The following is a 230686-nucleotide window of genomic DNA, read 5'->3' on the forward strand; positions in this document are numbered from 1 at the left end:
ACGCAACTGACGGTAAATGTGCTCTACAGCTTCTTTTTCAGAGTTTGTTGGATCTTTTTGTAACGTATTGTGGATAATAGCATAATCTGCTTGGTTATTATCCTCTTTGTGTAACAAAATAGATTTTACGTTAGAATCGATGATCTCTTCAACATTATCTTTGTCGATAATTGTATCACGATCAAGGATGATTTCGTTACGTTCGATAGAAACTACTTCTCCAGTATCCTCATCTACGAAATCCTCGTGCCATGTATTCAATACACGTGCAGCAAGTCTTCTTCCAATATATTTCTTAATACCAGTTTTAGAAACTTTAATTTCTTCAGCTAAGTCGAAAATTTCAAGGATATCCTTATCTCTTTCGAAACCGATAGCACGGAATAAAGTCGTTACAGGTAATTTTTTCTTTCTATCGATATAAGCGTACATTACGCTGTTGATATCTGTAGAGAATTCTATCCAAGAACCTTTAAAAGGAATTACTCTCGCAGAATAAAGTTTAGTTCCATTTGCGTGGAATGACTGTCCAAAGAAAACCCCTGGAGAACGGTGTAATTGAGATACTACAACACGCTCGGCACCATTAATAACAAAAGTACCACTAGGAGTCATGTAAGGAATTGTTCCAAGATAAACATCTTGTACAATAGTTTCAAAATCTTCGTGTTCTGGATCTGTACAGTATAGTTTTAACCTAGCTTTTAAAGGCACACTATAAGTAAGACCTCTCTCTATACATTCTTGAATTGTATAACGTGGAGGATCAACAAAATAATCTAGGAATTCCAATACAAAGTTGTTTCTTGTATCTGTAATTGGGAAGTTTTCCATGAAGGTATTGTATAACCCTTCGTTGCCTCTTTCGTCAGATTTCGTTTCTAATTGAAAGAAATCTTTAAAAGATTTAACCTGAACATCTAAGAAATCTGGATAATCAGGGATATTTTTTGTAGAGGCAAAATTCAATCTTTCAGTCTGATTTGTTATCATCAATGGACAAAATTTTGATTAAAAAAAGTAATTTTTGTTTGTGTAAACACACTGTTTAATCTATACTTTCTTATTATAATCAATACATCTTTAAAAATTAATTCTATAAACTAAGTCTAATTTTCTTTCTTCGTATTGATCAAAAACTTTTTCGTATTTTAAACTATGGGATAATAAAACTTAATATATTTTATTATACGAAAAATGGTTTAGGCCTTTGAGTGTTAACTCAAGACCTAAACCTAGTTCTTAAACTGAGTTTAATTATTTAAGCTCAACAGTAGCTCCAGCCTCTTCTAAAGATTTTTTAAGACCTTCAGCCTCTTCTTTAGAAACACCTTCTTTAACGTTGCTTGGTGCACCGTCAACTACATCTTTAGCTTCTTTAAGACCTAAACCAGTTAATTCTTTAACTAATTTTACAACAGCTAATTTAGAAGCTCCTGCATCTTTCAATACAACTGTAAATTCAGTTTGTGCTTCTTCAGCAGCACCGTCTCCTCCACCAGCAGCAACTACTACAGCAGCAGCAGCAGGCTCGATTCCGTACTCATCTTTTAATATTGTTGCTAATTCGTTAACTTCTTTAACTGTTAAGTTAACTAATTGTTCTGCGAATTGTTTCAAATCTGCCATTTTTTCTATCGTTTAAAATGATTTGTGTAAAAAATATAATTTAATTATTGTGCGCTAATTAAGCAGTAAGGAAATAAACTCCCTTACGATAATTACTCTGCTCCTTCTTCTTCGCTTCCAGCGAATTTGTTTTGTAAAGCAGAAATAATTCTTTGAGCTGGAGATTGTAATAATCCAATGATTTCTCCGATAAGCTCTTCTTTAGATTTAATTGTAGCTAATGCATCTAATTGGTTATCACCAATATATACTTCAGAATTGATGTAAGCTCCTTTTAAAACTGGTTTATCAGATTTCTTACGGAAATCTTTGATAATTTTTCCAGGTGCGTTAGCAACATCAGAAATAAAGATAGCACTGTTACCTGATAAAACTGTAGGTAAATCACCATAATCATTATCAGAAGCTTCCATTGCTTTTGCAAGCAAAGTGTTCTTTACAACTTCTAATTTGATACCTGCTTTGAAACAAGCTCTACGTAAGTTTGAAGTTGTCTCTGCGTTTAAACCAGAAATATCAGAAATGTAAATGATATTTGTACCAGCTAACTGCGCAGTTAAATTTTCAATCGCGATTGATTTTTCTTCTCTAGTCATACTAAAAATTTTTAACTACCAATTATACTGCTTTTGGGTCTAATGCGATAGCAGGACTCATTGTGCTTGTAAGGTGAATACCTTTGATGTATGTACCTTTAGCAACAGTTGGTTTAAGTTTTATTAATGTTTGAATAATTTCGTGTGCGTTGTCAACAATCTGCTCAGCCCCAAAAGAAACTTTACCGATTCCTGCGTGTACGATACCAGTTTTATCAACTTTAAAGTCAATTTTACCAGCTTTAACTTCTTGAACAGCTTTAGCAACATCCATAGTTACAGTACCTGTTTTAGGGTTTGGCATTAAACCTCTAGGTCCTAAAATACGACCTAATGGACCTAATTTACCCATAACAGCAGGCATAGTAATGATCACATCAACATCTGTCCAACCGTCTTTAATTTTTTGTAAGTAATCGTCAAGACCAACGTGATCTGCTCCAGCTTCTCTAGCTTCCGCTTCTTTATCTGGAGTAACCAATGCTAATACTTTAACGTCTTTTCCTGTTCCGTGAGGTAAAGTAACTACACCTCTAACCATTTGATTCGCTTTTCTTGGATCAACACCCAAACGAACTGCGATATCAACAGACTCATCAAATTTTGCAGAAGCAACAACTTTAATTAATGCAGCAAGATCTTTTAAAGAGTATAATTTGTTCTTTTCAATTTTTGAAGCGACCTCTTTTTGCTTTTTTGTTAATTTTGCCATTTCTTTTTCTTAATTAAAAAGGAGCATCTCCTGATACAGTTATACCCATAGATCTAGCTGTTCCAGCAACCATACTCATAGCTTTCTCAATTGTGAAAGCGTTTAAGTCTGGCATTTTGTCTTCAGCAATAGTTCTAATTTGTTCCCAAGTAACGCTTGCTACTTTTTTACGATTAGGCTCACCAGAACCAGATTTTAGCTTTGCGACTTCCATTAACTGAACTGCTGCTGGAGGAGTCTTAACAACAAAATCAAATGATTTGTCTTTGTACACAGTGATTTGCACTGGACAAATTTTGCCAGGTTTATCTTGAGTTCTAGCATTAAATTGCTTACAGAACTCCATGATGTTTACCCCAGCAGCTCCTAAAGCAGGTCCAACCGGTGGCGACGGGTTCGCAGCACCTCCCTTAACTTGTAGTTTAACTACCTTACTAATTTCTTTAGCCATTTTTAAAAAATTTTACACTGTAATCAATGGAAGCGATTACAATGGTTTATTATAGTGTAACAAAAAATTATACTTTTTCAACTTGCATAAAACTCAATTCTAATGGAGTCTTTCTTCCGAAAATCTTAACCATTACCTCAAGCTTACGCTTTTCTTCATTGATTTTCTCAACAGATCCATTAAATCCATTGAAAGGTCCATCAATAACCTTAACAGTTTCACCAACACTAAATGGAATAGAGCGAGTATCTGTATTTACAGCTAGCTCATCTACCTTACCTAACATACGGTTTACTTCAGAAAGTCTTAAAGGAACCGGCTCTCCACCTTTAGTTTCCCCTAAAAATCCAATAACACTAGTAATTGACTTAATAATATGAGGAATCTCACCAACTAAGTTAGCTTCGATCATAACATATCCAGGAAAATACACTTTATCCTTAGATGATTTTTTCCCATCTTTTACAGTAACCACTTTTTCAGTAGGAACCAAAACTTGAGAAACATAATCCTCCATACCTAATCTCGCAATCTCAGTCTCGATATAAGCTTTCACTTTATTTTCTTGACCACTAACCGCTCTAACTACGTACCATTTTTTCACATTATTATCTGCCATCACAAAAAAATTATCCTTTTAACCAGTTAAAAAATCCAGCCAAAGCTTTTGCAAAAAATTCGTCTACTCCCCAAGTTGCCAAAGCGAATAAGATCGAAAATACAGCCACAACAATTGTCAATTTTTGTACTTCAGCCCAAGCTGGCCAAGTAACATTTGACTTTAACTCTTCGAAAGCCTCTGATAAATAATTAGTAACTTTTGTCATTTGATATATTTTTTATTGCACGGGCGGAGGGATTCGAACCCCCATCAACGGTTTTGGAGACCGCTATTCTACCCTTGAACTACGCCCGTAATTAAAGCCAGTGATTAAAAAATAATCACTGGCTTCTTATTTATTTTAATAGAATTACTCTACGATTTCAGTAACCTGACCAGCACCAACTGTTCTACCACCTTCACGGATAGCGAAACGTAAACCTACGTTCATAGCGATTGGGCTTAATAAAGCAACCTCAATAGTTAAGTTATCACCTGGCATTACCATCTCTACACCTGCTGGTAAAGAAATAACTCCTGTTACGTCAGTTGTACGTACGTAGAACTGTGGACGGTAGTTATTGTGGAATGGAGTGTGACGTCCACCTTCTTCTTTTTTCAAGATATAAACCTCAGCTTTGAATTTAGCGTGTGGTTTTACTGAACCTGGCTTAATAATAACCATACCTCTTTTGATATCAGCTTTATCAATACCTCTTAACAATAAACCTACGTTATCTCCAGCTTCACCTCTATCAAGGATTTTACGGAACATCTCAACTCCTGTAATAGTAGAAGTTAATTTTTCAGCTCCCATACCAATGATTTCAACAGGATCTCCAGTGTTAGCAACTCCAGTTTCGATACGACCTGTAGCAACAGTTCCACGACCTGTAATTGTAAATACGTCCTCAACTGGCATCAAGAATGGTTTAGCAACGTCACGTACTGGCTCTTCGATCCAGTTGTCAACAGCTTCCATTAATTCGATAATTTTAGGTACCCAGTTTGGATCATTGTTTAATCCTCCTAAAGCAGAACCTTGAACTACAGGACCATTATCTCCATCATATTCGTAGAAAGATAATAAATCTCTAATTTCCATTTCAACAAGCTCTAATAACTCAGCATCATCAACCATATCCACTTTGTTCATGAAAACAACGATTCTTGGAATACCTACCTGACGTCCTAGAAGGATGTGCTCACGAGTTTGTGGCATTGGACCATCTGTAGCGACAACTACTAAGATAGCTCCGTCCATTTGAGCCGCACCAGTAACCATGTTCTTTACGTAATCCGCGTGACCTGGACAGTCAACGTGAGCGTAGTGACGGTTAGCTGTTTCGTACTCTACGTGTGATGTATTAATAGTAATACCTCTTTCTTTCTCCTCTGGAGCGTTATCGATTTGATCAAACGATTTTGCTTGACAGTAACCAGCATCTGACAATACTTTTGTAATTGCGGCAGTTAATGTAGTTTTTCCGTGATCTACGTGTCCAATTGTACCTATGTTTAAGTGCGGTTTGGAACGATTAAAATTCTCCTTTGCCATTTTACTTAATTTTTAATCTTAGTTATATATTAATTTTCAATTTCCTACTTACTTGAGCCAATGTCGGGATTTGAACCCGAGACCTCTTCCTTACCAAGGAAGCACTCTACCCCTGAGCTACACCGGCAGAGCTTCCATTTTTCAGATCAAAAGACTTTAAAATACAGATTTAACAATCTATAACTTACAATCTAAAACCTAAATTTTTATTTGTGGGGAGAGCAGGATTCGAACCTGCGAAGTTCACACAGCAGATTTACAGTCTGCCCTCGTTGGCCGCTTGAGTATCTCCCCTAGTTTTAAAAGTCCATTATTTTAAAGAACTAATTTCAAATCGCATTTGAAATTTATTGAGCCGATAGAGGGACTCGAACCCACGACCTGCTGATTACAAATCAGTCGCTCTAGCCAGCTGAGCTACATCGGCGAATGCATTAAAAAAGTCCGCTATTTCTAACGGACTGCAAATGTAGCTATTTTATCTTTTAATCAAAACATTTTTTCAAAAAAATTTCAATTAAATGTGCGCTCTAATTTTTTCTTTCCTTTTTACAAGCAAACGTTCTAATGATTCTGCCGAAAGCTCAACGGCCTCTTCAAATGTTTTACACTGTTTTTTTACCAAAAAATCATCACCAGGAACATTAATCTTTATCTCCACCACCTTATTCTCTTTATCACTCGTTCTTTCAACTTTCAAAAAAACATCTGATGAAACCACTCGATCGTAGTATTTCTCTAGCTTACCCATTCTTTCTTGGATAAAATCGACCAATTTTCTGTCGACAGTAAAATTAACTGCATGAACATCTACCTTCATAATAAAAATTTTAGGATTAACATTTAGAACTACTATTTACTTCTAGGATGCGCACCTCTATACACTTTCTTAAGCTCCGCTAAACTATTATGAGTATAAACTTGCGTAGACGCCAAACTAGAATGCCCTAGTAATTCTTTAACTGAATTCAAATCTGCCCCATTATTCAAAAGGTGTGTTGCAAAAGTATGACGAAGCACATGCGGACTTTTTTTTACCTTTTCTGAGACCCTACTAAAGTATGAATTTATTAAACGATAAACAAAAGATTCGCTCAATTTTAACCCTTTTTTCGAAACAAAAAAACACTCATAATTTACCAAACTATCCAAATCATCCCTTTCCTTTACATACAAATCAATCTGATCTGCAATAATCGGCAAAATCGGAATAATGCGCTCTTTATTTCTTTTTCCCAAAACCTTAATCAAACCATTTGAACGATCCACATTTTTAATCATCAAATTAATCAATTCCGCTCGACGCATCCCTGTCACATAAAACATCTCCACAATAAGCCTATCTCTTATTTCCTCAAAACCAACAGGAGCACCTATCACTGTAAACAAATCAGCCAGTTCTTTTTCCGAAAAAGGAATCTGAACCACTTTGGGCGTTTTTAGAGATTTATGCTTCAGCATAGGATTAACCTCTATTTGTTTTGTTTTCAAAAGAAATTTATAAAATGCTTTTAAAGAAGCCATTTTTCTATTGATGGAAACATTCGAAATACCCTGATCAACCAAAAAAACGATCCAACTTCTTACCTGGCTATAATTAACCAAATCAATACTCTCTTGCCCAAAAGATTCTTTCACAAAAGATCCAAAAGACACAATATCATTCAAGTAAGCTCCAACTGTATGTACAGAATATTTTTTTTCCAATAAAAGATAATCCGAAAAAGCTTCTTTATTTGTTTTCATAATTTAAATATTAAGCACAAAAAAACCGTTAGTATCAAAATTAAAACATTTTGACAACTAACGGTAATTATTTTTGAAAAGCTAAATACTAACTTTCTAAACTGTCTTTCAAGCCTTGAATGTAAGTCGCTTTTTGAATTTGAGCTCTTTTGATAACAGATGGTTTAATAAAAGCAGTACGTGCTCTTAATTGACGAACAGTTCCTGTTTTATCAAATTTTCTTTTATAGCGCTTTAATGCTCTATCGATATTTTCTCCGTCTTTAATTGGTATAATTAACATAATATAGACACCTCCTCTCGTTAAGGTCGCAAATGTATATATTAATTATGAATTATGAGTTATAAATTTTAAATTATTTTCACTTAAAACCTATAATCAGGAAGAAAACTAGTATTTACCAACTTCATTTCGTCTTCCAAATGCTTATTTCAATAAGTTTCTAGAAATGACAACCTTTTGGATTTCGGTTGTTCCCTCTCCTATAGTACATAATTTAGAATCTCTATAGAATTTTTCCACTGGAAAATCTTTAGTGTAACCATAACCTCCATGAATCTGAACAGCATCATTTGCAATTTTGACACATGCTTCTGAAGCATACATTTTTGCCATAGCACCAGATGTGGTTACTGGTTTATGCTTTTGCTTTAAAAAAGTCGCTTTATGAAGCAATAATTCCGAAGCCTCAATTTCTGTTGCCATGTCTGCCAATTTAAAAGAGATTCCTTGAAAATTACTAATTGGCTGTCCAAATTGATGTCTTTCTTTTGAATATTTTAATGCGAGCTTCATACGCTCCTTTTGAAATTCCTAAAGATAGAGCCCCTATCGAGATTCTCCCGCCATCAAGAATTTTCATTGCCTGAACAAAACCTTCTCCAACTTCTCCTAATCTATTTTCATCGGGAACTCGACAATTATCAAAAACCAATTCGGCAGTTTCGCTTGCTCTCATTCCTAATTTATTCTCTTTTTTGCCTGATGAAAAGCCTTTCATTCCCTTTTCAAAAACAAAAGCAGTCATTCCTTTAGAATCTCCTTTTTCTCCAGTTCGCACTACTACAACTGCAACATCTCCAGAAATACCATGCGTAATAAAGTTTTTAGCACCGTTTACAATCCAATGGTCTCCGTCTTTAACTGCAGTAGTATTCATACCGCCAGCATCTGAACCTGTATTGTGTTCTGTTAATCCCCACGCACCTATGAATTCAGCGGTAGCAAGTTTAGGAAGCCATTTTTTCTTTTGCTCTTCGTTTCCGAACGTTAAGATATGATTGGTGCATAAAGAATTGTGCGCAAGCAACAGACAACCCGATTGATGGATCTACTTTTGAAATTTCTTCTACAACTGTAATATATTCGTGATACCCCAAACCTGAACCTCCATACTCTTCTGGAACTAAAACTCCCATGAAGCCCATCTCGCCAAGTTGCTTAAACAATTGGATTGGGAAAATTTGCGCTTCGTCCCATTCCATTATATAAGGTCTAATATTTTTTTCTGCAAAGTCTTTTATAGACTGTGCAATCATTAGTTGTGTTTCGTTGTAATCAAAGTTCATGAGTTAGTTTCTTTTTAGAACTCCAAATATAAACTAATTATTTTTGCTTTTTCAACAGGAAAATCTTTAATTTTTGCTAAATCCTCAATATTATTAAAATTTCCGTTCATACTTCTATAAGTGACTATTTGTTTTGCGAGTGTGTATTTGAAGTATGAAAATTGAGCCAATTCTTTTAATGAAGCCTCATTTACATTTATTTTCTTCAAGTTTGAAGGAATTACAACTTTAAAATGAGCATTTAATTCATTGACAACTTCTGGAGAAAGCCCCCAAATATCTTTCATTTGCTCCATTGAAACGAATGAACCCAAAATTTCTTTTTGTTTTAAGATTCTAGAAGACAGCCCTTCTCCTATTCCGTAGATTTTAATCAGATCTTCTTGAGTTGCTTCATTAATATCTAATATTGGAAGCTTTTCTTTTTTTGGAAAACTATTTATACTAAAATCTTTTTTCTCAGTACTATAATTATTTTTATTCTGTTTCCAATCTGGAAATTTAAACAAAGGAGAAATTTTATCTAATAGTGAATCTGAAACTCCTGTGACTTTCTGAAATTCTTCTGCTGAGTTTACATACTTATTCTCTTTCCGAAATGCCATTAGTCGATCAATTTCCTCTACCGACATTCCGAGTTTGTATCCTTTATAATCAGAAATAAAATTAGGGTTGAAAAGATAATTAATTGGGCTTACCTTTTTATCGTCTAACTTTTCCTTATCGATTTCTGACTGTAGAGCAAGCCATTGCTCTTTTTCAGAACTTTTACTTTCTGAAATATTAAAATCGGATAAATAATAAAACAGTTGCAACCCTATCATAATAATGAAGAGCATAAAAAGGCCTATTCGCCGCTGTTTTGTAAAATGAAAATACTTGTTGAAAAACTTAAAATTCATAACTAAAATATTTTTGTCTGAACAAGAAAGAAAAATCCTTCAAATTTATAATAGAAATTAGTAAGAAAAGTAGTTTTTAAAAAATTATCGAATCTTTTATAAAAGTCCAATTAGCTTAATGAATGTCAATACTTAGAGAAAGTTTCTTACGAGTACTGTAAAAAAAACAAAGATTTTATAACTTAAAACATGATAATTGTTTTTATTTTTTACAAAAAACAATACATTTGGCACTTAATAACAAATAAACCAATAAAATAATATGTCAATTTGGAGAGTTAAACCTATATCAGCCTTTGAGGCCGATATGAAAAAAAGTGATTTAAAGAGAGTCCTAGGAAAATGGAGTCTTACTGCCATTGGTGTTGGTGCCATTATCGGTGGGGGAATTTTTGTACTTACAGGTACTGGGGCTTATTATCATGCAGGTCCAGCATTAGCAATTTCGTTTATCATCGCAGGTATTGCGTGTGTTTTTGCGGCTCTTTGCTATTCTGAATTTGCTTCTATTTTACCTGTTGAGGGATCTGCTTACGCATATGCTTACGGTACAATTGGAGAAGTTTTTGCTTGGATTATTGGATGGGGTCTAATTCTCGAGTATGCAATGGGGTCTATGACTGTAGCGGTTTCCTGGTCCGGATACTTTAACAAATTGCTAAAAATATTTCACATTCACCTTCCTGATTGGTTAACTACAGATCCTGCAAGCTACACAGGAGAAGGTTTTTCTATGAATCTTCCAGCTTTCTTGATTGTTCTTTTAGTTATTTCATTGCTTATTAAAGGAACAAAAAGCGCCGCTAAAGCAAATAACGCAATTGTTATTCTTAAAGTATCTGCTGTAATCTTTGTAATTATTGCTGGTCTTTTCTTTATTAATACAGCAAACTGGAGTCCGTTTATTCCTGAAGCAACTCAGATTATTGAAAAAGAAACTACACACAATGCTTACGGAATTGGAGGAATCGTTTCTGGAGCTGCTGCGATCTTCTTTGCTTATGTTGGTTTTGATGCTGTTTCTACACAAGCTGGAGAAGCTATCAATCCTAAAAAAGATGTTCCTTTTGCGATCATTGCTTCTTTATTAATCTGTACAACTTTATACATTCTTGTTTCTTTAGTATTAACAGGAATGATGAACTACCAAGACTTTAATCCACTAGGAAAATATCCTGAGGCTATTAAAGCTCCTGTTGCTTATGCATTTGATATTGCTGGACAGGGCTGGGCTGGCTCTATTATTACTGTTGCTGCGACTATTGGTTTAATTTCAGTATTGATGGTTATGATCATGGGACAATCTAGAATTTTTCTTGGAATGTCTAAAGATGGTTTAATTCCTTCTGTTTTCTCTAAAGTAAACCCTATTTCTGGAACTCCAAAAACGAACTTAATGATTCTTGGAGCTATTATCGCAACTGTTCTTGCTTTTACACCAATCAACAAATTGGCTGATATGACAAGTTTTGGTACTTTGTTTGCCTTTACAATGGTTTGTATCGCTGTTTGGATTTTAAGAGTAAAACAACCAGGATTAACAAGAACATTTAAAGTTCCCGCTTTACCAATTATTGCGGTACTAGGAATTGCAATCAATTCTTATTTAATTTTTAATTTAAGTAAAGATGCGCAGTTATTATCTTTTGGATGGCTTATTCTGGGTATAATTGTATACTTTGGATATAGTAAGAAAAGATCTAGACTTAACAATACAACAGAAGAATAATAAATACAACTTCATAAAAAAGCTCCAATTTAAAATTGGAGCTTTTTTTTATAAATCGAATACTGATGTTCTTTTTGAGCGAATTAAATCTTTTAGTCTGATCCAGAAAGCAAGAGTTAAATAAACTCCAAACCCTAAACCAGCTGTAACAAAAGAAATGTAAATAAAAAACAAGCGCACACTTGTTACGCGCATTCCAAGTTTATCTGCTAGTCTTGAAGAAACATGGAAACCATATTTTTCAAAAAAGAATTTTAGTTTTAAAATTGCTGACATTTCTTTTTAGATTTTAGATTTACAAAAATAGGAATTATCTAATTATGAAATTTTCTAATTCGTTAATTATTTTTAAGCAACTCCAATCCGATAGCGCATTTTAAGCAAGCCTTGCGTTCGCAATATTCATTTTTGAGTTCTAATAATGCCTGACTATCAAATGCCGTTTTTGACTTAATGCCAAACGAATTGAATTTATCGATAATAGCATTTTTCTCTGAAGTAACTTCATTCATAAAATCAATTAAATCTTCGGCAATTGATTCACCCATGATGTTTGAATACGCAAATTGGAGCGGAACAATCGTATTTAGAAGCAGTAGATCTATAAATGACTTAGAAAGTGTTTTTGATTTCTTTGGACTTTCTTTATCAAACTTATAGTGATTTTGCCAATAAAGGCTCGCAGATACCGTTAACAAACTATGTACAGTATCGACTGATTTTAAATCAATAATTTTTGAAAACAGATTTTGATGTCTATGATATAATGCCGCCAATTGAGAAAGTCTAATTGTTGGGAAATTATCTGGCCGAAGTTTAAAAAACTGAAGTGGTTCTGTATATGTTTTTTCTATTTGATATTTATGTAGCAAATAGAAATAACGAAATTTTAAATCTTTATAGTAAACATCTTCTTTTTCTGCATTTAATAAATTTGAAGTTCCAAATAGTAGCGCTTCTAAATTTTCAACCTCAAAACTCTCTTTTCTGATTATAGCAAACGGAATTGCTTTTGAAATCTGCAGAAAGGAATTTCCATTTGTATTCAAACCAAAATTCTTTGCTAGAAGGCAAAATAAGACGGCTTCCCAATCTTGATTGGTTTCTTCTAATAATTGATAAATAAACTTAGATTTTCGCTCTAAACGCTCAAAAAATAATCTTTCTTGCCAGTTTTTAAAAACAAAACCATCAATATCTTTTAATTGTCTTTCGCAAGAAATCCAAGTTTTTGGAGCAACCAATGTATTATAATTTTCGATTATTTCTTTTGAAACATAATCTTTAAGAACCAAAACAGGAATTTCAGTATTGTTTTCTCTAAAAACAGCAGTATCGTTTTCCCACACTACGTGAAGAATGACATTTTTGTAGGCAGGATCTTTCTCATGATTGTGCAAATACCAATCTGAAGATTTTAAATGAATCTCGACATTGCCTGCCCATTTCTGATTTCCAATTTCTATATAAGCATTGAAAAAATCAGGCCCGGCAAGTTCTAGATAATCGCCCGATTTTAAGATTGTTATTACTTCGCCTTGGACAGTTTTTAAATTCAAGTTATCAAATTTCTTGAATTTCCAGAGATAATGAAGAAAGTCTTCTTTCATTTTTAGATTTTATGATGCTGTTACAAAATCTAAAAGTAAATTATTTTTTAATATTATTCTTACAAATATAAAAAATTAACGAAGCATATATAACTTAGCACATGCCCTTGCATCTGATAAAGCTTCGTGGTGATTGAGCTGAATATCCATTTCGCGACAGCAATCACTTAGTTTTGTTGGCTTTATGCCTTTTGCTTTATAGATTTTAACCGTGCATTCCCATTTTGTAGCAATATTCAAATCTTCATAATTTAAGCCATGAAGCAACATTGTTTTCATTAAAACATTCCGGTCAAAACTTTCATTATGCGCTACCACAACTCTATTTTTTAGTCTCTTTTCAATCTCAGGGTAAATTTGAAAAAAAGATTTTGCGTTGATAGTATCTTTTGGGTAAATTCCATGAACACGAATCGTAAACGGATTATACTCATTATTTGGTGGCTTAATTAAAGTTACATACTCGTCAACTATAATTCCGTTTTCGACTGTTACAATACCCACCGAACATGGATGATATCCTGTTGCGGTTTCAAAATCTATAGCTGTAAAATTCATTTTATATATTTAAAAGACAAATCCATAAACCTAATTGTTTTACAACAAGATTTATGGATTATTTGTATTTATAAAGGCTTATTTTATTGCGCCAATAATATCATATTTAGTAATAATGTGATGATGTCCGTTTCCTAAATCAACCAAAACAGCGTCATTTTCTTTGCTGAAAAGTTTCGAAACTTCCTCAATTGGTGTTCCTAATTTTACAATTGGAAAAGGTTTACCCATTACCTCTTTAATTGGTTTTTCGGCAACATTTTTATCTTCAACATAACTTCTAAACAAATCTGTTTCGTCTACAGAACCAACAAAACCATTGATATCTACAACTGGAATTTGCGAAATCTTATATTTACGCATACGCTCAATTGCATGCGAGACCAATTCCTCTGTACGAACAACGATTAATTCTTTGTCAATATGATCTTTAATAACGTCTTCTGCTTTTGTAATGTTTTCTTCCAAAAATCCGCGTTCGCGCATCCAATCATCATTAAACATTTTTCCAACATAACGGCTTCCAGAATCGTGAAATAATACCACAACTACATCATCTGGTTTAAAATGTTCTTTTAACTGTAACAAACCTTTTATACAAGCTCCAGCAGAATTTCCAACAAAAATTCCTTCTTCAAGAGCAATCTTTCTAGTATAAACCGCAAGCATCTTTATCGGTTACTTTTGTAAAACCGTCAATTAGAGAAAAATCAACATTCTTAGGTAGAATATCTTCTCCAATACCTTCTGTTATATACGAATAGATTTCGTTTTCGTCGAAAATTCCTGTTTCATGGTATTTCTTAAAAACAGAACCATAAGTATCAATACCCCAGATTTTAATATTTGGATTTTGTTCCTTCAAATATTTTCCAACTCCAGAAATAGTTCCTCCTGTTCCAACACCAACAACAAAATGAGTGATTTTTCCATCAGTCTGCTTCCAAATTTCTGGTCCAGTTTGCTCATAGTGCGCCAACGAATTTGACATATTATCGTACTGATTTACGTACCAAGAATTTGGCGTTTCTTCTGCTAAACGCTTTGAAACTGAATAATATGAACGTGGATCTGTAGGCTCAACATCTGTAGGACAAACAACAACTTTTGCACCAACAGCACGAAGAATATCCATTTTTTCTTTAGACTGTTTGTCTGAAATAACACAAATTAATTTGTAGCCTTTTACGATTGCCACAAGTGCAAGTCCCATTCCCGTATTTCCAGAAGTTCCTTCAATAATAGTCCCTCCAGGTTTTAATCGGCCATCTGCCTCAGCATCTTCAATCATTTTTACAGCCATTCTGTCTTTTACAGAATTACCAGGATTAAAGGTTTCGACTTTTGCCAATACTAATGCATCAATTTCAGCAACAATTTTGTTCAGTTTTACTAATGGCGTGTTACCAATTGTTTCTAAAATATTATTTGAAAAGTCCATTTTTATTTAAGTTTTATTAAGTGGTTCTAAATAAAAAATAGTCTGTTTTTATTGGAAGAAATTCCAAACCAGACCAAAACGCAACACAAAATCACGATATGGATTATGTGGCGCTGAATAATAGTTGCTCTGCGAAAACAAAGCATTAAAATGCTCTGCTTTTAAATAAAAACGCGTTTGGCGTATTCTGGCATTCACAAAGAAATCGAATGTTGCAAAACCACCCGTTTTTTTCTCCTGCTGTACAAAAAATTCAGCAATAACAGGGTTATAATCATCTCCGTAATACTTCGTAAGGTAATTAAACACAAGTCCTGTTTGCATAAATAAAGCTTTTTTAAAGAAATGATTTGAATAATAGAATGTGTTTCTAGTTACAAAATCAGGTACATTTAAAATTAAATCTGATTGATCTACTTTTTGGTACAAAAGCGTATTATCTAATGCAAAAGGTCCAAATTTAAACTCTCTGCTTGCTTTTATTTCTAAATAGTTAATTACATTTCCATACTGCATTGGCTTAACGATCTGCTCTTGAGCTGCTTGCTCCGCATCTGTAGCCATATCTGTAAAATACAAATGATCTTTTAATACCGTATACTGAACTTGCCCTGTTAACCAAGGAGTTGTAATTTCTGCACTTAACGAATTGATTTTTTCGTTTTTAAAATTATTTGCCCAATTATATGAAATCCAACTACTTTGATACAAATTATAATTGTTATTAGGCAGTTTATTGATATTGCGATATCTAAAATCAAACTTGATTTTTTCGTTCATATTATATCGCAACTTTGCATCTAAATCTGAAAGCGATTGGTTGGTAATTGATCTAGAATACAAAAATCTACCGTTCCATTTGTTTTTCTGATATTCATACTGAGCACCGAAATTATTAAACTGCAAAAACAAATTATCTGGAATCGCATTTCCATCAGAACCAATAATAACTCGGTTGTATTTGTAATTAGATCTGTAATCGTCTATAAAAAATATAAATTTACCTAACAGCGAATTCTCATAAGCTGCACCTACTTTGTTATAAAGTCTCTCATATTTGGTCTGATCGTTAATATTGCCTGACGAATAGGAATCTCCAAATCGTTGTATGCGGCTAGTTGTTCCGTCATTAGAAGTTATAGTCGAAATTACCGTTGGTTGCTTATATTCGTAATCTTTATATTCATAATTAAATTGATGCGTTATATAAAGGTTATTGCTTCCATCTTTTGGATTTACTCTAAAAGCATGGTCAAAAAACAATCTTCGCCCTTTTAAAAATGATTCTGCATCGGTTAAATAAACCTGCAATCTCTGTCGGTTTTTATAATCATTACTATTGCTTTCAAAATCAGAATCACTCGTTATACCTCCATTTTCTTCATTTAAAATATCTTGATTTGTAAAATGTGCATTTATCGCATAACGCTTGTCTGTTGTAGCATAACTGGTTGTAATTCTTAAATTTCCTGCACTAACCAATTGGTTATTATAATCTCCTTCAGATCTTAATCCTTTATAAGCAATAGAAAAATTAAGATTTTTAGAAACGTTTAATGTGATAAATGAATCTACATTTTGCCCTTTTTTAATTGTAGTGTTAAAAAACAACTCCGTAAAAGGTGTTGCAACAGAATAATATCTAATTTGATCTGCCTGCATGTAAATAGAATGCTTGCCACTAAAACCGATTTCAGGATACGGAGAAAAACTTGTCAAACTATATTGTAATGTATTTAAAGGCTGTCCAATATTAGAGAACTCCATAAGACCAAAAAGATCTTTTCTTAGATGATTTTGTTTGTAAGCACTTTTAAGAGTCAACGAAGTATCAGCATAAATTGTATCGTGTTCTAGAGTAACAATTTTATACTGGTCTATTTTCGCTATTTTTTGTTTTTTCTTTTTTACTGTATCCGTAATACTTGAATATTTCGTATTCATATCTAAATTATTTTTAGAAGCAGGATTTTTTTCTTGAGAAAACAATAAAGTTGGTACAACTAATAGATATAGAAAAATGAATATTCTCATTTGATGGCTTTGTATAAATTTATTTTGACAAAATTTGCTAAGCAAAGGTAAATTATAAAAACAAATAAATAAAAAAACACTTCATTTTATACAATTGCCTTGGCTGACAGTACGAAAACGAATATTTTTGCCAAAAATTTCATCTAATTTGTTATTTAAAACCTAAAAAATGCTCGAAAAAAATTTCTCAGGATTTGTTTTGGAAACCGGAACCGATGAGGCTGGCAGAGGATGTCTAGCTGGCCCAGTTACTGCCGCGACTATAATTTTACCCGAACATTTTGAAAATAAAATCTTGAATGATAGTAAGCAATTGTCTGAAAAAACAAGAGCGCTTTTAAGACCAATTATAGAAAAAGAAGCTTTATGTTTTGCCGTTACACATTTGTTTCCAGACGAAATTGATGAAATAAATATTTTAAATGCTTCTATGAAAGGAATGCAAGAATGCATTTTAAAGTTAAAGCATGTTCCCGAATATATTATTGTTGATGGAAATCGTTCCTTAAATGCTAAACTCGGACTTAAAAATACTTTTGGAAAACAGTTTTCTCAGGAAGAAATTGCGCTTTTAAAATCGATCCCGAATCAAAGTATTATCAAAGGCGATGGAAAATACTTGAGTATTGTCGCCGCATCTGTTTTAGCAAAAACATATCGCGACGAATATATGGATCAAATTCACGAAGAATTTCCGATGTACAATTGGAAACAAAACAAAGGATATCCGACCAAAGAGCATCGTGAAGCCATTAAAGAATTTGGAACCACAAAATACCATAGAATGAGTTTTAGACTTTTGCCAGAGCAACTAGAACTTGATCTCATCTAATAAAAAACGACCTATTTTGTATAGGTCGTTTTTTATTATTTTTTACTTTTTAAGAATTCTGCAAATGTTTTTGTGTCATAGTAAAAAGGTCTGACAGCCGTAATTTTTCCGTCCTTCAAATCAAAATGTTCTGAAATTGGAACTGACATTGTTTTACCTGATTTTTTAGATTTACAGCTTATTGTAAAATAAATGATTACTTCATTTTTAGAAGCATCACTAAAATAAACCGGTTCTTTTTCTATCTGTAAATCAAAAAACTCTGTTGATTTTGTGAACATTTTTGTCCATTCGCTAAAACCAATATAAGTTCCTCCGTAAGGCAATCCTGTAGCCTGATTATAAACTGCTCCGTCTGCAATTAAAGCACTCAAAGCATCAAAGTCTCTTGTTTTAAAAAGACTTTCATAATATTTCGCCACTACTTTCAAATTATCAGCTTCTAGATTCTTTAAAATATCTGCCTCAGACAAAGTTGCTCCTTTATCCCAGAAACTAATAATTTTACTTACCTGACCTTTTCCGTTTAAACGTGCAAAATCACGTCCAGCCATTACAAGATTATTTTTAGAATCAAGAATTTTCCATTCCCAAGTTACATAATTGTCCTTTACAATTTTGGCTCCCGAAGTTAAAACTGCATCTGGGTTTTTCTTGTAAAATTCGTTAATAACATTATTAAACGCAACAGTTCCTTTTATAGAAGCTGAAGGATCTTCAAAAGTACTGTCTTCTAACCAGATTGATTTTATCATCTTTAATCTAGTATCGCTATTTTTTTCCTGCCACACTTTTTCATAAACTGTAACTGGATATAATTTATCTTTCTTTTGGGCAAAAAGACCATTTAGCACAAAAAGAAAACAGAATAAGTAGATTTTTCTCATAAGCAATCAGGAATTAAAAATTTAATAGTAAGTACTCAAATTTAGCATAAATACCTTAGAGAACGACGAATAATCTATAATTTGTCTTTCTTTCAAAATCTTAACTTTTGCGAAATGGTTTTTCTCTTTTTTCAATATTTTTTTAGAAAAAAACCGATTTCTCTCTAAAAATTCACACGAAATAAAAAACCGTTTCAAATGAATATCTGAAACGGTTTACTTTCTTAGAGATGTTTTTAAACAAATTCAGCTTCGAAGAGCTCTGCGAAATGTTTTATGATTTTAGCTTTTATTTCTTCTTCATTTACTTTTTCTACCCCGAGTTCAACGTTTAAAGAAGTAACGCCTTTTCCGCGAATACCGCATGGAATAATATTATCAAAATATCCTAAATCGACATTTACATTTAAAGCAAATCCGTGCATGGTAACCCATCTTGAAGCACGAACACCCATTGCGCATATCTTACGTGCAAACGGAGTTCCTACGCCAAGCCAAACTCCAGTTTCTCCTTCGCTTCTGCCCGATTCTAAACCGTATTCTGCCAAAGTTAGAATGATTGATTCTTCTAACAAACGAAGGTATTTATGAATATCAGTAAAGAAATTTTCTAAATCTAAAATCGGATAACCTACAATTTGTCCAGGTCCGTGATACGTAATATCTCCGCCACGATTGATCTTATAAAAAGTTGCTCCTTTGGCTTCGAGTTGTTTTTCGTTTAATAATAAGTTCTCTAGATCGCCACTTTTCCCCAAAGTATAAACATGAGGATGCTCTACAAACAGCAAATAATTTGGTGTTGGCGACTCTAGTTCTTCTCTTCTATTCTTGATTTTTAAATCGACTATGTCTTTAAAGATTTCTTCTTGATATTCCCAAGTAGATTTATAATCTTTTTTACCCAGATCCTGAAGTTGGATTTTCTTGTTCATTTTAATTATTTTTCAAACTCAACATCACAGTCAAGTTTGTCGGGATTCTCCATATAATCCGTAAAAGAGTATTGAATTGTAATTGATTTTCTGTCGTCGCTAAACAAAGCACTTGGATTAGAGACTTTCTTTATTTTTTTTGGAAAGTGATATTTTACAATGTAGCTAGACGAAGCAAACATCATTTTTGACATATCTCCTTCTGCATCTTGCGCCTTTCGTCGCCTTTTTTTGTTGATCGACTACTGCTTTTCTTGTAAATTTCTTTCCGTCAAAAGTATAACTTAATTTACTGCCATTATCTCCGAAACCGCTTCCCATAGGATTTTTGCCTCCTTCTAATTTTTGAAGCGTGCCCAATGTCTGTAAAATATCTTGTAATTCGTTTACGTTTTTAAAATCAGTTGACATGTTCATTAGAAATTCTTTCTTCTCTGAACTTATTTTTGTCGATACAACATAACTTTCCAGTTTTTTAAGTTCTTTTTGCGTTTCTGGCGACAATTTGGCGATACTGTCTTTTTTCTCTTGAAATACTTCTTTGAAAGTAAAAGTAGTATCTATATCTTTTTTATTGTCTCCCATTTGACCTGCAATTTGATCACCAGCCATTTCCATTATAGGAGAACCATCCATATCTACAGAGAATTTTCCGGTTCCGTTATCGTTTATGTAAACATTTTCAGTGAAAGTACAGCTAGTTAAAGTCGCTATTAAAAAAGAAAAACAAAGTAATTTGTATAATTTCATCGATGTACAATTTTTCATCAAAGATACGAACTTTTTTAAGGCGCTAACTTTATTTAAAAACCCGCTAAAACCTTTTTATTCTAAAACAACTTCTAGATTTGTACTTTCTGGATTTTTTAAACAATATGAAAGCTGAAATTTTAAGCTTAAAGATTTTTGGTCTGAACCAATAATTGCGTTTGAATTTGAAACCGATTTTATTTTTTGAGGAAAATAATATTTGAGCGTATAGGATTGCATTACTTTATACTTAGAATATATTTTTTCGTGTTCATCCATTTCTTTTTTATCTTTTTCAAACTTTTCTGGATTGGTTATGGCTAAAGTTCTTTTAAAGACTTTACCATCAAAAGTGTATTTTATTTTATAGCTTTTTCTGTATATGGGATAATTTTCTTTAAGAGAATTTGCCAATCCAAGGCTTTCATAAAGATTGGGTATTTCTTCTATGTTCTTAAATTCAAAAGCTACTTTGTTGAAATTTTCCATTTGAATTGGGTCCAATTTGATCTGCATTTTTACATTTGCATGCTCTGTAAATAAAGCTTGGTCGGCTTTATTAAATTTCACAAAAGTATCTTGGTACTTGACGATGTAATCTCGAAAAGTAAAAGTTGTGTCTATAAATTTTTCATCTCCAAAATCTTGTCTTCCTAACTGTGCGAAACTATTCTCATCTCGAAGACTGTATACTTCGATACTTCCGCTTCTGTCTGAATTTATGGTAAGTGTTTCTGTAATTTGACAGCTTATAAAAGAAAACAACAGTAAAAAAACGGATAAATATTTCATTTTTTGTTAAAATTCTAAAGTTACAAAAAGCTAATATAGTAAGTTTTTTCAGTCATTGCATTCCAACTAAAAACTCTTTTGAAAACGAAAATTTCTAATCTAGCCCCGATAGAAGCGGTATCCTTTTTCTTGCTTCTTTAGCAAGGAAAAGATACAAGCGTATAGCGGGACAAAACGTTCATGAAAAGACGAAAATTTCTGCCGCAAAAAACCTTAACACTTTGAGTTGAAACTTGAAACAAAAATTTTATCTTTGCACACTTAAAAAAATAGCACAAAATGGCATTATCAGAACAAGAAATCATTAGAAGAGAAAAACTTCAGAACTTACGCAACTTAGGAATCAATCCTTATCCAGCTAATCTTTTTCCTGTAAATCATACATCTAAGCAGATAAAGGAAACGTTTGAAGAGGGTAAGAAGGTTATCGTTGCGGGTCGTTTGATGAGTGTTCGCGATCAAGGTAAAGCTTGTTTTGCTGAGTTACAAGATAGCGAAGGACGTATTCAATTGTACGTAAATCGCGATGTTTTGTGTGAAGGTGACGATAAAACGCTATACAACCAAGTGTTCAAAAAATTAACCGATCTAGGTGATTTTATTGGTATTGAAGGTGAATTGTTTACAACTCAAGTTGGTGCAAAATGTATTCGTGTAACTGGTTTTACTTTCTTAAGCAAAACTTTGCGTCCGTTACCGTTACCAAAAGTTGACGAAGAAGGAAATGTTCACGATGCTTTTAACGACGCTGAATTGCGTTATAGAATGCGTTATGTAGATTTAACAGTAAATCCTCAGGTTAAAGAAACTTTCATCAAACGTACTAAATTGTTCAGTGCGATGCGTGGTTATTTTAACGATGCAGGATATTTAGAGGTTGACACTCCTGTTTTACAATCTATTCCTGGTGGAGCTTCGGCAAGACCATTTATTACGCATCACAACTCGCTTGATATTCCGCTTTATATGCGTATTGCAAATGAGTTATACTTAAAAAGATTAATTGTTGGTGGATTTGAAGGTGTTTATGAGTTTTCTAGAAACTTCCGTAACGAAGGTATGGACAGAACGCATAATCCTGAGTTTACGGCAATGGAAATATATGTAGCCTACAAAGACTACAACTGGATGATGGAATTTGCTGAAGGTTTATTAGAGCATTGTGCAATTGCAGTTAACGGAACTAGCGAAGTTACTTTTGGCGAGCACAAAATTAACTTTAAAGCGCCTTACGCTCGTGTTACAATGACAGATTCTATCAAACATTTTACTGGTTTTGATATTTCTGGAAAAACAGAACAAGAATTGTTTGAAGCTGCTCGCGGAATGGGAATCGAGGTTGACGAAACAATGGGTAAAGGAAAATTGATTGATGAAATTTTTGGAGCTAAATGTGAAGGAAATTATATTCAGCCAACTTTCATTACAGATTATCCTAAAGAAATGTCACCGCTTTGTAAAGAGCACCGCGATAATCCAGATTTGACTGAGCGTTTTGAATTAATGGTTTGCGGTAAAGAAATTGCAAATGCATATTCTGAATTAAATGACCCAATTGACCAAAGAGAGCGTTTTGAAGATCAGATGCGTTTGGCGGCAAAAGGTGATGATGAAGCAAACGGAATTATCGACGAAGATTTCTTAAGAGCTCTTGAATATGGTATGCCTCCAACATCTGGAATGGGAATTGGAATGGATCGTTTGATTATGTATTTAACAAACAATGCTTCTATTCAGGAAGTTTTATTGTTCCCACAAATGCGTCCGGAGAAAAAACAAGCTCAAATCGAACTTTCTGACGAAGAAAAATTCATCATTGACTTGCTTACCAAAAATGAAAATAGAATGGATTTAACGCGACTAAAAATTACAGCTAACTTAAGCGGTAAAAAATGGGATGTGTCTATGAAAAACTTATCTAAACACGGTTTAACTAAAGTTGTTGTTGACGGCGAGTTTAAATTTGTGGAATTAGTTGGATAAATTCCAAAATTAAAATTCCAAATTACACGTTGGATTTTATGATATTCAAAACCCGACAGGTTTTTAAAACCTGTCGGGTTTTATTTTTAAAACAAATGCTTCTCGCCATTTTTTTTATCAATATTCAAACACAAACTAAAAATTACATTTAAAAAACTGTAAAACAACACTTTACTTTTACCAAATTGTTTTACAAGAAAATACTTTCACAAGCCTTGTTACAACATTCAAAAACAAGACAAAACTCCGTTAATAAAGAACATACAATTGATTTTGTTTTTGCTTTTTTTTAGCAAACAAATTACTACATTTGAAAAAAAATAGACTTTATATAAAGTCTATTTTTTTTGAACCCAAACCCATTCAATTAACATTTTTCAACCAATACTTTAAATGAAAATTAGAAAGATCGCCCCAAACGAAGACTTGGAAACAACAGTCAAGAAAAAAAGAAATCGTTTCAAATTTGTTCTCATTGCTATTATCGTTCTCTCTGCTGCAGGCTTTTTAGGTTTTAAATATTTTACGCCTAAAAAAGAAGCTATTTGTTTAGGCACAGATACCAAAATCTATGATGCTTACAAAGACGCAGTTGTGCTTATAAAGCATAGATATGGCTATTTTGCTAAAATTAACGGAAAAGAAATTCAGCTTAATGTTGAGGATGCTAAGGAAGAAACAATTTACGGAACTGGCTTTTTTGTTGATACAGAAGGTGACATGATTACCAATAGACATGTTTTACAACCATGGGATTCATCAGATGAAGAAAGCGCCAAAGTAAATACTACTATACGAAATCTACGAATGAAGGTTGCTTCTATTCTTACTACCGATGTTTCTGAAAATGACTATGAAAGTTTTATTGACAACAACTGGTCACATGCTTCGGTCTCGTATGATGAAGGTGAAGGAGACGGAGAATATGAAGAATCAGGCGAAGAAACTACTGAGTCTGCGGGTGAAGAATTTGTTAGTTCTAATGAAACAGAAACAGATACAGCGCAAGTATCTACTGATATTGCAAGCATCTATTCCGGTAAAAGAATATGTGCCTATAGAAAACATTGAAGTGTATGTAAAAACTGTAGACATTGAAGTAGCACTTCATAATTCTGATAGTGAATGGAATAGTTGTGAGGTTAAAAAAGTTTCAGATGACACTAATGTTGATTTAGGTCTTTTACAGTTAGTTACTCATAAAACTCCACAAACTGTTACCAACATCATTAGTCTTGATAATATTATTGATAATGATGCTTCTTTAGCTCCTGGCCAAAAAGCAATAATGGTAGGTTATCCGATGGGAATGGATTTGGCACAAACAAACTCCGGCATAAAAGTACAGCTTTACAATGGTCAAATTAGTAAAGAATCTGATGGTAATAAAATTCAATACAGTATAACTTCTACACATGGCGCGAGCGGCGCACCAGTTTTTAATGAATGTGGCCAACTGATTGCGGTTAATTTCAGTGGAGTAGATCAAGTTCAAGGTATAAATTTTGGAATTGTGGCTAAACATATTAATTCTCTCTAATTTGAAAAGTTCAGAAAAACTTTTAAATTTAAAAGAATTTTCCTACGTTTATAACCGAATAAAAAATCGCACTTAATTAATTATGAATAAATTTTTTAGTATTTGCGCACTACTATTCTGTGGTGTCGCTTTTTCACAGATTCCAACTCTGGATGTCGAAAATCAGAAAAAAAATTCGGTCATCTTACAGGAGGTGAAAATTGAAACCAAAATTTTAGGAAATCTTGCTTCAACTACCGCAACTTATACATTTTACAATCCTGGAGACAGAATTTTAGAAGGTAATTTTACACTTCCGTTGCCAGAAGGAGTTAGCGTAAGCGGTTATGCTTTGGATATTAACGGAAGCTTAAGAGATGCCGTTCCTGTTCCAAAAGAACGAGCTAAAGAAGTATTTGAAAGTATTGAAAAAAGAAATGTAGATCCAGGTATTATTGAAAAAGTAGCCGGAAACAATTTCAGAACTAGAATTTATCCTATTACTGCGAGAGGCAGCAGAATGATTAAAATTACTTACAATCAGGAATTAAAAAATTCTGCGACCGATTATGAATATTTTTTAAGTTTTGCCAATGCAGTTAGCATCCCGAAATTTAATCTAAAAGTATTGGTTAACGAAAGCCTGACAACTCCTAAAATTACAGAAAATCCAGATGGAAGTTTTACTTTTCAGAAGAAAGGAAATCAATGGATTGCTGAAATTAGTAAAACGAATTTCACTCCAAATGAGAGTCTTAAAATAGCTATTCCAAAAGTAAATGAGTCGTCTAATGTAATGCTTCAAAAAGCTTCTGACGATAAATCTTATTTTGCGGCAAGCGTTTCAATGAATTTCCCTGTAAAAGAAAAAGCAAAATCTCAAAAAATTGCCATTATTTGGGACAATTCATTTAGCGGATCTAAAAGAAATCACCAAAAAGAATTGGACTTTCTTACTGCTTATTTTTCAGACAACAAAGACGTTGCGGTCTCTTTTGTTCTTTTAAATAACGTTCTTGAAAAAACAGAAGAATTTACAGTTTCTGGTGGAAATTGGAATGCATTAAAAGACAGAATTCTTAATCTGAAATACGATGGCGGAACTGATTTTGGCGCTTTAAAAGAGATTTCATCAATAGACGAATATCTTATGTTTTCTGACGGAATTTCAAATTTTGGTGATTTAACTCTAAAATTCAAAAAACCGGTTAATAGTATAACAAGCACACCCACTTCTGATTTTAATCTGCTTAAACTTTTAGCATCACAATCTGGAGGGAATTTTATCAATCTTAATGAATTAGACACTCAATCTGCTCTAAAAACGTATAAAAGACTTCCTATTGTATTTTTAGGTTTTAAAGAAACCAATACACTTCAGGAGTTATTTCCAAATGTTGGAACTGCCGTAAACGAACCAGTCAACATATTCGGAATTTCATCTTCAAACTTGAGCAAACTTACTGCTGTTTTTTCAGTAGGAAATAAAAAATTTGAAGTGCCTGTAGATTTTAGTAACGCTGTACAAGTAGACAATTGGCCGCTTGCACAATTTTGGGCGCAACGAAAAATTAATGATCTTGAACTTAATTCAACTCAAAACAGTGAAGAAATCAGAAATCTGAGTGAGCAGTTTGGTGTAGTAAGCAAGAACACCAGTCTTATCGTATTGGATGATGTTAATGATTATGTGCGTTTTGGCATTACTCCTCCAGAGGAATTAATATCAGAATACAACAGAATCGTTTCTCAAAACAAAAAACAAATTTTAGAGAAAAGAAGAAATCTTCTATCTAAAGCTTTTGATAAAACACGTGAACTGACAACTTGGTGGAACAGTGAATTTAAGCCTACAGAAAAAAAACAATATCCTACAATTTCTAAACAGTCACAAAAATTGTCTTCGGCAGAAGAAAGTGTTGTTAGCGATAATGATGTATATTCTGCAGAAACTAGAGCAGGCGATAAAAAAACTTCTACAGGTAAAATAACTTTGATAGATGTAGAAAGTACTCAAGAGTATATGAAAGATTTTCAGTCTTTACAGTCTCCTGAATTGATTTACCAGAAATATCTTGAAAATCGTCCGAAATATGAGAAACAGGTAACCTATTATTTTGATGTTTCTAAACTCCTATTCAAAAAAGGTGACAAAGCACTTTCCCTAAAGGTTTTAAGTACATTAGCAGAACTTGATTTGGAAAACGAAGAGTTATATAAGACGATATCTTATCTGTTGAAACAAAGAGGCAATTATGAAAAAGAATTGTGGATTACTCAAAAGATTCTAGAATGGAGACCATTTGATCCTCAAAGTCATAGAGATTATGCATTAGCTTTGGTAGATAATAAAAAACCTCAAGAAGCTCTTAACATCTATAAAGGCATGCTTTATCAGGAATATACCGATGAGATTTCTATTAGAGATAATGGTATTGAAGAGATTTTGATTATGGAAATCAATAACATTTTGAGCCAAAACAAAAATGTTGATGCAAGCAAAGTTGATGATCGTCTAAAAGCAAATCTTCCAGTCGACATTCGTATTGTTATTAACTGGAATAAAGACAATACAGATATCGATCTTTGGGTTACAGATCCAAGAGGAGAAGATTGTTCGTACTCGCATAGATCTACAGAAATTGGAGGAAGATTAAGCAATGATTTTACTCAAGGTTTTGGTCCTGAACAATTTTTACTAAAAAAAGCGATTAAAGGGAAATACAAAATCAAGACTAATTTCTTCGGTGAGAGACAGAATATTCTTTCTGGACCAACGACAGTTATGGCAGAAGTTTACTTGTATTATTCTGATGGCAGACAAGAACGCAAAATTGCTGTTTTCCAAAGCCAAAAAGAAAACAAACGTGAAAGCGATAGTAAAATTCTAATTGGAGAATTTGATTTTTAGGAATTACAAAGCTTACTAATATTCAAACCCGACAGGTTTTTAAATCTGTCGGGGTTTTTATTTTTAAAACGAATACTTCTCCAATTTCTTTCCTTGAATATCCAAAACCTTTGTACTCTCTTTTGGAACATCACCTTTTATAACTCCTTGAACAGATGGATTGGATGGATATTTTCCAGCTTTCATTTTTAGAAGATGAAATTTTTCTCCGCTTTCAAAAATTAAATCATAAAATTTTTCTGTTGCTGAAGTGCTTACATATATTGGGAAATCGGTTACAGTGAAACGATTTATTACAGTACCATCATTCTTTAAAATATAACCCGAACAGCCTCCGCTTCCGCAGAAATAAGGATTTGAAAAACTAACAAAATATTCGTTTTTCTTATCGTTGTTTAAATCGAAAGCTTCATAATAAAAATACCGATCGTCTTTGGTCAGCGTAGGAATATCTTTCTCTAATAAAACGAGCAATTGCTTGCGAATTAATTCGACTGTCTTGTCTTCTTTTGAAGTGACTTCACTCAAATCTGCTGTTCCTCCAAGTGTTTTAGACAATGTATCTTGAACAATTGTTTTTACAATATTTTTCGAATTGTCTTTATTCTGACAAGAACTTAATGCCAAAATTGCGATTAGAATTAAAATCTTATTTTTCATAATCCAAAACTTTAAATTCATAATAATTTAAACCAACAACGCGGCTTTATTTTCAATATCGTTTTGCGCTAACAATGATTTTATATTATTGAAAGTCACCAAAGCAATCTGTGTCAAAGCTTCATTTGTAAAAAACGCCTGATGCGCCGTTACCAAAACATTTGGAAAACTCATTAAACGCTGAATTGCATCATCTTGAATAATGTCTGCAGAAAGATCTCTGAAGAATAATTTTTCTTCTTGTTCGTAAACGTCAATTCCTAAATAACCTATTTTTCCTTCTTTTAAACCTTCAATAACCGACGAAGTTTCTATTAAACCGCCACGGCTTGTGTTTATAATCATGACACTTTCTTTCATAAAAGAAATAGAGGTGGTATTAATAACATGTTTCGTTTGATCGTTCAGCGGACAATGAAGCGAGATAATATCACTCGATTTAAAAATTTCTTCTAAACCAACAAAAGAAACTCCGTCTTTTTTCATTTCGTCACTTTCAACAATATCATACGCCAAGACTTTGCGACCAAAACCTAGTGCAATTTTAGAAAATGCTTTGCCTATATTTCCAGTTCCAATAATTCCGATTGTTTTCCCGAATAAATCGAAACCTAATAATCCGTTTAAAGAAAAGTTCTGTTCGCGAACTCTATTATAAGCTTTGTGCGTTTTTCTGTTTAAAGTTAAAATCATAGCCATAGCATGTTCTGCAACCGCCTGAGGAGAATATGCGGGAACTCGGCAAACTTTTATATTATATTTTTTTGCAACTTCTAAATCGACATTGTTAAATCCAGCGCAGCGTAAAGCAATTATTTTTACTTTCTTTTCTGCTAATTGTTTAATGACCGTTTCGTTTACAATGTCATTTACAAAAACACAAACAATCTCGCATTCTTCAATTAAAGCTACAGTCTGAGGATTTAATTGGGTTTCAAAAAATCCAATCGAAAACCAAAATCTTCATTGTATTTATTGAAAAACGTTTTATCGTAAGGCTGAGTCGAGAAAAAAGCTATTTTATTTGCAACAAGATTTGAGCTCATAATATTAAATTATTTATGTTTTGTTATTTCGAAAATTCCCTTTTGGCAGATAATACAACCATCCAAAACCAATTAAAAATAAAATAAGCGAACCTATAAATGCCGGAATTAAAATTTCTTTATTGTTGTCTAATGCATTGTTTAAAGCGAGCATACAATAACCAAATCTGGATACTTACATTTAAGATTAAAACAAATATTAAAGTAGACAAAATAACATTCAACTTATTTGGATTTGCTTGATTTTGGCTTTTTCTAAATGTACTCATAATATATTTCTTAAACAATTAACTCGCTTTATTTTCAAAAGCTTTTACAAAAATCTTTTCTCCTTTTAAAACCACTTCCAACTGAGGCAAAGCTCTTGGTGGAGGTCCCGCGATAACATCTCCAGTTAAAGCGTCAAAAGAACCTTCATGGCATGGACAATGAATAATTCCTGTTCCGGGTTTGTAATAAACAGCACAAGAAAGATGGGTACACTTTTGCTCGTAAGCTCTAAACATACCGCTTTCTAAATGCACCAAAATATACGGAATGGTACTACCTTCAATCACAAAACCTCTTGTCCCGCCCAACGGAATATCTTTTATTTCACACACAAAATGTTCTCCAACAACTTCTTCGCTAGGCAATAAATACGCTTTTGCCGCAACCAAACCACTTCCTACCATTAAACCTCCTGAAACCAGCGTAAGGAATTTAGCAAAATCACGTCGGCTTACTTGTGTTGATTCCTGCTTTTTATATGGAAAATCTTTCTTCCAGTTTTCACTTAAATTATCTTCTTTAGACATGGATTTTAGATTTAAAATATTCGTAATTCGGCGCTTCCTTTTGGCATCATGATATTCACTTTTGTGTTGACACGCTCTTTCCCGAAAACAAAGGAATTTACCGGAGTGCTGTTTGGACGCATTTCTTCGATTTGTTCACGAGTCCCATAAAACAATGCGCCACTCGGGCAAACTGTTGCACACATTGGCTTTTTGCCAACACTGGTTCTGTCGTAACACATTGTACATTTCATCATCAAATCGTATTCTTCCATTTTCTTTGGAACTCCAAACGGACAAGCCATTACGCAATTAGAGCAACCAATGCAGCGTTCTGTATTTGCGGTATGAACTACTCCGAATTCGTCTTGTGAAATCGCGTCAGCCGGACAGACATTCGCACAAACAGGATCTTCGCAATGCATGCAAACCTGAACAGTGGTCTGAATGGTAACTTCACGTTCTACATAATTAACGTGAATCATAGATTCTTGACCATTTGTTTCACATTCTGCACAAGCCATTTCACAGGCTTTACAACCTATGCATCTTTGTAAGTCTACAAAAAACTCTTCGTTTTTATTATAATTGGTTAAATTCATAATTGTTGCTTTTTATAGATTAAACACTTGCATAAGCATTTGATTTGTCTGATGAATTTTCTATTTCTCCCAAAGGTTCCAGCTTGCAAGCACAAACTTTGAACTCAGGAATTTTTGAAATAGGATCTAATGTTCCAGGCGTTAACTGGTTGGCCGATTTTTTCCCGGCCAGTGATACGGGATAAAAACGGTATCTTTCCTGATGGTTTCTACAATATTTGCAGGGAAAATTCCTTCTCCTCTTCGGGTTGAAACTTTTACTAATTCCCGTTGCTGAATATTATATTTCTGCGCCATTTCAGGATGAATTTCCAACAAAGGTTCAGGAAATTGATCTACTAATTTTCCAATCCTTCTAGTTTGCGTGCCGCTTAAATATTGAGAAACGACACGGCCAGTTGTTAATGTTATTGGATATTCTTCATCTGTAACCTCACCGGGCAGTTTATAAGGAGCTGGATTAAAATGCGCTTTTCCGTCTGGTGTGGCAAATTTTTTATCTTCCCATAATCTTGGGGTTCCGGGATGATCTTCTGTTGGACATGGCCAGAAAACGCCCATATTATCCTCTACTTTTTTATAAGTAATTCCGTTATAATCAGCAGTTCCTCCTTTTGAAGCGACACGCAGTTCATTAAAAATGGCTTCGCTATCTGCGTAAGTAAATCTTTCTTCTTCGCCTAATCTCTTTGCTAATTCTAATAATATTGAAGTGTCTGTTCTCGCATCGCCTGGAGGTGTTACAGCTTGGCGAATTCGGATAACACGACCTTCAGCTGAGGTTGTTGTTCCCTCCTCTTCTTCCTGCAATGAACCTGCTAAAACAATATCGGCATGACGCGCTGTTTCATTCAAAAAGAAATCTATCGCAACATAAAACTCTAATTTTTCAAGAGCAGAACGCACATAATTATTATTCGGTAGCGAAACTAAAGGATTAAAACAAATCGAAATCAATCCCTTTATTTCACCACTGTGAATGGCTTCTATAATTTCATAAGCTGTAATGCCTTTATGAGGCATATCTTCTTCTTTTATTTTCCAAACATCGGCAATGTATTTTCGATGTTCCATATTTTCGATATCACGATTTCCAGGCAGCTGATCGCATTTATGACCGTGCTCTCTTCCGCCCTGACCGTTTCCTTGTCCGGTAATGGTTCCGTAACCGCAATAGGGTCTTCCAATTCTTCCTGTTGCCAAAACCAGATTAATGCATCCGATTACATTATCAACACCTTTAGAATGATGTTCTATTCCTCTTGCGTGCAGTAAAAAGCTTGTTTTTGCTTTTCCCCATAACTCGGTCGCTTCTTTAATTTTTTCTTTAGAAATTCCTGTAATCTCTTCTGCCCATTCTAAAGTATAATCCTTTACGGCATCAATCGTTTCCTGAAATCCTGACGTATAATTATCAATAAAATCATGATCTAACATACCGTGATCTACGAGATATTTCAACATTGCTCCATATAAAGCAGAATCGGTTCCTGGTCTTACATCAAGATGAACATCTGCCGTTCTTGCTAATGGAATAACTCGCGGATCAACAACAATCAATTTGGCTCCGCGATCTCGGGCTTTCCAAATCCAATGGGTTAAAGTTGGAAACGTCTCACTAATATTCGCTCCCGCAACAATAATAACTTCAGCATATTCTAAATCCGAATAATTGTTCGAAGCACGATCTAAACCAAATGCTTTTTTATTTCCAGCACCAGCACTTACCATACAAAGGCGACCGTTATAATCTAAATTTCTAGTTTTTAAAGCTACTCTGGCAAACTTTCCAACCAAATAACTTTTTTCATTGGTCAACGAAACTCCTGAAAGCATAGAAAAAGCATGTTTACCGTATTTCTCCTGAATTCTTTTGATTTCAGAAACGGTTTTATCCATTGCTTCATCCCAAGTAGTTTGTTCAAAACCTTTGCCCTCTACTCTTTTTATCGGATGCAATAAACGATCGGGGTGATTGTTCTGCATATAACGCTGAACACCTTTTGGACACAAACGACCTTCGTTGAACGGAAATTCCATCCAAGGTTCAAAACCAACCACTTTATTGTCTTTTACAGATAATTGAATTCCGCATTGCATACCGCAAAAACAGCAATGTGTTTTGACCATTTTATCTGGTTCATCACGCCCTGCATATCCTTCTTTTGGTGTATAATTCAGATGTGGACCAAATGCTTCAATTATTTTTTCAGTTGATACAGGTAGTTTTGCCATGATTTTTTTGTTATTTTTTGGTTTCATGTTTCATGTTTCACGTTCTGCAACGAAACTTGAAACCTTAAACTTGAAACTATAATTTTATCCAAATAAATTTCCGCCTTCGATTCTTGCTTTTAAATGCGCTTTCGCCAAACGATCTCGTTTTCCTTCGGGACTTAAATCCAAGTGTGAATTTCCTTCATCATCACTAAAGTCAAAACCTAATTGTTTAGTTACAATTTTTAAATCATCGATATGAAGCTGGGTTGTAAAAGGTTTTCCTGTTTCTTTACAAATTGCCATTCCTTTTTTCATTCCTTCTTTTTTGTAAATGTGCGCACCAATCTGCGCAGGGCGCTGAATGATATGGAAAAACTTTCCAAATGGAATCCATATTAAAAACATAATAACTGTTACAGCATGAACTACTGCGAGAAAGTCATAAGCAAATCCTTTCATAAATTGATAAGAATAAGTCAGACACAAACCCGTAACAGAAATGGCAATTAATAAAAGAAGTGGCAGTAAATCGCCTTCAAAAGTCTGTGTGGCAATTAATCCCGGATTGGTTAAACGTCTCCTTAAATAATAAAGAGAACCGAAAATAACCAAATAAGAAGACCAGTTTAAGGCATGGAAAGTCAAAAATGCCATGATCGAATCCAATCTGAAATCCATTACTTTAAAACCAAAAAAATGAGCTTCGTAAACAGTAATTGAATTTGGTGCCAACGTAAAATGAATCCATCCAAATGTGAGCGGAAAAGTAATTGCAAAAGCCGAAAAACAGCCAATTGCAATACAGAAATGAGCTAACCATCTGTATTTACCTCTTGGATAAATGAATTTCTGAAAAGCAATATTCTGAACAGATTCTTTTCCTAAAAACCACAAATGCGAAAATACTTTTCCTGTAAAGAGAAAATGAATTCCGCGTTTGAAATACATCCAAGTTGGCGGTCGTTGCAACTAAACCGTGTAGCGATACACAACTCCGAAAAATGCAAACAGAGTTCCGAACAGATAGGTAACCAAAGCCGCATCAAAATTTTGAAGTTTTCTTGACCCATAGAAAACCAATACGACCATAAAAACCGAAGCTGCCGTTGCAATTAATAAAGCTTTTGTATTAAATGTTTTTTCTTTCATGACAGATTATTTTCGATCAATATCTTTAGCCATTTCAGGCAATCTTTCTTTTGTCATTTTTACAATTACACGGTGCATCCAAATCAGACAGGTTAATGATAATGCCAGAATAAAAAGCCAAGAGCTCGTCCAAAATCCGGTAAATGATAATAAATACCCGAAAATAATTGGTCCGAAGAATCCGCCTAAACCGCCTAAGAGTCCGACCATTCCGCCAATTACACCTACTTCATTGGGGAAATAATCTGGTATATGTTTGTAAACAGCTGCAGAACCAATTCCCCACGAAATTCCTATGAGAATAACCAAAACTAAATACACCCACATATTGGCTTCAAAATGAATTTGAGTAATTCCTTCTGCCAATAAATCTTTTTTCTGAATTTTTTGATTTTCTGCTACCACAACTTCCTGCCATGTTTTTTGGATGGAAAAAACTTAGAATGCGGCTGACTTTCATCTTTCTGACTTATAGCATATTCTTTACCATCGACCACTATTTTATCTGGCGAAACCGCTGTAACAGTTCCTGCTTTACTCGCTAAAAGACCGCTTCCTGAAGTCGTTATATCCATTTTTGGAAACAATAATAAAAAGCTTAATATGACCGAAGAACTCAAAACCCAGTACATTACTTTTCTGGCTCCGAATTTATCCGACAAAAAACCTCCAAAAGCACGTACAACACCCGCAGGTAAACTAAAACAAGAAGTAAAGATTCCGCCTAAAACTAAAGTTGTGTGATAGACATTCATAAAATTTGGCAGAAGCCATTGCGAGAAAGTAACAAACGATCCAAACACCAAGAAATAATAAGTCCCGAAGCGCCAAACACGTACTCTCTTTAAGGGTTGCAATAATTGTTTTACCGTTTTAGATTGTGCTTCGCTTTTTTTATTTTTAGCGAAAATCAGAAACACAATTCCCATCAATAACAAGGCAGAACCATAAAGTACAGGAAGCCATTTCCATCCATTTTCGGGATCGTTTTCTGAAAATGTACTCAAAAGTGAAGGTGCTAAAAATGGCGTAATTGAAGCACCGGCTGTTCCCATTCCGAAAATTCCTAAGGCTCTTCCCTGCCATTCTTTAGGATACCATACAGAGGTTGAAGCTACACCAACAGCAAAACTGGTTCCTACCATTCCGAATAAAAAACTTAAAATGGCAAAGACAGTAAAAGAAGTCGCAAATGGTAAAAGAAATAACGGAATTGAAGCCAGAATCAATAAAGCAGAATGTACAATCTTGCCACCAAACTTATCGGTTAAAATTCCCATTGGCAATCTCATAATTGATCCCGTAAGAACAGGAATTCCTAAAAGCCATCCTATTTGTACGACGCTCCAATTAAAAATTTCTTTATCAACTAAAAAAGTAACCAATACTCCATTGAGTGTCCAGCATGCAAAACAGATTGCAAATGCCAAAGTATTTAAAAAAAGGATGCGGTGGGCTTGGGAAAGATCTGCCATAGAATAAAGTATTAAATTATGTTTTTGGAAATCTATTACTGAAATATGGGAATCATGAAAACTGCTTTTTCAGAAAACACCTGAAAAGCAATACTTTACTAAAGTTAAAAAAAATATTTAAAGCAAGACACTTACAATCAAACATTTAGCGTTATTATAATCTTATTTAAATTCATTCTTATAGTTAAGTCTATTTTTTACTACTTATCAGCTGAAAACTCTGTTTTTCAATTTGTTAAATAAAATATAATTTTTCAAACTTCGATTAAACCTGTTTTATTCAAAAAAGTCTAATTTCTTATAAACAATTAAAAAACTTAAAACATGAAAAAATTAATTATCGTCGCTATGTTATTTGTTGGAATAGCAAGTTTTGCACAAGAAAAGAAAGAAAGGTTAACCCCTGAACAGCGCAATGAAAAACAGTTGCAAAAATTAACAACAGAACTAAATCTGGATGCCAGTCAACAAGCTCAAGTAAAACAACTTTTAGCAGACAGAAGTGCAAAAGCTGAAAAACTAAGAGATGCACGTCAAGAACAAAAAGAAAGTGGCACTAAACCTACTGCTGCAGAAAGAGAAGCTTTTAAAAAAGAAATGATGGCTGAGAGAGACGCAAACGATGCTAAAATGAAATCGATTTTGAATGCTGACCAATACACAAAATGGAAAACCATTCAGGAAGAAAACAAAGACAAAGCAAGAGAAAAAATGAAAGAATACAGAAAGGATAAAAACTAAATAAAAGAGGCTTAATTGCCTCTTTTTTATTTCTCAATATTCTTTAAACTTTCCTTAATAGTTTCTGTTAAATAAAAGATAAACCTCAAAATGCCATTAAACTTAATAATTCTGATGAAGTCTAATTACTATAAACCTTTTTTAAAAAACGAATTATGAAAAAATTATTTATTGCAGCTTTATTATTTGTTGGAATAGTAAGTTTTGCACAAGACATCAATCAGAAGCCGACACGCGATCAACGAGAAAAATTAACTCCAGAACAGCGTAACGAAAAATATTTGCAAAAATTGACTTCTGATTTAAATTTAGATAATAAACAGCAAGAGCAGGTAAAACAGCTTATCGCAGAAAGAAGTGCTAAAGCCGAAAAGTTTAAACAATCTCGAAAAGACACTAAAACGCCTCCAACAGCTGAAGAAAAAGCAACTTTCAAAAAACAAATGGAAGAAGACAAAGCAGACTAATGATGCTAAAATGAAATCAATTTTAAATGCGGATCAGTACACAAAATGGACAGCTCTAAAAAAAGAGCATAAAGGTCATCATAGAGGAAAAGATCATAAATCGCCACAAGAACGCGATCAAGCTCATTTGCAAAAGCTGACAACTGATTTGAACTTAAATGCGGATCAGCAAAAACAAGTCAGTGAACTTTTATCTGACAGAAGCACAAAAATGGAAATACTTAAAAAAAGCAGAAAAGATTCTGGTGTTGAGCCAACTGAAGCTGACAAGAAAGCCATGAAAAAACAGATGGAAACAGATCATAAAGCTTATGATGCCAAAATGAAATCTATTCTGACAGCTGACCAATATAAAAAATGGACTGCAATTCAGAAAGAGCATAAAGATAAAATGAAAGAATACAGAAAAGACAAAAAATAATCTTGGTTCTAAAAAAGAAAAAGGAGGCTTAAAGCCTCCTTTTTTATTAAAATGATTTTGATACTTTATCAATCGCATTGATTGTAAAATCTAAATCTTCGTAAGTCAATGCATCTGTAATAAACCACGTTTCGTATGCAGATGGCGCAATGTAAACACCTTCTTGCAATAATCCGTGGAAGAATTTTTTGAATGTTTCGTTATCTCCTTTTGCTGCAGTTTGGAAATCTGTAACTGGATTTGCATCAAAATGAACCGAAATCATAGAACCTACTCTATTAATCGTAAATACAACATTGTTAGCTTTTAAAACTCTGTCGATTCCAGCTTCTAAATAAGCTGTTTTTTCTTCTAATCGTGTAAAAATTTCTCTATCTGAATCAAGAGCTTTTAACATTGCTAATCCCGCTGCCATAGCTAAAGGATTTCCAGACAATGTTCCTGCTTGGTAAACTGGTCCAAGAGGCGCTAAATAATTCATAATTTCTTCACGTGCGGCAAAAGCTCCAACTGGCAATCCTCCACCGATAACTTTTCCGAAAGTTACAATATCAGCATCAATTCCATATAATTCCTGAACTCCTCCACGAGCCAAACGGAAACCAGTCATTACCTCATCAAAAATCAATAAGATTCCGTTTGCTGTACATAAGTCTCTTAAACCTTGCAAGAAACCTTTTGCTGGCGGAATACATCCCATATTTCCAGCAACTGCTTCAATAATAATTGCTGCAATTTCTCCTTTATTTGCTTCAACCAATGTTTTTACATTTTCTAAATCATTGTATTTGGCCAATAAAGTATCTTTTGCTGTTCCTTCTGTAACACCTGGACTATTTGGAGATCCAAAAGTTACGGCTCCACTTCCCGCTTGAATCAAAAATGAATCTGAATGTCCGTGGTAGCAACCTGCAAATTTGATGATTTTATCTCTTTTTGTAAATCCGCGAGCTAGACGAATTGCGCTCATACAAGCTTCTGTACCCGAATTTACAAAACGTATTTTATCAATATTTGGAACCATAGAAACTGCCAAAGCTGCAATTTCTGTTTCCAATTCTGTTGGCATTCCGAATGAAGTTCCTAGTTTTGCTTTTTCAATAACAGCATCAACAACTGGCTGATAAGCATGACCTAAAACCATTGGCCCCCAAGAGTTGATGTAATCTATTAATTTGTTTCCGTCTTCATCATATAAATATGCGCCTTTAGCACTTTTTACAAAAATCGGAGTTCCGCCAACTGCTTTAAACGCTCTTACTGGTGAATTTACTCCTCCCGAATTACTTTTTCTGCTTCAGCAAAAAGCTGACTACTTCTTTTATATAACATTTTTTATTTTAGATTTTAGAATTCAGATTTTAGATTGTAAACTGAAAACTTATTTTGGATTTTAAAATTAAATCAAAACGCGACTGAAAACTTACTTAACCTTCAACCTCTGCCCGATCGAAATCGCATTATCGGTTAGATTATTCTTCTTTTTTAAATCTTCAACTAACAAATTGAATTTCTTCGAAATAGAATATAGCGTATCTCCTTTTTGAACTTCATATAAATTCGGATCGTATTGATTCATATTGATCTTTGGATCAGAAGCGACATCATAAGAAGATTTTTTTGGTGGAGCCGAAGTATTTATTGGCACATAGTTTCTTCCTGTAACCTGACAATCATATTGATGCAAATTATATCTTTCAATATAACTAATCAATTTATCTGGATATTTCGGATCTGTTGCGTAACCTGCTGCTCTCAACCCTTTTGCCCAAGCTTTATAATCGTCTTTTTCGTAAGTGAATAAAGTTGCATATCGCTTTTTTCCAACCAAAAATAAAGCGTGATCTCTATACGATTCAGATGCCTGAGGATATTTTCTAAAACATTCCTGAGCCGAGTCATCGTCATGGCGAACACTTTCTCCCAACCAATCATTATGACATTTTATGCCAAAATGATTATTAGCATCTACAGCTAAATCTCCTCTACCTGCACCAGATTCTAAAATTCCTTGTGCCAGAATAATACTTGCAGGAATTCCATACGTTTTCATGTTTCCCATTGCAATATCTTTGTACTGCAACACATAGTTATTAATTAAATCACTGGTAACAACTGTTTTAGATGTAGATTGAATAACCTCAGTTGTATTATTTGTAGAAGGGTAATTTTTACCGATTGGTTTAACAGGAGTACTTCTTTTTGTTGCCGCCGTTCGAGATTGAACTGTCGCGCTTTTTTAGTCGTCGCGATGACAGGCTTACTAGAAGAGCAGACTTGCTAAAGCTAATATTACGAGAAGTAATACAATTTTTTTAATCATTGGTTTTGAGTATTGGTAATTTCTTCTGCTTCAACTTTATATTCATTCCGTCAATTCCCTGCAATCCGCCTGTGTGAATGAGTAAAATTTTTGAATGCGCAGGAAAATAATTTTTGTTTATTAAATCTATAACGCCAAAAACCATCTTTCCTGTATAAATTGGATCTAAGGGCACTTTTGTTTTTTCAAAAAAAGCATTAATAAATTCAATTAATTCTAAATTTATCTTGCCATAACCTCCAAAATGATAGTCAGAAATTAAATTCCAGTTATCTTTATTTGCAAAAATACGAATTTCATCGGTTAAAAAGTCACCTTTTAACGCTGGAAAGCCCAAAATTTTCTGATTTTGCAGCTGAACTATTAATTAATCCCGAAATCGTACCGCCTGTTCCAATAGCACAGCAAACGTAATTAAAAACCGAATCTTCATCTGTTAAAATCTCTTCACAACCTTTTACTGCAAGTTCATTTGTACCGCCTTCTGGAACGAGATAAAAATCACCAAACTTGTCTTTCAGCTTTTGTATAAAAGATTCTTCGTTTTTTAAACGATAATCTTCTCTTGAAACAAATTCAAACTGCATTCCATTTTCTTGAGCAAATTTCAAGGTTGGATTTTCTTCAATTTTATCCCAAAGTTCATCTCCGCGAATGATTCCGATAGTTTTAAATCCTTGTTCTTTTCCCGCATAAGCCACAGCCGCAATATGGTTCGAAAAAGCTCCTCCAAAAGTGAGTAAAGTGCCCTTATTTTCGGCTTTCGCCTGAAGCAAATTGTATTTTAATTTTCGGAATTTATTTCCTGAAACAAACGGATGAATTAAATCTTCTCGTTTAATTGTCAACGAAATATCATTCGGAAACTGAATATTTATATTTTGATTGAAAACTCGATTCATTATTTAAAGTTGAAAGTCAAAAGTCGAAAGTCAAAAGTGATAATCTTTGTCTTAATACCTTTAATACTTATTGATTTTTATGTAATGTGAAAACTGAAAAAAAGATCGTTTTTTTAAATAATTCATGTCGGTTTCTTTTTCGTAAGCTTCTCTTTCAAAACTAATATTTCGATATGCCAAAACCCCGTTTTTATATTGAATGAGACGAATTAGATATTCTAAAAAATACCAGATAAAAAACGGAATCACTAAAAGCTCTAATTGTTGTCTTAAATGTATTTTTTCATGATTAACAAAAACTTTATTCGTCTTATCATAATCATATTTTGCAATTACAAACGGAAATACAGCCATTCCTCGATAACCTTTCGGAATTAAATATTTAGCAACAATCAGAAACATTGGCTGTAAAATTTATAAATTTGTAGCTATATAATTGTTCGATTTCAATAAAATCATAATCAAATATTTATATTTTTGATTTTAATTATTCGAAAAAGAACATGAAGCAGATTTATGAAAGAGCAAAGTAATGAAAATAAATTAATCGAAGGCGAAGATTTTTATTATACGCCCGAAGGTTACAAATGCTTTACTGAAAAACATCATTTAAAACGTGGTTATTGCTTCGCAAAAGCGGTTGTCGCCACTGTCCGTACGGATATGATAAAAAAACAGGAAGAATAAATAAAAATTAGAATACCACAAGATGAAGGTTTTTATAAATAAAAATATACCCGAAGCTGGCATTAAATTGCTTCAAGATAAAGGCATTAGCTTTACAATAAATCCAACAGAGAATCTATTGTCAAGAGAAGAGTTTATAAAAATCTGCCAAGAACATGACGCACTTTTGAATGTTGGAACAAATAAATTAGATGAAGATTTTTTTCAGCGATGTCCGAATTTAAAAGGAATCGCTTTATTTTCTGTCGGATTTGATTCTGTCAATATTCCATCAGCTAACAGCAGAAAAATTCCTGTTGGAAATACGCCAGATGTTTTAAGCCGAGCTACATCTGATGTCGCTTTTTTACTGATGCAGAGTGTTGCCAGAAAATCATTTTTTAATCATAAAAGAATTCTGGGTAATGATTGGGGAAGTTTTGATCCGTTAGCCAATTTAGGTCAAGAACTTTACGGCAAAACTTTAGGGGTTTTCGGTTTGGGAAGAATTGGTATTGAAATGGCAAAAAAATGCAAAGCCGCATTCGGAATGAAGATCATTTATCACAATCGTTCTCATAATGAAGTCGCCGAAAAAGAATTGGATGCAAAATATGTAGATTTTGAAACCTTACTTGCTAAAAGTGATGTTTTAAGTGTTCACTCTAATTACAGTGAAGAAAACAATGAACTTTTCAATAAAAATGCTTTTGCGAAAATGAAATCGAGTGCAATTTTTATCAACACAGCAAGAGGAAAATTTCAAAATGAAAATGATTTATATGATGCTTTAACGAACAATATAATTTGGGGCGCCGGATTGGATGTGACAAATCCAGAACCAATGAAATCTGATAATCCGTTATTATCGCTTGCAAATTGTTGTGCTTTACCACACATTGGTTCTGCGACATACGAAGCCAGAAACGGAATGGCAGTTTGCGCGACGCAAAATGTAATTGCCGTTATTGAGGGTAAAAAAATGCCGTTTTGTGTTAATGAGGAAGTGTATTTTTAAATTCCAATTTTAAAATTACAAATTCCAATCTGAAATCTGAAATCAACAATCTAAAATTTAAATATGGATATTCGTTCAAGAAAATTTAGGATTACGATACACAAATCGTATCATAGGTCGGATATCCGTTATCCCTAGTTTTTTAATTAGAAAATGTGGTAAAGTGGATAATTAGATATTTTGCCTGAACGAATATTTCGCTCCGCTGGAGCTTTTGTATTGGGTAATTATTATTTTCTATAAATATTTCGCCTTACCAAGGCTTTTCTTGATTTATTTAAATTTCATAATACTCCAGAGGAGCGAAATATTTATAGAAATCATTAATAGTTTGTCACATTTAAGCTCCAGAGGAGCGACATAATTAAAAAAACAAAAAATTAATCTGCTGTTAATCTAAGCACAATATCTTAGCATCTTAGATCCTCAGTACCTTAGCATCTCTAAAAAAAATGACTTTCAAAGAACAAATACAACAAGGAATTCCGTCTGTCTTACCTTCAAAAAAAGAGTACGATCCAGCAATTAATCATGCTCCGAAAAGAAAAGAAATTCTTTCGGCAGAAGAGAAAAAACTGGCGCTTAAAAATGCCTTGCGTTATTTTGATCCAAAACATCACGCCGAATTAATTCCTGAATTTTCAGAAGAATTAGAAAAATACGGGCGTATTTATATGTATCGCCTTCGTCCAGATTACAGAATGTACGCAAGACCGATTGAAGAATATCCTGGAAAATCATTACAAGCAAAAGCAATTATGCACATGATTCAGAACAATCTGGATTATGCTGTGGCGCAACATCCTCATGAATTAATTACATATGGCGGAAACGGTGCTGTTTTCCAAAACTGGGCACAATATTTATTGACGATGCAATATTTGTCTGAAATGACAGATGAGCAGACTTTAACAATGTATTCTGGTCACCCAATGGGATTATTCCCTTCGCATAAAGAAGCTCCAAGAGTTGTGGTTACCAACGGAATGGTAATCCCGAATTATTCTAAACCTGATGATTGGGAAAAAATGAATGCTTTAGGTGTTTCACAATACGGACAAATGACAGCGGGAAGTTATATGTATATTGGCCCGCAGGGAATTGTACACGGAACTACGATTACGGTTTTAAATGGTTTCAGAAAAATAAAACAAAATCCAGAAGGAAGTTTATTTGTAACTTCTGGACTTGGCGGAATGTCGGGAGCTCAGCCAAAAGCAGGAAATATTGCCGGTTGTATTACCGTTTGTGCTGAGGTAAATCCGAAAATTACTAAAATTCGTCATGAACAAGGTTGGATTAATGAAGTAGTAACTTCTACAGACGAATTGGTTGCCAGAGTAGCTTTGGCGAAAGCCAATAAAGAAACCGTTTCTATTGCTTATTTAGGAAATGTAGTTGATGTCTGGGAACGTTTCGATCAGGAAAATATCAAAATTGATTTAGGTTCAGATCAGACTTCACTTCATAATCCATGGGCTGGAGGTTATTATCCAGTTGGAATTTCATTTGAAGAAGCAAATGATTTGATGGCAAATAATCCAGAATTATTTAAAGAAAAAGTTCAGGAAACGTTACGTCGTCATGCAGATGCAATCAACAAACACACTGCAAAAGGAACTTACTTTTTCGATTACGGAAATGCCTTTTTATTAGAAGCTTCACGCGCTGGAGCCGATGTTATGGCCGAAAATAATATCGATTTTAAATATCCTAGTTATGTTCAGGATATCATGGGACCAATGTGTTTTGATTACGGATTTGGGCCTTTCCGTTGGGTTTGTACTTCTGGAAAACCAGAAGATTTATTAAAAACAGATGCGATTGCCTGCGAAGTTTTAGAAAAAATGGCAGAAACAGCTCCAAATGAAATTCAGCGAAGCAAATGCAAGATAATATCAAATGGATTAAAGGCGCGCAAGAAAACAAATTGGTTGTAGGTTCTCAAGCTCGAATTTTATATGCCGATGCTGAAGGAAGAATCAAAATTGCAGAAGCATTCAATCAAGCAATTGCAAAAGGCGAAATTGGCGCGGTCGTTTTAGGACGTGATCACCACGACGTTTCTGGAACTGATTCGCCATATAGAGAAACGTCAAATATCTACGATGGATCCCGTTTTACTGCCGATATGGCCATTCATAATGTGATTGGAGACAGCTTTAGAGGAGCAACTTGGGTTTCTATTCATAACGGCGGCGGAGTTGGCTGGGGAGAGGTTATAAATGGCGGATTTGGTATGGTTCTTGATGGTTCTACAGAGGCTTCAAAGCGTTTAGCTTCAATGCTTTTCTGGGATGTTAACAACGGAATTTCAAGAAGAAGCTGGGCTCGAAATGAAGGAGCTGTTTTTGCTATAAAAAGAGCAATGGAAGTCGAGCCATTATTGAAAGTAACTTTACCTAATCTAGTCGATGAAAGTTTGCTTTAATTAAAATTGAGAACATTAATTCTTAGATATATGAAAACACTTAAGTTAATTCCGTTTTTGCTACTGCTAATACTTACTTCTTGCAGTACCGTGACTGTTTATTCTGATTATGACAAAACTGTCGATTTTACGCCTTATAAAACGTATGCCTACTTTAAGCCAGGAATTGACAAGGTTGAAATATCAGATTTAGACAAAAGAAGAATTTTACATGCTATTGACGATCAAATGCAAGCTAAAGGTTTTACCAAAAGCGACAATCCTGATTTGTTAATAAACATTTTTACTAAATCAAGAGAGCAAGTAGATGTAAACCAATTTACCGCTGGCTGGGGTTATGGCTGGGGCTGGGGTTGGAATCCTTACATGATGTACGGAGGACAGACTACTGTTTCTACTTCTACTGAAGGCACTTTATACATTGATTTAATCGATGCTAAAAGAAAAGAAATGGTATGGCAAGGTGAAGGAATTGGAACTTTGACAAGAAACATTGATAAAAAGGACGAAAAAATTGCTGAGTTTGTAGGCAAAATTTTAGCTCAATATCCGCCAGTAAAAAAATAATTATTTACATTTGCCTTTCAATCAGTAAAGAAAATGACAAACTTTAACAACATTATTATCGCTATTATTAGCATTATTGCAATTCAGCAATAATGGCGAGGTGCTATATAAGTTTGTAAAATATAATTTATAGAAACCTCCCAATTGGGAGGTTTTTTATTTTAAAAAAGATTTTAAATCGCCACGATTTACACAAATTAAAACGAATTATTTTTTTCTAAAACAATAAAATTTGTGTCAATTCGTGTAATTCGTGGCAAAACAAAAAACATCATGAGTTTATTTAATGAAGTACTTAACGCAAAAAAGCAACTTGAAAATGTAGTTGCTGCGACGCCTCTTACACAGAATTTAAATCTTTCAGACGAATTTGAATCGACTATTTTATTAAAAAGAGAAGATTTACAAATTGTTCGTTCATACAAAATTCGGGGCGCGTATAATAAGATTTCTTCGTTAAACGAAAAAGAAAAAGCAAACGGAATTGTATGCGCCAGTGCTGGAAATCATGCGCAAGGTGTTGCTTATTCGTGTAATTTGCTTCATATAAAAGGCAAAATTTACATGCCGAAAACTACTCCGAAACAAAAAGTAAAACAAGTACAATTATTTGGAAAATCGTTTGTTGAAATTGTTCTTACTGGAGATACTTTTGATGACGCTTATGCTTCTGCAACCGCAGACGCGATCAAAAATCATAAAACATTTATTCATCCTTTTGATGATGAAAAAGTAATCGCTGGACAAGGAACTGTGGGATTAGAAATTCTGGAAAGCTTTAAAGAACCTATCGATTACGTTTTTGTTCCAATCGGTGGCGGCGGATTGGCATCGGGATTGTCTGAAGTTTTTAAACACTTAAGTCCGCATACAAAAATCATTGGTGTTGAACCAAAAGGTGCTCCTTCGATGAAAACTTCCATCGAAGAAAACAAAAACACACCTCTAAAATCAATTGACAAATTTGTAGATGGTGCTGCCGTAAAACAAGTTGGCGACAAAACTTTTGAAATCTGCCGTTATAACTTGGAAGATATTATTCTAGTTCCAGAAGGAAAAGTATGCACCACAATTTTAAGATTGTATAATGAAGAAGCGATGGTTGTAGAACCAGCAGGCGCTTTGACGATAGCGGCTTTGGATTTTTATAAAGATAAAATTAAAGGCAAAAACGTAGTTTGTATTGTGAGCGGAAGTAACAATGACATCGAAAGGACTGCCGAAATAAAAGAACGCTCTTTGCTTTACGAAGGTTTAATGCATTATTTTATGATTCAGTTTCCACAGCGTCCTGGAGCTTTAAAAGAATTTGTCAATAATATTTTAGGCCCAGATGATGACATTACTTATTTTCAGTTTGCTAAGAAAAATAGCCGTGAAGTTGGTTCTGTTGTAGTTGGTTTAGAATTAAAAAACAAAAATGACATTATGCCAATTAAATTGAAAATGACCGAAAATGGCTTTGAGTTTCAATACCTGAATGACAATCAAGATTTGTTTACTCAACTAATTGGATAAAATAAAAACAAAGGCTGTCAGAGATTTGACAGCCTTTTCAGATTCAATACAAATTACTAATTAAATTATGAATGCAATTATTGCTTCAAGATTTTTTTCGAATACGAGCCTTTGCTATCACTAACTTTTACAACGTAAACACCTTTTGGTAATCGAGAAATTTCTACTGCAACTTGATTTCCTTTTACAAAACTTACATTTTTCTTTAAAACCGGTTCTCCTGTTATATTAAAGATTTGTACTTCGCCACTTCCCTCATGATTGGTATCTATTTTTAAAGATTTATCTACTTCATCCACAAAAATCATCATATCGTTTGAGCTTGTATCCTCAACCGTAACAGTTTCTGCTACTAAAGCACTTTTTGCCGTTGCAGAAGTTTCAACTTGAACAAATTGCCATTGCTGATTTAAACCACCTGTATATGCCCAAACTTGAATGTTAGCTCCATTTGCTGTAGAAACATTTTCAACATCTAGAGATTTGCCACTGTTTACGTTTATAATTTTGTAATATCCGGTTCCGAGACTTGTTACTGTCCATTTAAATTCATTTGAAGCTGAAAAGCTTTTCTGCCGCACTTTTAACCCGTCTCCTGTTCCGTTATTTTCAACAGCCAAGTACATTCCTGTAGATTTTACGATAATATAATAATTGCCGCTTCCATCAGAAACAAATTTCCATCTTTGGTTGCTTCCTCCTCCATTCGTAATGTCATACTGCTGAATTCTGCTTCCGCTTGTTGTAGCATTATCTGCAACATCTAAACCTTTATTACTATTTCTTGAAATAATATTATAATATCCTGGAAAACCCGTTGAACCTGCCGTTACAGCAATTGCGCTTGTTGCTGTTTTAGCTCCGTCAACTGTTGTAACCGTAATCGTTGCGTTTCCAGCAACAATTGCAGAAACCAAACCGCTTGAATTTACTGTTGCTACAGAAGTGTTGCTTGAACTCCAATTTACTGCATTATTTGTAGCATTGCTAGGAGAAACTGTCGCTGTTAATTGCTGTGACTGACCCGCAGTAAGTGTTGCAGAAGTCGGACTTATGCTAACTCCCGTAACCGCAACCGGATTTGATGTTCCCCAAGTAAAAGTAACCGCAGAAGATGCTGGAACTGCATAATTAAATGCTGATGATCCCGAAACTACTTTTATCGTATTTGATGATCCGCCTGAATTATAAATTACAAGTGCAGTTGAGCCGTCAGGGTTTTTAAATGCTACAGAAGAAATACTTCCGCTTGTGCTTGAAGAACCTATTCTTACCGCACCTGGTTTTACATATTTAGAAATCTGACCAATAATATAATACGCTACATTCTTAGTATAACTTGTACTATTATTAACCGTGATAGCACCTAAACAAGTACTGCATCCTCCAGGAGTGCGAGGGCCTAAACTTGAATTGTTTGCCGCATTCCATTCTAAAACTGTTTTAGACCAGTTATTTGTACTTCCAATAACAACGTTTTGCATGTGCCAGCCAAAATCTCCGCTAAAGCTTCCACCCGAACCTGTGTATTGTTCTGTAAAATAAACGTTTTTATTGGTTTGAGTTTTTACCGTTGACATTGCTGAGATGTTTCCTAAATACAAGTGAAATGCTGCGCCGTCAACATAAGAGCTGTTATTTAAAACATCAATCGGATATGCTGTATTATCGCAATTGTGATCAAAAGCAATAATTTTAATGTTTCCGTAACCCGCAGCTGCCATTTGAGGGCCAAGCTGCTGATTAATAAAATTCTTCTGCTCTGTAGAATTCATTAGCATACTTGGTTCGTTGTTCGGATTTTCTGGTTCGTTTTGTGGTGTAATTCCCCAAATATTAATACCTTGTGCTTTCATAGCATCAAAATATTTCACGAAGTATTTTGCATAAGCCGCATAATATTGCGTTTGCAGAGAACCTCCAACCCATGAACCATTAGTTTTCATCCATCGTGGTGCAGACCATGGTGTTGCTAAAATTTTGATGTTAGGATTAATCAACAGAATCTTTTTAAGGATTGGAACCAAATAAGTTAAATCAGGTCCATTCAAACTGAAATTGTTCATGTTGGTGTCGCCCGAAGTTTCGTTATAACTGTAAGACGAGTCGCTTAAATCTGAAGCAACAATACTAATACGAACTACGCTTGCATTTAATCCTGTTGTCGGATTGTATAAATCATTCAACAATTGGTTTTGCTGAGTGGCAGCCATTCCAGAAATGACTTCGCAGACTTCCTTCGGTAAGTGTGTAGCCGAATCCGTCCATGGTTTGATAGGTCGTTCCTGCATTTACTGTTACAGTTGAAGGGTTTGTGCCTGAATTGGTTCCGAAACTTACAGTTGCCTGTTGCTGTAATAATTTAGTTTGATCTCCTGTAGTCATCCAAGGAGTTACCGTCTGAGCATTTAAGCTGTTCATGAATAAAAGCGATCCGCAACATAATAGTCTCAGCGCTTTACTTACCCGATCTGTAGGTGTTTGAGTAGTTTTGTGCATTCTTTTGTGGTTTTGGTTTGATAATTAGTTTTTTTCTTATTTATTCAGTTTTATTTTACTAAAACAGCACAATATTATGAGTATTTTTGCAATATTATCATTTTCAATACTTTACAAATACACATCAAATAAAAAAAAATGATACAACAAAAACCAATCTATCACGTTTTTAAATTACTGAAAAACAATAATTTAAAACGTAAAAAATCATAAAAAACTTACTTATTAAAATCAAAATAACTCATCATAAAATATAAAATCTATACAATTCCTTACAAAATGTCGTTTTGCCAGTAAATAAAGAGCATATGACAATTATCAGGGAAGTAAAAGAAAGATATATTGTATTTTTGCAGTTTACTTAAAATACAATAAAATGACAGCTTTAAAGGATATTTCGACAATAGAAGACATTCAGCAAATGGTTAACAGCTTTTATGCTAATGTTCGAAAAGACGATTTAATTGGTCCAATCTTTAATGATAAACTGCAAGATCGTTGGGAACCACATTTACAGAAAATGTACAACTTTTGGCAGACAATTTTATTTGATGTTCGTGCTTATTCTGGAACGCCATTTCCTCCGCATAAACAATTACCTGTAGACAAAACACACTTTGACCGCTGGATTGCCATTTTTAACTCAACAATCGATTCGCAATTTGCTGGACCAATAACCGAAGAAGCTAAAATGCGTGCTACTAATATGGCTTTTATGTTTAGCCATAAAATTGAATATTTCAGAAATGCAGAAAATGAAATGAGAAATGCAATAAAAAATTCCTAAAAAATTTCTTTCAAATAAGAAGTAGAACTTTATATTTGATAAAATGAATTAAACCCAAATCTATATTCTTTTATTTATGAAAAAAGTAATTTTCTTTATTGCAATCTGCTTATCTCTTTTTAATCAAATTATAGCACAAACAACTGCTTCTAATTTATACAAAGGAACTGTCGACGGAAAAACCCAGATTACGCTTTACATTCAGACATCAGAAAATCAATGTAATGCCGATTTAAGCTATGCGGCAATGTATCGCTACAATAAATCAAAAAATTGGATTCAAATTTACCCAACTCAAAACAAAAAGAAAGAAAATGAATTTGTTATGGTTGAACACAATTTCAGTGGTGTTTTAATTTTACAGAAAAGCGGAAATACTTTCACTGGTTTATGGATTAGCCCTGATGCTAAAAAACAATTGAAAGTAGATGTGAAAGAAACTCCAATGACCAAAAAAGAGATTGAAAACTATGAACAAACAATGGAAAGAGTAAGTTTCGACAATAACGATTGCTAAAATTCGATTTATTTCAGCTCTTTAAAAATCTACAAAAATGCAATAAAATTCAATTTCGAATAAAAATTTTATGATAGATGATAAAAAAACGAGTCGCAAATTCGTAATTTTACATTTTAATCTACATCGTTTTCGAAATGAATCCAAATATTGAAACTAATCCGTTATTAGAGCGATTGCCTAAACATTTACAGCAATTCATCAAACCTCAAGATTATAGTGATTATACTCCTATTAATCAGGCAGTTTGGCGATATGTTATGCGTAAAAATGTAGATTATCTTTCTAAAGTAGCGCATCATTCTTATTTGGAAGGCTTACGTAAAACAGGAATCGAAATTGATTCTATTCCGAGCATGTACGGCATGAACCGAATTCTAAGCGAAATTGGCTGGGCAGCAGTTGCTGTTGATGGATTTATTCCGCCAAATGCTTTTATGGAATTTCAGGCGTACAATGTTTTGGTTATTGCGTCAGACATTAGACAATTGGAACATATTGAATATACTCCTGCTCCAGATATTATTCACGAAGGTGCCGGCCACGCTCCTATTATTGCAAATCCCGAATATGCTGAATATTTGAGACGTTTTGGCGAAATTGGCTGTAAAGCAATTTCGTCTCACAAAGATTATCAAATGTATGAAGCGATTCGTCTGCTTTCTATTTTAAAAGAAGCCGAAGATACGCCTCAAGAAAAAATCGACGAAGCTGAAAAAGCGGTAGCCGATTTGCAAAACGATATGGGCGAATTATCTGAAATGGCTCAAATTAGAAACTTACACTGGTGGACTGTTGAATATGGTTTGATTGGAACGGTTGAAAACCCAAAAATATACGGTGCTGGATTGCTTTCTTCAATTGGTGAAAGCGCACATTGTATGACCGACAATGTGAAGAAAATACCTTATGATATTTCTGCTGCCAATCAGAACTTTGATATTACGCAATTACAACCACAACTTTATGTAACGCCAACTTTCTCTCATTTGAGTTTGATTTTGGAAGAATTTGCTAATAAAATGGCTCTACGAACTGGAGGTCTTTCTGGAATTCAAAAACTGATACAATCGAATGCTTTAGGAACAATTGAATTAAGTACAGGTTTACAAATCTCTGGAGTTTTCACAAATGTAATTGAAGAGGAAGGAAAACCCGTTTACATTCAGACTACAGGAAAAACGGCTCTTTCTTATCGCGAAAAAGAATTAGTTGGACATGGAACTTTAACGCATCCACACGGGTTTGGAAGTCCGATTGGGAAATTGAAAGGATTTAATCTCGCAATTGAAGATATGAGTCCGAAGGATTTACAGGCTTATAATATCGTAGAAAATGAAACTGTGAAACTGGAATTTGAAGGCAATATTATTGTGGAAGGTGAAATTATTACAGGTTCTAGAAATCTTCATGGAGAAATCATTTTAATCAGTTTTAGAAATTGCACCGTTACTCACGGTGAGACTGTTTTGTTTCAGCCTGAGTGGGGTAACTATGATATGGCAATTGGCAAAAAAGTGATTTCGGCATTTTCAGGTCCTGCCGATGTAAATAGTTTCGACTTAATTAATATTGTTCCGTCAACGAAAACCATAAAAGCAAAACATACTAATGAGCGTGATGAATTGGAGAATTTATACGCAACAGTTAGAGAAATCAGAACAAATAAAAGTTTTAAAAACGAATTAAAATCTGTTTTTGAAAAGCTTAAAAATAATCATTCAAACGACTGGTTGTTATCTGTTGAAATTGCAGAACTTTTGAAAGATTCAAATGAGAAACAGCTTTTACAGGAAGTACTAGTTTATTTAGATCAATTGAAAGAAAAACGTCCTGAAATTGCACATTTAATTTCTGGAGGATTGGATTTGATTTTTGATAGTTCTTTGCCACAAAGGCACTAAGACGCGAAGTTTTTTTTAGTAAGTAAAACGTACCGTTTGTCATTTTGAGGAGAAATCTCCACAAGTAACTCCGCAACGAGAATCCAATCTTTGTCGAGCTTCTTGTGGAGATTTCTCCTTCGTCGAAATGACAAGATTGTGAAAGACAACCTCTGAACCTTTGCCTCTTTGAACCTTTACCTAAAGCTTCAAATCCTGAGTCAGCTCCGTTTCAGATTCAATAGTTTTTCCATTATACTGCAGTTTCCAGCCCATTGAATTGGTCATGATTAAAATCTTAGACAATTCGCTTATCAATCGGTTTTGAGCGTTAGTTTTAAGTGTAGAATTTTCGATTTTTTTAGCCAGATTTGCCTTTACCGATTTATTAATTTTATTGTAATCATCGCCTGTAAACGGATTCAGTTTACTTTGCTCAACATCATAAAACTGAATATCTGGATTGATGGTAATTTCTTCTTTTGGAATATTTAAAATCGTAATGGTTTTGTTTTTTTCATCAATATCATATTTCATTTGATGTAAATCGTAAGCAACCGTTACGTTTGCATTGACTACAATGAGTGCTTTTTTCTCAAAAGAAATCATGTCCATTAAATATTTCTGCTGATTTTTATAGGTAATCACTTCAGAGAAATGTCCTTCGGTCACAACCAATTTTCCAACGTTAAGAATCTGCTTGCTGAATTAAATTGGTATTGTACTGAATATCTGAATCGTCTTCTTTTTTGAACTGGCAATATTTAAATCCCAGAACAATTATTAAAACGATAACTCCAACACCTATAATTCTTTTGATCAAGTTTTGCATTCCTCTAAAATATTTTAGACCAATTTACTCCTTTTTTTAGTTTTTTTTGCCACGAATTACACTAATTACACAATTTTTTGAAGCGTTTAATTTTTAATTTTTTCAAATTTTAATTTGTAAAATTGAAAAACACAGAAGAGAAATTTGTGCTAATTCGTGATCCCGATAGCTATCGGGAGTGGCAAATAAATTTAAAACGGATATCCGATAGCGATATTTAAAATTAGGTTATCTTTTCTCCAAGAACTGTTTCCTAAATTAATATCATCAATCACCCAACGTTGCCCGTCTGGCAAAGCAGGATTTCGAAGCGGAATGGCTAAATCGGTTCTTAAAACCAAAAATGACAAATCGAAACGTAAACCAACTCCTGCTCCAACGGCAATTTCTTTCATAAAATCTTTTGAAATTTCTGCTCCAGGTTTATCAGGATCGGCATGTAAAAGCCAAATATTTCCGGCATCTACAAATACAGCACCTCTTACAATGCTAAATAATTTAGCGCGATATTCTGTATTGAATTCCAGTTTTAAATCGGCTGATTGATCTGGCGTATAATTATCATTTGTGGTTGGCGGAATAACATAACTTCCTGGTCCTAAAGTTCGTGCTCTAAATGCTCGAATACTATTGGTTCCTCCCACAACAAACTGTTTTGAAGCTGGAAGCGTATTCGAATTTCCGTAAGCAAATCCAGCTCCAACAATCAATCTGCTGGCTAATTCGCTTTCTTTTCCAAGCTTTAGATAATGTCTAAAATCAGATCTGATTTTTACATATTGGCTAAATGGAACATCAAATATTGTCTTTACTTTGTTTGGATAGTCTGCTCCTGTAACCAAACCCGTAATGTTTCCTGCCAAATCCAATTCACCATTAAAATAGATCGTATTCTTTTTACGTTTTTGCATCGTGTTGGTGTATGTATAGTTATAGGTCGGACCAAAAATTAATTGTTTCTCAATCACCTTTCCTAATGCGGGATCATCTTCTATATCAGCCAAATATTCTGGTGTAACATGATTCGGACTTACATATGTAACATCAATCACATTCAGTTGATGTTCTTTACGAATGTTCTCTTTCCACATATATCCAAAAGAAGTGTTGAAAGAGTTTAAAGCATAAAGTTGTGTTCTTTTTTGATATTCGTAACGTAGCGTTGCCTTAGTTCTAGGTACATATTCGCTATTTCCTTCAATATTAAAAGGCGTTATAAATCTTGGCCAAGTTAAACTTACTTCACCTCCGAGTTTATAAATATTCTTTCCTTTGTTTGTTCCACCAAGCTGAAAATCGGCTCCTCCAAAAACAGAAGCGGTAAACAATTCTGCTCCTCTCAAAAAATTTCGATTATTCCAATTTAAGTTTAATTCTGTACCAGTGTAACTCGCAGAATTGGTTTTACCGATAACTTCTACACGAATAAATTTTTTAGGCAAAAGCGTTAGAAAGTAATAGGAATCTAACGCATTTGGAATAGAATCTGACGGTTTAAATTCGTTCTTTACAAAACTAAATGTTCCCAGATTAACAAATCTGTTTAAAGTCAAATTATGATCTTTTCGATTGTAAACATCTCCTTTTTTGAAATAAATCGTACGATCGTAAATTCTTGGTTTGAAAGTTTCTGTCGTATCAATTATCGTAAGATCTTTATATTGTGTCATGTTTCTTTTTCGATAAACCGCACTATCATTCGTTAGAGAATAATTTGGATACACAAAAATCTTATCAATTTTATAAGTGGTTAAAGCTTTTACTGGCGTATCGTCTTTTATAACCAATCTAATTCTTACTTCGTGATCTCCTTTGCTGCTGTCTACTTTGGCCAAAATATAATCTGGATTAAAATAGAAATAGCCTTTCTCTTTCAGTCTTGCATCGATTCTTTCTCTTTCTGCTTTAATAACATCCAAATCATAAGGCGCACCTACTTTAAGCAAACTTCTTCTGTTGCTTTTTGCAATAATCTTTGACATTTTTAAAGAATCGTCTGGAAATATCACGCTTTTTATAATGTATTGCTGTCTTGGCGTAACGATATACTCTGCCGTAACTCTTTTGTTTCGAACAGTCGAATCGGCACTTACACGGGTTTTAAAATAACCTCTGTTTTCAGTAAAATTTCTAAGGACAGAAGCATTATAATCTAAATCTACCTGACTGAAAAGTACTGGCGGTTCTCCGACTTTATTTCTTAACCAATATCTTGTTCCTTTATCTTTTTTAGGTTCGCCAGCAAGATTATATATTAATAATTTTGGACGCAAGCCAAAGATTTGCTTGTTTGGTTTTGGGCGCAACAAACCTTCGAGTTCCTTTTCTAATGCTTTTCGATTTTTCTTTTTCATAATCGAATCTTTTATCGTCACGGAACCTCCTGTATAAAGCAAATCGCCCTCTGGAAGGTATTTTGTATTACTGCATCCTACAACAAAAAATAAGGAAAGCAGTGCAATACACTTTATATAAAATGGGTTTATATGATTATGTTTTCTGCTCATTTCCTTCAATTATTTTTTCGTCTTCGTTCTCCTGCAATTTTTCTTTTTCCTTCTGTTCTTTCTTTTTCTGTTTTTCTCTTTCCTTACGGACTTTATCTTCTTTTATCAATTCCTTTTCTTTTTCTGTACGATGGAAAAGTTCTCTAAATTTATTGTAACTCATCGTGATAACAAACGCAACACCAGTTTCAATTACCTGACCTTCTACAGCAACCTGATATTGGTTTTTACGATAAGCACGAATCATATAACGGCCATCTTTTGTCAATTGATAATCTAATGCAACATCGCCCGCAATGTTGGTTGTTTCTTCGTTGGCGCGTTCCTGTCCTTCTACTCCAAAACTGCTTCCAACAGTAACTTTCAAACGATCGTCTAGTAATTTTTTAGAAACTTCGACATTCAAATCGGTTCTGTTTTGCATGGTTCCTGTTGTGTAATCTTCTGTCGATTCTAAGTCAAAATTCACTTCAAAACCTGTGATAAGATCTCCTGCCAGATTATTTAATTGCTTGCGAAAGAATTTTACTTACACTTTGTCTAGCAAAAGATTCTGCATTTGTACCGCCACTTTCGCTAGAAAACGGATTTTCGCCCACAAATCGGTTTAATAATAAAAGAGCAAAAACCTGTTTATTCAATTCCGCTGGATCTTGCTCTAATTGTTTCAGTTTTGTTTGTGTCATTTCTACAACATCTGTAGAAACATTATAATTCCCTTCTGGAAGCACAATTCCGAATGAGATTTCTGGTTTCAGCAATTCTCCATTCATTTTCAATAAAGTTTGAAATGGAAGTTTTTGTTTATAGGTATTTTGTACCGCTTGCGATTCTCCTTTTAATTGATTTCCTAATAAATCAATTGGTGCTGTGTTTACTTTATAAATGGCTGTAATATTTAAAGTTGCCATTGTTGGCTCACCATTCCAAGTGATAAAACTTCCTTGCTGAATATCGAACTTTCTTTTTATTCCGTTGAAATTCATCTGATAAGAACCGTCTGAGAATTCATATTTTCCGGTCAAAGTTGTTTTTCCTGATTGATCAATTCCTCCCACTAATTCTGCTTCACCTTTCAAATTCAGATAATCCCCATTCGACTTATCTATCAGCAGCGTCAATTCTGCTTCTTTATCAATCGAAATAGCAACATTCACGTCCATTCCTTTCAATTCCGATTGATTCAGTTTATTCTGCATATCAACCGTTTGTTTAAGATAGGCATTATCTTCATCAACAAATTCTACAATTCCTTCTCGATCTGCAATTGACGGATCAGACTGAGGCATTACCACTGTAAACTTGGTTTCTTTGTTAATTTTAAGCGTTCCATCTACAATTGGACTATCCAAATTTCCTTTAATGTTTAGTTTTGTATCTAAAAACAAATCGCCATAAAACAGATCGTTGTCTTTTGCTTTTGAATGAATTGCTCTAAAATCATCTGCTTCTACAACCAAATTAAAATTGTATTTAACGAAATCTGGAGACTGAATGGTTCCGTTTACGTATAATTCATTGTCATTTTCGTCGAAAAGAGAGAATTTATCAAATGAAATCGTTTCATTGCTGAAAGTGATTTTTTCGTTTTTAGTTTTAAAATAAGAATTCAATTGCGTTACTCTAAAACCAGCATCATTAAAGTTCAATTCGCCATTAATTTTGGGAGCCGAAGTATTTCCAGTCAAATTAAAATTTCCAGATAAAAAGCCTTGTCCTTCGGTAATATTTCCCATACTGAAACCTTGAATGCTTTTAATGTACAGTTTGTTAATTACAACATCAAAATCAAAACTTCCAGCATCTAATTGATAATCTCCTGTTAGTTTGAGATCATTTCCTTCATCGCTTAGCGTTACATTTGCGGCAAGCGTATTGGCAGTTTTATTGTCAACTTTTATTTCTAAATCACCAACTTTTGATCCTTTAAAAGTAAAATCATCAATTTTTAAATCTGATGTAAAAGTTGGATTAGTCATTACATTTTCAACCAAAGCATTTCCGTTTATCAAACCTTGCATTAACAATTCGTCTTTTTTGACCATATTCATAATGGTCTCAATTTTGAAGTTTACAAAATCGACTTGCAACGGTGCATTATCCTGATTTCCTTGCGATTGTACTTTTAATTCATTTCCATTATTATTCAAATTGAATTTATTGACATATAATCTTTTTTCTCCAATTTCAATTGCATTTTCTGGATCGACATTCCATTTATCATAATTCAAAATGAAGTTTTCAGCATCCAGTTTTACTATATTTTTAGAATCTTCTGCTTTAAATTCGCCCGCAATAAAATACTGCTGTTTTTGTTTTGCATCTTGAACTTCGAGCGCATAAGTCAAAATATTATTTTGAACTTGTCCGCTTAGACTTGTAAACGGAATTTTTAAAGAACCGCTTTCAATTGTAGCGACAGAAACAGAATATTCTAAAGCATTTTCTTTTGCTTCAATATTGATTTTCCCGTCAGAAATGGTATTGTTTGCGTAAACAATTCTCGGAATCGTTCCTTTTACTTCCAACGAATCAGTCTGATTATTGTATTTTCCATTAATCGTAAAAGGCTCTAAACCTGTCAGTTTTGGCAATAATTTAAAAAGCACCGGATCATTATCTACCTTCAGCATAAATGCCAATCTTTGCTCATCTGATTCTGCATTGACTTTCGGATTTTTAAGATCTATATATTTCGATAATGATTTTTGAACTGAATTTGCTAAAGTCGTCAGTTTGTATTTTCCGGTTACTTCTGCTTTTAAAAATTGAGACGAAATTTTAATTGAATTGCTGTCTTTGTCTGCGAAAGCAAAAACGCGAATCGAATCTAATACGATTGGCTCAACATCTTGCAAAATCTGAATATTGGATAAAAACACTTTTCCGTTTAGCAAATCAGGATTACTATTGGTAATATCGGCATCGACATTTCCACGAAGTTTCATTGGTCCTGCATGGAGATTCAATTTTTCTAAATCGGCAATATCTAAATTCAGTTTTAATTTTACAGTTGGATATTTGTCTTTTGTATCTCCGCTTGCGGTCAAATTAAAATTCAGATTCGGATCTTTCATTCCAGATTTTACGGCAAAAGAACCATTTTCGATATTTCCTTTTAAAGCTAAATCTCTATAAGTGTATCGATTAAAAACCGCTTTCTGTACTAAACCATCAATCGCTGCATTTGCGGTTTTAGGATCTAAACCATTTCCTTTAACTTTCGCTTTAAGCGTAATTTTTCCGATCGAATCATTTTTAATTAATCGGCCTAAATCAAATTCCTGCAGAGAAACATCTGCATCGTATTTTTCTTTATTCTTAATTCGCTGATCAAAAAGAGCGTCTACTTTTGCATTTCCAAAACTGCTGTTTAAAGCCAAATTGGTTTTGAAATTCTGCACCGAACCTTTAAATTTTCCTTGCAAGCTTAGTTGCGAAGGCAATTGAATGTTTTTCGGAATCGTTCCCGCAGGCACAAACATATTGATGTCTTTTGAAGTACTCGAAATCTTTTTGATATTGAGATCATAATAGGCTTTTTGAGCATCAGGAAGTCCGGCAATTTTACCAGAAAGAGAAACTTTTGTAGAACCTATTCCACTCATTTCGAACTTTGAAATAGTCAAATCTTTTACTTTTCCACTCACACGGCTGTCTACGTACAGAATCGCATTTGGATTACTTTTAAACGGATTTGTTTGCTCGCAAATCTGGAACGAACAGTAAAATGTCTTTAAAACCAATTTTTGATTGTTTTAAATTGGCATCAATAGCAAGATTTCCTAAATCTTTTTGAAGCGATTCTAGCGATTTATATTGTACTTTAACTTTATCTTGAACGAGTGTTTGTGGCGTTTTTAAATACAGATTTTCTAAAGAAGCATTTTTTGGACCGTAAAAGAAGTCTGTTTTTAAAGCTTGAATTTGCAAACCGCTTTTTTCGTTGACAGTTAATGTTTGTATATTTCCAGAAATAGTATCATTTCCGTAATACAATTTCTCGGCTTTAAAATTGAATTTACTCAAATCTAAATGTGCGTAATCTAAACCTTTTGTTTTCGGTTTTGACTGCATATCATCAAACTTGAAAGCTATATTTTCTAAATTGGTTTCGTTTAGTTTTACTTTCCAACCTGTTTGTTTTATTGCCGTTGTATCTAAATTGGGAGTTTGAATTTGTTTATCTTTTGTACCTAATCTTAGATTTCCGCTAAGATTTTTTACTTCGAAAGTATCAAAATCTAAAAGCTGTTTGTTCAGATCGATTTCGTTTACGGCAAGATTTAAATTTCCTAAACGAATACCTGAATTTAATTTGGAATCTTTATTATCGTATAAAACATCGATTTTAGATAATGTAATTTTATCCAATTTTAGTTTGAAATCTGGTCGCTTCGAAACGGTATCGACCGTTTTAACAGAAACCTCTGCAATTTTCTCCACAACATCTTGATCTAAAATGACTTTAAGTCCGTTTAAATTAATATTCGGAATATTAAAATCCATTTGATCTAAATCGAATTTCTTGAATTTAGTGTCAAAATGAGTCAGATTTACTCGAATATCATTTTTAGAAAAATCATCTTTAAAATTAAATTTAACTTGATCGAGATTTACTTTTACAACAGAGACTTTGAAAGGTTTTGCGTTTGGATCTTCAACTTTTGGTTCTTTAGACTCGAATGCTTTTATAATGTAGTCGAAATTAAAAACACCTTCTTTGTTTCTTGAAATATTAGCTTTTACATTTTCTAATGAAACCGAATTGATTTCCAGTTCGCTGCTTACCAATTTAAAAAGATCAACATCAACTTCTAATCGTTTGCCTGCCAGTAAAGTGTCTTTTTTTTGATCTTCAAAATAGAAACCTTCCAGCACTACATCTTTCGGAAATTTGATTAAGATTTTATCTAGTGAAACTTTGGTTTTTATCTTGCCCTGAAGATATGTTATTGCTTTATCCTTAACGAAATTTTGAACTGATGGAACTTGAATTAAAATAATGAGAAGCAATAAAAGTGCAACTATAGAAACCACGCACCATAATAGTACACGAAGTATTTTTTTTAGAAAATGTTTCGGTTTCTTATTCATACGTCAATAAAATCTTTTAGATTAAAATTGCTTCTGAAAAAAGCAGAGTTAGACATCTTACAAAAATGTAAAATTTAAACCTTAACAATTTACACAATTATGAGGAATTATTCTAAAATTTTACTGCTAAATAAGTTTTTTTCTTGCCATAAAGGCGGTAAGGCACGAAGTCTTTTTTTTTAATTCTGTGAATTTCTTAAAACAAAATTAAAATTTAATGTGCGGTTGTTTTTTTCCTAAAGCTTCAATTTTCTGTTGCAATTTTGCCAAGAATTTTTGATGCTGTTCTGATTCTGGATTAAAACTTCTGTGACGTAAACTTTTCTGGATTTCGTCTACTTCTTTCATTGTAGAAAAACTGTCTTCTGAAATATTGCTTTCGCTAAAAAGCTTCCAAATATAATCTATCGCTATTTGGTTAGGATGAAGCATGTCTTCGGCATAAAAACGATAATCGCGAAGTTCGTCCATCATGATTTCGTACGATGGAAAATAATTGTCAATTGTGAAGTGTGAATTGTGAATTTTTAAAAAGCCATGCAATGCTCGCAAATAAATGCGATTTGCTTAATTGGTTTTCTACAAAACCGTCTTTGATATGACGAACTGGAGAAATGGTAAATATGAAATTGATATTTGGATTTAAAGATTGAATTGACGCAATTGTATTTTGAATGCTTTTCTGAATTACTTCTGAAGGCAATAATTCTTTTGAGAATTGCTTTTGAGGCACTTTATGGCAATTGGCTACAATTTCATCTTTTTCAAGATTTCTATAAATCCAGGAAGTCCCAAAAGTGATGATAATATGCGTAGCTTCTTTAATTTGTTTATGCGTTTCTGTAATTGCTTTATTTAAGGATTCCAGCAATTCTTGACGATCAGAATTACTTAGATCAGAATGCACTTCGTAACTATGCCAACGTTCATTGTGAAAGAAAACATCTTTTTCTCCAAACATTTCTTGTTTAGAAATTCTATCGAATAATTTCTCAATTGAAACTGGATTAAAAATTATTCCAAACGGATTGGTTTCATTTTGAAATTTAAAATAATCGAATTTCTCCGCCATATTTTCTGCAAAACAAGATCCAATAGAAAGTACTTTTGAATTATATTCGATAGGATTTTTGCTTTTTGAAATTGGTATTTGAGTTCTAAATTGCATGATTTCTAATTTACACACGAATTTCATCAATTTTAACCAATAAAAAAACCAAATACAAAAGTATTTGGTTTCTATAATTAAAGTATGCTTTTACTTAGTAAAAAAACTCTTTTGATTCGGCAGCTGTTGTTCCGTCATCTTTGTAATTCGTGATTTTTGTCGGAAAATTATTTGCATCATATACAAGTTCGCTTTTGTATACTCTTGCCCCTTCTTCGTTTGAATAAGATGCTGTATACTTAACAACATTGTTCACAGAGCTATAAACAGAACCTTCACCTTCACTATGATCTATTAACAAATTGAATCCTGTAATGTTTTTAAATGGATTGTTTTTATTATCATATTCATATTGAGCTGTAAATACATTACCTGTTTCTGACTCTGTTTGAACACTTTTAACTAGATTTCCGTTCGCAAAAGTTAACACCTCAGAATAAACACTTTTTGTTTCTGCTCCTGTAGTACCATTTACGTTATAACGTTCTCTTTTTACTGTTCCATCTGCGTTATGTGTAAATACGATTCTACTTTTGTATTCACCATTAGGAAATGCTGTCGAAAAGCCTTCTGCATAAGTAGACTCTGTAAGTTTTCCGTTTGTATATTTATAAGTTGTGATGTCACTAATGATATCTTTACCACTTTCAGTATCATAGTTAATTTCTTTTACCACAAGATTACCATCATAAGTATAGTCAGTTCTTCCTGCTTCATCTTTCATGCTTACAATTTTGGTACCATTGTAAGTTGCTAAATAAGTAGAATTTTCTGAAGGATATGCTACGCTAAAATATTTAATTGTTTTTGGCAAAATTGCACCTCCATCTTGATTGTCATCACTTGAACAAGATGTTAAAACTAGTGCTAAAGCACCAAATAAGCATAAAATTTTTTTCATTTCGATTTGGTTAAATTGATTATGAGCGCGAACTTACTAAAATTCATAACCAAAACTTTACGGGATTCCACATTCAAAAAAATGCAACACAGCAATAAACACATAACACAATGATAACCAATAATATAAATCCTAAAAATTAACGAGAAAATTTATCAAAAAAGAATGGTTATAAATTAATCATTCTTCTATTCAAAAAAACAAATATCTAAAGAATCTGGTTTAGATCAAGTTCTTTTTCATAATTGATAAATTGAGTTTTTTCTAAATAAAAAAAGCCAGAAACATTTGCATCTGGCTTTTTCTTATTTTAATTTACTAATTCAAATATTAATAAAAATATTCAGAAGTACCTAAACTATCAGATCCTGCATCTACTTCTTTAACTGGATAACCACTTTCATTATAAGTAAAAGTACTATTTGTCCATAAATCACCGTCTGATGTATCAGTCAAAATGTTGAATTTAACTCCACTTCCTTCTCCATCAACGAATGCAATTTTATCCATACCTAAAATATTTTTCATCGGGTTGTTCTTATTGTCATAAGTGTATTTATGACTTTCTGAGCTTGATTCACTTATGATCTCACTTACTTCACCATTTACAAATTTAATTGTACTAGTTGACCCTTCACTTGTTTGACTTTCACTATCTCCTGAATATGATTTAACTGTAATCGTTCCATCAGTATTATAAGTATAAACTTCTTTGTGTCCCCAATCCATATTTGGCTCTACTCTAAGAAAAGTTGTCAATTTACCATCAGCATTATAAGAATAAGTATTTACTTGATCTATTGTTCCGTCAGGATATTTAAACTCTATTTTCGTAATTAAATTCCCTGTGTAAGTATAATACATGTTTGAATCACCCGTATCATCTATAGCACTTACTATTTTATTACCATCATATTTGTAGTTAATGGTGTATGTATCTCCCTCTGTATTTTTAATAACGGTTTTTTTAAGCAATACGCCATCCGAAGAATCTGAAGAAGAATCATCACTTGAACAAGAAGTTAAAACTAGTGCTAAAGCACCAAATAGACATAAAATTTTTTTCATTTTGATTTGGTTAATTTGTTAATTGGCACAAACGTAATACAACAAAAAATTAAATCCTTACGGGTTTCCACATTTTAAAAAATAACACTTTTTCAAACACTTTTCAATAACCTATTAACAAACAAAATAGCCCAATAATTGCCTTATTAAAAAAAAACTAAAGACCAAAAATGCGTATAAATACTCAGGTTTTTTCTTTTATTTTATATCATTCGAAGGACTTTTAAAAAATTACATTTTTAATAACAGAAACTGACTACACAAACTAAAACAATTCCTTATTTTTGCATCTTCCATTTTTTTAAAATTCTTATATGAAATTATTATATACCTACATTATCAAGCATAAAATGCTTTTGTTTTTTGCTTTGATTATGGCTACTATCAACATTTGCTTCAGTTTGTCAGATTCAGTAATTACCGGAAAACTTATGCAGGATTGCGGGGTTGGTTTGGCAAAATACAAAGGAAACGAAATCGGATTTATTAAATCATTGGCTTTCTGGCTCGGTCTTTCGCTTGGTGCTGCGATGATTTCTAGAATCACCAAAAACTTTCAGGATTATTTTACCAACGTTGTCATTCAGCGTACCGGTGCTCAAATGTATACTGACGGAATTAAGAAATCTCTCGATCTTCCGTATGCTGAATTTGAAGATCAGCGAAGCGGAGAAACGTTGAGCAAACTGACAAAAGTTAGAATTGATTCTGAAAAACTTATCACACTTTCTATTTCGCTAATCTTTCAAACTATTATAGGTTTCATTTTCGTTATTGTTTATGTTGCCCGAATAGATTTTAGAATCTCTATTATCTTTTTAATTACAGCTCCAATTATTGCTTTGGTGAGTTTGTATTTAGGAAAGAAAATTAAAATTGTTTCTCGAAAAATTGTGAATCAAACCAATGCATTGGCAGGTTCTACAACGGAAAGTTTACGAAACATTGAGTTAGTAAAAAGTCTTGGTTTAACGTATCAAGAAGAAAAGCGTCTGAACTTAAACACTTTCAAAATTCTTCAATTAGAATTAGAGAAAATTCGTTTCATCAGAAGTTTGAGTTTTATTCAAGGAACAACCGTTCACTTTTTAAGAACTTGCGTTGTTTTTGCTCTTTATTATTTCTTGTTCGGAGGAAAAATCATTGTTGGTGATTTATTGACGATGGTATTTTTTACTTTCTTCATTTTTGGTCCTCTACAAGAATTAGGAAACTTTATTATTGCTTTGAATGAAACAAAAGTTTCTATGGAAAATTTCAGAAACTTACTGAATGCTCCAAAAGAGTTTCGCCCAAAAAGTCCTAAACATATTGGTGCAATTCAAAAACTACTTTTCCAAAATGTTAGTTTTCAGCACAAAACTGCCAAATTTAAAGCGGTTGAAAATATTAATTTCGAAATCAAACAAGGACAAACCGTTGCTTTTGTTGGTCCGTCTGGATCTGGAAAAACAACTTTAGTAAAATTATTAGTCGGATTATATACTCCTGCTGAAGGCCAAGTTTTGTATAACGACATTGATTCTACAGATGTTGATTTATTAGATTTAAGAAAACAGCTCGGTTTTGTTACTCAAGATGCTCAATTATTCTCAGGAACAATTCGCGAAAACTTATTATTTGTTAAGCCAAACGCAACCGACGAAGATTTATATGATGCCTTAAAACGCGCAAGCTGCGATAAGCTTTTAAGACGTGCCGAAGATGGTTTAAATACTACAATTGGTGAAGGCGGAATCAAAGTTTCGGGTGGAGAAAAACAACGTTTATCTATCGCGAGAGCAATTTTAAGAAATCCGAATTTATTGATTTTTGATGAAGCTACTTCTGCTTTAGATTCTATTACCGAAGAAGAAATCAACGATACAATCAGAAATATCTCAGACAAAAATAGAATCACCGTCTTAATTGCTCATAGATTGTCTACTGTAATGCACGCTGATAAGATATTTGTTTTAGAACAAGGTAAAATTATCGAACAAGGTAAACACGAAGATTTGATTGTAGAAAAAGGATTGTATTACGCTATGTGGCGCCAGCAGATTGGAGAGCGAAAATAGTTTTCTAAGCTTCTGAGGTGCTAAGTTAGTTGCTAAGTTGCTAAGTTTTTTTATCCTTATTTGTCATTTCTCCTTCGTCGAAATAACAAATATAAAATACTATAAATAGCAATCTATTACACGCAATATTTGTCATTTCGACGAAGGAGACCCGAGCGATAGCGAACAGGCGAAGCAAATCTCCACAAGTAACTCCGCAACGAAAATTCAATCTTTGTAGAGCCTCTCGCGAAGATTTCTCCTTCGTCGAAATGACAGAAAATGAGAGAAAAATCTTTTTTAATCATTTTAATCTGTGGCAAAAAATAAAACCCGATAAGTTTTAAAACTTATCGGGTTTACTTTTTAAAAACTTAGCCTCTTAGAAGCTTAGTATCTTAGAATCTACTTAACAAAATCTACAGCTTTATTAAGCGCTTCAGCAATTCCGTCAACATTTTTACCTCCTGCTGTTGCAAAGAAAGGCTGGCCTCCGCCACCACCTTGGATGTATTTCCCTAATTCGCGAACAACCTGTCCAGCATTTAAGTTTTTGGTCGCTACAATTTCTTTAGAAATATAGCATGTTAACATTGGTTTTCCTTCGTTCGCTGTAGCCAAAACAATAAATAAATTGTTATACGAACCACCTAACTCGTAAGCTAAATCTTTTGCTCCTTCTGGATTTAAATCTACCTGTTTTGCTAAAAATTGAACCCCGTTGATTTCTTGTAATTCTTTAGCTAAATCAGCTTTCATATTTTTAGCTTTATCTTTCAATAGAGCTTCTAATTGTTTTTTCAATTGAGCATTTTCGTCTTGCAATGCCTGAATCGCTTTTACAGGATCTGGAGCATTTTTAAGCACTTCTTTAATTTCTCCAAAAGAAATTGCTTGAGACTCAAAATACTCTTTTGCAGACTTCACTTGTAATTGCTTCAATTCTTCTAATTCCTGCTGCAACAGCTCCTTCAGAAATAATTTTAAAGTGCCAGATGTCAGATGTGTTAGCAACGTGCGTTCCTCCACATAATTCAACAGAATCTCCGAATTTAATTGTACGAACTAAATCTCCATACTTCTCACCAAATAATGCAATTGCACCATCTTCAAGGGCTTGATCTTTTGGAATCGCTCTTTTTTCGATTAATGGCAAACTCTCACGAATCCTTGCATTTACAAAGTTTTCAACTTCTAATAATTCTTCATCTGTAACTTTAGCAAAATGAGAAAAGTCAAAACGTAATGAAGCATTTCTTACCATCGAACCTTTTTGCTCTATATGAGTTCCTAAAATCTTACGTAAACCTTGGTGTAACAAGTGCGTAGCCGAGTGATTTGAAGAAGTTTTAGCTCTTTGAATTGCATCAACAACAGCATTAAAAGTTCCTGTAAGGTTCTCTGGCAATGATTTCGCCAAATGTACCGTTTGGTTGTTTTCTTTTTTAGTGTCAATGATATAAATAATATCTCCGTTTTGCGCTTCTAAATATCCTTTATCTCCAGTTTGTCCTCCGCTTTCTCCGTAAAATGGAGTTGCATTAAAAACCAATTGGAAAATTTCTCCATCTTTTGCACTCTCAACTCTACGATATTTTGTAATCTTAACTTGCTGCGCTAATCTATCATAACCAACAAATTCCTGAACATCATCTTCAATAATTACATGCCAATCTCCAGCTGTTACTTTAGAAGCTGCACGAGATCTTTCTTTCTGTAATTGCAATTGTTCTTTAAATCCTTCCTCGTCCAATTTCAATCCTTTTTCTGAAAGAATCAAAGCCGTTAAATCGATTGGAAAACCATATGTATCATACAATTCGAAAGCTTTTTTACCATCGATTGTATCACCAGTATTATTTAAAATTACAGCATCTAAAAGAATCAATCCTTGATCTAATGTTTTTAGGAAAGAGTTTTCTTCTTCACGAATTACATTCGAACAAAGTGCTTTTTGCGTTCTGATTTCTGGGAAAGAATCTCCCATTTGCTCGCTTAAAGTCTCAACCAATTTATAAATAAATGGCTCTTTAGTACCTAAGAAAGTAAATCCGTAACGAATAGCACGACGTAAAATTCTACGAATAACATATCCTGCCCCCGTGTTAGATGGCAACTGACCGTCAGCAATAGCAAAAGCTACCGCGCGAACGTGATCTGCTACTACGCGAATAGCAATATTCATTTTATTTTGTTCTTCACTAATGCCTATTACATCATTAGTTGTATATTTTGCACCTGTAATCGTTTCGATTTCTCTAATCAAAGGCATAAAAACATCAGTATCATAGTTTGATGTTTTTCCTTGTAAAGCCATACACAAACGCTCAAATCCCATTCCGGTATCTACGTGTTGTGCTGGAAGTTTTTCTAGAGAACCATCTGCTTTACGGTTGAATTCCATGAATACGTTATTCCAGATTTCAACAACCTGAGCGTTATCTCCATTAACTTCTCCTTTTCCTGGTTTTAGCGCTTTTTCTTCTTCAGAACGTAAATCAACATGAATTTCAGAACAAGGTCCACAAGGCCCCTGATCTCCCATTTCCCAGAAATTATCTTTTTTATTTCCTAAAACAATTCGATCTTCATCAATTAAAGTTTTCCAGATATCCCAAGCTTCTTGGTCAAAAGGAACATTATCTTCCTTACTTCCTTCAAAAACAGAAACGTAAAGATTTTCTTTTGGAATCTTATAAACCTCAGTCAATAATTCCCAAGCCCAGTTGATCGCTTCTTTTTTGAAGTAATCACCAAAAGACCAGTTTCCTAACATTTCAAACATTGTGTGGTGGTAAGTATCGATACCAACCTCCTCAAGGTCATTATGTTTTCCTGAAACACGAAGACATTTTTGTGTATCGGCTATTCTTGGACTTTTTGGAGTTCCGTTCCCTAAGAAAAATTCTTTAAACTGGGCCATTCCCGAGTTATTGAACATTAAGGTTGGGTCGTCTTTAAGAACAATAGGAGCTGATGGAACAATAGTATGTCCTTTACTCTCAAAAAAATCTAAAAATTGTTTACGTACGTCTTGTGATTTCATATTTTAATTAGAAAATGTGTCTGTTTAATGTGTCAATTTGATAACGTGCTGATTACGTTTTATTTTCAATCAATAATGCGTTAATTTTTAAAAACGAAAAGTAAAAACTTACGTTTTACAACAATAAAATTGCTAATTTGCGCATTATATAATTTAAGTAATTCTCCCCAAATTATCAAATTATTTTGTTCTTGTAAAAAAGCCCAAACAACTGAAACATTTTGTCAAATTGTTCGTCTAAGTTATTTTACAAGTCTGCAAAAATAGCGTATTTTAAAATATGGCGAAAGTAAAATATTATTACGACTCAGAAAATCTGGCTTATACGAAAATAAAAACCAGAAAAAGAATAAAAATTGGTTACGCATTACTGTTTTTATTGGCATCAGCACTATTTGGATTTTTAGTTTTTGTACTTCTAATTAATACTCCTTATTTCGAAACCCCAAAAGATCGTTTACAAGCCCGAGAAATCGAAAATTTAAAACTGCAATATGCTATTTTGAATAAAAAATTGGATGAAATTGATGAAGCCGCAGATGCATTAGAAGAACGTGACAATAATATTTACCGCGTCTATTTTAATAAAGCTGAAATTCCAGATTCTATAAGAAAAGCTGGTTTTAAAAATTCTGATCGATATAAAATTCTTGAAGGATATAATAATTCGCAATTGGTTTTAAATACCACCAAAAGAATTGATAAACTTTCAAAGCAATTAGCAATTCAGTCCAAATCTTTAGATGAAATTTTAAAATTAGCTGGAGCTAAAGAAAATTTATTATTGGCAATTCCTGCCATTCAGCCAGTACGAAATGAAAATTTAAAACGTGTCGCGTCAGGTTTTGGATACCGTATTGATCCTTTCACGAAAGTCAGAAAAATGCATAACGGAATGGATTTCACGGCCAATACAGGAGCTCCAATATACGCAACAGGAGACGGAGTCGTTGACAGAGCTGACAATACTGCTTCTGGATACGGAAATCATATTGTGATCAGGCATGGTTTTGGATATGAAAGTTTGTATGCGCATTTAAGCAAATACAACTGTCATCCTGGACAGCGAGTAAAACGCGGCGATGTTATTGGTTACGTTGGAAGCACAGGAAGATCTGAAGGCCCGCATTGTCATTACGAAGTGCATAAAGACGGAAAAGTAGTTAATCCGTTGAATTTTTATTACGGAAATATTTCAGCTGTAGAATATGTGGCAATTTCACAAATGGCAAACCAAGAAAACCAATCATTAGATTAATAGTACAAAAAATACTATTTTTGATGTAAAATAGAAAAAAACAAACCATGCATATTGAACTTTCTAAAGACAAAAGATATTACAGTATTGGCGAAGTAGCCAAAGCTTTTAATGTCAATGCTTCTTTGATACGATTTTGGGACAGCGAATTTGACATTCTAAAACCTAAAAAAAATGCCAAAGGAAACAGAATGTTCACACCAGAAGATATTACCAACCTTCAATTGATTTATCACTTAGTAAAAGAAAGAGGATTTACTTTAGAAGGTGCCAAAACACACTTAAAAGAAGGTCAGAAGAAAACGTTAGATAAATTCGAAATAATACGTAAATTAGAATTGATAAAAACGCAACTGAACGACATCAAAAACGAATTGTAATTAAAAATTGAAATAAACTTAAATCAAAACAAATATGAAAAAGTGGTTGATCCCTGTTGGAATTATTGTAGCTTTTATTGCTATTATCGCATTTTGGTCGATTGGAATTAAAAATACTGCTTTACAAAAAAGTCAAGCTGTTAACAAAGAGTGGGGAAATGTTCAAACCGCTTACCAAAGACGTAATGATCTTATCGGAAATTTAGTAAATACTGTTAAAGGTGCTTGCAGACTTTGAAAAAGGAACTTTAACTGCTGTAATCGAAGCTCGTGCAAAAGCTACATCTGTAACAATTGATCCAAGCAACGTAACTCCAGAACAATTGGCACAATTTAACCAAGCGCAAAGCGGTGTATCTTCTTCTTTATCAAGATTATTAGTTTCTGTTGAGCAATATCCAACATTAAAAGCAAACGAAAACTTCTTAAAATTACAAGACGAATTGGCTAGCACTGAAAATCAGATTTTAACAGCTAGAACTCGTTTCAATGAATCTGTACAAGATTACAACGGTTACGTTTTAAAGATTCCAAACAACTGGTTCTTGAGCGAATACAAAGAGAAACCATACTTTGAAGCTTCTACTGGAGCAGACAAACCTGTTGAAGTAAAATTCTAAAAAAATTAAACTCTAAAATCATTTTTATGTCAAAAGTAGAAGATTTTTTAACCAAAGAAGAAGAGCAGGAAATTGTTGAAGCTATTCGTATGGCCGAAAATAATACTTCTGGCGAAATTAGAGTTCATATAGAAAAAACAACTTCTAAAGCTCATTACGATAGAGCTTTAGAAGTTTTTCATCAATTAAGAATGAATGAAACTAAATTGCAGAATGGCGTTCTACTCTATTTTGCAGTTGAAGATAAAAACTTTGTTATCTGTGGAGATAAAGGAATTAATGATGTAGTCGCAAATGATTTTTGGGATTGTACCAAAGATGTTATGACTAATCATTTTAAATCTGGCAATTTTAAACAAGGAATTGTTGATGGCATTTTGAATGCTGGAGAACAGCTTAAAAAATATTTCCCTTCTCAAGAAGACGATACAAACGAATTATCTAACGAAATCTCAAAAGGATAAATAATGAAAAATTCCCAAATTAAAATCTCAAATTCTAATAGAATTTTTCAGATTACTCTTTTGTTTATCACATTATTTATCAGCAATGCTATTTTTGCTCAATTTGATATTCCCAAAAAGCCTGATTTCCAAACTTCTGTTTACGATTATGCAAATGTTTTAAGCGCTTCTGAAAAAACACAATTAGAAGAAAAATTAGTTCGTTACTCCGATTCTACCTCTACTCAAATTGTTGTTATTACTATCGAAAGCCTAAAAGGTGAAGATATTGGCATTCTTACTCCTAAATGGGCTCAAGAATGGGGAATCGGACAAGCTAAAGAAGATAATGGGGTTTTAATTTTATTGGCTAAAGCCGAAAGAAGAATCTGGATTTCTCCTGGTTATGGACTTGAAGACCGACTTACGGCCGGTATTGGTGGAGAAATCACAAGAAATATTATCATTCCAGAATTTAAAAAAGGAAGTTATTACAACGGTCTTGACAAAGGAGCCGATGCGCTTTTTGATGTTTTTAAAGGAAAATACAAAGGCGAACGCAAACAGAACAAAGGACAAGACTTTCCTTTTCTGCCTTTTATCGTAATTGTTGTTATTGTTTTAATTCTGCTTTCTCGAAATAAAAGAGGTGGTGGCGGAAATTCAGGCAACAACGGTGGCGGTGGCCCTAGTTTACTTGATGCTATTATTCTAAGTAATCTTGGACGAAGCGGAGGTGGATTTGGAGGATTCGGAGCCGGATCATCCGGCGGCGGTTTTGGCGGCGGCGGTGGCTTCGGTGGAGGCTTTGGAGGCGGAGGATTTTCTGGAGGTGGTTCTGGAGGAAGCTGGTAATTTATTCTGGTTCTAATTTTCATTGTTTGAGGTTTCAGGTTTAGGTTTCAATCTTAAAAAATCATACATTTACATTTTACAATTAATTAATAGATGTTATCACATAAAGCAAAATACGCCCTTAAGGCCTTACTTTATTTAGCAGAACAAGACGAAAATCACATTTCTAGAACTGTAGAAATTGCTGATGGAGCGAATATTCCTAAAAAGTTCCTAGAACAGATTTTACTGGATCTAAAACGAGGTCGTTTTGTAAGCAGTAAGCAAGGAAAATTTGGTGGATATTATCTGATAAAATCTAAAAACGACATTACTTTGGCAGAAATTCACCGATTATTTGACGGTGCAATTGCACTTTTGCCATGTGCTTCTTTAAATTTTTACGAACCTTGTTCTGATTGTAAAACCGAGTCTGAATGCAGTCTGCGTCACGGTCTAATGCTTATTAGAGACAAAACTTTGAAGGCCATGGAAGGCATTACAATCGCTTCTCTTGTAAAAAAATAAAAAAATATTTTCTAAAGTCTAGTAAATCGATAGAATTAATTATATATTTGCCAAAAATAATTAACTAATCATTTACAAAATTTTAACTCATGAAAGTACATTCTAGTAAATCAGGTGGACAAAATCTTTTGCAAAAAAACTATAATTATAAATTCACAACTGTGAATACTGGTTCATTTATGATGTGTATGTGTTGGTAAAAAAAATTTAATTTTAAATTCTACTAATCACATATACTTAATATAAAAATGAAAACATCTATAAAAAATATACTTACAATACTTGCAGTTTTAACGTTCTCAATCTCATTCGCACAAAAAATAGACGGGGTTGTAACAACAGATCAAAATATTCCTTTAGAAGCAGCGAACGTGGTTATTAAAGGAACAACTTTTAGTGCAATTACAGACTCTGAAGGAAGATTTTCGATAGAATCACAAGGAAAATTACCGCTTACCCTTTTGGTTCAATACATTGGCTACAACACTGCCGAACTTGAAATCACGGCTATTCCAGCTTCACCTCTATTGGTTACTTTACGTGAAGAAAACAAACTTGTAGAAGTTGTAGTTTCTTCAAGAAGAAGAATAGAAAAAGTACAAGATGTGCCAATTGCTGTTTCGGTAGTTACAGGAAAACAAGCGGAAGCGGCTGGAGCATTTAACGTAAACCGTATTAAAGAATTGGTTCCTTCTGTTCAGTTGTATTCTTCTAACCCAAGAAATACAGGAATCAATATTAGAAGCTTAGGTTCTCCTTTCGGATTAACAAATGACGGTATCGATCCTGGAGTTGGTTTTTACGTTGATGGTGTTTATTATGCACGTCCAGCAGCGACTACTTTAGATTTTATTGACGTAGAACAAATCGAGGTTTTACGTGGTCCACAAGGTTCTTTATTCGGAAAAAATACAACTTCTGGAGCTTTTAATATCACTTCTCGTAAACCAAGTTTTACTCCTGGTGCCGATTTTGAACTTAGCTACGGAAATTATGCCTTTCTACAAGCTAAAGCTTCTGTTACAGGAGCATTAGGAAAAAAAGTGGCAGGTCGTTTATCTTTTTCTGGAACACAACGAGATGGTTTAATCGATAACATTGCTACAGGAAGACCTACAAATACTTTAAACAATCAAGGTTTTAGAGGACAATTATTATGGACTCCTACTGAAAATACAAACGTTACTTTTGCAGGTGACCTTACCACACAGCGTCCTGACGGATATGCGCAGGTTGTTGCTGGTGTTGCCCCTACTAAAAGGGCCGCATACCGTCAGTTTGATGCTATTATCGCCGATTTAAATTATCAATTGCCAAGTTTAAATGCTTTTGATCGTAAAATTGATCATGATACTCCTTGGCGTTCTGGACAAGATTTAGGAGGAGTTTCATTAAATGTCGATACAAAAATTGGAGGTGGAACACTTACTTCTACAACAGCATGGCGCTTCTGGAATTGGGATCCATCAAATGATAGAGATTTTACAGGATTACAGGTTTTAGCTAAATCTCAAAACCCAACAAGACAAACACAAATTACACAAGAGGTTCGTTATGCTGGACAAATAACTTCAAAAATAAGCGGTGTTGGTGGAGTATTCTTTATTGATCAAACTTCTCAAACAGATGGTACAGAAGAATCTGGAAATGCACAATGGAGATTCTCTCAAAGCTCAACTAGCCCACTATGGAAAACACCAGGTCTTTTTGAAGGTTACGGTATCCATACTGATGCAAGAATTAGAGCTTCGAGCGCAGCAGTATTTGGTCAGCTTGATTGGTCAGTTACAGAAAGATTCCACATTTTACCAGGTTTGAGATATAATTTTGATAAAAAAGACGCAAGTTATTCTCGTAAAACTTACGGAGGTCTTCAAACAACAGATCCTGCCTTATTGGCTTTGAAAAAATCAGTTTACTCAGATCAAGCATTTGACTCAGATACAGACAATACAGATTTTTCTGGAAACTTAACGCTTACTTACAAAGCATCAGACAAAATCAATGCTTATGCAACATTTGCTAAAAGTTACAAACCAGTTGGAGTTAACGTAGCTGGGCTTCCAACAAACTCAGCAGGACAGCCAATGACTGAACTTGCTGTAGTTAAACCAGAAAAAGTATATCATTACGAAGTTGGAGTAAAAACATCTCCGTTTAAGAACTCTATTTTAAACTTAACACTATTTAATACTGACATCAAAGATTTCCAAACTAACGTTCAGGCAGCCGAATTAGGTGTAAACCGCGGTTATCTTGCAAATGCTGATAAAGTACGTGTAAGAGGTGCAGAATTGGATGCGAGCTTTGTTATCAATTCACACATAACGATAAATGGTGTCTGCTACTTATACAGATGGTAAATATGTGAAATTTACAAATGCACCGCTTCCGTTAGAAGAAACAGGACTTACTGTTGATGGAGTTCAGGTAGCTTATAAAGATGTTTCTGGAACTGATTTACCAGGTGCTTCAAGATGGGCTGGTTCTCTTGGAGGTGAGCTTTCTGATCATGCAAAATTCTTTGGTAATGCTGGAAAAATTTTCTTTGTTGCTGATAGTTACGCTCGTTCTGAATTTTCTTCAAGCCCTTCGGCTTCAAAATATTTAGTAGTTCAAGGTTATGCAATCTTTAATGCTCGTTTAGGTTTCCGTGCTTCGCAAGGTTTATCTATTCAAATTTGGGGAAGAAACCTTTTCAATAAAGATTACTATGAGCAATTATTGCCTGCAAGTGGTAACACAGGACAATATGCTGGAGTTCTTGGTGATCAGAGAACTTATGGAGTTACTTTTAAGTATTCACTGTAAGCGGTCAGGTTAGTTAGTTTTAGTATTAAAAACGAGATGCATTTTAGAATGTGTCTCGTTTTTATTTTCACAAAAAATTACATAAAACAGATTTTAAAATAATTAGGAATGAGATCATTTGTATAAATTCGCAGACCTGAATTTATCGCAATTGAAAGGATCTTTTAAACTATTTTTCACTTTACTCTTTATTACCCAACTAATTACAGGGCAAAATAAAAGAAATATCGACCAGCAAACTCTAACCTGGATTCGTTATTATAATATTTTTCCCTTGTCTGAAAAGTGGGCGCTTCATTCTGAGTTTGATAATAGAAGTTTTGTAAATCCTGTTCATGAAAACCTTTTTGTCATTAGATCTCAAGCTAGATATCGGGCCAATAAAATGATTGAAGTTGGAGCTGGATTTGCTTTTTTCAATGTAAATACCCAAAATCCGTATGTTGATCCTGATTATTCTGTTCCTGAATATAGAGGGCAACAAGATGTAACTCTGATTAATGATTTTGCTAAAATCACTTTTCACAACCGTTTTCAGTTAGAAGAACGCTTCATTCAAAAAGCAGATAAAACAGGATTACTGGACGAATTTTCATATGCTTTCCGATTTAGATATCGTTTACAATCTATGTTTACCCTTTGGGAAAAAGAAGGCAGAAGCATAAAAGGAACTATTTCAGACGAAGTTCTTTTTAATTTCGGAAAAGACAATCGTAAAAATACATTTGATCAAAACCGTTTTTATGTTGCTTTGCGTTATCACTTCAATCCAAATCTTGGTGTAGAATTGGGGTATTTAAAAAACTTTCAAAGACGCGCAAGCGGTGTAGATTTCTATGATCGTGATATTTTCAGACTTACGGTTTATCATCGAATTAATCGAAAAAAGTTATGAGTTATGAGTTATGAGTTATACAAAAAATGCCTGTCAAATTGAATTTGACAGGCATTTTTTGTAACCTTTAAACCTTTGTAAATCTGAGCCTTTGTCCCTCAAGAATTACGCTCCTCTCTGCTTTCTCCCTTTTTTGCTTTCTGCAAAATTACCGATTTTATAGGCAAGAGAAAACATTACATATCTTTTTAAAACCGTGTTTTCTTCATCGCGAATAGACGTTGGCGAAATGGTTCTTGTTGCGCTTTGATTTTGGTTTAAAACGTCGTAAACTTTCACTTTTGCATATAATTTTTTATCCAAAAATCCGTAAGACAAACTGGTGTTCCATAAAAAGAAATCCTTTTTGAAATCGTCTGAAATATTTGAATTATAAGTATACCCAAAATCATTTCCGAAAATTAAATTTGCTGGCCAATAAGAAGTTGTTTGCATATTAATTCTATGAATTACGTTTGAAGTCGCATCTCTCGAATAATTTTCATATCTCGTTTCGTTATACGATAAACTGTAAGACGGCGAAATTGAAAGCACTTCTCCATAATCGTAAGAAGCATAAACGCTAGGTGTAATTACAACCGATTTTGCATTGTACATAACTGCATTTGTAAATCCTTTATCAAAATTATAATTACCGCTTAAACGCAAACCGTATCTAATGGTGTGTGCATCTTTTTTAATCTGCTGATTCCAGTTTCCTCCAACCGAAGCAGAATAAGTTCCTGAAATATTTACATAAGTTGTATTTCTTTTTCCGCTGTCATCATAAATAGAAGTCGAAACTATATCATTATTATAGTAATCTCCTTTAAGAAATAAACTATAGCCAGAACGCGTTCTAAAATCAAAATTTTTAAAATCGATACCAGCAGTATTTTTCTCAATCGGATTTAAATTTGGATTACCAATTACACTATTTAACGGATTATTTAAATCTGCAACCGGCATTAATTGTGTTGCCGATGGAAGCGCATTAGAATAATCATACTTAAACGTTAAGTTTTTAGAACGATTAAATTTATATCGAAACTGTGCTGTTCCATACGGAAGCATATATCTTTTATTCAAATCAGTCGCTTGATTTAAATAGAAAGAATGATTATCAAACTCAACAATTGATGTTCTAGAATTTACATTAAGTGTAAATTTTCTTTTCTGCCAACTAATACCCACTTTTGGCGTAATCGAATTTTGTTTTGATGTTGTATAATTCGTTAGCGATGAGTTTAAATCTGAATATTCTTGTGACGCATCATCAAAATTATATGTTTTCTGATCGTTCATTGAACTCTGCCAGTCAAAATCGGTTCCAAAACGCAATCGAAGCGAATCTGTGATAGGTTCTGTATATTCTAAATCAAGCGAGTACGCATCACTTTTTGAAGTATTTTTTGCATTCTGATTTCTTTCATCATTTGGTTTTGCATCTTGATAAAAAATGGTTTCAGAAATATTAATTCCGTTCGAATCATTTTTAGTGTTGCTATTGCTAAAAACCACACTTAAATTTCTCGATTCCTTTTTAAAAGTTTTGTTGAAGTTAATGCTATTCGCAAAACTAGTATTCGAACTTTCTGTATGAGATGTTGCCGTACTTTCGTTCAACGCCTCTCCATTTTGGTTTTCTGAAGAAGTAGAAGAACTAGAATTACTATTTGATTGAGACACATTCAGTTTAGGTGCAACAACAATCTGCATAGTAGGATTAATTTTGTATTCTAACTCAAAATTAGCCTTGTTTCCAGTATTTTCATTTCTTGTTTTAGAATCTGCTTCAGTTAAAATATTTCCTGTAGGCAATAAACTAAGCTGATTGGATTTGCTATCGTTTTTAGTCACCGCATTTGTAAAGTTATAACTGCTCATAAACTCCAAATCTTTTGACCAATCGTCAGAATAATTAATTCCAGCCAAAGTCGACTGCGTAATTCCTTTTCCTCCACTGCTTGCGCCCTGACCTCCTTTTGCATTTCTTCCGCCTCCCATATTATCAAAAACTTCATCCATAGAAAATCCAGTCGAATTGATATTATTTGAAGAGGCTAAAACGCTAATTTTTTGTTTGTTTTTAAAGAAGTTCATCATCAAACTGCTTTCGTAGCGTTCGTCTGAGCCGTATCCGCCAAGTACTTTACCAAAATATCCCTTGTTTTTCTTTTCGTCAATGGTAATATTTATACTCGAATAATCTGAAGTCGATTCTTGTTTGGCCAATTCTTCTTTTTTGGTTTTAAAATCAGAAACTTGAACTTTTTTAATAATATCGGCAGGAAGGTTTTTAATTGCAATGGCTCCATCTTTATCAAAAAATGCTTTTCCGTTCACTAAAACCTGATTGACTTCTCGCCCATTTACCGTAATTTTTCCAGTATTATCTACGTCAAATCCGGGCAATTGTTTCAGTAAGGTCTCCACATTTGCATCTGGACGCACTTTGTAAGAGCCGGCATTAAATTCTAAAGTATCTTTTTTAATCGTAATTGGTGGGGCTTCGCTCTTAATTATTACTTCATTTAAAACATTTGCATTTTCAAGCATGTACAATTTACCAAAGTCTTTACTTTCTGTAAGTCCTTTTTGTTCTTCAAAATACGTTTGGTATCCAGTATAATTTACCTTTAAAAAACCGGTTTATCATACTTTTTCGTATTGATAATAAAATTTCCGTTTTTATCTGTTGTAGCATATTCTATAATTGTAGAATCTTTTACAGTTGTAAAATAAACGGTTGCAAGTTCAAGCGGAAGTTGCGAGTTAATATCAACTACAGTTCCTTTGATAACAATATTGTTTTGGGCATTTGCCGAATAAACAAAAGCTAAAAACAATAGAAATGAATAAATCTTGGTCATAAAATTGGGTTAGTTAGATCTGTAAGACTTACAAAAACGCAAAAGGTTTAATTGTGTTTTTTACATTTATTCAAATATAATGCCAATAAAAAATTGATCTTTTAAGTAAATAGAAATAAATCATAAAAAAATCCCCTATTTTCAAGGGGATTTTTTTATTTTTCTCTAATGTAGATATCGATTGGAACTCCTGCGAAATCCCATTTTTCACGAATTTTATTCTCTAGGTATCGCTTATAAGGCTCTTTTACATATTGAGGTAAATTAGCAAAAAACACAAATTGCGGTGTTTGAGTTGGCAATTGCATGCAGTATTTAATTTTTACATATTTACCTTTTGTTGCTGGCGGCGGATATGCTTCAATTACTTTCAACATATATTCGTTGAATTTTGAAGTTGGAATTCTTTGTTTTCTATTTTCGAAAACTTGAACCGTAGCTTCCAATGCTTTTAATAAACGCTGTTTTGTTAAAGCAGAAACGAATAAAATTGGCACATCTGTAAAAGGCATCAATTCTTTTTTGATTTTCTCCTCGTAGTCACGAGTCGACATCGTATCTTTTTCTACTAAGTCCCACTTGTTTACTAAGATTACAACTCCTTTACGGTTTTTCTCAGCCAACCAGAAAATACTTTGATCTTGACCTTCAAATCCGCGGGTTGCATCGATAACCAAGATACAAATATCTGCATGTTCGATCGCACGTACCGAACGCATTACAGAATAAAACTCTAAATCTTCTTTTACTTTTGCTTTACGGCGAATTCCCGCAGTATCAACCAAATTAAATTCGAAACCAAAACGGTCAAATTTAGTATCAATAGCATCACGAGTTGTTCCTGCAATATCTGTAACAATATAACGGTCTTTACCAATTAAGGCATTGATAAAACTAGATTTTCCAGCATTCGGACGTCCTACAACTGCAAAACGAGGCAATTCTACTTCTGGCGTAACTGGCTCTGGTTTTTCTGGAAAAGCTTCAATTAAAGCATCTAATAAATCTCCAGTTCCACTTCCTGAAATACTTGCAAATGTGAAATAATCACCTAAACCAAGATTATAAAACTCAATTGCATCTTTCTCACGCATTGCGTTATCAACCTTATTTACAGCCAATAAAACTGGTTTTGTTACTTTACGAAGTAATTTTGCAACAGTTTCATCCATTGGCGTAATTCCTTCTTCAACATCAACCACAAAGATAATAACATCGGCTTCGTCGATAGCAAGTTCTACCTGTTTACGAATTTCTCCTTCGAAAACGTCATCAGACCCTCGAACATATCCACCTGTATCAATGACAGAAAACTCTTTTCCGTTCCACTCGCTTTTACCATAGTTTCTATCACGGGTAACCCCAGATACTGAATCTACAATAGCTTCTCTTCTTTGTATCAGCCTATTAAACAGGGTCGATTTCCCTACGTTAGGTCTTCCTACTATCGCAACAATGTTATTATTCATTTTTTTTGAATTTTAGGCTTTAGACTTAGATTTCAGATTTTTAGCTTCCTAAAAACCCAATCACTAAAAACCGTAAATGCCTTATTTAAATTTTTTGCAAAGGTAGTTAAAAAAAGTTGCTGAGACGCTAAGTTTGTAAGTACCTAAGTTTTTATTGTTTTTTGTTTCAAGTTTCAGGTTTCAAGTGCCAAGTTTTATACCTGACATTTAACTTGAAACAATTATAAACTATTGATTATATCCGAAACGTTTCAGCATATTAGCATTGCTTCTCCAGTTTTTGTTCACTTTTACATAAAGCTCAATATGAATTTGTTTTCCGAAGAATTTCTCTAAATCAGCACGGGCATCTGTTCCTACTTTTTTCAAAGCTGCACCTTTATGTCCGATAATGATTCCTTTTTGTGTGTCACGTTCCACCATAATTACCGAACGGATTCTGATAATATTGTCGGTTTCATGAAATTCTTCTGTTACAATTTCTACTGCGTATGGAATTTCTTTAGCGTAATTCAATAAGATTTTCTCACGGATTGTTTCGTTAACAAAGAAACGTTCTGGCTTGTCTGTTAATTGGTCTTTTGGATAATAAGGTGGTGATTCTGGCAACAATTCGATAATTCTTCCGAAAACTTCCGGAACGTTGAAATTCTGCAAAGCCGAAATCGGGAAAATTTCTGCATTTGGCACTTTCTCTTTCCAGAAAGAAACTTGCTGTTCTAATTGTTCTTGGTTTGAATTATCAATTTTATTTAAAAGCAATAAAACCGGAATCTTAGCATGAATGATTTTCTTAAAGAAGTCTTCATCTTTAAGATCTTGCTCGCCTATTTCGACCATGTAGATTAAAATGTCAGCATCTTCAAAAGCCGATTTTACAAAGTTCATCATCGATTCCTGCATTTCGTACGCTGGTTTGATGATTCCAGGAGTATCAGACAAAACTAACTGAAAGTCTTCTCCGTTTACAATTCCTAAAATTCTATGACGTGTAGTTTGTGCTTTTGATGTAATGATCGACAATCGTTCTCCAACGAAAGCGTTCATCAATGTTGATTTTCCAACATTTGGATTTCCGATAATATTTACGAAACCTGCTTTATGTGACATTTTTTGCTTTATTTATTTTGCAAAGGTAGTCATATCAACTCAATACAGAAAATAAAACATTTTTTAAAGTTTTCGTTGGATTTCTCAAAAATCGCCTTATCTTTGCACCCGAAACATCGCGGGATAGAGCAGTAGGCAGCTCGTCGGGCTCATAACCCGAAGGTCACAGGTTCGAGTCCTGTTCCCGCTACTAAGTAAAAAAGCTTCAGAGAAATCTGGAGCTTTTTTGTTTTAGTAGTTTTGCAAATATTTTGATTTTATTTAGCTCGCGAACAGGATGGTGCTAACAAGAGTATAATATTTATATTTGTTTAAACAATTCTATTAAGGCATTTTTTGTCGCAAGATGATGCGCAGTGTTTTCTGATGTTTTCCAGTCCCCATCGACAACTGAAAATTTTAAAACAACATTATTGTTATTGCTAATTGTCGATAAAACTTCGATAAATCCTAATATCACTGGTTTAATATATTCTTCATGGTATTTCGGAAGCTTTTCTTCTTTAGCTTCCCATCCATATGTATAACAATTAATAGGATTATTAGTCTTACCATATAGATCTCGAATATATTCTATTTTTTCATTATCTCTCTCAACATCTAATTTTATTTTGACTTTACCATATCTACCTGCATTCATTCTGTAAATCTCATTTTCTCCGTATAAGGGAAGTTTAGACAAATCTATTTCTCTCAAAAGATTATCTAAAATTTGATGATATTCACTTCCAAAAATTATTTCGCTCATTTTAAAAAAATCTAAATTTTCTTAAACAATAAAAAATATGTTTTTTAATAACTTAACTAAAAAGATAAAATGACATCCTTTTATATCATAGTTTACCTTTTTGTAAGCGAATATAAGGAATGTTTCTAATACAATTTATGCAGATAAAATTTCATTAACATCATAAACAAATTGGTTAGATAATTGAATGCTTCCCGCTACTAAGTAAAAAAGCTTCAGAGAAATCTGGAGCTTTTTTGTTTTCTATGCTTGTCTTTTATAAGAAAGTTTTTTTTTGTGAATTTACACTTGGGATACGATCTACATCCAAAAAATATCCCAAATTCTCCTTTTCTTTCAACCAAACTATTACCGCATCTTGGACATTTCTTTTCTTGAATTGCTTTCTCACGATCACTAATCCTTTTTTTAATGGAATTATTATGTTCCTTTTTCTTAAACGAATCAACTAAATTAGAAGCATTAATTTTTTCAAAGATACTTTTCTTAGCTTCTTCTGAGAGATTTACGTTTGAGTATTTTTTAATTGTTTTTAAAAGACGATGCATATTAACAACATCTACACTAGTATCTATTTTTATTTTGGCATTTATTGAGAAAACAACAATAGATATATATTCTAGATTTCTGTATTCATTTAGACAGGTTTTCAAAGTCCTAATATGTCCTGCATTTTGAAAAATAGGATTATAAAACTTGGATCTGTATTTATATATTACTTGGGTCCAGTATTCCGATTTTTCATAGCCAACAATCCATCCTTTATAATTTTTAGTTTCGATAACAAATATTCCAAAACTAGAAATGACTATATGATCAATTTGAGTAGTTACTTCGCCTCTTTGTAAAACGACATTATGGATCACTTTATACTCTGACTTATCTAAGAAATCTAATATTGAAGAGACAGTTTTCTCTCCAATTATCCCTTTAATTTGCGCCTTATAAAAACCATAAATAAGAATCAGCAAAAAGATTACTATTAGTAAAATTAGCTCCATAAATTCTTAGTCACTTAAATTTCAACTAAATATAAGAAATATTTTCAACTAATAATTTTACAATAATCCTCAAAAAATCGGTTAGACAATTAAAATGCTTCCTTCTATACAGACAAAAAGCTTCAGAGAAATCTGGAGCTTTTTTTGTTCAAACATTTCTGCAAAATAAGGAGACTTACATAGCTTTTACAACGAGCATATCTCAGCGTTAAATAAACCAACAAACTCTGTAAAAAACACTAATTAAGTGGAAATCATATTCTACAATGATTAATTATATAAACTCAAGGCGAAATTCTGTAAATAAAAACATTGTTGCACCATGTATTTTTGAATTAAGAAAATATGTTTTTATAAAGCCAATAAATAATAAAAATCATGAAATCATCTATAACTACCTCTACAAATTTTAACTCGATTACTATTCAATCTAATGCAAATCTGATAGATGCTGAATTTTATTCTGAAAAACAAACTTCAGCTTCGTTAGACTTGTACGATAAGCATGATGACGAACCAGATTTTGACTGCGAGTTTCTGCAAGGCATTAGCTATAACGAAGAAAATGAAAATACTATTGATGCAGAAGCCGATGAAGATTTTGCAGATCTATATAATGATAATCAATGGGATGTAGACATCTACGATCCGTATTCGGAGTCAACCTATTTTTAATCCCAAAAGTTATCAGTTTGAGGATATTTCTGTTCTCACTATTAAAACAAAAGCTTCAGATTTCTCTGAAGCTTTTTTGTTCTTATATTCTTATTATTTTGAAATAATGTAAGTTTACAAACATAAAGAAAAGTTCCTCAATGAATATAGTTTCCAAAATCTAAGATCAATGATTTATTGTCGGAATGCATAAAAAGAACTCTAACCAAACTTCCATCTTTAGTATCAACCAAGTATTCATAACTAATTATGTCCCATAAGTCCGTTAGATCAAAAATATGCATTTTTACTTTTTCTACTAATTGACTTAGATTTTCAATATGATAGCTACTTGCGAATATATCAGGCGCATTGTTAAATGTGGCTAAATGATTAAGACACCAAGAAAAATTCTCGTTTATTCTCTCTTTAATATTAGCAATATCTTTTTTCGTTGGTTGAATCTTGTCTAGAAAAAAAGATTCTGTACCCAAATTGTTTGAAGAGGAAAATATAAATCGATCTTGATCCTTTAATTTTTTGTCGATACTAACTTTCACATCAAGGATTGTCGGATTATAGCCATCTGACAACACACTCATGAAATCGGAAAGCAAGCGAATTGAATTTTCCAACAACTTTATCCGAATCAATTCAGTTTCATGGTCTACCATATACTTTATTTAAATTAAAACTAACTTTGATATTTGCATCGTAAGTTTCATGCTTAATTAACCAAATATAGATAATTCGTAACTCGTCGATTGATAAATTTAGAGAAATCTCAAGTCTTGTCTTATAAATATACTTAATCGAAATAAAGTCCGTTATTCCTTTACAATAATTTAATATTATGTTTTCCAATAACTGATTTTATATTATTAAATGTTTTCTTAAATTCGCAATTCCGTAATGAAACCATTTGTTTTCATTCTAAAATTGTGATTTTCATATCAATACCACAAAAAGAAATTTAATAATCTTTTAAAAACAAATATATTATAACTACAATTTAACACAATGCTTAAAAAACACAACCCCAAATTTTTATTTTTTACTCTTTTAACTTTATTTTTTTCTGTCTCTTCATTTTCTCAAAAAAGTGTCTACGCTGGAATCGAAATCGGACGTAGAGCTATAAAAGTTTCTGTTATTGATGTAAATAACATTAGAAAAGCCGATTATAAAATCCTTTCTTTCTGGACTGAAAGAATCCCTTTTGCTGATCATATTACTGCTAATGGCGAACTTACTGCAGAAGATATTAGTAAAACTAGCGTTACGGTTACCACGCAATTGCAAAAGATTAAAGCTGAAAACAAAATTCTTGAAGAAAACATCTTTGTTGTAGCAGCTCCTGTTTTTGCTTCTGCACGTAACTTAGACGTTTTAAAAAACAAAATTGCCCTTTTAACCGGTAAACAATTAGAAGTATTAGATGTAAACGAAGAAGCAAAAACGCTTGTTAAAGGTGCTATACCGCCTGTTGATTTTGCTAATGCTTTCCTTCTTGATATTGGTGCTCAAACTACTAAAGGCGGTTACATTGACGAACTTAAAGACGGTAAATTAGAATTTGTTCCATTAGAACTTAGTTTTGGAACAATGACACTTACTGATGCCGTAGAAAAAACAGTGGTAAACAAAAGTCAAGTAAACGATATGTCTACCTACCAAGAAAAATCTTTTGATTATAATGTTATTCTACGTAAAAAAACAAAAGAATTATTTGATGCAAATCCTCCTTTAGCTAAAAAAGATAAATTATATTTATCTGGTGGTGCTGTTTGGGCGTTTTCAACTCTTTTTTATGACGAAACCGTTAATAAAGATCATTATGTTGCTTTAACACTTCAAGATGTTATCGATTATGATGCTATTCTTAAAAACAATTTCGGTAAGTTTACTAACCTTGCCAAAACAAACAAAGAAGTCTGCGAGAGTTTTAAGCACTTATGACCAAAAATACTTGATTTCGGCAAACAACATTCTTGTGACTTGTCTTGAAAGTATTCCAGACTATGCAACAAAGAAAATTTACTTTGTAAAAGAAGGACAAGTGATTTGGTTGATCTCTTACATTGCAGATCGTTCAAAAAAGATAAATACTAATTTCTAAGTATTTTTTTTCAAAATATCATAAAGCTTCAGAGAAATCTGGAGCTTTTTTTATTCCTTTTCATTTCAGTCTAAAAACAAGTTGATCTTTTTAATTTCTAGCCTTTTAAAATGGTTGCAACTTATAATTTGCAACCATCTTTACTATTCAAAAAAGCTAAGTTTTTCTTTTAAATTCTAATTTTAAAATCAGGAAAAAATCATATATGAAATAAAACCTCCCGATTATGAAAAATTTAACCGCTTTTTTTATCGTAACCCTTTTGGCAGTAACTGCTTGCAAAAAAGAACAATCAAAAGATAATTCAGAAAATGCAAATGCAACGTCTACTGATTCTATAACTGCTATTGCAAAAGAAGCCTGGATATACGGATATCCAATATTTTATAATTACAAAGCGATTTACTCCAGTGCAATCAACAAAGAAGCTAAAGAATATTCCGGATTTAACAAATTCAAAAGCGTAGCTGCAAGCGCAACTCCCGCAGATACTTTAATCATAACCATAAATAATGATACTCCGTACTCAATGGCACCGATTAATGTTTCAGACGAACCTGTTATTCTTGAAGTGCCAAAAATAGAAAACGACCGATATTATGTAATGCAGTTGGTAGATCTCTACACCTTCAATTTTGAATATGTAGGATCGCGAGCAACTGGTAATAATGCAGGTAAATATCTCATTGCAGGACCAGATTGGAAAGGAGAAACTCCTAAAGGCATTGATAAAGTTTTACATTCCGAAACCAATTTAATATATCTCGTAGGCCGTACTCAATTACATGATCCAGCCGATGTATCAAATCTTAAAAAAATACAGGCACAATATAAATTAATTCCGTTGCATGAATATACAAAACAGCCTGCTCCTCCTGTAAAAAAATACAATCTACCTTTGCCAGTCTGGAAAGAAAGCGATTATGGTTCGCTTCAATTTATCAGTGCACTAAATGCTTTATTACAATATGCAAACGAAGACAGCAGCGAAAAAGAACTGAGAAAACGTTTTGCCAAAATTGGAATTGTGCCAGGACAACCTTTTGACAGTTCAAAATACTCGCCAGAAACGATAAAAGCAATTGAAAAAGGAATTGCCGAAGCCAAAGAAGAACTGAACTCTAAAATAGATAATGTCAAAGATGCTGGAAGTCTTTTTGGTACACGTGCAGAACTTAAAAATAACTTTCTAAACCGTGCAATTGCTGCAGCTGCCGGAATTTATGGAAACACTAAAGAGGAAGCTGTTTATACTGGAAGTAACGTTGATAAAAACAATCAGCAACTTTTAGGAAACAATAAATATGCATTAAAATTTACTAAAGATCAGTTACCTGAAGCCAAATACTTTTGGAGCATCACGATGTACAATCTTCCTAAACGTTTTCTAATTCCAAACCCAATTAACAGATATTCAATTGGCAATAAAACCAAAGGTTTAAAATATGAGTCAAACGGAGATTTAGTTATTTATCTGCAAAGCACTTCTCCTGGAAAAGACAAAGAAAGCAACTGGCTTCCGACACCTAAAGATGAAAAATTCATGTTTGTGATGAGAATTTACGGTCCGCAGCCAGACGTTATTAATAACATTTGGAAAATGCCTCTTCCAGAAATTGTAAAATGAAAAACATTGCTCCAGAAATAAAATCATAACCATTTTTCTAATTTTAATTTCAAATAATATGAAAAATTACAAATTATTATCAGGTCTATTTTTAGTTGCTATATCGTTACTGACTTCTTCCTGCAAACAGAATAACGGCAAATCAGAAACAGATTCCTCTACATTAAAAGATTCTACTGCTGTGACTTCTGATTCGGTCGCACAAAAAAATAGTGTTCCAGTTACTGCCGCAAATTTTAACCGCGCAGAAACAGATCTTTACTTTACGACTTCGGTTAAAGATGCTGGTGGTATTGGTAATATACATCATTATAGAACTTTAATGCCAATTGACAAACAAGCTGTAATTCGTGCTAACCGAGATGTACTGTATTCTTCTGGAGTTTATGATCTCGATGCTGGACCAATAACTGTTACACTGCCAGATCCTGGAAAACGTTTTATGTCTATGCAGACTATCGACGAAGATCAATATTCTGAAACGTATTACGCTCCCGGAACTTTTACCTTCACAAAGGAAAAAATCGGGACACGTTATTTGATGTTAGGAATAAGAACTTTTATTGATCCTAACGATCCGAATGATTTACCGAAAGTTACAGCATTGCAAGATGCAATTAAAATTAGCCAAAAAGATAAAGGAACTTTTTCGGTTCCAAATTGGGACCTTGTGAGTCAAAAGAAAGTTAGAGATTCTTTAATTGGCGTTTCTAAAAAATTAACTGATACAAAAGGAATGTTTGGCTTAAAAGGTAAAATTGATGAAACACGCCATTTATTAGGAAGCGCAACAGGATGGGGCGGAAATCCAGAAAAAGATGCACTTTATCTTTCTGTTTATCCTAAAAAAAATGATGGAAAAACGGTCTATAAACTTAAAGTTAAAAATGTTCCTGTTGATGGATTTTGGTCTATAAGTGTATACAATAAAGAAGGTTATTTTGAGAAAAACGATCTCAATATGTATACCTTAAATAATATTACAGCAAAAAAAGATGCTGACGGATCGATCACTATTCAATTTGGAGGTTGTGACGGAAAAACACCAAATTGTATTCCGGTTACTGCAGGTTGGAATTATTGGGTTAGACTTTATCGTCCGCACAAAGAAATACTTAATGGCACATGGAAATTTCCTGAAGCTGTTGAAGTTAAATAAATAGTATTATAAATAAAATTAAGGCTTCAGAGAAATCTGGAGCTTTTTTATTTAAATTAATTTGTTAAAAATTTCATCATCTAAAAACTATATCGTAATATTGCAATATTAATATAATCTAATATGGGAGCAACTAAGACTGAACATTTTACAGACGCACAAAATCAAATTGCTACAATTGCCAAAGCACTAGGGCATCCTGCAAGAATTGCTATAATCGAATATTTACTAAAAGTGAATGAATGTATTTGTGGCGATATTGTAAACGAACTGCCTCTTGCCCAGCCTACAGTTTCTCAGCATTTAAAAGAATTAAAAAATGCTGGCATTATAAAAGGAAATATTTCTGGAAATGCTATTTGCTATTGTATTGACGAAAAAACAATCGACATTTTAAACTCCTATTTTTTAAACATCACACAAACTATCTCAAAATCAAAATGTTGCTAAAACATTTTTTTTGACCAAGTATATCGCAATATTGCAATTAACAAATAAATAAAAACAAGATGAAATTATCAGAAGTAAAACAGATTTTGCCAACATTAGATAATGTGGAATTTCAATTAGAAAACGGAACTTTTGTACCAGAACATTTTCATGTAACAGAAGTTGGAGTAGTTACCAAAAATTTTATTGATTGCGGCGGAGTAATCAGAAATGAAAAAGCAGTAAACTTTCAGCTTTGGGATGCCAACGATTTTGAACATCGTTTAAAACCTAATAAACTATTGAACATCATTCAGCTGTCTGAAGATAAACTAAACATCGAAGACTTAGAAATTGAAGTGGAATATCAAAGCAATACAATTGGCAAATATGATTTAGAGTTTAATGGAAAAACGTTTATTCTAAAAAATAAAACAACGGCTTGTTTGGCACAAGATGCTTGCGGAATTCCAACAGAAAAACAGAAGATCAATCTTACTCAATTAACTAATGACTCTGCTTCTTGCTGTACTCCAAATTCAGGATGTCGCTAAAAAATGAAAGAACTAATCTTTAAATACAAAAAACCAATTGTAATAACCTCATCTGTTATTTTACTACAGTTCATTTTTGGTTTTGAACCCAAATTCTGTATTATAAATATCATCTGGTTACTTGTTTAATTATGAAAAAGAAAATATTAATACTTTGCACCGGCAATAGCTGTAGAAGTCAGATTGCCGAAGGCTACATGAAGCTTTTTGCTGGAAATAAAGCTGAGGTTTACAGCGCTGGTGTAGAAACTCATGGCGTTAATCCAAAAGCTATTTTGATAATGAAAGAGGACGGAATAGACATTTCAAATCACACATCAAATCATATTGATGAATATGTTCATATCGATTTTGATTTTGTGATTACGGTCTGTGATAATGCTAAAGAGCGATGTCCGTTTTTCCCAACAAAGGCAATCAAATTTCATTATAATTTTCCAGATCCAGCAAAAGCGACTGGAACGGATTCTGAAATCATGGAACAGTTTAGAACTGTGCGAGAACAGATAAAAGAGTATTGCAGAAATTTTGTTGCAGAAAATTTAAATTAACATTATTTTATATTCCGTTAGGAATATCTCGTCGGTAGAAAAAAAATATATCGTTTTGCATTGTGTCCTGTAGGGACACCTGATTTGTGAAAATTTTACCAACGAGACGTTCCTACGGAACGTGTAATCGTGATCTAAATTTCGTTTCTACCGATGAGACATTCCTACGGAATGAGTTGCTCCAGATTTCTTTGTTTTTTTATTCAACCTCAGCATAAGATTGTTTAATCTGCATTTCATTAATTATATCTAACAATTCCATTTCATCAGTTGGAAATAATTGAAGCGCTTGTTCTAAAACCAATCCAACATCTATAGACAGCTTTTGTCCATTATCTTGTTCTAATGCCAAAATACACAGTTTTAGCATATTTGTTATTACACAGCCTAATTCGGAGTAATTTAAAACCTTGAGTTCTGCATAGTAACCTTTATTAGCTGATTTTAAAATATTTAAATATTGAGCCGATTGTTTTTTTAGGTACTCTATTTCTGCCACTTTCATTCTTTGAATTTTATATCATTTTCAATAATTCAAATGTCATAATATATTTTCACTAATCGGTTATCTTATATGATAACAATGCTTAATATTCCGTTAGGAATATCTCGTCGGTAGAAAAAAAATAATATCGTTTTACATTGTGTCCTGTAGGGACACCAGATTTGCGAAAATTTTACCAATCAAACGTTCCTACGGAACGTGTAATCGTGATTTAAATTTCGTTTCTACTACCGATGAGACGTTCCTACGGAACGTATATTTCTAATTCAAATTTCGTTTCTACTGATGAAACATTCCTACGGAACGTATATTCCTGATTCAAATCTCGTTTCTACCGATGAAACATTCCTACGGAATGAATTGCTTCAAAAATCTTGTGTGTATTTTTAAACATGACTTCATTAGATATAAAAACCAAAAATGCGCAAACCCAAAAAGGACTTACGCATTTTTTCTGATGAAACATTATAAAAAACGCCGTTTATCTTCTTCTTCCGCCGCCTCCGCCACCGAAGCCACCGCCTCCCATGCTGCGAGAACCGCCTCCCATTTGTCCGGCGCTTGGTCTTGAAGACGCTCCTCCTCCTCTATTAAAATTGGAGTTCGAAGAACTTCCTCTATTTAGATTTGAAGTCCCTGCACTTGGCGATGAACTCTGACGGGTTCTTCCAGATGCATTAGTATTCCCTGCACGATTGGAGTTTCCTCCTGATGGTCGTGTACTTGCCGAAGGACGCGAATTACCCCGATTTGTATTGTATCTATTATTGGTCGAATTGTCTCGCACTGTATTAGATCTCGATCTATTATTATTGTAATTATTAAAACTGTTTCTGTTATTAATATATACATTGTTATGTCCGCCATGATAATGCCCGCCGTGATAGCCATGATGATGGTAATAATGGTTATGACGATAAATTCCGACCGCCAATACAGTAAAAGCAGCGAAATAAGGCGGATAAAATCCGTAATAATAAGGTGGATAATACGGCACGTAAGCTGGTGAATATACATATTGTACAATTGGCACCGTTTCTACCACAACGGCTGTTACGGCTGGCGCGCTTTGTACGGGATCGTCTCCTGTATAAGCAGGGTTTGATGTTTTTGCTGCCGAGGATTTGCTTACTGGTTCGATAATATAATCTTTTCCATACAGCAGTTCATCGCCTACAATCTGCATTTTTACTTTTCCGTTTTTGTCTTTATCGACAAAAATAACAGCGACGTCTTGATTCTCTGTTTTGCTAACGGCAACTTGAAGAACAAACGTAAACGAGTTACCATCTTTCTTGGTAATTACTTTTATGAAGTCTACTTTTTTGTCTAGATTCAAATCGAGATTATTGATTCCTGTTTTCTCTAAATTCAGATTTTTTTCAAACTCCTCAATGGTTTTTGATTTCTGAAAGAGTGTCATTACAGCATACAAATCTAGATTATCGCCTGGAAGTCCTAGTTCTTTACCATCGTTATCAGACTGACTAAAAATTAGCTGGGCAGACATGATTAATGCAACTGTCAAATATTTTGTAAATTTCTTTATCATATTAAGAGTATAAAATATTAGTAAGCGGAGTAGAAAATGATCTTTCTATACTTTCTACTCTGTACCCAGAAATCGTCTAGTGTTTTTTGGTTTTATCCAGTTCGCCAATAAAAGGAATAGCATTCTGAATTTCAGCGCGTATAGTCACTTGCAAATACAACTCAAGCTGTACAAATTTTGCCGCATTGATTCCGCCAATAGCTTTTGCCAGTTTAGAATGCGTTTTGGCAAGTAATTTTTCTGAATCTTGATTGTATTTTAAGTTTGCCGCTGTTAGCTCTGTAGCTTTAGCATCGCTTAAAGTCGAATAATTGTTTGCATAGTCTTCGAGAATTTTAATCTTTTGCTGACTTAAGGCTTTGCGCTCTGCTTCGTATTTATCATAAATAGGCTGAAATGCTGCTGCTTGTGTGTCAGACAAATCCAAATATTCTTTGACTACATCTGCCTTTGATTTTCCATAAAGATCTTGGATCAAATTAATTTCATCTACAGAAGATTGTGCAAAAGCACTTAATCCGAAAACCAACGAAAGTATAAATAGTAATTTTTTCATAATCTTAATTTTAAAGTTTAAATAATTTGCTAAAGTGATAGCTACACATTACTTCCAAATCAAATTTAAAAGTTTTAAAAATGCATTTTATTCTGTCAATCCATCAGAAGCACTCATATCTCTTAAACAAACATATTTGCCATCTCTTTTTTCAAAAAGACTCATATAATTTCCAGTATTTATAGGCGTTTTTGTCGAGTCGGTTACTTTATAATATCCTACTTCTACCACCATGTTACCATCGTGAGAAACAAAAACTTCTTTGGTTTCAAATGAGATTACATTTGTATTATTTTCTAAATCTGATTTTAAAAATTCATATCTAGCATCTTTACCAATAATTGGCGGTCTGTTTTGATAAAAAGTAATGGCGTCATCTGCATAATATCCAATCTCTTTCAATTGACCAGCATTGTATGTTGCAAGCATATTCATTTTCTTTTGCCTGAATTTCTTTCTTGACTTGCTTTAAGTCAATCACAACATTTTCGTCCTTTTTTGTATTGCAGGAAACCAATAAAACACAAAAACCAGAGAGAACCGCTCTTATAATTATTTTATTTTTCATAGACATTAAATTTTCAAGTTGATATAAAACTATTTCGTTTTACAAACAGATTCAAAAATTTGTTCGTAAACACAGTTCTTTTTAATATTCTTCGAATATCTTTTGAAGTTCGGCCAAGCTTCTTTTTTCAACAATGCTACCGACAATAAGATTCTAGATTTCTGCGGATTTAAAGCATATGAAGCAATTAATCCAAGTTCATCATCGTTGCATTCTACATTACGGCTTACAAGTCCAGTTGCTACACGTGTGCTTCGAACTACTATAATTCCTTTTTTGCTAGCTCTTGCACAAGCATCTAGAGAGGCTTTGTTCATATTTCCGTTTCCTACTCCAGCAATTACAATTCCTTTGGCACCGCGTTCTATAGAAGCATCAATTAAATCTGGCTTCATATCTGCATCGGCATAAATAATGTCTACACGAGGAAAAGAGCTAACGCCTTTTACATCAAACTCTGAGTTTTTTCCAAATTTTTGACTAGGATAATTAAAGAAATCGTTTGTTCCGTAAGAAGTAATACCGATAAGTCCTCTAAGCGGAGACATAAAAGTCTGAACGGCCGTTGTACTCACTTTTGTTAAAGATTGTGCCGAATGAATCCAATCGTTCATTACCAAAAGTACACCGCGTCCTTTTGCTTTAGGATCGCCAGCTACTGCAATCGCATTATAAAGATTTAAAGGTCCGTCTGCGCTAATTGCTGTTGACGGACGCATTGATCCTACAAGCACTACTGGTTTATCTGTTTTTGTAGTTAGATTTAAAAAAAGGCCGTTTCTTCCATTGTATCGGTTCCGTGTGTAATTACAAAACCGTCTACATCATTGCTATCGGCTAACTCATTAATTCTATTGGCTACTTTCAGCATAATTTCAAATGACATGTCCTGAGATCCGACATTCGCAATTTGCTCGCCTTTTATATCGGCTACTTTCAAAGCATCTGGAATTGCATTTACCATTGCATCAATGGTAACTTGACCAGAAGTATATCCTGACTGTACTCCTGTTTGAGCAGAACCGGCAATTGTTCCGCCTGTTGCTAATATTAGAACTTTAGGCTTAGCCTGTCCGAACATGCTGATATTGAGTGATAATAACAGCAGTAAAAGTATTTTTTTGTAAAAGTTGATATTTAATTTCATCATTTTGTCGTTTAAGGTTGAGAATTATTTTTGGCCTGTTAAAGTTGCTGGATCAAGCAGTTTTTTAATTTGGTCTTCTGTCAGCAATTTCTTTTCGCGTATAAGTTCTAAAATACCTTTATTGGTTGCCAATGCTTCTTTGGCCAATTCAGTTGTTTTTTCGTAACCCAAAATCGGATTTAGAGCCGTTACAACACCAACACTTCGATCCATATAATGCGCCAAAACGTCTTTGTTTACTGTAATGCCATCGATACAGTTTTTTCTAAATAATGGCATTGCTTTAAAAAACAATCCTTGAGATTCCATCATGGCAATGGCCTGAACAGGTTCAAAAGCATTTAATTGCAATAAACCAGATTGTGCGGCAATCGTTACGGTCAAGTCATTTCCCATTACTTTAAAACACAATTGGTTCATAAGTTCTGGCATAACCGGATTTACTTTTCCTGGCATAATTGAAGATCCTGGCTGAAGTGCAGGCAAATTGATTTCGAAAAAACCAGTACGAGGACCAGAGGCCAAAATGATCAAATCGTCGCTTATTTTTGCCAAAGCTACTGCCATGCTTTTAAGTGTAGAAGAATACATTACAAACCCTTGTTGACTAGTCGTAGCAAGCAATAAGATCTTTACTCATTACAATTGGTTTTCCTGTAATTTTTGCCAGATGTGTCGCTACTTTTTCAGCATAACCTGGAGAAGCAGTAATTCCTGTCCCGATTGCTGTAGCTCCCATATTTTGTTCGCATAAATAAACTTCCGCTTTTTTTAAAGCACTAATTTCTGCGTCAAGCTGATTCCCGAAAGCATGAAATTCCTGACCTACAGTCATTGGTACAGCATCTTGCCCTTCGGTTCTTCCCATTTTTAGAATGTCTTTAAATTCATCGCCTTTTTTATGGAAAGCTTTAGCCAAAAGATCTGCCTCTTGAAGCAGTTTATCGTTATGAAGAAGTAATGCCACTTTTATGGCTGTTGGGTACACATCGTTTGTTGATTGTCCCATATTAAGATCATCATGAGGTTCAATGTATTGATATTCTCCTTTTTTATGACCGCTTAATTCCAATGCAATATTGGCTAAAACTTCGTTTACATTCATATTCGCAGAAGTACCAGCACCGCCTTGATACAAATCGACCAAAAATTGATCATGATATTTGCCATCAATTACAGCTTGGCAAGCTTTTTCTATAGCAACAAGTCTATCTTTTTTAAGTCGGCCTACATCTGCATTGGCACGTGCTGCGACTAATTTAACCATTGCAAAAGCTTTTACATAGTCAGGATAAGATTGCGTAGTCAAGCTACTTATCTGAAAATTTTCTAATGCACGGGCTGTTTGTACTCCGTAGTACGCGTTTGCAGGAATCTGTTTTTCTCCCAGAAGATCCTTTTCAGTTCGAGTCTGCGCATTAAGAGCAATTACAGACAATCCGAACAATAGCAGATATTGTACAGTTTTACACATATTTTTCTTTTTTAAGTGATTAATAAACACAAAGCTTTCTATTGATTTTTTCTATAAAATGCTTCAGAGAAATTATATTTAAAAGAAAACTGTATTTTGTTTATGGAAGTGCTCCATCCGTCGTTGTAATTTTCGCGGTTACCCCACTGAAATTCAGCTCCAACCATACAGTTTTTTACAGGAGTATACAAGATATTTGCGAGAGCGTATTGTCCCTTTTTAAAGGCGCTGTCTGTTTGTCCGTCTGAGTTGTCAATATCAATCATCGAATATCCTATTGCAGTACTAAACTTATCACTCCAATTATGATCTAAAAAAGCGACAACACCAACCACAGGAAGCGCAACACCTTTTACAGGAGTTACAGGATTACTCAGATTATTTTTAATACCTATATCGACAGGAGCATCATTCATGTAGTTCTGTACTCCTTCTCCATACATAACTTGCCCTCTAAAAACATCATTTTTACTGAAGTTAATGTTGGTACTTAAGTTAAGTCCCCACCCTACTGCATCTCCTGATAAATTATACTGATCGTTGTTTTGATCTTTCCATTCAATTTTTCTTACGATACCTGCTAGCTCAATATACCCCCATTTAGTTCCAAGATGGTATTCTGCTGAAAGGTCTGGCAACGGAAATCTTGCTTTTACGCCTTGCAATTCTACACGATTGGCATAATCTCCCTGATCGGCACTTGCTCCAGGTCTTTCTAATGCAATGGTTAAACGAGTATCGCCTTGAATTGGCATATATCGAATCTGAATGTTTCTAAAAAACACCATTCCAGTTGGCCCCCAATATTCTAGTGAATTCGGAAATACGCCAATATCCATAAAGGGGCTCCAAGTTTGTCCAGCTCCAAATTTTCCTAACTCGGCATAAGCATGACGCAAACGAAAAGTAGTCTGTCCAGCATCTACACCAGTACCAAACAACTCGAATTCGAAATGTGTTTTCAATTCTCCAAGTCCAGTATTAAAATAATTTTTAAAGCCAAGTCTAGTCTGGCGTACAGAAGCATAGTAATTGCCGTCTGGACCATATTCATTTTTATACGAAGGCAGTTTAGTTGGCCTTACCACATCATACCAATCTGATTGAATTTGATTAAAATTATAACCAACATCGGTCATAATGAAACCATAGATTTCCATGCTTTTAGATCCTTCTTCTTGAGCTTGAGCTAAAGCGGAAATGAGAAAACAAATTATAATGGCTCGATGCCTGATCGTGACCATTTGTAAAAACCTTTTTTTCATAATGATTATAGTTTGTTTATTGTGGGATGCTTTACTACTATTCATTTGTTTTTTACAATCTGGGCTTAAAAATAAAAGTGACTTTATTTCAAAAATCTGTATTTCTCAGAACTGGCTTTTAGCTTAAAAAATCTTTTCAAAATTCTTTAAATTTTGTTTTTTGGGCAGACAAAAAAATCAAGAACTTCATAATGTTGTCTTCTTTTTTGTTAAAAAAGCAAAAAAAAGACACTTCACTAACTGATTATCAAGCAAATATAATCAATGCTAGTGCACGATTAGGGTTATTAACGGTTACATTTAACGGTTAAAAAATCAGATTAATAATATTAATATGTTAAATATTCACATATTTTTATAAATTTGTAACTACATCATATTTAACACTTTACTCGCCCAGTGACTTTTTTTTCGACGTTAATAATTTCAAATAATTTATTATGGAGTCAATAAAAAAAATCCCCCGGATACCATTTACAATGAACTGGAAAATGTTTTAAAGTTTAATTCTTTCAAGAATTCAATACTGTTAAGCAATTTTCTGCGATATATAGTCACAGAAACCATAGACCAAAGACAGAAGTTTATTAAAGAATATTCGATAGCTGTAAATGCTTTAAGCAGACCTTCTCATTTCAATCCTCACGACGACGCAATGGTTCGTATTCATGCAGGGCGATTAAGAAAACTTCTCAATGAATATTATTCTTCTGACGGAAAAGATAATTCGGTGATTATTCATGTCCCCAAAGGCGGTTACGTTCCCGAATTTATTCATAATAACAAAATGAGGCACATTGATTTCCCTATTAACACAAGTAAATCAAATCTGGTCATCACAGTATTTCCATTTAAATCGACTTCTCAAAGGCCCGATTTAGAAGCTTTCTCTCAAATTCTTTCCGAAGAAGTAAGCGCAGAACTTTCGCGTTTTCAAGACATTTCTGTAATAGGCCATTTTGCATCTAGTGTAATTTCAAAAATTAATGAAAATATTCTAGAAGCCGCCAGTTTAGTAGGCGCCGATTTTATTATAACAGGGCATATTCAAATTATTGATAATAAAATGCAGATCAGAGTCAATCTTGTAAACTCCTCATCTGGTAAATTTATATTGACTAAATTGTTTACGCCTGCCACAATCGATGACGGTATTAGAATACAAAATGAAATCGTGAAAGATATCGTTTCCAGCATGGGCGGTTATTATGGCATTATCTTTAAAGAAATGGTAAAAACAGCACCTTCTAAAATATCAAACAATTCGGGTATTTTAAAAGCAATCTGCAGTTATCACGAATATCAATGCTCCTATTCTATAGAAAATTATGCAAATGCATTGTCCAATTTAAATGATGCCGTAGAATTAGATCCAAACCATGCTATAGCTTGGGCAATGTTGGGCGAAATGCAATTGGTCGCTATCGCTCTTGGAATAGACAACTGCAAGAAAACAATCGAAAAAAGCAGTCACTGTATTACAAAAGCATTGAAAATAGATCCCAACTGCCAACAGGCTTGGTATTCTCTAGCACTTTTAAGCTGTTTTAAAAAAGATCAAGATAACTGTCTTTCTGCCGCAGAGCAATGCATAAAAATAAACCCTAATTCTTCTGGCATTATCTCAGGAATAGGTCGCATGTTAATTTTTGCAGGCTATTTTGAGAAAGGCTTTAATTTAGTAGAAAATGCAATTCGAATAAATACTTCGCATCCGTGGTGGATTAATATTGGATATTGCTACTATTACATTCATAAAAAAGAATATCAAAAGTCCTTATACTGGGCAGACAATATGGACTTTAACGAAACCATTTGGGATTCTTTGCTAAAAGCGGTTTCCTTATCCCTGCTAAATGAAGATGCAAAAGCTAAAATACAGCTAAACAACCTTCTAAAACTACAACCCCAAACTCCAACAGAAATCAAAGAAATATTTTGCAGTTTTATGTTTTCTGATGAGGTTGTTTTTAGAATGGTAAACAGCTTAAAAAGAATTGGATTAAAAGAAGATATTTGATTATTTATAAAATATAGAAAACTACGCAAGTCCTAATAAAAAAGGCTTTGCGTAGTTTTTTGTTTTTAACTCTAAATTAAAAATGCAATTTAGTTGATTGCTTAATGTAGCTCATAACAAAAGAACTCTGGACTTTACTGATATTTGGGATATCTGAAAGCTTTCTAATAAAATCATTAAACGATTCTGGATCTTTTACCACAACTTTCAAAACATAATCAAAAATCCCTCCTGTAACATATCCTTCTACAACCTCATCAAGTGCTGCGACTTGCCTCGAAAATTCTTCTACAAGATCTAAACGTTGGCTGTTTAGAGAAAGATTTATAATGACAGTAAAATTTAATCCAACTTTTTTAGGATCAATTATAGCGACATAATCTTTAATATACCCCTCGTTTTCAAGTTTTTTAATTCGGTCGTAAACAGAAGTTCTAGACATATTGAGTCTTTCTGTCAAATCGGTTATATCAAATCTTGCGTTCTCTTGAAGAATTCGAAGTAACTCTATCTCTTGTTTGCTTAATTCTTGCATCGGATTTTTTCCAGTTAAAGTATAAAAAATAATTCATTTTAGGACAAAATACATAAATATACGCATTTTAAAATATTAAATACATATTTAAATTAAAAATAACGACCATTATTCTTCATTTTATACTTTTGACTGTACAAAACATATTTTCAAGAATAAAAATGAACAAATATATTATCATCGTCGCTTTGGGCGCATTAAGTTTCGGAATGCTTTCTTCTTTTGCCAAAATCGCTTACGGAGAAGGTTATTCACCTGCCGAAATCACTTTGACACAAGCACTTGCAGGAACTTTAATTTTATGGTCTATCGTTATTTTCAGAAAATTAAAATACGGCACTAAACTAACATTAAATTGGAAATTGCTTTTAGCAGGAACCACAATGGGCTCTTCGGCTTATACTTACTATTTATCTGTGGCTTATATTCCGGCATCATTAGCAATTGTTTTATTAATGCAAATTACCTGGCTAAGTATTTTGGTCGATTGGATATTTTTCAAGAAAAAACCAAATACGGTAGAAGTCGGTTCGACACTTTTTATCATTTTAGGAACTATTCTCGCAGGAAACCTTTTAGACTTAAGCAATGCTAATATATCATTTACAGGAATAGCTTTGAGTTTATTATCGGCTTTGCTTTATACACTTTATATCGTTTTTACGAGCAAAATTGGCAAAGAAACTCCCATGTTCGAAAAAAGTGCTTTAATGACCAGTGGTTCTGCCATGATTATATTTTTAATTAACTGTGAAGCCATTACTACAAGTACACATTTAGATTTTGGATTGTTGCAATGGGGAACATTTTTAGCCATTTTTGGAACCGTAATTCCGCCTATCTGTTTTACAGTCGGGATGCCTAAAATTGGCGCTGGCTTAAGTTCTGTTTTACTAACTTTAGAATTACCTGCGGCTGTTTTTTGCGCTCATATTATTTTGGGAGAAAAAGTCACTTTTCTGCAAATTATCGGAATTGCGATAATGCTTGGCTCAATCGTGTATCTTAACATATCGAAAGCTAAAAAGGATAAAGTGATTCAAAACGAAACCGCAATATGTTAATCCATATAAACGAAAATAATCTTTACGCCGAATATCACAATAATTTTGAAAATCGTCCGACTATTGTTTTCCTGCATGATTCTTTGGGTTGTGTAGAACTATGGAGAGATTTTCCAAGAAGAATTGCGACCCTTTGCCAATGCAACATTTTAATTTATGACAGATTAGGCTACGGAAAATCGGATCCTATGCAGACTTATATTCGTCCTGTAAATTATCTGGAACAAGAAGCTGACGTTTTAAACTTATTACTCGAAAATCTAAATATTGAAAATGCCATTTTATTTGGCCACAGCGATGGAGGTTCGATCGCATTAATTGCCGTAAGTAAATATCCAAATCGAATTAAAATGGTCATTTGTGAAGCGGCTCATATTTTTGTTGAAGAAATTACCCTAAACGGTATTCGCGAAGCTGCTGAAGCGTATCAAAATACAAACTTGCCTCAAAGGCTCCAAAAATATCACGGAAACAAAACCGAAACTATTTTTAAAGCTTGGACTGAAACTTGGTCGCGAAATGATTTTAGAAACTGGAATATTGAACATTTCCTTCCCAAAATCAAATCTCCGCTACTATTTATCCAAGGTGAAAAAGATGAATATGGAACTTTAGATCAAGTCGAAAAAACAATAACTGCTACATCTGGGAAAGCTGAAAAGTATATAATACCAAATACAGGACATACACCACACAAAGAAACTCCAGAAATTGCAATAGAAAAAATAGTCGCGTTTATTACAGCTTATAACTAAGCTACTTTTTTTGCTACACGTTTTTTCTTCTCCAATAATTTAAGATGATTTTCGGCACACAGAATTTTCTCGGTCGTGCCGTTTTTTTGTATTTCGATGAGGTAATGAAAATCTCTTTCTTTTGAAGTCGATTTTATAATCAGTCCCTTTTTAAAATCCATTTTCCTTTCGATAATGGTTCCCTTATAAGATATCCCACTCAATGCTGTGTAGGAAACATCTTGTCCTTTTACAAATTTCATTGTTTTAGCCGTTTGTTCCTAATAATTGCTAATACTTCTAAATCTGAAAAACTAATATTAAGGGGGGAAATCAGTTTTTCTACTTTGGGCGAATGTAAAAAGTTTTGACAACTTACAACCCCGTATTTATACCTGTTTTGAAGTTTAAAGATAGTTAAAATTTGAATGTAAAAATAACCTTTCAAAAAAAAGTTGATACAATTTAGAACAGTTTCTTTCGACTCTTTTTTAGCATGAATTCCTAGTTTTGAAAGAATGAATTTTCGTTTCAAAAAACAACTAAAAAAAGAGCAAAATGGTACAGGAAAGAGTAATGGAGAAATTGGCGATTTTAGCAGATGCGACCAAATATGATGTTTCTTGCTCATCAGGACAAAGTACACGAAAAAACAAAAACAAAGGATTGGGCGACACAGGAGGCGGAATCTGCCATGCCTTTACAGAAGACGGACGCTGTGTTTCGCTTTTAAAAATCCTACTTACCAACCATTGCATTTTTGATTGCGCCTATTGTGTGAGCCGTAAAAGCAATGATATTAAACGAGTCGCTTTTACCGTTCAGGAGGTTGTTGATTTGACAATTGGTTTTTATCGAAGAAATTACATTGAAGGGTTATTTTTGAGTTCTGGCATCTTCGACAATGCCGATTATACTATGGAACGTCTGGTTAGAATTGTCAAAAAACTTAGATTGGAGGAAAATTTTAATGGTTATATCCATTTAAAAGCAATTCCAGGTGCTAGCGAAGAATTACTAAAAGAAGCTGGATTATATGCCGACCGTTTGAGCGTAAATGTTGAAATGCCAACAGAACAGAGTCTTAAACTATTGGCTCCAGATAAAAATCATAAAGACGTGATTAAGCCAATGGAATATCTTAAAAACGAAATTATCGATTATCAGGAAGAGAAAAAATCCAATTACAAAACACCGCTTTTTGCTCCAGCTGGACAAAGCACGCAAATGGTAATTGGCGCAACAAAAGAAAATGACATGGAAATTCTCGGAATGGCCAATTATTTTTACGAACAAATGAAAATGCGCCGTGTCTATTATTCTGGTTATGTGCCAATAAGCCACGATAACAGGCTTCCTGCCATTGGAACTCCAGTGCCTATGATTCGCGAAAACCGATTGTATCAAGCAGATTGGCTAATTCGCTACTACGGATTTAATGTCAATGAAATTGTTGGTTTTGACCAGCCAAATCTTGACTTAGATATTGATCCTAAATTGGGTTGGGCATTGCGAAATCTGCATCAATTTCCAGTAGATATCAATACGGCAGATTTAGAATTAATTCAGCGTATTCCGGGCATAGGTTTTTTGAGCGCGAAAAAGATTGTTCGTCGCAAGAAATTTCAAAAAATTACAGCCAGAAGATTTAAAGAAATTAGGAATTGCTTACAGCCGATCGAAGTTTTTCTTGGCTTTTTCTTCGCCTTTCTATATGCAAAAAGACCTAACTTCTGTTCAAATAAAAAGTCAGATTTTGAATTTGCAAAACAGTAAATACAAGAATAATTTTTCGAACCAACTTTCTTTATTTTAATTCAAATGACACAAATAGTTTATGATGGAAGTTATGAAGGCTGGCTCACCGCGGTTTTTGAAATTTACGAGTACAAACTTAAAGGCATTGTTTTTGCCAAAGAAGAAATTTCAAATACCCTTCTTTTTTCCAATTCCCATTTTGTAACAACAAATGGAGAAAAAGCAAATCGAGTTTTAAATGACTTGCAGCAGCGTCTTTCGCATCATGGTTTCAACAATATTTATTTTGCCTTTTTATCTGAATTGGAAAAGATAGAAGAAATCTTGTTTCGATTTGTCGAATATGCTTTTGCAAGTCCAATTAATATAGAAGGAGATTTAAGCCGAATCGAAGTTTCGAATGTAAAAAAAGCAGCGCATTTAACGGGAAAAGAAAGTCATAGAATGAAAGCTTTTGTTCGGTTTAAACTAACAAAAGACAATTTATACTATGCCATTGTAGATCCAGATTGCGATGTTTTACCAATTATTGAACAGCATTTTAAAAATCGATATTCAGATCAACGCTGGCTAATTTACGACTCCAAACGCAAATACGGAATTTACTACGATCTAGAGAATGTCTCTACTGTCGAAATGCAGTTTGAATCGAATGCATCTTCGAGTTTTTTAGCCGAAATAAATGATGAAAACGAGGAGTTTTTTCAGAATTTATGGCGCAACTATTTCTGTAGTGTCAATATAGAATCGCGAAAAAACACGAAACTTCATATCAAACACATGCCAAAACGATATTGGAAAAATTTGACAGAGAAAATTCCAAACCTCAACAAAAGGTAATTTTACTTGCTTTTCTTAAGTGCGTCCAGCAACTCTACCATATCTACCACAGCATAAGTAGAACAATAGTCAGATACGGCATAAGGCAAGATTAAACTATTGTTATGAATAATTGCCCCGCAAGAATACACTACATTTGGCACATAACCTTCTCGTTCATCTTCTAAAGGAGAAAGCAACGGTTCTGTAAGTCTTCCTATTTCTTTTGAAGGATCATCAAGATCAAATAGCGAAGCTCCAATACAATAACGTCGCATAGTACCAACTCCATGTGTAATAACAAGCCAGCCTTCTTCGGTCCATAATGGCGAACCGCAATTTCCTATTTGAGTAAGTTCCCAAGTAAATTTAGGCTTTTGCAAAAGAACAGGTGTGTTCCATTGTGTTACTCGATCAGAATACATAATATAATTATTCACACCATCAATTCTCGCCAGCATGGCATACTTGCCTTTTATTTTTCGAGGAAATAGAGCTAGATTTTTGTTTTGTGCACCTTCTCCATGAAGCGGCATAACTCTAAAACTATAAAAATCTTCAGTAGAAATTAACTTCGGCAAAATTGTATGTCCGTTATAAGCTGTATATGTTGCCATAACTCTAACAGAGCCATTATCATCAGTAAAACGAACAAAACGCGCATCCTCTATTCCGCGACTTTCAGAATCAGAAATTGGAAAAATGACACGCTCTGTAATATCAGAATCGTGTTTGAACTGCAAATCGTAGAAAGAATTTGCCAACCACAAAATTTCTTCCAGTGCAACTTTTCTTTCTTCACGAATTAAAGGATCTTTTAAAGCCTCAATCAACATATTTTTAAGAACAGCAAATTCAAATTCTTCAGGAAGATCCTGCATAATCTGAGCAATATATTTATCAGTTGTATGCATCTCATACAGCTTGGTCAAAAATCGTTCTTTATTAAACAATGTTTTATGCTCAATTTCTGCTTGATCAATATGATTTCCTATTTTCATGATATGCAGATTATTGTCACGATCTAAAATTGCTCTTCTAAAAACAATCGACGAAATATGACCTTCACCAGTTGCCCGAAATGAAATAATAACGCGTTTTTCTCCAACTTCAAGTCCCGTCTGGTCAAAATCTTCAACAATAGAAGGATTAAAAATCGCGACCGATTCTATCGCATATTCCATCGTGCAATAAGAGCCAATCAGCATTTTTCGGTCTAGAGACATCGCTTCATAATCAATTTGCATTGCTTCGATTATTGGTCGTATTCTTTCGCAATGTCTAAAAAATACTGCCGAAATATTTCGGTGTCTTCTAGCAAATTCACGAAGCGTCTGCTCCAAAGTCTGCAAAACTTGTTTTTCGTCTAGCATCATTATCCGAAGTACCATTTGCTGGGTTCTTTCTTGCCCATTCATAAAATATCGGGCAACAACTCTTTTGGAATCTGGTAATAATTTTATATTTTTTCGAACAACGGATACTCGCATAATTAGTTTTTTTAAGGCAACAACTCTTAGGAATTATTTATAACACAACAAGTTACTAAAATTTGTTAAAGAAAAAAACTTAATTTTTTATTAAAACTTCGAATTAGCCTATAATTTCAGGTTTGTTCACACGGCTTTGATCAAAAGTTTTTTTCATAATTTCGTCTCAGACCACTAACACAAAACAATGAAGAATAAAGTTAAATTTTTGAGGGAAGAAAAAAACATGACTCAAAATGAACTTGCCGAAAAATCTGGCCTTTCTCTACGAACGATTCAGAGAATTGAAGCTGGAAGTATTCTTAAAGGTTTTACATTAAAAACTATTGCCGAAGCTTTAGAAACCGATCTTGAAAACCTCATTTTTAAAAAGGAAAATATTCAAATCGAAAGAGCAAAACTTATTAATCTTTCTGTTTTATCTGGACTTATAATTCCGTTTGGAAGCGTTATTTTTCCTTTAATATTATCTTATAAAACCAAAGATGCTACAAACAAAGAATTAGGAAAACAAATTGTAAGCCTTCAAATTATTTTAAGCCTTTTACTTTCCGTTTTAATGATTGCAAGTCCGTTTATTCAAAAGTCTTTTGTTCTAAAATTTCCGCTTTTCATTATTCCTTTAATTGCAATTCTTAGTCTAAAACTTCTTATTGTTATTCTAAACGGAATTAGTTTAAACCAAAAACAAGATTTAGCTATAAAACTGAAAAACAACTTTTTATAATTAAAGTCATAAAAATGACGTAAAACTGTCGTATTGTTTTTGCACGAAAATCGGAATCTAAACCCGAATCTTGCAGGAAAAAATGACCATGAAATTATTTAAGAAAATTGCCGTTGTATTTCTCGCCAGTATCGTTTTATTCTTATTTGGAGGATATTTATATTTCCGACACAAATTCAATCCGCCTGAGAATTATTTGAAGGTTTCTGGAATTGCCGAAAACATTCCAGTTAAATGGATTTCTAGCAATGAAAACCCCCATTCTGCTTTGCTTTTGCCAATAAAAATTGACGGAATCAATCAAACCTTTTTTATGCAGTTTGATTCGGGTTCAGCGACAACGGTTTTCTACAAAAAATCATTAGAGTCGATTGCTAAAAAGTTTCAAAATCAGCTAAAAATTGATACTAAAAAGAATGAAATTTCAAGTTCTTTTTCAATCGGAAATATGAAAATTGTTTCCAATACTTTTGAAGTTTTGAATTATGGAGAAGAAATCAGTTTTGACAATCCAAATGCTGAAAATAGTATTGGAACAATTGGAACCGATTTATTAGAAAAACGAGTTACGGTTTTAGATTTCAAAAACAATCAATGTTCATTTATAGAGAAAATTCAAGAAAATGATTTTTCTGATTTTGAATTCAAAAAACGCAAAATTTTAATCCCTTCGATTATAGAAAATGAAAATCTAAAACTATTATACGATTCTGGAACAAGCGGTTACGAACTGATAACTACAAAAGAAATTTGGCGACAATACAGACTTAAAAACAGCGCAGTAAAAACCGAAAAAGGGAATTCTTGGGGAAATACATTGTATGTTTATTCTGCTTCCGCGAAAAAGAAAATACAATTTGATAAATTGACTTTGAACCTTTCTGAAGTTACATATATAGAAGGCACTTCAGACCTTCAAAAATTCTTAATGAAGCGTTCTGGAATGCAGGGAATGATTGGCAACAAACTTTTCCTCAATCACAAACTTATTTTGGATTGTAAAAACGAAAAATTTAGATTAGAATAAAAGTAAAATTTTGCAATACTAAACTGTTTTAAGAATTGATTTTAATGATGTTTTTAACATTCTCAATAAAACTTTCGGTGTCTTTAATTTCTTGTTTTATCAGCTGGTGATGTTCAGCCAAATTGTGCTGTTCCATCATATCCTTTTTCAGATATTTAATCATCGATTCTAGACTTCTCACATCGTTTTGATCTTGTCTTTTTAATTCGCGTTGTTTGCTTTCTAGATATTTTAAAGTCTCTTTTAACTTTTGAACGTTTAATTTCCCCAACCTATTATTTTTAATAATTTATAAAAAAACAATAGCCAAAAATGCGGTAAGATTCAATATGCTCCAAAAACCAATACCATTCGAATTTACCTCATTCTTAGCCATTGTTACCGATATCTACGTGCAAATTGATTTTTTGGATTTCAGTTTTTTCAGTTTTTTTAAATAATTCTTTTCTAACAAAATAAATATCTGTTTTTCAATACTTTAATCAAGAAAATAGAAGAAAGAAAAATTTTATTTTTTGTAATGAAGACAAATTGTTTATCAAAAACACAACTTTCAGAGCATCAAAAAGTTACCTAAAATCAGCTAAAATTGTGAATATCTATTTAAAGTTTTAACTGTTTATTTTGCAGTATAATCTATCTTTGACATCCTTAAAAATTAAATAAAGAGATGAGCGCAATTTGGTACGAATGCAAAGTAAAATATAGAAAAACAGATGAAACTGGAGGACAAAAAGTTTTAACCGAGCCTTATTTGGTTGATGCTTTGTCTTATACGGAAGCTGAAAAAAGAATGACTGAAGAAATGGTCGCGTACACTAGCGAAGAATTTAAAATCACAGCTATTAAAGTGGCAAATTATGCCGAAATTCATCCTTTTGAAAATGCAGACAGATGGTTTAAATCTAAAATCACTTTAATTGCTTACGATGAAGAAAGTGGAAAAGAAAGAAAAACAAGCATGTATATGCTGGTTCAAGCAAATGATGTTCGCGAAGCTTATGACAACACACTTCATATAATGAAAAATACAATGGGAGAATATTCTATTCCTGCTATTTCAGAAACGGCAATTATGGATGTTTTTCCTTATTTCAGCGGTGAAGAGGGCGAAACAGAAATGTTGGAAAGATTTAATACTTTAAAAGCTTCTAAACCAGAAAAACCAGAAGCAGAAATGATTGACCATATGGAATTTGAAACTGCTGTCGAGGAATAATATCCTAAAAAACATAAAAACGAAAAGCTTCAGAATAATCTGAAGCTTTTTTTATTTTGGCCAATTTTAATAAAGCATTTTTGCCAATGGTGTTACTGCCGAAGCTGATTTGGGCAATAAAGCTGTTAAGGCATCAAATTGTGTCGGACTAATATTTTTTTTCATTTTGGATATAAAAGACTCTCTAGTGGTGGTCATTTTAGAAGTATAACTTGCTTTGTCTGTAGCCATTGCAGGCAAAATATTCTTCTTTTTATTTAGAGTTTCATTTACCAATGAATTTACAACCGGTTTTTGAGCATCGGTTAATTTCAATTTTGGAGAAAGTACTCCCATAACCTGATTCGCGATACTAGCAACATCAAAAGCGGGTACTGCCGTTGTCGATGCTTTACTGGCCGCTTTTGTAACGTCTCCTATGCTTTGTGCATTTGCAAGTGAAATTGTCCCTAAAAAGACAACTAAAATCAATAATTTCTTTTTCATGGTATTTGCTTTTAAAGTTATTTGCTTGATACTAAAGGTAATAAAAATGTTAGTCCAATTCACATTTTAAAACCTTAAACACTTAAATATCTGAACTTTAAACCATTTAATCCCGAAATATTTCAGATGTTCAAAAATCAAAATAAGTCCTATCTTAGCTACAGAATCATGCGTTGATTTAAAACCAATTGCAACCTAAAAGTCAAACAAACCTAAAAGCCAAAATCTACATGACCAAAAAAAACCTGATTTTATTCGGATTTATAATTCTAAAATTCATTCTGCAATATGTCTTAATCAGTCCCGAATATGATTTGCAGCGCGACGAATATCTACATCTGGATCAAGCAAATCATCTGGCTTGGGGTTATTTATCTGTTCCTCCGGTTACGTCTTGGTTTTCGTATACTATTCTTTTGCTTGGAAATTCGGTTTTCTGGGTAAAGTTCTTCCCTGCTCTATTTGGTGCTTTAACGCTTTTAATTGTCTGGAAAACTATTGAACTTCTCAAAGGCAATCTTTACGCTTTAATACTCGGAGCTTTGTGTGTTTTGCTTTCATGTCTACTGCGTTTAAACATGCTCTATCAGCCAAACTCGCTCGATATTTTATGTTGGACCGCACTTTATTATGCTTTAATTCAATATCTGACTTCAGAAAATACAAAATGGCTTTATTTTGGCAGCTGTAATTTTCGCTTTTGGTTTCTTGAATAAGTACAATATCGTGTTTTTATTACTCGGATTAGTTCCTGCTATTTTGCTTTCTAAACAAAGAAAAATACTAGCAAAAAAAGAATTCTATTTTGCTCTAATTTTAGGATTGGTTTTAATTCTACCCAATTTGTATTGGCAATACAGCAATCATTTTCCAATTGTGCATCACATGAAAGAATTGGCGAAAACGCAATTGGTAAATGTAGATTTAGGTGATTTTCTAAAAGAACAAATTCTATTTTTTGTTGGCGGATTATTTGTGATTCTAGCTGGACTTTATGCGGTTTTATTCTATCAGCCTTTCAGAAAATATCAGCTCTTTTTTGCATCATTTGTTTTCACACTTTTAATTTTTATTTACTTCAAAGCAAAAGCCTATTACGTGATTGGATTATATCCTATTTATCTTGCTTTTGGAGCCGCTTATATTTCAGAAATGATAAATAACGGATGGAAACGTTTTTTAAAACCTATTTTCATTCTGATTCCGCTATTGCTTTTTATTCCCATTTATCATGTTGCTTTTCCAAATAAAAGTCCAGAATATATGGTTGCACATTCAGAACCGTACAAAAAACTGGGACTGCTTCGTTGGGAAGACGGAAAAGATCATCATCTTCCTCAGGATTTTGCCGATATGCTAGGTTGGAAAGAATTGGCTAGAAAAACAGATTCGCTTTATGCCTTGCTCCCAAATCAAAAAGAAACTATTGTACTTTGCGATAATTACGGACAAGCCGGAGCGATTAATTATTATTCTAAAAAAGGAATTAAAGCTGTTTCTTTCAATGCCGATTATCTAAATTGGTTTGATCTTAGCATTAAGTATAAAAATCTCATTCGTGTTAAAGATTTTGAAGAAAACGAGAAAGAAATGAAAGAAACAAGTCCGTATTTTGAGTCTGCTGTTATTGGCGGTCAAGTCACAAATCAATACGCTAGAGGATATGGCGCTACAATTTTTGTTTTCAGGAATGCAAAAGTCGATATCAATAAGAGATTAGAGCAAGAAATCAACGAAGAGAAAAACAAGATTATAAATGATTAATTTCAAGGATTTATCTTATTTGCAAACCGGAAATACTAAACAGCAAGCTGCATTTACTGTTTTAACCCAATATAGAGTTCTAGAAAATCTTGTCGCATTTGATCCTATTTTGGTTGGCACGATTCCGATAAATATTGATATCGAAAACAGTGATTTGGATATTATCTGTTACTGGAAAAACAAATCTAATTTTATTGATAAGGTAAAAAAACTGTTTGAAAAAGAAGATCGTTTTACCATTCGAGAAGACCTCATTAATGATCAAGAATCTGTTATTGCAAATTTCTTTATTGATGCTTTTGAAATCGAAATCTTTGGACAAAATATACCAACCGAACATCAAAATGGCTATAAACATATGGTAATCGAGCACCAAATTTTAAGCTCAAAAGACGAAAACTTCAGATTGGAGATCATAAAACTAAAAGAAAGTGGCATAAAAACCGAACCTGCATTTGGCTTGCTATTAGGCTTAGAAGGAAACGTTTACAAAGAATTATTGAAATATAAAGTATAAGAAAAAACATTGTTTTTAAAAATTATAAAAAATAAAGTACTAAAATTATTTGCATAACCGCATTTAGTGTGTATCTTTGCACCCGAAACATCGCGGGATAGAGCAGTAGGCAGCTCGTCGGGCTCATAACCCGAAGGTCACAGGTTCGAGTCCTGTTCCCGCTACTAAGAAAAACACCACTTATTACAAGTGGTGTTTTTTTGTTTATAGCATTTTGTAATTATGGATGAATTTGTTGTCTACATTCTTTATTCTGAAAAATTCAAGAAAACTTATACTGGATTTACTTCCAATTTAATTGAAAGATTTAAATCTCATAATTTTCTTGAAACGAAAGGTTATACTCCAAAATATAGACCTTGGGCAGTAATTTATGTTGAGTTTTTTAATTCAAAATCTGAAGCTATGAAAAGAGAAAAATATCTACAACCAATATTCCAATTTTTTTTCTGAGTAGTAAGGCCCATAAAAAATTTGAACTTCTCTTTTTCCTGCTTTCGGAATCAAAAATGAGATTTTTATTTTTCCAGTTCGATTATCAATCAAGGTTAAGATTTTTACATATTTTTCAAGTATTACCCCTTCTTTTTGAGCCATTTTTATTATTTTCCTTGACTTTCGTATTGTTCTTTTAGTAGGTGAACAACCAAAAACTGCTTTATATTTTCTTGGTTGAATAGAGTCCAAAACCTTTTTATTGAGAACAGGTTCTATAAAATTTTCGTAATCGTTAAAGCTTACCCCAATTTCTCTATTATCATTTTCGTAAGAATAGATATGATCATTATCAAAAAGAAAATCTTCATAAATTCCATATTTTCTTTCTAAGAAATTATATCCCTCAACTATTAAAATTGTCGAACCTGTTGTGTCAATTCGCTTTTGTGTTTGATACTCTTCTCTTTTTGAAATTAACAATTTGAAACACTTTATTTGTTCTGGTTCTAACTCGTTTTTTATTGAGTCTAAAGCTTTAATTGCAACTTCATTCCAACTGCTTTTCTTTTGTGCAAAAGATAGAATCGAAATTAGTAACATTAATATTGGCATGCTTTTTCTCATATTACTATGCTTTTATCTGATTCTTTGTAAGAAATACTCCCCCTGCTAGCGCGAGCGTCCTACTCATGCTAAAATTTTTTTTATAACCAAACTTAGGTTCACGAGCATGAAGCTCGCACCAGCAGGGACCTAAAATTTGTTCAATTTCAAAAGCTTAGAATTTCAAAATCTGATATCACTAACTTTGAAACACTACCTAAAATTTCATGTACCCTGTCTTAAAAAATAGACCGTCAGCCCAAAAAAAACTGTTGAAAACAATGAATATAATTTGTACACAAGAAGCGAGAACATTGGCTTTTTTGTTTTTAGACCCTCCTTTTTTTAATATCCAATTTTGAATACCATAAAAAATTAAATGCCAGCAAACCTAAGCAGCCTGCTATCATAGCATATAAATAATATATCAATTCCAAATCAAGCAGTTTGCATATCAAACATAAAACAGTATTCAAATTCACAGACTGCACAAATGACACATGCATAAATATATCCACTACCGGATCTTTTTCATACTTCTTTAATTGATTATATCTAGAAACTGCATAACCAAGCCAAAATTCTTTATAAGCATTCATTCCGCAAATTGTTTTAAAAATATTTATTGTTCCAATACCCCCTGCTAGCGCGAGCGTCCTGTTCGTGCTAATTTTTTTTTATAACCAAACTTAGGTTCACGAGCATGAAGCTCGCACCAGCAGGGAGCCACAAATTGCAAATCTGCGTATATTGGAGTTATCGGATTTTTATTTCATCCGTTTTGCTTCTATCTTTTTTCCATTCTGTAATAAAAATAAATTTGAAATTTCTCCTTTTTCGTTCTTTTCAAACTGAATTTGTGCATCTACTACTTTGTAGAAAAATAACATTTCACTTTCTACAAATATTCGGAACGCATCTTGTCCTGTCAATTGTGAAAATAGTTGGTCTTTATCTAATGAAATTTTGATTTCAAAATCTTTTTCGACTTCATAAGTCCCAACAAACTTTTGAAGTTCTTCAGTTGTAATACTAATTTCTTTTCTGATTTTTTGCACAGGCAATGGTTTATTATATAAAATATTTCTAATTGCTTTAGAAGGAATTGTAACGTTGCTGTGATTTTGAAGTATTATTATTGTTTTATCATTTGTAAGATGTCTATCGATAAAAGTTACATAACCTGGCCAACCCCCATCATGGTTTGCAATTTTTCCAAAATCAGCATTTTCTTCAATGCCCCAACCAAAACCATAATTCCTTTTAGCTCCGTCTTTCAAAGTTGTTAATTCAAAAACTGCTTTCATTCCCTCTTTTGTGAGTAATTTATTGGTATATAATGCTCGATCCCAAATCAGTAAATCGTTTACAGTTGAATTGACTGTTCCGTCTCCAACAATACCATCAAGCCAAATAACCATTTTAGTCTCTTTCAATTCGTCTGGTAAAACATATTTTTTCAAACTATCTGAGTAAACATAACCAAAAGCATAATTGTCAATTTTCTTTGGCGATAATCTACGATTGTAAACAAAGGTATTTTTCATTTTCAACGGTTGGAAAATATCTGTTTTTAGATAGTCAGCGTATGTCATACCTGATGCTTTCTCAATTATTGATGCCAATAGTGCATAGCCCGTATTGCTATATTCCCATTTAGTATTTGCCTCAAATAATATTTTTGGCTGATGTTTACTAAATATATCAATTATGTCTTTGTTCGTGGCAATTTTAGATTTATCAAATAGACTATCCATAAGCTGCATATAGTCTGGCAGACCTCCAGTATGGTTCAATAAGTTTCTTACAGTTACACCTTTATAAAAAGAAAGTTCGGGTAAGTATTTTTTGATGTCATCGTCCAAATTCAACTTCCCTCTTTCTTTAAGTATCATTATCCCCATAGCTGTGAACTGCTTTGAACAAGATGCCAATTCAAAAATCGAATTTTCGTTCAATTTTTCTTTTGTTGTTTCGTTTGCAAGTCCAAAACTATGTTTATAAATAACTTTCCCTTTTTCTGCAATTAGAAAATTTCCATTGATTTTCTCTTTTGAATAAAGCGAATTGAGCAAACTGTCAATTTTTTGAATTCTGTCTTGTCCAAATGTAAGATGCGCAATTAAAAGAAGTCCAATTGTAATTGTTAATTTCATTTTTTATTTTTTTGTTAATTAATGTAGGTGAGATGTCTCGCAAAATTGCCACCAACTTATTTACATGTGTGACAAAACCACACATAGCCATCCAAATTTGGATAGCTATGTGTGATAAATTTCATACATTATTTATCTCTCAAATATATATTTTTTTCACTACAAACTGTTAAAAGGACACTAAATTTGATTGAGGCTTTTAAGCACTTAATATCAGTGGTTATACAAACAAAAAGCATAGAAAAAATTAAGAAGCACATGCTAAAATATTGTAATAATCCAGGATGATCTGGTTAGCTATTTGAATGCTTCATTCAAAAAATAAAAAAGCTTCAGATTTCTCTGAAGCTTTTTTATTTTTTGAAACTTTTCCCGAAGCTTATATTGTTTTGTTCATGGGTGGGACGCTTGCGTTAGTGAGGAACAGAAGAAGGATGCCTCAATTACAATTTTTTATTTCAATCTTATAATCCAATGTATTAATTTGTTCAATAAAATATTTTATCGAATTTTCTTTATCCATTCCACTAAAGCAGTATTCTACAAATCCTTTCACAAAATCTTCGCCAATAGCTTGCAAAATTATCAATTTCGGATTAGTCGTTGCTTCTTCCATTAATTTACAGAAAACCGTTGATTCTTCATCTGTCATTTTTTTGTCAAAATAAATTTCATAATTGAATGTAGTACTCATAAAATTGCGGTTAATTTTATTATTAAAGCAATACCAAATTACGATTTTATTTCGAGTTCTGTTTCGGTATGCATCACACATGCCCATTTGTTGTTTTCTTTAACCCAAGTCGAAGTGCAGACACACTTTATAGGCGCTTTTTGACTTTGATCTACTATCTCAAAATCGAGACGATATCCTATTACAGCAGTATTTTCGGCAATTAGTTTTTCTTTTACATCATAGATGTTCAGCACTTTTATTTTATTAGTCTGCCCAGAGTCGAACATATTTTTGAACTCAATCTCACTGATGCTCTGAATACCATTTTTTCCGGCAACTATGCAAGGAAAAAATGTCAAATTTCTTACTGTTTCATAATCATTATTTTCAACTCCGTTCCAGTATTTTTTTTCCAATTCTATAATTTGACCTTCCATATCATCTTGTTATTAATTAGACATTTCACAAATTTCACATTAATATTGAAATAAAGTCGCTCTTTTAACATAGATTTAATTTAAGCTTTTTAATCATAAATCAGGCTTTGGACCTTTTGAAATTATAGATCTCATCACTCCAGGAAACCATCTTTGCAACCAAACAGCAAGTTTGCCATGATCTGTGAAAATGTAATTTCTCTTTCGTTTTAAAATAGCTTGCACCATTACTTTTGCGACTTTATCGGTAGGCCACATTAAACTTGACGGCCGTAAATCTTGCTGTTCAGGATGCCAGACTCCGTCATTGTCAATTCGCGCAATTTCCGAAACCACAAATCCGGGATGCACTGTGGTACAAGTAACGCCTGTTCCCATTAATTCAACCTGTAAAGTCTGTCCAATAGAGTTTACAGCAGCTTTCGAAGCTCCGTATGCACCAACATTAGGATTAGGAAGATAAGCACTTACACTTCCAACTAAACCAATTCGTCCTTTGCTTTTCTTTAAATGTGGCAGTGCATATTTTACCGTTAAGGCCAAACCTGTAACATTGCCTTGCAATTGTCTGTTCCAATCTTTAGCCGTTAAGTTTTCGATGCTACCAAAAACACCAAAACCAGCATTGGCTATAGCTACATCCAAACGCCCCCATTCTTTAATGATTTGCTGGACTCCATTTTCAATAGAGGTTTCTTCCATTATGTCACACGGAATTACTAATGCTTGTCCGCCAGAATCTCTAATTGTGTCGGCAACTTTATCCAATAATTCTTTACGTCTTGACGAAAGAACAACTTTATATCCTAATCTGCTCCATTCAAAAGCCATTGATTTTCCAATGCCAGATGAAGCGCCTGTTATCCATATTACTTCTTCTTTCGCTTTTGTCATTTTACAATGTTTACCCTAAAGATATAACTTATTCATTATAAACCACATAATAACAAAAAAACAAGAATTTCTTATTCTTACGTTCACGAATAGTGTCTAACTTTTTTGGGACAGTCTGGAGACGCTTACGCAGCTTTTCAGTTGGATGCATTAGAAAGCATAAGCTTCTAAATTTTTGCAAAAATACTAGTGTAATATTTTTTACCATCAGGACTTATCCTCATCGAAATACCAAAATAATTAAAATCTCCCTCAATAATTTTTTTATGTTCTGGACTATTTAACCATCCATTTAAAACACCTTCTGGAGACTGATAATTGTATCCAACATTTTCGCCTACATTTTTTGCTCCCAATACTTTTCTTATATTTTCAGATCGACTTACAAAATCATTATGGCTTACCAAATTGCTTTCGATCATATTATTATCATGTTCTTCAGCCTTGAAAGAAAGATAATCTTTTACTTGTATAGAATCCAATCCTCTTGACATCCTATAATCATTTATTAATTTCATCGTTTCCAATTCTACAGCACTATAAGTATAGTTCGCCATAATTTCATCTTTATAATTCGTTTGCATCCCTTCAGAGGAATCAGCAGAACAAGCATTTATAATCAAGACAAATGCTATCAATAATCCTTTTTGCAATGTTTTTTTCATTTTTGCCTCATATTGCTTATGTTGTAAAACAGAAGCCTCGTTTTTAAATTTTATGGTGCAAATTTCAGATTATAAAAAGCAACAAAAACCCTGTAAAAGCTTAAAAAACAACACAATAAGACTTAAAAAACACAACAAATCAACTATAAATGAAGCACTTAGAAACTAAAAAGCGCAAAGTCGGAGACATTTGCGCAACTTCTCAGTTTAGCTCTCGAAAATGCAAGTTTTAATCCTTTATAGAAACTTTTCTCATCTCAGAACTAACCTATACAATTCATCTAACAATTCCATTTCATCACTTGTAAGCATTTGCAAAGCAATTTCAAGCAAAAGCAATACATCCATTCCTGTTGAAGATGGATCATCTTTTAATGCACAAATACTTGTTTTTAATAAAGAGGCAATTATAAGATTCAATTCGCTATACGAAGCAATTTTCAACGACAAATTAAACTGATTGTCACTTTTGGGATCTGGTTCTAGCTTTTTGAAATAATTAATTTTATTCATTAATACTACAAAATCTTCTATTATTTCTTTTTGTTGTAATTTCATAATCATACTTTTTTCTATTAGACAAATTTATAAGTGTGCAAATAAAAAATAAGGAACGTATTTATCCAGTCAAATACGTCTGTTAAAAATTAGGAAGACAATTATTCCCCTATTTGAACTCTAAATTTTGACAGAATTATAGAGAGATTATTCTTTCAAAAACAAAATTATTCAATATTTAGAAAAAATATTTTTCCTTAAAGAGTTAAACATTTTACCCACATAATCTCACAACAACTTTTTATTAATCAAACAAATACAAATACACTAACTCGACTAACACACCAATATTGATTGCCTAAAATGCTTTTTCATCAAAAAAAAAATAAAAATTTTTCTCAAAATCCTTTGTACATCTCAAAAATAGTTGCACTTTTGCACCCGCAATAACAAAGCAGGTCCGTTCGTCTATCGGTTAGGACGCCAGGTTTTCATCCTGGTAAGGGGGGTTCGATTCCCCCACGGACTACTTACTAAGTCAAAAGCTTCAGAGAAATCTGGAGCTTTTTTTGTTTATATTTACTCCGTTAAATGTTTGAGTTTTTAAAAAAACTATTGAGGCGCACAAAACCTACAAATTAGCCATAAATAGAAATGCAAAAACAGCAAACACAATAACAAAGCAAACAAGAAGTTATGAATGAAGTAATTTCAGATTATAAGAAACAATCAAAAAAAAATCAACCCAAATCTTAAAATGAAACACAAACTAGTAGCCCTTTTATTTGTATTCGCCTTTGCAAATATATCTGCACAAGCACCCGCCAGTAAAACCAATTATACCAACAGCAAATTACCTGCAGAAGAAGCTGTTACTAACAAGTCTCTAAAACCACTAAAAAAAATCTCTTTAGACGATACTTCTATTTTAATTTACGACTACGACGGTTCTCTTTTTTCATGGGATCTGGAAGTTGAAAGTATTGTTTGGACCGTAAAAGCTTCGGATGCTAATTCTGAAATGTGTGCCAATAAAATAACGATACAAGACGGAGTTGTATATATTCCGTTTGTTAATGGCGAAATTTATGCTGTAGATAACGGAACGGGCGCTATTTTTTGGAAATCAAGATTAGGCAACATCAAAGATCAGATTGTTCTAAAAGATCAAACTCCAATTATTGCTAACGGAAAATTATTTATAACTGCTCAAAATCAAAATCAGAGCAGTAATTTATACGCTTTAGACTTAAAAGATGGAAGCTTGGCTTGGAACTACAAATTAGACACGCCAAACAACGACATAGAGCCATTATTTTTCGATAATAAGATTTTTACCCAAAGCGGAAACAATGTGTATTGTTTTGAAGCCAATACAGGCAAATTGCTAAACCAAAAAAGTTTTGACGAAACTATGACTGGAAAACCCGTCACTGATGGAGAAAGTGTTTTTATAGCTGGCGACAAAAATTGGCTCTACGCATTAAAACCAAATAGCTTGGATGTTTTATGGCAATTTAAAATAGACGAAAACCAAAACAACGTTAAAGAACGCATAGTTTGCCACGACAAAAAACTATATTTTGCAGGGCAAGGCCCAGAAGTTTCCTCTATTTATGCTGTTGATTCTAAAACAGGAACTCAGCTTTGGAAAACAAATTTTAAGGGCGACAATGTTGAATATATAGTTAAAGAAGTTGATAACCTTTGGGGATACACGCAAAAAAAGAAACTTTTGAATTAGACTTATCAAACGGCGAAATGGCTTTTGAAGAAAAGCTAACTACACTGCCTATTTCAAATATTGAATTTCCAAATGATGACAACTTGCTTTATTACTATTGCGACGCAGGATTAATTCAGTTCGATTTAAAAGAAAAAGACGAAAATGTATATTATATGCGCACCTCAATTACAGACAATCCTTATAGCGCTTATTTAAAGATAATTCGATAATAAAAAAAGAAGCTTTTTCAAATGAAAAAGCTTCTTTTTTTATTTGATTGCAACAAATAAAAAAGACCATTATAAATGGTCTTTTTACTATCTTATTTTTGAGAAAAATTATGCTCTAAACAAAGCATATTTATTGTAGCTATACAAAACTTTATCATAAGGAACATAAAGCGAAACTATCTTCTCTGTTGACTCGTCAAATTGGATTCCGTTGTGTTTTCTAAACAAATAAATTTCTTTCAAACAATTAGAAAGGCTTTGGTGGATTTCGCTTGTAAATGTTGGCAATTTTTTATCTCCTACCAAAAGATCGATCTGGTAGTTTGAACTGCTTTTTGACAAGTTGTTACCAATAATTCTAATTGTAAAAGTTGTTGGTTTTCCGTATTGTTCTCCCTGATATTGTAGCGTCATGATTTCTTTTTATTAAATGATTAGTACTACCGCCAATTACTTGGCTTTTGGTTCTCTAGATACTTTTATTAAAGTTATAAAAATTTAAGACAAACATAAAAAATCCTTTCTAAATTATATGTTATTTTTTCAAGAAACCTTAAAGTCTAAAAAAACGAAAACCGTAAGGAATTACGGTTTTAATAATTAACTAAATGTAAAATTCATTCATAAGCATCGATTGGTTTTGGTAAACTATTGTAATTTATTTTCTTGGTTTATTTCTAATAAAAATGGATTTCCGTTCTCATCCATCATTGTCATATTCAACACATCTAATAGTGCTATTTTTTTTGAAACTTCGCCCGTAAACTTATTGTACGAAAGATTCAATTCTTTCAGATTGGCAAGCTTTTCAATTTCTATCGGAATCGCTCCTGTAAAATCATTATCAAACAAACTGAAATTCTGCAGCGCATTCAAATTCATGATTTCATTGGTCAAACTTCCTGAAAGCTTATTATTATTCAAAAGCAACACTTTTAATCCAGAAATTTTATAAATCGAAACAGGCAGTTTTCCGTTAATTTCGTTATTAAAAACGGCTAAAATTTCGAGCTTATTCAACTTTCCAATTTCTGACGGAAGCTCTCCTGAAATAGCATTCATAAAAAGCTCCAAGTCTTTCAATTTGGCTAATTGACAAATTGAAGCCGGAATTACGCCAGACAATTTATTATTAGCAATATTGAGCAATTCTAATTCTTTCAAATTAAAAACCGAAGGAGACAAACTCCCTTCAATTTTATTCTTCTCCAGATTTAGCGATTCTAAATTTACAAGATCGTAAAAAGCTTCGGGCAATTCGCCTTGCAGATTATTATCTGCTAAATTAAGTGCCACTACTTTTCCATTTTGAGTTTTAACCCCATACCAAGTAGAAACTGGCAGATTTAAATCCCACTTTGTTTTCCACTGCAAACCATTTGTTGCGTGATATAATTTTATAAGCGCTTCTTTTTCTTTATCCGAAATGGTATCTGCCAAAACACTTAGCGAAAAAGCAAACACTAAAGAAAATGTAATTAAAATTTTCATAACAGATTTGGGATTTGTTACAATCGTAAAATTATATAATTCATAGCTATAATACGCTAAATATCGACAAACTGTTAATAAAAAAATAATTAGTAAGATTTAAACTACTTTATAATATTTCATAAAATCTGCGTTTATTTTAACTACATTTGACTAACTAATTCTAAAAACCTCATATTATGCAAATTAACTTCGTTGCCTTATTTATTGCGAGCAATTGTAACACTAGTAACTGGTTTTATCTGGTACAGCCCAAAAGTATTCGGAACAATCTGGATGAAGGAAAACAATCTTACCCAAGAGGAATTAAGAAAAGGAAATATGCTTAAAATCTTCGGATTGACTTACCTCTTTTCTTTAATGATTACAATGACTTTAATGTCGCTAACCATCCATCAATCTGGCGCAATCGGAATGGTTGGCGGACCACCATTAATGGATAGTGCAAAACCTTCATTTGCAGCTTTTATGGCAGATTACGGAATGGCTTACAGAACTTTCAAACATGGCGCTCTTCATGGTTTTATGTCTGGATTGTTTTTTGCGTTTCCGCTAATTGGAATTAATGGTTTATTCGAAAGAAAATCTTGGAAATATATTTTCATTCATGCTGGATACTGGATGCTTACCCTAACTCTTATGGGAGGAATTATCTGCGGATTTGCTTAAATAAAAAATACTAAAACCCGTTTGAAAAGATAACTCAAACGGGTTTTTCTCAAATAATAGCTCAAACTCCGTTAGTTATTGCAAATATTATCTAATTTTGAAGAAATTAGCTCACTCTTTTGAATACAACATATTCTTTCCAGATTTATAAAAGCGCATCGTTATTGCCTTTAGAATGGAACTCGCTAGCAACAAACAACATTTTTTTGACACGAGAATATCTCGAAGTACTGGAAAATTCTTCTCCGGTAAATATGACTTGTCATTTTATTGGACTTTTTGAAGAAGAAAAATTAATCGGAATTGTTTTAACGCAGTTTTTATTTGCAGAAAAACTCGAGTCTTTTGGCGAACGCGACAAATGCTTAAAAACCTCTGTTCGTAATTTTGCTTTAAAGAATTTTGCTTCGCACGTTTTATTTGTCGGAAACAACATGCTTACTGGCCAGAATGCTTTTATTTTTGATAAAACAATCAAAGAATCAAAAGCAATTAAAACACTTCATAAAGCGATTAATCAGCTTAAAAAGGAGTTAAAAGAAAGCGGAAAAAAAGTTCATATTACAAGCATAAAAGATTTTACAGCAAAAGAAATCGAACCGCTTCAAGCTGAATTCAAAAACAATTATACGTTTTCTACACAGCCGAATATGGTTTTCGAAATCAACAAAAACTGGAAAACAGAACAAGATTATATTGATGCTTTATCTAAAAAATATCGTGATCAGTACAAACGCGCTCGAAAAAAATCGGAAGGAATTGTAAAACAGCAAATGTCTCTTTCTGACATTAAACAATACGAAGATGTAATTTACGATTTGTATTTTCATGTTGCAAAAAATGCTCCTTTCAATACTTTTTTTCTGGCTCGAAATCATTTTAGTTTTTTTAAAGAAATTATGGGAGAAAACTTTCTTCTTTATGGTTATTTCATAGACAAAAAGCTAATCGGTTTCAACACTTTAATCAAAAACGGCGATGTAATGGATACGTATTTTTTAGGTTATGATGAAAGTGTTCAGCGTGAAAAAATGCTGTACTTAAACATGCTTTATGACATGATTGCTTATTCTATCAAGAAAGGATTCAAAGAAATTGTTTTTGCTAGAACCGCACTAGAAATCAAAAGCTCTGTTGGTGCCAAACCTGTAAAGATGTATGGTTTAATTACACATAGCAATGCTTTGATTAATCATAACATTTCTAGATTTTTTAATTATCTAGAACCTAAAACAGAATGGCAGGAACGTAATCCTTTTAAATAAAATTCGAACAAAATTAAGGAACTGCAATTTTCATTTGCTTGTGCAGAATATCAATTTTTAAAGAAGTCTGCGCTCCGCAATATTCTCCATCGATTTGAAAATTAACAGGATAATCTGTTTTTATTTCTGCTTTATCGGTCGAAATAATCACAATATCATCAGAATCAATTGGCATATTTCCAGTTATAATTTTTCCAATTAAAAGCAAATCAAGACTTTTCAAAATCACCAATTCAAACTTTCCATCATTCATAGCTCCATTTGGATTAATAATGACTCCGGTTCCATATTTCTGCGAATTAGCAATTACAATCATTCTTGCAACATGCTGAACTGTTTTATTGTTTGCTGAAATTGTTGCTACAAATGGCTCTTCTGATTCTTTTAGCGTTGTAAAAGCTTGCAATGCATAACCCCAAAATCCTCGAACATCACTCTGTTCGTAATTTTTAACCAGATTTGCATTTAACCCAAGATCACTCAAATGGATACTTTTTTTACCGTTGATGCAAATCATATCCATTTCGATATAATGATGCAAAAACGCTATTTTAAGGTTCTCTTCTATTCCATTAGGAAGATTTAAGTCAACAGAAAGTCCATTTGCCGAGCCTGCAGGCAAAATCCCGATTATAACATCTTGCTCTTCCATTGCTTCGGCAACCATTTTTATAGTTCCATCGCCTCCAGCAACAATAATTCGCTCTGGCCGAGATTCATCGTATAAAGATTGTATTGTTTTTAAATCGTTATTTCCAGTTGTTTCATACACTTTCAGATCAAAATGATGTATTACGGCAAAGGTTTCTACAGCATCAATCAAATCCGATTTATCCAAGTCTCCAGAAATAGGATTTACAACAAACAGTATATTCTTTTTCAAAATTTTATTTTTAAAACCAATTAAATTGAGTAATTTACAGTTACATAAATATACGTAATTAATGAAACCAATTCTACAATTATATCGTGGTTATGCAAATGAGCAAGAGTTAATTGTAATGGGACACGTTTTAAAGAGAGAGCATAAATACAATTTTGAAAAAAAGAAAATTAAAAAATGCTACCTCTGTCCTTAAATTATTCAGAATAAAAACCATTAAAAATTTTGATGTTTATCTTCACTATAATAATGAAATAATTCATACCAAAACATTAGATGATGGTTTTTTTAATTTTTGCATTCCGCTAGAAAAAGAAACTCATTTTGGATGGATGCCTTATGAGGTAAGCTTGAAATACAAAGACGAGACCGTTGTATGCAAAGGCACTTTCATAAGACCTCACAAAGGAAAACTAGGAATTATATCTGACATTGATGATACTTTTCTGATTTCACACACAAATAACTTTTTTCGAAAACTTTATATTTTATTATTTAGAAATGTAAATGACCGCAAAGTTTTTAAAGATGTCGTAGCTCATTATCAAGCTTTAAGTTCTGCTGGAAGAGACAATCTAGAAGAAGTAAATGCCTTTTTCTTCATCTCTAGCAGCGAATGGAATTTATATCGATTTATTGCCAAATTCACTAAAATAAATCATTTGCCAAAAGCAGTTTTTCTTTTAAAAGATATTAAAAGAGGAATCACCGATTTCTTTATGAGCGGAAGAGGAAATCATGATCATAAATTCGAAAAAATCAAACATGTAGTAGAATTCTATCCTACTCTAAAATACGTTTTAATGGGAGATGATTCTCAGCACGACCCAATGCTTTATGAAAGAATCTGTAAAATATTTCCCGTTACAGTTGTTGCCGTTTATATTAGACAAACTGGCAAAGCTCAGAAAAATGAAGTAAAAAAAATCCTGAAAAATCTAGAGAGCCTGAATGTTTCTGTTTGTTATTTTAAAGAAAGCGACAAAGCAATTGAACACTCTCGATCTATTGGAATTATTAAGTAGTTTGTTTCAAGTTTCAAGTTTCAAGTTTCAAGTTTCAAGTTTCAAGTTTTAAACTGAATGAATGTTTTAACGCCAAGTTTTTTTGATCTCTAAGCTTTTATAAAAACGCAAAGTTCGCAAAGCTGTCTATCGATAAAGCTTTGCGAACTTTGTACATTGTAAATGCAAACTATAAAAACTTAGCGTGCTTTGTGTTAAGAATTACTCGTCAAGACAAAACTTGAAGCCTGCAATTTAAAACAAAAAAACTATGCATTAAAACTATGCATTAAAACTATCAATCTCTTCCGAAACAACTTCCCAGTCAATTAACAATTGTTCTAAATCTTGTTTCTTTTTATTGTAAGCTGTAAAAAATGAAGCATCTTCGATGTGTTTATCATAATTAGTTTCTAGCATTTTATCGTCATGCTGAATTTGTTTTTCTAATTGCTGAATCTGGCTTTCAATTTTACTTAACCTGTTCTGAAGTGCTTTCCCTTTTTTCTGATCTTCATAAGATACTTTTGCAACTTCTTTTTCTTTTGGAGCTTCTTTTTTTATAACATCTTTTTTCTCCACCTCACGCATATTTTCAAGATTGTACGCTTCTAAAAAGAAATTGATGTCACCAAGATATTCTTTAATTTTTTGATCTTTAAATTCGTAAACGATGTTAGACATTCCTTGAAGAAAATCCCTATCGTGAGAAACCAACAATAAAGTTCCACCGAATTTTTGAAGCGCCGCTTTCAAAACGTTTTTAGATTTAATATCTAAGTGGTTTGTAGGCTCATCCATTAGCAACACATTGATTGGTTGCAACAACAACTTGCAAAGTGCCAAACGGTTACGTTCGCCTCCAGAAAGCACTTTTACTTTTTTCTCAACATCATCTCCACGAAAAAGGAAAGAACCTAACATATCACGCACTTTCATACGGTTTGTATCTGTTGCCGCATCTTCCATTGTTTGAAGCAAAGTAATTTCTCCATCTAAATATTCAGCTTGATTTTGAGCAAAATATCCTAATTGTACATTATGTCCTAATTTAATGTTTCCTTGGTACTCAAACTCGTTTACAAGCGCTTTGATGAAAGTCGATTTTCCTTGTCCGTTTTGTCCAACAAAAGCGATTTTACTTCCTCTTTCAACTAATAAACTGATATCTTTTAAAATCGTTTTGTCTCCGTATGCTTTTGTCACATGTTCAGCTTCAATAACTACTTTTCCAGGTTCTTTAGAAACAGGAAAAGAAATATTCATAACTGAATTGTCATCTTCGTCAACTTCGATTCTTTCTACTTTATCTAACTTTTTAATCAGCGATTGCGCCATTGAAGCTTTTGAAGCTTTTGCACGGAATTTCTCGATTAATTTTTCGGTCTCTTCAATTTTTTTCTGCTGATTCTTTTGAGTTGCTAATTGCTTTTCGCGAATTTCGTGACGTAACTCTAAATATTGAGAATATGGCTTATTAAAATCGTATGCTTTTCCTAAAGAGATTTCGATTGTTCTATTGGTAACATTATCCAAGAACATTTTATCGTGCGATACGATTACCACAACTCCAGGATAATTGCGAAGGAAATTCTCTAACCAGATGATACTTTCGATATCTAAGTGGTTGGTTGGCTCATCCAGAAGCAATACATCGTTCGACTGTAACAATAATTTAGCTAATTCTATACGCATTCTCCATCCTCCAGAAAATGTTTCAGTTTGGTTATTAAAAACCTCCCTTTTAAAACCAAGACCTAAAAGGATTTTCTCTGTATCACCAACATAATTGTACCCTCCAAGAAGATCGAAACGATGTGTGTAATCAGACAAATCTTCTATAATCTGCCCATATTCTTCACTTTCATAATCGGTTCTTGTAACCAATTGATGATTGATTTCTTCAAGCTTTTTCTCTACAATTTTAATTTCTGTAAAAGCTTCATATGCTTCTTCTAAAACGGTTCTTCCTTGTTCAAAATCAATATCCTGACGAAGAAATCCCATTTTAATATCTTTCTCTTGAGAAATAACTCCTGAGTCTGGTTTAAAATCTCCTGCCAACATTTTTAGCATTGTAGACTTACCTGCTCCGTTTTTACCAACAAGACCTACACGGTCGCCAGCGCCTAAACGAAAAGTAACTTCTTCAAATAAATAGGTTCCTCCAAAAGAAACAGAAAGATTGTGTATATTAAGCATAATGTATTGCTGTAAGTAAAGGCTAAAAAACCTTTTATATTCATTAAATAAATAAACTGTAAACAAGCGAATTATCCTGTTACAATTTTGAAAGTGCAAAAGTATAACTTTTAATTGAAGTTTTTATACTGAAAAACAATAGCTTTTGGAAAATTCAAAAACTAAAAACCTCTTCTAAATTTGATATTTTAAGAAAAAGAAAATAGTGCAGATGAATATTATAATTCAACATCAAACCAAGACAGGCTATAAGTTTTCGTCGTAATTAAATAGCTTAAAGCCAGAAAATACCTTATATTTGCTTTAAATAAATTCTCCCATTCAAACTGTATCCAAATACAATTGAGATGAATTAAAGACCATAAAATTTACTTAAAATGTTCAAAAGAGGTTCCAAGCTAAATAGTATCATTACAGGAAGTTGTCCAAAATGCCAAAAAGAAAGTATGTATGAAGACAAAAACCCACTTCATTTAAGTAAGGTTCTCAAAATGAATGAAAATTGTAGCCATTGCGGATTCAAATATCAAATTGAACCTTCGTTTTTTTACGGCGCAATGTATGTTAGTTACGCACTAAATGTTGCTGTAGGAATTCTTGCTTTTATTGTTTCATTTGTTTTTTTTGAAGCAACAATAGAACAATCGTTTATCGCAATTATCCTAACATTAGTGGTTTTATTCCCTTTTGTATTACGCCTTTCGAGAAACCTATACATTAATATGTTTGTTTCTTATGATCCTAAGGCCGGTCAGGAATAAGAGATTTCAAATATCTTTTGTGGAAACGTTTTATATCGGCTTCTTTATCTATTGGAGTTCCCGATTCAATATTATCATATAACATTTTTGCTAAGGCAGGTCCAAGCATGACACCACGTGTTCCTAGTCCGTTAAGAATATGAATAGAACTGTACGCTTCGTGAGTTCCTACTAATGGTCTCCTATCTGCAACTGTAGGACGTACTCCTGCAAAGTGTTTTACAATTTCAAAATCGCACGTTATAATTTCCTTAATACGATCTAGAAGTTCTTGTTTTCCTTCTTCAGTAGGAAGATCTGTTTTATCGTGCCAATTGTAAGTAGCTCCAACTTTAAACAAATTGCCACCTACTGGTAAAATAAAAACACTGGTATTAACAATTAAATCTAATTTCAAATCAGGTGCTTTTATTAAAAACAACTCCCCTTTTGTTCCATCCAAAGGAAGATAATTAAAATAAGGGTTTTTATGCAACCCAAAACCTTCTGCAAATATGATATTGCGTGCTTTAATATTTTTATATTGAATTCCTAAATCGAGAATCTCTAAAAAAGAACTATGAAAAGATTCTTCCAGAAGTAAATTATTCTCTTTTAAATATGCTCTGTAACTTTCTAATAATTGTCCTGTTTTGACATAACCTGTATGCAGAACTTCTCCATAATCGAAAGGAGAATCAATACCTTGATATTTCTTAGTAATTATTTTGGTTGACAAAAAAGGAGCTAAGTTTATTTTATCAGAAGCCGCAAACCAATTATTTTGCTCTTCAATAGAAAAAAACTTTCTTAGAATTGGCATCTTAAAGTTAAATTTCTCTTGTAATTTATCTTCCACGACATCATAAAACTCATTCATCAGGACCAAATGATCCTTCGCATTCCAAACCTCACTGAAACGTTTTAAAATTACTGGATTATATAAACCTCCAGCAATCCTAGAAGAATTCTGAGACTTGTCATCAATAACTAAAATAGATTTATTGTTTTTAAGCGCAACTTCAGCGAAAGAAATTCCAGCCAAACCAGATCCGACGATTAAATAATCAAGCATTGTGCAGTATATAGATAAAATAAAAAAACTCTTACTACAAAGGTAGCAAGAGTTTTTCTTATTATTCAGTTTAAGACCTTAGTAATTCCACATATCTTCTTCAAAATTACGAATCTTCTCTTTTACTCTTTCAGATTCTAGCAATTGGCTTTGTGCATTATCTTTAATGTAATCTTTAATCTCACGATCACCATATACATTTTCCTCTTTATAGATAACAGAATTAAAATATCTAGAGTTTAAGATCTGATCAAACGAAATTGGCATTGCCGAATTTTTATCATTAAAAGCTTTTCCTTCATGCAATACTTCCCGTGCATTGGGGAAGAAAACCCAAAACAGCTCGATATAATCTTTCTCATCACTATTCATCGTGTAAACATCAGGGGTTACAGGACAAATTCCGAGCAGACGATATTTTAAATCACTTTGCCTTTTATCAAAATACCAAAATCCTTTAATCTTATACATACTAACGTCTGCAGCTGTCAAGTCTTGTTTCAAAATATATTCAGCAGGAACAGTTCTTGTTGGCCCAACAGTTTGATCAACATAAGTGACTTTTTTATTTTTTCCTGTTCCAGTAACAACCTTTTTCTTGACCACACGCGTTCTAAAGTCATCAGGATACTGATTAATAAGCTCTCGCCCAGCATCGGTAGTATCAACACGCGATAGTGCGCCTTGAATATCTTTTAAAGACTTTTTTGTATTAAAATAGCTGTCGGCATAAACTTCTGTTATCTTTCCGCTTCTGATTCCTCTCGTCAAAATATCATATAATGAACGTCGTTCGGGACCAATATTAGCCGTATCCACGGGAAAATATAACGGAAAATTGATTTTTTCATTCAAATCAATAATTTCCCAAACCATTTTCCCCATTAAAACATCTCTATCGTCAACATAACCATATGCTAGAGGTTTGTCGTTATCAGATATCATTTGAGCTGGTGTCTTAATTCCTATCTGATCGGCAGTTTTGGCATTAAGTAAATTAGACTGAGCGTTAGAAGATAGGCTTCCAAGAACAGTAACAATAGCAACTAATAAATTTCTTACTTTCATCATGATAATTTTTACAAGACATTAAACGAAATTTTATTATAAATATTGTTATTTTTCCTACATAAATAAAAAATAATGCATTCCAATATCACTTCGGAACATTAATTGATTATAGACATAAAAAAAACTCTTACTACAAAGGTAGTAAGAGTTTTTTAATTATCATGCTATGTATCAACTTAGTAGTTCCACATATCTTGTTCGAAGTTGCGAATTTTCTCTTTCACTCTTTCAGATTCTAATAACTGATTTTGTGCGTTATCCTTCATGTAATCGCTAATAGCTCTATCTCCATAAAGGTTTTCTTCTTTGTAAATAACAGCGTTAAAACGTCTAGAATTTAAAATCTGATCAAATGAGATCGGAAGAGCTGAATTGTTGTCATTAAAAGCTTTTGCTTCATGCAGAGCTTCTCTGGCATTTGGGAAGAATACCCAAAACAATTCAATATAATCCTTTTCATCACTATTCATTGTATAAACATCTGGAGTTACTGGGCAAATTCCTAGTAAACGATATTTTAACTCACTTTGACGTTTATCAAAATACCAATATCCTTTAATTTTATACTGAGTAACATCTGCAGCAGTAAGATCTTGTTTTAAGATATATTCAGCAGGAACTGTTCTTGTAGGTCCAACTGTCTCTTCAACATAAGAAACTGATTTATTTTTACCTTTACCAGAAACAACTTTTTTCTTCACAACTCGTGATTTATAGTCATCTGGGTATTGGTTAATTAACTCTCTACCTGCATCTGTTGTATCAATACGAGATAATGATCCTTCGATGTCTTTCATAGATTTTTTAGTGTTGAAATAACTGTCAGTATACACTTCAGTAACTTTTCCACTTTTAATAGCTTTAGTTAAAACGTCATAAAGAGAACGTCTATTAGGACCAATATTAGCTGTATCTACCGGAAAATACATTGGAAAATTAATCTTCTCATTTAAGTCAATGATTTCCCATGTTGTTTTTCCCATCAAAACATCTCTATCATCTACATAGCCATAAGCCAAAGGCTTATCATTATCAGATATTAATTGAGCAGGAGTTTTAAGTCCAATTTGAGCAGGAGTTTTAGCGTTTAGCAAATTAGATTGCGCATTAGAAGCAAAACCTCCAGCGATACAAAAAATAGCTATTAAAAAATTTCTTACTTTCATCGTGGTATCGTTATAAGATATTGAATGTAGTTTACACTACCTTTATTATTGTATTTCGTAAATTACAGGAGCAGTTCTTGGCAATAAATAACTACCAGCTCCAACAAGTTTAGTTTTAATTTCAGAAATAGTAACTTGGTCTCCTTTACCTGCTCTTGAAAGTACTTGTTTACATTGTGCATTCATTTTGTTTCCTGTAACAACAACTGTAGGTTGTCCAGCAATTTTCATATTGAATCCAACAACATCTAACTCAACTTCAAAATCAAAATCAAGAAGTTTAGCTCCAATAGTAGCAACTTCAAGGTTAGATCTAGGTCCTTTTACAACACCCATTTCACCTCTAATTGTTCCTGTTGGACCAGGAATACCTTTAATTCTGAATGTTTTCTTATCAGTTACTTTATCACCGTTTGGTAAAGTACCTGTTACAGAAATTGTAGTTTCAGTACCTTGACCTGGGCTCATGTTATATTTTCCTGGTTTTCCAGCAGAAGATAAACCTGGAGCACTAGCAACAACTTTATTATCAGCAACACCAGCAAAAGAAACAGAGATAGGGTTAACAACACCTCTATACACTACGTTCATTTTGTCTGCAGAAATTGTAGCAGAGTTTGGTCTTGGAACTACAACGTAAGTACCTTTAAATGGTAGATTGATTTTTTTACCGTCTTCAATAAAATTGAATTGACCACCAATGTTTTGTTCTCCAACACTTCCTGCTGTTAAGTTAATTTTTGCTTGTCCAGTAGCTGGATCTAATACTGCTCCTGAAACGCTTTCTGGTTTAGTATTTTCATCATAACGACCTAAAACAACTTTACCAGTAACTTTTTCACCTTGGAAATAAGCATTTTTATCTAAAACCACAATTGCCTGATAGTTGCTGTAAGAAGCAGCCTGAACAGCAGCTTTTCCTAAAGCACTGTTGTAAACATCAGTTTCAGCTTTTTGAACATCATTCTGCCATGCAGAAAGTTTTGCGACTGAAGCAATTGCAGGAAATCCTTTAAAGTGATAAGCTAAGTATTTTTCTTTTATACCTTCTTTATTTTTTACATCAGAAACATCAAATTTCTTCTCAACTTCTGCTATAATGTTAGCATATTTTTTATCTGAACCTAAAGCAGCTTTTAAATCTGCTTTATACTTTTGGATTGCGACAATAATTGCATCTCCTTTTTTAGTATAACCATCTCCTGTGAACCAGTCATCGATGTTATCACCTCTATCCATAGCTTCGTATGGTAGTTTTCCAGTTTCTTTATCAATTTCATATCCTTTTATAGATTGAGCTTTTAAAGTTCCTAGATATGCATAAAAATCTTTTGAGATAGTTTCAACTTTATGAGCAGTTGCAGTTGCTACTGCAAATTCTCCTTTAGCTTCTGCTGCTTTTTGATCTAAAGCTTGCAATAAAGCAGTATTGTTTGTGATTGATGTAACATTAGAAGCTTCAAATTTTTCGTTAAATAAACCAAAACCTGAAATAACTTCTTTTGATACGTTCATTGCTAACATTGCGATGAAAACCAGATACATCAGGTTGATCATCTTCTGTCTAGGGGTTAATTTTCCTCCTGCCATTTTTTTCTAATTAGTCCTTAATTAATAAATATAATATCTAGTTAAAAACTAATTATCCTTTGTTACTCATTGCAGAAAGCATACCACCATAAACACTGTTTAAAGAAGCAATGTTTGCAGTCATAGAAGCCATTTGTTCTTTTAATTTAGAAGCGTTTTCAGCGATTTCTTTGTTAGCCTCAGCATTTCTAGAAGCGCTTTCTAATTGTACTTTATATAAACTGTTTAATGATTCCATTTGAGCTGCATGACTAAAGATAACTCTTCACCGTATTTTTTAGTAGAAGCGATAGAATCAACTGTTGGAGCAATTCCTTTAGCGACAGATTCGAAGTTTTTGATGCTGTTTCCTAAACTTGACATTAATTCACCGTCAATTTTAGCCTCTTTTAATAATGAATCTAATTTTTGAGATAATAATCCTTGAGCATCAGTTGGAGTTTCAGCTTTAGCCTTTTTTTCTCTAGCTTGTCCATTAGCTAATTCAGGGTAAACTAGAGTCCAATCTAGTTCTTCTTCAACTGGTTCGAAAGCAGAAAGCGCAAAAATTAACGCCTCAGTAAGTAATCCTACTGAAAGCATAACTGTACCTGTTAATGGTCCAATCTCGAAGTGAGTAATTTTGAATAACGCTCCAACGATTACCACTGCCGCTCCCATACCATAAGCGAAATTCATTGCTTTTTTACTTAATAATGCCATAATACTTTTTTTTAGGTTTAAAATAGATTTGTTGGATATTGATAAAATTATAAAATTACTTTTTTCTGTTTCCGGTAACTTGCGTTCCCATATAATCTTGTACAGTTCTAAATCCGATATAACTTCTAGCAGAATCTGCATATTCGTGATCACGAGTACTTACTTGTAGGAAATAAGCAACGTCTTTCCAAGATCCTCCACGAACAACTTTTCTTTGGTTTTTACCATCGATTACGTTTGGATTCATTGTAGAAACATATTCGTAAGCGTTTGGATTGTAAGCTGAATCCGTCCACTCAGAAACGTTTCCTGCCATGTTGTACAAGCCGTAACCATTTACATCGTAAGATTTAGCTTCAACAGTGTAAAGAGCTTCGTCAGCAGACATAATCTCCTCTACTTGGCTTAAAGTTTGCTAAGAAACAACCTCTATCACTCTTAGTATAAGGACCTCCCCAAGGGTAAGTTGCAGACTCCAGACCTCCTCTAGCGAAGCATATTCCCATTCTGCCTCAGTTGGCAATCTGAAAGCATTTACTAAGTCACGTCCTTTTTTCTTAGATTTAATGTAGCTATTTTTATTTAAAGTTCTCCAAGCACAAAATGCTTTAGCTTGTTTCCAAGTCACACCAACTACAGGATAATCTCCGTAAGCCTTGTGCCAGAAATAGTCATTGTGCATTGGCTCATTATATGAATAAGCAAAATCTTTAATCCAAACTGCAGTATCAGGATAAACATTTACCTGTTCAGTTTTTACGAAGTCGCTTCTTTTTCCAACTTTAGCTTTTGCAGCGACCTGAATATCCATCCAAGAATAACGGAATTTCAATTTATTTACGTCAATTGTTCTTAAACCATTATATGATTCTTCAATTGGTAAATACATAGAGTCCATTACTTCAGCATAATATTCATCTGGATATGCTTTTGTATCTTTAATTAACTTAACTTTTCTGTTTAATTTTCTTCCAGCATACGGATCGTCTTTTGTACCAACACTATAATAGTTGTCATACATATATTTATCATAAGCTGTCATTTTTTCTGGATCAGAATCATTAAAAGCATAATCAGCAATACTTCCGCCTTTTTTACCTTTTCCATCAGTAGCTTTCTGACCTGTTTCGTCTGCTAAGATTGCCAAACGAACTCTCATTGTTGAGTCTTTTACCCACTCCACAAATTGACGGTACTCACTATTTGTAATCTCTGTTTCATCCATGTAAAACGAACGAACAGTTACTGTTTTAGTTGGAGCATCTTCTACGTTAGCTAAATCAGCATCTGATTTACCCATAATAAAAGATCCACCCGGAACTAATGTCATTCCATAAGGCTTCTCGGGATGCCATTTCCCTCCTGTAACACCAACTAATTCACCTTTGTCACCTGACTTACCACAGCCGATTACTAGTGTTAACATTGTCGCAAATGCAATAAACTTCTTCATATAAATTTGGGATTATCTATTCATTATTAAAAGTCCGTAAACGTATTTATTATTTATCTAAAAAACAATACTACTTGCGAATTTATTTTACCGTTCAAAAATAATGTTAAATAAAATAAAAAAAAATATTTTATCGACAAACTGTACCAAAAAATCGATGTAAAACGTTAATTTTTATGTATTATAAACATTTTCTTACTAATTTATTTTAACCTTTTTAAACAGGTTTTAAAAATTTAAGATTTCACTTAAATTTTCGGTCTATAAAGCATTTTTTCGTTGCGCTTTCCACCATCTTTCTGGCAATTCTTGATTGCAAGCCGACAAATATTCATCATAAGAACAGGGTAATAACGTATTTCTTTTCAATTTATTGCTCCCATTTGATTCAAATGGAATTTCTATCCACCAACGTTCTGTTTTATCACTTTTATAGAATATCAATTCTTCATCATCTAACGGAACTATATACTTTAAATAATTTGCTCGGCTTCCAAACGGATACTCTTTTGAGCGATAGTGATACCCTTCAATAAAATACCATACAATCTGAGAAATAATAACCGACTCGGCTAGTGTGCTATTATGATTAAATATTCCAAAAGAAGAAACTTTATCACTTATACCAGCATATCTAGCTAGAGCGCAAATTTCTTTTCCATTAAATCCGTTTGGCTCAAAAGTCACCATATTTGCTGACGCAGAAGATTTTACAGAATTCAAATCTATACTAACCAAATCTGCATCTCTGAAAACTGGCTCAGCCAGAGTGATTTTATTTGAGATTTCACCCAATCGATAAGCATCAAAAAATAATTTTTCAATCAAATCAATTTCTTCTTGTGAATTATAATAAGTCTGATATCCTATATTACAATAGTTAAAAAGGTTATTTGGCTCATCAATAATAATTTTTGTCAAATAAGAATTGGCTGAAACTGACTCGTTTTCCTTACCAAAATCAAACTTATTATCAACAGCAACCAAATTTACCATTTGCTCTAAATCATCATAAGCACGATACAAAGCATAGGTCAAATCTTGAGAACCTCCCAGGACTATAGGAATGACTTTATTCTTAATTAATGTAGCTGTAACCTTCTTTAATGCATAGTAAGTATCCTCTACAGAATCGCCTGCAAGTATATCACCTAGATCCGCAATTGAAGCATCCCAATTACCAGGAAACATACCATATAGCTTTTTACGTACAGCCGAAAGATTAACCTCGTTAATCATATTGATATTTGTACGGTCTTCTAAAACACCAATTATAGCAATATTAATCTGTTCAATATCAGGAAACTGATCTTGGGTATGAAAGACAACTTTGCTTCCAAGCTCTTGTGAAGACAGCGCTCCGACGAATTTTATAATTCCGTCATTAACTGGTTCTAGAAAATCAAATTCCATTTATATACTTATTTCTTTTTAGCGACCGTTTTTTTAGCTGGAGCTTTTTTAGCCGTTGTTGTTTTAGTCGCAGTTTTCTTTGCAGGTGTTTTTTTCGCTGGTGTTTTAGCGGCAATCATTTCTTGAACTTGAGCCAATGTTAATTTTGTTGCATCAACATCTTTACTTAATTCAATTTTGATTTTTCCTTTCAGAATTACAGAACGCCCCCAACGGGCTTTCTCTACTACAATTCCTTCCTCTTCCCAGTTATGAATAACTTTATCAATGTTTTTCTGAAGTTTGTCTTCGATCAATTCTTCAACATCAGCTTGAGAAAGATTATCAAAATTATACTTCTTGCTCACATTTACAAAAAGTCCGTTCCATTTAATGAATGGTCCAAAACGTCCCACACCTTTTTGAACACCTTCGCCCTTATAAACAGCAATCGGTGCATCTGCAAGTGCTTTCTCGTCAATTAGCTCTTGAGCTCTTTCTTTAGAAACATTAAGCGGATCTTCTCCTCTTGGCAATGAAATAAAAACGCTTCCGTGACGAACATAAGGACCATAACGACCATTATTCACTTCAACTTCTTCTCCTTTATATTCACCTAAACTTTTTGGAAGCAAGAACAAGTTCAAAGCTTCTTCAAGTGTAATGTTTCCTATATTTTGGTCCGCCATTAAACTAGCAAACTTTTTATCTTCATCATCTGCTTCTCCAATTTGCGCCATTGGCCCAAATTTTCCTAAACGAACAGAAACTTGCCTTCCGTCTGCATCTCTTCCTAAGATTCTTTCACCACTTTCGCGTTCAGCATTTGCTTCAACTTCTTTAACATTCGGGTGAAATTGATTGTAGAAATCCTGCATCATTTTTGCCCAGTCAATATTTCCTTCGGCAATTTCGTCAAAGTCTTGCTCTACTTTTGCAGTAAAATTATAATCTAAAATATTTCCGAAATTCTTTACCAAGAAATCAGTAACAATAGTTCCAATATCTGTAGGAACCAATTTTCCTTTATCAGAACCTGTATTTTCTTTCAACACTTTTTCACCAACTTTACTGTTTTGTAAAGTAAGCTGTGTATAATTACGCTCTACACCTTCAAGAGTTCCTTTTTCAACATAATTTCTATTGATAATTGTAGAAATTGTTGGTGCATAAGTTGACGGACGTCCGATTCCAAGTTCCTCTAATTTTTTAACCAGAGATGCCTCAGTGTAACGTGCAGGCGGTCTTGAATATCGTTCTGTAGCTGTAATATAGTTATTTGCTAGTTTCTCATTTACTTTTAAAGCTGGAAGCATTCCTTCTTGTTCTTCTTCATCGTCATCATGACCTTCTAAATACACTTTTAAGAAACCTTCAAAAAGCAATACTTCTCCAGAAGCTGTAAAAATTTCGCTGTGGTTATCTGCTTCAATTTTTACGTTTGTTCTTTCCAACTGTGCATCGCTCATTTGCGAAGCCAAAGTTCTTTTCCAGATCAAATCGTATAAACGAGCTTGGTCACGATCGATATTTACGGTGTGACGAGACATATCTGTCGGACGAATTGCTTCGTGCGCTTCTTGAGCTCCTTTACTTTTATTTGCAAAAGTTCTCGGTTTAGAGAATTCTTTCCCGTACGATTTTATGATTTCTGCTTGTGCAAGCATCCATTGCTTCTTTAGAAAGGTTTACCGAGTCGGTTCTCATATAAGTAATAAGTCCGGCTTCGTATAAACGCTGCGCTAATTGCATGGTGATTCCAACTGGCAAGTATAATTTTCTTGTCGCTTCCTGTTGTAACGTAGAAGTTGTAAAAGGTGCTGTTGGAGATTTTTTGGTAGGTTTAGTTTCTAAATCTGCTACCTTATATTTAGAACCAATGTTTTGATTTAAGAAATCTTCGGCTTCTTTTTTAGTATTGAAGTTTTTTGGAAGTTTTGCTTTGAAAGCTTTTCCTGCTTCGTTTACAAATTCTGCAACAATAGAATAAGTTGCAACTGCATTGAAACTTTGTATTTCGCGTTCTCTTTCAACAATCAAACGTACAGAAACAGATTGTACACGACCCGCTGAAAGTCCACCTTTAATTTTTCTCCATAAAACCGGAGATAATTCGTAACCTACTAAACGATCTAAAACACGACGTGCTTGTTGCGCGTTTACTAAATTATAGTCAATTTCTCTTGGATTATCGATTGCTTTGAGAATCGCAGATTTTGTAATCTCATGAAAAACAATACGTTTGGTCTTTTTTCGATCTAGCTTTAATTCTTCCGCCAAGTGCCATGAAATAGCCTCTCCCTCGCGGTCCTCATCGGATGCTAACCAAACCGTTTCGGCATTTTTAGAAAGTGACTTCAGCTTCGTTACCAAGGCTTTTTTATCCGGAGAAACTTCATATTTAGGTTTAAAACCATTTTCTACATCTACTCCTATTTCCTTTGATGGTAAGTCTGCTATGTGTCCATAACTTGACTCCACCTGAAAATCACTCCCAAGAAATTTCTCGATCGTTTTCGCCTTTGCAGGTGACTCCACTATTACTAAATTCTTTGCCATTGCTCTATTTTTCTGCAACAAAAGTATTTATTTTTTTAAATATTAACCTTACGAATGCATTTTTGAGGTATTTTGATATTATGAAACTTAAAATTGCAGATTTATCTGTAATAATCTCGATAATATATATAGGTATAACTTTTAGTGATTTTTAACCAAGAAATCCCTTTATTTTAGATTGCAGATTTTAGATTTTAGATTTTTTGCAGTTGAATTTAAACTTACAACTAGTACATATCTATTGATAAACAACACATAATCTATAATCTAAAATCTGCAATCTAAATTTTTTAAAACATTGTTAATTCTTTATCTGACATCTTGTCATATTCGTTTCAATTACCCTATCTTTGCACTTTGAATTTTTACAATGGAAAAGATTATTGAAGAAAGCAAACAAGGCGAAAGTCTTGTTTTGGAAAATAAACCTGAGAATACTAAAAAACTATTTATAGAGAGTTACGGCTGTGCGATGAATTTTTCGGACAGTGAAGTCGTAGCTTCCATTTTGTCTGACGGAGGTTATAACACCACTTCTGTTTTAGAAGAAGCCGATTTGGTTTTGGTAAACACTTGTTCTATTCGCGATAAAGCAGAACAAACTATTCGTAAGCGTTTAGAGAAATATAATGCAGTAAAGCGTACGAATCCGAAAATGAAAGTGGGCGTTTTGGGTTGTATGGCTGAGCGTTTGAAAAGTCAGTTTTTGGAAGAAGAGAAAATAGTTGATCTTGTGGTTGGTCCTGATGCTTATAAAGACCTTCCGAATTTATTGGCTGAAGTTGAAGAAGGCCGTGACGCCATTAATGTAATTTTATCAAAAGAAGAAACATACGGAGATATTTCGCCTGTTCGTTTAATGAGCAACGGAATTACTGCTTTGGTTTCGATCACTCGCGGATGCGATAATATGTGTACGTTCTGCGTTGTGCCTTTTACACGCGGACGTGAGCGTAGCCGTGAGCCTCAAAGTATTATGAATGAAATTAAAGATCTTTGGGAAAAAGGTTTTAAAGAAATTACACTTTTAGGACAAAATGTTGACAGTTATCTTTGGTACGGCGGCGGATTGAAAAAAGATTTTGTAAATGCTTCTGAAATGCAAAAAGCAACTGCGGTCGATTTTGATCAATTGTTAGAAATGGTTGCTGTTGGTTTTCCTAAAATGCGTATTCGTTTTTCGACTTCAAATCCACAGGATATGCACGAAAGTATTTTGCATGTTATTGCGAAATATCCAAATATCTGTAAACATATTCACTTACCAGTTCAATCTGGAAGTAATAGAATTTTAAAAGAAATGAATCGTCTGCACTCTCGTGAAGAATATATGGCTTTGATTGACAAAATTAGAGCTATTGTTCCAGATGCTTCGATCTCACAAGATATGATTGCTGGTTTCCCAACAGAAACCGAAGAAGATCATCTAGATACAATGAGTTTAATGGAATATGTAAAATATAATTTCGGTTATATGTATTCGTATTCTGAACGCCCTGGAACTTTGGCTGGAAGAAAAATGAAGGATGATGTGGAGGAAGAAACTAAAGCCAGAAGATTACAAGAAATTGTCGATTTACAACAAAAACATGCTTGGTTTAGAAGTGAGGAATTTGTTGGAAAAACAGTTGAAGTTTTAGTCGAGAAAGTTTCTAAGAAATCTAAAGACGAGTTCTCAGGAAGAAACTCTCAAAGCATAACGGTTGTTTTCCCTAAAGAGAATTACAAAATTGGAGATTTCGTAAACGTAAAAATCACAAGCTGCACTAGCGGAACTTTAAAAGGTGAAGCTGTTGGTTTGAGTAGCATGAATTAATTTTTTTGCCACGAATTTCACTAATTTACACGAATTTTCTTTCAAAAATTTCTATAGATTTGTTTTAAAAACAAATATGGAATTATACAGGAAAGAAGAGTACTATAAAATTGTTGGAATTTGCATGGAAGTTCATAGAATATTGGGCGGTGGTCTTCTAGAAATTGTTTACAAAGATGCATTAGAATATGAATTTAGAAAGCATAATATTCCTTATGGACGTGAAAAAGAATACGATATTCAATATAAAGAAATTGTTTTAGCACATAAATTTTATGCTGATTTTGTAGTTTATGACGAAATCATTTTAGAAGTAAAAGCATCAAAAGAAATAGTTGATGAATATATCGCTCAAACAATAAATTATTTAAAATTAGCCAATAGTGATTTAGGAATTATCGTTAATTTTAATAAAAAGACATTACAACACAAAAGAGTTATTCATTGACCACTTTTTCAAAAATTCGAGAAATTCGAGAAATTCGTGGCAAAAGATAAAATCTAATATGGAAACAGTTCAAGCAATAAAACAGCGATTTGAGATTATTGGTAATGATCCAAAATTAAATCGTGCCATTGAAAAAGCCATTCAGGTTGCTCCAACTGATATTTCGGTTATGGTAACTGGGGAAAGTGGTGTTGGTAAAGAAAATATTCCTAGAATTATACATTCGCTTTCACACAGAAAGCATGGTAAATATATTGCCGTAAACTGTGGAGCAATTCCAGAAGGAACAATTGACAGTGAACTTTTTGGTCACGAAAAAGGTGCGTTTACAGGTGCGACAAGTACTCGTGAAGGTTATTTTGAAGTGGCCGATGGCGGAACAATTTTCCTAGATGAAGTTGGTGAATTACCACTAACAACTCAAGTAAGATTGCTTCGTGTTTTGGAAAATGGTGAATTTATAAAAGTAGGTTCGTCTCAGGTTCAAAAAACAAATGTTCGTATCGTTGCTCGCAACAAACGTGAATTTATTTAATGCTATTGAAAAAGGTAAATTCCGTGAAGATTTGTACTACCGTTTAAGTACTGTAGAAATTACTTTACCTCCTTTAAGAGAAAGAAAGGACGATATTCATTTGTTGTTCAGAAAATTTGTGGCCGATTTTGCCCATAAATACAAAATGCCTCCTTTAAAATTGGATGATGATGCAGTGCAACTTTTACAGAAATTTAGATGGAGCGGAAATATTCGTCAGCTTCGAAATGTGGCGGAACAGATTTCTGTTTTAGAAACTAATCGCGATATCAGCCTTGCTACTTTACAATCTTATTTGCCAGCCGAAGGAAGCAACCTTCCTTCTGTTATTAGCGACAGCAAAAAAGAAAGTGACTTTAGCACAGAAAGAGACATTTTGTACAAAGTGCTTTTTGATATGAGAAGCGATTTGAACGATTTGAAAAAACTGACTTTGGAGTTAATGAAAAACGGAACTTCTAAAGTGCAGGATATTAATCCAAATTTAATTCAGAAGATTTACGGAAATCAACAAAACGATAGCGAAATTGATTTTGAAGAAGAACCAAGAACTGCTGTTATGACAACTCCTGCTGTTCGCGAAGATAATTATCAAATGCAAGACGACAATTACTTATTTGCCGAAACTATCGAAGAAGAAGAAATTTTACGTCTAGAACAAAAAGAAATCGAAATGATCAAAAAATCATTAGAAAAAAACAAAGGAAAACGTAAAGCTGCGGCTGATGAATTAGGTATTTCTGAAAGAACTTTATATCGTAAAATCAAGCAATTCGATTTATAAAAATAATTAAATTTCAAAAAACAAATTCCAAATTCCAATTACTTATATTTGAACTCAATTGGAATTTTCCCAATAAACATTATGAAAAAAATATATTCTCTTTTTGCTCTTTTAAGCCTTTTTATGTTGAGTGGCTGTTCTGTTTATAATTTTACAGGAACTGGAAAAATCGATGCTAAAACTTTTCAAGTTAACTTCTTTCAGAATAATGCAGATTTAATTGAACCAGGAATCGACAGAACTTTTACCTTGACTTTGCAGGATTTGATCATGAATCAAACCAACCTAAACTTAGTTAGTAATGGTGGAGATTTGGTTTACGAAGGTGAAATTACAGATTACCGAATAACTCCAATGACTGCAACTGCAGATCAACAAGCGGCACAAAACCGTTTATCGATTCGTGTTAATGTGCGATTTATGAATAAAAGAAAAGAAACAGATGATTTTGAAAAGTCTTTTGAATTCTATTACGACTTCCCTGGACGAGACTTACCAACAGGATCTGTTTTAAATGAAGCAATCAGAGTTATTTTTGAGAGAATCACTCAAGACATCTTTAATGAGTCATTGGCAAAATGGTAGTCTTGCCTGTTTGTTTAATCGTTAAATCGTAAAACCGTTTAATCGATAAAACAGCCAAAAACAAATAAACGATTAAACAATTAACCGATTAAACAAAAAACAAATAATGAACGTTAGCGATTATACCTACTTAATGAACAAACCCGATGCTATTACAGAAAAGCAGGCAGACGCATTAGGAAGTGTTTTGAATGAATTTCCGTATTTTCAAAGTGCGCGTGCATTACGATTAAAAGGACTTTACAATCAAAACAGTTTTAAGTATAATTATGCTTTAAAAGTTACGGCTGCATACACGTCTGATCGTTCTGTTCTATTTGATTTTATCACTTCTGAGGCTTTTACCTCGATTCAAAATGATTTTTACGAACAAAAACTGAGAGATCTTCTTGAAATTACTGTTTTTGACAGTGAAATAATTTCGCCAGAGCAAATTCAAAAGGCAATTGAAGTAAAAACAGATCTTGAAGAGCAACCTATGTCGGATACAATTAAAGAAGTTCCAACTCCTTCAATTGAAATACCATCAGTTGTACAACCTCTAAAAGTTGAAGAAGTCGCAAAAACGGAAGAAGTTATACAAGCCGAAGAAATAAAAGCTCATGAACCAATAATTATAGAAGAGCCTAAAAAATTACCAGAAATAGATCCTTCTATTTTTCTTGCAATAAGAGAAGCTCAAACTATAACTTTTGAAAAACCTGCAATAAAACAAGAAGAGCCAAAACCTCTTCCCGAAATAGATCTTTCTATTTTTGCCGCAATAAAAGAAGCGCAATCGGTTACTTATGAAAAACCAGCAATTGTAGAAGAAGTAGAACAGAAAATCGAAATTGTTGAATCTAACACTTCAAATGATGTAGAAGAAGTTGAGGCAGCTTCGCTTCCTGAACCAATTCAAACTGAGGAACCTAAAATTGATCGTATTGAAAACTCTATTTTAAGTTCTATAAAAGTTTCTGAAACGCTTTCTGCACCAGAACCAATAGAAATCGAAGAACTTAAAGAAGAACCTAAAAATGAGCGCATTGAAAACTCTATTTTAAGTTCTATAAAAGAAGCAGAAGCTGCAAACGCTGAACAACTTACAGAGGTTAATCCTATTATAGAAGAAACCATTGTAGAAGAACCTGCTACAAATTCGACTGAAGAAGAAGACGATGACAGCGTTATCGAAGAGATGATCATTCCAGAATTCAAAATGAATACTGTTGAGCGTTCTATTCTTTCTTCTATTAAAGAAGCTGAAACAAAAGCACCTGAAGAACCAAAAGAAATAATTCAAGAAATTGTCAAAGCTGAAGATAAAGAAGAAGAGATTCGTGAAGAAAATGAGGAACAGCCTCAAGAAATAATTGAAGAAGAAGAACCGAATGAACCTGCCAAAACAGCCGCAGAACATTTAGAAATAGGAAAACCATTGGATTTTTCTTTAAGTGAAAAACATTCGTTCCAAGAATGGCTTCAATTATCTCGAACAGAACCAATTGACAGATCAAACGAAATTTCTCCAGAAGAACAAGCTAAAATTGAAGTCGCTAAAGAAGAAGAGAGACAAAAGAAGGCTGAAATTATCGATAAATTTATCGAAACCAATCCGAAAATATCTCCAATTAAACCTGGAACAAGCGCTCCAGCAGTTCAAATTGAGACCACTATAGAGGATAATTCGTATTTAATGACCGAGACTCTGGCCAGAGTATATCTGGAACAAAAGAAATATACAAAAGCAATTCAAGCATATGAAATATTAATTTTGAAATATCCAGAAAAAATTACTTTCTTTGCAGACCGCATATCGGATATAAAGATTTTACAACAAAATAACAATAACAATAATTAAGTAATGAGCACATTTTCAATTTTTTTAGTTTTAATTACAATAGTTTGTTTTCTATTGATCGTAGTTATCATGGTACAAAACCCTAAAGGAGGCGGATTGTCTTCTACCATCAGCGGAACACAGATGTTAGGTGGAGTACAAAAAACAACTGACTTTTTAGATAAAAGTACTTGGACTTTAGCTACTGTTTTAATTGTGCTAATTTTACTTTCAAGCTTAAGCTTCTCTGGATCTTTAAGCGATACAGATTCTAAAATCATTGACAAAACTGAAGCTCCTGCAAGCACGCCAGCAGCTCCAGCACAAGGAAACACTCCTGCTCCTGCAGCACCAGCTACTAAATAATTTTAGCTCAATATAAAAATCTAATGCCAGCCTGTCAAAGCTGGCATTTTTTTTAAGAAATAATGTCAGTTTTTCTAGCATGGCATAGTTTCTGAAAGTTTATAGAACAGAAAAAAATCGTATAACTTATAATAATATAAAATCATGGCTTTAAACATAAAACCGCTTTCAGACCGCGTACTTATTGAGCCTGTTGCAGCTGAAACTAAAACTGCGTCAGGTATTTTTATTCCTGATACTGCCAAAGAGAAACCTCAAAAAGGAACTGTAGTTGCAGTAGGAAACGGAACTAAAGATCACACAATGACTGTAAAAGTTGGTGATACTGTTCTTTACGGTAAATATGCAGGAACAGAGTTAAAACTAGAAGGCACTGATTACCTAATCATGCGCGAGGATGATATTTTAGCGATTATCTAAAAAATATTGTATTAAGTACGAAGAATTAAGAACTTCATTTAACTTGAAACAAATCAAACTTTAAACAAAAATTAAAATGGCAAAAGATATAAAATTTGATATTGAAGCACGTGACGGATTAAAACGTGGTGTTGATGCATTAGCAAATGCTGTAAAAGTAACTCTTGGACCAAAAGGTCGTAACGTAATTATCGGAAAATCATTTGGTGGACCAACTGTTACTAAAGATGGTGTTTCTGTTGCAAAAGAAATCGAATTAAAAGACGCACTAGAAAATATGGGTGCGCAAATGGTAAAAGAAGTAGCTTCTAAAACTAATGATTTAGCGGGTGACGGAACTACAACTGCTACAGTTTTAGCTCAAGCTATCGTAAAAGAAGGCTTGAAAAACGTTGCCGCTGGTGCAAATCCAATGGATTTGAAACGTGGTATCGACAAAGCGGTTGAAACTATCGTTGCTGACCTTGCAAAGCAAGCTAAAGTTGTTGGAAGTGATTCTGATAAAATCAAACAAATTGCTTCTATCTCTGCTAACAATGACGAAGTTATTGGTGAATTAATTGCTACTGCTTTCGCTAAAGTTGGAAAAGAAGGTGTAATCACTGTAGAAGAAGCTAAAGGAACTGATACTTTCGTTGACGTTGTTGAAGGAATGCAGTTTGACAGAGGATACCTTTCTCCTTACTTTGTAACAAACCCAGAGAAAATGGAAGTTGAATTAGATTCTCCTTACATTTTATTATACGACAAAAAAGTATCTTCTTTAAAAGAATTACTTCCAGTTTTAGAGCCAGTTGCTCAATCAGGAAAACCATTATTGATTATTGCTGAAGATGTTGACGGAGAGGCTCTTTCTACATTAGTAGTAAACAAATTAAGAGGTGCTCTTAAAATTGTCGCTGTAAAAGCTCCAGGTTTTGGAGACAGAAGAAAAGCAATGTTAGAAGATATCGCAATCTTAACTGGTGGAACTGTAATTTCTGAAGAAAGAGGTTATACTCTTGAAAATACAACTATCGAAATGTTAGGAAACGCAAAAAGAGTTTCTATCGATAAAGACAATACAACTATCGTAAGCGGTGCTGGTGAAGCTGATATCATCAAAAACAGAGTTAACCAAATTAAAGGTCAGATGGAAACTACTACATCTGATTATGATAAAGAAAAATTACAAGAGCGTTTGGCTAAATTAGCTGGAGGTGTTGCTGTTCTTTATGTTGGTGCTGCTTCTGAAGTTGAAATGAAAGAGAAAAAAGACAGAGTTGATGATGCTTTACACGCAACTCGTGCAGCTGTAGAAGAAGGAATCGTTGCTGGAGGTGGTGTAGCTTTATTGAGAGCTAAACTTGCTTTAGCTGACTTAAAAGCTGATAACGCTGATGAAGCAACTGGAATTCAAATTGTTTCTCGTGCTGTTGAAGCTCCATTAAGAACGATCGTTGAAAACGCTGGTCTTGAAGGTTCTGTTGTTGTGGCTAAAGTTTCTGAAGGTTCAGGTGATTTTGGATACAATGCAAAAACTGACGAATATGTAGATATGCTTACTGCTGGAATTATCGATCCTAAAAAAGTAACTCGTGTAGCTCTTGAAAATGCTGCATCTGTTTCTGGAATGATCTTAACTACAGAATGTGCATTAATTGATATTAAAGAAGAAAATGCCGGAGGCGGAATGCCAATGGGAGGCGGAATGCCAGGAATGATGTAATTCATTCTCTTCTTAAAAATTAAAAGCGCTGGATTTTTATCCGGCGCTTTTTTTTTTGTTTGCCACTAATTGCACTAATTTCCACGAATGATTTTGCTTGTAAAAAGTTGCTACAGATTACACAGATTAAAAGGATTTCTTTATTGGATACACTAAAAAATTTTCACGCAGATTCTACAAATTCAAGCAGATTAATTTAATTTTTATAATCTATGATCTGCATAAAATAAAAATCCTTTTAATCTGTGTAATCTGTGGCTGAAAAGAAAAATCATTCGTGGAAATTAGTGCAATTCGTGGCAACCATTTTTTATTTAACATTCTCTTTTTCTTTAAAAAATCTGTTATCTCTACCTTTGCAATTCTATTTAAAATTGCACAATGAGAAAATTCACAACTCACTTTTTATCTTTTACATTTTTACTTCTTACTGCTTTTTTACAAGCCCAAAATAGCAAAGACAATTACGTAGTTTTAGTTTCGATGGATGGCTTTCGATGGGATTATGGCAAAATGTATAATCTCCCAAATCTGAAGCAAATTGAGAAAGAGGGCGTTCATGCCAAATCAATGAAACCTTCTTATCCGAGTAAAACCTTCCCAAACCATTATTCAATCGTAACGGGACTTTATCCAGATCATCACGGAATTATCAATAATGTTTTTTATGATGCTTCTTTAAATCAATCTTTTTCCTTATCAAGCAACGCAAAAAATGATTCTCGTTTTTATGGCGGAAATCCGATTTGGAATTTAGCTGAACAGCAAGGTGTAAAAACAGCTTCTTTCTTTTGGCCAGGTTCTGACATTGACAAAAGAAACCCAAGTTATTTCAAAAATTATGATGGTAAAGTTCCGTACGGAGCTAGAATCGATACGGTTATGAAATGGCTGCAGCTTCCAGAAAAACAACGTCCGCATTTGGTAACTTTATATTTTGACGAACCAGATCATACGGGTCATAATTTTGGTCCGCATTCGCCAAAAACTGAAAAAACAGTGATTAAAATGGATTCAATTATGGGAGAAATATCTAGAAGATTAGATCAATTGCCTATTGGAAAACAAATCAATTTAATCATCGTTTCAGATCACGGAATGGCCGATATCAGCAATGATAAAAAAGTAGCGGTTTTAGATTATATAAAGCCAGAATGGTTAGGTTATAAAGACGTTATTAATCCGATTATGAGTTTGCAGGCAAAACCGGGCTATCAAGATTCGATTGCTAATGCTTTAAAAAAAGTGCCTCACATTAAATTCTGGAAATCAACCGAAGTTCCGAAAAGATTACATTACGGAACGAATCCGCGTGTACACGATTTTGTTATTGAAGCCGACAAAGGATGGAGTCTTGTTGGCAAAGAAAGCACGCATATCAATGGAGGAACTCATGGTTATGATAATAATGAAAAAGATATGCATGCTATTTTTTACGCAAAAGGTCCTGCTTTTAAAGTAAACAAGAAAGTAAAAACGTTTCAGAATGTTTCTGTTTATCCTTTAATTGCCCATATTTTAGGTTTGCAAGTAGGTGAAATTGACGGAAAGCTGAGTGATATTGAGGATGCGCTGCGCTAAATTAGATATTGTGTCAATTTGATAATTAGAAAATTTGATGATGATTGTCACCCTGAACGGAGTCGAAGGGCACTCCAATTGGCACGTGGGCTTCGACTTCGCTCAGCCTGACAAAAAAAATATAGACAAACAATAACAAACCCGATAGGTTTTTTAAAACCTATCGGGTTTAACTTTTTGAGATACTTTTCGTAGACACAAAGCAGTGCGTCTCTACAGAAAATCGATTTGAATTAATTCACAATTAATAATTCACAATTAACAATTATTAAGACACCACTTTATAAGTCGGATCTTCAATAACATTAACATTTATAACTGCATCAGCATTTTTAAGCAATTGTCTGCAATCTTCGCTCAAATGCTTGCAACTCTACGGTTTTATTTAACTGATTGTATTTTTTGGTCAAATTGTTCAAAGCTTCAATCGCCGACATGTCTGAAACACGACTTTCTTTAAAATCTATTATAATATGATTAGGGTCGTTTTGTATATCAAACTTCTCTAAAAAAGCACTGGTTGAACCAAAAAATAATGGCCCATAAATTTCGTAATGTTTTATTCCATTTTCATCGATATAATGTCGTGCACGGATTCTTTTGGCACTTTCCCAAGCAAAAACCAAAGCAGAAATAATCACGCCAATTAAAACAGCCAAAGCCAGATTATGTAATACAATGGTAATTACGGCAACTAGAATTCCAACAAAAATATCATGTTTTGGCATTTTATTTATAATCCTAAAACTTGCCCATTCAAAAGTGGTAATAGCAACCATCATCATCACTCCTACTAGAGCCGCCATTGGCAATTTTCCAATTACGGGAGCACCAAAAAGGATAATCATTAAAATGGTCAAAGCACCAATAATTCCTGAAAGTCTGGCTCTAGATCCTGCGCCAAGATTTACTAATGTTTGCGCTATCATTGGGCAGCCACCCATTCCGTAGAAAAAACCATTTAAAATGTTTGAGCTTCCTTGCGCAATACATTCTCTATTACTATTTCCTCTTGTTCCAGTAATTTCATCAACTAAATTCAGCGTCAATAAACCTTCTGTTAAACCAACAGCAGCGACAATTACAGAATAAGGAAAAATTATTTTTAAAGTTTCAAAAGAAAACGGAATATTCGGAATATGAAATGGAGGAAATCCGCCTTGAACCGAAGCGATATCTTCAACCGTTTTGGTTTCGATATTAAAAATAATTACGATTGCAAAAACAACCATAATAGCTACTAAAGATGCTGGAACCGCTTTTGTAATCTTCGGAAAAATTAAAACAATCGCAATGGTTAAAGCGACCAAACCAAGCATAATATATAAAGGAGTTCCCTGAAGCCAAGAAACCTGACCGTTAACAACCGTTTTAAACTGCTCCAATTGCGACATAAAAATCACAACTGCCAAACCGTTTACAAAACCAAACATTACGGGCTGCGGAACCAATCTAATAAATTTTCCGAGTTTAAAAAGTCCGATACAAATCTGGACAACACCGCCGAGAGCTACGGCCGCAAAAACATATTCTATTCCGTGCGATTTCATCAAGGCGATTAAAACAATCACGGTAGCTCCTGCTCCGCCAGAAATCATTCCTGGTCTTCCTCCAAAAATTGCCGTAACTAAACCTGCAATAAAAGCGGCGTACAACCCAACTAAAGGCGGAAATCCTGCTAAAATAGCAAACGACAGCGATTCTGGAATCATCGTCATTGCTACAGTTAAACCAGCTAAAATTTCGTTTTTGTAATTGACTTTCTGGCTAAAATCGAAGAGTTGGAATGTTTTTTTCATGGCGCAAAATTAAAAAAATAATACGCAAAAAAAGAACAAACCTTTTGCTCAATAAAAAGCAACAGAAAGCCCTATTTAAGGAATAAACAGCTAAATTAGAATAACTGTGTGAGAAGAAAAAGAAAAAGAGAAAGTATAAAACTTATCATTTCAGTATTATTTTTGGAATTAAAATATTACACAAAATACTTACAAAAAAAGCAAATACGCTAGCGTATTTACACCTAATTTAAAATGCAAAATTATTCCAATCGCACGCAAGTATAACCCAAACCACTTACGTGATTCATTACACTATTGCACTGCAAATCAAAACCTTCAACTCTCAATATCTTATCGCAATCTTCCAAATCAAAATTGATTTTGTAATTTGGAAATTGATTTTGCATCACTGCAATTATGTAATCTCCATCAGATTTTTTCTGAACATTGGTTTTAAAAATCTCTACTATCATCTCTGCTTCTTTTAATTCTTTTAACTTGTACATTTTACTTTCGATTAAAAAGGTTATATGAAACTCCAAATCTAAAATACCCTTGCGCATCTTCTTTCTGATCGTAAACATAACGGTTGGTTCGCTCTCCTTTTTCTGTTAGTCTCGCACTTACAACATTATTTACGCCACCTTTTACAAATGCAATCAGTTTAGGAGTAAAACTGTATTCATAAGTAATTCCCGATTTTAATTCTAACTGATTCAGCTCGTAAACACCTCTCAAATTTTGGTTATCTAAATTCAAGTAAAAACTTTCTGTGTTTAACTCGGTTCCCAACGAAATTCTTCCGTTTTCTAACAATTCTCTTCTAAATAATATACGCTGAGGCAAAATAAAGTCCATATCCCATTTCGATTGTTTGAATTTATGGTTTATAGAAAAAAGCGGCGTAACAGGTACAATCGATGATGGATCGAGCAATACTAGAGCCCCAGCGGTAATGGTGGTTGAAGGTGTTCTTTTTAGCACTAAAACTGCCGATGCAAAACCTTTCAACCGTTGTAATTTTTTTTCGTCTCCGTCAATCGTTGCTGTTGCGTTGTAAATGACTGGTTTCTTAAAAAGTGTCGACATGTAAGTTGCTGTCAATGCTCCTGCCCAAAAATGAAATTCCTGATTTTCTTTTGTATACGTTTCATTGGTTTGATAATTATAAATATCTCCAAAACCATAATTTTCATATTTATAGCGAAGCGAAGTCGTTAAAACCAGTTTCTTAGATTTTGAAGCGTAAAACGGAAGATTGAAAGCCGCTTTGAAACGATTGTGATCTTCAATTCTTCCTTTTTCATATTTATTTCCAAACAATCTTGAATCGTAATTTGATGGTCCTAAAGCTTCATATTGAACATCAAAAGTTCGTGTGTTTGGAAATTTATCAACCACGGCTTTTGCAAAGGTTTTTACGCCTGGCTCCTTTTCTTGAGCTATTACTTGTAAAGTGGAAAAAACAAACACAAAAGACATGATTTTAGATTTCATAAATTAGAATAAATTATTTCGGGGTATAGATAAAATTTGAATCCAAAAGTAATTGACATGTCTCTCTTTTTATAGCAATTTTATACCAGTGGCGTATGATTTATACGAATGGCGTTGGTATAAATTATTGCTTTCAAATGATTATAAACTATACGATTATAGTATTTTTGCCGTTATGACAATTACAAAAATCTATCAAAACTTTTTTCTGCGAAATCTTCTCGTAAATGCACTTGTCTACTTAGTCATTCTGGCCTGCGTTTACGACGAAATAAAACTAGACGGACACAGCTGGTCGTATATTCTGAGCAAAATAGCTGTAGGTTATTTTCCGTGTATTGTTTGGATTACGATTTTCAATATTTGCATCATAAAGCCTTTTCTGTTTCATAAAAAGTTTAAAATCTTCTTTACGCTTCTTGCCGTTTATTGGACTGGTTTTTACTTTTTTATGAATTGGTTTTTCCCACTTGTCGGATTAGGAAATTTTAAGACACTTCAAATTTTATCGCTTATTATAAACGGTTCTTTCTTTTATTTTCTTCATATTGTGATTACCAAAAAAATGAGTCAGGCCGATAAAGACATTATGAATTTTAAGTCTGAACTTTCGTTTTTAAAACAGCAATTGAATCCGCATTTTTTATTGAATGCAATGAATAATCTTTACGGAGAAGCCCTTGCAGAACCCGATAAAGTTCCAGACAGAATCCTGAATCTTTCAGACATGCTGCGCTATCAAATTGAAGCTTCTAAAAAAGATTTTGTTTTAATGGAAGAAGAAATCGCTTTCATAAAAAAATATATCGAATACTATACCTTTAGAAACGAAAGGCTCGCTGTAAAACAAAACATTGAAGGTGTGCACGATCAAATCGAGATTCCGCCTTTGTTCTTTCTGCCTTTGGTAGAAAACGCAGTGAAGTTTTCTGCCGAAACTCCAGAACCGTTTATTAATCTGGATTTGAAAGTGCGATGCCAAGGCGTGATTTTTACATTGAAAAACAATTATCTCGATTCGGGTTCGCGACTTTCGAGCACCGGAATCGGAATTGAAAATCTAAAAAGACGTTTGGAAGTTTACGGCCTAAAACACAATTTGAGCTGTAAAAAAGAGAAAAATATGTTTACCGTAAAACTAACCATATGGCACTTACCTACCGCTGTCTAATAATTGATGACGAATCGCCGGCGCACAAAGCCTTGATTTCGCACATTTCTAAATTTGACGAACTGGAACATTCTGGAAGCGCTTTTAATGGTATGGAAGCCATAAAACTGCTCAACGAAAACCAATACGATATTATTTTTCTAGACATTAATATGCCTGTAATTTCGGGTGTAGAATTAATGGAACTGCAACCCAATCGTCCGATTACGATTGTAACAACGGCTTATTCAGATTTTGCCCTTTCGGCTTACCAAAACGATGCGATTGATTATTTACTAAAACCTATTTCGTTTGATAAATTCTCAAAAGCAATAGAAAAAGCCAAAACATATCATTCTGGAAATAATCTAAAAAAAGAAAGCGACGACGACGAAAAAGTCCTTTCTTACCGCTCTAACGGGCAAATAATTGAAACGCCTCTTTCTGATATTTTATACATCGAAAGTCTCGGCAATTACATGAAATTGTACAACTGTAAACTAAAATCTCCAATTGTCATTTACGGTTCGCTTGCGAGTATAAGTGCCGAAATTGATTGTGCGCATTTTCTGCAAGTTCACCGATCTTATATTGTAAATACCACTAAAATTACTGCTGTAACTGCCAAAAATCTTACAATGTCAAATGGTGATATTATTCCTGTCGGAAGGAAATATCAGATTCTGCTAAATAATCTTCCAATTAGATAATTTGTCAATTTGGATAATTAGATAATTTTTGAAAAGCTCAACTTTTTTAAGTTGGGCTTTTTTGTTTTTTACGGGTTTGTAAAATACGTAAAAGTACTTGCCATTGAGTTTTTATTTATTGGTATAATTGTACGAAACATATGCAATCTAAAAACTAAAATAATTCTTGGGAAAATTATGAAAAAAGAGTTTTATGGCTTTTACGCTCCAAATCAAACGGAAATTGACAAATCTTGGAATGAAGGAATTTTTGTCTTTGATGCAAATACATTACTTAATTTATATAGATATTCAGATTCAACAAGAAAAGATTTTTTAATGGCTTTATCTAAATTGAAGGAAAAATTACATATGCCTTATCAAGTTGGTTATGAATATCATTCAAATAGAAATTCAGTAATTGAAAATTTAGACACTTCATATTATACTCTCTCTGCATCAATAAAAGAAATTTGCGACAAAAATATTACTGGTGTTCTAAAACAATATGTTCGACATCCTTCTATAGAAGTAGAAACTCTAAAAAAAGTACTTAATGAATTCGTAAAAAAAATTGAAACAGAATTAGAAAAACAAAAGAAAAAACATCCTGACTTTAAGAAAGAAGACGAAGTGTTAAAACAATTAACAGAATTGTATGAAAACAAGGTTGGTGTTCCATTTAGTAAAGATGAATTAAAAAAAATATATACAGAAGGTAAAGAACGTTACGATCAATTAATACCTCCCGGTTATAAAGATCTTGAAACAAAAAAGAAAAGAGGTGATCAGCACATTTACGGGGACTTAATTATTTGGAAAGAATTAATTTCACTTACCAAAAAAGAAAAAAAGAAGTAATATTTATAACCGATGACAGAAAAGAAGATTGGTGGACAATTGAAAATGGAAAAACAATCCGCCCTAGAGAAGAATTAATAAAAGAGTTCTACGATCTAACAGGAATTAGAATTTTAATTTATAATGCAGATAATTTTCTACAGTTTGCAAAAGAAAGAAAATTAGCGACTTCAATTAAAGAACAATCTATTACAGAAGTTAAAGAAGTTAGAAAAGCTGATGAGATATCAATTACTTTGAATGAATTGAATGACATAGATTATAAAATTTCTGATAAATATATTTCAAAGTGGAATTTACCTAGTGCTAATTGGGCTAACTTATTAAAAAATGCAGAACTTTCAACTAAATGGAATTCGCCTAGTGCTAATTTGGCTAATTTAATAAAAAATGCAGAGCTTGCAACTCAATGGAATTCTATTAATTCTAATTTTGACGCTATAAGGAAAAGTTTCGAAATTGCGAGTCAATGGAATTCTAACCCTACTTTAGATGCCATTAGAAAAAGTGAAGAAATCACTAGTAAATTAACAAGTTTCGATTACACTCATCCAAAAACAGTAGAGGCATCTAAATTATCAAATGAGGTAGATCAATCAAATAAATCATCAAATGGTACTATTTCTAAATTAGAATCCAAAACAGAAAAAACTACAAACCGTCGTAAGGTCTCAAAAACGACTAAAAAAAATCCCCCTAATAGTGATACAAACAAATAAGCTTTTGTAGCCATTTAAAATTCTTTAATATATATAACAAAAAAAAGAGACTTTCTCACAAAAGTCTCTTTTCCATTTTTATAATCTTTATAAATCTTATTTCTCTTTAAGCAACTTTTCCAAATAAGAAATCTTCTCTTTTTCAGATTCTAATAAACGCTCATAAAGTTTCCTATTTTCATCATAAGATTCAATCAACTTATCGATTGGATTAAATGTTGGGTGAAATTGAAATAAAGCAGAATTATCATGATTAGTCACTGTGTTACCAATAATATTAAAAACGGCTTCATCACTAAAATTCTTAATAGTTTCTACAGAAACTCCTAAAGCTTGAGCAATTTTATTTAGCTTTTCGTCATCTATATTTTCGGTTCCTTCAAGAGTAGAGACATATTGTTGGCTCATGCCAAGAGCAATAGCAAGTGCTTCTTGCTTCATGTCTCTAAGTTCTCTAATTCGGCTAATGTTTCTGCCTATATGTTTTGGTTTTGTTGCTGTGCTCATAATTCAAAGATATTTAAAATTCTTTAAAGTTTTTTATTTCATTAAAACCTTTCTCTGCAAACAAAAGTATAACTTTTCGTACAATCAAAAAATAGATTAAAAATTTCGTTTGTACTAAATCTAATACAATATCATAATCGCGAATCTAAATAATAATAAGCGGTTTCTGAATCTTAAAAATGCATTTCCGAATTATTCAACAAGTGCTCACCTATTCAGGTTTGCGATTTTGTTAATTTTTTTCTTAAAAAAAATAACGATTCCAGTAACTTTTCCTACTTAATTCTTTAAATTCGCGACAAACCAACCCCTAAGCTATTTAAAAACCAATGTCCATTTTTAATCTTTTTAAAAGATCTACTATAAAATGTCCAAGATGCCTTGGAAAAAGATTTGTTGATTGGGATGATATCCGCCGTTTAAACCGACAATTAAAATGGGTTCCTGCACCATGCGCTTATTGCGATGCAACGGGAAGAGTCCCCAAAGAAATGCTTTCAAAAGTTTCTGTAGATTGTATGTATCTAACCATCGATTTGCCAGAATCTGTAATCGAAAAAATTAGAGAAGGCGATCCTGAAACAATCGAAAAAGGAAAGCGACGCGAACTTTTTGTAGATCATCTTATAAAATATTCAGAACACCACTACCTTACTGAAAATCTAGATGCCGAAAGTATTGCCAATTTATATTTGAAATTTGAAGCAGAAAAAGCGCCTTTTGCTGTAACCAAAGAAGAATTAATAAAATACATTCAAGGCGTAATCGAACTCAAAAAAACGGTATTACAATAACATTTTCGACACAACTACTCAAAATCTTAAACTGTTTACAAAAACAGGTAAAAACACCTATAGCCACAATTTTATTTAGTGGTAATATTGCATTGAATAATTTTTAGTTTCTAAAAAAAAGCTTCTAGAGAGCTTCTTAATTTTTTGTCACTTTTTTTTTGGAACAGAAAGTGGGATTTCAAATCGCTGGTACCGATTGGAAATTTCACTTTTTTTTGTTTCTCTAACCGCCTATTTTACCGCAAAGAACGCAAAGAATTACGCAAAGTTCGCTAAGTTTTTTTGAGAAGTTTTTGAAGACGCAAAGCTTTATCTCCACAAAGCTTTGCGAATTTTATTTCAACATAGCCCGTGGTTTCAACCACGGGGACACAAAGCATATCTCAATTCATCTCTGAGCATCCCGCGGTTCAAACCACGGGTTATATTTGAATATTAGATAGTAATTAGAATCTTTTTTAAAACGCAAAGTTCGCAAAGTTTTTCTCTCGCAGATTTAGCAGATTTAAGAGATTTTGTTTTATCTGCTTAATCTGCAAAATCTGCGGGAAAACTATGTTGCCATAAAGCTTTGCGAACTTTGGGGTTTTATTAAGTCTTTAATTAAAAATTCTTAGCGCTCTTTGCGTTAAAAAAACATCACACATAAAGCCTAAAATCAAATTTCAGGCTGTATTTTTGCGTTCTGTAAATGCCAAGAAATTAAAGTCCAAATGACTAGAGAACATTATATTCCGTTTAATAAAGAATTTTTACTGGAACAGCAAATTTTAGCTTTTGCTGAAAATCCAGATAAGGTTAGCGATTTTAAGAAATTGTTCGAAATTATCGAACATTATTATCATTACGAATCTTTTAACCTAAATAGAAATCTAAAACAGCATTACGCGCTCTACGATCCAGATTTAAGCGAAAAAGAACGTGAACAGTTTATCAATAAAAGCAATTTTCCTGTTTTTAAAGAAACACTTCTCAAAGTTTTAGAACGCGGCAATTACTATAGAATCGATCAGAAAGCATTAAACGAAGCTTTTGACGAATCTGATTTGATCGGGCTGAATCTTTCTATCGATTTTAATGCTTTTAAAGATTTCGAACTTTATGCACGCGGACATCATAAAGCTAAAGAAAAGATCAAAAAATACTTTTTCTGGACCAAAGAAGTCGAGATTGAATATTACGATCGTGTTCTCATTTATCTGAATTATAGCGATGCAGATTATCTTAAAGAAAAGAAAGTCAAATTGGGCAAAATGCCTATTGATCCAGGTTCTATTGCTTTAAAAATCTTTAAACGCGTTCCTAAAAACGATCTCGAAACGGTTTTTCCAAATGCCATTCCGAAAATGTCTCTAAAGGATAAATTATTGCTTTGGGTTCCAGGTGTTTTTGGTGGACTTTCTCTATTAAGCGCTAAAGTGATTCCTGCTTTAATTAATATGTACGAAGCCTATCAAACGGGCGAAACAATAGATTTATTAAACAGTAAAACTTCTTTAAATCAAGGTTTAATTGCACTAGGAATTTTAGGAGCATATTGTTTTCGTCAATACAACAATTTCATCAATAAAAAAATCCGTTATTCTAAAACGCTTTCAGACAGTTTGTATTTTAAAAATGTCGGAAACAACAGCGGAGCATTTTATTCTTTACTGAATTCTTCTGAAGAAGAAGCTTTAAAAGAAACGATTCTTGCCTATACTTTTTTGCACGAAAGCGAAAAATCTTTAACAGCAGAAGAACTAGACAATCAAATAGAATCTTGGTTTAAAACCCAACTAAATACCGACTTAGATTTTGATGTAAACGATGCTTTATTAAAATTAAAAAGCATTGGTTTAGGAATAGAAACTAATGAAAAATGGAACGTGATTCCGCTCAATGAAGCACTTGTTGCTATTGACGAATTATGGGACAATGTTTTTCAGTACAATCAGAATGTCGATTCTTTAAAAAATTAAAAATGTATACTTACAAATGTTCTTGTCTGCGGAGAAGTTTTTGATGAAATGCCTTTGTGTTTCGGAAATGAATTTCCTGCCTATTATTTTGCCATTCCGCCCGAAGAAAGAGAACAAAGAATTGAATACGGAGGAAGCTGGTGTTATATCGACGAAGAACATTTTTTTCATCGTGGCAGGTTAACTATTCCTATTGTAGATTATCATGAAGATTTGGTTTTTAATGTATGGACTACGATAAGCGAAGATAATTTTTGTTTGAGAATGGATTTATGGGAAGATCCAAACCGAGTAAATCAAGAGCCTTATTTTGGCTGGATGCAGACAGATGTGCCAACTTATGGCAAAACTATTTCGCTTAAAACAATTGCAATCGAACAAGATTTAGGTTTAATTCCCGAAATAAAAATGATCGAAGAAAATCATCCTTTAACTTTAGATCAGGAAAACGGAATTACATTAGAAAAAGCCATTTCTATTGTCGATCAAATAATGAAAATACAGCACGGTAAAACCTAAAAGAAATTTCATTAGATTTACGCATCTAACCTTAAAACCACAAAAAATGAGAACATTAGATCAATGGTTTGCAGAATATGCCGTAAGTCATCAAAACCCAAAAAACAAGGCAATACATTATATTTGTGTACCTGCTATTTTCTTTTCAATCGTTGGTTTACTTATGAGTATTCCGAGTATGATAATCTCCAATACATTACAATTAAATGCTCCTATTATCGAAAATTGGGCATTTCTCGTTTTGCTTTTTGTTCTTGTTTTCTATATCAGATTATCAATTGCAATGGCTATTAAGATTGCCATTTTTTCTATTCTTTGCCTAATTGTAAATTACTACATTTCGCAACTTTTTCCGTTGTGGATTTTCTCGCTTATTGTTTTTGCTTTAGCGTGGGTCGGACAATTTTACGGACATAATATTGAAGGCAAAAAACCTTCGTTCCTAAAAGATCTTCAGTTTTTATTAATTGGCCCAGCTTGGGTTGTAGAGAATTTGTTTTCGAAAAAATAAAAACAGAATGAAAGCATCAAAAACAAGTAGAACGGCGCAATACATGGCCTTCTTTAGAGCGTTGGAAACAAAACGTAATGAAAACGAAAGATTGTTTTCAGATCCTTATGCCATACATTTTATAGATTCAAAATTGAGGCTTGCTGTAAACTTGTCTCCATATCCGTTTTTTAGAAAATATATTGGCGACATTATAAACAAAAAGATTCCTGGAGCTCTTTCATCTGGAATTGCAAGAACAAAATACATTGATAATTTACTAGAAAATGCAATTTCTAAAGGAGTTGAACAAGTTATAATTTTAGGTGCCGGATTTGATACCAGAGCGGTTCGTCTTGGTTTTCTAAAATCGATTCCTGTAATAGAAATTGATCATCCGAATACTTCAAATTTTAAAGCTGAAATCTATAAAAAACGTATTGGCAAGATTCCAGAAAACGTGACTTTTCTTCAAATTGATTTTAATAAAGAAGATCTCAATCAATTGGCTACAAAACACCATCTAGATTTTTCAAAACCTACAGCTGTAATTTGGGAAGGCGTTACGAATTACTTGACCGAAGAAGCCGTGAAAAGCACTTTTTCTTTTATCTCAAAATTTGCCAACAACAGTCATATTATTTTTACTTATGTACATAAAGATATTCTTCAAAATCCTGATTCTTTTCTAGGCGGAAAAAAATTGCTGGAAGATCTAGAAAACATAGAAGAACACTGGACTTTTGGATTGCTTCCAGAAGATGTGCCGAACTTTTTAAATCAGTTTGACATTAAACTTTCAGAAGATTTGGGTGCCGATGAATATCGCGAAAGGTTTCTACCTGATCGCTCTGAAAAAGGTTATGAATTTTATAGAACCGCAATTGGAGTAAAAGATTTAGGCCATTCTTCTGCAATCTAAAATTTTGATTGTCTAAAATTATTTGCGTTTTTATGCTAATATTTTCTTAATAAAAATCGTACAAAGGCAACATTGTATAATTTAGCATTCGTTAAAATTTAAGAAATCATCAATCAAAAAACCAAAAACAAATGAAAAAAACTATTCTTTTATTACTTCTCACAATCTTTAACACTGCTTTTTCTCAAAGCGGAAAAATCTATTTAAAAGATAATAAATTTAATGTAGGCAAACCCAATACCTATATTTACGAACCTCCGCAAGGCCTTCCTATAGAAGACAACGCCAAAGCAAATATTTTATCTATTACCTCTACTGATTTTTCTTCTGAAATAAGTCCGTTAAAAAAAATCGGAAAACGTTTTGAGTTTACCACAAAAGTTTCTGATTCTGTCAGAGTGATTCTAGTAACAATAAACGATTCAAAAAAGATTGCCGATAGCAATAACGAAAAAGGTTATTCTGTTTTACTAAAAACAGAAAATGACACTGAATTAGGAAAAAGTCTAGTAGACGAAGTTTTCGTTAGAAGTAACGGAGGTTACTTTTTTAAACTAAAATCGAATTCAAAGCCAGAAGAACTAATTGCCGAATATGACGCAATATTTGCAAAATATCCGAAGCTAAGAGACGATAAAGTTTCTTTGGAGTATTTGTATACTAAAAAATCTATCGATAAAGAACAAGGAACAAAAGACCTAATTGCCTTTGCCGATAAATGTGTAAAAAGAAATACCGAAGATTATCTAACTACCGCTTATTATATTTATAATTCTAATAATGAAACCCAAGATCAAGCAATAAAATTGAGAAAGGAAATTTCAGAAAGATATCCTAAAAATAGAATTGATGCTATGGATTTTATTAGAAATTTCTATGATCAGCCTGATAAAACTGAAGCTTCTGTCTTAGAAAGCCTTAATACATTTAAAACAAAATTTAATGATACTTCAAAAAGATCTTTAAATTCTTTTTATTCTGTTTTGGCATCTTTATATCTAGACAAAGAAAATTGGGAAAAGGCTATAGCTTGTGAACCTTATTTAGTTCTTCCAGCAGACACATACAATAATTTTGCTTGGGGCAAATCTGGAGGAGACTTAACAATGCCTGTAAAAAATATTGATTTTGCCACGAAAGTTTCTAAACGATCATTAGACATTCTTGAAGCTAAACGAAAAGAATGTTATAATGTCAATTACAATGATGATTTTAACATGTATGCAGATACTTACGCGCTTCTGCTATACAAACAAGGTAAATATGACGAAGCTTTTAAATACCAAAGCGAAGTTAAAGCTCTTAACGGATTGGACGCTGGAGGTAAAGAACGCTATCTAGCAATGCTTGACAAAGTAAAGAGTAAAGACGAAGTAAAAGCTTATATTGAAGACGAAATTGGTAAAGGCAATACATCGCCTGCATTTCTTGCTAAACTAAAAGAAATTTACATTGAAAAGAAATTACCTATGGCTGAATATGATGCTATTCAGCAAAAAACAGAATTATTAGCAAAAGAAAGCAAAAACAAAGATCTTCTTGAAAAATTTGGAAGTAAAAACGCCATTGATTTTACTTTGAAAAATCTAGAAGGAAAAGAAACAAAACTTTCAGATTATAAAGGAAAAGTAGTTGTTCTTGATTTCTGGGCAACTTGGTGCGGACCATGCAAGGCTTCTTTTCCAAAAATGCAAGCATTTAGTGACTAAATATAAAGATAAAGATGTCGCTTTCCTGTTTGTAAATACTTGGGAAAATGGCAAAGAGGAAGACGTACTAAAGAAAGTTACTTCGTATATAACAGATAAAAAATTCGATTTTAATGTTCTTTTCGATTCAAAAACAGAAGTTGTCACCAATTACAAAATACAGGCTATTCCAACACGAATTGTAATTGACAAAACGGGTAATATTCTTGCTTATGATAATTCTAATACTGATCTAGGAGTAATCATTGATGAACAGTTAAAATAAAATGAAACTTTAAATAAGAAAAAGGACAAAAGATATCTTTTGTCCTTTTTTTATGATTAAAATATACTTTAAATATTTTTATATTAGCAGAATAAACCCAATTATAAAATGAGAAAAATCTTCGTAATGATTGTTTCTGGAATTTTACTTTCAGCTTGCAAACAGACAGACAACAAAAGCATTTCTGATAAACAAGAAATAAAGAAAGACAGTACCAAAGTTGAAGGCTCATCAGAAACAGTAAAATCAGATTTGGGATTATTGGAGCAATTTTCTAAAAACAAAAATGAAGTTATTCTCAAATTAAAATCGATTGCTAATAAAGAAGCCGCTAATGCATTGTATGAGAAATATTGTGAAGAAAATAATGTTTTGCTGGGACAGATCGAAGAAAAAGAATCAGGCGTATTAGATAAATTTTACAATGAAGAGAAAAATGCTAAAAAAGAAGTGAAACTTTTAGGCGACGAACTTTCAAAACATCAGTTAGAGTATTTTGAAATTGGAGAAGGATATGTTGAAATTGAAACGCTTCCTGATTTTTATTATAAGATCTTCAAAGATTATGTAACAAACGATTACAAAGATTATTTGTATCTGAAAAGTGAAGAAAACAAAACACTATATTCTGCAGATGCTGGGCTTGTTATTTCTTTTAAAGAGCTGGGAGACAGAATAATTTCATGGGAAAATTTTATGACAAAATATCCTGATTCAAAATTGATTCCATCTGTAAAAGAAGAATACAAAAATTATCAAATGGATTATTTAGTTGGTCAAGATAACACACCGACTGCCGAGAGAGCGACAGATGAAAAATATATTTATCCAGAAAACATTCAAGAGTTTGACCGTTTTGTAAAAAAATATCCAAAAAGTCCAACTGCACCTTTAATAAGTTTATTTAAAGAAAGCTTCAAAAATGAAAAAATCTTTGATCTGATAAGGACTGAACAAGATAAATTGTAAATCTGAATTACAAATATTTAGCAATAACCAATATGAATACAGAAAATAAGAACCAACCTATTACATTTATTTTTTGGGTCGTAGCCATCATTTTAGGTGTAACCTTATACAAGCAATTTGATTTTAAGAATCTGAAATTTGAGAATCCGGCAATGGCAGTTATTTATGGTATTGTCTTTTTATTTTCGGTTTACTATATTTTTAAAAACTCTAAAAAGCAACCAAAGTAAATTGTAAGCTTGAAAAGAAATGCCGTATATTATGAATAAAATACTTTTTTTACTATTACTTTTTACTGCTTTTTCTTTCGCGCAGGAAACAGATAAAAAGAATAAAATAATCTGGGGATTTGTTTTTGAAGATCATTTACTGCCTGCACAAGTTGAAGTTAGTGTGAAAGGAACAGATTTGAAAACGTTTACAGATGCAGATGGCAAATTTAGTATAGAGGCAAAATTAGACGACGTTTTAGTTATTTCGCCTTTCGGAGGAAGACCGATTGAAATTACAGTAACCGAAAAAAATTGCTACACAGCTCACTTATTTAGAGACACGGGATTGTACTACTATACTAAAAAAGTCGCTAGGATGATTAAAAAAATAAAGCGCAAAGCAATGCGAAAATACAAACAAGGTTTCTATGATTGCGACGACTAATAAATAACAAAGCTTTATACAACATTTATATTTGAACCATAAAAAAAGCCTGAGAATGTATATTCTCAGGCTTTTTAAATTTTATAGTGACCCCGGAGGGGTTCGAACCCCCAACCCTCAGAGCCGAAATCTGATATTCTATCCAGTTGAACTACGAGGTCAGTTAAAAAAAAAAAAAATCAATTTTTTAAATTCCAAATTCCAATCTTAAACTTGAAATTTGGAATTTATATGTTGAGTTTTCCAATTTGGAATTTGGATTTTCTTTATTGAAATTTAAAAATTACGAAAGTAATTTTTTCACAATTGTAGAGATGGTTTTTCCTTCAGCAGTTCCTCCTAATTGAGCAGATGCTAATCCCATTACTTTACCCATTGAAGCAATTCCAGAAGCTCCTGTTTCAGCAATGATTTTTGCAATTACAGCTTCTACTTCTTCTTCGCTTAATTGAGCAGGTAAAAACTTCTCGATTACAGCAACTTGAGCCAATTCTGGTTCTGCCAAATCTGGACGATTTTGTTCTGTAAAGATTCTTGCGCTTTCTTTACGAGTTTTAACCAATCTTTGAAGTAATTTAATCTCTTCATCTTCAGATAAATCTTCTTTTGATCCTGAAGCTGTTGAAGCCAATAATAATTCTGATTTTACAGCTCTTAAAGCTTCTAAAGCTACTGTATCTTTTGCTTTCATGGCCGTTTTGATTTCGTCCATGATTTGTGTTTGTAAACTCATGTTTATATTTTATTTAAAATAAGCCAAAGCCTATTAATTGATATATTAATTTGGCCCTTCGACTTCGCTCAGGGTGACAATAAGATTCACTTTAAAAACCTATTTCGGAAGTCAAATTTTGAAATTCTGTGCGAAGATAAAAAAAATAACCCGAAAATTAAATCCAATTTTCGGGTTACCAAATATTATGATTCTAAAATTAATCTACGTTATCGTGCAAAAATGAATTGTTTGAACGTAATTGCAAATCGTTATTACTGTCTGTTCCAACAGAAATTCTAGAATTTGTATTGTTAGATTGAGAATTAGATAAATCTATTCCTAATCTTTTGTATGCTGGTTCTTTTTCCAACTCATCAATTCTAGAAACATTGTTATGGAATTTATAGTTAAACTCTTTTAGTTTCTTTCTTCTTTCCTCAGCTCTTAAACGTAATGTTTCTTCAATAGTCAATTCTAAAGGAGAAACTTCAGAAGTCGTAGAAATATCAGGCTGACTAGTAAAATCTGGTCTTGGTTTTAATGTGATATTCAATTCCTCTGGAATTGTATCTTCAACTACTTTTTCAACAGGTTTAGAAGCCAATAAATCATTTTCAACTTCCATATATTCTTCTAGAGAATATTTAATAATTCCGTTATCTGAAACTTCAGTTACAGGAACAAATTGAACTGGATCGTTTACTTTAATATCACGAGTTTCATTTGTCAATTCAAACAACACTCTATTATCTTCAACAACTGGCTCTCTTTTTATAGGCTCTTGTTTGAACAAAGGAAGATCAAAAGAAAAAGTGGTTTGTTCTTCTCTTTCAAATACTCTTTGCTGCTTGCACAGGTTGTTGTTGCACTGGCTGCTGCATCATTGGTTGTTGCAATTCTCTTGCTGCTGGTATTTCAGGAGCAGAAATTGTAAAATCAATATCTGTAATTGGCGAAACAATTTCGAAAGTCACATCCAGATTTTTGATAAACTCAGACATAACCACTAACTCTTCCTGATTGATAGCTGGAGCAACAGCCTGAACTGGAGTCGGAGCAAATGTTTCGTCATCATCAATTAAATCAAAAACTACTTTATCTTCAACTTTTGTTGTTGGAGTATCAACAGTTAAATCGAAAGATGCAAGCGGTTTATTCGTTAGATTATGAACACTTCTTTGCTCATCTTCTAATGTATGAATGATTTTCTTTGGTTCTGTATTTACAATTTCATTTTGTTGTTCTACATCAAAACCTGTAGCAATAATAGTTACAGCAATGGCTTCGCCAAGACTTTCGTCTTCACCAACTCCCATAATAATATTTGCATTGTAACCAGCTTCGTCTTGAATGTGATCGTTGATTTCTCCAATTTCGTCTAGAGTAATCTCGTTAGTTCCAGAAACGATAAGCAACAATACGTTTTTGGCACCCGTAATTTTATTATCATTCAACAATGGAGAATCCAAAGCTGAAACGATAGCATCTTTAGCTCTGTTCTCGCCTTCAGCTACAGAAGACCCCATAATAGCAGTCCCACTGTTAGCCAAAACAGTTTTCGCGTCACGTAAATCGATATTTTGAGTATAGTGGTGCGTAATTACTTCAGCAATACCTCTAGAGGCTGTTGCCAAAACTTCATCCGCTTTAGAGAATCCCGCTTTAAAACCAAGATTTCCGTATACCTCTCTTAATTTATTGTTGTTGATTACAATTAAAGAATCGACTTGCTTACGCAACTTCTCAATTCCAATAATAGCTTGCTCCTGACGCACTTTCCCTTCAAATTGAAACGGAATCGTCACGATACCAACTGTCAATATTTCTCTTTCTTTTGCTAATTGCGCAATTACCGGAGCTGCACCAGTTCCAGTTCCTCCACCCATACCAGCAGTAATAAATACCATCTTAGTACCACGGTCCAACATTTTTTCAATGTCTGAAATACTTTCGATTGCTGACTGCTGTCCAACGTCTGGATTTGCTCCTGCTCCTAATCCTTCTGTTAGATTAACTCCTAACTGAATCTTATTCGGTACCGAACTATTTTGAAGCGCTTGCGAATCGGTATTACAAACGATAAAATCTACGCCTTTAATACCTTGTTTAAACATGTGGTTAATTGCGTTACTACCGCCTCCACCTACACCTATTACTTTTATTACATTTGATTGATTTTTTGGTAAATCAAATGAAATACTTCCAAATTCTGAGTTGCTCATCATCTTTTTGGTTTTTTAATTCTTATTAAGTACATTTTTTACTTCTTGACTTGGGGCAAGAAATAATCCTTCTCTTTTTATTATTCTGCGTTGTCTAAAAATTCTTTGATTTTGTCGACATATCGATCAAAAAATGATCTTCTTATTTTTGTTTCTGTAGATTCATTTTTAGGAGCCTTCTGTCTTACAACTTCTTCAGGCTCGTCAATAGTTTCTACTCTTTCAACGTAGTTTTCTTCAACTTCGTATCGTTGCACTGGTGGAGCGGTTCTATAAACAATTTTTGGTTGATCTTGCACCATTTCCATTCTAACAGCACTTTGCGAACTGTTTTCGATACTATTCATTACCAATCCTACTGCAGTTGCATACAATGGGCTAGAAATTTCTTCTCCTGAGTTTCCTGCCAAATGCTCGTTCGGATATCCTATTCTAGTATCCATTCCTGTAATATATTCTACCAACTGTTTGATGTGCTTTAATTGTGCACCACCACCTGTTAATACAATTCCGGCGATTAGCTTTTTACGAGGATCTTCATGTCCGTAAGCTTTAATTTCTGCGAAAACTTGTTCTACAATTTCCACAACTCTTGCATGGATAATTTTAGATAAGTTTTTAAGCGAAATTTCTTTTAGCTCTCTTCCTCTTAAACCTGGAATCGAAACGATCTCGTTGTCTTTGTTTTCACCTGGCCAAGCAGAGCCAAATTTGATTTTTAAAAGTTCAGCTTGTTTTTCAATAATCGAACAGCCTTCTTTGATATCATCTGTAATTACATTTCCTCCAAAAGGAATTACAGCTGTGTGGCGAATAATACCGTCTTTGAAAATAGCCAAATCTGTTGTTCCACCACCAATATCGATAAGTGCAACACCAGCTTCTTTCTCTTCCTGACTTAAAACTGCATCAGCAGAAGCTAATGGCTCTAATGTCAAACCAGACAATTCAATTCCTGAACTCTGAATACATCTTCCAACATTTCTGATTGAAGATGCCTGTCCAACTACAACATGAAAACTAGATTCTAATCTTCCGCCGTACATTCCGATTGGCTCTTTAATCTCAGACTGTCCGTCAATTTTAAATTCTTGCGGTAAAACGTGAATAATTTCTTCTCCTGGTAACATCGCCAGTTTGTTTACCTGATCGATTAGAAGTTGAATATCATTTTCACCAATTACTTCTTCTGGATTATTTCTGCTGATATAGTCAGTATGCTGAATACTTCTGATGTGCTGTCCGGCAATACCCACAACCACATCTTTAATTTTATAACCCGAATTATTTTCTGCTTCGAGTATCGCTTGCTGTATCGATTGTATCGTCTGCGTAATGTTGTTTACTACTCCTCTGGCAACACCCAAACTTTTGGATTTACCAATGCCCAAAATCTCCAACTTACCATATTCATTTTTTTTGCCAATCATGGCAACGATTTTGGTTGTTCCAATATCTAGACCTACTGCAATGTTATCTTTTTCCATTTTCTATTATTTAGTGCAAACTACTTGTTCCGTAAACCTAAGGTCAATTTTTTTGTATTTGTATAACGAACTATCTAAAACTGCTTTTTGAAAGAAGGCTTTATAGTTTCTAAATTTCTTATCAACATTCATCGTTCTTCCGAAATCTATGAAGTAATCATAGTTACGATTAAACATTTTTAAGCTTCCATTCGGCATAATCTCTATAGCAATGATGTTTTTTCTCAAAAACGCATCGTCATAAATTGTGCGAAATAAAGTCTGCTAAATCTTCGTTATTTTTTGCATTAATTGCCCCTGAAACAAGAGGAACTCTCGCAGTGAAATTGTCTGACAAGGGCATTTTATTACCCTCATAGTCAATATAAAAAGAAGTGGCGCCATCATAAACTCTTGCTATGGGCGTCTTCTGTTTTACTACTGCTTTTAGAACTCCATCAATACTTACAAAAACATTTGACTTCTCAATCATGTCTTGCGTATCGAGGGTTTTTTCTATCTTATTCAAATCTACTTCATCTTTTCTAATACTGGAAGCGTCTCTTTTATTTTCTATCAACAATTTATTAACCGTTTCCGGCTTTACAAAAAGCGTATTTTCTCCTACAAAAACAACCATCGATTTTTTCAATTTTCGATCGCCATTTCGATGTTGTGCGAAAGAATACAGAAACAAAACCAGTCCGAAAATAAGTACTAATCTAATATTTGTCCAATTAAATATTTTCATTTAAAACCTTTTTAATTGACGGAACCATTTCTCCCAAATCACCAGCTCCAATTGTTACAATAATAGGTGCATCACTGGCTTTGATTTCACCTAATAAATCTTCTTTTGCAACAATTTTTTTGTTCGAATTTGTCATTTTACCCAAAAGCCACTCAGAAGTCACTCCTTCCATAGGAAGCTCTCTTGCAGGGTAAATATCCATCAAAAACACTTCATCAAACTGCGATAAGCTTGCCGCAAATCCATCAACAAAATCTCTTGTTCTACTAAACAAATGCGGCTGAAAAATTGCCAGAACTTTACGGCTTGGATACAATTCTCTAACTGCTTGATGAACAGCATTTATTTCTGTTGGATGATGTGCATAATCATCAATATATACTAAATTTTCGCTCTTAATCTGATACGAAAAACGTCTTCTAATTCCGTTGAATGAAGCAATGGCTTTTGCAATAGAATCGGTCGGGGTGCCGAAAGTTTTAGCCATCGCAATAGCCATCAATCCATTCATTAAATTGTGTTTTCCTGGCAATCCGAAACGTAAGTCCTTCATGATTTCTGACGGCGTTTGCACATCAAAAACATAAGCCCCGTCTTCGATTCGAACGTTATAAGCCTTATATACAGCATCTTCATTTATAGCACATTGAACACCGTCTAAAGGCAATTCTTTGGTTATAAAAAGATTATTTTTATCTTCTACTTTTGAAGCAAATTCTCTAAATGAAGCCTGAATGGCGTCGCTAGTTCCATAGATATCCAAATGATCTGCATCCATAGAAGTCACACAAGCAATATCTGGACGCAAATGCAAAAACGATCTGTCAAATTCGTCTGCTTCTACAACTGTTACTGTTTTTCCGCTTCCGATTAAATTAGAATTATAATTCTCAACAATTCCTCCTATAAAAGCCGTTACATCAGCACCACTTTGAAACAAAATATGTCCCAAAATACTAGACGTTGTAGTTTTTCCGTGTGTTCCAGCAACTGCAAAACAGAAAGTATCTCTACTTATAATTCCGAGAACTTCGGCACGTTTTTTAACCTCAAAATGCCTTTCGACAAAATAATTCCACTCAGAATGTGTTTTTGGAACCGCTGGTGTGTAAATTACTAACGTATTTTCAACATAATAATCTGTTGGAATCAAATTTATATTATCTTCAAAATGAATATCTATACCACTTTCAATCAATTCATTAGTTAGCATAGAAGGTGTTTTGTCGTAACCTGAAACCTGTTTTCCAATAAACTTGAAATAACGAGCCAGAGCACTCATTCCGATTCCTCCGATACCAATAAAATAAACGTTTTGTATTTGATTTAAATTCATAATTGAGTCTTAATGTCTTAAAGTCTAAAGTTTTTAAAGTCTCTTAACTATATGTCTTCAGCTTTTTAATTTTTCTATTTAATTAACTTCACAATTTCTGCTACAATATCTTGTGTCGCTCTTGGTTTTGCCAGTTTTTTAATATTATCACTTAGTTGTTTCTGTTTTCCCGAATCTTTCAGCAGCGCTTCAAAAACAATGCTAAACTGGTTGTCAAGCTCAGATTCTTTCAACAAAATCGCACCTTTTTCATCTACAATTGCTTGCGCATTTTTAGTTTGGTGATCCTCAGCTACATTAGGTGATGGAATAAAAATCACTGGTTTTCCAACAATGCATAATTCTGACACTGATGAAGCACCTGCTCGTGAAATTATGACATCTGATGCTGCGTAAACAAAATCCATTCTTTCAATAAAATCAACCACTTTTACATTTGGCTGATTGTACTTTTTATATTCTTCAAAATACAATTTCCCGCATTGCCAGATTACCTGCACATCTTGAGAAAGAAAATTTTGCAATTCTTTTTCAATTAACTGATTGATTCTTCTAGCTCCTAAACTTCCTCCTAAAACCAGTAATGTTTTCTTATTAGAATCTAAACCATAAAAAGCAATTGCTTCATCACGCTTGCTTTCTATATCTATTAAATCCTGACGAACTGGGTTACCCGTTAAAACGATTTTCTCTTTTGGAAAAAAGCGTTCCAAGTTTTGATAGGCCACACAAATTGCATTTGCTTTTTTGCTTAACAATTTATTCGTTATGCCAGGAAAAGAGTTTTGCTCTTGAACCACTGTCGGAATTCCTGCCGAACCTGCCGCCTGTAATAAAGGCCCACTGGCAAAACCACCCGTTCCAATTACAACATTAGGTTTAAACTTTTTTATTATTCTTTTTGATTCCAATAAACTGCTTGCGAGCTTAAGCGGAAACATCAAGTTTTGTAATGTCAATTTTCGCTGTAAACCAGCAATCCAAAGACCTTTTATTTCGTAACCTGCCTGAGGCACTTTCTGCATTTCCATTTTATCTTTGGCACCTACAAAAAGAAATTCTGCATCAGGAAAATGTAATTTTAATTCATTTGCAATTGCAATCGCAGGATAGATATGTCCTCCTGTTCCTCCTCCGCTAAGTATGAATTTATACTTTGTCATCTTTCTAAAAATTACAACTTTTTAAAATTTATTCTTTTTTAATTTTATTTATTCAAAACCGCATTCATTGGGTTTCTTGAATTGTCTTCTATCGAATAGGCAGGCTCTTGCTCATAAATCTCTTGAGGAATCACATCATCTTCCGCCAACTCTTTATCAATTAATCGCTGTAAAGCTTCTTTTCTTTTTTCTTTTTCTAATTTCTCTTCAGCGATTTCATCTTCTTTTTTCGTTACACTAATGATAATTCCAAGTCCAAGACAAGTCATCCAAATCGAACTACCTCCACTACTTATTAATGGAAGTGTTTGTCCTGTAACCGGCAATAATTCGACTGCAACCGCCATATTAATCATGGCCTGAAATATCATCGGAAAACCGACACCGACAACAACTAATTTCCCAAACAAAGTAGGTGCTTTATGCGATGCAATCACAAATCTGAACAAAAGCAACAAATACAAAACCACTATCGAAACTCCTCCTACCAAACCATATTCTTCTACAATAATGGCATAAATAAAGTCGGAAGAAGATTGTGGCAAAAAGTTTTTCTGAACACTTTTTCCAGGACCTAATCCTCCTAATCTTCCTGAGGCAATTGCAATTTTTGCTTTTTCAATCTGATAATCGTCTTCATCTGGCTTATCAGTTGTAAAGTTCGTAATACGACTTTCCCAAGTTGAAACCCTACTAAAGAATCTTGAATCTGGAAAAGCTTTTGCCACTAAAAGGAAAAATGCCAACATTGCAATTCCCGAACCAATGATAAAAGCAATATATTTTAATGGATACTTTCCAATAAATGTCAGCATTAAAACCATTGAAAAGATTAAGGCTGTTGTTGAAAAGTTCGCTGGTAAAATCAATATTAACGTAATAAACACCGGAACCCAAAGCTGAATTAACGAGGTTTGAAAAGGTTCATTTTCTTCTTTTGTTTTCGATAAATATCTTGCAACATAAATAAACAAAACAATAGATGCCAATGTTGATGTCTGGAACGTTATTCCAATAAAAGGCACCTGAATCCAACGGCTTGCATTTGCTCCCGCAATCACAGTTCCTTTTAAAAGTGTATAAATCAATAAAATCCAAACCACCGGAAGCGCAATTTTTGAAATTGCTCTAAAATAATGATATGGCACTCGATGCACCCAGTAAATGATTAAAAAACCAATACAAATATGCGCCAAGTGTTTTACCAAATAACCTAGTGTATTCCCCGTTCCATGCCCTATATAAGCTAAATTACTACTCGCACTAAAAACAGGCATAAACGAAAACAAAGCCAATAAAGCCACAAATGACCATATTACCCTATCTCCTTTTAGTTTGTTTACCAGCTCTTTCATAATTCTTTCGTTTCAGGTTATTCTTGTTTCAGTTTTCACGTTCCTTCTAACTCGAAACATGAAACTTGAAACTCTTTTTTCTACAAGTTATGTACTGCTTGTTTAAATTGTTTTCCACGGTCTTCGTAGTTTTCGAATAAATCGAAACTTGCGCAGGCTGGAGACAATAAAACTACATCGCCTTTTTCTGTTAATCTTTGAGCCGTTTTTACAGCATCATTCATATTATTTACTTCAACCATAATATCAACAACATTTCCAAATGCATCGATAATTTTACGGTTATCGATTCCAAGGCAGATAATAGCTTTTACTTTTTCACGTACTAACGACATTAATTCGTTGTAATCGTTTCCTTTATCAACACCTCCAACAATCCATACCGTTGGCGCATTCATACTATCTAAAGCAAAGAAAGTAGCATTTACATTTGTTGCTTTTGAATCGTTGATATATTGAACGTTTTGTATTTTTAATACTTTTTCTAAACGGTGCTCAACACCTTGGAAATTAGATAGACTTTCACGAATCGTTGCATTTCTAATTTGCATCAATTTAGCTACAGAGCTTGCTGCCATGGCGTTTTTCATATTATGTTTTCCTTCTAACGCAATGTGTTCTGTATCCATTGTAAACTCTTCTTGGTTGATCTTTATTTCCATTTTGTTGTTTTTTATAGAAGCCCCTTCATCAAATTTTTTCGTCAATGAAAAAGGAATTAGTTTTGCTTTTGTTTTGTTCTTTTTTAACCATTCTGTAGTTGCTTCATCATCAGCATCGTAAATCAGATAATCGCTTTCAGTCTGGTTCATCGTTATTCGGAACTTCGAATTGATATAATTTTCATATTTATATTCGTATCGATCCAAATGATCTGGACTAATATTGGTTATAATGGCAATATCTGGTCTGTAATTTATTATTCCGTCTAACTGAAAACTGCTTAATTCAAGAACGTATGCATCATATTTGTTTTCTGCCACCTGCCAGGCAAAGCTTTTTCCGATATTTCCTCCCAATCCTACATTCAGTCCTGCATATTTCAGCAAATGGTGTGTTAGCATTGTTGTAGTGGTTTTACCATTACTTCCTGTAATCCCGATGGTCATTGCTTCTGTGTAAGGAATCGCAAATTCTATTTCCGAAATCACTTTAATTCCTGCCGCGACGAGCTTTTTTACTATCGGAGATTTATCGGGAATTCAGGGCTTTTCATCACCACATCAGCATTTAGAATCAAATCTTCTGTATGTTGCTCTTCCTCCCAAGCAATTTTATTAATGATAAGAACTTCTTTATAACTCTCTTTTATTTTTCCAAAATCCGACACAAAAACATCGTAACCTTGTTTCTTACCGAGGATCGCGGTTCCTACTCCGCTTTCTCCTCCACCTAAAACTACTAATCTCATTTATCTTAATTTTAGGGTAATGATTGACAATATGGCTAACATTACAGCAACAATCCAGAAACGGGTTACAATTTTACTTTCGTGATATCCCTTTTTCTGATAATGATGATGAAGCGGCGACATCAGGAAAATTCTTCGTCCTTCTCCGAAACGCTTCTTCGTATATTTAAAATAACTTACTTGAATGATTACTGAGGCACTTTCTGCTAAGAAAATTCCACAGAATAAAACAATCAATATTTCTTTACGAACTGCAATTGCCAATACCGCAATGATTCCTCCAATAGTCAAACTTCCTGTATCTCCCATAAATACAGATGCTGGAAACGAATTGTACCAAAGAAATCCGATAAGAGCTCCAACAAACGCCGAAATAAAGACCGTCATTTCTCCCGAATTGGGTATATACATTATATTCAGATAATTGGAAAAAATGATATTACCAGAAACGAATGTGAATATCCCGAGTGCGAGGACAGATATAGCAGAGGTCCCTGCGGCGAGTCCATCAATTCCGTCTGTTAAATTTGCTCCATTTGAAACTGCTGTAATAATGAAAATAACTACCGGAATAAACACTAACCAAGCCCATTTTTCATATCCATCTCCCATAAAAGATAGGACTTCAGCGTAATCAAATTCATTGTTTTTTACGAAAGGAATTGTAGTTGCTGTAGATTTCTCTTCAATACCTGCAGGTACTATAACTGTCGAATTTGAAGCTGTTTTAAAAATATCTGCTCTACCTGTATCTGTTCTTACTGTAACTGCTGGATTAAAATAAAGAACTGCTCCAACAATGATTCCTAGACCAACTTGACCAATAACTTTAAAAATACCTTTTAATCCTTGTTTATCTTTTTTGAATATCTTGATATAATCGTCAACAAAACCAATTGTTCCCATCCATAGAGTAGTTACAATCAGCAAAACGATATAAATGTTGTGCAATCTTGCAAATAACAACACAGGAATAAGAGTAGCAAAAATGATTATTAAACCACCCATTGTTGGCGTACCTGCTTTTTCATTCTGACCAGCAAGACCAAGCTCACGTACAGTTTCTCCAACTTGTTGACGGCGTAAAAAGTTAATTACTCTTTTACCATAAATAGTCGATAAAAGCAACGAAAGCATAAATGCCAAAGCTGATCTAAATGTGATGTACTGGAAAACTCCTGTTCCAGGAATATCCAATGTCTTATCAAAATATTCAAATAAATAGTACAGCATATTTTTCTATTTTTTTAAATTCCAATTTGAAACTCCAAATCCAATGGTGGTATTTGAACTTAAAATTTTATTATTATTTGTTTAGTTGCTCTAAAATCTCTTTTACTGTTTCCATATCATCAAAATGATGGCGAACACCATTTATTTCTTGATAAGTTTCATGTCCTTTGCCTGCAATTAGAATAATATCATTAGGCTGAGCCAATTGACAAGCTGTTTTAATTGCCTGTTTTCTATCTGTAATTCGCGACATTTTTTTATAATTGTGAGGCTCAACTCCTTGCTCCATCTCATCCAAAATAACCTCTGGATCTTCATTTCTAGGATTATCTGAGGTCAAAACTGCTTTATCACTCATATCCGAAGCAATCTTTGCCATTATAGGGCGTTTTGTTTTATCGCGATTACCTCCACATCCAACAACAGTAATTAGCTGTTCATTTTTTGTTCGAATGTCATTAATGGTTTTCAAAACATTTTCAAGCGCATCTGGCGTATGAGCATAATCTACAACAGCAGTAATCTTTTCATTTGAAACAATGTATTGGAAACGTCCCGAAACACTTTCTAAATCAGACAGCAATCTCAATGCTTCTAAACTATCAATTCCTAGTTCTACAGCTGTTCCATAAATTGCTAAAACATTGTATGCATTGAAAGTACCAATCAGTTTTACCCAAACTTCATTATCATTGATTTTTAGAAGCAAACCCGATAATTGACTTTCTAAAATCTGTGCTCTATAATCCGCATAAGATTTTAAAGCATAAGTCCTTTTTATAGCGACGGTATTCTGTAGCATTACAGAACCGTTTTTATCATCAATATTTGATAAAACAAAAGCTGATTTTGGAAGTGAATCAAAAAAAGACTTTTTAACGTCTCTGTATTCTGCAAATGTTGGATGATAATCTAAGTGATCATGAGAAAGATTTGTAAAAATTCCTCCCACAAAATGCAAAGCTTCAGTACGTTTTTGATGAATACCATGAGAACTTACTTCCATAAAACAATGCGTCACTCCCGCTTCGACCATTTCATTTAAATAATGATTGATAGTCAAAGAATCTGGTGTTGTGTGCGTTGCTGGATACTCTATTTTATCTACTACGATTTTTACAGTTGATAATAATCCAACTTTAAAACCTGCTTTTTGAAACAATTGAAACAACAAGGATGCAATTGTAGTTTTACCATTTGTTCCTGTTACACCAACCAATTTTAGTTTTGAAGATGGATCTTCAAAATAATTAGCCGCCATAAAAGCCAGTGCTGTATTGGTATCTTTTACTTGAATATAAGTCACATCATTTGCAATAGTTTGCTGGAAATGTATCGCAAATAATCGCTTTTGCCCCAAGCTGAATTGCTTTTTCGATATAATCATGTCCATCTGAAAGTGAACCACGAATTGCTACAAAAACATCATTTGTTTCTACTTTACGTGAATCAAATTCAATTTTCTGAATAGCCGCATCTGTCGAACCTTTTACAGATTCAATAGCTACTTTATATAATATGTCTTTTAATACTTTCACGATAATTCTAATACAATTGTTACGTTCTTGCTAATACTGGTTCCCGCTTGAATCGATTGATTCTTCACTTTTCCCATTCCATTTACTTTTACTTTCAAACCTAAATTCTCCAGTAAAGCAATTGCGTCCATTCCAGGCATTCCTTTTAGATCTGGAATCTGATTCATTTTTTTATTTGACTCAGCAGTATATTTATCATAACTAGCATCCTGCTTTGGGATTCTAGAATCTAATTTTTTAATCTTATTTGTTGAAGGCGCGTCTGTAAAAATCTTTTGTGCTATTCTTTTAAAAACTGGTCCTGCAACGTCTGCTCCGTAATAATTATTCTTAGCTGTATTTGGCTTATGAACCACTACAATGCAAGAATATTTTGGATGATCTGCTGGGAAATACCCTGCAAAAGAAGAGGCGTAGTACATTCCTTCTCTTCCTGCTTTACCATAATTAACCATCGCGGTTCCAGTTTTTCCTGCCATCGAGAAATCTTTCGAATACAGTTTAGAAGCCGTTCCTTTTTTTACCACATTTTCTAAAACTGCTTTTACTTTTTTAAGCGTTTCAGGCGAGCAAACCTTTGGATTGATTACTTCTGTATCAAACTTTTTAACCGTTTTGTTCCATTCCTTAATTTCAGACACAAATTGCGGTCTTACCATTACCCCGTTATTCGCAATCGAATTATAAAGAGCCAATGTTTGCATTGGTGTTACCGAAACCGAGTATCCGAAAGCCATCCACGGAAGTGAAATTCCTGACCAGCTTTTATCTCCAGGATGCGGAACAATTGGTCTACCTTCTCCTTTAAAATGCAATCCTAATGGCTTATCTAAACCAAAACTTTTAATATGATTTACAAACTTTGAAGGGTTGCTTTTATAATTATCATAAACCGCTTGAACCATTACAGTATTTGACGAAAGTTCGAATCCGCGTGCTAAAGAAACTTTTCCGTAACCACCATGATGCGAATCGCGTACGGACCTTCCATAATACTTAACAACACCATTATGACTATCATAAACTGTGCTTGTGTCAGCTACTTTATCTTCTAAAATCGCTATTAAATCAACTAATTTAAAAGTCGATCCTGGTTCGTGAGATTCTGCAATTGCGTAATTTGTTGTCTCGTAATATGATCCGTCTTCTGCTCTTCCTAAATTCGAAATTGCTTTAACATATCCCGTTTCTGTTTCCATTACCACAACGCAACCGTGATCTGCCTCGTAATCTTGTAATTGTTTCAACAAAGCATGATGCGCAATATCCTGAATAAAAACATCTATAGTCGAAATCACATCGTAGCCATCAATTGGATCTACTTCATTTACGTCACGAATTGGCTTCCATTGTCCTTTTGCAATTTTTTGCTTTAAAATCTTACCGTCTTTTCCATTCAAATAATTTTTAAAAGCCCATTCAATTCCTTTTCCTACTTCTACTCCCGTTGCTGGATCAATTCGGTCGTAACCAATTGTTCTCTCTGCAATTTTACCGATTGGATGCTTTCTAACTGTTTCTTGCTCAACAATAATTCCGCCTTTGAAAGCTCCTAAACTGAATAATGGAAAACCTTTAATTTTTACATATTCCGTATAACTCAAATTGCGGGCAATCAAATAATAACGGTTTTTATTTTCGCGTGCTTTTCGTAATTCTTTCTGAAAATAACTGCTTGGTTTATCTAAAACAGTCGCCAATGAATCTGACAATGGTTTTACATACTTTTCGAAAGTTTCTGTTTTTGGCGCTTTAGCATCAAAACGAATTTCATAATTCGGGATCGATGTTGCCAATAAACTTCCGTCAGCAGAATAAATATTTCCTTTATTGGCAGGAATTACAAAGTTTCTTACCGTACGCTGTTTTGCCAGTTTTCTGTAATAATCTCCGTCAACCCATTGAATATTGGTTAATTTAACAACAATAGCAATTGCCATCACAAAGATGAAAACTGCTACGAGGTAAATTCTGTAGGATATATGTTTATCGTCTACTGCCATATTCTTTTAAAGAAACTTTTTTCTTCTTCTTTTTTAACTTCTATTTTAACTGGAGGAACTGTCGACGGAAAAATTTGTTTTTCTAACATTTTATCCGAAATAGTTGACTCCATTTTTAACTTCATCAATTCTGAACGTCGATCGACGAATTCAGATCTCAGCTCTTTTACTTCATTATTTAATTTCGCGATTTCAAAAACTTTCTGTTCATATCGCTGTGTATTGGCAATCATCAAAATGGCTAGCAGAATTATAAAGACAATAAACCGCCAATTTTTTACTGCATCTTCATGAATCAGGAATCTTGCTTTTAATATGCTAAATACACCACTTTTCATTATTTCCTACCTTAATATATATTATAGCTTTTCTGCAACTCTTAATTTGGCACTTCTTGCTCTATTATTAATCTTGATTTCTTCATTATCCGGAACAATCAATTTTCCTATTGTTTTGAATGGAACTGAAAAGTTTCCGTAAAAATCTCTCTCTGGTTCTCCTTCAAACATTCCGTTCTTTATAAATCTCTTTACCAAACGATCTTCTAAAGAATGATATGAGATTACCGAGAATCTTCCTCCTGGTTTTAAAATCTCCAATGACTGCTCAATAAATTCTTTTAGAACATCCATTTCTTGATTTACCTCTATTCGGATTGCCTGATAAATCTGAGCCAGTACTTTGTTTCGAACTTTCTCTGGCAAAAACTTTTTCAGAACTTCTTTTAATTCTTCAGTCGTTTTGATTGGATAATCTTTTCTCGCCTCTACGATTGTTCTTGCCAAAACTGGTGCATTCTTCAACTCCCCATAATCAAAAAAAACACGACGCAAATCCTGTTCTTCATATTCGTTAACCACCCGATAAGCATTTAAATCATTTTTTTGACTCATCCGCATATCTAGTTCGGCATCAAATCTTGTAGAAAAACCTCTTTCAGGAACATCGAATTGATGCGATGAAACTCCTAAATCTGCCAAAATTCCATCTACTGCTTTTACTCCATGAAAGCGCAAAAACCTTTTATGAACCTAAAATTCTCATTTATCAAAGTAAACCTTTCGTCTGGCAATGCATTGGCAAGCGCATCTTCGTCTTGATCAAATGCAAACAGCCTTCCGTTTGGCCCTAATCTTTTTAAAATCTCTTTTGAATGACCACCGCCTCCAAACGTAACATCTACATACACACCATCAGGTTTAATATCTAAACCATCTACTGTTGGATGAAGCAAAACCGGATTATGATATTCCATTGTCGTCGTCATTAATATTTCCCATTACTTCTTCGGCTAAATCTGCAAAATCCATATCTTCGCCGCTAATTGATTTCTCGTATAAATCTTTATCCCAAATCTCAACAATATTAACCGCAGATGAAAAAACCACATCTTTAGAAATACTTGCAAACGTTACCAAATCTTTTGGAACAAGCAATCTTCCTAATGCATCAACCTCAACTACTTTAACACCAGCAGTAAACCTTCTAATGAAATCGTTGTTCTTTTTTACAAAGCGATTAAGCTTGTTGATTTTTTTCATCATCGCATCCCATTCTACCATAGGATACAGCTCTAAACACGGCTGAAAAACAGAACGCTTCAAGACAAATCCGTCTTGAAGAGAAGCCGTCAACTGCTTTTTTAAAGGTGCAGGCATCATTAGCCTTCCTTTAGCATCGACTTTACATTCATATGTTCCAACAATTGTGTTCAAAAAAACTAGTTAACATGTTATACAGCAAAAATATAAAAAATATTACCACATTTTACCACTTTATACCACTTTGTTAATAAGTTTAACCACTTCTCTACCACTTTCCATAATCAGCAATCAATCAATACCTTAACTATTAATTAACAGATTCTTAAATCCATTATTCATTCGAAAAAATAATGCGCTAATTTTCTTAAAAAATTGATTATAATGCATATTTCTTAACATTTGATTATTTTAACAAATACGTGTTTAATTACTGATTTTTAACCATTTACAAATTCTACTCAAATTATCTAGTTAAAAAATGGCATCAAAAATTCATTTTTGTGTAATTAACCCTATATTTGTCGAAATTGAAATTGGCATTAGATTAGATGGACAAACACTATAAAAAAGAAGGCAAATACAGCTATTTTGAAGCTGGAGAAGGAACTCCGATCGTTATTCTGCATGGTTTAATGGGAGGTCTAAGTAACTTTGATGGTGTAGCACAATATTTCCCAACAAAAGGATATAAAGTTGTTATCCCAGATTTGCCAATATACACGCAAAGTATTTTAAAAACGAACGTAAAAAGTTTCGCGAAATACGTAAAAGATTTTATCACTTTTAAAGGGTTTGACAAAGTTATTCTTTTAGGAAATTCTCTTGGAGGACATATTGCTTTGTACCACACAAAACTTTATCCTGAAAAAGTTGCCGGACTTGTAATTACCGGAAGTTCTGGACTTTACGAAAGCGCAATGGGAGATAGTTACCCAAGAAGAGGCGATTACGAATACATCAAAACAAAAGCCGAAGCTGTATTTTATGACCCAAAAATTGCAACTCCAGATTTGATTGATGAAGTGTACGCAACAGCTAACGACCGCATCAAATTAATCAAAACTTTAACTATTGCAAAGAGTGCAATTCGTCATAACATGGCGAAAGATTTGCCTAAAATGGATGTTGAAACTTGCATTATTTGGGGTAGAAACGACTCAGTAACTCCTCCAAATGTAGCAGAAGAATTTGATAAATTATTGCCCAATTCAACTTTATACTGGATTGACAAATGCGGACACGCAGCAATGATGGAACACCCTCAGGAATTTAATGAAATTCTTGAAAAATGGCTTACTGAAAAGAATTTATAGCCATCAAAATTTATTTTTTAGGAGGTTTTAAAACGAGAAGGAATATGAAAATTAATACCGCCGAATTTATTATCAGCAATTCTGACGCATCAAAATGTCCGAAGGATTTTTTGCCAGAATATGCTTTTATAGGAAGATCAAACGTAGGTAAGTCATCTTTGATCAATATGCTTACCAACAATAAAAATTTAGCCAAAACATCTGGAAGACCAGGAAAAACACAATTAATTAATCATTTTAAAATCAATAATAATTGGTTTTTGGTCGATTTGCCTGGTTATGGCTACGCTAAAGTTTCAAAGAAAACAAAATCAGTTTTTCAGCAATTTATCACTGATTATTTTGAAAACAGAGAACAATTAGTTTGTGCTTTTGTTTTAATTGATATTCGCCATGAAGCGCAAAATATTGACATCGAATTTATGTCTTATATGGGCGAAAGCGAAATCCCGTTCTGTATTATTTTTACTAAAGCAGATAAAATCAGTAGAACAAAAATAGATTCGCATATTGCGAGCATATAAAAAACAGATGTTTGCAAACAACTGGGCCGAAATGCCTCAGTACTTTGTAACCTCATCTACAGAAGCTACTGGAAAAGAAGAACTTTTGTCTTACATTGATCAAGTGAATCAGGAAGTTTTTAAAAACAACTCAGAATTTTAAACTCAAATTCTAAAGTTAAAAAAAACTTATACATAGTAAAAATCCCAAACTCCAAGCTTACAATTGGAATTTGGGATTTTTTATATTTAGATAAATTCTTACAAAAATAGCTATATATTTGTCGCAAAATCAATTTATAATTTATGAAGAAAATCTCTCTCTTTTTGTTCTTATTATTTCTCTCCTCCTGCAATGTGACAAATTATTTTGTAATCAGTAAATATCACACCCAAGGTATAGATTTCTCTAATGGAAAATGGCTAATTGGCGAAATTGAAGCTAATCCGTACGCAAAGGACAAAATGACCAATTTAGTTTTAAAAGATTTTTCGGATTATTTACAAGACAGAGTAAAATACTCATTGGACGAAAAGTCATTGTTATTACCTTCACAAGTTCCTCTTAACCCTAGTAAATCAATGATTTTAGATTTAAAAAAGGGAGCTAATTTTGACTATTTTGTTAATATTAAATGTAAAAACGCAAAAAATGACTTAAGCGGTTTTGAATTTCCAGATCATTTTTATTATAAAAAACAAATGTCATATGCAGAAGTTACATTACAAGTATATGATTTAAATCTTGGAGAAATAGTTTATTCACAAACAGTGGGAGGCTCAATAGAAGATGACAGTAGCCTCACAAATACCCCAACAACGACAATCATAGTAGGCACTTATAATAAAATTATAAATGACATTAAGAAAAAATCTATTAAACCAACTATGTAGTAGTTAGTTTATTTTAAATAAAAAACCCAAACTCCTCCCGAAGCCTCAGGATACAAATTGGAATTTGGGATTTTTTATTGGGATTTATAATTATGCTTTTTTATTTGTTTTTCTTCTAAAATTTAAAGCTTTCCATTCTTTATAAATCAAAAATTGATAAAGAATATAAAAGAGTGAATTGAAAAACCAAAAATCGAGTAAAAACGGCTCTGTAAGTATTACCGAGTCAGTGTTTCCTGATAAAAAAATACCAGCACTACTCATTAAATAAATAATTAGTCCGTTACAGAAATAGAAATAATTATGCTTATCTGCTTTTAAATTTGACACAATAAAATAGAAAGCATATAACAGCAGCGGAATAGATGTTATTGTGACTTCTGCCAAATTAAATTCCCAATAAAGCGAGGGCCTATTATAATATTGACATCCTAAAAAAAGCGACACCGAAATAAACACTATTACTATAATCTTCTTTAATCGTTTGTTTGTAAAACTTTTTATAAAAAAACAAGTTTAGCGTGATAAACTGAAAAATAAAATAGTAATGCGAAAGGAAAAAATTAGAATTAGGATAAAGAATTCCGATAATATTACAAAGCAATTCTACACAAAACAGAAGAACCAAATAAACTGTAATAATACGATATAAAACATCTCTGTTTTTGCAGGTCATGTAAAAACGTATCGCATTAGCAAGTAAAAAAAATAATCCGACAAGGCTCACAAGAAAAGGAAACAGCATATAATTTGTTTTGCTTAGACAATTTACAAAATAAAAAATCCCAAACCCAATCTTTAAGATCAGAATTTGGAATTTAATTTATCATGAGATTTAACTATTTCGTAAGTTCCAGTTTTTCTGCAAAGTAGTCACAGAAGTCCTTCATCGTGTCAGACATTTTTTCGTCATCTGTTGCACGTTTAAAAGTATCAGACATTGCCACTAAAGTCTGGTGAAAGAAAATTTTCATTTCGTCTACTGGCATATCTTTTGTCCATAAGTCAATACGCATTGTTTCTTTTGCTTTGCTGTCCCAAATTGACAACATTATCGCTTTTGCCTCTTCGGCTTGAACTCCACCATCTTGCGCACTCCATGTTAATTTTTCAGGAACGCGGTTTTCATCCAATTCTATATTAAATCTAATCTCTGAGTTTATATTTGCCATTATTTCTTAGGTTTATATTTTGATTTTTCGAAGATTTCTTTTGGCTCAATCTTAAACAATTCTGCCAAAGAAACATTACTATTATTTTTCATGTAAGAACGTACCATCTGCCAGCCAATCCAAGCTCCCACTCGACCTGGAGAATCGTTATCTATTTCTAAAAAGAATTTAGAAAAAGGAGCTGGAGCGATAAATCTTGCTTTCAATTTTGGATCATCGCTGTACAGCATTTCATTTTCTATAAAATAGCGCCACATATACGCTTCGTTTTCCTCGCACCATTTTATTTGCTCAGGAGTATATCCCATTTTTTCTGCATCTGTATATTCAGGAATAAGCAAATCTTTTGCATAAAGACGCTTCCCTTCAAAAACCATTTGAGCGACCAAACTCTTGTCTACAGAATTTGGAATATTTCGATAAGAAAAACTAGAAACCACATCTGGCATAATTTGTCTTTCTTCAAAATTCTCTTTCAGGTAATTTGGAAACTCATAAAATTTATGATTTTTTCCTAAATACAATTCCAAAGCCACAACTACAAGACTGTCTGCATAAATCGATTTTGCATTATAGTCCATTTCTCCAATAACGGTGATTACCTTAGGAATTTTGGTTTTAGGAAAATAATATTTTACGTGCTGAAAAAGCTCATTAAACTCTTTGCGAACAGGTTCAAAATTGCCATATTTTTTCTGAACTTCATCATAAACTTCTCTCCAAATAGGATCATTCATTTTCTGAATCCAGATATTATCATCGTTGCCAGGAAAGAAAAACGGATACTGTTTTTTTATTTTCGCCAGATCTTCCGGTTTGGTTTCAAAAAACACCTTATCAAATCGTTCTACTTTAACATCAACAGGAATTTCTTCTACTTCTTTTTCAACCTTACTTTTTTGGTTGCAAGACAAAAAAAACAGGCATAGAACCACTGCAAAGCGATAAATTTTCATTTTATTTTAATTAGATTTGTGTTATCAGAATTTTAAGTAATTGGATACTCAAAATAATTCTGCAAATATACATCCCTGCATCTTAAAACTTAAACTATTATGGCTAAAAAAAGCACAATTCAGACAGAAAAAGTAAATACGCACATTGTAGAGTGGTTAAAAAATTACGTTGCTAATGCAAAAGTAAATGGTTTTGTAATTGGAATCTCTGGTGGTGTAGATTCTGCAGTAACTTCAACTTTATGCGCACAGACAGGACTGAATGTTTTATGTGTAGAAATGCCAATTCATCAGGCAGAAAGCCAAGTTTCAAGAGGAAGAGAGCATATTGAACAGTTAAAAAAACGTTTCCCAAATGTTTCTGATGTTAAGACCGATTTGACAGAAACTTTCGAATCATTTAAAAATGCTGTACCTACAACAGATGATGCTTGCAAAAGTAAGTTTAGCTTTGGCCAACACGCGTGCACGTATCAGAATGACTTCTTTATATTATTTGGCAGGAATTCATGGCTTACTTGTTGCTGGAACAGGAAACAAAGTAGAAGATTTTGGTGTAGGTTTTTACACAAAATACGGAGATGGCGGCGTAGATTTAAGTCCGATTGCTGATTTAATGAAATCTGATGTGTACGCATTAGGAGAATTTTTAGAAATTCCGCAATCAATTTTAACAGCAGCTCCTACCGATGGGTTATTTGGAGACAATCGTACAGATGAAGACCAATTAGGAGCAAGTTATGATGAATTGGAATGGGCAATGTTAGCCGCGGAGTCAGGAAAATCGGCATCTGACTTCGAAGGGAGAGAAAAATCTGTCTTTGAAATTTATAAACGACTAAACACCAACAACAAGCATAAAATGGATCCAATTCCAGTTTGTTTGATACCAAAAACGTTAAAATAATACATTTTAACATTCTCTGCGAGTTATTACAGAATTTATTTATTAATTTTACCATTCCAAAAACATGAACAATTCTAAAAAAGGTAAAAATTATGATTAAAGTATGTCTAGCAGACAATCATCCTGTGACGCACTTTGGCGTTAAGTCTTATTTTAAAGACCACGATCAAATTTCAATTGTTGCCAATGTCGGCAATTTTTCAATGGTTAGAGATATCCTTCAAACGAAGGAAATTGACATTTTAATTCTAGATTTAGAGTTAGAAGGTCTTTCAAGTATCTTTGAAATTAAATCAATCTTGAAAAATTTCCCAAAAACAAAAATTGTTATTTTCAGTGATCTTGCTGAGCAAATGTACGCTCCAAACGCAATCAAAGCAGGAGTTTCTGGGTATGTACACAAAACAGAAAAACTTGAAACATTAGGTCATTCTATTATTAAAGTACACGAAGGAAAAATTATCATCAACGAAACAGTACGCAAAAACATGGCACTTATCGCTAAACAAAGCAAAAGTGAGCGTCTGTACAGAAAACTTTCTAACCGTGAAATCGAGGTTTTACGTTATTTAAGTGATGGTAAGAAAAATAATGAAATCTCTAAAATCTTAAATCTGAACGAAAAAACGATCAGTACTTACAAACTAAGATTATTGACTAAATTAAACGTTACAAATTTGGTTGACTTAGTTAACAAAGCTAAGACTTTAGAAATTATTTAATCAAAAATCGAAAATCTTAGCCTTTTTAAGAGAATCGAAAAACTTTATAAAACTCTATCTATTTTGATTTATCATATTAGATAGAGTTTTTTCTTTTTTTAGTGATAAGGTACTACTACTCGTCCTAGTTTCTTCGAAAAGCTATTCAACAATTTAGAATAGTCAATAACCATACTCAAAGTTTCTGAATTGTCTTCTTGCGGATTGGTTAAAAGAGAATTCTTTAATTCTGCTATAATTGCAGATACTAAATACCATCGCATAGCAAATATGGTCTCAGAAACATTTTGCTCGATCGTTTCACTTTTTTGTTTCGGAAAAATATTCTGTCCTTCCCAATTATGAATAGTCAACCTTTCGTCTTCCATTAAAATATTGGTTACTTCCTGAGCAAATTCAGGCTCCAAATGCATCAAATATTTATCTAAACTAAATTTCTCATTCTGATTATAAAAATCAATAATATTAGTGTAAATATTTTTAAATAAAACATTCGACAATTCTATCTCATCTTCCTGAAGGCTTAAATATATTTTTTGGTATACTTTATATTGCCTTTTTTCAGAAACCTCTTTTACATTTCCTTCTTCATCTGCTTTCAAGAAAACATCTTCAAAATCTTCTACTATACTTCCGTATAAAAGCAGAACCTCAATGACTTTTCTTTCAAATTCATATAAGATATCTACTTTTTGAGTTTGTTGTGAAGGATAAAACCCTGGATCTCCAGGATAATCGTAACCTTCTGGCGGTCCTGTTCTTGGATCTTCTGGATCTCCTCCTGAAAACGTTCCTGTTTGTGCAGGCTGATTTCTAACTACCTCAAAAGGTTTTTGTTCCTGTTTCTGCTTTTTATTCGCTTCAGCAATATCTTTCTGAATTAGCTGTGCCAAAGTACTTGTTAGAACCTGCTCTGAAATATCCATAATTCGAGCACATTCCTGAATATATACTTCTCGCTGAATACGATCTGGTATTTTAGAAATACTTGCAACCATATCACGAATTAGATCTGCTTTTTTAATAGGATCGTTTTTAGCTTCGCCCATTAAGATCGAAGCCTTAAACTGTATAAAGTCTTTACTATTATTTTCTAAGTAAGCAACTAAATCATCATGAGAATTTTTTCGCGCAAAACTATCTGGATCTTCTCCGTCAGGAAAAGAACAAACTCTTACGTTCATTCCTTCTTCCAGAATTAAATCAATTCCTCGAATAGAAGCGCGCAAACCAGCAGCATCTCCATCAAATAGAACGGTGATATTTCTAGTAAGACGATTTATTAAACGAATTTGATCTGGTGTTAATGCCGTTCCCGAAGATGCCACAACATTTTCAATTCCTGCTTGACTAAACTGAATCACATCGGTATAACCTTCAACCAAATAACAATTGTTCTGTTTGGCAATAGACTGCTTTGCATGATAAATTCCGTAAAGGACTTTACTTTTATGGTAAATATCGCTTTCTGGCGAATTTAGGTATTTTGCCGCTTTTTTATCATTGGTTAAAATACGTCCTCCAAAACCTAGGACACGTCCAGACATGCTTTGAATTGGAAACATTACACGTCCTTTAAATCGATCAAACGGACGGTCTTCTCTTGGAATTGTTAAACCTGTACTTTCTAAAAATTCTAATTTATAACCTTTCCCAAGGGCTTCTTTCGTCAAAGCATCCCAAGTTTCTGGAGAATATCCTAAATTGAATTTTTTAATAGTTTCATTGGTAAATCCTCTTTCTTTAAAATAAGATAAACCAATTGCTTTTCCTTCTTCAGAATTAATCAAAACATCCTGAAAATATTTAGCCGCAAATTCAGAAACCAAGTACATACTTTCACGAAGATCTGTATTTGCTTTTTCTGCTTCTGTCTGTTCTGTTTCTTCAATTTCGATATTGTATTTTTTAGCTAAATATCGAATGGCTTCTGGATAAGTAAACTGCGAGTGTTCCATTAAAAATTTAACAGAGTTCCCGCCTTTTCCTGTACTAAAATCCTTCCAGATTCCTTTTGCTGGCGAAACCATGAACGAAGGCGAACGCTCATCGGAGAACGGACTCAAACCTTTGAAATTACTTCCTGCGCGTTTTAAATTGACAAAATCGCCGATAACCTCCTCTACTCGAGCAGTTTCAAAAACAGAGTCAATGGTGCTTTGTGAAATCAAAGTGTATTAAATTTTAAAAGTTGAGAGCTTGCAAAAATACGCAAATCTTGTTGGACTTTTAATCATTTTAAACCAAAAAAAGCATCTCTCTCGAGATGCCTTTTCACTAACTAAACTTAATTTTATTTTTAATTGAAATCGAAGCGTAATCCTAACGAAATATTATTTTGATCAACATTATTTTTTTCAAATAAAGGCTGTAAATCGTATTTCAAATACAAACTTGCTGATTTGTAACCAACGTATGTACTTAGCCCATAATTAAAATCATTTACGTTGAAATTACCCTTTGTTTTTTGCTTTACATCATTTCCAACCTCATCATCAAAACATAAAATTTGTTTTGATTTCACTCTAAATCCTGCATAACCTCCTATACCAATTCTAGCACTTTTATGAGATTTAAAATAATTAACTCCATCTCGAACTTCTTTCTTAGTAAAATCAAACTCCAAATGCAATGGCACCATTACATATACATTTCTAAATCGGGATTCGTCTAAATGTACAGGGCTTGTCACTAAATCGGTTTGTGCGCCATTTTTTTCAAAATAACGATCATCTGTCGCCCGCAGATTATTATACATCAGAGACATTCCGTATTTAAAATGCAACAAATTATCGTCTTTTAAAATTCTAGTGTTCCCAGTTATCCCCCATTCATAAAAGTGAGACGGCAAATATTTAAAATCTGAATGCGCAACTTGACCATCTGTCACTAAATTATTTACTCCAAAAGCAAAAACGAATTGAGTAGTAGTTCTTTTTGATTGGCGTTTATCAACATCTTTTTGACCATGATACACTTTCATAGAAGTAAGATTAATGATTGTTTGATCCTCTTTATCACAATCATTACAATCTCCAATTACAATTTTTGCCCCTTTGTTTTTATTTGTATTTTCTGTCTCAATTTTACCATCAACTCTATCTTGAACTAATTGGCTTAATTTATTTTCTTCGATAGCAACATTTGTTTCAATAGCAGCGGCACGAACTTTTGCTCTATTTAATTTAAGTTCTTCTCCTTTTTCTTTAGAAATTATTCCTTTTGAGACTTGATTATCTAATGAATCTACTTCTATTTTTAAAGCTTTCTTTTCGTCATCTGTTATTTTTGTAATTTGATCAGCAATCGCTTTTGCCCTTACTTCAAATGAAATTTCTTTAGGATCTCGTCCTTTATTTTCTCCAGTTTCTGGAACAGTATTTTCTACCACTTCAAGTTTTACATCTTTAAACCAAATTTGGCCAGTTCCGTCTAATAAAACTCCATAAGAAATTGATGTTGCATCCTTTGGCACAAATAAAACAACTTCATATTTTGTCCAATTAGTTGAACCTTTTATAGGTCTGTTCTGCATATTATCAAAAGCAAGTACGCGAGCTGAATAATAATCGACACGCATCCAAAGTCCAGCCCATGAATTTACATTTTCTGTCTTTACATAAGCAGTCATTTTAAGCGTTTTATCCTGATATAAATTAGATTTTATGGTTTTCGTAAGACTCCCAAAACCTTTAATTTTACTTTGAACTGATTTTATTGTAAAGATATTTTGATCGGTAGATTCCGGATTTTTCTCAAAACTCATTTCATATTTTACAGGGTCATGTTGCCAATAAGTCCAGTCTAAAACTTTTTTATAACTGCCACTCTCTTGTGCTGATAATTTAGTTGCCAAAGCAACTATCATCATTGTAATTAATATAATTTTTTGCATGATTTTCGTTTTTTGATTGATGATTGATGATTCTTTATTTATTCTTCGTAATTTCTATTTGCTATAGCACTTTTTACAGCTTTCAAATTTTTATTAAATTTATCTAGCGCAGACTCTCTATAAGATTGATTTAATTCTGTTTCGGCATTTAAAAGCAAATCGTTAGGATTTACTGTAACCGCTTTTTCTGTTTTTTCTAATTATTTCGTCAGTAGTTTTTGTTTCGACTTTACCATTAACTTCTGCCAATAATTGTTCTGCCGAAATGTATTTGCTTTTATTTTCAGATTGGTGATTCTTATTTTCAAAAGAACTAACTGTTGCACTATCTCCTTTTAAATCATCCTTAATTGAAGACTCTACTTTACTTGCAAGTTGTTCTGAATTCTTGTTTTGATTATGAATTTCAACAACAGCTTGAACATGTTTCATTATTCGTTTCGGATTATGGTTATTAATATTTATAACCTCATCTTTATTTACTCCTACTACATTTAAAGTGTCTTTATTTATTTTTTGTTCTAAAACTATTGGTGTATTCTTTTTAATTTCTACAGTTTCGGAACGATTAAAATAGATTGTGCCGACCAATAAAAACCCTACAAAACTTGCTTGCGATATAAAGCCATTTTTTGCTTTTCTTAGGTTTCTTTTCTTCTGTCACGCTCAACATCGCATCCAATCGATCCCAAGCTTTGTTACTTGGTTCTATTTCGCGTTGATTTAGCTTTTCACGGAAATCCTTTTCAAAATTATTCGGTTCCATTATCTTGTTTTTTAAAATAGTAATTTGTGTTTGCGACATTTTTCTGGCGTGCGATAATTGCGATTTCGATGTTCCTTCATTAATTCCTAACATCTTGGCAATTTCATTGTGTTTGTAACCTTCAATTGCATATAAATTGAAAACCATTTTATAGCCGTCCGGCAAAGCATCAATTAAATACTGAATCTGTTCTACGGTAAAATGACTGTCAATTTCATTAAAGCTTTCTTCTACAAAAAACTCATCTTCGGCAAATTTTACTTTTTTCTGAACTCTTAAGTAGGAAATGCATTCGTTAACCATAATTCGGCGGATCCAACCTTCAAAACTTCCTTTGTGTTCAAAGTTTTTCAAATTTGTAAACACTTTCATGAAAGCCGTTATCATTACATCTTCTGCTAATTGAATGTCTTTTATATATTGACGGCACACACTTAACATTTTAGAAGAATATTTACCATAAATCTGCTGCTGTGCCTGACGATTGTTCTCGACAGCCAGCTTTATGATTTTGGTTTCTTCTTGATGCAATGGTATAATTTTCATTAATAAGCTTTTGGTTTTGGTTTTAGAAATAGACTTCTATTAGCATAGACGATTGTCGATTTGAAATGGTTGCATGAAGTATGAAAAATTTTCAAAAAAATAAATTCCAAAAACGAGATTGGGTTATTGGCTCTTATTAATGTAAACTTAAGTAAACTTCTCACATAAGACATACTAATCTCTAAGCATTCTTAAATACATTGAGAATTTCCTTAAACGTTATTAAAGCAAGTTTTTCTAATTAATACACATTTACGTATTAAATCTATTATATTTACTTTCGAAAAATTTACCAAAAACAAACCTAAAACCAATTAAATGAAAGACAAATTTTACTCAATTCTAGTTCTTTTTATTGCCGTTTTTTGCTGTAAAAACTGCTCTACTGAATACATTAAAGGCGGAGACAACAAAGCAATCTCTAATTATGAAAAAATGCTTTTCGACAATTCAACAATCCAAGCGGAATTATATGATGAATATAAAGAGACTACGATTAAAATTGCTGGCATACCAATGAAGACTTACAAATTTAGGTATCATTTTGATTTGGATGGGAACACTTATGAAGGAGAACATACTTTTGACGTTGACCTTCCAAAATCAAACAAATTGACTGTTTACTATCTTAAAGGTGACCCAGATTTTAACCTTGCAAATCCAAAATCAGAATTAGCAAAGGAAAAAGAAAAAAACTCCTCCAATAGTAGTTTATATTGGGCTATTGGCTGGGGAATATTTAGCTTGATGGCATTATTTGGCGTTATCAATGAATTTAAGAAAAAACCAGAATCCGAAACAGAAATTGAAACAGCAGAGTAAAATTTGCTTCATTATAAACAAAAACCTCTTTTAAAAATTTTAAAAGAGGTTTTTGTTTATCTTATATTTAAAGTCAATTTTTCAATTAAAAAGTTATTTCTTTCTCTCAATAACATAATTCACCATCAAAGTCAGCGCATCTTTATACTCAGAATCTTCGAAGTTTTGAAGTAATGCAAGTGCTTCCTGCTGGAATTCGACCATTTTGTTTTCGGCGTAAGCCAAACCATTATTATCTTTTACAAAAGCAATCACTTCTTTTACGCGTTTTTTGTCTTTGTTGTGGTTTTTAATAGAATTTATCAGCCACTTTTTTTCTTGTGGAGTACAAGTATTTAAAACGTGAATTAAAGGCAATGTCATTTTTTGCTCTTTAATATCTATTCCTGTTGGTTTTCCGATGGCTTCTTCACTATAATCAAATAAATCGTCTTTGATTTGAAATGCCATTCCTATCAATTCACCGAATTTACGCATGTTTTCTACCTGTACATCATCTTCAATTACGGCTTTCGCGCCAAGCGCACAACAAGCGGCAATAAGCGTTGCAGTTTTCTTTCTGATAATTTCGTAATAAACATCTTCGGTAATATCGAGTCTTCTTGCTTTTTCGATTTGAAGCAATTCTCCTTCGCTCATTTCACGAACGGCAACAGAAATGATTCTTAATAAATCAAAATCGCCATTATCAATAGAAAGCAATAAACCTTTAGACAATAAATAATCTCCAACTAAAACGGCAATCTTATTTTTCCAAAGTGCATTAATTGAGAAAAATCCGCGACGGCGATTACTATCATCTACAACATCATCGTGTACTAAAGTAGCGGTGTGAATAAGCTCAATTACTGACGCTCCGCGATAGGTTCTTTCGTTTACTGTACCGCCTGAAACCATTTTTGCAGTAAGAAAAACAAACATCGGACGCATTTGTTTTCCTTTACGGTTTACGATATAATAAGTGATTCTGTTTAGTAAGGCAACCTTAGAAGTCATCGACTCATGGAACTTTTTTTCGAAAAGTTCCATCTCGTTAAAAATGGTACGCTTTATTTGAGATGTAATATTCATTTAGACTCCAAATATACTATTTTAAATAAAAATACGTTGTGTATTTTAGGTTAGGATTTAAATAATTTATGCCTTAACCTGAAAAAAAAACTCCAAAAATAGCTCTAACTAATACTGATTTGAATTCATTAACTTAAAAGAACCCAAAATTATTATTTTATGAAAACAAAGCTTTTATTAATTAGTACTTGTATTACTATGTCTTTTTTCGTCAGCTGTAATTCTGATGAAAAAACAAATGACGGATCGGGATCGACAGCGGCGATTACCAACGATGAGATTATAACCAACTCTAAAATCGATGCTTCTGTAGAAGATGTTACTAATATTGCCGAAGATCAATTTAGCTCTCAGCTCAATGTAAATTCAAAACCAAGCGGACCTATAAAAAATTATCTTCCTAGCTGTGCTACAATTACTACCGTTTTGACCAATAATACTTGGACAAAAACAGTAGATTTTGGTGTTGAAGGCTGTACTTTAAATAACGGAAATACAGTAAAAGGTAAAATGGTTGTTTCTTTTGCAAACGATTTTACTTCTTCTACACAAACAATCAGCTATACTTTTGAAGGATTTTATCATAATGGCAAAAAAATTCAGGGAAGCAAAAGTATTGTCAGAACAATTAAAGAAACCAATTTATTAGTAACGCCGCACCCAGTATCAACAGCAGCTATAGATTTAACTATTACTTTTGATGATGGAAAAGTTTATTCTAGAAAAGGAACTTTAACAAAAGAAATGACTTCTGGTTATGACACATGGTTTGATTGGGATGATAATGTCTTTATGATTACCGGAAGTGGCACTACAACTTTCCCTAACGGAGATACTTTCTCGGCAGAAATTACAACTCCATTAGAGTTTGATGCGTCTTGCAGAAAATCTTTTGCAGTAAAAGGAATTGTTTCTATAACTAAAAATGGTGCTACGGCAACAATAGATTATGGTAGCGGAGAGTGTGATACGCTTGCAAAAGTAACAAAAGACGGAGTTACTGAAGAAGTAGATTTGAAAAAATAAACATCCTTTTTGTCCAGTAAAAAAGCATTAAGAACAAGAATTGTTATCTCGTTTTTAATGCTTTTTTTTATCGTTAAAAACCGATCAAATGTCCCTATGGGACACAATTATCATTATGAATATTTTTTTCTACCAACGAGATATTCCTAACGGAATATTTTTTAGCAAATATTATTCTGCTTCTTTATTCGCTAATTGTCCACAAGCGGCGTCAATGTCTTTTCCTCGACTTCTTCTCACTTTTACAACTACCCCGATATTTTCTAAAGCTTTTATGTAAGCCATAATTGATTCTTCTGAAGCTTGTTGGAATTCACCATCATCAATTGGATTATATTCAATTAAGTTGACCTTACAAGGCACATATTTACAAAACTTAACCAAAGCATCAACTGAAGCTTTATCGTCGTTAATTCCTTTCCAAACCACATATTCGTAAGAAATTTTGCTTTTAGTTTTTCTGTACCAATATTCTAAAGCCTCTCTCAGATCTTTTAGAGGGAAATTTTTACTAAAAGGCATAATTCGAGCGCGCGTTTCGTCTATCGCTGAGTGTAGAGAAACTGCTAGTTTAAACTTCACGTCATCATCTGCCATTTTTTTAATCATTTTAGGAATTCCTGAAGTCGAAACCATGATTCGTTTTGGAGACATTCCTAAACCTTCTTCAGAAGTAATCATGTCGATTGCTTTAATGACATTGTTGTAATTCATTAAAGGTTCTCCCATTCCCATAAAAACAATATTAGAAAGCGGATGATTGTAATACAAACGGCTTTCTTTGTCGATTGCTAGCACTTGATCGTAAATTTCGCCTGGCTCTAGATTTCGCATTCTCTTTAATCTTGCAGTTGCACAGAAATTGCAATCTAAACTACAGCCAACCTGACTAGAAACACAAGCAGTAGTTCTGGTTTCAGTCGGAATTAAAACAGACTCTACTACAAGTCCATCATGAAGTCTAACGGCATTTTTTACTGTTCCGTCGCTACTTTTTTGCATTGTGTCAACCTTAATATGATTGATTACAAAATTATTTTCAAGCATAGACCTTGTAGCTTTTGCTACGTTTGTCATGTCTTCAAAACTGTGAGCGCCTTTACTCCATAACCACTCGTAAACCTGATTTCCTCTGAAAGCTTTATCTCCATTTTCAACAAAAAAATCGCGAAGCTGTTCTTTTGATAAGGCTCTTATGTCTTTTTTCTCCATTTGCATCGTTCGCAAAGTTAATTTATTTCCAGTGTTTTCTAAAACTTAAAGCATTTTACCTCCTTTTTTCTTGATTTCTTTTCAAAAAATAAAACAAGAAAACCAATATCGCCATTCTCAACCAAAACACGCAACAAACTAAAAAACAAATATTTACACAAAACTTCATTTCCTTAGAATGGGCATAACCATAGCATTAATAAGCCTTTGCACTCTTTACTATAATAATTTAATAAAAGTTTAGCCATGATTTTTATCATTTCATGTTCTTCGCGCGCGCGATAATTTTGGTCTAAGAAATAAGGATAGCTTTTGATTCTTTAACCACTAATTGAATCTTAAAACTTCCTGATTTGAATGATTAACCTATACTTTATCAACATGAAAACAATTCAATCATTTTTACTGACAATTATTTTTACAACAATGGCATTAGAGGCAAATGCTCAAAAAAATTATAGCATAGCTGCAAACTCAACTTTTGAAGTAGCGGGAACCTCTACAGTACACGACTGGGTAATGAAATCTACAGAAGGAACAGGAAGCGCTAACTTAATTATTAAAGATTCTAAACTTGCCAGCATAAATAGTTTAAGTGTTTCCTTATTGGCCGAAAGCCTAAAAAGCTATAAAGCCAGCATGGACAAAGTAGCTTATGAGGCCATGGATACTGAAACACATAAATATATTGAATACGTATTAAAATCTGCAGAAAAAATAGATGACAACACTTGGAATCTAACAGGAATTTACACTATTGCTGGAGTGAGTAAAGAATATAAAACTCAGGTAAAAGTAACTACTAATAAAGGGAGCATCATTTTACAAGGTTCTAATCAAATTACTTTTGGCGATTTTGAAATGACACCTCCAAAAGCTGCCTTGGGAGTTGTAAAAGCAGGAAAAGATCTAACTGTAATTTTCAATATTATTTTAAGCTAAATCTTGATGTTAAAAAATCTTCATTTTTAACATTTTATCTCTTCGAATTAAATGTTAAAAAATAGCAATTCAATAAAATCAAGCTTCTCTTTTTGCTTAACTGATCAATTCTATAGAAAATGAAAACGTTGTAGTTATTAAATACCTATTTAATAAAATTTTAACAATGATTTTTATCATGTATAAAGCTGATTTATAGAAGGATCTTTGATACAAGTTAAAAACAACATTCTTAGTACTAAATAGAAACTGGCCGACTATTAACTTATTTTTTATAATATAAACATGACAAAAATGAAAACAAGTACATTAAAACTTTTCGCCGTTGTAACAGCATTTTTAGGAATCAGCTCTTTTGCAACAGCACAAAAATCATATGCTTTAGACAGCAAGTCAACTTTTTCTGTTGCGGGTACTTCTACGCTTCACGACTGGGAAATGAAATCAACTTCTGGAACTGGAACAGCATCATTAAATATTGCCAACGGAAAACTAACCGACATTGAAGCTTTGACTGTAACTCTTTTAGCCGAAAGCGTAAAAAGTGAGAAAAAAAGTATGGATAAAGTGGCTTATGAGACTTTAAAAACAGACAAAAACAAAAACATTAAATATGTTCTTAAATCTGCTGAAAAAGTAAATGAAACAACTTGGGAATTAACTGGAACTTATACCATTGCTGGAGTTAGCAAAGCTTACAAAACTACTGTAAAAACTACTGTTACCGCAAATGGATTAAATCTTCAAGGAAGCAACAAAATCACATTTACAGATTTCGGAATGAAATCACCGACAGCAATGCTTGGGACAATAAAAACAGGTCAAGACCTGACTATAAAATTTAATTTAAACTTTAATTTATAAACGCCATGAAGAAAATTTATATTCTATTCGTTACATTGATCAGCACATTTGCTGTTCAGGCACAAGTTAGTTTTGGAAACATGCAAAACCAAATCTCTAGAGGAAAAGATGGTATCAATGTTTTTGACGTACAAAAAGATACTAGAGAATTTAAAGGTCTTAGTATTGATCTTGGTGGTGCTTTCAACATGGATTTTCAAGCAACAAATTCATTCAACGATCAACCTGCTAACATTACTACTACGACTACTACTCCTAATGGAACTACCACTAGAACAATTTCAGGATATCGCTTAATGAATACTGAAAACAATTTTACGCTTCCTGCTGCTGATATGTATATTGGTGCTCAATTGTTTGACGGGGTAAGAGTAAATTTAGATATTTATTTAGCTTCAAGACACCATAATGATTCTTATGTAAAAGGTGGATACTTACAAATTGACAAACTAGACTTCATCAAAAAAGATTTCCTGGCTGATTTCATGAAATATGCTACAATTAAAATTGGACAAATGGAGAACAATTTTGGTGATGCTCACTTCAGAGGTTCTGATAATGGTAATACAATCCGAAATGCATTTGTTGGAAACAACATCATGTATTCTTTCACTACAGAAATGGGTATGGAGGTTTACTACAACAGAGACGGATTGGTAAGCATGTTAGGTGTTACAAATGGTAATTTAAATCAAAGTAATGAAGAAGTTTTTTATACTAGCGGACCAAACACTAATACAACGCATAGTCCTTCAATCTTAGCTAAATTAGGTTATGACAAACAACTTAATGAAGATTTAAGAGTAAGATTAACTGGTTCTCTTTATCATAATGCAAATCTTGGTAACGCAAACATATATTCTGCTAACAGATCAGGATTTGGTTATTGGGGTATATTGAATAATAATCCTTATAAAAATACCATTACTAAAACCGATGCTAACGGTGTTGTTACTACAACTACAACCGATGTTGCTACTAGTTTTAGTAAGACATCTACTCCAGAGGCAACATTCAATCCTAATTTCAAAAATTGGGCTACGACATACATGATTAACCCTTTTGTAAAATATAAAGGACTTGAATTCTTCGGAACAATCGAATTGGCTTCAGGAGGTGATAAAGCCGGTACTGACGACAAACGTACAGCTAATCAATATGCTTCAGAACTTATTTACAGATTTGGAGGAACTGAACAATTCTATATCGGAGGAAAATACAATACCGTATCTGGAAAATTATCTAATGCTGACGCTAAAAAGGTTACCGTAGATAAATTTGAAGCAAGCGCTGGTTGGTTTATGACTAAAAACATTTTAGCTAAATTAAACTACGTTAATCAAAAATATAAAGATTACTCACAATTTACAGGAGATCCTGCTACTGGAAATCTAAACAACTTTTATGGTGGTAAATTTGAAGGTTTAGTATTCGAAGCAACCATTGCGTTCTAATATAAAAAAAATGAAAACAAGATTTTCAATATTAATTATGGGTTTAGCAATGTTCTTTTTATTAGGAAGTGCTAAACCCACTTTTTTTCCAGAAGATACGGCTGTGGTAATAAATAAAATAAAGATAGAAATCACAGGTTTATCAACTGTCGGCAAATACAATTGCTCTAATACCTTTGCTATAAAAGATACAGTCTTTGTAAATTCAATCAAAAAAAACACTTTTAATACCGACATTAAAATGTCGAATTTTGATTGCGGCAATAAAGTAATGACTAAAGATTTACAAGGAACTGTAAAGGTTAAGAAATTCCCGAATAGTACTGTTTCCATTAGTGATATAAAACCTTGTGGGAAAAATTACAAATGCAAACTAAACTTTTATATTACCGACAAAACATTAAAATACAAAGATTTCATATTATACAATAACGACGACAAAATTCAAGGAACTTTGAGTTTAAAATTCTCTGATATTGAATTAGAAGCTCCCGTAAAAATGGCGGGATTAATTAAAGTTAAAGATGATATTGTTATTAATTTCAGTCTATACAAAAACTAATTTTTCGCAAAAAAAAATTAAACAGCAAGCGCACAAAAATCAAAATTTGGCACAAGAATTGTTTTGCTCTCAAAAGAAAAAATAATCTTACAAAGAGCTCAATCATTTTAAAATTTGTAATTTTATTTTTCAGCCATTTAACCTTTAAGTTTTATCAACCTAAAAAAATTGAAATTATGAAAAAACAAATTTTGACATTAGCTGTAATTGCTTTATTAGCATTCGCTGTTCAATCATGCGAGAAAAAAGAAAACAAACCTGCGGAAGACGAATTAACTCTTGGCAACAAAGTTGATTCTCTAACAACAGATATCAAAGAAGTAAAAGATACTGCAGTAAGCAAAGCCGAAAATGCCGCTACTAAAGCAAAAGATGCGACAGAAACTGCAGCTCAAGACGTAAAAGATGCTACTAAAAAAGCCGCAAATGATGTTGAAAATGCCGCTAAGAAAACAGCAACTGACGTAAAAGACGCTACTAAAAAAGGAGCTGAAAAAGTAGAAAATGCTGCAAAAGCCGCAAAAGACGGAACTGTAAAAACAGCTAAAGATGTAGATGCGGCTTTGAAAAAATAAACTTCATCTAAATCCTAACAGAAACCATTCGCAAAACGAATGGTTTTTTTATGCCCGATCGCAAGCAGATATTTTTGTATTTTTGTCTTCAAATTACAAGATACTACAACATGCATTTTATATCTCAAGAACTAGAAGATTATATCGAACAGCATTCTGAAAAAGAACCAGAATTACTGGCAAAACTAAATAAAGAAACCTATCAAAAAATACTTTTGCCAAGAATGCTGAGCGGTCATTTTCAAGGCCGTGTTTTAAGCATGCTTTCTAAATTGATTCGTCCTGTAAATATTCTCGAAATTGGTACTTATACCGGTTATGCGGCTTTATGCTTATGCGAAGGAATGCAAGAAAATGGTAAATTACATACAATTGATATCAAAGAAGAATTGATTGATTTTCAACGAAAATATTTTGATATGTCTCCTTGGGGAAAACAAATTTTTCAACATTTAGGTGAAGCCGTAAATATTATTCCAGATTTAGACTTAAAATTTGATTTGGTTTTTATAGATGCTGACAAAGAAAACTACTTGAACTATTGGGAAATGATTGTTCCAAAAATGAATAAAGGCGGAATCATTTTATCGGATAATGTTTTGTGGAGCGGAAAAATTCTGGAGCCAGTTCATCCAAACGATGTTAGCACAAAAGTACTTTTAGAATACAATCAACTTTTGAAAGATGATCCGAGAGTAGAGACGGTTTTATTACCAATTCGCGATGGATTGACGGTTTCGAGGGTATTGTAAGTTTTTGCTTCTAAGATAATGAGGAGCTAAGGTTCTAAGTTCTTTTTAAAGATGCTAAGTTTCTAAGATTCTAAGCTTTTAAACTAAAAATATACTATTGGGTTGCCTCCCAGCTTTAGCTGGAGGAACATAATCTAAAATAAAGGGCTTTAGCCAAATTAAGTAATCTTAATTTGGCTAAAGCCTTTCATTTGTCCATAAAAAAACCTCCAGCTAAAGCTGGAGGCAATTAATATATAAACCTTAGTATCTTAGTATCTCAGAATCTTAGCACCTTAAAAAAAATCTATCCTGGAAAATACTGCGGCTTTAACTTTCTATAAACTAAATAAAGTAAAAATCCGAAGAGTGCTCCAAAGAAATACCCAGTAAGAATATCACCTGGATAATGCAATCCTAAATAAATTCGACTGTAAGCAAAGATTAAAGGCCACAGAAATAAGAATCCTAAATATTTAAAGTAACGTTTTAAAATCAAAAATAAGAAAGTCGCAACCGCCATCGTGTTAGCTGCATGCCCTGAGAAAAAGCTATATGATTGCCTAACTTGAACAACACGAATAATAGTATTTACTTCAGGATCATTACATGGTCGCAAACGCTGGAAAGTATGTTTAAATAAATTACAAGTCTGATCTGTAAAAGCAATCAGAATAGCAATAAAAAACAATAAATACAGGGTTTGTTTTCCTCCTATTTTTTTATAAATAAGATAGAATAGAAATAAGAAAAATGGCGTCCAATACAACTGATTGGTTATAATAAGCCATAATTTATCGAATGTTTCAGAGCCTAATCCATTAAGAAAGATTAAAAGTTCTTTATCTAATTCCTGTATTTTTTCAAGCATTACATTTGGCGTTTAATAGGTCCAGAAAGGTTATCAATATCTTCTTTTACTTTTTCTATTTCAGTTGCAGTATCTCCTAAAAGGTTTCCTGTATCTCCAAGTAAATTAGATTTTGCATTATTAATTTCTGCATTGATATTTCCTGTAAGATCATTCAAAGATTTCGCATCAAGACCATTTGCCTCTGCCCCTTTCTGAATTTCACTTTTAATATCATTAGTTGCATTTTTTAATTGAGCCATTGCTTTCCCCATTGTACGCGCAATTTCTGGCACTTTATCAGAACCAAAAAGCATTAGCACTATAAACAGTATGAAAACTAATTCTCCTCCTCCTATACCAAACATAACTTTTATTTTTGTTGTCGCAAAGATATTAAACTTTTCAGGTTAGTGTTTTAAAATTAACTTAAAAAGTCCTTTAAAATGCATTTCCTAAAAAGAAAAAAGTTCATCAAGCTTTTAAACCTGATGAACTTTTCATTCTAATCCTTATTCTATTTAGTCAAATTTCGACTTTGTTTCTACTTTTGGCCAAGAGTTATTGGTTACATCAATATCTGCTGTTAGCAATTGTGGGTCAATTTGAATACTCTTAATTGCTTTTGTAGTAGCATAAACCTTCTTAGCTGTATCATTACTTTTTCTCCAGATTTGCGCTGGGTATTTGTAATTATCTTTAGAACCATCTTCATAAGTAATCTCAACTAAAATAGGCATAATCATTCCGCCTGGTTTATTAAATTCTACTTCGTAGAAATACTTTGGAGATTTAATAGAAGCTTTTTCTTCAGCTGTAAAAGTCTGATCTACGTAATCTGCCAAAGGCTTGAAATCTTCTATTTTTAAAGCTTTTTTCTTAGAGCTATTTACTTCTGCATTATCTCCGGCAACCAAGTAAACAAATGGCCCTTTTTCGAATCCAAAACGTCCTTTTCTCACTTTTACATCTTTAATATCTGTCGTCGGAGTATCAGAAACATAATATTGTTTTACATCTTTAATTCCAATATCTACAAAATCTGTAGAATAGAACCATCCTCTCCAGAACCAATCTAAATCTACTGCAGAAGCATCTTCCATTGTTCTAAAGAAATCTTCTGGAGTTGGGTGCTTAAATTTCCATCTGTTTGCATACGTTTTGAATGCATGATCGAATAATTCTCTTCCCATAACTACTTCTCTTAAAATATTAAGACCTGTAGCTGGTTTTCCGTAAGCATTATTTCCAAATTGGTGAATTGTTTCAGAGTTTGACATAATTGGCTCCAAAAACTTTTGATCACCACTCATGTAAGGAACAATATTTTTAGCTGGTCCTCTTCTTGAAGGGAAAGTTGGATCTAATTCCTGTTCTGCTAAATACTCTAAAAATGAGTTCAAACCTTCATCCATCCAAGTCCATTGACGCTCATCTGAATTTACGATCATTGGGAAAAAATTATGCCCTACTTCGTGAATAACAACACCAATCATTCCATTTTTCACCTCTTTGCTAGTCACTCCATTTTCGTCCGGACGACCAAAATTCCAGCAAATCATCGGATATTCCATTCCTTGATCTTCTGCAGAAACAGAAACTGCTTTTGGATAAGGATAATCAAAAGTATGTGCAGAATAGCTTTTTAAAGTATGTGCAACAGTCATTGTTGAAGTTTCTCCCCAAAGCGGATTTGCTTCTTTTGGATAAACAGACTCTGCCATTACCACTTTATTATTCAATTTTACAGCCATTGCATCGTAAATGAATTTTCTAGAAGAAGCAATTCCGAAATCACGAACATTTTTAGCACTGAATTTCCAAGTTTTTTTCTTGTCAGAGAAACCTTTTTCAGCCGCCTCTGCTTCTGCCTGTGTTACAATAACAACAGGTTTGTCAAATGATTTTTGTGCTTGCTCGTATCTTTTTACTTGTTCAGCTGTAAATACTTCGCTTCTGTTCATCAATTCTCCAGTTGCATCGATTACGTGATCTGCAGGCACTGTAATATTTACATCAAAGTTTCCAAAAGGAAGCGCAAACTCTCCACTTCCCCAGAATTGCATGTTCTGCCATCCTTCAACATCATTGTAAACCGCCATTCTTGGATAGAATTGTGCAATTACATATAATTTATTACCGTCTTTCTCGAATAGTTCATATCCTGAACGACCGCCTTCTTTTCTATAATTGTTGATATTGTACCACCATTTGATTGAGAAAGAAATTTTCTCTCCAGGTTTTAAAGGCGAAGTCAAATTAATACGCATCATCGTTTCATTGATCGTATAAGACATCGGATTTCCTTTAACATCTTTAACTTGCTCGATATTAAAACCGCGCTCTAAATCTTTTTTCAAATATTTAGAAGAAAAGCCATCAAGCGCAAGAACCTGACTGATTTTATCGCTTTCCGCCAATGTGCTTTGTGTATTTGCTCTTGCTTGATTTTGATCTAATTGCACCCACAAATATTCCAGACTATCTGGCGAATTATTAGTGTAGGTAATTGTTTCAGACCCGCTTAATTTTGAATTTTTATCATCTAATTCAACATCAATTTTGTAATCTGCTTGCTGTTGGTAATAAGCTGGCCCTGGAGCTCCAGAAGCCGTACGAAACATGTTTGGAGTTGCCAACAAATCGTACATTTGGCTAAACTTGTTGGTATCGTACTTACCTTCTTGTTTAGCAGGTGTGGTTGTTGCTTTCTCCTGCGCCACTAACATTGCAGGAAAAAGTAATAATAATGAAAGTTTTTTCATAAAAATTTAATGGTAATTTCTTTAGGCTGTGAAAATAGTAATTAAAACATTAATTTTACCAATACATTAATATTTTAACAATTCTTTCCTTGAAGATTCTGTAAAAAGAACACTTCTTTTGGTATCAAATGCTGAAATATGTGTAATGTTTTGCTGTTCTGAATTCCAATCTACCAAAATCGTATTTGAAATTTCAAGTGTTTTAAACTTATCTATATCCTTAATTCTAGAATAACACACCAAAACATCGTCAGCTTCAACTTCTTTAGATAAAAAAGTTATCACTTTTGATTGCCCGTTTACTTTAATTAAAAAGTGTTCTGATAAATATTTTTTTAATAATTCAACATCTGCTGGAGTCTCTTTACTTGTACCAACAAACGTCTTTTTGTGATACTTTTTTTCCATTGCATTATTCAAATCATCAATAAAAATGCGGGAAGTAATTTGTAGCATCTTCTTTTCTGCCGCATAATTTACTTGAAAAACACCTACATAAAATTTATGAAAAGCAAATGCAGAAGACAATATAAACAAAAGCCCCAGCAAAGGGAAAATTAACTTTTTTTCATTTTTGAGTAGCCTCAGCTTTCTTAAAATCTTTATTCTTATTAATCATAAAGTCCATTAATTGAAACTTCTGATCTGGATCTACTAATTGTTTAGAACGAGGATCGTTTGAGCAGTACATTAAGAAAAGTTCAATTTCATCATCTTTCAAATTAAGCGTCTTAATATAAAAGTCTTTTTTAAAATTGTCTTTAGCATATTCTACAAAAGCAATATCTGTAACTTCTTCGTCTTTTACTTCGTCTTTTTTACTCAAAAGTTTTTTGACATCTTTAAAAATTCGAACAAAATCAGTTCCATATTTTATAGTCTGATCCGACATCATTGCATTATTTTTCGCTGTAGACTGGTTATCGTCCTCAAACTGCATATCTACATACTTCTGCGAACCACCTTGTAACGCTTTTACTTTTAATTCTTTATGAACAACAACTTCTTTAAGCTGATTGTTAACCAAATCTAATTTTACTTTCAAAAGAATCTCAGCACAATCTTTTTCAGTTAAAACTATTTTTTTTGATTGAAATGTGAGGCCAGAGAATAGTAAAGTATCTTTTGGTTGCGCAACAATATCAAACAAACCGCCAGCACCAATAAATGTCCTAACATTTGCATTGATATTCATTACATAACCACTTTCTATGGCTAAAAAATCATTTATAACCTGACCGTGTAATGGTTTCCTAAAACCGTTTTGTCCTAATACAAATTGACAAAATAAGCAGACAACGAGTACTCCTAATTTATTTTTCATTTTCGAGAATTGTTAGATATTTTCTTGCTAGATCTGTGATTAAAAACATACTCATTGTTTTGTTTTTAGTATTCAAAGATACAGCAAATTCAGTATCATCGACACAAAATAATTGAAATCCTTTAATATCATCTACCGGAATTTTCAATCGATCTGTGTAATAATTCTCATCAAAAAGATACTCTAACTTTCTAAAAAGCATTTCTTTTTTCTCTACATTGACCTCTTTTTTTAGCATTGCAGTTCGTCCCGAAATCTTGTTCAAAAGCTTATCAATCGAAGTTGAAGTGGCGGTATAAACTTTTCGCTCAGCAGGTGTATATTTTTTTTGCCCGTAGGGAATAATCCCTAAATTTTCAGCCGTTATGTTAGCATTTTCATTAACTACTACTTCTTTTAATTCAACTTCTTTAGCAGTCATTTTTACAACTAAAGAACTAACAGTCAAATCTTCTGCAGATATTCGACGTTTAACAGGCTCTAAATTTACAGCGGAAAAAACCAAAACATCTCCTTCGCGCACTGCAATCGAGAAATTACCATCAAAATCTGAAATCGTAGCTGCTTGTGTCGCGTTATTTATAATATTTACCCCTTCAACCGGAGTCGACTGCTCCTGTACCTTTCCTACCAAAAGTTTAGCACCATTATTTTGCCCAAAACCAATCTGAACAAAAACAAAAAAAACAATAATCGATATAAACCTACTTCCCCTCACCAGCAATCATTTCTTTATACTTTACAGCCAATTCTCCTAAAAGAAACTCTGTAGAAGTTTTATTTTTAGAATTCAAAATAACAGTAAATTTATCATTCTCAATAGCATAATATTCGAAACCTTTCACATAGTCTGCTGGAATTTTTAATCGATCAATAAAATGGTCCAGACTAAACATATTTTCCAAAAGTTTCATGAAAAATTCCTTTTTCTCAACTGCAACTTCTTTTTTAAGCATAGCAGTTCTTCCTGAGAAAAAATTCAGCAAAGGATCTGCAGAAATAGAACCTCCAGCCATAAGAGAACCTTCAGCCGTTGAATCGCTATTTGCTGTCGGATTTAATGCCGTTGCGGTCTGCAATTTGCGCTCTGCTGCAGTATATTTCTTTTGCCCCATAGGAATTATCCCTAAACTTTCAGCATTAATATTGTCATATCGTCTCACAACAACTTCTTGCAATTGATACATTACCATACTAAGGCTAACCGTAAAATTAAGGTTTGAAAAATCCTCTTGTTTCAGCAAAACTCGTTTTTCTTTAAAGCTTATCGAAGAAAAAACCAGAACATCATTTTCTTTTGCTGAAATAGAAAAAGATCCAGATGAATTTGTCATTACTGTTTCTTCTGTTTGTGCATTAATTACATAAATACCCTCTAAATCGGAGGTATTCGAAACTACTTTACCATTAAAAACAGAACGATCCTGACTTTGAGACCAACAAGCTTGGCTCGCCACGACAATTAAAAAACAAGTAATTTTTTGAAACAAAATAAAATAAATTAGAAATATTCTTAAAACGGTAAAAATATCTCAAGTCCTTCCAAATTTAATATTAAGAACTTGGTAAAAATATGTTAATTAAACCATTAAAAACTTAAACAAAAACAGAGTTTTTAATATCTTTAACAAACAAAATTTGAGTTTAAAAACCATGAAAAGCATTATTATTGCAAGCACTTCTACCTTGCACGGAGGCAACTACTTAGAATATATTTTGCCTACGCTAAAAACACATTTTAAAAACTGCAAAACAATCTTATTTATTCCGTATGCGCGTCCTAGTGGAATTTCGCATGACGAATACACAAAAAAAGCGACTGAAGCTTTTGCAACAATCAACATTGATGTTAAAGGAATTCACGAATTTGAAAATCCGCAAGACGCGGTCAAAAATGCAGAAGGAATTTTTACAGGCGGAGGCAACACTTTTTTACTAGTTACTCAACTTTACAAAAACAATATTATGCAGTTACTCTCTGAAACTGTAAAAAACGGAACTCCTTATCTTGGATCTAGTGCAGGAAGCAATATTTGCGGTTTGTCGATGCAAACCACAAACGACATGCCTATTATTTATCCGCCAAGCTTTCAAACTCTAGGATTAATTCCATTCAACTTAAATCCGCATTATTTAGATGCCGATTTACAATCTAAATACATGGGGGAAACTCGCGAAACCAGAATTAAAGAGTTTCATGCATTCAATTCTATTCCAGTTTTAGGATTAAGAGAAGGAAGCTGGTTAGAAGTTAAAGGCGAAAAAATCACTTTAAAAGGAGATTTGTCCGCTCGTTTATTCAGACAAAACGAAATTCCGACAGAGTTAGAAACAGAAAGCGACTTAAGCAATCTGAAATAATTTTAAAACCATATAAGTCATATAAGTTCATTTAAAAGCTAAATTCAAAAACTTACTTCAACTTAAATCACTTATATGGTTTTTAAAAAGAATAGAAAACAAAAAGCCCCAAACAATGTTTGAGGCTTTTGAAGAGCGAAAGACGAGGCTCGAACTCGCGACAACCAGCTTGGAAGGCTGGAGCTCTACCAACTGAGCTACTTTCGCATTAATCGGGTGCAAACTTAAAAAATTTAATTTTTAAAACAAAATAAAAATCAAAAAATTTATTTTCACAAAAGTAAAACGTGTTTACTTTTAGAGCGAAAGACGAGGCTCGAACTCGCGACAACCAGCTTGGAAGGCTGGAGCTCTACCAACTGAGCTACTTTCGCATTGGTTGTGCAAATATAGAAAGAAAGTTCAGTTCAAAACAAGCTTTTGAGCAAAAAAAATTAATGAAAAACAACATTTTTTTATAACTGATTTAAAATTAAAAAGTTATAAATGCAATATTTTTAAAAAAATTATGATCACAATTAAAGAAATTCCATCAAAAGAGACTTATGCTGTTCGCCAACCTGTTTTAAGAAAAGGAAAACCTATCGAAAGTTGCATGTTTGAAGGAGATGATTTAGAGACTACTCATCATTTTGGTTTATTTGATGATGAAGATTTAATAGGAATTATTTCGTTATTTGAAAAAATCAACACTATATTTGCCGCACAAAATCAAGCGCAGATTCGCGGAATGGCTGTTTTAGACACTCATCAGAAAAAAGGATTTGGAGAAGCTTTGGTAAAGCATTGCGAAACCTACTGCAATGAAAACAAAGTCGACTTGATTTGGTTTAACGCCAGAACAGCCGCTGTAGGCTTTTATCAAAAAATGAATTACCAGCCCCAAGGTGAAGCATTTGATATTAAAGATGTTGGCGAACATTATTTGATGTTTAAAAAATTATAAAATGAAAAAATTTTACTCTTTAGTAGTAATATGTCTTTTTGTGGGCTGCAAAAAAGAAAGCCCAAAACTTACACCTATTATAAAAAAAACGGTACCAGCAATTATACTTACTGATGAAAGAAAAGTTGAAATTGATACTGCAATAATTGGCACTTATAAAAGCGAAACTTTAAAACAATTTTATATAGGGTCTGAAAATCAGACAATATGGGGAAATCTTAAAAAGAGAACTTTTGTTTTATCACAATTAGAAGAATCAGATAAATTGGGCTTAGAACCAGAGGATTACAAAATATCTCAACTTAAAAAATTCGAGAGTAAAATTGCTTCACTCAGCGATAAAGACTTGGCTTCTTATGATGTTTTGCTGACTTATAATTTTGAAAAATATTTAAATCATTTATATAAGGGAAAGTTAGACCCCAAAAAATTATACACCAACTGGGATTTAGATGAAAAAGAGTTTGATGTAAATTCTGTATTAATTAAAGGATTCAACAAAAACAAACTAGACAGCATTGTTGAGAACATTCAACCTAAAACTCAAATTTACAAAGAGTTACTAAAAGCACTTGAAATCATAAATACTTTTCCAGATGACAATGTAAAAACTATTGAATCTGTCGATAAAATCGTTTTAAACGATACAAATCCTGCTTTAGTTAATATTAAAAAAAGGCTTTTGTATTGGAACGACATGTCTGGAAAAGATAGTCTTACAAAGATTTACGACAAAAAAACATTCGAATCTGTAAAAAGATTTCAAGAAAGGCACGGTTTAGCTTCAGATGGAGTTATTGGAGCTGGAACTATTCGCGCTTTAAACCATTCTAAGGAAGATAGAAAAAAACAGATAATTGCTAATTTGGAGCGTTGGAGATGGTATCCGTCAGAATTAGCTGAAAACTATTTTATTATAAACATTCCTGATTACAGCTTAAATGTTGTTGAAAGTAATGATACAACTTTGGTTAGAAATGTTGTAGTTGGAACTAGCAAAAGAAGAACACCAATTATTACTTCTTACCTAAAAACAGTTGTTTTTAACCCGACTTGGACTGTTCCTCCAACAATTCTAAAAGAAGATGTTGTTCCAGCAATGAAAAGAAATCGCAATTATTTGGCTAATAAAAATATTACGATTTATGATACTTCTGGAAAAGTAGTTTCTCCAATGGCTTGGAATGAAAACAAACCCAACAATTATCGTTATGTACAAAGTCCTGGTTATGATAATTCGTTGGGATTAATGAAAATTTTGTTTCCAAATCATCACAGTGTTTATCTGCACGATACAAATCACCGAGGTATTTTTGGACGCAATAATCGTTCTATGAGTTCGGGATGTGTTCGCGTTGAAAATCCGCTGGAATTGGCTCAACACATATTAGATGTTGACGGAAATTGGCCTCAAGACAGAATTGACACTATTATTGCAAGTAAAACAACCATGAGTTTTAAGATTACCAAAAAGTATGCTTTGTACCAATGGTATTGGACAGCATGGAGCAAAAAAAATCAGCTCATTTTCAGAGCTGATATTTATGATTTAGATTCGGATTTATATGCGAAATTAAGAAATTAACCTCTCTTCCATCTCGAAACTTCTTGATGGATGGTAAATATATAAACACGATTTGTCTTTTATTAACTGAATAATTTCATTTGTCAATTCAACTGGAACTGCAGGACAGCCTTGGCTTCTACCTAATCTTTTATGATCTCTGATGAAAGATTCAGACACATAGTCTGCGCCGTGCATTACAACACCTCTTTCGCGAGCGTTGTCATTTACGCCATTTTCTAAACCATCTAAACGCAAAGAAGCACCATGTTTTCCTTGATAAATTTCGCCAGTCGCATAAAATCCTAAACTGCTTTTAAATGATGAATTAAGATTTGAAAATGCTGAAGCAAATTCTTCTCCAGTATTTCTTCCGTGAGCTACAAGAGAATTAAACAAAATTGTATTACTAGTTAAATCGATCACCCACAAACGCTTAGTGTTTGATGACAAACTAAAATCAATTAGTGTTAAGATATTTTTCTTGATCACTCCTCTTTCTTTCAATAAATAAAATCCTTTTAAAGCTTCTGTGAAAGTTTTAAATTCAGGCATTTTAAAATTGTTTGAATTTAGCGAGTTATAAACGCTCTCGATTTTAGAATCTACTGTAACTTTTTCGACTTTAGCAATCGTCTTTACAGTGGCATTTTTTTTAAGATCGGCTGTGTTTTTTGAATCTTTTCCAAAAGACAATAGCAAAAACACAAATAACGGATAAATTTTGTAAATCATTGAATTTCTTTAGGTTAAACAAAAATTTGGGTATCGCAAAAATATAAAAAAATCACACCTTGCAAAATATAAGCCTGATTTTCAGGCCTTTTTTACTTAAACTTTAACATTATTAACATAAAAAACACTATTTCTGTAAGATTTTATCTTATAGTTAAATTCATAACATTTTAACCCGTTTTCTTAAAAAAATACGAACAAAAATGGAAATCTTGAAATATAAACTGTAACAAATAGAATAAAATTTAGTCTATTGCTTCTATAAAAAATACATTTGCCATTTATTTCGCATCAAAAAATTCAATGAAAAAAATTATTTTCCTCAGTTTTCTATTATGCTCCATGTTGAGTTATGGCCAGAAAAAATCAATTCAGGCGCAAGTAACTTCTCATACTATTTCTATTGATGGAAAACTAGACGAACCTGCTTGGGAAAATGTGCCAATTGCCACAGATTTTATCATGCTGGAACCAGACAATGGTAAAGCTATTCCGTACGAGAAACGTACCGAAGTTAAAGTCATTTATAATAATGATGCAATTTATATTGGCGCAATGATGTATGACAATGAACCATCTAAGATTCTAAAAGAAATCTCGCAGCGTGATAATTTTGGAACAGCAGATCTTTTTGGCGTCTTTATAAATGGTTTTAATGACGGACAGCAGGATTTTATGTTTTATGTTTCTGCAGCCGATGTTCAAGGTGATTGCATTATGACCGATGCAAATGGGGAAGATTATTCTTGGGATGCTGTTTGGATCAGTAAAGCTTCTTTGACAGAAAACGGTTGGATTGTTGAAATGAAAATTCCGTATTCAGCTCTACGCTTTTCTGGAGAAAACAAACAAATTTGGGGAATTAATTTCTTTAGAGAAATCAAACGCGATCGCTATAAATATACTTGGAATTTTGTCGATAGAAAGATTGGTACTTTTACGCAGCAAGCAGGAACTTTAGAAGGAATTGAAAACATAAAACCTCCTACTCGTTTGTTTTTTATGCCTTATGCTTCTTATTATCTGAATGCTTCTGACGGACAAAAAACATACGGAACAATTAAAGGAGGAATGGATATTAAATACGGCATAACAGATGCTTTTACTGTTGATGCTATTTTAATTCCAGATTTTGGACAGACAAAATATGACGATCAGATTTTAAATCTTGGTCCTTTTGAACAGCAGTTTAACGAAAATAGAGCCTTTTTTACAGAAGGGACGGACTTATTTAGCAAAGGGAATATATTTTATTCACGAAGAATTGGAGGCGCACCATCAATTGATCCTTCGCTAAATGAAAATGAAGAAATTACAGAATTGCCCGCTGCTGTAAATTTGGTGAACGCCTTAAAATTATCGGGAAGAACAAAAGACGGACTCGGAATTGGAGTTCTAAATGCTGTGACGGAAAAAACTTTTGCTACTATAAAAAACACAGAAAGTGGCGAAACGAGACAAGTAATCGTTGAACCGCTTACGAATTATAATGTATTGGTCTTGGACCAGCGTTTTAGAAAAAACTCGTCGGTTACTTTTATCAATACCAATGTAACTCGAAATGGCCACGTTAGAGATGCAAATGTCACTGGTTTAGCTTGGGACTTAAACACCAAAGCAAATACCTATAGCTTGTATGGAAATGTTAAATACAGTATGATAAACGATATTCAAGACAAAAACGGGGTTTATTCTACAATTGGTTTGGCCGAAACGAGCGGAAACTACAGATATAGCATAGGCTCAGATTTTGTTACAAAAGATTACGATCCCAATGATTTGGGTATTAATTTCTACACTAATTATTATAATTTTTACGGAAATGCCAATTATAGAATCCTAAATCCAACGAAACGTTTTAATACTTTTAGGATTAATTATAATATGTATACCGAATTCAATAAAGAATCTGGAAAACTACAGGATAATAGCGTCAATGCCAATTTAAACCTTACAACCGTAAAAAACAACTATTACGGAACCGGAATTACTTTTTATCCGTTAGAAACTTACGATTATTATGAACCGCGTGCTGCGAACAGATATGTTGCAATTCCGAGAAGAATAGACACTTGGGGAAGCATTTCTACCAACTACAATCATAAGTTTGCAATAGATTTAAATGGCACTTTTAATGTATTTGACCAATCTGATCGTCTTACATATGGTTTTGATATTGGTCCGAGATATCGTTTCAGCGATAAGCTTTTGCTAAACTACTTCTTTAGTTATATTAGAAAAAACAACAATAAAGGTTATATCGATCAAATTGATAGCGACAATAATGCAACAACTCCAAACGATATTATTTTTGCAAATAGAAATGTTATCACTTATTCTAATACTTTAGGAGGCAAATATGCTGTAAACAGTGCCATGACAATAAATTTAGCTGTCCGTCAATATTGGTCTTATGCCGATAATAAAGACATTCTAATTTTAGATTCAAATGGAGATCTTAATCCTTATCCGCAGTATACCAACAATAAAAATTCAAGTTTTTATTCTTGGAATGCCGATTTATCTTATTCTTGGTGGTTTGCCCCAGGTAGTCAGCTTTCTGCTTTGTACCGAAATAATGCGACTAATTTTGAACGAGTTATTGATAAAGACTACAGACATAATGTTGCAGGATTATTAAATAATGATGCTCTAAAACATATTTTTTCTATTAGTGTAAAATATTTTATTGACTACAACGCCGTCAAAAATAAAGTCAGAAAAAGAGCTTAGGGTGAATTAATTTTAAAAAATAAAGGCTTCTGCGATTAAATTAATATTTTTTATCGAGCTTCATTTTATTAAATATAAATGTAACAATCGTTTCTTACCTATTTTTAGAAATGACTTATCTTTGTAGAAAACAAAAAGTAATGAACAAAAAAGTTATCCTTATGATTTTAGACGGTTGGGGAAAATCTCCTGACCCTAAAGTATCTGCAATAGACAATGCAAATGTTCCTTTTATAAACAGTCTTTATAAAAACTACCCAAGTGCACAACTTAGAACTGACGGATTAAATGTTGGTTTGCCAGAAGGACAAATGGGAAATAGCGAAGTTGGACACATGAATCTGGGTGCAGGAAGAATTGTATACCAAGATTTAGCCAAAATAAATTTAGCTGTAGAGCATAAAACATTAGCAAAAGAGCAAGTTTTGATTGATGCTTTTACTTACGCTAAAGACAACAATAAGAAAGTACACTTTTTAGGATTAGTTTCGGATGGTGGTGTTCACTCACATACTTCACACCTTCGCGGATTAATCGATGCTTCTCAAGAGTATGGTTTGGATCAAGTTTACATTCACGCTTTTACAGACGGCCGAGATGTTGACCCTAAATCTGGAGCAAAATATATTCATGATCTTGAAGATTATATTAAAGATACTCCTGTAAAAATCGCTTCTATCATTGGTCGTTACTATGCAATGGACCGTGATAAAAGATGGGAACGTGTAAAATTAGCTTACGATCTTGTAGTAAACGGTGTTGGAACTCCATCAACAAATCCCGTTTCTAGTGTTTTGGAAAGCTATGAAAAAGACGTTACTGACGAATTCATCGAACCAGTTGTTATGGTTGATGCTAATGCAAAACCTCTTGCAACTATTGTAGAAGGTGATGTTGTAATCTTCTTTAACTTCAGAACAGATAGAGGGCGCGAACTTACTGAAGCACTTTCTCAGCAAGATTTCCACGAGCAAAACATGCACAAGCTAAACTTATATTATGTAACATTGACAAACTACGACGAGACATATCAAAACGTAAAAGTGGTTTACAATAAAGATAATATCACAGAAACTCTTGGTGAGGTTTTAGAAAAAGCTGGCAAAAAACAAATCAGAATTGCTGAAACAGAGAAATATCCTCACGTAACTTTCTTCTTCTCTGGAGGAAGAGAAACTCCTTTTGAAGGCGAATCTAGAATATTAAGAAACTCTCCAAAAGTAGCAACTTACGATTTAAAACCAGAAATGAGCGCTTACGAACTGGCTGATGCTCTTGTTCCAGAATTGAACAAAGGTGAAGTTGATTTCGTTTGTTTAAACTTCGCAAATGGTGACATGGTTGGCCATACTGGAATTATGGAAGTCGCAATTAAAGCTTGTGAAGCGGTTGACGCTTGCGCGAAAAAAGTTATCGATGCTGCTCTTGCTAACGATTACACTACAATTGTAATTGCAGATCACGGAAACTGCGAAACAATGATCAATCCTGACGGATCTCCAAATACAGCTCACACAACAAACCCAGTGCCGATTATTTTAGTTGACAAACAACTTAAAAGCATTCAAGATGGTGTTTTAGGTGATATTGCTCCAACAATTTTAGAATTAATGGGAGTTCAGCAACCAAATGCTATGACTTGTCATTCATTATTGTAGAAAATATTTTTCTTTATATAAAAAGAGGCAAATTTTAAAAATTTGCCTCTTTTTTTGATCTCTATTTTGTCATTTCGACGAAGGAGAAATCTTCGCGAGAAACTCTACAAAGATTGGCTTATCGTTGTGGACTACTTGTAGAGATTTTTCCTTCGTCGAAACAACAAAATTTACGAGTGTCACATTATAAAAATAAATGATACAATTGTTCCACACCATAAATAATAAGCCCAATAACACCACCAACTAATGTACCGTTAATCCTGATATATTGAAGATCTTTTCCTATTTCTAATTCTAGTTTTTCAGAAACTTCTTTTCCGTCCCAACTTTTTACAGTTGAAGAAATTAAATCCCCAATCACTTTTTTGTTATTTAAAAGAATTGATAATAAATCATTTTTAATGAAATTATTGATCTTATCAATCATTATTGCATCTTCTTTAATTCCATTTCCAAAAGTCTGAATTAACCCTGCGATGCTATTTTTAATAGAAGAATCGTCGCCTTTACTCAAATCGTTTGTAATGGATAATTTAATTTCGTCCCAAATTCCGTTGATGTAATCTTGAACTTCTTTTTTTCCGACAAAACCCAAAATGATATCATTAATTTTAATTCTCATTTCTTCTGAATTCTTTACCTTTTCTAAGAAATTAAAAATGTATTCATCAATCTTTAAACGAACTGCGCTTTCTGGCTTTTTGGCTTCATTTAAAAAATCTTGTAAGCCATTAAAAACACCTTCGGTAATGCTTTTATCTGCCAGTCCAAAACTTAGAAGTGGAGTCGAAGCTTTTACTTTTTGTCTAATTAAATCTTTATTATTAGTCAATTCAGTGCTCATTACTTCGAGAAGATTCGTCAGCATCTGATTTTTCAATTCTCCTTTTTGCAAAGGTTCTAAAGCAACAGCAACCCAATTTCCGAAATTAACTCCTTCTATTTTTTCTTTAAATTGAACCTGAATAAATCTTTTTACATCTTCATCTTTAATCGTTCGTAAGATTCCAGGAATAACATTAATTGTAACAACATTTGCTATTTTATTAGCATTTTCTTCGTGCGAAATCCAATCTGAAGCTTTCACCGCAAAATTAAATTCATCCAATTTAATTTCCATTTTTTCTCGATCCAGAAATTCCTCAGAAACGAAATTCCCAAGATTCTCTCCTATTTCATTTTTCTTGGTAGGAATAATTGCCGTATGCCAAATCGGAATTCCCATCGGATGTCGAAATAATGCCACAACAGCAAACCAATCGGCAATTCCGCCCACCATAGCCGCTTCGCTAAAAGCCTGCAGCATCGGAATTTTAAAATAAATAGCGATTAAAAACAACAGTACTGCAATACCCAAAAGTCCCAAAGCATTTCTCTTCATTTTCTTAAGAGCTTTTACTTTGGCAATATCTCGATCTATAATAGTTTCCATAATTATAAGCGTTTGTATTACTAATTTACTGCTTTTTTTTGGAGATATTAGTTTTGCCACGAATTCCTCCAATTTTCACCAATTGCTTTTACCGTAAAATCTTTGACTAAATCATTTGTGCAAATTCGCGAAATTCGTGGCTAAAAATTTTGCGCAAAAAATGAGATAAAAATTGTATTTTTGCCAACTGAAAATGGGAAAAATATGATTATCCAAAAACTAGAGAAGAAATCGAATTAATGCGCGAAAGTGCTTTAATCGTATCAAAAACATTAGGAATGATTGCTTCTGAAATTAAAGAGGGAGTAACCACATTATATCTTGACAAATTAGCCGAAGAATTTATTCGTGATCACGGTGCAGTTCCAAGTTTCCTTGGATTGTACGATTTCCCGAATTCGCTTTGCATGAGCCCAAATGCTCAGGTTGTTCACGGTATTCCTAATAATATTCCTCTAAAAAGTGGTGATGTTATTTCAGTTGATTGTGGCGCTTTTAAAAATGGTTACCACGGAGATCATGCGTACAGTTTCGAAATTGGAGAAGTTGCACCAGAAGTTAAAAAACTTTTACGTGTCACTAAAGAATCTCTTTACGTTGGAATTAGAGAATTTAAAGCTGGAAATCGTGTAGAAGATGTTGGAAATGCGATTCAAAAATATACTGAAGCTCACGGTTACGGAGTAGTTCGTGAATTGGTCGGACATGGTGTCGGACAAAAAATGCACGAAGAACCAGAAATGCCAAATTACGGAAAACGAGGAAGAGGAAAGCTTTTTGTTGAAGGAATGGTCGTAGCAATCGAACCAATGATTAACATGGGGACTAGAAACATTAAACAACTAAAAGACGGCTGGACAATCTTGACTGCTGACGGAAAACCTAGTGCGCATTTTGAGCACGATGTAGCTTTGGTTGACGGAAAACCTGAGTTATTATCTACTTTCCAATATATCTACAAAGCTTTAGGAATCGAAAGCAACGAAGAAGACGAATTCAGACAAGTTCCATTAGTATTATAATACAACCCGAATCAAACCAGTGAAAAAACTTTTCAAATTAGTTTTAAATACAATCCCGCGTCCAATATTAATTCGTTTGAGTTATGTGGCGCGTCCAATTTTAGCTTTCTCTTTAAAAGGAGATAAATTTACAGATCCAATTGACGGAAAAAGCTTTAAATCGTTTTTGCCTTACGGATACGGAAAACAGCGTAATAATGTACTTTCGCCAAGTACACTTTCTTTAGAAAGACACCGTTTGCTTTGGTTGTATTTAAACGATCAGACTGATTTTTTTACAGCGCCAAAAAAAGTATTGCATTTTGCCCCAGAACAAGCTTTTTATAAAAGATTCCGTAAGCAAAAAAACCTTGATTATACAACAACCGATTTACTTTCTCCTTTGGCAGATGTAAAAGCAGATATCTGCAATTTACCTTTCAAAGACAATGAATATGATGTTATTTTATGCAATCACGTTTTAGAACATATTCCTGATGACACAAAAGCAATGCAGGAATTATTCAGAGTTTTAAAGCCTGGCGGAATGGCAATTTTGCAGATTCCTCAAGATTTATCTCGTGAAGTTACATTTGCAGATGATTCTATTACAGATCAAAAAGAACGTGCTAAAATCTTCGGACAATACGATCACGTGCGTGTTTACGGACGCGATTATTTTGACAAATTAAGAAGCATTGGTTTTATTGTTATCGAAGAAGATTATACCAATAAAATTGCACCAGAATTGGTTGAAAAATACTGTTTAGCAAAGGGCGAAATTATTCCGCTTTGCTTTAAACAGGAAAACTAATTTTTCATCAAATAAGTGATATAAGTTCATTAAAAAGAGTTTTCAAATTATTGATATTTTGAAAACTCTTTCTTTTTTTGCCCAATCTTAAAATACAAGCCTAACCAAATCCCTAAACCTTGGAACCTACAAAATCCTTTCAGTTCTGTTTTGACATCAGTTTTGAAAAAAATCTGAACGCCTATATCCCAACAGCGTATATTGTCGAAAATACAAGCGAAATCAAATATCTTGACAAAAAAGCAACCAAAGGCGTGCTGGAGAGTTTTGGTATTGATTATGAAACTTTAGATCACAATTCAAAAAAGATTCTTACTATTTGCGAATCTTTAAAACCTGAATTTGTATTTAAAAAATTTAGCACAAAAGTAAAATCAGCCAAAACAATTGCCGATTTGCAGAAAGATTCTAAAATTGATTTTGCTATTCGCCAGCATTTAAAAATTAATTTAAGTCCGTTTTACAGTTTAATTGTTCAAGAGCAATATCCGCTGTCTATTGATTTAGGACCCGAAAAAGATTTTTATCGTTCAAGAGTCAGCATCGATCCATTAGATTTTGAACCTCAAATTCAGTTCGATAAACATTCAGAAGGAATCACTTATACCCTTTCTTTAAAAGAAAACGAGACTACATTTTTGCCAATGGACAATAAAGTAGATATTCTTTCTGATGAACCTGGCTGGTTGATTGTCAATAAAAAACTAGGACAATTAAAAGAGTTAAACGGTAAAAAACTGACTCCATTTTTAAAGAAAAAATCAATCGAGATTCCTTCAAAATTGGTTGATGATTATTTTAAAAATTTCATTCCCGAAATAGCTAAAAAAATTGACATTGATGCCAATGGTTTTGAAATTGAACTTCGTGACCAAATCGCTTCTTGTACGATTCAGCCTGTTTTTGATTTCTTTAAAAACTGTTATTATCTCAATCTTTATTTTGATTATAACGGATATATTTTTGATGGAAGCAAAACAAAAAAAACACATTCATTTGTAGATTTCAGCGTTGCCAATGAACCTCGAATCATTCAGTTTAAACGAAGCGCTGATGAAAATTCATATGCAGAAAAACTATTCGAAGTTGGTTTAGAAAAAATCAAAAATGAATTATTTGGATTAATTTCTGATGCTGAAAATTCAGATCCTTATATCAACATTCAATTGATAATTGACAATAAAGAAAAACTGAAAGATCTAGGCTTTAACATTGAAAACTTAAAACTGGAAAGCAAAGAAATTATCACTGAAAACCACAGTATTTCTGCTTCTAAAGAAACAACTGGAGATTGGTTTGATATTAAAATCATCATCACGGTTGGAAATTATAAGATTAATTTCAGCGAAATTATTCCAAACATAAAAAGCAAAGAAAGACTTTTCCCTTTGCCTGACGGAAACTACTTTTTGATTCCGTTAGAATGGTTTAGCAAATATGGTTCTTTGGCGAAATTAGCTAAAACAGAAAATGGAGTTCTTTTGTTACGCAAAAGCAATTTTACAGCTTTAGACGGAATTTCAGAAATTGACAGTGATTTAGATCAAATTCATCAGGCCGAATTTACTGCTTCAGACTTGATAAAAGCAACTCTACGACCGTATCAAATTGAGGGTGTAAAATGGCTTTTAGGACACTTCAATTCTAACATGGGAGCTTGTTTAGCCGACGATATGGGACTAGGAAAAACATTGCAGACTTTATCTGTTTTGGTTTCCGTACAGGAACAATTAGGCTTTACAACCAAAACCACCAATTTTGATTTGTTTTCGAACGAAACAACTGTAGAAAGAGAACCATTAAAAGCTCTAATTGTTCTTCCTTCTTCTTTGGTTTTTAACTGGTTTAATGAAGCTGGAAAATTCACGCCTCACTTTTCGAAAATGCAATATGTTGGTAACGACAGAAAATCTTTAGCAAGCAGAATCAATTCGACCGACTTGATTTTTACAAGTTACAGCATTATTCATCGTGATATTTCAATTTTAGAAAAGTACGATTTCCGTTATCTGATTTTGGACGAGAGCCAATACATCAAAAACAAAAATTCTAAGATTTTTAAAGCTATAAATAAAATTAGTACGGGACATAAAATTGCTTTAAGCGGAACACCAATCGAAAATTCGCTTGACGATTTATGGTCACAAATGCAGTTTATCAATCCTGATATTTTGGGAACTTATGCCTTTTTCATGGAAAATTTCAAAAATCCGATTGAGAAAAAACAGAATGAAGAAGTTTTATCAGAATTGAAAAACCTCATTCAACCTTATATTTTAAGACGAACCAAAGAACAGGTTTTAAAAGATTTACCAGAATTAACAGAGCAGATTTATTACTGCGACATGGATCCTGAACAGGAAAAATTATACGAAAAAGAAAAATCTAAAGCTCGTAATTTCTTACTCAAAACGGATGGATCTCCTGATAAAATCAGTATTATTAATACGTTGATGAAATTGCGTCAGTTAAGTAATCACCCAAAAATGGTTGATGCAGATTCTGAAATTGATTCTGGAAAATTTATTGCTGTTACTAATTATCTAGAAAACTTGGTAAAAGCAAAACAAAAGGTGATCATCTTTAGTTCGTTTGTTACCAATTTGAATTTTTATACCGATTGGTGTAAGGAAAACAAAATTGAATTCTGCGAAATTACTGGCGAAACGCCAGCAGATAAAAGAGAACAGCAGGTGAAGATGTTTCAAGAAAAAGAAAATCCGTTATTGTTCTTTATTTCATTAAAAGCAGGTGGAGTTGGTTTAAATATTACGAAAGCTTCTTACGTTTTATTCTTGGATCCTTGGTGGAATCCTTTCGCCGAAAAACAAGGCGTTGGACGTGCGCATAGAATTGGACAAATGAATAAAGTTAACGTTGTTCGATTTATTTCGAAAAACACAGTTGAGGAAAAAATCATCAAACTGCAAGAAAATAAAAAGCTATTATCAGATTCTCTTTTGGAAGAAAGTTACATCAATGATGAGATTGAAGGTAACTTAGAATACATTTTAGGCTCGTAATTGTTAAACCCAACAGATTGGCATCTTTTTCGTTGTATAAAATTGTTATATTTACAAATCTTACAACAAAATACGATGCCAAAATTTTTATATACAAGCTTTATTTTCCTTTTTATTTTCACTTTAGCGAAAGCTCAAGAAAAAGAAATTGATCCTCCTTATAATATTAAAACGGTTTCTTTTATTCAAAATGGAAGTAATGTTCCGCCAATTTTCGAATTGGGTTCTGGATTTTCATTTCAATTTGATGATTTGTTTGGCAATGAAGCTAATTATTATTTTGAAATCATTCATTGCGATTACAATTGGATTCCAACAGCTATTCCAAAAACAGACTACGTTGTCGGCATGGATAACCAGAGAATTACAGACTTTTCTAATTCGTTTAATACACTTCAAGTATATACTCATTATAGGCTTACTTTTCCGAATCAGTTTACACAACAAATACGTCTTTCGGGAAATTATATGCTTCGGATTTTAAATGAAGATCGGGAACTCGTTTTCTCAAGAAAATTTATTTTATATGAAAATCATTGTACCGTTGGAGTACAAGTAAAAAGAAGCCGTAATCTGAGTAATATTGATTACAAGCAGAATCTAGAATTTACAATTTTATCAAATGATATTGCTTTTCAGACTCCATTGCAGAATGTAAAAGTGCTTTTATTGCAAAATGGAAACTTTCAAACTGAGATAAAAAACATTGTTCCTCAATACACCATTGGCAATCAGCTTATTTACAAATATGACAAAGAAACTCAATTTTGGGGAGGAAATGAGTTTTTATATTTTGAAAATAAAGACATTCGCGCAGCCAGTAATAATGTTGCTAAAATAGGCTCGAACAATGATATCTATAATTCATTTTTATACACCAATGCCGCAAGAGGAAATCAGATTTATACTAATTATGAAGATGTAAACGGAAACTTTGTGGTAAAGAACATTAATGGATCTAACAACGATATTGAAGCTGATTATGCGTGGGTTTATTTTACGCTTTCTGCGCCTGCTTTTAGAATGAATAAAGATATTTATATTACAGGAATGTTCAATAATTACAGCCTTTCTCCAGAATACAAAATGGATTACAATACTGATAAAGCAGTTTTTGAAAAAGCCATTATGATTAAGCAGGGTTTTACTAATTTTCAATATACCGTTGCAGACAAAAAAGAGGTTATTGATTTTGAAAATGCCATTGACGGAAACTTTTATCAGACTGAAAACGAGTACACCATCTTGGTTTATTACAAAGAAGCAACAGATCGTTATCAGCGTGTAATTGGAAAAGGAAATGCAAACTCTATCAATATAGTCAATTAAAACAATGTTAAGGTTTTAGGTTAAACGATTTTTTTTCGTAGCTTTGCCACTATAACACTCACATATATACGGCGTTAGTATGGTTTCTCAAATTACACGAGGCATAAAAATATCTGTTTTGACTAGTTTTGAAGGTACATACTTCAAAAACTACAAGATTCATTTTGCTTTTAGCTACGTAGTTACCATCGAAAATCATAGTAAAGACTCTGTACAATTAACTTCTCGCCACTGGGAAATTTTTGATTCTTTAAATGATTTGGAAGTGGTAGACGGTGAAGGTGTAATTGGTAAAAAACCAGTTCTAAAACCTGGCGAAAACCATACATACAGTTCTGGCTGTTTATTATCGTCTCCTTACGGCGCAATGAAAGGTCATTTTAACATGATCAATTTTACTACAACAAAAACATTCAAAGTAATTGTTCCAACTTTTAGAATGTGTGCTCCTTTTGCATTAAATTAAGATATAGTTTACATCTATAGCATTTATCGTTATCTTAATCATAAAATTGTCAATTTATTAATTTATCCTTTGTACTTTTGTGCAGCGTTAGATTATTCGTAACAAAACAAATCGTCTGACTTTAAATTGTCTAATTCACAAATTTTAAATAACATGCTTAAAGGATTTTTTCATGTACCAAAAGCGGTAAACGAGCCTGTAAAAAGCTACGCACCAAACTCACCAGAAAAAGTTGCTGTTCAGGCTGCTTATACCACAATGTGGAATTCTCAAATTGACGTTCCTTTATATATTGGAAGCGAAGAAATTAGAACTGGAAACACAAGAAACATTACAGCTCCACACGACCACAAACATGTTGTTGGAAAATACCATTTAGCTGAAAAACAACATATTGAAAAAGCAATTGCAAACGCACTTGAAGCAAGAAAAAAATGGGCAAACATGGCATGGGAACAACGTCGTTGCTATTTTCTTAAAAGTTGCTGAACTTATCGCTGGACCATACAGAGCTCGCATTAACGCCGCTACAATGATTGGTCAGTCTAAAAATATTCACCAAGCAGAAATCGATTCTTCTTGCGAGTTAATCGACTTCTTACGTTACAATGTTGAGTTCATGACTCAAATCTACAACGATCAACCAAAATCAGACTCTACTGTCTGGAATCGTTTAGAATATAGACCTTTAGAAGGTTTTGTTTACGCAATTACTCCATTCAACTTTACTGCTATCGCTGCAAACCTTCCTGCAAGTGCAGCTATGATGGGTAACGTTGTAGTTTGGAAACCAAGTGATAGCCAAGTATTTTCAGCAAAAGTTATCGTTGATGTTTTCAAAGAAGCAGGAGTTCCAGACGGCGTTATCAACGTAGTTTTTGGAGATGCTTTAATGATTACAGATACTGTTTTGGCTAGCCGTGATTTTGCTGGTGTTCACTTTACAGGATCAACTCACGTATTTAAAGATATTTGGGCTAAAATTGGTGCAAACATTAACAATTACAAAACATACCCAAGAATTGTTGGTGAAACTGGAGGTAAAGATTTTATCATTGCTCACCCAAGCGCAAACGTAAAACAAGTAGCTACAGGAATTACTCGTGGAGCATTTGAATTCCAAGGACAAAAATGTTCTGCAGCTTCTAGAGCTTATATTCCACAAAGTTTATGGCCAGCTGTAAAAGGGCAATTAATAGCTGATGTAAAATCTATGAAAATGGGATCTCCAGAAGATTTCGGAAACTTCATTACAGCAGTTATTCACGAAGGTTCTTTTGACAAATTAGCTAGCTATATTGACCAAGCTAAAAAAGATGCTGATGCAGAAATCATCGTTGGAGGAAATTATGATAAATCTGTTGGATACTTTATTGAACCAACGGTTATTGTAACTACAAACCCAAAATATACTACAATGGAAACTGAGTTATTTGGACCAGTTATCACAATCTACGTTTACGAAGATGCTAAATGGGAAGAAACTCTTGAATTAGTTGACACTACTTCTGAGTACGCTTTAACAGGAGCCGTATTTAGCCAAGATCGTTATGCTATTGAAGTTGCTACAACTAAATTACAAAACGCCGCAGGTAACTTCTACATTAACGACAAACCAACTGGAGCTGTTGTAGGAATGCAACCATTTGGTGGAGCAAGAGCTTCTGGAACTAATGATAAAGCAGGTTCTGCATTGAACTTATTGCGTTGGGCTTCTCCAAGAACTATCAAAGAAACTTTTGTAACTCCAGAAGATTACAGATACCCTTTCTTAGGATAATCTGTTTTTAGAGTTTATATTATAAAAAGCGGGAATTTCATTTGAAATTCCCGCTTTTGCTTTTGTAGCAAAAAAAATCGACAAAATGTCTATTATAATAAGTGATAATTTTTCAAGTTTTTCCTGTAAATATTATTTGTAATACTTTTCTTATTTAATTATAAATCAACACTTTAAAAACACAAATACCTTATTTTGATACTTTTAAAGCTTCTTGTTCCGTTCAAAAAAAACTTATCCTCATAAATTTGTTTCAATATTAAACAACATTAAGAGATATTATAAAACAAACTATATAAACATGAGAAATTTAAACAATGTTCCAAAAGTTATTATGGAATCAAAAAGTATAGGCCACCCAATTAATTATAAATGGACAAAAAAGAAAATAAATAAACTTTTAGATTGCGTCGAAGGAAATGAAGAACTTGAAAAGACTTTAATGCAGATTAATCATAAAGGTTCTATGGGGCTAACAGCAGCACTATTAGAATGGATTTACTGGCGCTTTACGGGTTATAGTCAAGCTACGCACGACACACAAAAACGTATTGAGGCACTTTGGTGCTCTATTAATAATCTTGAGCAGACAAATCCTTTATTATTTGATACCGAATTTGAAATACCAGCAAATGGTTCGGTAGATGGAGCACTTTGGATTGCTCTAATGAATGTTAGAATAATTGATGCTAGATACAGAAAAGGTTCATTCTTTTTACAAAATGACCTTGTTGGACTGGTTCTGCTAGCATATCATATTACACCTAAAAGAAAGAATTTCAACAATTGGTTTGAACAAACTATTATCAAGTTGACTCATTCTCATCCTAATCCGTATAAAAATGATAAATTGGATGAAAGTGATGAAGCTATTTATGATTCTTCACATGAACCTTTAATTTCGAGAGAATTTTTCTTTGACCCGAATTTCAATATAGCGTTGAAGCATCAGAAAATGCAATTCATAATTTTATTGACAATTTAGATCCAAAGGCAAATACCTTTCTTAATTTTTCAAAGAAAGCTTCCTAATTTTTAATTGAAAAATAACCCGATTAGAAAATACTAATCGGGTTATTTTATTTAAGGTTTAAACTTTAAAGGAAGATGGACTACTTTTTTGGTTTCAAAAAATTCATCTTCAAAAAAATCAGCCAAATCATACAAGGTGGCACTTGGAAAATCTTTCAATTCTTCCGTTAAATCACCTCCTTTTAAATAAAGAATACCATTCTTTAATTTGTGCTTGTGTCGCTTTTTAATTTTATCTTTTATCCAAGAAACAAAATCTGGCATATTAGTTACAGCACGGCTTACAATAAAATCGAAATCGCCTTTTACCAATTCAGCACGTTTTTGTTCTGCTTTTACATTCTTTAATTCTAACGCATCAGCAACACCTTGAACCACTTTTATTTTTTTTGCGATAACATCAATTAAATAAAAACGAGTTTCCGGAAACAGAATTGCTAACGGAATTCGGGAAAACCTCCACCAGTTCCAACATCTAAAACGGTTGTTCCAGGTTCGAATTTCATAACCTTAGCAATTCCTAAGGAATGCAAAATGTGTTTTGTATATAATGAATCGATGTCTTTACGCGAAATAACATTGATTTTTTCATTCCAATCGTGGTATAAAAAGTCTAATTTTTGAAATTGTTCGATTTGAAGATCGGTCAAATTTGGAAAATATTTCAATATCTCATCCATTGCTCTAAATTTTTAACAAAAGTACTACTTTACGATTGAAATATTTAACTCAATTTTGCAAATTGAGAATTTATAATAATTACCTTTGAAATCTATTTAAAACAATTATGAATAACACTGCTCCAACTTTTGCACGGCAAGACAATTTAAAGTTCTTTAGAACGCTTAACTCTCGCGTTAACAATTACTTTAAAGAAAATAATATAAAAAAAACCGGAAACTGGCAGTTACATTTAAAAGCTGTTATTCTATTTGCTGTTTTTTTAACCCCTTACTTTTTAATCCTTACGCTTAACATGCCTTTTTGGGTAATGTTGCTTTTATCAATCGTAATGGGTATTGGAATGGCTGGTGTTGGAATGAATGTCATGCACGATGGTAATCATGGTTCTTATTCTACAAAAAGCTGGATTAATAAATTTATGGGCGGAACAATTTATGTTTTGGCCGGAAATGTTTATAACTGGCAAGTACAACACAATGTTCTTCATCATACTTATACTAATATCCCTGGTCATGATGAGGATCTAGATGCAGGAAGGATTATTCGTTTTACAGAACATGCAGAATGGCATCGCTTTCATCGTTTTCAACATTATTACTCTGTTTTCTTATACGGTTTATTGACATTTAATTGGGCATTAACTACCGATTTTAAGCAAATGAGAAACTACTTAAAAAGAAAATTATCTTATGGCGAGCCAAAAAGCCCGAAGATTCTTTGGACCACTTTAATCATCACCAAAATGATTTATGTTTCGATATGGATTGTTTTACCAATCTTAATCGGGATTACATGGTGGAAAGTGCTTCTTGGATTTTTCGCAATGCATTACACCGCAGGATTAATCCTGAGCGTGGTATTTCAATTGGCACACGTTGTGGATCATACTACAAATCCAACTCCTAATGAATTAGGAGAAATGGATAATACTTGGGCGGTTCACCAATTATACACAACAACTAATTTTGCACCTAAAAATGCAATCGTAAATTGGTATACCGGAGGATTAAACCATCAAATAGAACATCATATTTTT

At 33.1% G+C, this 230686-nt stretch carries 189 protein-coding genes, 10 tRNA genes and 34 pseudogenes (2 of these 233 running past the window's edge); 101 read left to right on the plus strand and 132 right to left on the minus strand.

The features are described 5' to 3' along the window. From rpoB to P5P87_RS11270, 17 genes and pseudogenes are all read right to left on the minus strand, one after another. Window positions 1-993, minus strand: partial view of a DNA-directed RNA polymerase subunit beta gene (gene rpoB / locus P5P87_RS11190; RefSeq protein WP_177210640.1) — the 5' portion only. 2820 nt of this gene lie to the left of the window's left edge; the window shows 993 of its 3813 coding nt (coding positions 1-993); it begins with the start codon at window positions 991-993; the stop codon falls past the left edge of the window. A 264-nt stretch (window positions 994-1257) separates the two neighbouring features. Further along, window positions 1258-1629 (minus strand): 50S ribosomal protein L7/L12, encoded by a 372-nt coding sequence (gene rplL / locus P5P87_RS11195; RefSeq protein WP_008466917.1) that lies wholly within the window; start codon window positions 1627-1629, stop codon window positions 1258-1260. A 92-nt stretch (window positions 1630-1721) separates the two neighbouring features. Beyond that, window positions 1722-2225: a 50S ribosomal protein L10 gene (gene rplJ, locus P5P87_RS11200; RefSeq protein WP_091492767.1), complete on the minus strand. Its 504-nt coding sequence runs from the start codon at window positions 2223-2225 to the stop codon at window positions 1722-1724. A 22-nt stretch (window positions 2226-2247) separates the two neighbouring features. Further along, window positions 2248-2937 (minus strand): 50S ribosomal protein L1, encoded by a 690-nt coding sequence (gene rplA, locus P5P87_RS11205; protein ID WP_278022595.1) that lies wholly within the window; start codon window positions 2935-2937, stop codon window positions 2248-2250. Between the two features lie 13 nt (window positions 2938-2950). Then, entirely contained in the window at window positions 2951-3388 is a 438-nt protein-coding gene (gene rplK, locus P5P87_RS11210; RefSeq protein WP_278022596.1) for a 50S ribosomal protein L11, read from the minus strand. A 67-nt stretch (window positions 3389-3455) separates the two neighbouring features. Continuing rightward, the gene (gene nusG / locus P5P87_RS11215) at window positions 3456-4007 is read right to left on the minus strand and encodes a transcription termination/antitermination protein NusG (protein ID WP_008466925.1); all 552 of its coding nucleotides are present in this window, start codon (window positions 4005-4007) and stop codon (window positions 3456-3458) included. A 10-nt stretch (window positions 4008-4017) separates the two neighbouring features. Beyond that, on the minus strand, window positions 4018-4215 hold the full coding sequence (secE, locus tag P5P87_RS11220) for a preprotein translocase subunit SecE (protein ID WP_008466927.1): 198 nt from the start codon (window positions 4213-4215) through the stop codon (window positions 4018-4020). An 18-nt stretch (window positions 4216-4233) separates the two neighbouring features. After that, window positions 4234-4304 (minus strand) — tRNA-Trp (locus P5P87_RS11225). Between the two features lie 55 nt (window positions 4305-4359). Then, window positions 4360-5547 carry an elongation factor Tu gene (gene tuf / locus P5P87_RS11230; RefSeq protein ID WP_278022597.1) on the minus strand — a complete coding sequence of 396 codons (1188 nt, stop codon included), beginning with the start codon at window positions 5545-5547 and terminating at the stop codon, window positions 4360-4362. 55 nt (window positions 5548-5602) lie between these two features. Beyond that, a tRNA-Thr gene (locus P5P87_RS11235) sits at window positions 5603-5674 on the minus strand. Window positions 5675-5760: 86 nt separating this feature from the next. Continuing rightward, window positions 5761-5841 (minus strand) — tRNA-Tyr (locus P5P87_RS11240). Window positions 5842-5900: 59 nt separating this feature from the next. Next, a tRNA-Thr gene (locus P5P87_RS11245) sits at window positions 5901-5974 on the minus strand. A 90-nt stretch (window positions 5975-6064) separates the two neighbouring features. Beyond that, a complete protein-coding gene (gene hpf, locus P5P87_RS11250) occupies window positions 6065-6367 on the minus strand; it encodes a ribosome hibernation-promoting factor, HPF/YfiA family (RefSeq protein WP_008466930.1) in 303 nt (100 codons plus the stop codon). Window positions 6368-6399: 32 nt separating this feature from the next. Further along, complete coding sequence (locus P5P87_RS11255) at window positions 6400-7293, minus strand: tyrosine-type recombinase/integrase (protein ID WP_278022598.1); 894 nt, start codon at window positions 7291-7293, stop codon at window positions 6400-6402. Between the two features lie 88 nt (window positions 7294-7381). Continuing rightward, window positions 7382-7576, minus strand: a complete 195-nt coding sequence (gene rpsU / locus P5P87_RS11260) for a 30S ribosomal protein S21 (RefSeq protein WP_278022599.1) — start codon at window positions 7574-7576, stop codon at window positions 7382-7384. Between the two features lie 144 nt (window positions 7577-7720). Further along, window positions 7721-8862 (minus strand): annotated as a pseudogene (locus P5P87_RS26120) (acyl-CoA dehydrogenase family protein). A 14-nt stretch (window positions 8863-8876) separates the two neighbouring features. Next, window positions 8877-9701 (minus strand): ComEA family DNA-binding protein, encoded by an 825-nt coding sequence (locus tag P5P87_RS11270; RefSeq protein ID WP_340696677.1) that lies wholly within the window; start codon window positions 9699-9701, stop codon window positions 8877-8879. A gap of 325 nt (window positions 9702-10026) precedes the next feature. Here P5P87_RS11270 and P5P87_RS11275 point away from each other — a divergent pair, with 325 nt between their 5' ends. Beyond that, window positions 10027-11493 (plus strand): APC family permease, encoded by a 1467-nt coding sequence (locus P5P87_RS11275; RefSeq protein WP_278022601.1) that lies wholly within the window; start codon window positions 10027-10029, stop codon window positions 11491-11493. Window positions 11494-11541: 48 nt separating this feature from the next. Here the strand turns inward: P5P87_RS11275 and P5P87_RS11280 are convergent, their stop codons facing one another. The 5 genes and pseudogenes from P5P87_RS11280 to P5P87_RS11300 form a co-directional block, all read right to left on the minus strand. Continuing rightward, a complete protein-coding gene (locus P5P87_RS11280; protein ID WP_008466940.1) occupies window positions 11542-11769 on the minus strand; it encodes a PspC family transcriptional regulator in 228 nt (75 codons plus the stop codon). Window positions 11770-11831: 62 nt separating this feature from the next. Continuing rightward, entirely contained in the window at window positions 11832-13103 is a 1272-nt protein-coding gene (locus tag P5P87_RS11285) for a DUF2851 family protein (RefSeq protein WP_278022602.1), read from the minus strand. A 75-nt stretch (window positions 13104-13178) separates the two neighbouring features. After that, entirely contained in the window at window positions 13179-13661 is a 483-nt protein-coding gene (locus P5P87_RS11290; protein WP_278022603.1) for a 3'-5' exonuclease, read from the minus strand. Between the two features lie 78 nt (window positions 13662-13739). After that, window positions 13740-15102 (minus strand): annotated as a pseudogene (locus tag P5P87_RS11295) (pyridoxal-phosphate dependent enzyme). A gap of 48 nt (window positions 15103-15150) precedes the next feature. Then, window positions 15151-17136, minus strand: a complete 1986-nt coding sequence (locus tag P5P87_RS11300) for a putative porin (RefSeq protein ID WP_278022604.1) — start codon at window positions 17134-17136, stop codon at window positions 15151-15153. 169 nt (window positions 17137-17305) lie between these two features. Here P5P87_RS11300 and P5P87_RS11305 point away from each other — a divergent pair, with 169 nt between their 5' ends. Continuing rightward, window positions 17306-17968 carry a ribonuclease HII gene (locus P5P87_RS11305; RefSeq protein WP_278022605.1) on the plus strand — a complete coding sequence of 221 codons (663 nt, stop codon included), beginning with the start codon at window positions 17306-17308 and terminating at the stop codon, window positions 17966-17968. A gap of 35 nt (window positions 17969-18003) precedes the next feature. Here the strand turns inward: P5P87_RS11305 and P5P87_RS11310 are convergent, their stop codons facing one another. The 5 genes from P5P87_RS11310 to P5P87_RS11330 all read right to left on the minus strand — a co-directional run bounded on the left by P5P87_RS11310 (window position 18004) and on the right by P5P87_RS11330 (window position 21332). Then, on the minus strand, window positions 18004-18855 hold the full coding sequence (locus P5P87_RS11310; RefSeq protein WP_198857532.1) for a nuclear transport factor 2 family protein: 852 nt from the start codon (window positions 18853-18855) through the stop codon (window positions 18004-18006). Window positions 18856-19091: 236 nt separating this feature from the next. Further along, window positions 19092-19790 (minus strand): lipoyl(octanoyl) transferase LipB, encoded by a 699-nt coding sequence (lipB, locus tag P5P87_RS11315; protein WP_278022606.1) that lies wholly within the window; start codon window positions 19788-19790, stop codon window positions 19092-19094. Window positions 19791-19795: 5 nt separating this feature from the next. Next, window positions 19796-19975 carry a hypothetical protein gene (locus P5P87_RS11320; RefSeq protein WP_278022607.1) on the minus strand — a complete coding sequence of 60 codons (180 nt, stop codon included), beginning with the start codon at window positions 19973-19975 and terminating at the stop codon, window positions 19796-19798. Then, window positions 19956-20558, minus strand: coding sequence for a hypothetical protein (locus P5P87_RS11325; protein WP_278022608.1), 603 nt, complete (start codon window positions 20556-20558; stop codon window positions 19956-19958). The genes P5P87_RS11320 and P5P87_RS11325 overlap by 20 nt, the downstream gene beginning before the upstream one ends. A 57-nt stretch (window positions 20559-20615) precedes the next feature. After that, window positions 20616-21332, minus strand: a complete 717-nt coding sequence (locus P5P87_RS11330) for a hypothetical protein (protein ID WP_278022609.1) — start codon at window positions 21330-21332, stop codon at window positions 20616-20618. Between the two features lie 279 nt (window positions 21333-21611). Here P5P87_RS11330 and lysS point away from each other — a divergent pair, with 279 nt between their 5' ends. From lysS to P5P87_RS11350, 4 genes are all read left to right on the plus strand, one after another. Then, window positions 21612-23315 (plus strand): lysine--tRNA ligase, encoded by a 1704-nt coding sequence (gene lysS, locus P5P87_RS11335; protein ID WP_278022610.1) that lies wholly within the window; start codon window positions 21612-21614, stop codon window positions 23313-23315. Window positions 23316-23708: 393 nt separating this feature from the next. Then, window positions 23709-24386: a S1 family serine peptidase gene (locus P5P87_RS11340; RefSeq protein ID WP_278022611.1), complete on the plus strand. Its 678-nt coding sequence runs from the start codon at window positions 23709-23711 to the stop codon at window positions 24384-24386. Further along, a complete protein-coding gene (locus P5P87_RS11345; RefSeq protein ID WP_278022612.1) occupies window positions 24337-24855 on the plus strand; it encodes a S1 family peptidase in 519 nt (172 codons plus the stop codon). Before P5P87_RS11340 ends, P5P87_RS11345 begins: the two co-directional genes overlap by 50 nt. 82 nt (window positions 24856-24937) lie before the next feature. Further along, window positions 24938-27745, plus strand: a complete 2808-nt coding sequence (locus P5P87_RS11350) for a VIT domain-containing protein (protein ID WP_278022613.1) — start codon at window positions 24938-24940, stop codon at window positions 27743-27745. A gap of 63 nt (window positions 27746-27808) precedes the next feature. On the opposite strand, the gene P5P87_RS11355 is transcribed toward P5P87_RS11350, so the two are convergent. The 9 genes and pseudogenes from P5P87_RS11355 to P5P87_RS11395 form a co-directional block, all read right to left on the minus strand. After that, window positions 27809-28405 carry a hypothetical protein gene (locus tag P5P87_RS11355; protein ID WP_278022614.1) on the minus strand — a complete coding sequence of 199 codons (597 nt, stop codon included), beginning with the start codon at window positions 28403-28405 and terminating at the stop codon, window positions 27809-27811. 27 nt (window positions 28406-28432) lie between these two features. Beyond that, window positions 28433-29451, minus strand: a pseudogene (locus tag P5P87_RS11360) (2-hydroxyacid dehydrogenase). Window positions 29452-29464: 13 nt separating this feature from the next. Next, complete coding sequence (locus P5P87_RS11365; protein ID WP_278022615.1) at window positions 29465-29605, minus strand: hypothetical protein; 141 nt, start codon at window positions 29603-29605, stop codon at window positions 29465-29467. A 133-nt stretch (window positions 29606-29738) separates the two neighbouring features. Beyond that, entirely contained in the window at window positions 29739-30248 is a 510-nt protein-coding gene (locus tag P5P87_RS11370) for a QcrA and Rieske domain-containing protein (protein ID WP_278022616.1), read from the minus strand. A gap of 11 nt (window positions 30249-30259) precedes the next feature. Continuing rightward, window positions 30260-30829, minus strand: coding sequence for a 4Fe-4S dicluster domain-containing protein (locus P5P87_RS11375; protein ID WP_278022617.1), 570 nt, complete (start codon window positions 30827-30829; stop codon window positions 30260-30262). A 19-nt stretch (window positions 30830-30848) separates the two neighbouring features. Further along, window positions 30849-33064, minus strand: a pseudogene (locus P5P87_RS11380) (molybdopterin oxidoreductase family protein). An 84-nt stretch (window positions 33065-33148) separates the two neighbouring features. Then, window positions 33149-33997, minus strand: a complete 849-nt coding sequence (locus P5P87_RS11385) for an MFS transporter (RefSeq protein ID WP_278022619.1) — start codon at window positions 33995-33997, stop codon at window positions 33149-33151. Between the two features lie 21 nt (window positions 33998-34018). Then, window positions 34019-34198, minus strand: a complete 180-nt coding sequence (locus P5P87_RS11390) for a hypothetical protein (RefSeq protein ID WP_278022620.1) — start codon at window positions 34196-34198, stop codon at window positions 34019-34021. 6 nt (window positions 34199-34204) lie between these two features. Beyond that, window positions 34205-35673, minus strand: a pseudogene (locus P5P87_RS11395) (MFS transporter). 324 nt (window positions 35674-35997) lie between these two features. Between P5P87_RS11395 and P5P87_RS11400 the strand changes: the two are divergent. The 3 genes from P5P87_RS11400 (at window position 35998) to P5P87_RS11410 (ending at window position 37302) form a co-directional block, all read left to right on the plus strand. Then, a complete protein-coding gene (locus P5P87_RS11400) occupies window positions 35998-36414 on the plus strand; it encodes a hypothetical protein (protein WP_278022621.1) in 417 nt (138 codons plus the stop codon). 155 nt (window positions 36415-36569) lie between these two features. After that, entirely contained in the window at window positions 36570-36881 is a 312-nt protein-coding gene (locus tag P5P87_RS11405) for a hypothetical protein (RefSeq protein WP_278022622.1), read from the plus strand. A 10-nt stretch (window positions 36882-36891) separates the two neighbouring features. Then, a complete protein-coding gene (locus tag P5P87_RS11410) occupies window positions 36892-37302 on the plus strand; it encodes a DUF4890 domain-containing protein (RefSeq protein WP_278022623.1) in 411 nt (136 codons plus the stop codon). A 46-nt stretch (window positions 37303-37348) separates the two neighbouring features. Here P5P87_RS11410 and hemL read toward each other — a convergent pair. From hemL to P5P87_RS11430, 4 genes and pseudogenes are all read right to left on the minus strand, one after another. After that, window positions 37349-38634, minus strand: a pseudogene (gene hemL / locus P5P87_RS11415) (glutamate-1-semialdehyde 2,1-aminomutase). A gap of 91 nt (window positions 38635-38725) precedes the next feature. Next, window positions 38726-39625, minus strand: a pseudogene (locus tag P5P87_RS11420) (glucosaminidase domain-containing protein). After that, a pseudogene (locus tag P5P87_RS11425) lies at window positions 39618-40527 on the minus strand (1-aminocyclopropane-1-carboxylate deaminase/D-cysteine desulfhydrase). Before P5P87_RS11425 ends, P5P87_RS11420 begins: the two co-directional pseudogenes overlap by 8 nt. 60 nt (window positions 40528-40587) lie before the next feature. Next, window positions 40588-40929: a hypothetical protein gene (locus P5P87_RS11430; protein ID WP_278022624.1), complete on the minus strand. Its 342-nt coding sequence runs from the start codon at window positions 40927-40929 to the stop codon at window positions 40588-40590. Between the two features lie 114 nt (window positions 40930-41043). On the opposite strand from P5P87_RS11430, the pseudogene P5P87_RS11435 reads away from it, so the two are divergent. The 5 genes and pseudogenes from P5P87_RS11435 (at window position 41044) to ilvA (ending at window position 46727) form a co-directional block, all read left to right on the plus strand. Then, window positions 41044-41225 (plus strand): annotated as a pseudogene (locus tag P5P87_RS11435) (C1orf53 family protein). Window positions 41226-41236: 11 nt separating this feature from the next. Continuing rightward, entirely contained in the window at window positions 41237-42211 is a 975-nt protein-coding gene (locus P5P87_RS11440; protein ID WP_278022625.1) for a 2-hydroxyacid dehydrogenase, read from the plus strand. A 452-nt stretch (window positions 42212-42663) separates the two neighbouring features. After that, a pseudogene (locus tag P5P87_RS11445) lies at window positions 42664-44642 on the plus strand (urocanate hydratase). 30 nt (window positions 44643-44672) lie between these two features. Next, on the plus strand, window positions 44673-45209 hold the full coding sequence (locus P5P87_RS11450; RefSeq protein ID WP_198857555.1) for a DUF4136 domain-containing protein: 537 nt from the start codon (window positions 44673-44675) through the stop codon (window positions 45207-45209). A gap of 273 nt (window positions 45210-45482) precedes the next feature. After that, the gene (gene ilvA, locus P5P87_RS11455; RefSeq protein ID WP_198857556.1) at window positions 45483-46727 is read left to right on the plus strand and encodes a threonine ammonia-lyase IlvA; all 1245 of its coding nucleotides are present in this window, start codon (window positions 45483-45485) and stop codon (window positions 46725-46727) included. Between the two features lie 77 nt (window positions 46728-46804). Here ilvA and P5P87_RS11460 read toward each other — a convergent pair whose 3' ends face one another. Both P5P87_RS11460 and P5P87_RS11465 read right to left on the minus strand, forming a co-directional pair. Continuing rightward, window positions 46805-48940 carry an RICIN domain-containing protein gene (locus P5P87_RS11460; protein ID WP_278022626.1) on the minus strand — a complete coding sequence of 712 codons (2136 nt, stop codon included), beginning with the start codon at window positions 48938-48940 and terminating at the stop codon, window positions 46805-46807. Next, a complete protein-coding gene (locus tag P5P87_RS11465) occupies window positions 48906-49226 on the minus strand; it encodes a hypothetical protein (protein ID WP_278022627.1) in 321 nt (106 codons plus the stop codon). Before P5P87_RS11465 ends, P5P87_RS11460 begins: the two co-directional genes overlap by 35 nt. Before the next feature lie 376 nt (window positions 49227-49602). Between P5P87_RS11465 and P5P87_RS11470 the strand changes: the two genes are divergently transcribed. From P5P87_RS11470 to P5P87_RS11480, 3 genes are all read left to right on the plus strand, one after another. Continuing rightward, window positions 49603-50013, plus strand: coding sequence for a group III truncated hemoglobin (locus P5P87_RS11470; protein WP_177210674.1), 411 nt, complete (start codon window positions 49603-49605; stop codon window positions 50011-50013). A gap of 76 nt (window positions 50014-50089) precedes the next feature. After that, window positions 50090-50530: a hypothetical protein gene (locus tag P5P87_RS11475; RefSeq protein WP_278022628.1), complete on the plus strand. Its 441-nt coding sequence runs from the start codon at window positions 50090-50092 to the stop codon at window positions 50528-50530. A 137-nt stretch (window positions 50531-50667) separates the two neighbouring features. After that, window positions 50668-52434, plus strand: coding sequence for an aromatic amino acid hydroxylase (locus P5P87_RS11480; protein ID WP_278022629.1), 1767 nt, complete (start codon window positions 50668-50670; stop codon window positions 52432-52434). A 180-nt stretch (window positions 52435-52614) separates the two neighbouring features. Here the strand turns inward: P5P87_RS11480 and P5P87_RS11485 are convergent. From P5P87_RS11485 to P5P87_RS11520, 8 genes and pseudogenes are all read right to left on the minus strand, one after another. Then, window positions 52615-53245, minus strand: a pseudogene (locus P5P87_RS11485) (DUF4230 domain-containing protein). Window positions 53246-53436: 191 nt separating this feature from the next. Continuing rightward, window positions 53437-55752 (minus strand): translocation and assembly module lipoprotein TamL, encoded by a 2316-nt coding sequence (gene tamL, locus P5P87_RS11490; protein WP_278022630.1) that lies wholly within the window; start codon window positions 55750-55752, stop codon window positions 53437-53439. After that, the gene (locus P5P87_RS26270) at window positions 55736-56221 is read right to left on the minus strand and encodes a translocation/assembly module TamB domain-containing protein (protein ID WP_278022631.1); all 486 of its coding nucleotides are present in this window, start codon (window positions 56219-56221) and stop codon (window positions 55736-55738) included. The genes tamL and P5P87_RS26270 overlap by 17 nt, the downstream gene beginning before the upstream one ends. 31 nt (window positions 56222-56252) lie before the next feature. Then, window positions 56253-59498, minus strand: coding sequence for a translocation/assembly module TamB domain-containing protein (locus P5P87_RS26275; RefSeq protein WP_278022632.1), 3246 nt, complete (start codon window positions 59496-59498; stop codon window positions 56253-56255). After that, on the minus strand, window positions 59440-60849 hold the full coding sequence (locus P5P87_RS26280; RefSeq protein ID WP_278022633.1) for a DUF748 domain-containing protein: 1410 nt from the start codon (window positions 60847-60849) through the stop codon (window positions 59440-59442). Before P5P87_RS26280 ends, P5P87_RS26275 begins: the two co-directional genes overlap by 59 nt. A 207-nt stretch (window positions 60850-61056) precedes the next feature. Further along, window positions 61057-62017 (minus strand): annotated as a pseudogene (locus P5P87_RS26130) (GSCFA domain-containing protein). A gap of 94 nt (window positions 62018-62111) precedes the next feature. Continuing rightward, on the minus strand, window positions 62112-62918 hold the full coding sequence (locus P5P87_RS11515) for a hypothetical protein (RefSeq protein ID WP_278022634.1): 807 nt from the start codon (window positions 62916-62918) through the stop codon (window positions 62112-62114). 330 nt (window positions 62919-63248) lie between these two features. Beyond that, window positions 63249-63986, minus strand: coding sequence for a hypothetical protein (locus P5P87_RS11520; RefSeq protein ID WP_198857565.1), 738 nt, complete (start codon window positions 63984-63986; stop codon window positions 63249-63251). Window positions 63987-64300: 314 nt separating this feature from the next. Here P5P87_RS11520 and P5P87_RS11525 point away from each other — a divergent pair, with 314 nt between their 5' ends. Beyond that, window positions 64301-66046 carry an ABC transporter ATP-binding protein gene (locus P5P87_RS11525; RefSeq protein ID WP_198857566.1) on the plus strand — a complete coding sequence of 582 codons (1746 nt, stop codon included), beginning with the start codon at window positions 64301-64303 and terminating at the stop codon, window positions 66044-66046. Between the two features lie 384 nt (window positions 66047-66430). On the opposite strand, the pseudogene alaS reads toward P5P87_RS11525, so the two are convergent. Further along, window positions 66431-69071 (minus strand): annotated as a pseudogene (gene alaS, locus P5P87_RS11530) (alanine--tRNA ligase). A gap of 280 nt (window positions 69072-69351) precedes the next feature. On the opposite strand from alaS, the gene P5P87_RS11535 reads away from it, so the two are divergent. From P5P87_RS11535 to P5P87_RS11575, 9 genes and pseudogenes are all read left to right on the plus strand, one after another. Then, on the plus strand, window positions 69352-70329 hold the full coding sequence (locus tag P5P87_RS11535; RefSeq protein ID WP_278022635.1) for a M23 family metallopeptidase: 978 nt from the start codon (window positions 69352-69354) through the stop codon (window positions 70327-70329). A 47-nt stretch (window positions 70330-70376) separates the two neighbouring features. After that, window positions 70377-70709, plus strand: coding sequence for a MerR family transcriptional regulator (locus P5P87_RS11540; RefSeq protein WP_198857569.1), 333 nt, complete (start codon window positions 70377-70379; stop codon window positions 70707-70709). A gap of 34 nt (window positions 70710-70743) precedes the next feature. Continuing rightward, window positions 70744-71329, plus strand: a pseudogene (locus P5P87_RS11545) (LemA family protein). 26 nt (window positions 71330-71355) lie between these two features. Next, window positions 71356-71793 carry a TPM domain-containing protein gene (locus P5P87_RS11550; RefSeq protein WP_198857571.1) on the plus strand — a complete coding sequence of 146 codons (438 nt, stop codon included), beginning with the start codon at window positions 71356-71358 and terminating at the stop codon, window positions 71791-71793. 3 nt (window positions 71794-71796) lie between these two features. Next, on the plus strand, window positions 71797-72627 hold the full coding sequence (locus P5P87_RS11555) for a TPM domain-containing protein (RefSeq protein ID WP_278022636.1): 831 nt from the start codon (window positions 71797-71799) through the stop codon (window positions 72625-72627). Between the two features lie 93 nt (window positions 72628-72720). Next, on the plus strand, window positions 72721-73134 hold the full coding sequence (locus tag P5P87_RS11560) for an RrF2 family transcriptional regulator (RefSeq protein WP_012023964.1): 414 nt from the start codon (window positions 72721-72723) through the stop codon (window positions 73132-73134). A 248-nt stretch (window positions 73135-73382) separates the two neighbouring features. Next, the gene (locus P5P87_RS11565) at window positions 73383-75497 is read left to right on the plus strand and encodes a TonB-dependent receptor (protein WP_278022637.1); all 2115 of its coding nucleotides are present in this window, start codon (window positions 73383-73385) and stop codon (window positions 75495-75497) included. Next, window positions 75469-75945, plus strand: a complete 477-nt coding sequence (locus P5P87_RS11570; RefSeq protein WP_278022638.1) for a TonB-dependent receptor domain-containing protein — start codon at window positions 75469-75471, stop codon at window positions 75943-75945. Before P5P87_RS11565 ends, P5P87_RS11570 begins: the two co-directional genes overlap by 29 nt. 151 nt (window positions 75946-76096) lie before the next feature. Further along, window positions 76097-76840, plus strand: coding sequence for a DUF2490 domain-containing protein (locus P5P87_RS11575; RefSeq protein ID WP_278022639.1), 744 nt, complete (start codon window positions 76097-76099; stop codon window positions 76838-76840). Between the two features lie 105 nt (window positions 76841-76945). Here P5P87_RS11575 and P5P87_RS11580 read toward each other — a convergent pair whose 3' ends face one another. From P5P87_RS11580 to era, 4 genes are all read right to left on the minus strand, one after another. Further along, window positions 76946-79378 carry an outer membrane beta-barrel protein gene (locus P5P87_RS11580; RefSeq protein ID WP_278022640.1) on the minus strand — a complete coding sequence of 811 codons (2433 nt, stop codon included), beginning with the start codon at window positions 79376-79378 and terminating at the stop codon, window positions 76946-76948. A gap of 80 nt (window positions 79379-79458) precedes the next feature. Next, complete coding sequence (locus P5P87_RS11585; RefSeq protein ID WP_278022641.1) at window positions 79459-79692, minus strand: peptidase associated/transthyretin-like domain-containing protein; 234 nt, start codon at window positions 79690-79692, stop codon at window positions 79459-79461. 155 nt (window positions 79693-79847) lie between these two features. Next, window positions 79848-81161, minus strand: a complete 1314-nt coding sequence (gene der / locus P5P87_RS11590) for a ribosome biogenesis GTPase Der (protein WP_198857575.1) — start codon at window positions 81159-81161, stop codon at window positions 79848-79850. A gap of 228 nt (window positions 81162-81389) precedes the next feature. Next, complete coding sequence (gene era / locus P5P87_RS11595) at window positions 81390-82271, minus strand: GTPase Era (RefSeq protein WP_111377359.1); 882 nt, start codon at window positions 82269-82271, stop codon at window positions 81390-81392. 117 nt (window positions 82272-82388) lie between these two features. Here era and P5P87_RS11600 point away from each other — a divergent pair. Continuing rightward, window positions 82389-82461 (plus strand) — tRNA-Met (locus P5P87_RS11600). Between the two features lie 111 nt (window positions 82462-82572). On the opposite strand, the gene P5P87_RS11605 is transcribed toward P5P87_RS11600, so the two are convergent. Both P5P87_RS11605 and P5P87_RS11610 read right to left on the minus strand, forming a co-directional pair. After that, the gene (locus P5P87_RS11605; RefSeq protein WP_198857576.1) at window positions 82573-83019 is read right to left on the minus strand and encodes a hypothetical protein; all 447 of its coding nucleotides are present in this window, start codon (window positions 83017-83019) and stop codon (window positions 82573-82575) included. Window positions 83020-83234: 215 nt separating this feature from the next. Further along, complete coding sequence (locus tag P5P87_RS11610) at window positions 83235-84020, minus strand: NERD domain-containing protein (RefSeq protein WP_278022642.1); 786 nt, start codon at window positions 84018-84020, stop codon at window positions 83235-83237. A gap of 378 nt (window positions 84021-84398) precedes the next feature. On the opposite strand from P5P87_RS11610, the gene P5P87_RS11615 reads away from it, so the two are divergent. Continuing rightward, window positions 84399-84695, plus strand: a complete 297-nt coding sequence (locus tag P5P87_RS11615; protein WP_278022643.1) for a hypothetical protein — start codon at window positions 84399-84401, stop codon at window positions 84693-84695. 137 nt (window positions 84696-84832) lie between these two features. Here the strand turns inward: P5P87_RS11615 and P5P87_RS11620 are convergent, their stop codons facing one another. Then, on the minus strand, window positions 84833-85348 hold the full coding sequence (locus P5P87_RS11620) for a hypothetical protein (protein WP_278022644.1): 516 nt from the start codon (window positions 85346-85348) through the stop codon (window positions 84833-84835). Between the two features lie 346 nt (window positions 85349-85694). Here P5P87_RS11620 and P5P87_RS11625 point away from each other — a divergent pair, with 346 nt between their 5' ends. The 6 genes from P5P87_RS11625 to P5P87_RS11650 all read left to right on the plus strand — a co-directional run bounded on the left by P5P87_RS11625 (window position 85695) and on the right by P5P87_RS11650 (window position 91113). Further along, window positions 85695-86633 (plus strand): exopolyphosphatase, encoded by a 939-nt coding sequence (locus P5P87_RS11625; RefSeq protein ID WP_278022645.1) that lies wholly within the window; start codon window positions 85695-85697, stop codon window positions 86631-86633. A 386-nt stretch (window positions 86634-87019) separates the two neighbouring features. Continuing rightward, a complete protein-coding gene (locus P5P87_RS11630) occupies window positions 87020-88420 on the plus strand; it encodes a DUF1254 domain-containing protein (RefSeq protein WP_278022646.1) in 1401 nt (466 codons plus the stop codon). 58 nt (window positions 88421-88478) lie between these two features. Beyond that, window positions 88479-89579, plus strand: coding sequence for a DUF1254 domain-containing protein (locus P5P87_RS11635; RefSeq protein ID WP_278022647.1), 1101 nt, complete (start codon window positions 88479-88481; stop codon window positions 89577-89579). A gap of 123 nt (window positions 89580-89702) precedes the next feature. After that, window positions 89703-90029 carry an ArsR/SmtB family transcription factor gene (locus P5P87_RS11640; RefSeq protein ID WP_111362835.1) on the plus strand — a complete coding sequence of 109 codons (327 nt, stop codon included), beginning with the start codon at window positions 89703-89705 and terminating at the stop codon, window positions 90027-90029. Window positions 90030-90088: 59 nt separating this feature from the next. Next, window positions 90089-90562, plus strand: a complete 474-nt coding sequence (locus P5P87_RS11645) for a DUF6428 family protein (RefSeq protein ID WP_278022648.1) — start codon at window positions 90089-90091, stop codon at window positions 90560-90562. Window positions 90563-90693: 131 nt separating this feature from the next. Further along, window positions 90694-91113 (plus strand): arsenate reductase ArsC, encoded by a 420-nt coding sequence (locus tag P5P87_RS11650; protein ID WP_278022649.1) that lies wholly within the window; start codon window positions 90694-90696, stop codon window positions 91111-91113. 199 nt (window positions 91114-91312) lie between these two features. On the opposite strand, the gene P5P87_RS11655 is transcribed toward P5P87_RS11650, so the two are convergent. The 9 genes and pseudogenes from P5P87_RS11655 to P5P87_RS11695 all read right to left on the minus strand — a co-directional run bounded on the left by P5P87_RS11655 (window position 91313) and on the right by P5P87_RS11695 (window position 98180). Continuing rightward, the gene (locus P5P87_RS11655; protein WP_198857585.1) at window positions 91313-91618 is read right to left on the minus strand and encodes a hypothetical protein; all 306 of its coding nucleotides are present in this window, start codon (window positions 91616-91618) and stop codon (window positions 91313-91315) included. Window positions 91619-92099: 481 nt separating this feature from the next. Next, window positions 92100-93170 (minus strand): hypothetical protein, encoded by a 1071-nt coding sequence (locus tag P5P87_RS11660; protein ID WP_278022650.1) that lies wholly within the window; start codon window positions 93168-93170, stop codon window positions 92100-92102. 76 nt (window positions 93171-93246) lie between these two features. Then, window positions 93247-93726: a hypothetical protein gene (locus P5P87_RS11665; RefSeq protein WP_198857586.1), complete on the minus strand. Its 480-nt coding sequence runs from the start codon at window positions 93724-93726 to the stop codon at window positions 93247-93249. An 87-nt stretch (window positions 93727-93813) separates the two neighbouring features. Further along, window positions 93814-94155, minus strand: a complete 342-nt coding sequence (locus tag P5P87_RS11670; RefSeq protein WP_278022651.1) for a YybH family protein — start codon at window positions 94153-94155, stop codon at window positions 93814-93816. Beyond that, window positions 94100-94294: a hypothetical protein gene (locus P5P87_RS11675; protein ID WP_278022652.1), complete on the minus strand. Its 195-nt coding sequence runs from the start codon at window positions 94292-94294 to the stop codon at window positions 94100-94102. Before P5P87_RS11675 ends, P5P87_RS11670 begins: the two co-directional genes overlap by 56 nt. 29 nt (window positions 94295-94323) lie before the next feature. Further along, window positions 94324-94842, minus strand: a complete 519-nt coding sequence (locus P5P87_RS11680; protein ID WP_422854097.1) for an L-asparaginase family protein — start codon at window positions 94840-94842, stop codon at window positions 94324-94326. A gap of 24 nt (window positions 94843-94866) precedes the next feature. After that, window positions 94867-95444 (minus strand): annotated as a pseudogene (locus tag P5P87_RS11685) (asparaginase domain-containing protein); the annotation flags it as partial. Between the two features lie 21 nt (window positions 95445-95465). Beyond that, window positions 95466-96915 (minus strand): annotated as a pseudogene (locus P5P87_RS11690) (aspartate ammonia-lyase). Between the two features lie 38 nt (window positions 96916-96953). Next, window positions 96954-98180 (minus strand): DcaP family trimeric outer membrane transporter, encoded by a 1227-nt coding sequence (locus tag P5P87_RS11695; protein ID WP_278022655.1) that lies wholly within the window; start codon window positions 98178-98180, stop codon window positions 96954-96956. A 655-nt stretch (window positions 98181-98835) separates the two neighbouring features. Between P5P87_RS11695 and P5P87_RS11700 the strand changes: the two genes are divergently transcribed. Continuing rightward, entirely contained in the window at window positions 98836-100200 is a 1365-nt protein-coding gene (locus P5P87_RS11700) for a tetratricopeptide repeat protein (RefSeq protein ID WP_278022656.1), read from the plus strand. A 76-nt stretch (window positions 100201-100276) separates the two neighbouring features. On the opposite strand, the gene P5P87_RS11705 is transcribed toward P5P87_RS11700, so the two are convergent. Beyond that, window positions 100277-100735 carry an Lrp/AsnC family transcriptional regulator gene (locus tag P5P87_RS11705; RefSeq protein WP_278022657.1) on the minus strand — a complete coding sequence of 153 codons (459 nt, stop codon included), beginning with the start codon at window positions 100733-100735 and terminating at the stop codon, window positions 100277-100279. 161 nt (window positions 100736-100896) lie between these two features. On the opposite strand from P5P87_RS11705, the gene P5P87_RS11710 reads away from it, so the two are divergent. Continuing rightward, window positions 100897-101799: an EamA family transporter gene (locus P5P87_RS11710; protein ID WP_278022658.1), complete on the plus strand. Its 903-nt coding sequence runs from the start codon at window positions 100897-100899 to the stop codon at window positions 101797-101799. After that, on the plus strand, window positions 101793-102554 hold the full coding sequence (locus P5P87_RS11715) for an alpha/beta fold hydrolase (RefSeq protein WP_278022659.1): 762 nt from the start codon (window positions 101793-101795) through the stop codon (window positions 102552-102554). Before P5P87_RS11710 ends, P5P87_RS11715 begins: the two co-directional genes overlap by 7 nt. On the opposite strand, the gene P5P87_RS11720 is transcribed toward P5P87_RS11715, so the two are convergent. Further along, window positions 102551-102796 carry a hypothetical protein gene (locus tag P5P87_RS11720; RefSeq protein ID WP_111362850.1) on the minus strand — a complete coding sequence of 82 codons (246 nt, stop codon included), beginning with the start codon at window positions 102794-102796 and terminating at the stop codon, window positions 102551-102553. The genes P5P87_RS11715 and P5P87_RS11720 overlap by 4 nt on opposite strands. A gap of 295 nt (window positions 102797-103091) precedes the next feature. Here P5P87_RS11720 and P5P87_RS11725 point away from each other — a divergent pair, with 295 nt between their 5' ends. Then, window positions 103092-104309: a putative DNA modification/repair radical SAM protein gene (locus P5P87_RS11725; RefSeq protein WP_278022660.1), complete on the plus strand. Its 1218-nt coding sequence runs from the start codon at window positions 103092-103094 to the stop codon at window positions 104307-104309. A gap of 45 nt (window positions 104310-104354) precedes the next feature. Further along, window positions 104355-105131 carry a TIGR03915 family putative DNA repair protein gene (locus P5P87_RS11730; RefSeq protein ID WP_278022661.1) on the plus strand — a complete coding sequence of 259 codons (777 nt, stop codon included), beginning with the start codon at window positions 104355-104357 and terminating at the stop codon, window positions 105129-105131. A gap of 2 nt (window positions 105132-105133) precedes the next feature. Here P5P87_RS11730 and P5P87_RS11735 read toward each other — a convergent pair whose 3' ends face one another. Next, a complete protein-coding gene (locus tag P5P87_RS11735) occupies window positions 105134-106600 on the minus strand; it encodes a glycoside hydrolase family 130 protein (RefSeq protein WP_278022662.1) in 1467 nt (488 codons plus the stop codon). Window positions 106601-106787: 187 nt separating this feature from the next. Between P5P87_RS11735 and P5P87_RS11740 the strand changes: the two genes are divergently transcribed. Further along, window positions 106788-107327 carry a helix-turn-helix transcriptional regulator gene (locus P5P87_RS11740; RefSeq protein ID WP_198857596.1) on the plus strand — a complete coding sequence of 180 codons (540 nt, stop codon included), beginning with the start codon at window positions 106788-106790 and terminating at the stop codon, window positions 107325-107327. 88 nt (window positions 107328-107415) lie between these two features. Further along, window positions 107416-108354 (plus strand): hypothetical protein, encoded by a 939-nt coding sequence (locus P5P87_RS11745; protein ID WP_278022663.1) that lies wholly within the window; start codon window positions 107416-107418, stop codon window positions 108352-108354. 28 nt (window positions 108355-108382) lie between these two features. On the opposite strand, the gene P5P87_RS11750 is transcribed toward P5P87_RS11745, so the two are convergent. Next, a complete protein-coding gene (locus P5P87_RS11750) occupies window positions 108383-108625 on the minus strand; it encodes a hypothetical protein (protein WP_198857598.1) in 243 nt (80 codons plus the stop codon). Between the two features lie 399 nt (window positions 108626-109024). On the opposite strand from P5P87_RS11750, the gene P5P87_RS11755 reads away from it, so the two are divergent. Next, complete coding sequence (locus P5P87_RS11755) at window positions 109025-109573, plus strand: DUF4494 domain-containing protein (RefSeq protein ID WP_278022664.1); 549 nt, start codon at window positions 109025-109027, stop codon at window positions 109571-109573. Between the two features lie 66 nt (window positions 109574-109639). Here P5P87_RS11755 and P5P87_RS11760 read toward each other — a convergent pair whose 3' ends face one another. After that, window positions 109640-110059, minus strand: a complete 420-nt coding sequence (locus tag P5P87_RS11760; protein ID WP_198857600.1) for a hypothetical protein — start codon at window positions 110057-110059, stop codon at window positions 109640-109642. A gap of 230 nt (window positions 110060-110289) precedes the next feature. On the opposite strand from P5P87_RS11760, the pseudogene P5P87_RS11765 reads away from it, so the two are divergent. The 4 genes and pseudogenes from P5P87_RS11765 to P5P87_RS11780 all read left to right on the plus strand — a co-directional run bounded on the left by P5P87_RS11765 (window position 110290) and on the right by P5P87_RS11780 (window position 112793). Next, a pseudogene (locus P5P87_RS11765) lies at window positions 110290-111823 on the plus strand (glycosyltransferase family 39 protein). Then, window positions 111816-112340, plus strand: a complete 525-nt coding sequence (locus P5P87_RS11770) for a DUF4269 domain-containing protein (protein ID WP_278022665.1) — start codon at window positions 111816-111818, stop codon at window positions 112338-112340. The pseudogene P5P87_RS11765 and the gene P5P87_RS11770 overlap by 8 nt, the downstream one beginning before the upstream one ends. A gap of 91 nt (window positions 112341-112431) precedes the next feature. Further along, window positions 112432-112504: transfer RNA gene (locus P5P87_RS11775), tRNA-Met, on the plus strand. A gap of 58 nt (window positions 112505-112562) precedes the next feature. Further along, window positions 112563-112793 (plus strand): GIY-YIG nuclease family protein, encoded by a 231-nt coding sequence (locus tag P5P87_RS11780; protein ID WP_278022666.1) that lies wholly within the window; start codon window positions 112563-112565, stop codon window positions 112791-112793. Here the strand turns inward: P5P87_RS11780 and P5P87_RS11785 are convergent. The 8 genes from P5P87_RS11785 to P5P87_RS11820 form a co-directional block, all read right to left on the minus strand. After that, window positions 112764-113402, minus strand: coding sequence for a hypothetical protein (locus P5P87_RS11785; protein WP_278022667.1), 639 nt, complete (start codon window positions 113400-113402; stop codon window positions 112764-112766). The genes P5P87_RS11780 and P5P87_RS11785 overlap by 30 nt on opposite strands. A 308-nt stretch (window positions 113403-113710) precedes the next feature. Next, a complete protein-coding gene (locus P5P87_RS11790) occupies window positions 113711-113980 on the minus strand; it encodes a hypothetical protein (protein ID WP_278022668.1) in 270 nt (89 codons plus the stop codon). A 168-nt stretch (window positions 113981-114148) separates the two neighbouring features. Continuing rightward, a complete protein-coding gene (locus P5P87_RS11795) occupies window positions 114149-115537 on the minus strand; it encodes a serine hydrolase (protein ID WP_278022669.1) in 1389 nt (462 codons plus the stop codon). 439 nt (window positions 115538-115976) lie between these two features. Continuing rightward, a complete protein-coding gene (locus P5P87_RS11800; RefSeq protein ID WP_278022670.1) occupies window positions 115977-116231 on the minus strand; it encodes a hypothetical protein in 255 nt (84 codons plus the stop codon). Between the two features lie 38 nt (window positions 116232-116269). Further along, a complete protein-coding gene (locus tag P5P87_RS11805; protein WP_278022671.1) occupies window positions 116270-116650 on the minus strand; it encodes a nuclear transport factor 2 family protein in 381 nt (126 codons plus the stop codon). A 93-nt stretch (window positions 116651-116743) separates the two neighbouring features. Continuing rightward, the gene (locus tag P5P87_RS11810) at window positions 116744-117544 is read right to left on the minus strand and encodes an SDR family NAD(P)-dependent oxidoreductase (protein WP_278022672.1); all 801 of its coding nucleotides are present in this window, start codon (window positions 117542-117544) and stop codon (window positions 116744-116746) included. 167 nt (window positions 117545-117711) lie between these two features. Next, a complete protein-coding gene (locus P5P87_RS11815; protein WP_198854298.1) occupies window positions 117712-118209 on the minus strand; it encodes a CAP domain-containing protein in 498 nt (165 codons plus the stop codon). 252 nt (window positions 118210-118461) lie between these two features. After that, window positions 118462-118767 (minus strand): hypothetical protein, encoded by a 306-nt coding sequence (locus P5P87_RS11820; RefSeq protein ID WP_278022673.1) that lies wholly within the window; start codon window positions 118765-118767, stop codon window positions 118462-118464. A 397-nt stretch (window positions 118768-119164) separates the two neighbouring features. Here P5P87_RS11820 and P5P87_RS11825 point away from each other — a divergent pair. The 3 genes from P5P87_RS11825 (at window position 119165) to P5P87_RS11835 (ending at window position 120663) form a co-directional block, all read left to right on the plus strand. Further along, window positions 119165-119236 (plus strand) — tRNA-Glu (locus tag P5P87_RS11825). Window positions 119237-119464: 228 nt separating this feature from the next. Then, window positions 119465-120451, plus strand: coding sequence for a PQQ-binding-like beta-propeller repeat protein (locus P5P87_RS11830; RefSeq protein ID WP_278022674.1), 987 nt, complete (start codon window positions 119465-119467; stop codon window positions 120449-120451). 17 nt (window positions 120452-120468) lie between these two features. Further along, window positions 120469-120663, plus strand: a complete 195-nt coding sequence (locus tag P5P87_RS11835) for a hypothetical protein (RefSeq protein ID WP_278022675.1) — start codon at window positions 120469-120471, stop codon at window positions 120661-120663. 108 nt (window positions 120664-120771) lie between these two features. On the opposite strand, the gene P5P87_RS11840 is transcribed toward P5P87_RS11835, so the two are convergent. Next, the gene (locus P5P87_RS11840; protein ID WP_278022676.1) at window positions 120772-121077 is read right to left on the minus strand and encodes a hypothetical protein; all 306 of its coding nucleotides are present in this window, start codon (window positions 121075-121077) and stop codon (window positions 120772-120774) included. A gap of 234 nt (window positions 121078-121311) precedes the next feature. Beyond that, window positions 121312-122154 carry a leucine-rich repeat domain-containing protein gene (locus P5P87_RS11845; RefSeq protein WP_198854302.1) on the minus strand — a complete coding sequence of 281 codons (843 nt, stop codon included), beginning with the start codon at window positions 122152-122154 and terminating at the stop codon, window positions 121312-121314. Window positions 122155-122349: 195 nt separating this feature from the next. Here P5P87_RS11845 and P5P87_RS11850 point away from each other — a divergent pair, with 195 nt between their 5' ends. Together P5P87_RS11850 and P5P87_RS11855 are read left to right on the plus strand one after the other, a co-directional pair. Continuing rightward, entirely contained in the window at window positions 122350-122823 is a 474-nt protein-coding gene (locus tag P5P87_RS11850) for a DUF1761 domain-containing protein (protein WP_278022677.1), read from the plus strand. A gap of 119 nt (window positions 122824-122942) precedes the next feature. After that, window positions 122943-124088, plus strand: coding sequence for a peptidogalycan biosysnthesis protein (locus P5P87_RS11855; RefSeq protein WP_278022678.1), 1146 nt, complete (start codon window positions 122943-122945; stop codon window positions 124086-124088). A gap of 13 nt (window positions 124089-124101) precedes the next feature. Here the strand turns inward: P5P87_RS11855 and P5P87_RS11860 are convergent, their stop codons facing one another. Further along, the gene (locus P5P87_RS11860; RefSeq protein ID WP_198854305.1) at window positions 124102-124971 is read right to left on the minus strand and encodes a diacylglycerol/lipid kinase family protein; all 870 of its coding nucleotides are present in this window, start codon (window positions 124969-124971) and stop codon (window positions 124102-124104) included. Between the two features lie 61 nt (window positions 124972-125032). On the opposite strand from P5P87_RS11860, the pseudogene P5P87_RS11865 reads away from it, so the two are divergent. Then, window positions 125033-125996: pseudogene (locus P5P87_RS11865) on the plus strand (App1 family protein). Between the two features lie 261 nt (window positions 125997-126257). Here the strand turns inward: P5P87_RS11865 and P5P87_RS11870 are convergent. Then, window positions 126258-128177 (minus strand): ABC-F family ATP-binding cassette domain-containing protein, encoded by a 1920-nt coding sequence (locus P5P87_RS11870; RefSeq protein ID WP_278022679.1) that lies wholly within the window; start codon window positions 128175-128177, stop codon window positions 126258-126260. Between the two features lie 377 nt (window positions 128178-128554). Between P5P87_RS11870 and P5P87_RS11875 the strand changes: the two genes are divergently transcribed. Then, complete coding sequence (locus P5P87_RS11875) at window positions 128555-128938, plus strand: DUF983 domain-containing protein (protein WP_278022680.1); 384 nt, start codon at window positions 128555-128557, stop codon at window positions 128936-128938. Here P5P87_RS11875 and P5P87_RS11880 read toward each other — a convergent pair. The 8 genes and pseudogenes from P5P87_RS11880 to topA all read right to left on the minus strand — a co-directional run bounded on the left by P5P87_RS11880 (window position 128919) and on the right by topA (window position 139925). Continuing rightward, window positions 128919-129992: an NAD(P)/FAD-dependent oxidoreductase gene (locus P5P87_RS11880; RefSeq protein ID WP_278022681.1), complete on the minus strand. Its 1074-nt coding sequence runs from the start codon at window positions 129990-129992 to the stop codon at window positions 128919-128921. The genes P5P87_RS11875 and P5P87_RS11880 overlap by 20 nt on opposite strands. Before the next feature lie 78 nt (window positions 129993-130070). Continuing rightward, window positions 130071-131060, minus strand: a complete 990-nt coding sequence (gene porN, locus P5P87_RS11885; RefSeq protein ID WP_278022788.1) for a type IX secretion system ring subunit PorN/GldN — start codon at window positions 131058-131060, stop codon at window positions 130071-130073. A gap of 179 nt (window positions 131061-131239) precedes the next feature. After that, window positions 131240-132229 carry a type IX secretion system ring subunit PorN/GldN gene (gene porN, locus P5P87_RS11890; protein ID WP_198854310.1) on the minus strand — a complete coding sequence of 330 codons (990 nt, stop codon included), beginning with the start codon at window positions 132227-132229 and terminating at the stop codon, window positions 131240-131242. Between the two features lie 45 nt (window positions 132230-132274). Next, window positions 132275-133819, minus strand: coding sequence for a type IX secretion system motor protein PorM/GldM (gene porM / locus P5P87_RS11895; protein WP_278022682.1), 1545 nt, complete (start codon window positions 133817-133819; stop codon window positions 132275-132277). 52 nt (window positions 133820-133871) lie between these two features. After that, window positions 133872-134521 (minus strand): annotated as a pseudogene (gene porL, locus P5P87_RS11900) (type IX secretion system motor protein PorL/GldL). A 55-nt stretch (window positions 134522-134576) separates the two neighbouring features. Then, window positions 134577-135974: pseudogene (gene porK / locus P5P87_RS11905) on the minus strand (T9SS ring complex lipoprotein PorK/GldK). Between the two features lie 261 nt (window positions 135975-136235). Continuing rightward, window positions 136236-137387: a formimidoylglutamase gene (locus P5P87_RS11910; protein ID WP_198854313.1), complete on the minus strand. Its 1152-nt coding sequence runs from the start codon at window positions 137385-137387 to the stop codon at window positions 136236-136238. Window positions 137388-137395: 8 nt separating this feature from the next. Beyond that, window positions 137396-139925, minus strand: a pseudogene (gene topA, locus P5P87_RS11915) (type I DNA topoisomerase). 370 nt (window positions 139926-140295) lie between these two features. Between topA and miaB the strand changes: the two are divergent. The 9 genes and pseudogenes from miaB (at window position 140296) to P5P87_RS11960 (ending at window position 149990) form a co-directional block, all read left to right on the plus strand. Further along, on the plus strand, window positions 140296-141741 hold the full coding sequence (miaB, locus tag P5P87_RS11920) for a tRNA (N6-isopentenyl adenosine(37)-C2)-methylthiotransferase MiaB (RefSeq protein ID WP_278022683.1): 1446 nt from the start codon (window positions 140296-140298) through the stop codon (window positions 141739-141741). A 76-nt stretch (window positions 141742-141817) separates the two neighbouring features. Next, window positions 141818-142189 (plus strand): GxxExxY protein, encoded by a 372-nt coding sequence (locus P5P87_RS11925; RefSeq protein WP_198854316.1) that lies wholly within the window; start codon window positions 141818-141820, stop codon window positions 142187-142189. 58 nt (window positions 142190-142247) lie between these two features. Then, window positions 142248-143508 (plus strand): annotated as a pseudogene (locus tag P5P87_RS11930) (sigma-54 interaction domain-containing protein). Window positions 143509-143589: 81 nt separating this feature from the next. Beyond that, window positions 143590-144093, plus strand: coding sequence for an LptE family protein (locus P5P87_RS11935; protein ID WP_198854318.1), 504 nt, complete (start codon window positions 143590-143592; stop codon window positions 144091-144093). Window positions 144094-144199: 106 nt separating this feature from the next. Next, a complete protein-coding gene (locus P5P87_RS11940; RefSeq protein ID WP_278022684.1) occupies window positions 144200-145936 on the plus strand; it encodes a tetratricopeptide repeat protein in 1737 nt (578 codons plus the stop codon). 3 nt (window positions 145937-145939) lie between these two features. Beyond that, window positions 145940-146281: a preprotein translocase subunit SecG gene (secG, locus tag P5P87_RS11945; protein WP_278022685.1), complete on the plus strand. Its 342-nt coding sequence runs from the start codon at window positions 145940-145942 to the stop codon at window positions 146279-146281. Window positions 146282-146425: 144 nt separating this feature from the next. Beyond that, the gene (locus tag P5P87_RS11950) at window positions 146426-146701 is read left to right on the plus strand and encodes a co-chaperone GroES (protein WP_008467105.1); all 276 of its coding nucleotides are present in this window, start codon (window positions 146426-146428) and stop codon (window positions 146699-146701) included. A 76-nt stretch (window positions 146702-146777) separates the two neighbouring features. After that, window positions 146778-148409, plus strand: a complete 1632-nt coding sequence (gene groL / locus P5P87_RS11955) for a chaperonin GroEL (protein ID WP_278022686.1) — start codon at window positions 146778-146780, stop codon at window positions 148407-148409. Window positions 148410-148790: 381 nt separating this feature from the next. Next, window positions 148791-149990, plus strand: a complete 1200-nt coding sequence (locus P5P87_RS11960) for an alkaline phosphatase family protein (protein WP_278022687.1) — start codon at window positions 148791-148793, stop codon at window positions 149988-149990. Window positions 149991-150258: 268 nt separating this feature from the next. Here P5P87_RS11960 and P5P87_RS11965 read toward each other — a convergent pair. The 3 genes and pseudogenes from P5P87_RS11965 to P5P87_RS11975 all read right to left on the minus strand — a co-directional run bounded on the left by P5P87_RS11965 (window position 150259) and on the right by P5P87_RS11975 (window position 153253). Continuing rightward, window positions 150259-151789, minus strand: a pseudogene (locus tag P5P87_RS11965) (SulP family inorganic anion transporter). Between the two features lie 242 nt (window positions 151790-152031). Continuing rightward, window positions 152032-152277 carry a hypothetical protein gene (locus P5P87_RS11970; protein WP_233073993.1) on the minus strand — a complete coding sequence of 82 codons (246 nt, stop codon included), beginning with the start codon at window positions 152275-152277 and terminating at the stop codon, window positions 152032-152034. A 1-nt stretch (window position 152278) separates the two neighbouring features. Further along, window positions 152279-153253 (minus strand): DUF6268 family outer membrane beta-barrel protein, encoded by a 975-nt coding sequence (locus P5P87_RS11975; protein WP_278022688.1) that lies wholly within the window; start codon window positions 153251-153253, stop codon window positions 152279-152281. A gap of 67 nt (window positions 153254-153320) precedes the next feature. Here P5P87_RS11975 and P5P87_RS11980 point away from each other — a divergent pair, with 67 nt between their 5' ends. From P5P87_RS11980 to P5P87_RS26135, 3 genes and pseudogenes are all read left to right on the plus strand, one after another. Continuing rightward, the gene (locus tag P5P87_RS11980; RefSeq protein ID WP_233073995.1) at window positions 153321-154439 is read left to right on the plus strand and encodes a sensor histidine kinase; all 1119 of its coding nucleotides are present in this window, start codon (window positions 153321-153323) and stop codon (window positions 154437-154439) included. Then, a complete protein-coding gene (locus tag P5P87_RS11985) occupies window positions 154415-155128 on the plus strand; it encodes a LytR/AlgR family response regulator transcription factor (RefSeq protein ID WP_278022689.1) in 714 nt (237 codons plus the stop codon). Before P5P87_RS11980 ends, P5P87_RS11985 begins: the two co-directional genes overlap by 25 nt. Window positions 155129-155305: 177 nt before the next feature. Continuing rightward, window positions 155306-156687, plus strand: a pseudogene (locus P5P87_RS26135) (PIN-like domain-containing protein). Between the two features lie 96 nt (window positions 156688-156783). Here P5P87_RS26135 and P5P87_RS12000 read toward each other — a convergent pair. After that, on the minus strand, window positions 156784-157194 hold the full coding sequence (locus tag P5P87_RS12000; protein WP_278022692.1) for a helix-turn-helix domain-containing protein: 411 nt from the start codon (window positions 157192-157194) through the stop codon (window positions 156784-156786). 329 nt (window positions 157195-157523) lie between these two features. On the opposite strand from P5P87_RS12000, the gene P5P87_RS12005 reads away from it, so the two are divergent. The 9 genes from P5P87_RS12005 (at window position 157524) to P5P87_RS12045 (ending at window position 165480) form a co-directional block, all read left to right on the plus strand. After that, on the plus strand, window positions 157524-157988 hold the full coding sequence (locus P5P87_RS12005; RefSeq protein ID WP_198854328.1) for a hypothetical protein: 465 nt from the start codon (window positions 157524-157526) through the stop codon (window positions 157986-157988). Between the two features lie 713 nt (window positions 157989-158701). Further along, window positions 158702-159949 (plus strand): TMEM143 family protein, encoded by a 1248-nt coding sequence (locus P5P87_RS12010; RefSeq protein ID WP_198854329.1) that lies wholly within the window; start codon window positions 158702-158704, stop codon window positions 159947-159949. A gap of 48 nt (window positions 159950-159997) precedes the next feature. Further along, window positions 159998-160468, plus strand: coding sequence for a DUF2199 domain-containing protein (locus P5P87_RS12015; protein WP_278022693.1), 471 nt, complete (start codon window positions 159998-160000; stop codon window positions 160466-160468). A 46-nt stretch (window positions 160469-160514) separates the two neighbouring features. Beyond that, window positions 160515-160979 carry an Mpo1 family 2-hydroxy fatty acid dioxygenase gene (locus P5P87_RS12020; RefSeq protein WP_278022694.1) on the plus strand — a complete coding sequence of 155 codons (465 nt, stop codon included), beginning with the start codon at window positions 160515-160517 and terminating at the stop codon, window positions 160977-160979. Between the two features lie 7 nt (window positions 160980-160986). Beyond that, entirely contained in the window at window positions 160987-161880 is an 894-nt protein-coding gene (locus P5P87_RS12025) for a class I SAM-dependent methyltransferase (RefSeq protein ID WP_198854332.1), read from the plus strand. A 131-nt stretch (window positions 161881-162011) separates the two neighbouring features. Beyond that, the gene (locus P5P87_RS12030; protein ID WP_278022695.1) at window positions 162012-163589 is read left to right on the plus strand and encodes a TlpA family protein disulfide reductase; all 1578 of its coding nucleotides are present in this window, start codon (window positions 162012-162014) and stop codon (window positions 163587-163589) included. Next, window positions 163582-163854, plus strand: coding sequence for a TlpA disulfide reductase family protein (locus P5P87_RS12035; protein ID WP_278022696.1), 273 nt, complete (start codon window positions 163582-163584; stop codon window positions 163852-163854). Before P5P87_RS12030 ends, P5P87_RS12035 begins: the two co-directional genes overlap by 8 nt. A 108-nt stretch (window positions 163855-163962) precedes the next feature. Then, on the plus strand, window positions 163963-164823 hold the full coding sequence (locus P5P87_RS12040; RefSeq protein WP_278022697.1) for a tol-pal system YbgF family protein: 861 nt from the start codon (window positions 163963-163965) through the stop codon (window positions 164821-164823). 261 nt (window positions 164824-165084) lie between these two features. Then, window positions 165085-165480: a hypothetical protein gene (locus P5P87_RS12045; RefSeq protein ID WP_278022698.1), complete on the plus strand. Its 396-nt coding sequence runs from the start codon at window positions 165085-165087 to the stop codon at window positions 165478-165480. An 87-nt stretch (window positions 165481-165567) separates the two neighbouring features. Here the strand turns inward: P5P87_RS12045 and P5P87_RS12050 are convergent. From P5P87_RS12050 to P5P87_RS12120, 15 genes and pseudogenes are all read right to left on the minus strand, one after another. Then, window positions 165568-165641: transfer RNA gene (locus P5P87_RS12050), tRNA-Arg, on the minus strand. A gap of 122 nt (window positions 165642-165763) precedes the next feature. Continuing rightward, complete coding sequence (locus P5P87_RS12055; RefSeq protein ID WP_198854339.1) at window positions 165764-166213, minus strand: GatB/YqeY domain-containing protein; 450 nt, start codon at window positions 166211-166213, stop codon at window positions 165764-165766. Window positions 166214-166412: 199 nt separating this feature from the next. Next, window positions 166413-168420, minus strand: a pseudogene (ftsZ, locus tag P5P87_RS12060) (cell division protein FtsZ). Between the two features lie 77 nt (window positions 168421-168497). Next, window positions 168498-169904 (minus strand): cell division protein FtsA, encoded by a 1407-nt coding sequence (gene ftsA / locus P5P87_RS12065; protein WP_278022699.1) that lies wholly within the window; start codon window positions 169902-169904, stop codon window positions 168498-168500. Window positions 169905-169910: 6 nt separating this feature from the next. Continuing rightward, window positions 169911-170634: pseudogene (locus tag P5P87_RS12070) on the minus strand (cell division protein FtsQ/DivIB). After that, window positions 170621-171970 carry a UDP-N-acetylmuramate--L-alanine ligase gene (gene murC, locus P5P87_RS12075; RefSeq protein WP_278022701.1) on the minus strand — a complete coding sequence of 450 codons (1350 nt, stop codon included), beginning with the start codon at window positions 171968-171970 and terminating at the stop codon, window positions 170621-170623. The pseudogene P5P87_RS12070 and the gene murC overlap by 14 nt, the downstream one beginning before the upstream one ends. A 74-nt stretch (window positions 171971-172044) precedes the next feature. Continuing rightward, a complete protein-coding gene (gene murG / locus P5P87_RS12080) occupies window positions 172045-173133 on the minus strand; it encodes an undecaprenyldiphospho-muramoylpentapeptide beta-N-acetylglucosaminyltransferase (protein ID WP_278022702.1) in 1089 nt (362 codons plus the stop codon). Window positions 173134-173177: 44 nt separating this feature from the next. After that, a complete protein-coding gene (locus P5P87_RS12085; protein WP_198854345.1) occupies window positions 173178-174488 on the minus strand; it encodes an FtsW/RodA/SpoVE family cell cycle protein in 1311 nt (436 codons plus the stop codon). A gap of 80 nt (window positions 174489-174568) precedes the next feature. Continuing rightward, a pseudogene (gene murD / locus P5P87_RS12090) lies at window positions 174569-175899 on the minus strand (UDP-N-acetylmuramoyl-L-alanine--D-glutamate ligase). Then, window positions 175900-177132 (minus strand): phospho-N-acetylmuramoyl-pentapeptide-transferase, encoded by a 1233-nt coding sequence (gene mraY, locus P5P87_RS12095; protein ID WP_278022703.1) that lies wholly within the window; start codon window positions 177130-177132, stop codon window positions 175900-175902. It lies immediately after the preceding pseudogene. A 73-nt stretch (window positions 177133-177205) separates the two neighbouring features. Then, window positions 177206-178670 (minus strand): annotated as a pseudogene (locus P5P87_RS12100) (UDP-N-acetylmuramoyl-L-alanyl-D-glutamate--2,6-diaminopimelate ligase). After that, the gene (locus P5P87_RS12105) at window positions 178667-180673 is read right to left on the minus strand and encodes a penicillin-binding protein (protein WP_278022704.1); all 2007 of its coding nucleotides are present in this window, start codon (window positions 180671-180673) and stop codon (window positions 178667-178669) included. The pseudogene P5P87_RS12100 and the gene P5P87_RS12105 overlap by 4 nt, the downstream one beginning before the upstream one ends. Further along, window positions 180664-181011 (minus strand): FtsL-like putative cell division protein, encoded by a 348-nt coding sequence (locus tag P5P87_RS12110; protein WP_008467159.1) that lies wholly within the window; start codon window positions 181009-181011, stop codon window positions 180664-180666. The genes P5P87_RS12105 and P5P87_RS12110 overlap by 10 nt, the downstream gene beginning before the upstream one ends. A 21-nt stretch (window positions 181012-181032) precedes the next feature. Further along, window positions 181033-181940: pseudogene (gene rsmH / locus P5P87_RS12115) on the minus strand (16S rRNA (cytosine(1402)-N(4))-methyltransferase RsmH). Next, entirely contained in the window at window positions 181915-182388 is a 474-nt protein-coding gene (locus P5P87_RS12120) for a division/cell wall cluster transcriptional repressor MraZ (RefSeq protein WP_179001379.1), read from the minus strand. The pseudogene rsmH and the gene P5P87_RS12120 overlap by 26 nt, the downstream one beginning before the upstream one ends. Before the next feature lie 377 nt (window positions 182389-182765). Here P5P87_RS12120 and P5P87_RS12125 point away from each other — a divergent pair, with 377 nt between their 5' ends. The 3 genes and pseudogenes from P5P87_RS12125 (at window position 182766) to P5P87_RS12135 (ending at window position 184927) form a co-directional block, all read left to right on the plus strand. After that, window positions 182766-183530 carry an alpha/beta fold hydrolase gene (locus tag P5P87_RS12125; RefSeq protein ID WP_198854352.1) on the plus strand — a complete coding sequence of 255 codons (765 nt, stop codon included), beginning with the start codon at window positions 182766-182768 and terminating at the stop codon, window positions 183528-183530. A gap of 44 nt (window positions 183531-183574) precedes the next feature. Continuing rightward, window positions 183575-184196, plus strand: a pseudogene (gene yihA, locus P5P87_RS12130) (ribosome biogenesis GTP-binding protein YihA/YsxC). Window positions 184197-184339: 143 nt separating this feature from the next. Further along, window positions 184340-184927 carry a hypothetical protein gene (locus P5P87_RS12135; protein ID WP_278022705.1) on the plus strand — a complete coding sequence of 196 codons (588 nt, stop codon included), beginning with the start codon at window positions 184340-184342 and terminating at the stop codon, window positions 184925-184927. Between the two features lie 839 nt (window positions 184928-185766). On the opposite strand, the gene gldC is transcribed toward P5P87_RS12135, so the two are convergent. After that, a complete protein-coding gene (gene gldC / locus P5P87_RS12140; RefSeq protein WP_164515351.1) occupies window positions 185767-186099 on the minus strand; it encodes a gliding motility protein GldC in 333 nt (110 codons plus the stop codon). Then, complete coding sequence (gene gldB / locus P5P87_RS12145) at window positions 186099-187055, minus strand: gliding motility lipoprotein GldB (RefSeq protein ID WP_198854354.1); 957 nt, start codon at window positions 187053-187055, stop codon at window positions 186099-186101. The genes gldC and gldB overlap by 1 nt, the downstream gene beginning before the upstream one ends. Before the next feature lie 99 nt (window positions 187056-187154). On the opposite strand from gldB, the pseudogene nadE reads away from it, so the two are divergent. After that, window positions 187155-187962: pseudogene (gene nadE / locus P5P87_RS12150) on the plus strand (NAD(+) synthase). Between the two features lie 92 nt (window positions 187963-188054). Beyond that, window positions 188055-188684 carry a response regulator transcription factor gene (locus tag P5P87_RS12155; protein WP_008467169.1) on the plus strand — a complete coding sequence of 210 codons (630 nt, stop codon included), beginning with the start codon at window positions 188055-188057 and terminating at the stop codon, window positions 188682-188684. Between the two features lie 98 nt (window positions 188685-188782). Here the strand turns inward: P5P87_RS12155 and dnaG are convergent, their stop codons facing one another. The 5 genes and pseudogenes from dnaG to P5P87_RS12175 all read right to left on the minus strand — a co-directional run bounded on the left by dnaG (window position 188783) and on the right by P5P87_RS12175 (window position 193891). After that, on the minus strand, window positions 188783-190855 hold the full coding sequence (gene dnaG, locus P5P87_RS12160; protein ID WP_198854356.1) for a DNA primase: 2073 nt from the start codon (window positions 190853-190855) through the stop codon (window positions 188783-188785). 128 nt (window positions 190856-190983) lie between these two features. After that, a complete protein-coding gene (locus P5P87_RS12165) occupies window positions 190984-192579 on the minus strand; it encodes a hypothetical protein (protein ID WP_278022706.1) in 1596 nt (531 codons plus the stop codon). 162 nt (window positions 192580-192741) lie between these two features. Next, the gene (locus P5P87_RS12170; RefSeq protein WP_278022707.1) at window positions 192742-193170 is read right to left on the minus strand and encodes a hypothetical protein; all 429 of its coding nucleotides are present in this window, start codon (window positions 193168-193170) and stop codon (window positions 192742-192744) included. Continuing rightward, entirely contained in the window at window positions 193148-193345 is a 198-nt protein-coding gene (locus tag P5P87_RS25905) for a hypothetical protein (RefSeq protein ID WP_340696679.1), read from the minus strand. Before P5P87_RS25905 ends, P5P87_RS12170 begins: the two co-directional genes overlap by 23 nt. After that, a pseudogene (locus P5P87_RS12175) lies at window positions 193332-193891 on the minus strand (RNA polymerase sigma factor). Before P5P87_RS12175 ends, P5P87_RS25905 begins: the two are co-directional and overlap by 14 nt. 318 nt (window positions 193892-194209) lie before the next feature. On the opposite strand from P5P87_RS12175, the gene P5P87_RS12180 reads away from it, so the two are divergent. Beyond that, entirely contained in the window at window positions 194210-194713 is a 504-nt protein-coding gene (locus P5P87_RS12180; RefSeq protein ID WP_198854360.1) for a hypothetical protein, read from the plus strand. Window positions 194714-194806: 93 nt separating this feature from the next. Here the strand turns inward: P5P87_RS12180 and P5P87_RS12185 are convergent, their stop codons facing one another. Beyond that, the gene (locus P5P87_RS12185) at window positions 194807-195784 is read right to left on the minus strand and encodes a polyprenyl synthetase family protein (protein ID WP_278022708.1); all 978 of its coding nucleotides are present in this window, start codon (window positions 195782-195784) and stop codon (window positions 194807-194809) included. A 159-nt stretch (window positions 195785-195943) separates the two neighbouring features. Here P5P87_RS12185 and P5P87_RS12190 point away from each other — a divergent pair, with 159 nt between their 5' ends. Beyond that, entirely contained in the window at window positions 195944-196810 is an 867-nt protein-coding gene (locus tag P5P87_RS12190; RefSeq protein WP_278022709.1) for a hypothetical protein, read from the plus strand. 171 nt (window positions 196811-196981) lie between these two features. Here the strand turns inward: P5P87_RS12190 and rlmN are convergent, their stop codons facing one another. Further along, a complete protein-coding gene (rlmN, locus tag P5P87_RS12195; protein WP_177210825.1) occupies window positions 196982-198028 on the minus strand; it encodes a dual-specificity RNA methyltransferase RlmN in 1047 nt (348 codons plus the stop codon). Window positions 198029-198403: 375 nt separating this feature from the next. Here rlmN and P5P87_RS12200 point away from each other — a divergent pair, with 375 nt between their 5' ends. From P5P87_RS12200 to P5P87_RS12225, 6 genes are all read left to right on the plus strand, one after another. Further along, window positions 198404-198964, plus strand: coding sequence for a YceI family protein (locus P5P87_RS12200; protein WP_198854363.1), 561 nt, complete (start codon window positions 198404-198406; stop codon window positions 198962-198964). Window positions 198965-199258: 294 nt separating this feature from the next. Then, a complete protein-coding gene (locus P5P87_RS12205) occupies window positions 199259-199828 on the plus strand; it encodes a YceI family protein (protein WP_233073997.1) in 570 nt (189 codons plus the stop codon). Window positions 199829-199833: 5 nt separating this feature from the next. Next, a complete protein-coding gene (locus tag P5P87_RS12210) occupies window positions 199834-201282 on the plus strand; it encodes a hypothetical protein (protein WP_198854365.1) in 1449 nt (482 codons plus the stop codon). 10 nt (window positions 201283-201292) lie between these two features. Next, window positions 201293-201844, plus strand: coding sequence for a hypothetical protein (locus tag P5P87_RS12215; protein ID WP_198854366.1), 552 nt, complete (start codon window positions 201293-201295; stop codon window positions 201842-201844). Window positions 201845-202020: 176 nt separating this feature from the next. Continuing rightward, the gene (locus P5P87_RS12220) at window positions 202021-202419 is read left to right on the plus strand and encodes a hypothetical protein (RefSeq protein ID WP_278022710.1); all 399 of its coding nucleotides are present in this window, start codon (window positions 202021-202023) and stop codon (window positions 202417-202419) included. A 110-nt stretch (window positions 202420-202529) separates the two neighbouring features. Then, on the plus strand, window positions 202530-203171 hold the full coding sequence (locus tag P5P87_RS12225; RefSeq protein ID WP_278022711.1) for an O-methyltransferase: 642 nt from the start codon (window positions 202530-202532) through the stop codon (window positions 203169-203171). Between the two features lie 286 nt (window positions 203172-203457). On the opposite strand, the gene P5P87_RS12230 is transcribed toward P5P87_RS12225, so the two are convergent. From P5P87_RS12230 to P5P87_RS12260, 7 genes are all read right to left on the minus strand, one after another. Next, window positions 203458-204021: a phosphatase PAP2 family protein gene (locus P5P87_RS12230; RefSeq protein WP_278022712.1), complete on the minus strand. Its 564-nt coding sequence runs from the start codon at window positions 204019-204021 to the stop codon at window positions 203458-203460. After that, window positions 204021-204368, minus strand: coding sequence for a Sec-independent protein translocase subunit TatA/TatB (locus P5P87_RS12235; RefSeq protein WP_198854370.1), 348 nt, complete (start codon window positions 204366-204368; stop codon window positions 204021-204023). The genes P5P87_RS12230 and P5P87_RS12235 overlap by 1 nt, the downstream gene beginning before the upstream one ends. A 153-nt stretch (window positions 204369-204521) precedes the next feature. Beyond that, a complete protein-coding gene (locus P5P87_RS12240; protein WP_198854371.1) occupies window positions 204522-206765 on the minus strand; it encodes a M1 family metallopeptidase in 2244 nt (747 codons plus the stop codon). Between the two features lie 66 nt (window positions 206766-206831). Continuing rightward, window positions 206832-207293, minus strand: a complete 462-nt coding sequence (locus tag P5P87_RS12245; RefSeq protein WP_278022713.1) for a DUF6702 family protein — start codon at window positions 207291-207293, stop codon at window positions 206832-206834. A 40-nt stretch (window positions 207294-207333) separates the two neighbouring features. Further along, complete coding sequence (gene bamP / locus P5P87_RS12250) at window positions 207334-208089, minus strand: BamP family beta-barrel-assembly machinery protein (protein ID WP_278022714.1); 756 nt, start codon at window positions 208087-208089, stop codon at window positions 207334-207336. Beyond that, window positions 208079-208723 carry a carboxypeptidase-like regulatory domain-containing protein gene (locus P5P87_RS12255; RefSeq protein WP_340696680.1) on the minus strand — a complete coding sequence of 215 codons (645 nt, stop codon included), beginning with the start codon at window positions 208721-208723 and terminating at the stop codon, window positions 208079-208081. The genes bamP and P5P87_RS12255 overlap by 11 nt, the downstream gene beginning before the upstream one ends. Before the next feature lie 70 nt (window positions 208724-208793). Next, complete coding sequence (locus P5P87_RS12260) at window positions 208794-209579, minus strand: carboxypeptidase-like regulatory domain-containing protein (protein WP_278022716.1); 786 nt, start codon at window positions 209577-209579, stop codon at window positions 208794-208796. Window positions 209580-209742: 163 nt separating this feature from the next. On the opposite strand from P5P87_RS12260, the gene pepE reads away from it, so the two are divergent. Beyond that, on the plus strand, window positions 209743-210450 hold the full coding sequence (gene pepE, locus P5P87_RS12265) for a dipeptidase PepE (protein WP_278022717.1): 708 nt from the start codon (window positions 209743-209745) through the stop codon (window positions 210448-210450). Between the two features lie 134 nt (window positions 210451-210584). Here the strand turns inward: pepE and P5P87_RS12270 are convergent. Together P5P87_RS12270 and P5P87_RS12275 are read right to left on the minus strand one after the other, a co-directional pair. Continuing rightward, window positions 210585-210657, minus strand: a tRNA-Gly gene (locus tag P5P87_RS12270). Window positions 210658-210751: 94 nt separating this feature from the next. Then, window positions 210752-210824: transfer RNA gene (locus tag P5P87_RS12275), tRNA-Gly, on the minus strand. 134 nt (window positions 210825-210958) lie between these two features. On the opposite strand from P5P87_RS12275, the gene P5P87_RS12280 reads away from it, so the two are divergent. Together P5P87_RS12280 and P5P87_RS12285 are read left to right on the plus strand one after the other, a co-directional pair. Further along, complete coding sequence (locus P5P87_RS12280; RefSeq protein ID WP_278022718.1) at window positions 210959-211396, plus strand: GNAT family N-acetyltransferase; 438 nt, start codon at window positions 210959-210961, stop codon at window positions 211394-211396. 1 nt (window position 211397) lies between these two features. Continuing rightward, a complete protein-coding gene (locus tag P5P87_RS12285) occupies window positions 211398-212981 on the plus strand; it encodes a L,D-transpeptidase family protein (protein ID WP_278022719.1) in 1584 nt (527 codons plus the stop codon). Here P5P87_RS12285 and P5P87_RS12290 read toward each other — a convergent pair. Then, complete coding sequence (locus P5P87_RS12290) at window positions 212970-213695, minus strand: murein L,D-transpeptidase catalytic domain family protein (protein ID WP_198854379.1); 726 nt, start codon at window positions 213693-213695, stop codon at window positions 212970-212972. The two genes, P5P87_RS12285 and P5P87_RS12290, sit on opposite strands and share 12 nt — an antisense overlap. A gap of 303 nt (window positions 213696-213998) precedes the next feature. Between P5P87_RS12290 and P5P87_RS12295 the strand changes: the two genes are divergently transcribed. Together P5P87_RS12295 and gpmI are read left to right on the plus strand one after the other, a co-directional pair. Further along, a complete protein-coding gene (locus tag P5P87_RS12295; RefSeq protein ID WP_278022720.1) occupies window positions 213999-216428 on the plus strand; it encodes a DUF5916 domain-containing protein in 2430 nt (809 codons plus the stop codon). 140 nt (window positions 216429-216568) lie between these two features. Then, window positions 216569-218086 (plus strand): 2,3-bisphosphoglycerate-independent phosphoglycerate mutase, encoded by a 1518-nt coding sequence (gpmI, locus tag P5P87_RS12300; RefSeq protein WP_278022721.1) that lies wholly within the window; start codon window positions 216569-216571, stop codon window positions 218084-218086. Between the two features lie 184 nt (window positions 218087-218270). On the opposite strand, the gene P5P87_RS12305 is transcribed toward gpmI, so the two are convergent. Next, the gene (locus tag P5P87_RS12305; RefSeq protein ID WP_278022722.1) at window positions 218271-219521 is read right to left on the minus strand and encodes a DUF445 domain-containing protein; all 1251 of its coding nucleotides are present in this window, start codon (window positions 219519-219521) and stop codon (window positions 218271-218273) included. Between the two features lie 239 nt (window positions 219522-219760). On the opposite strand from P5P87_RS12305, the gene map reads away from it, so the two are divergent. From map to P5P87_RS12340, 7 genes and pseudogenes are all read left to right on the plus strand, one after another. Then, the gene (gene map, locus P5P87_RS12310; protein ID WP_278022723.1) at window positions 219761-220543 is read left to right on the plus strand and encodes a type I methionyl aminopeptidase; all 783 of its coding nucleotides are present in this window, start codon (window positions 219761-219763) and stop codon (window positions 220541-220543) included. 19 nt (window positions 220544-220562) lie between these two features. After that, window positions 220563-221336: a class I SAM-dependent methyltransferase gene (locus P5P87_RS12315; protein ID WP_111376726.1), complete on the plus strand. Its 774-nt coding sequence runs from the start codon at window positions 220563-220565 to the stop codon at window positions 221334-221336. A 119-nt stretch (window positions 221337-221455) separates the two neighbouring features. After that, the gene (locus tag P5P87_RS12320; RefSeq protein ID WP_278022724.1) at window positions 221456-224359 is read left to right on the plus strand and encodes a DEAD/DEAH box helicase; all 2904 of its coding nucleotides are present in this window, start codon (window positions 221456-221458) and stop codon (window positions 224357-224359) included. 75 nt (window positions 224360-224434) lie between these two features. After that, a complete protein-coding gene (locus tag P5P87_RS12325; protein ID WP_278022725.1) occupies window positions 224435-225688 on the plus strand; it encodes a type IX secretion system plug protein in 1254 nt (417 codons plus the stop codon). A gap of 79 nt (window positions 225689-225767) precedes the next feature. After that, window positions 225768-226154 (plus strand): Co2+/Mg2+ efflux protein ApaG, encoded by a 387-nt coding sequence (gene apaG / locus P5P87_RS12330; RefSeq protein ID WP_008467225.1) that lies wholly within the window; start codon window positions 225768-225770, stop codon window positions 226152-226154. A gap of 153 nt (window positions 226155-226307) precedes the next feature. Beyond that, window positions 226308-227934 (plus strand): annotated as a pseudogene (gene pruA / locus P5P87_RS12335) (L-glutamate gamma-semialdehyde dehydrogenase). Between the two features lie 301 nt (window positions 227935-228235). Next, entirely contained in the window at window positions 228236-228919 is a 684-nt protein-coding gene (locus P5P87_RS12340; protein WP_278022726.1) for a hypothetical protein, read from the plus strand. Window positions 228920-229017: 98 nt separating this feature from the next. On the opposite strand, the pseudogene rsmG reads toward P5P87_RS12340, so the two are convergent. Next, window positions 229018-229646 (minus strand): annotated as a pseudogene (gene rsmG, locus P5P87_RS12345) (16S rRNA (guanine(527)-N(7))-methyltransferase RsmG). A gap of 107 nt (window positions 229647-229753) precedes the next feature. Between rsmG and P5P87_RS12350 the strand changes: the two are divergent. Then, window positions 229754-230686 carry the 5' portion of a fatty acid desaturase family protein gene (locus P5P87_RS12350; protein ID WP_198854390.1) on the plus strand. The gene runs 165 nt beyond the window's last position, so 933 of the gene's 1098 nt are visible here — the first part of the coding sequence; it begins with the start codon at window positions 229754-229756; its stop codon lies off the right edge, out of view.

Origin of the sequence: Flavobacterium ginsengisoli, assembly GCF_029625315.1 — a bacterium.
Classification (GTDB): Bacteria; Bacteroidota; Bacteroidia; order Flavobacteriales; family Flavobacteriaceae; genus Flavobacterium; species Flavobacterium ginsengisoli.

Excerpts from the sequence above, each read along its gene's own strand:
- P5P87_RS11800 (WP_278022670.1), bottom strand. The coding sequence starts at position 116,231 with ATGAGTACTACATTCAATTATGAAATTTATTTTGACAAAAAAATGACA.
- P5P87_RS11570 (WP_278022638.1), top strand. The coding sequence starts at position 75,469 with ATGGTGTCTGCTACTTATACAGATGGTAAATATGTGAAATTTACAAAT.
- P5P87_RS12235 (WP_198854370.1), bottom strand. The coding sequence starts at position 204,368 with ATGTTTGGTATAGGAGGAGGAGAATTAGTTTTCATACTGTTTATAGTG.
- P5P87_RS11300 (WP_278022604.1), bottom strand. The coding sequence starts at position 17,136 with ATGAGAATATTCATTTTTCTATATCTATTAGTTGTACCAACTTTATTG.
- P5P87_RS11735 (WP_278022662.1), bottom strand. The coding sequence starts at position 106,600 with ATGCGAGTATCCGTTGTTCGAAAAAATATAAAATTATTACCAGATTCC.
- P5P87_RS12055 (WP_198854339.1), bottom strand. The coding sequence starts at position 166,213 with ATGAGTTTACAAACACAAATCATGGACGAAATCAAAACGGCCATGAAA.
- P5P87_RS11635 (WP_278022647.1), top strand. The coding sequence starts at position 88,479 with ATGAAAAATTACAAATTATTATCAGGTCTATTTTTAGTTGCTATATCG.
- lipB (WP_278022606.1), bottom strand. The coding sequence starts at position 19,790 with ATGAACAAGAAAATCCAACTTCAGGATCTGGGTAAAAAAGATTATAAA.
- P5P87_RS11975 (WP_278022688.1), bottom strand. The coding sequence starts at position 153,253 with ATGTCTTTTGTGTTTGTTTTTTCCACTTTACAAGTAATAGCTCAAGAA.
- P5P87_RS11440 (WP_278022625.1), top strand. The coding sequence starts at position 41,237 with ATGAAGGTTTTTATAAATAAAAATATACCCGAAGCTGGCATTAAATTG.
- P5P87_RS11450 (WP_198857555.1), top strand. The coding sequence starts at position 44,673 with ATGAAAACACTTAAGTTAATTCCGTTTTTGCTACTGCTAATACTTACT.
- groL (WP_278022686.1), top strand. The coding sequence starts at position 146,778 with ATGGCAAAAGATATAAAATTTGATATTGAAGCACGTGACGGATTAAAA.
- P5P87_RS11460 (WP_278022626.1), bottom strand. The coding sequence starts at position 48,940 with ATGGCTGCCACTCAGCAAAACCAATTGTTGAATGATTTATACAATCCG.
- P5P87_RS11670 (WP_278022651.1), bottom strand. The coding sequence starts at position 94,155 with ATGCTTGCAACATACAATGCTGGTCAATTGAAAGAGATTGGATATTAT.
- P5P87_RS11725 (WP_278022660.1), top strand. The coding sequence starts at position 103,092 with ATGGTACAGGAAAGAGTAATGGAGAAATTGGCGATTTTAGCAGATGCG.
- ftsA (WP_278022699.1), bottom strand. The coding sequence starts at position 169,904 with ATGGAAAAAGATAACATTGCAGTAGGTCTAGATATTGGAACAACCAAA.
- apaG (WP_008467225.1), top strand. The coding sequence starts at position 225,768 with ATGGTTTCTCAAATTACACGAGGCATAAAAATATCTGTTTTGACTAGT.
- P5P87_RS11625 (WP_278022645.1), top strand. The coding sequence starts at position 85,695 with ATGCTTAAAAAACACAACCCCAAATTTTTATTTTTTACTCTTTTAACT.
- P5P87_RS11620 (WP_278022644.1), bottom strand. The coding sequence starts at position 85,348 with ATGGTAGACCATGAAACTGAATTGATTCGGATAAAGTTGTTGGAAAAT.
- P5P87_RS11515 (WP_278022634.1), bottom strand. The coding sequence starts at position 62,918 with ATGAAAAAAATTTTATGCTTATTTGGTGCTTTAGCACTAGTTTTAACA.
- gldC (WP_164515351.1), bottom strand. The coding sequence starts at position 186,099 with ATGGCAAATATAAACTCAGAGATTAGATTTAATATAGAATTGGATGAA.
- P5P87_RS11630 (WP_278022646.1), top strand. The coding sequence starts at position 87,020 with ATGAAAAATTTAACCGCTTTTTTTATCGTAACCCTTTTGGCAGTAACT.
- P5P87_RS11310 (WP_198857532.1), bottom strand. The coding sequence starts at position 18,855 with ATGAGAAAAATCTACTTATTCTGTTTTCTTTTTGTGCTAAATGGTCTT.
- P5P87_RS11320 (WP_278022607.1), bottom strand. The coding sequence starts at position 19,975 with ATGATGTTTGCTTCGTCTAGCTACATTGTAAAATATCACTTTCCAAAA.
- map (WP_278022723.1), top strand. The coding sequence starts at position 219,761 with ATGCGCGAAAGTGCTTTAATCGTATCAAAAACATTAGGAATGATTGCT.
- P5P87_RS11275 (WP_278022601.1), top strand. The coding sequence starts at position 10,027 with ATGTCAATTTGGAGAGTTAAACCTATATCAGCCTTTGAGGCCGATATG.
- P5P87_RS11525 (WP_198857566.1), top strand. The coding sequence starts at position 64,301 with ATGAAATTATTATATACCTACATTATCAAGCATAAAATGCTTTTGTTT.
- P5P87_RS11710 (WP_278022658.1), top strand. The coding sequence starts at position 100,897 with ATGAACAAATATATTATCATCGTCGCTTTGGGCGCATTAAGTTTCGGA.
- P5P87_RS11770 (WP_278022665.1), top strand. The coding sequence starts at position 111,816 with ATGATTAATTTCAAGGATTTATCTTATTTGCAAACCGGAAATACTAAA.
- rplL (WP_008466917.1), bottom strand. The coding sequence starts at position 1,629 with ATGGCAGATTTGAAACAATTCGCAGAACAATTAGTTAACTTAACAGTT.
- P5P87_RS12225 (WP_278022711.1), top strand. The coding sequence starts at position 202,530 with ATGCATTTTATATCTCAAGAACTAGAAGATTATATCGAACAGCATTCT.
- P5P87_RS11795 (WP_278022669.1), bottom strand. The coding sequence starts at position 115,537 with ATGAAATTAACAATTACAATTGGACTTCTTTTAATTGCGCATCTTACA.
- P5P87_RS11370 (WP_278022616.1), bottom strand. The coding sequence starts at position 30,248 with ATGTCTAAAGAAGATAATTTAAGTGAAAACTGGAAGAAAGATTTTCCA.
- P5P87_RS11925 (WP_198854316.1), top strand. The coding sequence starts at position 141,818 with ATGGAATTATACAGGAAAGAAGAGTACTATAAAATTGTTGGAATTTGC.
- P5P87_RS11550 (WP_198857571.1), top strand. The coding sequence starts at position 71,356 with ATGTCAAAAGTAGAAGATTTTTTAACCAAAGAAGAAGAGCAGGAAATT.
- P5P87_RS11410 (WP_278022623.1), top strand. The coding sequence starts at position 36,892 with ATGAAATCAATTTTAAATGCGGATCAGTACACAAAATGGACAGCTCTA.
- P5P87_RS11365 (WP_278022615.1), bottom strand. The coding sequence starts at position 29,605 with ATGCTCGCTTTAAACAATGCATTAGACAACAATAAAGAAATTTTAATT.
- P5P87_RS12200 (WP_198854363.1), top strand. The coding sequence starts at position 198,404 with ATGAAAACAATTCAATCATTTTTACTGACAATTATTTTTACAACAATG.
- P5P87_RS11385 (WP_278022619.1), bottom strand. The coding sequence starts at position 33,997 with ATGTATTTCAAACGCGGAATTCATTTTCTCTTTACAGGAAAAGTATTT.
- era (WP_111377359.1), bottom strand. The coding sequence starts at position 82,271 with ATGTCACATAAAGCAGGTTTCGTAAATATTATCGGAAATCCAAATGTT.
- P5P87_RS12220 (WP_278022710.1), top strand. The coding sequence starts at position 202,021 with ATGAAAAAACAAATTTTGACATTAGCTGTAATTGCTTTATTAGCATTC.
- P5P87_RS12045 (WP_278022698.1), top strand. The coding sequence starts at position 165,085 with ATGAATAAAATACTTTTTTTACTATTACTTTTTACTGCTTTTTCTTTC.
- P5P87_RS11695 (WP_278022655.1), bottom strand. The coding sequence starts at position 98,180 with ATGAAAAAAAGGTTTTTACAAATGGTCACGATCAGGCATCGAGCCATT.
- P5P87_RS11640 (WP_111362835.1), top strand. The coding sequence starts at position 89,703 with ATGGGAGCAACTAAGACTGAACATTTTACAGACGCACAAAATCAAATT.
- P5P87_RS11940 (WP_278022684.1), top strand. The coding sequence starts at position 144,200 with ATGAACGTTAGCGATTATACCTACTTAATGAACAAACCCGATGCTATT.
- P5P87_RS11375 (WP_278022617.1), bottom strand. The coding sequence starts at position 30,829 with ATGAATTTAACCAATTATAATAAAAACGAAGAGTTTTTTGTAGACTTA.
- P5P87_RS12215 (WP_198854366.1), top strand. The coding sequence starts at position 201,293 with ATGAAAACAAGATTTTCAATATTAATTATGGGTTTAGCAATGTTCTTT.
- P5P87_RS11325 (WP_278022608.1), bottom strand. The coding sequence starts at position 20,558 with ATGAAAAATTGTACATCGATGAAATTATACAAATTACTTTGTTTTTCT.
- P5P87_RS12205 (WP_233073997.1), top strand. The coding sequence starts at position 199,259 with ATGAAAACAAGTACATTAAAACTTTTCGCCGTTGTAACAGCATTTTTA.
- P5P87_RS12240 (WP_198854371.1), bottom strand. The coding sequence starts at position 206,765 with ATGAAAAAACTTTCATTATTATTACTTTTTCCTGCAATGTTAGTGGCG.
- P5P87_RS11660 (WP_278022650.1), bottom strand. The coding sequence starts at position 93,170 with ATGATAAAGAAATTTACAAAATATTTGACAGTTGCATTAATCATGTCT.
- P5P87_RS11845 (WP_198854302.1), bottom strand. The coding sequence starts at position 122,154 with ATGAAAATTTTAATTACATTTTCTTTAGTGTTTGCTTTTTCGCTAAGT.
- P5P87_RS11680 (WP_422854097.1), bottom strand. The coding sequence starts at position 94,842 with ATGTCTCCGCTTAGAGGACTTATCGGTATTACTTCTTACGGAACAAAC.
- P5P87_RS11650 (WP_278022649.1), top strand. The coding sequence starts at position 90,694 with ATGAAAAAGAAAATATTAATACTTTGCACCGGCAATAGCTGTAGAAGT.
- P5P87_RS12190 (WP_278022709.1), top strand. The coding sequence starts at position 195,944 with ATGAAAACAAAGCTTTTATTAATTAGTACTTGTATTACTATGTCTTTT.
- P5P87_RS12325 (WP_278022725.1), top strand. The coding sequence starts at position 224,435 with ATGCCAAAATTTTTATATACAAGCTTTATTTTCCTTTTTATTTTCACT.
- P5P87_RS11475 (WP_278022628.1), top strand. The coding sequence starts at position 50,090 with ATGAAAAAAGTAATTTTCTTTATTGCAATCTGCTTATCTCTTTTTAAT.
- P5P87_RS11880 (WP_278022681.1), bottom strand. The coding sequence starts at position 129,992 with ATGCTTGATTATTTAATCGTCGGATCTGGTTTGGCTGGAATTTCTTTC.
- secG (WP_278022685.1), top strand. The coding sequence starts at position 145,940 with ATGAGCACATTTTCAATTTTTTTAGTTTTAATTACAATAGTTTGTTTT.
- P5P87_RS11480 (WP_278022629.1), top strand. The coding sequence starts at position 50,668 with ATGAATCCAAATATTGAAACTAATCCGTTATTAGAGCGATTGCCTAAA.
- P5P87_RS11935 (WP_198854318.1), top strand. The coding sequence starts at position 143,590 with ATGAAAAAAATATATTCTCTTTTTGCTCTTTTAAGCCTTTTTATGTTG.
- P5P87_RS12285 (WP_278022719.1), top strand. The coding sequence starts at position 211,398 with ATGAAAAAATTTTACTCTTTAGTAGTAATATGTCTTTTTGTGGGCTGC.
- P5P87_RS11280 (WP_008466940.1), bottom strand. The coding sequence starts at position 11,769 with ATGTCAGCAATTTTAAAACTAAAATTCTTTTTTGAAAAATATGGTTTC.
- P5P87_RS11400 (WP_278022621.1), top strand. The coding sequence starts at position 35,998 with ATGAAAAAATTAATTATCGTCGCTATGTTATTTGTTGGAATAGCAAGT.
- P5P87_RS11565 (WP_278022637.1), top strand. The coding sequence starts at position 73,383 with ATGAAAACATCTATAAAAAATATACTTACAATACTTGCAGTTTTAACG.
- P5P87_RS25905 (WP_340696679.1), bottom strand. The coding sequence starts at position 193,345 with ATGGAACCGAATAATTTTGAAAAGGATTTCCGTGAAAAGCTAAATCAA.
- murG (WP_278022702.1), bottom strand. The coding sequence starts at position 173,133 with ATGACAAAGTATAAATTCATACTTAGCGGAGGAGGAACAGGAGGACAT.
- P5P87_RS11720 (WP_111362850.1), bottom strand. The coding sequence starts at position 102,796 with ATGAAATTTGTAAAAGGACAAGATGTTTCCTACACAGCATTGAGTGGG.
- lysS (WP_278022610.1), top strand. The coding sequence starts at position 21,612 with ATGGCATTATCAGAACAAGAAATCATTAGAAGAGAAAAACTTCAGAAC.
- P5P87_RS12230 (WP_278022712.1), bottom strand. The coding sequence starts at position 204,021 with ATGCTTGAAAAAATACAGGAATTAGATAAAGAACTTTTAATCTTTCTT.
- P5P87_RS12210 (WP_198854365.1), top strand. The coding sequence starts at position 199,834 with ATGAAGAAAATTTATATTCTATTCGTTACATTGATCAGCACATTTGCT.
- rlmN (WP_177210825.1), bottom strand. The coding sequence starts at position 198,028 with ATGCAAATGGAGAAAAAAGACATAAGAGCCTTATCAAAAGAACAGCTT.
- P5P87_RS12005 (WP_198854328.1), top strand. The coding sequence starts at position 157,524 with ATGTCCATTTTTAATCTTTTTAAAAGATCTACTATAAAATGTCCAAGA.
- miaB (WP_278022683.1), top strand. The coding sequence starts at position 140,296 with ATGGAAAAGATTATTGAAGAAAGCAAACAAGGCGAAAGTCTTGTTTTG.
- P5P87_RS11390 (WP_278022620.1), bottom strand. The coding sequence starts at position 34,198 with ATGAAAGAAAAAACATTTAATACAAAAGCTTTATTAATTGCAACGGCA.
- P5P87_RS11285 (WP_278022602.1), bottom strand. The coding sequence starts at position 13,103 with ATGAAAGAAGACTTTCTTCATTATCTCTGGAAATTCAAGAAATTTGAT.
- P5P87_RS11745 (WP_278022663.1), top strand. The coding sequence starts at position 107,416 with ATGAAATTATTTAAGAAAATTGCCGTTGTATTTCTCGCCAGTATCGTT.
- P5P87_RS11430 (WP_278022624.1), bottom strand. The coding sequence starts at position 40,929 with ATGTTTCTGATTGTTGCTAAATATTTAATTCCGAAAGGTTATCGAGGA.
- porN (WP_198854310.1), bottom strand. The coding sequence starts at position 132,229 with ATGAAAGTAAGAAATTTTTTAATAGCTATTTTTTGTATCGCTGGAGGT.
- P5P87_RS12000 (WP_278022692.1), bottom strand. The coding sequence starts at position 157,194 with ATGAGCACAGCAACAAAACCAAAACATATAGGCAGAAACATTAGCCGA.
- P5P87_RS12030 (WP_278022695.1), top strand. The coding sequence starts at position 162,012 with ATGAAAAAAACTATTCTTTTATTACTTCTCACAATCTTTAACACTGCT.
- P5P87_RS12165 (WP_278022706.1), bottom strand. The coding sequence starts at position 192,579 with ATGCAAAAAATTATATTAATTACAATGATGATAGTTGCTTTGGCAACT.
- P5P87_RS11580 (WP_278022640.1), bottom strand. The coding sequence starts at position 79,378 with ATGCTTGAAAATGCAAATGTTTTAAATGAAGTAATAATTAAGAGCGAA.
- P5P87_RS11785 (WP_278022667.1), bottom strand. The coding sequence starts at position 113,402 with ATGAGAAAAAGCATGCCAATATTAATGTTACTAATTTCGATTCTATCT.
- P5P87_RS12340 (WP_278022726.1), top strand. The coding sequence starts at position 228,236 with ATGAGAAATTTAAACAATGTTCCAAAAGTTATTATGGAATCAAAAAGT.
- P5P87_RS11835 (WP_278022675.1), top strand. The coding sequence starts at position 120,469 with ATGGCTTTTGAAGAAAAGCTAACTACACTGCCTATTTCAAATATTGAA.
- P5P87_RS11585 (WP_278022641.1), bottom strand. The coding sequence starts at position 79,692 with ATGACCAAGATTTATTCATTTCTATTGTTTTTAGCTTTTGTTTATTCG.
- rplA (WP_278022595.1), bottom strand. The coding sequence starts at position 2,937 with ATGGCAAAATTAACAAAAAAGCAAAAAGAGGTCGCTTCAAAAATTGAA.
- P5P87_RS11910 (WP_198854313.1), bottom strand. The coding sequence starts at position 137,387 with ATGGAATTTGATTTTCTAGAACCAGTTAATGACGGAATTATAAAATTC.
- P5P87_RS11655 (WP_198857585.1), bottom strand. The coding sequence starts at position 91,618 with ATGAAAGTGGCAGAAATAGAGTACCTAAAAAAACAATCGGCTCAATAT.
- pepE (WP_278022717.1), top strand. The coding sequence starts at position 209,743 with ATGAAAAGCATTATTATTGCAAGCACTTCTACCTTGCACGGAGGCAAC.
- P5P87_RS11520 (WP_198857565.1), bottom strand. The coding sequence starts at position 63,986 with ATGAAAAAAATTTTATGTCTATTTGGTGCTTTAGCACTAGTTTTAACT.
- P5P87_RS11820 (WP_278022673.1), bottom strand. The coding sequence starts at position 118,767 with ATGAAATTACAACAAAAAGAAATAATAGAAGATTTTGTAGTATTAATG.
- P5P87_RS11305 (WP_278022605.1), top strand. The coding sequence starts at position 17,306 with ATGCTCGAAAAAAATTTCTCAGGATTTGTTTTGGAAACCGGAACCGAT.
- bamP (WP_278022714.1), bottom strand. The coding sequence starts at position 208,089 with ATGAAAAATAAATTAGGAGTACTCGTTGTCTGCTTATTTTGTCAATTT.
- P5P87_RS11840 (WP_278022676.1), bottom strand. The coding sequence starts at position 121,077 with ATGACGCTACAATATCAGGGAGAACAATACGGAAAACCAACAACTTTT.
- ilvA (WP_198857556.1), top strand. The coding sequence starts at position 45,483 with ATGAGTTTATTTAATGAAGTACTTAACGCAAAAAAGCAACTTGAAAAT.
- porM (WP_278022682.1), bottom strand. The coding sequence starts at position 133,819 with ATGGCAGGAGGAAAATTAACCCCTAGACAGAAGATGATCAACCTGATG.
- P5P87_RS11830 (WP_278022674.1), top strand. The coding sequence starts at position 119,465 with ATGAAACACAAACTAGTAGCCCTTTTATTTGTATTCGCCTTTGCAAAT.
- P5P87_RS12135 (WP_278022705.1), top strand. The coding sequence starts at position 184,340 with ATGAAGAAAATCTCTCTCTTTTTGTTCTTATTATTTCTCTCCTCCTGC.
- P5P87_RS12085 (WP_198854345.1), bottom strand. The coding sequence starts at position 174,488 with ATGAAAGAGCTGGTAAACAAACTAAAAGGAGATAGGGTAATATGGTCA.
- P5P87_RS11790 (WP_278022668.1), bottom strand. The coding sequence starts at position 113,980 with ATGAATGCTTATAAAGAATTTTGGCTTGGTTATGCAGTTTCTAGATAT.
- P5P87_RS11730 (WP_278022661.1), top strand. The coding sequence starts at position 104,355 with ATGACACAAATAGTTTATGATGGAAGTTATGAAGGCTGGCTCACCGCG.
- P5P87_RS11705 (WP_278022657.1), bottom strand. The coding sequence starts at position 100,735 with ATGCAAGAATTAAGCAAACAAGAGATAGAGTTACTTCGAATTCTTCAA.
- P5P87_RS12110 (WP_008467159.1), bottom strand. The coding sequence starts at position 181,011 with ATGAAAAGTGGTGTATTTAGCATATTAAAAGCAAGATTCCTGATTCAT.
- murC (WP_278022701.1), bottom strand. The coding sequence starts at position 171,970 with ATGAATTTAAATCAAATACAAAACGTTTATTTTATTGGTATCGGAGGA.
- P5P87_RS12290 (WP_198854379.1), bottom strand. The coding sequence starts at position 213,695 with ATGATTTACAAAATTTATCCGTTATTTGTGTTTTTGCTATTGTCTTTT.
- P5P87_RS11715 (WP_278022659.1), top strand. The coding sequence starts at position 101,793 with ATGTTAATCCATATAAACGAAAATAATCTTTACGCCGAATATCACAAT.
- tamL (WP_278022630.1), bottom strand. The coding sequence starts at position 55,752 with ATGAGCAGAAAACATAATCATATAAACCCATTTTATATAAAGTGTATT.
- P5P87_RS12305 (WP_278022722.1), bottom strand. The coding sequence starts at position 219,521 with ATGGAAACTATTATAGATCGAGATATTGCCAAAGTAAAAGCTCTTAAG.
- P5P87_RS11270 (WP_340696677.1), bottom strand. The coding sequence starts at position 9,701 with ATGCTCTTCATTATTATGATAGGGTTGCAACTGTTTTATTATTTATCC.
- P5P87_RS11875 (WP_278022680.1), top strand. The coding sequence starts at position 128,555 with ATGTTCAAAAGAGGTTCCAAGCTAAATAGTATCATTACAGGAAGTTGT.
- secE (WP_008466927.1), bottom strand. The coding sequence starts at position 4,215 with ATGACAAAAGTTACTAATTATTTATCAGAGGCTTTCGAAGAGTTAAAG.
- P5P87_RS11470 (WP_177210674.1), top strand. The coding sequence starts at position 49,603 with ATGACAGCTTTAAAGGATATTTCGACAATAGAAGACATTCAGCAAATG.
- P5P87_RS12155 (WP_008467169.1), top strand. The coding sequence starts at position 188,055 with ATGATTAAAGTATGTCTAGCAGACAATCATCCTGTGACGCACTTTGGC.
- P5P87_RS11290 (WP_278022603.1), bottom strand. The coding sequence starts at position 13,661 with ATGAATTTTACAGCTATAGATTTTGAAACCGCAACAGGATATCATCCA.
- P5P87_RS12185 (WP_278022708.1), bottom strand. The coding sequence starts at position 195,784 with ATGAATATTACATCTCAAATAAAGCGTACCATTTTTAACGAGATGGAA.
- P5P87_RS11870 (WP_278022679.1), bottom strand. The coding sequence starts at position 128,177 with ATGCTTAATATACACAATCTTTCTGTTTCTTTTGGAGGAACCTATTTA.
- P5P87_RS11560 (WP_012023964.1), top strand. The coding sequence starts at position 72,721 with ATGTTATCACATAAAGCAAAATACGCCCTTAAGGCCTTACTTTATTTA.
- P5P87_RS11340 (WP_278022611.1), top strand. The coding sequence starts at position 23,709 with ATGAAAATTAGAAAGATCGCCCCAAACGAAGACTTGGAAACAACAGTC.
- P5P87_RS12025 (WP_198854332.1), top strand. The coding sequence starts at position 160,987 with ATGAAAGCATCAAAAACAAGTAGAACGGCGCAATACATGGCCTTCTTT.
- P5P87_RS11615 (WP_278022643.1), top strand. The coding sequence starts at position 84,399 with ATGAAATCATCTATAACTACCTCTACAAATTTTAACTCGATTACTATT.
- rplK (WP_278022596.1), bottom strand. The coding sequence starts at position 3,388 with ATGGCTAAAGAAATTAGTAAGGTAGTTAAACTACAAGTTAAGGGAGGT.
- mraY (WP_278022703.1), bottom strand. The coding sequence starts at position 177,132 with ATGCTGTACTATTTATTTGAATATTTTGATAAGACATTGGATATTCCT.
- P5P87_RS11755 (WP_278022664.1), top strand. The coding sequence starts at position 109,025 with ATGAGCGCAATTTGGTACGAATGCAAAGTAAAATATAGAAAAACAGAT.
- P5P87_RS11815 (WP_198854298.1), bottom strand. The coding sequence starts at position 118,209 with ATGAAAAAAACATTGCAAAAAGGATTATTGATAGCATTTGTCTTGATT.
- tuf (WP_278022597.1), bottom strand. The coding sequence starts at position 5,547 with ATGGCAAAGGAGAATTTTAATCGTTCCAAACCGCACTTAAACATAGGT.
- P5P87_RS12125 (WP_198854352.1), top strand. The coding sequence starts at position 182,766 with ATGGACAAACACTATAAAAAAGAAGGCAAATACAGCTATTTTGAAGCT.
- P5P87_RS11950 (WP_008467105.1), top strand. The coding sequence starts at position 146,426 with ATGGCTTTAAACATAAAACCGCTTTCAGACCGCGTACTTATTGAGCCT.
- P5P87_RS11675 (WP_278022652.1), bottom strand. The coding sequence starts at position 94,294 with ATGAAAAATAAAATAATTATAAGAGCGGTTCTCTCTGGTTTTTGTGTT.
- P5P87_RS11665 (WP_198857586.1), bottom strand. The coding sequence starts at position 93,726 with ATGAAAAAATTACTATTTATACTTTCGTTGGTTTTCGGATTAAGTGCT.
- rplJ (WP_091492767.1), bottom strand. The coding sequence starts at position 2,225 with ATGACTAGAGAAGAAAAATCAATCGCGATTGAAAATTTAACTGCGCAG.
- P5P87_RS12295 (WP_278022720.1), top strand. The coding sequence starts at position 213,999 with ATGAAAAAAATTATTTTCCTCAGTTTTCTATTATGCTCCATGTTGAGT.
- P5P87_RS12105 (WP_278022704.1), bottom strand. The coding sequence starts at position 180,673 with ATGGCAGTAGACGATAAACATATATCCTACAGAATTTACCTCGTAGCA.
- P5P87_RS11355 (WP_278022614.1), bottom strand. The coding sequence starts at position 28,405 with ATGAAAAATAAGATTTTAATTCTAATCGCAATTTTGGCATTAAGTTCT.
- P5P87_RS11540 (WP_198857569.1), top strand. The coding sequence starts at position 70,377 with ATGCATATTGAACTTTCTAAAGACAAAAGATATTACAGTATTGGCGAA.
- P5P87_RS11555 (WP_278022636.1), top strand. The coding sequence starts at position 71,797 with ATGAAAAATTCCCAAATTAAAATCTCAAATTCTAATAGAATTTTTCAG.
- gldB (WP_198854354.1), bottom strand. The coding sequence starts at position 187,055 with ATGAAAATTTATCGCTTTGCAGTGGTTCTATGCCTGTTTTTTTTGTCT.
- P5P87_RS12040 (WP_278022697.1), top strand. The coding sequence starts at position 163,963 with ATGAGAAAAATCTTCGTAATGATTGTTTCTGGAATTTTACTTTCAGCT.
- P5P87_RS11645 (WP_278022648.1), top strand. The coding sequence starts at position 90,089 with ATGAAATTATCAGAAGTAAAACAGATTTTGCCAACATTAGATAATGTG.
- P5P87_RS11780 (WP_278022666.1), top strand. The coding sequence starts at position 112,563 with ATGGATGAATTTGTTGTCTACATTCTTTATTCTGAAAAATTCAAGAAA.
- P5P87_RS12010 (WP_198854329.1), top strand. The coding sequence starts at position 158,702 with ATGACTAGAGAACATTATATTCCGTTTAATAAAGAATTTTTACTGGAA.
- P5P87_RS11330 (WP_278022609.1), bottom strand. The coding sequence starts at position 21,332 with ATGAAATATTTATCCGTTTTTTTACTGTTGTTTTCTTTTATAAGCTGT.
- P5P87_RS11255 (WP_278022598.1), bottom strand. The coding sequence starts at position 7,293 with ATGAAAACAAATAAAGAAGCTTTTTCGGATTATCTTTTATTGGAAAAA.
- P5P87_RS11700 (WP_278022656.1), top strand. The coding sequence starts at position 98,836 with ATGGTTCGTATTCATGCAGGGCGATTAAGAAAACTTCTCAATGAATAT.
- P5P87_RS11805 (WP_278022671.1), bottom strand. The coding sequence starts at position 116,650 with ATGGAAGGTCAAATTATAGAATTGGAAAAAAAATACTGGAACGGAGTT.
- P5P87_RS12180 (WP_198854360.1), top strand. The coding sequence starts at position 194,210 with ATGAAAGACAAATTTTACTCAATTCTAGTTCTTTTTATTGCCGTTTTT.
- P5P87_RS11405 (WP_278022622.1), top strand. The coding sequence starts at position 36,570 with ATGAAAAAATTATTTATTGCAGCTTTATTATTTGTTGGAATAGTAAGT.
- P5P87_RS11610 (WP_278022642.1), bottom strand. The coding sequence starts at position 84,020 with ATGGAGCTAATTTTACTAATAGTAATCTTTTTGCTGATTCTTATTTAT.
- porN (WP_278022788.1), bottom strand. The coding sequence starts at position 131,060 with ATGAAAGTAAGAAATTTATTAGTTGCTATTGTTACTGTTCTTGGAAGC.
- P5P87_RS12280 (WP_278022718.1), top strand. The coding sequence starts at position 210,959 with ATGATCACAATTAAAGAAATTCCATCAAAAGAGACTTATGCTGTTCGC.
- P5P87_RS11350 (WP_278022613.1), top strand. The coding sequence starts at position 24,938 with ATGAATAAATTTTTTAGTATTTGCGCACTACTATTCTGTGGTGTCGCT.
- P5P87_RS11985 (WP_278022689.1), top strand. The coding sequence starts at position 154,415 with ATGGCACTTACCTACCGCTGTCTAATAATTGATGACGAATCGCCGGCG.
- P5P87_RS26280 (WP_278022633.1), bottom strand. The coding sequence starts at position 60,849 with ATGAATAAGAAACCGAAACATTTTCTAAAAAAAATACTTCGTGTACTA.
- P5P87_RS11810 (WP_278022672.1), bottom strand. The coding sequence starts at position 117,544 with ATGACAAAAGCGAAAGAAGAAGTAATATGGATAACAGGCGCTTCATCT.
- hpf (WP_008466930.1), bottom strand. The coding sequence starts at position 6,367 with ATGAAGGTAGATGTTCATGCAGTTAATTTTACTGTCGACAGAAAATTG.
- P5P87_RS11970 (WP_233073993.1), bottom strand. The coding sequence starts at position 152,277 with ATGTACAAGTTAAAAGAATTAAAAGAAGCAGAGATGATAGTAGAGATT.
- P5P87_RS11535 (WP_278022635.1), top strand. The coding sequence starts at position 69,352 with ATGGCGAAAGTAAAATATTATTACGACTCAGAAAATCTGGCTTATACG.
- nusG (WP_008466925.1), bottom strand. The coding sequence starts at position 4,007 with ATGGCAGATAATAATGTGAAAAAATGGTACGTAGTTAGAGCGGTTAGT.
- P5P87_RS11605 (WP_198857576.1), bottom strand. The coding sequence starts at position 83,019 with ATGAGCGAAATAATTTTTGGAAGTGAATATCATCAAATTTTAGATAAT.
- rpsU (WP_278022599.1), bottom strand. The coding sequence starts at position 7,576 with ATGTTAATTATACCAATTAAAGACGGAGAAAATATCGATAGAGCATTA.
- P5P87_RS11760 (WP_198857600.1), bottom strand. The coding sequence starts at position 110,059 with ATGAAAAAGAAATTATTGATTTTAGTTGTCTTTTTAGGGACAATTTCA.
- P5P87_RS12015 (WP_278022693.1), top strand. The coding sequence starts at position 159,998 with ATGCCTTTGTGTTTCGGAAATGAATTTCCTGCCTATTATTTTGCCATT.
- P5P87_RS11960 (WP_278022687.1), top strand. The coding sequence starts at position 148,791 with ATGAGAAAATTCACAACTCACTTTTTATCTTTTACATTTTTACTTCTT.
- gpmI (WP_278022721.1), top strand. The coding sequence starts at position 216,569 with ATGAACAAAAAAGTTATCCTTATGATTTTAGACGGTTGGGGAAAATCT.
- P5P87_RS11740 (WP_198857596.1), top strand. The coding sequence starts at position 106,788 with ATGAAGAATAAAGTTAAATTTTTGAGGGAAGAAAAAAACATGACTCAA.
- der (WP_198857575.1), bottom strand. The coding sequence starts at position 81,161 with ATGAATAATAACATTGTTGCGATAGTAGGAAGACCTAACGTAGGGAAA.
- P5P87_RS11465 (WP_278022627.1), bottom strand. The coding sequence starts at position 49,226 with ATGCACAAAACTACTCAAACACCTACAGATCGGGTAAGTAAAGCGCTG.
- P5P87_RS12020 (WP_278022694.1), top strand. The coding sequence starts at position 160,515 with ATGAGAACATTAGATCAATGGTTTGCAGAATATGCCGTAAGTCATCAA.